General features: G+C 67.2%; 204 protein-coding genes and 1 riboswitch (2 of these 205 only partly in view). Of the genes, 121 read left to right on the forward strand and 83 right to left on the reverse strand.

The window, feature by feature from the left end; all coding sequences use genetic code 11:
* From ABC347_RS15575 to ABC347_RS15625, 11 genes are all read right to left on the reverse strand, one after another.
* Positions 1-1,181 carry the 5' portion of a PQQ-dependent sugar dehydrogenase gene (locus ABC347_RS15575; RefSeq protein WP_413246622.1) on the reverse strand. Its footprint begins 169 nt before the window's first position, so only the first 1,181 of its 1,350 coding nucleotides appear in the window; the start codon lies at positions 1,179-1,181; its stop codon lies beyond the left edge, outside the window.
* Between the two features lie 51 nt (positions 1,182-1,232).
* Entirely contained in the window at positions 1,233-2,141 is a 909-nt protein-coding gene (locus tag ABC347_RS15580; RefSeq protein ID WP_413246623.1) for a hemolysin family protein, read from the reverse strand.
* Between the two features lie 71 nt (positions 2,142-2,212).
* On the reverse strand, positions 2,213-2,725 hold the full coding sequence (gene ybeY, locus ABC347_RS15585; RefSeq protein ID WP_413246624.1) for an rRNA maturation RNase YbeY: 513 nt from the start codon (positions 2,723-2,725) through the stop codon (positions 2,213-2,215).
* Between the two features lie 39 nt (positions 2,726-2,764).
* Positions 2,765-3,766, reverse strand: a complete 1,002-nt coding sequence (locus ABC347_RS15590) for a PhoH family protein (RefSeq protein WP_413246625.1) — start codon at positions 3,764-3,766, stop codon at positions 2,765-2,767.
* Between the two features lie 196 nt (positions 3,767-3,962).
* Positions 3,963-5,279, reverse strand: coding sequence for a tRNA (N6-isopentenyl adenosine(37)-C2)-methylthiotransferase MiaB (gene miaB, locus ABC347_RS15595; RefSeq protein WP_413246626.1), 1,317 nt, complete (start codon positions 5,277-5,279; stop codon positions 3,963-3,965).
* A gap of 52 nt (positions 5,280-5,331) precedes the next feature.
* Positions 5,332-5,754 carry a Fur family transcriptional regulator gene (locus tag ABC347_RS15600; protein ID WP_413246627.1) on the reverse strand — a complete coding sequence of 141 codons (423 nt, stop codon included), beginning with the start codon at positions 5,752-5,754 and terminating at the stop codon, positions 5,332-5,334.
* Positions 5,755-5,818: 64 nt separating this feature from the next.
* Positions 5,819-6,235, reverse strand: a complete 417-nt coding sequence (locus ABC347_RS15605) for a Ros/MucR family transcriptional regulator (RefSeq protein WP_413246628.1) — start codon at positions 6,233-6,235, stop codon at positions 5,819-5,821.
* 116 nt (positions 6,236-6,351) lie between these two features.
* On the reverse strand, positions 6,352-6,834 hold the full coding sequence (locus tag ABC347_RS15610) for a GNAT family N-acetyltransferase (protein WP_413246629.1): 483 nt from the start codon (positions 6,832-6,834) through the stop codon (positions 6,352-6,354).
* Entirely contained in the window at positions 6,831-7,451 is a 621-nt protein-coding gene (gene tsaB, locus ABC347_RS15615; RefSeq protein WP_413246630.1) for a tRNA (adenosine(37)-N6)-threonylcarbamoyltransferase complex dimerization subunit type 1 TsaB, read from the reverse strand. The genes ABC347_RS15610 and tsaB overlap by 4 nt, the downstream gene beginning before the upstream one ends.
* A gap of 1 nt (position 7,452) precedes the next feature.
* The gene (locus ABC347_RS15620) at positions 7,453-8,043 is read right to left on the reverse strand and encodes a malonic semialdehyde reductase (protein ID WP_413246631.1); all 591 of its coding nucleotides are present in this window, start codon (positions 8,041-8,043) and stop codon (positions 7,453-7,455) included.
* 27 nt (positions 8,044-8,070) lie between these two features.
* Positions 8,071-8,655 carry a NifU family protein gene (locus tag ABC347_RS15625; RefSeq protein ID WP_413246632.1) on the reverse strand — a complete coding sequence of 195 codons (585 nt, stop codon included), beginning with the start codon at positions 8,653-8,655 and terminating at the stop codon, positions 8,071-8,073.
* A gap of 212 nt (positions 8,656-8,867) precedes the next feature.
* Here ABC347_RS15625 and ABC347_RS15630 point away from each other — a divergent pair, with 212 nt between their 5' ends.
* The gene (locus tag ABC347_RS15630; RefSeq protein ID WP_413246633.1) at positions 8,868-9,422 is read left to right on the forward strand and encodes an outer membrane protein; all 555 of its coding nucleotides are present in this window, start codon (positions 8,868-8,870) and stop codon (positions 9,420-9,422) included.
* Between the two features lie 246 nt (positions 9,423-9,668).
* Complete coding sequence (locus ABC347_RS15635) at positions 9,669-10,499, forward strand: TorF family putative porin (protein WP_413246634.1); 831 nt, start codon at positions 9,669-9,671, stop codon at positions 10,497-10,499.
* A gap of 96 nt (positions 10,500-10,595) precedes the next feature.
* Here ABC347_RS15635 and ABC347_RS15640 read toward each other — a convergent pair whose 3' ends face one another.
* The 4 genes from ABC347_RS15640 to ABC347_RS15655 form a co-directional block, all read right to left on the reverse strand.
* Positions 10,596-10,808, reverse strand: coding sequence for a hypothetical protein (locus tag ABC347_RS15640; protein WP_413246635.1), 213 nt, complete (start codon positions 10,806-10,808; stop codon positions 10,596-10,598).
* Complete coding sequence (locus ABC347_RS15645) at positions 10,805-12,097, reverse strand: M20/M25/M40 family metallo-hydrolase (RefSeq protein WP_413246636.1); 1,293 nt, start codon at positions 12,095-12,097, stop codon at positions 10,805-10,807. Before ABC347_RS15645 ends, ABC347_RS15640 begins: the two co-directional genes overlap by 4 nt.
* A gap of 82 nt (positions 12,098-12,179) precedes the next feature.
* A complete protein-coding gene (locus tag ABC347_RS15650) occupies positions 12,180-13,355 on the reverse strand; it encodes an acetyl-CoA C-acyltransferase (protein WP_413246637.1) in 1,176 nt (391 codons plus the stop codon).
* Positions 13,356-13,401: 46 nt separating this feature from the next.
* Positions 13,402-13,851 carry a MaoC family dehydratase gene (locus tag ABC347_RS15655; protein WP_413246638.1) on the reverse strand — a complete coding sequence of 150 codons (450 nt, stop codon included), beginning with the start codon at positions 13,849-13,851 and terminating at the stop codon, positions 13,402-13,404.
* Between the two features lie 95 nt (positions 13,852-13,946).
* Here ABC347_RS15655 and putA point away from each other — a divergent pair, with 95 nt between their 5' ends.
* Positions 13,947-16,970, forward strand: a complete 3,024-nt coding sequence (gene putA, locus ABC347_RS15660) for a bifunctional proline dehydrogenase/L-glutamate gamma-semialdehyde dehydrogenase PutA (protein ID WP_413246639.1) — start codon at positions 13,947-13,949, stop codon at positions 16,968-16,970.
* 24 nt (positions 16,971-16,994) lie between these two features.
* Here putA and ABC347_RS15665 read toward each other — a convergent pair whose 3' ends face one another.
* Positions 16,995-17,375: a PaaI family thioesterase gene (locus tag ABC347_RS15665; protein ID WP_413246640.1), complete on the reverse strand. Its 381-nt coding sequence runs from the start codon at positions 17,373-17,375 to the stop codon at positions 16,995-16,997.
* Positions 17,368-17,811, reverse strand: a complete 444-nt coding sequence (locus ABC347_RS15670; RefSeq protein ID WP_413246641.1) for a PaaI family thioesterase — start codon at positions 17,809-17,811, stop codon at positions 17,368-17,370. Before ABC347_RS15670 ends, ABC347_RS15665 begins: the two co-directional genes overlap by 8 nt.
* A 119-nt stretch (positions 17,812-17,930) precedes the next feature.
* Here ABC347_RS15670 and ABC347_RS15675 point away from each other — a divergent pair, with 119 nt between their 5' ends.
* From ABC347_RS15675 to ABC347_RS15690, 4 genes are read left to right on the forward strand one after another with little or no spacing between them, the layout of a single operon-like run.
* On the forward strand, positions 17,931-18,077 hold the full coding sequence (locus ABC347_RS15675) for a hypothetical protein (protein WP_413246642.1): 147 nt from the start codon (positions 17,931-17,933) through the stop codon (positions 18,075-18,077).
* Entirely contained in the window at positions 18,074-18,979 is a 906-nt protein-coding gene (locus tag ABC347_RS15680; RefSeq protein WP_413246643.1) for a HEAT repeat domain-containing protein, read from the forward strand. The genes ABC347_RS15675 and ABC347_RS15680 overlap by 4 nt, the downstream gene beginning before the upstream one ends.
* Positions 18,967-19,893 carry a transposase gene (locus ABC347_RS15685; protein WP_413246644.1) on the forward strand — a complete coding sequence of 309 codons (927 nt, stop codon included), beginning with the start codon at positions 18,967-18,969 and terminating at the stop codon, positions 19,891-19,893. The genes ABC347_RS15680 and ABC347_RS15685 overlap by 13 nt, the downstream gene beginning before the upstream one ends.
* Positions 19,894-19,953: 60 nt before the next feature.
* A complete protein-coding gene (locus tag ABC347_RS15690) occupies positions 19,954-20,307 on the forward strand; it encodes a winged helix-turn-helix domain-containing protein (protein ID WP_413246645.1) in 354 nt (117 codons plus the stop codon).
* Here the strand turns inward: ABC347_RS15690 and ABC347_RS15695 are convergent.
* Entirely contained in the window at positions 20,297-20,596 is a 300-nt protein-coding gene (locus ABC347_RS15695; protein WP_413246646.1) for an SCP2 sterol-binding domain-containing protein, read from the reverse strand. The genes ABC347_RS15690 and ABC347_RS15695 overlap by 11 nt on opposite strands.
* A gap of 105 nt (positions 20,597-20,701) precedes the next feature.
* On the opposite strand from ABC347_RS15695, the gene nagZ reads away from it, so the two are divergent.
* The 7 genes from nagZ (at position 20,702) to ABC347_RS15730 (ending at position 26,414) form a co-directional block, all read left to right on the forward strand.
* The gene (gene nagZ, locus ABC347_RS15700; protein WP_413246647.1) at positions 20,702-21,709 is read left to right on the forward strand and encodes a beta-N-acetylhexosaminidase; all 1,008 of its coding nucleotides are present in this window, start codon (positions 20,702-20,704) and stop codon (positions 21,707-21,709) included.
* Between the two features lie 110 nt (positions 21,710-21,819).
* A complete protein-coding gene (locus ABC347_RS15705; RefSeq protein WP_413246648.1) occupies positions 21,820-22,548 on the forward strand; it encodes a segregation and condensation protein A in 729 nt (242 codons plus the stop codon).
* Entirely contained in the window at positions 22,545-23,132 is a 588-nt protein-coding gene (gene scpB, locus ABC347_RS15710) for an SMC-Scp complex subunit ScpB (RefSeq protein ID WP_413246649.1), read from the forward strand. Before ABC347_RS15705 ends, scpB begins: the two co-directional genes overlap by 4 nt.
* Positions 23,133-23,218: 86 nt before the next feature.
* Positions 23,219-23,470, forward strand: coding sequence for a twin-arginine translocase TatA/TatE family subunit (locus ABC347_RS15715; RefSeq protein WP_413246650.1), 252 nt, complete (start codon positions 23,219-23,221; stop codon positions 23,468-23,470).
* 46 nt (positions 23,471-23,516) lie between these two features.
* The gene (gene tatB, locus ABC347_RS15720; RefSeq protein WP_413246651.1) at positions 23,517-23,879 is read left to right on the forward strand and encodes a Sec-independent protein translocase protein TatB; all 363 of its coding nucleotides are present in this window, start codon (positions 23,517-23,519) and stop codon (positions 23,877-23,879) included.
* A 29-nt stretch (positions 23,880-23,908) separates the two neighbouring features.
* Positions 23,909-24,646 carry a twin-arginine translocase subunit TatC gene (tatC, locus tag ABC347_RS15725; RefSeq protein WP_413247082.1) on the forward strand — a complete coding sequence of 246 codons (738 nt, stop codon included), beginning with the start codon at positions 23,909-23,911 and terminating at the stop codon, positions 24,644-24,646.
* A 19-nt stretch (positions 24,647-24,665) separates the two neighbouring features.
* Positions 24,666-26,414: a phospholipase D family protein gene (locus tag ABC347_RS15730; protein ID WP_413246652.1), complete on the forward strand. Its 1,749-nt coding sequence runs from the start codon at positions 24,666-24,668 to the stop codon at positions 26,412-26,414.
* A 71-nt stretch (positions 26,415-26,485) separates the two neighbouring features.
* Here ABC347_RS15730 and ABC347_RS15735 read toward each other — a convergent pair whose 3' ends face one another.
* Positions 26,486-26,614 (reverse strand): entericidin A/B family lipoprotein, encoded by a 129-nt coding sequence (locus ABC347_RS15735; RefSeq protein ID WP_413246653.1) that lies wholly within the window; start codon positions 26,612-26,614, stop codon positions 26,486-26,488.
* A 335-nt stretch (positions 26,615-26,949) separates the two neighbouring features.
* On the opposite strand from ABC347_RS15735, the gene ABC347_RS15740 reads away from it, so the two are divergent.
* Positions 26,950-27,129: a hypothetical protein gene (locus ABC347_RS15740; protein ID WP_413246654.1), complete on the forward strand. Its 180-nt coding sequence runs from the start codon at positions 26,950-26,952 to the stop codon at positions 27,127-27,129.
* 5 nt (positions 27,130-27,134) lie between these two features.
* On the opposite strand, the gene ABC347_RS15745 is transcribed toward ABC347_RS15740, so the two are convergent.
* Positions 27,135-28,697, reverse strand: a complete 1,563-nt coding sequence (locus ABC347_RS15745; protein WP_413246655.1) for a sensor histidine kinase — start codon at positions 28,695-28,697, stop codon at positions 27,135-27,137.
* A 79-nt stretch (positions 28,698-28,776) separates the two neighbouring features.
* Positions 28,777-29,046 carry a hypothetical protein gene (locus ABC347_RS15750; protein ID WP_413246656.1) on the reverse strand — a complete coding sequence of 90 codons (270 nt, stop codon included), beginning with the start codon at positions 29,044-29,046 and terminating at the stop codon, positions 28,777-28,779.
* Between the two features lie 207 nt (positions 29,047-29,253).
* Here ABC347_RS15750 and ABC347_RS15755 point away from each other — a divergent pair, with 207 nt between their 5' ends.
* From ABC347_RS15755 to ABC347_RS15765, 3 genes are all read left to right on the forward strand, one after another.
* Positions 29,254-30,048, forward strand: a complete 795-nt coding sequence (locus ABC347_RS15755) for a response regulator (RefSeq protein ID WP_413246657.1) — start codon at positions 29,254-29,256, stop codon at positions 30,046-30,048.
* A gap of 78 nt (positions 30,049-30,126) precedes the next feature.
* Positions 30,127-30,270: a hypothetical protein gene (locus ABC347_RS15760; RefSeq protein ID WP_413246658.1), complete on the forward strand. Its 144-nt coding sequence runs from the start codon at positions 30,127-30,129 to the stop codon at positions 30,268-30,270.
* A gap of 93 nt (positions 30,271-30,363) precedes the next feature.
* Entirely contained in the window at positions 30,364-31,008 is a 645-nt protein-coding gene (locus tag ABC347_RS15765) for a sigma-70 family RNA polymerase sigma factor (protein WP_413246659.1), read from the forward strand.
* A 36-nt stretch (positions 31,009-31,044) separates the two neighbouring features.
* On the opposite strand, the gene ABC347_RS15770 is transcribed toward ABC347_RS15765, so the two are convergent.
* Positions 31,045-31,248 (reverse strand): hypothetical protein, encoded by a 204-nt coding sequence (locus ABC347_RS15770; protein WP_413247102.1) that lies wholly within the window; start codon positions 31,246-31,248, stop codon positions 31,045-31,047.
* Between ABC347_RS15770 and ABC347_RS15775 the strand changes: the two genes are divergently transcribed.
* From ABC347_RS15775 to xth, 6 genes are all read left to right on the forward strand, one after another.
* Positions 31,226-34,003, forward strand: a complete 2,778-nt coding sequence (locus ABC347_RS15775) for a bifunctional [glutamine synthetase] adenylyltransferase/[glutamine synthetase]-adenylyl-L-tyrosine phosphorylase (protein ID WP_413246660.1) — start codon at positions 31,226-31,228, stop codon at positions 34,001-34,003. The two genes, ABC347_RS15770 and ABC347_RS15775, sit on opposite strands and share 23 nt — an antisense overlap.
* Positions 34,000-34,470, forward strand: coding sequence for a peroxiredoxin (locus tag ABC347_RS15780; protein WP_413246661.1), 471 nt, complete (start codon positions 34,000-34,002; stop codon positions 34,468-34,470). Before ABC347_RS15775 ends, ABC347_RS15780 begins: the two co-directional genes overlap by 4 nt.
* The gene (locus ABC347_RS15785; RefSeq protein WP_413246662.1) at positions 34,463-35,257 is read left to right on the forward strand and encodes a ferritin-like domain-containing protein; all 795 of its coding nucleotides are present in this window, start codon (positions 34,463-34,465) and stop codon (positions 35,255-35,257) included. Before ABC347_RS15780 ends, ABC347_RS15785 begins: the two co-directional genes overlap by 8 nt.
* 122 nt (positions 35,258-35,379) lie before the next feature.
* Positions 35,380-36,342 (forward strand): M23 family metallopeptidase, encoded by a 963-nt coding sequence (locus ABC347_RS15790; RefSeq protein WP_413246663.1) that lies wholly within the window; start codon positions 35,380-35,382, stop codon positions 36,340-36,342.
* 57 nt (positions 36,343-36,399) lie between these two features.
* Entirely contained in the window at positions 36,400-36,732 is a 333-nt protein-coding gene (gene erpA, locus ABC347_RS15795) for an iron-sulfur cluster insertion protein ErpA (RefSeq protein WP_413246664.1), read from the forward strand.
* A gap of 32 nt (positions 36,733-36,764) precedes the next feature.
* Positions 36,765-37,541, forward strand: coding sequence for an exodeoxyribonuclease III (gene xth / locus ABC347_RS15800; protein WP_413246665.1), 777 nt, complete (start codon positions 36,765-36,767; stop codon positions 37,539-37,541).
* Positions 37,542-37,684: 143 nt separating this feature from the next.
* Here the strand turns inward: xth and ABC347_RS15805 are convergent, their stop codons facing one another.
* A complete protein-coding gene (locus ABC347_RS15805; protein ID WP_413246666.1) occupies positions 37,685-41,881 on the reverse strand; it encodes a translocation/assembly module TamB domain-containing protein in 4,197 nt (1,398 codons plus the stop codon).
* Positions 41,881-43,881, reverse strand: coding sequence for an autotransporter assembly complex protein TamA (locus tag ABC347_RS15810; protein ID WP_413246667.1), 2,001 nt, complete (start codon positions 43,879-43,881; stop codon positions 41,881-41,883). Before ABC347_RS15810 ends, ABC347_RS15805 begins: the two co-directional genes overlap by 1 nt.
* A 333-nt stretch (positions 43,882-44,214) precedes the next feature.
* Positions 44,215-44,318: riboswitch (glycine riboswitch) on the forward strand.
* Between the two features lie 60 nt (positions 44,319-44,378).
* Here ABC347_RS15810 and gcvT point away from each other — a divergent pair.
* The 5 genes from gcvT to ABC347_RS15835 all read left to right on the forward strand — a co-directional run bounded on the left by gcvT (position 44,379) and on the right by ABC347_RS15835 (position 49,759).
* Positions 44,379-45,512, forward strand: coding sequence for a glycine cleavage system aminomethyltransferase GcvT (gene gcvT / locus ABC347_RS15815; RefSeq protein ID WP_413246668.1), 1,134 nt, complete (start codon positions 44,379-44,381; stop codon positions 45,510-45,512).
* A gap of 2 nt (positions 45,513-45,514) precedes the next feature.
* The gene (gene gcvH / locus ABC347_RS15820) at positions 45,515-45,886 is read left to right on the forward strand and encodes a glycine cleavage system protein GcvH (RefSeq protein WP_413246669.1); all 372 of its coding nucleotides are present in this window, start codon (positions 45,515-45,517) and stop codon (positions 45,884-45,886) included.
* Between the two features lie 130 nt (positions 45,887-46,016).
* Positions 46,017-47,384 carry an aminomethyl-transferring glycine dehydrogenase subunit GcvPA gene (gene gcvPA, locus ABC347_RS15825; RefSeq protein WP_413246670.1) on the forward strand — a complete coding sequence of 456 codons (1,368 nt, stop codon included), beginning with the start codon at positions 46,017-46,019 and terminating at the stop codon, positions 47,382-47,384.
* Positions 47,381-48,952: an aminomethyl-transferring glycine dehydrogenase subunit GcvPB gene (gene gcvPB, locus ABC347_RS15830; RefSeq protein ID WP_413246671.1), complete on the forward strand. Its 1,572-nt coding sequence runs from the start codon at positions 47,381-47,383 to the stop codon at positions 48,950-48,952. Before gcvPA ends, gcvPB begins: the two co-directional genes overlap by 4 nt.
* Before the next feature lie 141 nt (positions 48,953-49,093).
* Positions 49,094-49,759 (forward strand): methyltransferase domain-containing protein, encoded by a 666-nt coding sequence (locus ABC347_RS15835; protein ID WP_413246672.1) that lies wholly within the window; start codon positions 49,094-49,096, stop codon positions 49,757-49,759.
* Here the strand turns inward: ABC347_RS15835 and ABC347_RS15840 are convergent.
* From ABC347_RS15840 to ABC347_RS15855, 4 genes are all read right to left on the reverse strand, one after another.
* A complete protein-coding gene (locus ABC347_RS15840; RefSeq protein ID WP_413246673.1) occupies positions 49,746-51,035 on the reverse strand; it encodes a polysaccharide pyruvyl transferase family protein in 1,290 nt (429 codons plus the stop codon). The genes ABC347_RS15835 and ABC347_RS15840 overlap by 14 nt on opposite strands.
* 416 nt (positions 51,036-51,451) lie before the next feature.
* Positions 51,452-52,819: an HlyD family type I secretion periplasmic adaptor subunit gene (locus ABC347_RS15845; RefSeq protein ID WP_413246674.1), complete on the reverse strand. Its 1,368-nt coding sequence runs from the start codon at positions 52,817-52,819 to the stop codon at positions 51,452-51,454.
* Position 52,820: 1 nt separating this feature from the next.
* Entirely contained in the window at positions 52,821-54,545 is a 1,725-nt protein-coding gene (locus tag ABC347_RS15850; protein WP_413246675.1) for a type I secretion system permease/ATPase, read from the reverse strand.
* Entirely contained in the window at positions 54,542-55,921 is a 1,380-nt protein-coding gene (locus ABC347_RS15855) for a TolC family protein (RefSeq protein WP_413246676.1), read from the reverse strand. Before ABC347_RS15855 ends, ABC347_RS15850 begins: the two co-directional genes overlap by 4 nt.
* Positions 55,922-56,250: 329 nt before the next feature.
* Here ABC347_RS15855 and ABC347_RS15860 point away from each other — a divergent pair, with 329 nt between their 5' ends.
* From ABC347_RS15860 to ABC347_RS15875, 4 genes are read left to right on the forward strand one after another with little or no spacing between them, the layout of a single operon-like run.
* The gene (locus ABC347_RS15860; protein ID WP_413246677.1) at positions 56,251-56,946 is read left to right on the forward strand and encodes a polysaccharide biosynthesis/export family protein; all 696 of its coding nucleotides are present in this window, start codon (positions 56,251-56,253) and stop codon (positions 56,944-56,946) included.
* Positions 56,947-56,976: 30 nt separating this feature from the next.
* Positions 56,977-59,238: a GumC family protein gene (locus ABC347_RS15865; RefSeq protein WP_413246678.1), complete on the forward strand. Its 2,262-nt coding sequence runs from the start codon at positions 56,977-56,979 to the stop codon at positions 59,236-59,238.
* A complete protein-coding gene (locus ABC347_RS15870; RefSeq protein ID WP_413246679.1) occupies positions 59,238-60,476 on the forward strand; it encodes a tetratricopeptide repeat protein in 1,239 nt (412 codons plus the stop codon). Before ABC347_RS15865 ends, ABC347_RS15870 begins: the two co-directional genes overlap by 1 nt.
* Positions 60,473-61,852: an O-antigen ligase family protein gene (locus tag ABC347_RS15875; RefSeq protein ID WP_413246680.1), complete on the forward strand. Its 1,380-nt coding sequence runs from the start codon at positions 60,473-60,475 to the stop codon at positions 61,850-61,852. Before ABC347_RS15870 ends, ABC347_RS15875 begins: the two co-directional genes overlap by 4 nt.
* Positions 61,853-61,862: 10 nt before the next feature.
* Here ABC347_RS15875 and ABC347_RS15880 read toward each other — a convergent pair whose 3' ends face one another.
* From ABC347_RS15880 to ABC347_RS15890, 3 genes are all read right to left on the reverse strand, one after another.
* Positions 61,863-62,615, reverse strand: a complete 753-nt coding sequence (locus ABC347_RS15880; RefSeq protein WP_413246681.1) for a TylF/MycF/NovP-related O-methyltransferase — start codon at positions 62,613-62,615, stop codon at positions 61,863-61,865.
* Between the two features lie 11 nt (positions 62,616-62,626).
* A complete protein-coding gene (locus ABC347_RS15885) occupies positions 62,627-64,117 on the reverse strand; it encodes an oligosaccharide flippase family protein (RefSeq protein WP_413246682.1) in 1,491 nt (496 codons plus the stop codon).
* A gap of 203 nt (positions 64,118-64,320) precedes the next feature.
* Complete coding sequence (locus ABC347_RS15890; RefSeq protein ID WP_413246683.1) at positions 64,321-64,569, reverse strand: hypothetical protein; 249 nt, start codon at positions 64,567-64,569, stop codon at positions 64,321-64,323.
* Positions 64,570-64,675: 106 nt separating this feature from the next.
* Between ABC347_RS15890 and ABC347_RS15895 the strand changes: the two genes are divergently transcribed.
* Genes ABC347_RS15895 through ABC347_RS15905 form a run of 3 tightly spaced genes read left to right on the forward strand, consistent with a single transcriptional unit; the run spans position 64,676 to position 68,726 of the window.
* The gene (locus ABC347_RS15895) at positions 64,676-66,319 is read left to right on the forward strand and encodes a polysaccharide biosynthesis protein (protein WP_413246684.1); all 1,644 of its coding nucleotides are present in this window, start codon (positions 64,676-64,678) and stop codon (positions 66,317-66,319) included.
* Positions 66,316-67,458 (forward strand): glycosyltransferase, encoded by a 1,143-nt coding sequence (locus ABC347_RS15900; RefSeq protein ID WP_413246685.1) that lies wholly within the window; start codon positions 66,316-66,318, stop codon positions 67,456-67,458. The genes ABC347_RS15895 and ABC347_RS15900 overlap by 4 nt, the downstream gene beginning before the upstream one ends.
* On the forward strand, positions 67,455-68,726 hold the full coding sequence (locus ABC347_RS15905; RefSeq protein WP_413246686.1) for a hypothetical protein: 1,272 nt from the start codon (positions 67,455-67,457) through the stop codon (positions 68,724-68,726). The genes ABC347_RS15900 and ABC347_RS15905 overlap by 4 nt, the downstream gene beginning before the upstream one ends.
* Here the strand turns inward: ABC347_RS15905 and ABC347_RS15910 are convergent.
* From ABC347_RS15910 to ABC347_RS15930, 5 genes are read right to left on the reverse strand one after another with little or no spacing between them, the layout of a single operon-like run.
* Positions 68,720-68,845 (reverse strand): hypothetical protein, encoded by a 126-nt coding sequence (locus ABC347_RS15910; protein ID WP_413246687.1) that lies wholly within the window; start codon positions 68,843-68,845, stop codon positions 68,720-68,722. The two genes, ABC347_RS15905 and ABC347_RS15910, sit on opposite strands and share 7 nt — an antisense overlap.
* 32 nt (positions 68,846-68,877) lie before the next feature.
* A complete protein-coding gene (locus ABC347_RS15915) occupies positions 68,878-69,633 on the reverse strand; it encodes a metallophosphoesterase (protein WP_413246688.1) in 756 nt (251 codons plus the stop codon).
* 25 nt (positions 69,634-69,658) lie between these two features.
* The gene (locus ABC347_RS15920) at positions 69,659-70,714 is read right to left on the reverse strand and encodes a hypothetical protein (RefSeq protein WP_413246689.1); all 1,056 of its coding nucleotides are present in this window, start codon (positions 70,712-70,714) and stop codon (positions 69,659-69,661) included.
* On the reverse strand, positions 70,714-71,619 hold the full coding sequence (locus tag ABC347_RS15925; protein WP_413246690.1) for a phosphotransferase family protein: 906 nt from the start codon (positions 71,617-71,619) through the stop codon (positions 70,714-70,716). The genes ABC347_RS15920 and ABC347_RS15925 overlap by 1 nt, the downstream gene beginning before the upstream one ends.
* A complete protein-coding gene (locus tag ABC347_RS15930) occupies positions 71,613-72,230 on the reverse strand; it encodes an HAD family hydrolase (protein ID WP_413246691.1) in 618 nt (205 codons plus the stop codon). Before ABC347_RS15930 ends, ABC347_RS15925 begins: the two co-directional genes overlap by 7 nt.
* A gap of 138 nt (positions 72,231-72,368) precedes the next feature.
* Between ABC347_RS15930 and ABC347_RS15935 the strand changes: the two genes are divergently transcribed.
* Positions 72,369-73,442 (forward strand): glycosyltransferase family 2 protein, encoded by a 1,074-nt coding sequence (locus tag ABC347_RS15935; RefSeq protein ID WP_413246692.1) that lies wholly within the window; start codon positions 72,369-72,371, stop codon positions 73,440-73,442.
* A gap of 33 nt (positions 73,443-73,475) precedes the next feature.
* Here the strand turns inward: ABC347_RS15935 and ABC347_RS15940 are convergent, their stop codons facing one another.
* From ABC347_RS15940 to ABC347_RS15955, 4 genes are read right to left on the reverse strand one after another with little or no spacing between them, the layout of a single operon-like run.
* Complete coding sequence (locus ABC347_RS15940; RefSeq protein WP_413246693.1) at positions 73,476-74,678, reverse strand: DegT/DnrJ/EryC1/StrS family aminotransferase; 1,203 nt, start codon at positions 74,676-74,678, stop codon at positions 73,476-73,478.
* Positions 74,678-75,319, reverse strand: a complete 642-nt coding sequence (locus tag ABC347_RS15945) for an acetyltransferase (RefSeq protein WP_413246694.1) — start codon at positions 75,317-75,319, stop codon at positions 74,678-74,680. The genes ABC347_RS15940 and ABC347_RS15945 overlap by 1 nt, the downstream gene beginning before the upstream one ends.
* Positions 75,316-75,906, reverse strand: coding sequence for a sugar transferase (locus ABC347_RS15950; protein ID WP_413246695.1), 591 nt, complete (start codon positions 75,904-75,906; stop codon positions 75,316-75,318). Before ABC347_RS15950 ends, ABC347_RS15945 begins: the two co-directional genes overlap by 4 nt.
* Entirely contained in the window at positions 75,903-77,024 is a 1,122-nt protein-coding gene (locus ABC347_RS15955; protein WP_413246696.1) for a glycosyltransferase family 4 protein, read from the reverse strand. Before ABC347_RS15955 ends, ABC347_RS15950 begins: the two co-directional genes overlap by 4 nt.
* A 200-nt stretch (positions 77,025-77,224) precedes the next feature.
* Between ABC347_RS15955 and ABC347_RS15960 the strand changes: the two genes are divergently transcribed.
* Together ABC347_RS15960 and ABC347_RS15965 are read left to right on the forward strand one after the other, a co-directional pair.
* Positions 77,225-78,223, forward strand: coding sequence for an NAD-dependent epimerase/dehydratase family protein (locus tag ABC347_RS15960; RefSeq protein WP_413246697.1), 999 nt, complete (start codon positions 77,225-77,227; stop codon positions 78,221-78,223).
* 64 nt (positions 78,224-78,287) lie between these two features.
* Positions 78,288-79,565, forward strand: a complete 1,278-nt coding sequence (locus ABC347_RS15965; RefSeq protein WP_413246698.1) for a nucleotide sugar dehydrogenase — start codon at positions 78,288-78,290, stop codon at positions 79,563-79,565.
* A 275-nt stretch (positions 79,566-79,840) separates the two neighbouring features.
* On the opposite strand, the gene ABC347_RS15970 is transcribed toward ABC347_RS15965, so the two are convergent.
* Positions 79,841-80,089 carry a hypothetical protein gene (locus ABC347_RS15970; protein WP_413246699.1) on the reverse strand — a complete coding sequence of 83 codons (249 nt, stop codon included), beginning with the start codon at positions 80,087-80,089 and terminating at the stop codon, positions 79,841-79,843.
* A gap of 273 nt (positions 80,090-80,362) precedes the next feature.
* Here ABC347_RS15970 and msrA point away from each other — a divergent pair, with 273 nt between their 5' ends.
* Complete coding sequence (gene msrA, locus ABC347_RS15975; RefSeq protein WP_413246700.1) at positions 80,363-80,911, forward strand: peptide-methionine (S)-S-oxide reductase MsrA; 549 nt, start codon at positions 80,363-80,365, stop codon at positions 80,909-80,911.
* A 19-nt stretch (positions 80,912-80,930) separates the two neighbouring features.
* Here the strand turns inward: msrA and ABC347_RS15980 are convergent, their stop codons facing one another.
* Positions 80,931-81,893 (reverse strand): L-threonylcarbamoyladenylate synthase, encoded by a 963-nt coding sequence (locus ABC347_RS15980; protein WP_413246701.1) that lies wholly within the window; start codon positions 81,891-81,893, stop codon positions 80,931-80,933.
* A gap of 48 nt (positions 81,894-81,941) precedes the next feature.
* Here ABC347_RS15980 and ABC347_RS15985 point away from each other — a divergent pair, with 48 nt between their 5' ends.
* Positions 81,942-83,660 (forward strand): acyl-CoA dehydrogenase family protein, encoded by a 1,719-nt coding sequence (locus ABC347_RS15985; protein ID WP_413246702.1) that lies wholly within the window; start codon positions 81,942-81,944, stop codon positions 83,658-83,660.
* Positions 83,661-83,705: 45 nt separating this feature from the next.
* Here ABC347_RS15985 and ABC347_RS15990 read toward each other — a convergent pair whose 3' ends face one another.
* A complete protein-coding gene (locus tag ABC347_RS15990) occupies positions 83,706-84,068 on the reverse strand; it encodes a GntR family transcriptional regulator (protein WP_413246703.1) in 363 nt (120 codons plus the stop codon).
* 30 nt (positions 84,069-84,098) lie between these two features.
* Positions 84,099-84,680: a nitroreductase family protein gene (locus ABC347_RS15995; RefSeq protein WP_413246704.1), complete on the reverse strand. Its 582-nt coding sequence runs from the start codon at positions 84,678-84,680 to the stop codon at positions 84,099-84,101.
* A gap of 125 nt (positions 84,681-84,805) precedes the next feature.
* Between ABC347_RS15995 and ABC347_RS16000 the strand changes: the two genes are divergently transcribed.
* The 6 genes from ABC347_RS16000 (at position 84,806) to rnhB (ending at position 92,466) form a co-directional block, all read left to right on the forward strand.
* The gene (locus tag ABC347_RS16000; protein WP_413246705.1) at positions 84,806-86,593 is read left to right on the forward strand and encodes a peptide MFS transporter; all 1,788 of its coding nucleotides are present in this window, start codon (positions 84,806-84,808) and stop codon (positions 86,591-86,593) included.
* Positions 86,580-87,992, forward strand: coding sequence for an amidohydrolase (locus ABC347_RS16005; RefSeq protein ID WP_413246706.1), 1,413 nt, complete (start codon positions 86,580-86,582; stop codon positions 87,990-87,992). The genes ABC347_RS16000 and ABC347_RS16005 overlap by 14 nt, the downstream gene beginning before the upstream one ends.
* On the forward strand, positions 87,989-89,278 hold the full coding sequence (locus ABC347_RS16010) for an amidohydrolase family protein (RefSeq protein ID WP_413246707.1): 1,290 nt from the start codon (positions 87,989-87,991) through the stop codon (positions 89,276-89,278). Before ABC347_RS16005 ends, ABC347_RS16010 begins: the two co-directional genes overlap by 4 nt.
* Before the next feature lie 64 nt (positions 89,279-89,342).
* A complete protein-coding gene (glmM, locus tag ABC347_RS16015) occupies positions 89,343-90,683 on the forward strand; it encodes a phosphoglucosamine mutase (protein WP_413246708.1) in 1,341 nt (446 codons plus the stop codon).
* Positions 90,680-91,798, forward strand: coding sequence for a bifunctional hydroxymethylpyrimidine kinase/phosphomethylpyrimidine kinase (gene thiD / locus ABC347_RS16020; protein WP_413246709.1), 1,119 nt, complete (start codon positions 90,680-90,682; stop codon positions 91,796-91,798). The genes glmM and thiD overlap by 4 nt, the downstream gene beginning before the upstream one ends.
* A gap of 53 nt (positions 91,799-91,851) precedes the next feature.
* Entirely contained in the window at positions 91,852-92,466 is a 615-nt protein-coding gene (gene rnhB, locus ABC347_RS16025) for a ribonuclease HII (RefSeq protein WP_413246710.1), read from the forward strand.
* A gap of 104 nt (positions 92,467-92,570) precedes the next feature.
* On the opposite strand, the gene ABC347_RS16030 is transcribed toward rnhB, so the two are convergent.
* Positions 92,571-92,939, reverse strand: a complete 369-nt coding sequence (locus ABC347_RS16030) for a hypothetical protein (protein ID WP_413246711.1) — start codon at positions 92,937-92,939, stop codon at positions 92,571-92,573.
* Between the two features lie 273 nt (positions 92,940-93,212).
* Here ABC347_RS16030 and ABC347_RS16035 point away from each other — a divergent pair, with 273 nt between their 5' ends.
* Entirely contained in the window at positions 93,213-94,352 is a 1,140-nt protein-coding gene (locus ABC347_RS16035; RefSeq protein ID WP_413246712.1) for a site-specific DNA-methyltransferase, read from the forward strand.
* Positions 94,353-94,403: 51 nt separating this feature from the next.
* Complete coding sequence (gene folP / locus ABC347_RS16040) at positions 94,404-95,474, forward strand: dihydropteroate synthase (RefSeq protein ID WP_413246713.1); 1,071 nt, start codon at positions 94,404-94,406, stop codon at positions 95,472-95,474.
* 7 nt (positions 95,475-95,481) lie between these two features.
* Here the strand turns inward: folP and ABC347_RS16045 are convergent, their stop codons facing one another.
* Both ABC347_RS16045 and ABC347_RS16050 read right to left on the reverse strand, forming a co-directional pair.
* Entirely contained in the window at positions 95,482-96,627 is a 1,146-nt protein-coding gene (locus ABC347_RS16045; RefSeq protein ID WP_413246714.1) for a sensor histidine kinase, read from the reverse strand.
* 19 nt (positions 96,628-96,646) lie between these two features.
* Positions 96,647-97,405 (reverse strand): SDR family NAD(P)-dependent oxidoreductase, encoded by a 759-nt coding sequence (locus ABC347_RS16050; protein WP_413246715.1) that lies wholly within the window; start codon positions 97,403-97,405, stop codon positions 96,647-96,649.
* Positions 97,406-97,661: 256 nt separating this feature from the next.
* Here ABC347_RS16050 and ABC347_RS16055 point away from each other — a divergent pair, with 256 nt between their 5' ends.
* The gene (locus tag ABC347_RS16055; RefSeq protein WP_413246716.1) at positions 97,662-97,805 is read left to right on the forward strand and encodes a hypothetical protein; all 144 of its coding nucleotides are present in this window, start codon (positions 97,662-97,664) and stop codon (positions 97,803-97,805) included.
* A 3-nt stretch (positions 97,806-97,808) separates the two neighbouring features.
* Here ABC347_RS16055 and ABC347_RS16060 read toward each other — a convergent pair whose 3' ends face one another.
* Positions 97,809-98,459: an RBBP9/YdeN family alpha/beta hydrolase gene (locus tag ABC347_RS16060; RefSeq protein ID WP_413246717.1), complete on the reverse strand. Its 651-nt coding sequence runs from the start codon at positions 98,457-98,459 to the stop codon at positions 97,809-97,811.
* Positions 98,460-98,601: 142 nt separating this feature from the next.
* Between ABC347_RS16060 and ABC347_RS16065 the strand changes: the two genes are divergently transcribed.
* Positions 98,602-99,375, forward strand: coding sequence for a TlyA family RNA methyltransferase (locus tag ABC347_RS16065; RefSeq protein ID WP_413246718.1), 774 nt, complete (start codon positions 98,602-98,604; stop codon positions 99,373-99,375).
* Here ABC347_RS16065 and aac(3) read toward each other — a convergent pair.
* Positions 99,344-100,156 carry an aminoglycoside 3-N-acetyltransferase gene (aac(3), locus tag ABC347_RS16070; RefSeq protein ID WP_413246719.1) on the reverse strand — a complete coding sequence of 271 codons (813 nt, stop codon included), beginning with the start codon at positions 100,154-100,156 and terminating at the stop codon, positions 99,344-99,346. The two genes, ABC347_RS16065 and aac(3), sit on opposite strands and share 32 nt — an antisense overlap.
* A gap of 142 nt (positions 100,157-100,298) precedes the next feature.
* Between aac(3) and ABC347_RS16075 the strand changes: the two genes are divergently transcribed.
* The 7 genes from ABC347_RS16075 to proC all read left to right on the forward strand — a co-directional run bounded on the left by ABC347_RS16075 (position 100,299) and on the right by proC (position 108,917).
* On the forward strand, positions 100,299-102,215 hold the full coding sequence (locus ABC347_RS16075; RefSeq protein ID WP_413246720.1) for a TonB-dependent receptor domain-containing protein: 1,917 nt from the start codon (positions 100,299-100,301) through the stop codon (positions 102,213-102,215).
* Between the two features lie 133 nt (positions 102,216-102,348).
* The gene (locus tag ABC347_RS16080) at positions 102,349-103,401 is read left to right on the forward strand and encodes an efflux RND transporter periplasmic adaptor subunit (RefSeq protein ID WP_413246721.1); all 1,053 of its coding nucleotides are present in this window, start codon (positions 102,349-102,351) and stop codon (positions 103,399-103,401) included.
* Between the two features lies 1 nt (position 103,402).
* Positions 103,403-106,528 carry an efflux RND transporter permease subunit gene (locus tag ABC347_RS16085; RefSeq protein ID WP_413246722.1) on the forward strand — a complete coding sequence of 1,042 codons (3,126 nt, stop codon included), beginning with the start codon at positions 103,403-103,405 and terminating at the stop codon, positions 106,526-106,528.
* A gap of 10 nt (positions 106,529-106,538) precedes the next feature.
* Positions 106,539-107,093: a TspO/MBR family protein gene (locus ABC347_RS16090; RefSeq protein WP_413246723.1), complete on the forward strand. Its 555-nt coding sequence runs from the start codon at positions 106,539-106,541 to the stop codon at positions 107,091-107,093.
* Between the two features lie 14 nt (positions 107,094-107,107).
* Entirely contained in the window at positions 107,108-107,386 is a 279-nt protein-coding gene (locus tag ABC347_RS16095) for an accessory factor UbiK family protein (RefSeq protein WP_413246724.1), read from the forward strand.
* Between the two features lie 123 nt (positions 107,387-107,509).
* The gene (locus ABC347_RS16100; RefSeq protein ID WP_413247083.1) at positions 107,510-108,019 is read left to right on the forward strand and encodes a type III secretion system chaperone family protein; all 510 of its coding nucleotides are present in this window, start codon (positions 107,510-107,512) and stop codon (positions 108,017-108,019) included.
* Between the two features lie 97 nt (positions 108,020-108,116).
* Positions 108,117-108,917 carry a pyrroline-5-carboxylate reductase gene (proC, locus tag ABC347_RS16105; RefSeq protein WP_413246725.1) on the forward strand — a complete coding sequence of 267 codons (801 nt, stop codon included), beginning with the start codon at positions 108,117-108,119 and terminating at the stop codon, positions 108,915-108,917.
* Here the strand turns inward: proC and acs are convergent, their stop codons facing one another.
* Complete coding sequence (acs, locus tag ABC347_RS16110; protein WP_413247084.1) at positions 108,918-110,867, reverse strand: acetate--CoA ligase; 1,950 nt, start codon at positions 110,865-110,867, stop codon at positions 108,918-108,920. It abuts the gene before it with no gap.
* 246 nt (positions 110,868-111,113) lie between these two features.
* Here acs and ABC347_RS16115 point away from each other — a divergent pair, with 246 nt between their 5' ends.
* From ABC347_RS16115 to ABC347_RS16125, 3 genes are read left to right on the forward strand one after another with little or no spacing between them, the layout of a single operon-like run.
* Positions 111,114-112,910, forward strand: a complete 1,797-nt coding sequence (locus ABC347_RS16115) for a ShlB/FhaC/HecB family hemolysin secretion/activation protein (RefSeq protein ID WP_413246726.1) — start codon at positions 111,114-111,116, stop codon at positions 112,908-112,910.
* A gap of 22 nt (positions 112,911-112,932) precedes the next feature.
* Positions 112,933-123,078, forward strand: coding sequence for a two-partner secretion domain-containing protein (locus ABC347_RS16120; RefSeq protein WP_413246727.1), 10,146 nt, complete (start codon positions 112,933-112,935; stop codon positions 123,076-123,078).
* A gap of 11 nt (positions 123,079-123,089) precedes the next feature.
* Positions 123,090-126,293 carry a CHAT domain-containing protein gene (locus ABC347_RS16125; protein ID WP_413246728.1) on the forward strand — a complete coding sequence of 1,068 codons (3,204 nt, stop codon included), beginning with the start codon at positions 123,090-123,092 and terminating at the stop codon, positions 126,291-126,293.
* A 7-nt stretch (positions 126,294-126,300) separates the two neighbouring features.
* Here the strand turns inward: ABC347_RS16125 and ABC347_RS16130 are convergent, their stop codons facing one another.
* Together ABC347_RS16130 and ABC347_RS16135 are read right to left on the reverse strand one after the other, a co-directional pair.
* On the reverse strand, positions 126,301-126,798 hold the full coding sequence (locus ABC347_RS16130) for a DUF4123 domain-containing protein (protein ID WP_413246729.1): 498 nt from the start codon (positions 126,796-126,798) through the stop codon (positions 126,301-126,303).
* Positions 126,798-127,796 (reverse strand): PAAR domain-containing protein, encoded by a 999-nt coding sequence (locus ABC347_RS16135; RefSeq protein ID WP_413246730.1) that lies wholly within the window; start codon positions 127,794-127,796, stop codon positions 126,798-126,800. Before ABC347_RS16135 ends, ABC347_RS16130 begins: the two co-directional genes overlap by 1 nt.
* 196 nt (positions 127,797-127,992) lie before the next feature.
* Between ABC347_RS16135 and ABC347_RS16140 the strand changes: the two genes are divergently transcribed.
* Positions 127,993-128,943: a CPBP family intramembrane glutamic endopeptidase gene (locus ABC347_RS16140; RefSeq protein ID WP_413246731.1), complete on the forward strand. Its 951-nt coding sequence runs from the start codon at positions 127,993-127,995 to the stop codon at positions 128,941-128,943.
* Positions 128,944-128,945: 2 nt separating this feature from the next.
* On the opposite strand, the gene ABC347_RS16145 is transcribed toward ABC347_RS16140, so the two are convergent.
* Positions 128,946-130,412 (reverse strand): M23 family metallopeptidase, encoded by a 1,467-nt coding sequence (locus ABC347_RS16145; RefSeq protein WP_413246732.1) that lies wholly within the window; start codon positions 130,410-130,412, stop codon positions 128,946-128,948.
* A 114-nt stretch (positions 130,413-130,526) separates the two neighbouring features.
* Here ABC347_RS16145 and tssK point away from each other — a divergent pair, with 114 nt between their 5' ends.
* The 6 genes from tssK to ABC347_RS16175 are packed head-to-tail and all read left to right on the forward strand — an operon-like array spanning position 130,527 to position 139,998.
* Positions 130,527-131,867 carry a type VI secretion system baseplate subunit TssK gene (gene tssK, locus ABC347_RS16150; protein ID WP_413246733.1) on the forward strand — a complete coding sequence of 447 codons (1,341 nt, stop codon included), beginning with the start codon at positions 130,527-130,529 and terminating at the stop codon, positions 131,865-131,867.
* Complete coding sequence (gene icmH, locus ABC347_RS16155; protein WP_413246734.1) at positions 131,816-133,300, forward strand: type IVB secretion system protein IcmH/DotU; 1,485 nt, start codon at positions 131,816-131,818, stop codon at positions 133,298-133,300. Before tssK ends, icmH begins: the two co-directional genes overlap by 52 nt.
* Positions 133,301-133,309: 9 nt before the next feature.
* On the forward strand, positions 133,310-136,762 hold the full coding sequence (gene tssM, locus ABC347_RS16160; protein WP_413246735.1) for a type VI secretion system membrane subunit TssM: 3,453 nt from the start codon (positions 133,310-133,312) through the stop codon (positions 136,760-136,762).
* A gap of 19 nt (positions 136,763-136,781) precedes the next feature.
* Positions 136,782-137,294 carry a type VI secretion system-associated protein TagF gene (gene tagF, locus ABC347_RS16165; protein ID WP_413247085.1) on the forward strand — a complete coding sequence of 171 codons (513 nt, stop codon included), beginning with the start codon at positions 136,782-136,784 and terminating at the stop codon, positions 137,292-137,294.
* Complete coding sequence (locus ABC347_RS16170) at positions 137,291-138,061, forward strand: PP2C family protein-serine/threonine phosphatase (protein ID WP_413246736.1); 771 nt, start codon at positions 137,291-137,293, stop codon at positions 138,059-138,061. Before tagF ends, ABC347_RS16170 begins: the two co-directional genes overlap by 4 nt.
* Positions 138,058-139,998: a serine/threonine-protein kinase gene (locus ABC347_RS16175; RefSeq protein WP_413246737.1), complete on the forward strand. Its 1,941-nt coding sequence runs from the start codon at positions 138,058-138,060 to the stop codon at positions 139,996-139,998. The genes ABC347_RS16170 and ABC347_RS16175 overlap by 4 nt, the downstream gene beginning before the upstream one ends.
* Positions 139,999-140,006: 8 nt before the next feature.
* On the opposite strand, the gene tagH is transcribed toward ABC347_RS16175, so the two are convergent.
* The 3 genes from tagH to ABC347_RS16190 form a co-directional block, all read right to left on the reverse strand.
* Positions 140,007-141,782, reverse strand: coding sequence for a type VI secretion system-associated FHA domain protein TagH (tagH, locus tag ABC347_RS16180; RefSeq protein WP_413246738.1), 1,776 nt, complete (start codon positions 141,780-141,782; stop codon positions 140,007-140,009).
* Entirely contained in the window at positions 141,782-142,333 is a 552-nt protein-coding gene (locus ABC347_RS16185; RefSeq protein WP_413246739.1) for a DUF6931 family protein, read from the reverse strand. The genes tagH and ABC347_RS16185 overlap by 1 nt, the downstream gene beginning before the upstream one ends.
* 65 nt (positions 142,334-142,398) lie before the next feature.
* Positions 142,399-144,309, reverse strand: coding sequence for a type VI secretion system Vgr family protein (locus ABC347_RS16190; protein ID WP_413246740.1), 1,911 nt, complete (start codon positions 144,307-144,309; stop codon positions 142,399-142,401).
* A 185-nt stretch (positions 144,310-144,494) separates the two neighbouring features.
* Here ABC347_RS16190 and ABC347_RS16195 point away from each other — a divergent pair, with 185 nt between their 5' ends.
* From ABC347_RS16195 to ABC347_RS16260, 14 genes are all read left to right on the forward strand, one after another.
* Positions 144,495-145,181, forward strand: coding sequence for an OmpA family protein (locus tag ABC347_RS16195; RefSeq protein ID WP_413246741.1), 687 nt, complete (start codon positions 144,495-144,497; stop codon positions 145,179-145,181).
* 93 nt (positions 145,182-145,274) lie between these two features.
* On the forward strand, positions 145,275-146,297 hold the full coding sequence (tssA, locus tag ABC347_RS16200; RefSeq protein WP_413246742.1) for a type VI secretion system protein TssA: 1,023 nt from the start codon (positions 145,275-145,277) through the stop codon (positions 146,295-146,297).
* A 108-nt stretch (positions 146,298-146,405) separates the two neighbouring features.
* Positions 146,406-146,927 carry a type VI secretion system contractile sheath small subunit gene (tssB, locus tag ABC347_RS16205; protein WP_413246743.1) on the forward strand — a complete coding sequence of 174 codons (522 nt, stop codon included), beginning with the start codon at positions 146,406-146,408 and terminating at the stop codon, positions 146,925-146,927.
* A 69-nt stretch (positions 146,928-146,996) separates the two neighbouring features.
* Entirely contained in the window at positions 146,997-148,487 is a 1,491-nt protein-coding gene (tssC, locus tag ABC347_RS16210; RefSeq protein ID WP_413246744.1) for a type VI secretion system contractile sheath large subunit, read from the forward strand.
* 56 nt (positions 148,488-148,543) lie between these two features.
* Positions 148,544-149,026, forward strand: coding sequence for an Hcp family type VI secretion system effector (locus ABC347_RS16215; protein ID WP_413246745.1), 483 nt, complete (start codon positions 148,544-148,546; stop codon positions 149,024-149,026).
* A gap of 24 nt (positions 149,027-149,050) precedes the next feature.
* On the forward strand, positions 149,051-149,839 hold the full coding sequence (locus tag ABC347_RS16220; protein WP_413246746.1) for a type VI secretion system accessory protein TagJ: 789 nt from the start codon (positions 149,051-149,053) through the stop codon (positions 149,837-149,839).
* 5 nt (positions 149,840-149,844) lie between these two features.
* Complete coding sequence (tssE, locus tag ABC347_RS16225) at positions 149,845-150,378, forward strand: type VI secretion system baseplate subunit TssE (RefSeq protein ID WP_413246747.1); 534 nt, start codon at positions 149,845-149,847, stop codon at positions 150,376-150,378.
* A 4-nt stretch (positions 150,379-150,382) separates the two neighbouring features.
* Positions 150,383-152,251, forward strand: a complete 1,869-nt coding sequence (gene tssF, locus ABC347_RS16230; RefSeq protein ID WP_413246748.1) for a type VI secretion system baseplate subunit TssF — start codon at positions 150,383-150,385, stop codon at positions 152,249-152,251.
* The gene (tssG, locus tag ABC347_RS16235; RefSeq protein ID WP_413246749.1) at positions 152,215-153,237 is read left to right on the forward strand and encodes a type VI secretion system baseplate subunit TssG; all 1,023 of its coding nucleotides are present in this window, start codon (positions 152,215-152,217) and stop codon (positions 153,235-153,237) included. The genes tssF and tssG overlap by 37 nt, the downstream gene beginning before the upstream one ends.
* A gap of 45 nt (positions 153,238-153,282) precedes the next feature.
* Complete coding sequence (gene tssH, locus ABC347_RS16240) at positions 153,283-156,015, forward strand: type VI secretion system ATPase TssH (protein ID WP_413246750.1); 2,733 nt, start codon at positions 153,283-153,285, stop codon at positions 156,013-156,015.
* Positions 156,012-156,455, forward strand: a complete 444-nt coding sequence (locus ABC347_RS16245) for a hypothetical protein (protein WP_413246751.1) — start codon at positions 156,012-156,014, stop codon at positions 156,453-156,455. Before tssH ends, ABC347_RS16245 begins: the two co-directional genes overlap by 4 nt.
* Positions 156,456-156,480: 25 nt before the next feature.
* Positions 156,481-157,191: an NlpC/P60 family protein gene (locus tag ABC347_RS16250; RefSeq protein WP_413246752.1), complete on the forward strand. Its 711-nt coding sequence runs from the start codon at positions 156,481-156,483 to the stop codon at positions 157,189-157,191.
* Positions 157,184-158,614, forward strand: a complete 1,431-nt coding sequence (locus ABC347_RS16255) for a methyltransferase domain-containing protein (RefSeq protein ID WP_413246753.1) — start codon at positions 157,184-157,186, stop codon at positions 158,612-158,614. Before ABC347_RS16250 ends, ABC347_RS16255 begins: the two co-directional genes overlap by 8 nt.
* A 50-nt stretch (positions 158,615-158,664) precedes the next feature.
* A complete protein-coding gene (locus ABC347_RS16260; RefSeq protein ID WP_413246754.1) occupies positions 158,665-159,519 on the forward strand; it encodes an alpha/beta hydrolase in 855 nt (284 codons plus the stop codon).
* Here ABC347_RS16260 and ABC347_RS16265 read toward each other — a convergent pair.
* Complete coding sequence (locus ABC347_RS16265) at positions 159,516-160,844, reverse strand: APC family permease (protein WP_413246755.1); 1,329 nt, start codon at positions 160,842-160,844, stop codon at positions 159,516-159,518. The genes ABC347_RS16260 and ABC347_RS16265 overlap by 4 nt on opposite strands.
* A gap of 72 nt (positions 160,845-160,916) precedes the next feature.
* Between ABC347_RS16265 and kynU the strand changes: the two genes are divergently transcribed.
* Positions 160,917-162,146 (forward strand): kynureninase, encoded by a 1,230-nt coding sequence (gene kynU, locus ABC347_RS16270; RefSeq protein WP_413246756.1) that lies wholly within the window; start codon positions 160,917-160,919, stop codon positions 162,144-162,146.
* Between the two features lie 64 nt (positions 162,147-162,210).
* Entirely contained in the window at positions 162,211-163,254 is a 1,044-nt protein-coding gene (gene leuB / locus ABC347_RS16275; RefSeq protein WP_413246757.1) for a 3-isopropylmalate dehydrogenase, read from the forward strand.
* A gap of 138 nt (positions 163,255-163,392) precedes the next feature.
* On the opposite strand, the gene ABC347_RS16280 is transcribed toward leuB, so the two are convergent.
* From ABC347_RS16280 to ABC347_RS16290, 3 genes are read right to left on the reverse strand one after another with little or no spacing between them, the layout of a single operon-like run.
* A complete protein-coding gene (locus ABC347_RS16280) occupies positions 163,393-164,709 on the reverse strand; it encodes a PepSY-associated TM helix domain-containing protein (protein WP_413246758.1) in 1,317 nt (438 codons plus the stop codon).
* Entirely contained in the window at positions 164,706-165,287 is a 582-nt protein-coding gene (locus ABC347_RS16285) for a hypothetical protein (protein ID WP_413246759.1), read from the reverse strand. Before ABC347_RS16285 ends, ABC347_RS16280 begins: the two co-directional genes overlap by 4 nt.
* The gene (locus ABC347_RS16290) at positions 165,287-167,428 is read right to left on the reverse strand and encodes a TonB-dependent siderophore receptor (protein WP_413246760.1); all 2,142 of its coding nucleotides are present in this window, start codon (positions 167,426-167,428) and stop codon (positions 165,287-165,289) included. Before ABC347_RS16290 ends, ABC347_RS16285 begins: the two co-directional genes overlap by 1 nt.
* A gap of 141 nt (positions 167,429-167,569) precedes the next feature.
* On the opposite strand from ABC347_RS16290, the gene ABC347_RS16295 reads away from it, so the two are divergent.
* Genes ABC347_RS16295 through ABC347_RS16310 form a run of 4 tightly spaced genes read left to right on the forward strand, consistent with a single transcriptional unit; the run spans position 167,570 to position 170,164 of the window.
* Positions 167,570-167,929: a thiol-disulfide oxidoreductase DCC family protein gene (locus ABC347_RS16295; RefSeq protein WP_413246761.1), complete on the forward strand. Its 360-nt coding sequence runs from the start codon at positions 167,570-167,572 to the stop codon at positions 167,927-167,929.
* Positions 167,926-168,420 carry a DUF427 domain-containing protein gene (locus ABC347_RS16300; protein ID WP_413246762.1) on the forward strand — a complete coding sequence of 165 codons (495 nt, stop codon included), beginning with the start codon at positions 167,926-167,928 and terminating at the stop codon, positions 168,418-168,420. The genes ABC347_RS16295 and ABC347_RS16300 overlap by 4 nt, the downstream gene beginning before the upstream one ends.
* Positions 168,421-168,424: 4 nt before the next feature.
* Positions 168,425-169,780 carry an ABC1 kinase family protein gene (locus ABC347_RS16305; RefSeq protein WP_413246763.1) on the forward strand — a complete coding sequence of 452 codons (1,356 nt, stop codon included), beginning with the start codon at positions 168,425-168,427 and terminating at the stop codon, positions 169,778-169,780.
* Between the two features lie 45 nt (positions 169,781-169,825).
* Positions 169,826-170,164: a YciI family protein gene (locus ABC347_RS16310; RefSeq protein ID WP_413246764.1), complete on the forward strand. Its 339-nt coding sequence runs from the start codon at positions 169,826-169,828 to the stop codon at positions 170,162-170,164.
* A 55-nt stretch (positions 170,165-170,219) separates the two neighbouring features.
* On the opposite strand, the gene ABC347_RS16315 is transcribed toward ABC347_RS16310, so the two are convergent.
* Both ABC347_RS16315 and ABC347_RS16320 read right to left on the reverse strand, forming a co-directional pair.
* Positions 170,220-171,941, reverse strand: a complete 1,722-nt coding sequence (locus ABC347_RS16315; RefSeq protein WP_413246765.1) for an N-acyl-D-amino-acid deacylase family protein — start codon at positions 171,939-171,941, stop codon at positions 170,220-170,222.
* A gap of 65 nt (positions 171,942-172,006) precedes the next feature.
* The gene (locus tag ABC347_RS16320; RefSeq protein ID WP_413246766.1) at positions 172,007-172,552 is read right to left on the reverse strand and encodes a glutathione peroxidase; all 546 of its coding nucleotides are present in this window, start codon (positions 172,550-172,552) and stop codon (positions 172,007-172,009) included.
* A gap of 110 nt (positions 172,553-172,662) precedes the next feature.
* On the opposite strand from ABC347_RS16320, the gene ABC347_RS16325 reads away from it, so the two are divergent.
* The 4 genes from ABC347_RS16325 to ABC347_RS16340 are packed head-to-tail and all read left to right on the forward strand — an operon-like array spanning position 172,663 to position 175,569.
* Positions 172,663-173,871: a trans-sulfuration enzyme family protein gene (locus ABC347_RS16325; RefSeq protein WP_413246767.1), complete on the forward strand. Its 1,209-nt coding sequence runs from the start codon at positions 172,663-172,665 to the stop codon at positions 173,869-173,871.
* Positions 173,868-174,278, forward strand: a complete 411-nt coding sequence (gene apaG / locus ABC347_RS16330) for a Co2+/Mg2+ efflux protein ApaG (RefSeq protein WP_413246768.1) — start codon at positions 173,868-173,870, stop codon at positions 174,276-174,278. The genes ABC347_RS16325 and apaG overlap by 4 nt, the downstream gene beginning before the upstream one ends.
* Entirely contained in the window at positions 174,275-175,066 is a 792-nt protein-coding gene (locus tag ABC347_RS16335; protein ID WP_413246769.1) for a LysR family transcriptional regulator, read from the forward strand. The genes apaG and ABC347_RS16335 overlap by 4 nt, the downstream gene beginning before the upstream one ends.
* On the forward strand, positions 175,063-175,569 hold the full coding sequence (locus tag ABC347_RS16340) for a GNAT family N-acetyltransferase (RefSeq protein WP_413246770.1): 507 nt from the start codon (positions 175,063-175,065) through the stop codon (positions 175,567-175,569). The genes ABC347_RS16335 and ABC347_RS16340 overlap by 4 nt, the downstream gene beginning before the upstream one ends.
* 39 nt (positions 175,570-175,608) lie before the next feature.
* Here the strand turns inward: ABC347_RS16340 and ABC347_RS16345 are convergent, their stop codons facing one another.
* The 3 genes from ABC347_RS16345 to parE form a co-directional block, all read right to left on the reverse strand.
* Complete coding sequence (locus ABC347_RS16345; protein WP_413246771.1) at positions 175,609-175,833, reverse strand: hypothetical protein; 225 nt, start codon at positions 175,831-175,833, stop codon at positions 175,609-175,611.
* A gap of 88 nt (positions 175,834-175,921) precedes the next feature.
* Complete coding sequence (locus ABC347_RS16350) at positions 175,922-176,287, reverse strand: hypothetical protein (RefSeq protein WP_413246772.1); 366 nt, start codon at positions 176,285-176,287, stop codon at positions 175,922-175,924.
* A gap of 55 nt (positions 176,288-176,342) precedes the next feature.
* The gene (parE, locus tag ABC347_RS16355; RefSeq protein WP_413246773.1) at positions 176,343-178,322 is read right to left on the reverse strand and encodes a DNA topoisomerase IV subunit B; all 1,980 of its coding nucleotides are present in this window, start codon (positions 178,320-178,322) and stop codon (positions 176,343-176,345) included.
* A gap of 119 nt (positions 178,323-178,441) precedes the next feature.
* On the opposite strand from parE, the gene ABC347_RS16360 reads away from it, so the two are divergent.
* Both ABC347_RS16360 and ABC347_RS16365 read left to right on the forward strand, forming a co-directional pair.
* On the forward strand, positions 178,442-179,566 hold the full coding sequence (locus ABC347_RS16360; RefSeq protein WP_413246774.1) for a diguanylate cyclase domain-containing protein: 1,125 nt from the start codon (positions 178,442-178,444) through the stop codon (positions 179,564-179,566).
* A 63-nt stretch (positions 179,567-179,629) separates the two neighbouring features.
* Positions 179,630-180,136, forward strand: coding sequence for a carboxymuconolactone decarboxylase family protein (locus ABC347_RS16365; RefSeq protein ID WP_413246775.1), 507 nt, complete (start codon positions 179,630-179,632; stop codon positions 180,134-180,136).
* 135 nt (positions 180,137-180,271) lie between these two features.
* Here ABC347_RS16365 and ABC347_RS16370 read toward each other — a convergent pair whose 3' ends face one another.
* Positions 180,272-180,964, reverse strand: coding sequence for a GcrA family cell cycle regulator (locus ABC347_RS16370; protein WP_413247086.1), 693 nt, complete (start codon positions 180,962-180,964; stop codon positions 180,272-180,274).
* Between the two features lie 49 nt (positions 180,965-181,013).
* Here ABC347_RS16370 and ABC347_RS16375 point away from each other — a divergent pair, with 49 nt between their 5' ends.
* A complete protein-coding gene (locus ABC347_RS16375) occupies positions 181,014-181,841 on the forward strand; it encodes an ABC transporter permease (protein ID WP_413246776.1) in 828 nt (275 codons plus the stop codon).
* Between the two features lie 55 nt (positions 181,842-181,896).
* Here the strand turns inward: ABC347_RS16375 and ABC347_RS16380 are convergent, their stop codons facing one another.
* Positions 181,897-182,367, reverse strand: a complete 471-nt coding sequence (locus ABC347_RS16380; RefSeq protein WP_413246777.1) for a hypothetical protein — start codon at positions 182,365-182,367, stop codon at positions 181,897-181,899.
* Between the two features lie 745 nt (positions 182,368-183,112).
* Here ABC347_RS16380 and ABC347_RS16385 point away from each other — a divergent pair.
* The 6 genes from ABC347_RS16385 to queE all read left to right on the forward strand — a co-directional run bounded on the left by ABC347_RS16385 (position 183,113) and on the right by queE (position 188,600).
* Complete coding sequence (locus tag ABC347_RS16385; RefSeq protein ID WP_413246778.1) at positions 183,113-184,303, forward strand: aspartate aminotransferase family protein; 1,191 nt, start codon at positions 183,113-183,115, stop codon at positions 184,301-184,303.
* Between the two features lie 132 nt (positions 184,304-184,435).
* A complete protein-coding gene (gene argF, locus ABC347_RS16390; protein WP_413246779.1) occupies positions 184,436-185,362 on the forward strand; it encodes an ornithine carbamoyltransferase in 927 nt (308 codons plus the stop codon).
* 157 nt (positions 185,363-185,519) lie between these two features.
* Positions 185,520-186,497, forward strand: coding sequence for an Hsp33 family molecular chaperone HslO (gene hslO, locus ABC347_RS16395; RefSeq protein WP_413246780.1), 978 nt, complete (start codon positions 185,520-185,522; stop codon positions 186,495-186,497).
* 147 nt (positions 186,498-186,644) lie between these two features.
* Positions 186,645-187,079 carry a hypothetical protein gene (locus ABC347_RS16400; protein ID WP_413246781.1) on the forward strand — a complete coding sequence of 145 codons (435 nt, stop codon included), beginning with the start codon at positions 186,645-186,647 and terminating at the stop codon, positions 187,077-187,079.
* Positions 187,080-187,260: 181 nt separating this feature from the next.
* Positions 187,261-187,959: a 7-cyano-7-deazaguanine synthase QueC gene (gene queC, locus ABC347_RS16405; protein WP_413246782.1), complete on the forward strand. Its 699-nt coding sequence runs from the start codon at positions 187,261-187,263 to the stop codon at positions 187,957-187,959.
* The gene (queE, locus tag ABC347_RS16410) at positions 187,956-188,600 is read left to right on the forward strand and encodes a 7-carboxy-7-deazaguanine synthase (protein ID WP_413246783.1); all 645 of its coding nucleotides are present in this window, start codon (positions 187,956-187,958) and stop codon (positions 188,598-188,600) included. The genes queC and queE overlap by 4 nt, the downstream gene beginning before the upstream one ends.
* A gap of 5 nt (positions 188,601-188,605) precedes the next feature.
* On the opposite strand, the gene ABC347_RS16415 is transcribed toward queE, so the two are convergent.
* From ABC347_RS16415 to lipB, 4 genes are all read right to left on the reverse strand, one after another.
* Positions 188,606-189,166 (reverse strand): DUF2306 domain-containing protein, encoded by a 561-nt coding sequence (locus tag ABC347_RS16415; RefSeq protein WP_413246784.1) that lies wholly within the window; start codon positions 189,164-189,166, stop codon positions 188,606-188,608.
* The gene (locus ABC347_RS16420) at positions 189,136-189,816 is read right to left on the reverse strand and encodes a hypothetical protein (protein WP_413246785.1); all 681 of its coding nucleotides are present in this window, start codon (positions 189,814-189,816) and stop codon (positions 189,136-189,138) included. Before ABC347_RS16420 ends, ABC347_RS16415 begins: the two co-directional genes overlap by 31 nt.
* A 197-nt stretch (positions 189,817-190,013) precedes the next feature.
* Entirely contained in the window at positions 190,014-190,301 is a 288-nt protein-coding gene (locus ABC347_RS16425) for a hypothetical protein (protein ID WP_413246786.1), read from the reverse strand.
* An 87-nt stretch (positions 190,302-190,388) separates the two neighbouring features.
* Positions 190,389-191,051: a lipoyl(octanoyl) transferase LipB gene (gene lipB, locus ABC347_RS16430; RefSeq protein WP_413246787.1), complete on the reverse strand. Its 663-nt coding sequence runs from the start codon at positions 191,049-191,051 to the stop codon at positions 190,389-190,391.
* 94 nt (positions 191,052-191,145) lie between these two features.
* On the opposite strand from lipB, the gene ABC347_RS16435 reads away from it, so the two are divergent.
* Positions 191,146-191,925 (forward strand): hypothetical protein, encoded by a 780-nt coding sequence (locus ABC347_RS16435; protein ID WP_413246788.1) that lies wholly within the window; start codon positions 191,146-191,148, stop codon positions 191,923-191,925.
* Positions 191,926-192,144: 219 nt separating this feature from the next.
* Here ABC347_RS16435 and ABC347_RS16440 read toward each other — a convergent pair whose 3' ends face one another.
* Complete coding sequence (locus tag ABC347_RS16440) at positions 192,145-193,875, reverse strand: hypothetical protein (protein WP_413246789.1); 1,731 nt, start codon at positions 193,873-193,875, stop codon at positions 192,145-192,147.
* Between the two features lie 277 nt (positions 193,876-194,152).
* On the opposite strand from ABC347_RS16440, the gene ABC347_RS16445 reads away from it, so the two are divergent.
* From ABC347_RS16445 to ABC347_RS16465, 5 genes are all read left to right on the forward strand, one after another.
* On the forward strand, positions 194,153-195,529 hold the full coding sequence (locus ABC347_RS16445) for an O-antigen ligase family protein (protein ID WP_413246790.1): 1,377 nt from the start codon (positions 194,153-194,155) through the stop codon (positions 195,527-195,529).
* Positions 195,530-195,622: 93 nt separating this feature from the next.
* A complete protein-coding gene (locus ABC347_RS16450) occupies positions 195,623-196,324 on the forward strand; it encodes a polysaccharide biosynthesis/export family protein (protein WP_413246791.1) in 702 nt (233 codons plus the stop codon).
* 39 nt (positions 196,325-196,363) lie between these two features.
* On the forward strand, positions 196,364-198,571 hold the full coding sequence (locus ABC347_RS16455) for a GumC family protein (protein ID WP_413246792.1): 2,208 nt from the start codon (positions 196,364-196,366) through the stop codon (positions 198,569-198,571).
* 30 nt (positions 198,572-198,601) lie between these two features.
* Positions 198,602-199,807, forward strand: a complete 1,206-nt coding sequence (locus ABC347_RS16460) for a hypothetical protein (RefSeq protein WP_413246793.1) — start codon at positions 198,602-198,604, stop codon at positions 199,805-199,807.
* Positions 199,804-200,934 carry a glycosyltransferase family 4 protein gene (locus tag ABC347_RS16465; RefSeq protein WP_413246794.1) on the forward strand — a complete coding sequence of 377 codons (1,131 nt, stop codon included), beginning with the start codon at positions 199,804-199,806 and terminating at the stop codon, positions 200,932-200,934. The genes ABC347_RS16460 and ABC347_RS16465 overlap by 4 nt, the downstream gene beginning before the upstream one ends.
* On the opposite strand, the gene ABC347_RS16470 is transcribed toward ABC347_RS16465, so the two are convergent.
* Entirely contained in the window at positions 200,895-201,629 is a 735-nt protein-coding gene (locus ABC347_RS16470; protein WP_413246795.1) for a class I SAM-dependent methyltransferase, read from the reverse strand. The two genes, ABC347_RS16465 and ABC347_RS16470, sit on opposite strands and share 40 nt — an antisense overlap.
* 102 nt (positions 201,630-201,731) lie before the next feature.
* Here ABC347_RS16470 and ABC347_RS16475 point away from each other — a divergent pair, with 102 nt between their 5' ends.
* The 6 genes from ABC347_RS16475 to ABC347_RS16500 all read left to right on the forward strand — a co-directional run bounded on the left by ABC347_RS16475 (position 201,732) and on the right by ABC347_RS16500 (position 207,542).
* Complete coding sequence (locus tag ABC347_RS16475; RefSeq protein WP_413246796.1) at positions 201,732-202,496, forward strand: DUF268 domain-containing protein; 765 nt, start codon at positions 201,732-201,734, stop codon at positions 202,494-202,496.
* Between the two features lie 107 nt (positions 202,497-202,603).
* Positions 202,604-203,677, forward strand: a complete 1,074-nt coding sequence (gmd, locus tag ABC347_RS16480; protein WP_413246797.1) for a GDP-mannose 4,6-dehydratase — start codon at positions 202,604-202,606, stop codon at positions 203,675-203,677.
* A 19-nt stretch (positions 203,678-203,696) separates the two neighbouring features.
* A complete protein-coding gene (locus ABC347_RS16485) occupies positions 203,697-204,431 on the forward strand; it encodes an FkbM family methyltransferase (RefSeq protein ID WP_413246798.1) in 735 nt (244 codons plus the stop codon).
* Positions 204,428-205,390 (forward strand): GDP-L-fucose synthase, encoded by a 963-nt coding sequence (gene fcl, locus ABC347_RS16490; protein ID WP_413246799.1) that lies wholly within the window; start codon positions 204,428-204,430, stop codon positions 205,388-205,390. The genes ABC347_RS16485 and fcl overlap by 4 nt, the downstream gene beginning before the upstream one ends.
* Positions 205,390-206,268, forward strand: coding sequence for an O-fucosyltransferase family protein (locus tag ABC347_RS16495; protein WP_413246800.1), 879 nt, complete (start codon positions 205,390-205,392; stop codon positions 206,266-206,268). The genes fcl and ABC347_RS16495 overlap by 1 nt, the downstream gene beginning before the upstream one ends.
* Positions 206,265-207,542 (forward strand): hypothetical protein, encoded by a 1,278-nt coding sequence (locus ABC347_RS16500; RefSeq protein WP_413246801.1) that lies wholly within the window; start codon positions 206,265-206,267, stop codon positions 207,540-207,542. The genes ABC347_RS16495 and ABC347_RS16500 overlap by 4 nt, the downstream gene beginning before the upstream one ends.
* 115 nt (positions 207,543-207,657) lie before the next feature.
* Here ABC347_RS16500 and ABC347_RS16505 read toward each other — a convergent pair whose 3' ends face one another.
* Positions 207,658-207,909 (reverse strand): hypothetical protein, encoded by a 252-nt coding sequence (locus ABC347_RS16505; RefSeq protein ID WP_413246802.1) that lies wholly within the window; start codon positions 207,907-207,909, stop codon positions 207,658-207,660.
* Between the two features lie 311 nt (positions 207,910-208,220).
* Between ABC347_RS16505 and ABC347_RS16510 the strand changes: the two genes are divergently transcribed.
* Genes ABC347_RS16510 through ABC347_RS16520 form a run of 3 tightly spaced genes read left to right on the forward strand, consistent with a single transcriptional unit; the run spans position 208,221 to position 211,292 of the window.
* Positions 208,221-208,949 (forward strand): WecB/TagA/CpsF family glycosyltransferase, encoded by a 729-nt coding sequence (locus ABC347_RS16510; RefSeq protein ID WP_413246803.1) that lies wholly within the window; start codon positions 208,221-208,223, stop codon positions 208,947-208,949.
* Positions 208,946-210,106: a hypothetical protein gene (locus ABC347_RS16515; protein WP_413246804.1), complete on the forward strand. Its 1,161-nt coding sequence runs from the start codon at positions 208,946-208,948 to the stop codon at positions 210,104-210,106. Before ABC347_RS16510 ends, ABC347_RS16515 begins: the two co-directional genes overlap by 4 nt.
* Complete coding sequence (locus ABC347_RS16520) at positions 210,093-211,292, forward strand: glycosyltransferase family 4 protein (RefSeq protein WP_488199649.1); 1,200 nt, start codon at positions 210,093-210,095, stop codon at positions 211,290-211,292. The genes ABC347_RS16515 and ABC347_RS16520 overlap by 14 nt, the downstream gene beginning before the upstream one ends.
* Here the strand turns inward: ABC347_RS16520 and ABC347_RS16525 are convergent.
* Entirely contained in the window at positions 211,267-212,022 is a 756-nt protein-coding gene (locus ABC347_RS16525) for a metallophosphoesterase family protein (protein ID WP_413246806.1), read from the reverse strand. The genes ABC347_RS16520 and ABC347_RS16525 overlap by 26 nt on opposite strands.
* A gap of 143 nt (positions 212,023-212,165) precedes the next feature.
* Here ABC347_RS16525 and wecB point away from each other — a divergent pair, with 143 nt between their 5' ends.
* A complete protein-coding gene (gene wecB, locus ABC347_RS16530; protein WP_413247087.1) occupies positions 212,166-213,320 on the forward strand; it encodes a non-hydrolyzing UDP-N-acetylglucosamine 2-epimerase in 1,155 nt (384 codons plus the stop codon).
* On the opposite strand, the gene ABC347_RS16535 is transcribed toward wecB, so the two are convergent.
* Genes ABC347_RS16535 through ABC347_RS16545 form a run of 3 tightly spaced genes read right to left on the reverse strand, consistent with a single transcriptional unit; the run spans position 213,287 to position 216,103 of the window.
* The gene (locus ABC347_RS16535; RefSeq protein WP_413246807.1) at positions 213,287-214,594 is read right to left on the reverse strand and encodes a sugar MFS transporter; all 1,308 of its coding nucleotides are present in this window, start codon (positions 214,592-214,594) and stop codon (positions 213,287-213,289) included. The two genes, wecB and ABC347_RS16535, sit on opposite strands and share 34 nt — an antisense overlap.
* Positions 214,595-214,640: 46 nt before the next feature.
* Positions 214,641-215,378 (reverse strand): N-formylglutamate amidohydrolase, encoded by a 738-nt coding sequence (locus ABC347_RS16540; RefSeq protein WP_413246808.1) that lies wholly within the window; start codon positions 215,376-215,378, stop codon positions 214,641-214,643.
* The gene (locus tag ABC347_RS16545) at positions 215,375-216,103 is read right to left on the reverse strand and encodes an enoyl-CoA hydratase/isomerase family protein (RefSeq protein ID WP_413246809.1); all 729 of its coding nucleotides are present in this window, start codon (positions 216,101-216,103) and stop codon (positions 215,375-215,377) included. The genes ABC347_RS16540 and ABC347_RS16545 overlap by 4 nt, the downstream gene beginning before the upstream one ends.
* A gap of 71 nt (positions 216,104-216,174) precedes the next feature.
* Here ABC347_RS16545 and ABC347_RS16550 point away from each other — a divergent pair, with 71 nt between their 5' ends.
* Entirely contained in the window at positions 216,175-218,013 is a 1,839-nt protein-coding gene (locus ABC347_RS16550) for a DUF885 domain-containing protein (RefSeq protein WP_413246810.1), read from the forward strand.
* Between the two features lie 150 nt (positions 218,014-218,163).
* On the opposite strand, the gene ABC347_RS16555 is transcribed toward ABC347_RS16550, so the two are convergent.
* The 3 genes from ABC347_RS16555 to ABC347_RS16565 all read right to left on the reverse strand — a co-directional run bounded on the left by ABC347_RS16555 (position 218,164) and on the right by ABC347_RS16565 (position 222,355).
* The gene (locus tag ABC347_RS16555; protein WP_413246811.1) at positions 218,164-218,973 is read right to left on the reverse strand and encodes a 4-(cytidine 5'-diphospho)-2-C-methyl-D-erythritol kinase; all 810 of its coding nucleotides are present in this window, start codon (positions 218,971-218,973) and stop codon (positions 218,164-218,166) included.
* A gap of 8 nt (positions 218,974-218,981) precedes the next feature.
* Positions 218,982-220,634, reverse strand: coding sequence for a tetratricopeptide repeat protein (locus tag ABC347_RS16560; protein ID WP_413246812.1), 1,653 nt, complete (start codon positions 220,632-220,634; stop codon positions 218,982-218,984).
* A 71-nt stretch (positions 220,635-220,705) separates the two neighbouring features.
* On the reverse strand, positions 220,706-222,355 hold the full coding sequence (locus ABC347_RS16565) for an electron transfer flavoprotein-ubiquinone oxidoreductase (RefSeq protein ID WP_413246813.1): 1,650 nt from the start codon (positions 222,353-222,355) through the stop codon (positions 220,706-220,708).
* Positions 222,356-222,467: 112 nt separating this feature from the next.
* Here ABC347_RS16565 and ABC347_RS16570 point away from each other — a divergent pair, with 112 nt between their 5' ends.
* The 3 genes from ABC347_RS16570 to moaB all read left to right on the forward strand — a co-directional run bounded on the left by ABC347_RS16570 (position 222,468) and on the right by moaB (position 225,671).
* Positions 222,468-223,175 carry a uracil-DNA glycosylase family protein gene (locus tag ABC347_RS16570; RefSeq protein ID WP_413246814.1) on the forward strand — a complete coding sequence of 236 codons (708 nt, stop codon included), beginning with the start codon at positions 222,468-222,470 and terminating at the stop codon, positions 223,173-223,175.
* Positions 223,172-224,995: a lytic transglycosylase domain-containing protein gene (locus ABC347_RS16575; protein WP_413246815.1), complete on the forward strand. Its 1,824-nt coding sequence runs from the start codon at positions 223,172-223,174 to the stop codon at positions 224,993-224,995. The genes ABC347_RS16570 and ABC347_RS16575 overlap by 4 nt, the downstream gene beginning before the upstream one ends.
* Positions 224,996-225,143: 148 nt before the next feature.
* Positions 225,144-225,671 carry a molybdenum cofactor biosynthesis protein B gene (moaB, locus tag ABC347_RS16580; protein ID WP_413246816.1) on the forward strand — a complete coding sequence of 176 codons (528 nt, stop codon included), beginning with the start codon at positions 225,144-225,146 and terminating at the stop codon, positions 225,669-225,671.
* Between the two features lie 133 nt (positions 225,672-225,804).
* Here the strand turns inward: moaB and ABC347_RS16585 are convergent, their stop codons facing one another.
* Positions 225,805-226,443 carry a septation protein A gene (locus ABC347_RS16585; RefSeq protein ID WP_413246817.1) on the reverse strand — a complete coding sequence of 213 codons (639 nt, stop codon included), beginning with the start codon at positions 226,441-226,443 and terminating at the stop codon, positions 225,805-225,807.
* Positions 226,440-226,670, reverse strand: partial view of a signal recognition particle-docking protein FtsY gene (gene ftsY, locus ABC347_RS16590; protein ID WP_413246818.1) — the 3' end only. Its footprint extends 708 nt past the window's final position; the window shows 231 of its 939 coding nt (coding positions 709-939); the start codon falls outside the window, past its right edge; the stop codon is at positions 226,440-226,442. Before ftsY ends, ABC347_RS16585 begins: the two co-directional genes overlap by 4 nt.

Here is a 226,670-nt window from a genome sequence, read left to right on the forward strand (position 1 = left end):
GGGCGGCCGCCGCGGAACGGCACGAAGATCACCTTGTAGCCGGACTTCGGGGTACGGTTCCACGATCCGTGCTGGCCGATGAACGCGCCTTCGGCAAAGCGACCGCCCAGCCGTACCTGATCGGCGAAAGCCAGACCGAGCGAGGCGGTGTGCGGCCCGAGCGCATAATCCGGCCGGATCACATATTGGCGCTGATCGAGATCGGCATCGGGCACGCGGGTGTCGGTGTAGCCGCCCCAGTAAAACCACGGCCAGCCGTAGAAGCCGCCAAATTCGACATGGGTCAGATAGTCGGGGACAAGATCCGAGCCGATCTCGTCACGCTCGTTGACGACCGTCCACAGCGCCTTGCTCGCCGGCTCCCAGGCCATGCCGACCGGGTTCCGCAAGCCATAGGCGAAGACGCGCTTCGCCCCGGTCGCAGCGTCGATCTCCAGCACTGCGGCGCGATCCTTCTCGGCCGCCATGCCTCGCTCGGCGATGTTGCTGTTCGATCCGACCGCGACATAGAGCTTCGCGCCATCCGGACTGGCGACCAGCCCCTTGGTCCAGTGATGATTGATACCGGCCGGCAGATCGGCGACCTTTTCGGCCGGCGCGGTGATCTTGGTCTGCCCGGGTTGGTAGGGGAAGCGGATCAGCTTGTCGGCATCCGCTACGTAGAGCCGGTCCCCGACCAGTGCCATGCCGAACGGCGAGTAGAGGCCGGTCAGAAAGGCCGAACGGCTCTCCGCCACGCCATCACCGTCGGCGTCGCGCAGCAGCGTGATGCGGTTGGCGCTTGGTGTGCGAGCGCCGGCGCGCTTCATCACAAGTCCCTGCACCCAGCTCTTGATGCCCCCGCCGCTGCCCTCGGGCTTCGGCGGCGCGTTAGTCTCGGCGACCAGTATGTCGCCGTTCGGCAACAACAGCATCCAGCGCGGATGATCGAGACCGGCGGCAAACTGCTGCACCGCCATGCCGGCCGGCGCGACCGGCTTCTCGCCAGCTCGCCAGACGTCCGGCGTGGCGACGGCGACGGTCGGGATCAGCGGCGATTTGGGTTCGGTCAGCCGCGGCTTCGGCCCCATCAGCTCGGCGATCGGCACCTCCGCCTTCTCACGGCCGAACGCATAGGCCAGCACGCCCGCGACGACGAGGAGCAGCAGGACGACGAGGAGAATGCGGACGATGCGTTTCATTTCGGTCTTTCAGGCAGGATCAGGTGGCCAACGAACGGACGATGGTATCGCTCAATCGGTACCTTCGGCACCATCGGATCGCGCCGGCGGATGGAGGCGAAGCCGCGAGACGCGCTTGACGTCGCCTGCGATCACTTCAAGGCGCCAACCACTGGCATGCGTCACGATCTCGCCTGGCTGAGGGACATGTCCTGACAGCACGGTGGCAAGGCCGCCGATCGTATCGATATCCTCGTCGACCTCGGCCAGGCGGGGATCGATGAGTTCGGCGACATCATCGAGCTCGGCCCTGGCGTCGGCCTCCCACAGGCCATCGTCGAGGGGCACGAGCAGCGCGGCAGCCGCCTCGTCATGCTCGTCCTCGATGTCGCCGACGATCTCCTCCATCAGGTCTTCGATCGTGACGAGGCCTTCGGTGCCGGAATATTCGTCGAGCACGATCGCGAGATGGGTGCGGTTGCTGCGCATCTCGGCGAGCAGATCGAGCACCCCCATCGATTCGGGCACGTAGAGCGGCTCGCGCAGCAAGCCGGCAAGGTCGGCCGGCGGCTCCGCTTCGGTAGCGAGGATACGGAATACGTCGCGGATGTGGATCATGCCGACGACGGAATCGAGATTGCCGCGATACACGGGCAGCCGGCTATGCTGATGTTCGGCAAAGGTGGCGACGAGCTGATCGAAGCCGATCGTCTCGGGCACCGCGATGATGTCCGCGCGCGGCACGCCGATGTCGCCGACGGTGAGATCGCCGATGTCGAGCAGCTTGCGCAGCATCTGCCGTTCGACCGGGGAGAGATCGCCGCGCGACGGCGGCTCGCCTTCATGCTCCTCGATCGCATCGGCGATTTCCTGACGGAGCGTGGGCTCGTCCTCTTCGCCGAACAGCAGCGATCGCAATCCGTCCCACAGGCGGCCGCCCTGACTGGCGCGGCCGCCGCTTCTACTGGAATCGTCTGGCATGGTCTTTCGCGGTCAGCCCCTGTTGGCGCGCTTGTGCCCCAGAACGAGCAATGCTGTCGAGGGTTGCGACGTCAGGCGTCGTCTTCGATCGGATAGGGATCATCGATGCCGAGCGTGGCGAGCACGGCGCGCTCGATCGCCTCCATCGCCTCGGCCTCGGCATCGTCCTGATGATCGTAGCCCAGCAGATGGAGCGTGCCGTGGACCACCAGGTGCGCGGCGTGATCGGCGACCGCGACGCCCTTGTCCGCCGCCTCCGCTGTGCACACGCCGTGGGCGAGGATGATGTCGCCCAGCAGGATCTCGCCGTCGTCGGTGTTGGCGAGGCCTTCGAGCAGGTCGGCCTGCACCATCGGGAAGGACAGCACGTTGGTCGGCTTGTCCTTCGCCCGATAGCTGGCGTTGAGGGTGCGGACCTCGTCGTCATCGGCGAAGCGGACCGAGATCTCGACCATCGCGGGCAGGGTAGCCAGCCCGGCCTGCGGGGTGGCGCGGACCGCAGCATCGGCGGCGCGCTGGGCGAGCGCCTCCCAGTCCTCGGCCGTGCCCCAGACGGGTTCGATCGAGACGGCGGCGTCGATCATGAAATGATCATCCCCGTGCCGCGGAGGAGCTGCGACACATCACGCATCGTCGGGACCCTCATAGGCCTGGACGATGCGGCCGACGATCGGGTGGCGGACGACATCGCCCGCGCCGAAGCGGACGGTGGCGATGCCTTCGACTCCTTCCAGACGAGTGACGGCATCGGCCAGGCCCGAGGCGCCCATGCCGCCGGGCAGATCGACCTGACGGGGATCGCCGCACACCACCATCCGGCTGTTCATGCCGAAGCGGGTGAGGAACATCTTCATCTGCGCGGGCGACGTGTTCTGCGCCTCGTCGAGGATGATGAAGGCATCAGCCAGCGTGCGCCCGCGCATGAAGGCGATCGGCGCGATCTCGATCTCGCCGCTCGTGATGCGCCGTTCCACCTGCTCGGCGGGCAGCATGTCGTATAGTGCGTCGTAGAGCGGGCGGAGATAGGGATCGACCTTCTCCTTCATGTCGCCGGGCAGGAAGCCCAGCCGCTCGCCCGCCTCGACCGCGGGGCGCGACAGGATCAGCCGCTGCACGCTGCCGGTGATCAGCTGCTGCACCGCCTGCGCGACCGCGAGATAGGTCTTGCCGGTGCCGGCCGGGCCCAGCGCGAAGATCACATCGTGGCTGGCCAGCGCCTCCATATAGGCGATCTGGGTGGCGGAACGCGGGACGATCGTCTTCTTGCGGGTGCGGATCATCTGCGGCGGCGGATCGGCCACGTCGGCACGAATGATGCCATCCAGCACGGGTTCGGCCGACATCGCGATCACCCCTTCGACCGCACCGACATCGATATCCTGGCCCTGAACGATGCGGTTGTAGAGCCCGCTCAGCACATCGCGGGCGCGGGCGGCGGACGATGCCTCGCCCTCGATCTGCACCTTGTTGCCGCGCGCCGCGATATAGACGCCGAGCCGATTCTCGATCGCGATCAGATTGCGATCATATTCGCCGAACAGGCGGCCGAGCAGCTGTGGCTTGTCGAACAGGATCTCGAGGCGGGCGCGCTCGCCGGCGCGGGCGGGGACGGGCTTGCGGCTCATGCAATCCTTTCAGGGCACGCCGGTTGAAAAGCAGCGAAAGCAGCGCTCTCCCGGGGGTCGGCGCGCCCCCCGAAGGAACGAGGCCGGGCAGGGGCCGGATCGTGGGAACGGACGCGGACGCGAAATGGCTGCATCGCAGGCGAGTCTGACAGAGCGGACCGCTGTAGGACAGCCTTAATCTACAGGTGCGGCGGGCTCAGGCAGCCTGTGCCATCCGCGCCACACCCGTCACGCTGACCGGGCCAGCGGCGGTGATGGTGACGGGCAGGATCGTGCCGCCCAAGGCATCCGTCATCACATGCACCGACTGCAGCCAGGGGGATTTGCCAAGCATCTGGCCGGGCAGCTTGCCCGCGCGCTCGATCAGGATCTCGGTTTCCTGGCCGATAGTGGCGCGGTTGAAGGCAGCCTGTTGCTGGCCGATCAGCGCCTGCAGCCGCTGCAATCGTTCGTCCATCACCGCAGCAGGCACCTGATCGCCCATGGTGGCAGCGGGCGTGCCGGGGCGCGGGCTATATTTGAAGGTGAAGGCCTGGGCGTGGCCGATGCGGGCGACCAGATCGAGCGTGGCTTCGAAATCGGCATCGCTTTCGCCGGGGAAGCCGACGATGAAATCACCCGACAGCGCGATATCGGGGCGCACCGCGCGGACGCGATCGATCAGCCGCAAATAGCCGTCCGCCGTATGGCTGCGGTTCATCGCCTTCAGGATGCGATCCGACCCCGCCTGCACGGGCAGGTGCAGGAACGGCATCAGCTTGGGTATGTCCCGGTGCGCGGCGATCAGGCCATCGGCCATGTCGTTGGGGTGGCTGGTGGTGTAGCGGATCCGCGCGAGCGCGGGGATATCGGCCAGCGCCGCGATCAGATCATGCAGGCCGCGGCCACCGCTTTCCCAGGCGTTGACGTTCTGGCCGAGCAGCGTGATCTCGCGCGCGCCGGCGTCGACCAGCGCCTGCGCTTCGACCAGCACCGCATCCCAGGGCCGCGAGACTTCGGCGCCGCGCGTATAGGGCACGACGCAATAGGTGCAGAACTTGTCGCAGCCTTCCTGGACGGTCAGGAAGGCGGACGCGCCCTGCCGCCGCCGCGCCGGCAGGCGGCCGAACTTGGAATCGGCGGGCATGTCGGTATCCAGCGCAATCCGGCCGGCCGCGGCATCGGCGACGAGCGCGGGCAGGCGGTGATAGGCCTGCGGGCCGACGACGATGTCGACCGCCTTCGCGCGGCGCATGATCTCCGCCCCCTCGGCCTGCGCGACGCAGCCGGCGACCGCGATCATCGGCGCAGGCCCATCCTTACGGCGCAGCCGGCCGATATCCGAATAGACCTTTTCCGCTGCTTTTTCGCGGATGTGGCAGGTATTGAGCACGACGAGGTCGGCGGTATCCGCGCTGTCGGCGGCGGCCATGCCCTGATCGGCGAGGAGCTCGCCCATCCGCTCGCCATCATAGACGTTCATCTGGCAGCCGAACGACTTGACGTGGAAGGTGCGGGGGGCGGGCTTTGTCATGGGCGGGGCGCTATAGGCGATCCGTTCGCGGGCGTCACGCGTGCGTCCGGGATCACTCCTTGCGGTCGATCGAGACGCCGTAGAGTTCCATGCGGTGATCGACGAGGCGGAAGCCGAGCTTCTCGGCGATCCGCTTCTGGAGCAGCTCCAGCTCGGGATCGACGAACTCGATCACACGGCCGGTCTCGACGTCGATCAGGTGATCGTGATGATTCTCCGGGGCGGCCTCGTACCGGGCGCGGCCATCGCCGAAATCATGACGCTCGAGAATGCCGGCCTCCTCGAACAGGCGCACCGTGCGGTAGACGGTGGCGATCGAGATGCCGGGATCGATCGCAGAGGCGCGGGCATGGAGCGCCTCGACATCGGGATGATCCTCCGCCTCCGACAGCACGCGCGCGATCACGCGGCGCTGCTCGGTGATGCGAAGGCCCTTTTCGGCGCATAGCGCCTCGACGTCGATCATGCGGCTCATGCCGACGATCTAGGGAGTTTCGATCCACGATGGAAGGCCGGCGGCATGGCCGCCGGCCCGATCGTCAGCCGCGGCGCGCGCGCTTGGTGCCCAGGCCGATCTTCTTGGCCAGCGAGCGGCGCTGCTCGGCATAATTGGGGGCGACCATCGGATAGTCGGCGGGCAGGCCCCACTTCGCGCGGTACTGATCCGGCGTCATCTGATAATGCGTCATCAGGTGGCGCTTGAGCATCTTGAGCTTCTTGCCGTCTTCCAGGCAGACGACATAGTCCGGCTTCACGGAAGCGCGGATCGCAACTGCCGGTTCCTGCTTGACTTCCGGCTGCTGGCTTTCGCCGCCGAGACCATTCAGCGCACCATGCACATTGGCAATCAGCTGAGGAAGGTCAGTCACGGCAACGCTGTTGTTGCTGACATGCGCGGAAACGATATCCGCAGTGAGCGTGATCAACGTCTCTGTCATGTCGATTTGATCGGTCATTGGTGCGAACCCTTGTTCTGTTGTTGGACGCACACTCTTTGCGGTGCGCGCGGAGGCCGCATGTCGCGCGGGCACTCCATTTGCAAGGTCATTCGACCCGGCATTGGATTATTTCGTCAGATCAACGTTCTTGATAGCGTTATGGCGTCAAACGACTTGCCGTCTGCACCACGATAATAGCCGCGACGGCGGCCGACTTCGATGAAACCGGCCGATTCGTAGAGGCGGATCGCCCCGTTCCCATCACGCACCTCGAGATGCAGCCGCTCGGCCCCGCGCGCTGCGGCGATCCGCAGCGTTTCCGCCAACAGAGCGCCGCCGATCCCCTGGCCACGGCTTCGCGGTGCGACGCCGAGCAGCAGCAGTTCCGCCTCGTCGAGTACGATCCGGCTGAGCGCGAAGCCGGCCGGCCCGCATGCCGCATTGCGCACGATGCTGAGCCATACCCCTGGCAGGCCCAGTATGCCCAAGCACTGACCGCGCGTCCAAGCCTCACCCCAGGCAGGATCGAAGGCTTCGCCCATCAGCCGCATGACATCGCCGAGATCGCGCGCATCGGCAGGCGAGACCGCAAGACCGGGCGGCAGCGCGCCGATCATGCCGCGGCCGGCTTCGCATCGGGTGCGCGCCCGTAGATCGGGCTGGCGGGCAACGCGGCGAAGGCGTGATCCAGCAGCACCGCATCCCGCGCCGCGGGAAAGCCGGGGAGCGCCGACCCGGAGCCACGCATCGCCACGATCGCTTCCGCGCCGGGACCTGCGACTGGATCGGTGCCAGCGACGCGAGCCGCGTCGGCCGGCGGCAAGGATGCCAGATCGGACCTTGCCGCGAACGGCCGGGCGGAAAAGGACTGCACGAAATATTCGCCATGCCCACCCGGGATCGCGACCGTCAGCCGATCGAGTGTGGGATCGGCCGCGAAGGCGGCGACCGCAATCAGCGCCAGCGAAGAAAAGCCGGCGACCGGCACGCCCCAGCCCAGCCCGAGCGCTCGCGCCGCGGCAATCCCTACGCGGACCCCGGTGAAGCTGCCTGGCCCGCAATCCACCAGGATCGCCTTCGCACGGCCGCCGCCGGGCAGCGCAGCGATCATCGGCAACAGCCGCTCGGCATGGCCGCGGCCGACGACGTCATGGCCCTGCGCGATCAGGTCGCCCTCCTCGATCAGCGCGACCGAGCAGGCGGCCGTCGCCGTTTCGATGACGAGCCGCGCCAAGTCAGGCGATCCGGTTGAACTCGTCGAAGGCGGGGCGCGGCAGGCGATCGAACACACTGGCCGGATCGCCATGGCCGAGCGTCGAGATGAAATTCGATTTGACGTCGCTACCGGCGAAGAACGCCGCATCGACCGCGGCATTGTCGAAGCCCGACATCGGCCCGGTATCGAAGCCGAGTGCGCGCGCGGCCATGATGAAATAAGCCCCCTGCAAGCTCGAATTACGGAACGCGCTGTCGCGGATCAGCGTCTCATTGCCCACGAACCAGCTGCGTGCATCGGCGTGCGGGAACAGCCGGGGCAGCTCATCATAGAATTTCATGTCCATGCCGATGATCGCGGTGACGGGCGCGCTGCGGATCTTGGGCGCGTTGCTGGCCGAAACGAAGCCCGCAAGCTTCTCCTTGGATTCCTCCGATCGGCACCACACGATCCGAGCCGGGAGCTGGTTGGCCGATGTCGGCCCCCACTTCATCAGATCCCAGATCCGGTGCAGGTCGGCCTCCGCGACGGGCGTCTCGGTGTAGCCGTTATAGCTGCGTGCAGTGCGGAAGAGCTGATCGAGCGCGCGATCGTCGAGTGGTTCGGCCATGTCGTCCCCTTGGTGCCGGTGTCGGGATCAGGCGGCGCGGACCTCGACGACTTCGGGCACATAATGTTTCAGAAGCGATTCGATGCCCTGCTTCAGCGTCGCTGTCGAGGAGGGGCAGCCTGCGCAGGCGCCGTGCATCGCCAGATAGACGGTGCCGCGATCGAACCCGCGATAGACGATGTCGCCGCCATCCCGCGCGACCGCGGGGCGGACCCGCGTGTCGATCAATTCGCGGATCTGCGCGACGATGTCGGCATCCGCAGGGTCCTCTGCGAACAGCGGCTCGGCATCGGCGCCGTCGTCGATCGCGATGCCATCAGCCGCACCGCCGGTGAACAGCGGTGCGCCGCTGGAGAAATGATCGAGCAGTACGCCCAGCACCGATGGCTTGAGCGTCGACCAGTCGACCCCGGGCGCGGCGCTGACAGACACGAAGTCCTGCCCGAAGAACACGCCGGTCACGTCGCCGAGGCTGAACAGCGCCGATGCCAGCGGAGACCCCTCGGCCTGTTCGGGATCGGCGAAATCGCGCGTGCCCGCACCCATCACGGCGCGGCCGGGCAGGAACTTCAGCGTGGCGGGGTTGGGGGTGGTTTCGGTCTCGATCAGCATGCCCGGCATGTGGGCTGGAAAGAGGCGGCGATCAAGGGCGGCCTATACGATCGCTACCTGCGGGGCGGGCAGAAGACTGTGGCGGTCGCGCAACAGTTTCGGAAGCGATACTGCCGCGCTGCAACCCGATTGCCCGACGATGGTTGAGTGGCTTGCGCAGCGGCTGGCTTATGCCGCGCGCACCGGTTCTAGTTGCGTCAGGAGTTTCCGACATGAAGACCTTTATCCTCGCAGCCGCGCTTGCGGCTGGGCTCCCGGCCGCTGCCCTGGCCCAGGACACCGCGCCCGATGGCACGCCCGCGTTCGGCATCGAACCCTATGTCGGTGTGCTCGGCGGCTATCACTCGTTCGACAAGAACAGCGAATTCAATGCCGTGCGTGGCGACCGTCTGCGCATGGATGGCGCGCTGATTTCCGGCATCGCCGGTGTCAACGTGCCGCTCGGCCCGGTGTTCGTCGGCGTCGAGGGCAATGCTGCCAAGGGCTTTGCCGACATCGACTGGGAATATGGCGTGAAGGGCCGCGCCGGCGTGCGCGCCGGTGACTCGGGCCTGATCTTCGCTTCGGCCGGCTATCAGTGGGTCAACGGCAAGAATGGCTTCAGCGACCAGAAGGACTGGATCTACGGTGCCGGCGTCGAAGTCGGCCCCAAGGATATCGGCCTGGGCGGCATCACCGGGAATTCGGGTGCCCGCCTGCGCGTGCAGGTCGACACCTATGATTTCCAGAGCATCCGTCCGATGGCAGGTGTGGTTTTCCACTTCTGATCCCATCAGCACGGCAGGAAGGCTCGTCATCCCGACCGGGATGGCGAGCCTTCGTCGTCTTTGGCCGGCCGCGACCATGTCGTGTCGTTGCCGCCGATCTGTGCCGCGGTGCGACATCGCCGCAACGTGACGGATTGACTGGCGACGAAACCGATTTATTGTGCGCTGCAACCGAACGCAGCCGGCGACACCAGAGCGCCAGCCGGTCGGTCGCAGGGGAACGGACCTTATAAGGGGACTGTTCCGATGAAGACATTGTTCGCCGCCGGCATCGCGATGCTGGCTGCCGCTCCGGCCTTCGCGCAGACCGAGCCGCCAAAGCCGCTGACCGTGACCGGATCGGTCGGCCTTGTATCCGATTACCGATTCCGCGGCGTATCCCAGACCGACGAGGAAATGGCCGTCCAGGGCGGTGCTACCGTGACGCATGAAAGCGGCGTCTATGGCGGCTTCTGGGGATCGAACCTGGCCGGCTGGGGCACGTTCGGCGGTGCCAACATGGAGCTCGACCTGTTCGGCGGCATCAAGGTGCCGGTGGGCGGCGGCACGCTGGACGTGGGCCTGACCTGGTACATGTATCCGGGCGGCTTTTCCGACACTGACTTCGCCGAACCCTATGTGAAGCTGTCGGGCACGGCGGGGCCGGTAAACCTGCTGGCAGGCGTCGCCTATGCGCCCAAGCAGCAGGCGCTGGGCCGGGTGTTCTTCACCGGTGCCGATTCGGCCGCTGGCGTGCCTAACGCGCCGGGCGACAAGGAAGACAATCTCTACGTCTGGGGCGATATCAGCTCGGGCATCCCAAACACGCCGGTCACCGTGAAGGGGCATATCGGCTATTCGGAAGGCAATGCGGGCCTGGGACCGAACGGCACCAGCCTGGCGCCGACCGGAAAATATTGGGACTGGCTGGTGGGTGCCGATTTCACGACCGGGCCGCTGACCTTCGGCGTCGCCTATGTCGATACCGATATCGGCAAGGGCGAAAGCGCCTATCTGCTGCCCAACTTCTCGAACACCAAGAACGGTTCCTCGATCGCGAGCGGGCAAGTGGTGTTCTCGGTGACGGCCGCCTTCTGACGACCGCCCGGGCCGCCGCACCGGATCAGGGTGGCGGGCGGCGGTCCGGGGATCGTTTGTTTGGCGCGCTACTGGTGTCGATCGAGGCTGGCGCGTTCATTTGCCCGGGGCGGGACCAGTCTGCTCGATCTTGCCGTTCGCGACCTTCCAAATGCCTTGCGCGGCCGACACATACAGCGGCACGCCCGCAATTAACGCTTGGAAGACATGGATCTCCGTCGGCACGGGATCGAGTATGGCGGCCTGATCCGCCGGGGCAACAGGTGCGGGCGCGAGAGCCAACAGCCCGGCCAGCAGCGCCGCGATCACTTTCCGCCGCCCAGCCGGGTCATCAGGATTGCGGCGCGCTTAGCCTGGCTGGCGATCGAGGGGAGGTCGACCGTCTCGCCCGGTGCGTGATCGCCGGTGCTCCACGGGCCGAGACCGACGAGGCCATCGACATCCTTCGCCACGAACGCGATATCGCCCGCGCCGCGCTTCAGCGGATCGAGCTCGGGCATGGCGGGCAGGCCGAGATCGGCGTTGACGCCGTTCAGCTTCGCCAGCAGCACCCGGTTGCCTGGCGTGGGCGCCATCGGCGGATAGCCTTCGTCAAAGACGATCTCGGCCGAGGTGCCGGGTGCGTGTTTCGCGACGATCGCCTGCATTTTCGCCTTCACCCGCGCGGTCTGTTCGTCGCTCAGCGTGCGGAAATCGCCGCGCGCCACGGCGGAGGCGGGGATGATGTTGGGCTTGCCGGTGGCGGTGGCGCGGACCTGATCGGCATCCAGCGCGGCCTCCGCCCCGCCCGCGACAAGGCCGACGTTGAAGGTCAGGTTCGGCTCGGGCAGCTCGGTGCGGAAGGCGGCAACGATGCGGGCCAGCTCGTTGATCGCGCCATCGCCATAGACGGAATTGAAGATCAGCGAGCTGTGGCCGGACTTGCCGGTGGTGCGCAGCACCCAGCTGTTCGACGAACGCCGCGCGATCGAGCCCATGTCGCGGCCGTTCTCCACGAAAAGACCTTCGAAATCGAGCGCGGCATCGGCGCGCTTGCCGGCGGCGATCAGATCGGCACCCGCGATCTCGGTCGGGTCGCCGGTGCGTTCCTCATCGCCGGTCAGGTGAATCTCGAAGGTTGCGGCGTCCAGCGTGCCGGCCGTCTTCATCGCCTTCAGCGCCGCCAGCATCACGACCATGCCGCCCTTGTCGTCGCCCGCGCCCGGGCCTTCGGCCTTGTCCCCCTTGCGCACGAAGCGCTGGAACGGGCTGTCGGGTTCGAACACGGTATCGAGATGCCCGATCAGCAGCAGCCGATTTGCGCCCTTGCGGCCGTCGCGGATGGCGATCAGATGGCCCGCGCGCTTCGTCTCGGCCATCGGCTTCCAGACGGTGGTGAAGCCGAGCGCGTCGAGCTCCGCCTTCATCATCGCGCCGACCTTGGCGACGCCGTCCAGATTCATCGTGCCGCTGTTCTGGTTTACCAGCCGTTCGAGCAGCGCGATCGACTGATCCTGCCCGGCATCAACCGCTGCCACCATCTTGCGCTCGGCGGGAGTGAGCGCCGCGGTGGCAGGGGTGGCAAGGAGGGCGGCGGCGAGGAGGAACGCTATCTTCATGCGCCCTTTTAGCCAGCTTTTCCTCTTTGACGGAAGGCGCGCCGTCGCGCCTGCGCTGGCAAGGGCGACGGCTAAGGGAGTGTTACAACACCTCGAACAAGCCCGCCGCGCCCATGCCGCCGCCCACGCACATCGTGACGACGACATGCTTCACGCCGCGACGCTTGCCCTCGATCAGGGCGTGGCCGACCATGCGCGCGCCCGACATGCCATAAGGATGGCCGATCGAGATCGCGCCGCCATCGACGTTGAGGCGATCGTTCGGGATGCCGAGCACGTCCTGGCAATAGAGCACCTGCACCGCGAACGCCTCGTTCAGTTCCCACAGGCCGATATCGTCGGTCTTGAGGCCGAACCGTTCGAGCAGCTTAGGCACGGCATAGACCGGGCCGATCCCCATCTCGTCCGGCTCGGTGCCGGCCACCGCCATGCCGACATAGCGGCCGAGCGGCTGCAGCCCGCGCGCAGCGGCGACGCCCGCTTCCATCACCACGCATGCGGATGCGCCATCGGAAAGCTGGCTGGCGTTGCCGGCGGTGATGTTCATCTCTGGCCCCATCACCGGCACCAGCGCCTTCAGCCCTTCGAGCGTGGTATCGGCGCGGTTGCCCTCGTCCTTCGAAAGCGTGACTTCCTTCTTCGAGGTCTCCTTGGTGGCCTTGTCGACCACCGTCATCGTCGCGGTGACGGGCACGATTTCCGCATCGAAGCGGCCCGCGGCCTGGGCGGCGGCGGTGCGCTGCTGGGACTGGAGCGCATAATCGTCCTGCCGATCGCGCGACACGCCATAGCGCTTGGCGACGACTTCGGCCGTCTGCAGCATCGGCATGTAGACATCCTTGTGCATCGCGATCAGCTCGCGATCCGGTCCGAGGCGGATTTCCGGAGTCTGCACCAGCGAGATCGATTCGACGCCGCCGGCGACGACGATATCCTCGCGATCGACGATCACCTTTCGTGCCGCGATCGCGATCGCCTCGAGCCCGCTGGCGCACTGGCGATCGACCGACATGCCCGCCACGGTGACGGGCAGGCCCGCGCGCAGGGCGGCGGTGCGGCCGATCGTGGCCTGCACGCCCTGCTGCAGCGCGGCCCCGATCACGCAATCCTGGATCTCGGCCGGATCGACGCCCGAGCGCTCGACCGCGGCGCGGATCGCATGCGCGGCGAGGGTGGGCGAGGGGGTGGCGTTGAACGCGCCCCGATAGGCGCGGCCGATCGGCGTGCGGGCGGTGGAAACGATGACGGCGTCACGCATGGCGTATCTCCTGGCTGGCCCGCGCTGGCGGCGGGCTCGGGTTCGATCAGAGGAAAATTTGGGTGATCCATTCGGCGATCAGCGCGGGGCGGGGCTGATCCTCGATCTCGACGGTGACTTCGACAAGCTGTTGCCACTGGCTGGGGCGCTTCTCTTCCAGCTCGAGCAGCTTGAAGCGGGCGCGAACCCGCGATCCCGACCGGACCGGAGTGAGAAAGCGGAGCCGGTTGGCGCCGTAATTCACCCCCATTCGTGCATCATCGACCCGAATCCCCGCGCTCTGCGCCAGCATCGGCAGCAGCGACAGGGTGAGGAAGCCGTGCGCGACGGTGCCGCCGAACGGCGTGAGCGCCGCGCGCTCGGGATCGACATGAATGAACTGCCGATCGCCGGTCGCCTCGGCAAAGGCATCGATCATCGGCTGATCGATCCGCACCCAATCGGACAGGCCGATCTCCTCGCCGATCCGGGCGCGGAGCGATTCGAGTGTCGCCATCTTCCTCTCCCGCCCCATCGGTCATAAAGCGCGGCAACGCTCATGACGCGCGTTGACGTTAACGTCAACCGCTGCTGCCAGATCGAGGATACGCCATGTTTTCCGCCCCGCCCGCGCTTGCCGACCGCCTGACCGCGCTGCACCGCGCGCCCGAGCCGCAAGTGCTGTCCGCGCTGCTGCCAGATGCCACGCTTTCGCCGGACGAGCGCGGCCACGTAGTGGGCCGCGCGCTCGGCCTGCTGGCCGATCTGCGCGCGGGCCTGCGCGAAGGGTGGGCGAACCAGTTCCTGCAGGAATATCGGCTCAATTCGTCCGAAGGCGTGGCGCTGCTGAGCCTGGCGGAAGCCTTCCTGCGCGTACCCGATCCCGAGACCGCGGACCGGCTGATCGCTGACAAGCTGGGCGATGCCGATTGGAAGGCGCACAAGGGCCGCTCCGCATCCGGCCTCGTCAATTCGGCGACCTGGGGGCTGGTGATCGGCCGCGCGTTGGTCAGCGACAGCGGCCAGGCAGGCGCGCTGAAGCGGCTGATCGCCAGAGCGGGGGAGCCGTTCGTGCGGCAGGCGGTGGGCGCTGCGATGCGGATGATGGGCGAGATCTTCGTGATGGGCCGCACCATCGACGAGGCGCTGGGGCGGATGCGCAAGCCCGACAACAAGGGCTTTACCGCCAGCTTCGACATGCTGGGCGAGGCGGCGCGCACCTATCCCGATGCCGAGCGCTATTTCCGATCATACCAGGATGCGATCGCCGCGGTCGGCCGGGCGGCGAAGGAGGGGCATTCGATCTCGGTCAAGCTCTCCGCGCTGCACCCGCGCTACGAAGTGCCGCAGTGGAGCAAGTGCGTGCCGGCGCTGACCGAGATGCTGGAAGCGCTGGCGATCCAGGCGGCGGAGGCGGGCATCGGGCTGACCGTGGATGCCGAGGAAAGCGAGCGGCTGGAGATGAGCTTCGCGATCATCGCCGGCGTCGCCGGGCTGCCCGCGCTGAAGGGCTGGGACGGCCTCGGCATGGCGGTGCAGGCCTATGGCAAACGCGCGCGGCCGACGATCGACTGGGCCGACGGGCTGGGGGCCGCCACCGGGCGGCGGATCGCGGTGCGGCTGGTGAAGGGCGCCTATTGGGACAGCGAGATCAAGCGCACCCAGGAATGGGGACTGAGCGATTATCCGCTGTTCACGCGCAAGGCCGCGACCGACGTATCCTATCTGGCCTGCGCCAAGGCGATGCTGGCCGCGCCGAACATCTATCCCGCCTTCGCCAGCCACAATGCGCTGACGGTGGCGACCATCCTGGAATGGGCGGGCAGCAGCCGCGACTTCGAATTTCAACGGCTGCACGGCATGGGCGATGGGCTGTACGAGGCGCTGGTGCGCGAGGAAGGCTATCACTGCCGGATCTATGCGCCGGTGGGCGGCCATCGCGATCTGCTGGCCTATCTGGTTCGGCGACTGCTGGAGAATGGCGCGAACAGCAGCTTCGTGCACCAGCTGGCCGACGAGGGGCTTTCCGATGATCAGCTGCTGGCCGATCCGGCCGAGAAGATCGCGGCGGTGGCGGGCGCACGCCATCCTTCGATCCCGCTACCGGTGGATCTGATGGGCGATGTCCGCCGCAACAGCATGGGGATCGACCTGTGGGACCGGGCGATCCTGGCGGAAACGGCGGCCGGCATCGCGCGTGCGGTGCCGCCGCCGACGATCCCCGCGCCGTCGCGCGCGCCGGTGCGGCCCGCCAAGGTGCCGGCGGGCGGCACCGATGCCGCCACCGCCGTCGCCCGCGCTCATGCGGGCTTCGCGCGCTGGTCGCAGACGCCGCTGGAGACGCGCGCGCGGGCGCTCGAAAAGCTGGCCGACCTGATGGAGGCGCATCGCGGCGACCTGATGGGCATCGCGGTGCACGAGGCGTTCAAGACCATTCCTGATGCGCTGGGCGAAGTGCGCGAGGCGGTCGATTTCTGCCGCTATTACGCCAACCAGGCGCGCAGCGTGCTGAGCCTCCACGAACTGCCCGGGCCGACCGGCGAGCGCAACATACTGCGTCACGAAGGCCGCGGCGTCTGGGCCTGCATCGCGCCATGGAACTTCCCGCTGGCGATCTTCATCGGCCAGGTGGCGGCGGCGCTGGTGGCGGGCAACACGGTGGTCGCCAAGCCCGCGCCGCAGACGCCGGCCATCGCTGGCTGGGCGGTGGCGCTGGCGCATGAAGCGGGCGTGCCCGAGGATGCGCTGGTGCTGCTGCCGGGCGGACCGGAAGAGGGCGCCGCGCTGATCGCCGATGCGCGGATCGCGGGCGTGGCCTTCACCGGATCGACCGGGACCGCCAAGCGGATCGCGCGCGGACTGCTTGAGGACGAGGCGCGCCCGCTGGTGCCGCTGATCGCCGAGACGGGCGGCATCAACGCGATGATCGTCAATTCGACCGCGCTGCCCGAACAGGTGGTGGCCGATGTCGTGACCTCCGCCTTCCGATCGGCCGGGCAACGTTGCTCGGCGCTGCGGCTGCTGCTGCTGCAGGCCGATATCGCCGATCGTACGCTCGAGATGCTGGGCGGCGCTATGGACACGCTGGTGGTGGGCGACCCCGCTGACCCGCAGACCGATGTCGGCCCGGTGATCGACGACGCCGCCTTCGAGCGGCTGATGGGCTACCGCGACAGCGTACGCGACCGCTGGGTGAAGACCATCGCCGCGCCCGCCGCTGGCCGGTTCGTGCCGCCGACGGTGATCCGGATCGACCGGATCGAGGGTCTGGGCCGCGAATGGTTCGGCCCGCTGCTGCATGTCGCAACCTGGGAGGCAGGCAAGCTGGAAGAGACGGTGGCGCGCGTGAACGCATCCGGCTTCGGCCTGACGATGGGTCTGCACAGCCGCATCGCGCGTGCGGCCGAGACGGTGGAGGCGTTCGCGCGGGTGGGCAATCTCTACGTCAACCGATCAATGATCGGCGCGATCGTGGGGTCGCAGCCCTTCGGCGGCGAAGGCCTATCCGGGACTGGCCCCAAGGCGGGCGGCCCGCATTACCTGCCCCGCTTCGCCGCGGAACGGGTGACATCGACCGATACGACTTCGGCCGGGGGGAATGCGACGCTGCTTTCGCTGGACGATGTGAGCATCTAGATCCTCCCCGTGGCGGGGAGAATCTTAGCGCTCGATCATCAGGTTCATACGGATGGCGGCGATTGGGTTCGCGCGGTCGTCCTGCCAGGCTTCGGCGACCATGTTGGCGACGCGTCCGCCGATGCGGACCACGCGGCCGGCAGCGCGGGTCTCGCGTTGCCGGCCGCCACGCAGATAATCGATCGTGACGCTGATCGGCTTCAGCGTGACGGCGTCGTTACCCAGCGCATGGCGGAGTGCGGCATAGGCGGCGATCTCCAGGATGCCGGCGATCGCGCCGCCGTGCAGGAAGCCGGGCCGGCCGAGCAGCTGATCGCCATAGGGAATCATAAGTTCCGGCGCGCCATCGCCCCCCGCGGCAAGCGCGATGCCCAGCAGCCGGGCATAGGGCGGCAGCTCAGTCATCGCCGAGCAGCATGAAGGTGCCGGCGACATGAGCGACCGGATCCGTTGGATCGCCGTCATGCGCTTCGCCGCGGACGAAGGCGATGCGGCGGGTGACGCGGTAGCATTCGCCACGCCCGATCACGGTTCGCCCGGGCACGGCGGGGCGCAGATAATCGACCCGTAGATCGAGCGTGGCCTGATGCCCGAACCGGCCGCGCCGCACCCACACCGCCATGCTGGTCGCCATGTCCATCATCGTCACGATCGGGCCTGAGGCCAGGATGCCGGTGACCGCATCGGCGACAAGATCCGCGCGCCAGGCCAGCGCCAGCTCGACCCAATCGGTGCCGTGCGCGACATGATCGAGCGGAACATGCGCGCCATGGCCGTAACGGCGCATCAGCGCGACGAACGCGACCGGATCAAAGCCGGGGGCAGGCGCGGACGCATCCATTGCCGCCGGGATAGGCAGGCTTTCCGCGCACGGCAACCGGCCCATTACGATAACTTAACTGGAGCACCGCGCCCGGCCTTGCCAGCCTGCCCCCGCATCATCAGGCGAGGAGACATGCGATGGACGAGCCGATCCGCGACGACAAGGAACTGCCCGAACTGGAGACGAAGGTGGCGCTCGCCGGCACCCGGCATCAGGCCGATGTCGGGGGATCGGTCTGCTTCAACAGCGTAGTCGCCATCGCGATCTACACCAACCGGCCGTGACCGGCGACGCGGTGGCGGCGGCGTTCCGCGCGCTGCCGGCGGTGGCCGCGTTCGAAGCCGCGCTGGTCCGAGCCGAAGAAACGCCGCCGGCGATCGAAGCGGCGGTCCGCGCGCTGCTGGGCGATCGGGGTTGGATCGATTCGGCGATCGGCATCCTGATCGCGGCCGCGCGTGCCGACCCCTGGTTCGAGCCGCCGTTCGCCGCCATTGGCGACGATGCGCATCGCGGCCTGCTGTTGATCGAGGATCGTCGCGCGACGATCTCGCTGAGCTGGATATCAGGCGCCGCGCTCGGCGCGCGCAAGCGGGCGGCGGCGGGGGCGGGCTCGATCGGTTTCAGCGGGCAACGCACCATCTATCGGCTGATCTCAGGCGCGGCCGAGCTGGACCTGTGGCGCGCGCCGCCGATCGATGCGGGGTTCGATGCTGCGACGCGGGGCCCGGCGACGCGCGCCGGCCGACGCACGATCAGCGCAGGCGAGACGTTCGAGATCGATGGGCGGTGCGAATCATTTTCGATCGCGGGCGCCAACGGAGATCTGGTGCTGGCGCAAGGCGCTGTCCACGCAGGTGCCGCAGCGATCGCATGCGAGCATGACCCGGCGACAGGGGTGCTGATCGCTGCCAGCGCGACCGATCCCGCCGCCAGCCACGCCGAGATGATGGCGACCCTGCTGGCCGCCATGAGGCGCGCCGACGCGGTGTCGGCGCTGGCCAAGCTGGCGGCGCATCCCGCCTTCTTCCTGCGCTGGCATGCGGCGCGGATGCTGCACCGGATCGATGCCGCCGCAGCGCGGCCGCTGATCGCAGCCATGGCCGCGCATGATCCGCACCGCGACGTTCGCGCTGCGGCGGCCGGGGCGTTGCGACGAATGCCGGCCACCGATACATGCCCCGCCTGATCGCGACCGAGCCCGGGCCGCCGCTCGACCTGGCCGGGTTCGTCGATGCGGTGGAGGCGGCAGGTTTCGACCCGGCGGACGAGGCGTCGTTCGTGAGCGTGGCGCCGCTATTGCGACGGCTGGCCTGTAACCGCCGTTTCCTGGGTGATCGGCTGCTCCGCGAGATCGAGGCGGGGTGCGGCGATCAGGCGCGGGCCAACCGCTACAATGCGCAGGTGGTGATGCTGGATCGGCGGGAGCGCTGGTTCGTGCGCGCCAACATCTGGCCCGGTGCGCGCGACCCGGCCGTGCGCACCAACGGGCTGGGCCCCTTTTTCTACGGCTTGCCGCACGATCATAATTTCAGCTTCCTGACCGTCGGCTATTTCGGCCCCGGCTACGAAAGCGATCATTGGGAGGTCGATCCGCAGGCGATCACAGGCCTGCCCGGCGAGGCGGTCACGCTGCGCGCGCTCGGCCGGCAGCGGCTGACGGCGGGGCAAGTGATGCTCTATCGCGCGCACCGTGACGTGCATGCCCAGCACCCGCCCGCTTCGCTGTCGGTAACGCTGAACCTGATGCAGGCGACCCCGGGGCTGGCGCGGCGTGCGCAGTATCGCTTCGATCCGGATCGCGGCACCATCGCCGAGCGGCTGGGGCAGACCGCGATGGAGGCGCTGCTGCCGCTGGCGGCGCGGCTGGGCGGGGCGGACGGGCGCGCGCTGCTGGCGGAATTGGCCGATCGCCATCCATCGGGAAGGATCCGTTTCGGCGCGATCGCGGCGCTGGCCGACAGCGAAGTCGAGCCGGCCGGGGCCGAGCGGCTGGTGCGGGGAGCCCGCGATGGCGACGCGCTGGTCGCGGGGCTTTGCACGCAGGCGATCGCGACGCGAACGGCCGGATCGGCGTGGATCGGTGCCACAACGCCGCCATAATGGACGAGCCCGACCGCGCGGGCTACGCGCCACCGGCTAGGCTGCACGGCGGAGGATCGCGTGCGGCAGGAGCTATTGGGACAGGGAGAAGCGGCGGGGCCGCTGATGCTGGCGGCGGGGGCGCTGCGGCTGGACCTGCTTGATCGATCCGCGGATCATGCCGGGCGGGCGCTGCGCCTGTCGCCGCGTGAATTCACCATGCTGGCGCTGATCGTCCATGCCGCGCCGATGGCGGTTCCGCGCACCGAACTGCTGGTGCGCGTGCTCGGCTGCCGGCACGACCCCGGCACCAACGGGGTCGCAGTGCATCTGTCGCGGCTGCGCGCCAAGCTGCACAGGGCCGGCGCGCCGGGGATCGAAACGGTGCGCGGGGCGGGCTATCGGCTGCGCCCCGCACCTGCGATCAGCCGTTGAGCTTGCCCAGCACCGACTGGAGCTGCATCGCCACGCCCATATCGCCTTCGACCTTCAGCTGGCCGCCCATGAATGCGGTCATCGGATTGAGCTCACCCTTGGCGAGCGCCTTGAAATCCTCCCACGAGATCTTCACGGTGGCGTCCGCATCACCATCGGTTTCGGTCACCGCGCCGGCCTTGCCGTCGAGCAGGATCACGCCTTCCCCGCCGAAATCGAGCTTCACGACCTTCCCCGGCACATAGGCCGAGGCGGCCCCCATCTTGGCTGCAGCTTCGCTTTTCGTCATCATGGCTCTCCCGATCGGATCCGCGAGCGATAACCGGGCTGACGTGAACGTCAAGCGACGTGGCGGGTGCTTCCGGAGCGCCGTCGGCTGATCTAAAGCGGCGGCATGACACCGCTTATCCTTGGCCTGGCCGCCGAAACCCTGTCCGATAACGAGCGCGCCTTGTTCCGCGACATCGATCCGGCCGGCTATATCCTGTTCCGCCGCAATTGCGTCGACCGAACCCAGCTGCGCGCGTTGACGGATGATCTGCGCGCGCTGGCGGGGCGGGACGACGTGCCGATCCTGATCGATCAGGAAGGTGGTCGGGTCGCACGGCTGCAGCCGCCCGAATGGCCCGCCTTTCCTGCCGCGGACCGGTTCGCGGCGCTTTACGATATCGCGCCGATCTCCGCGATCGAGGCGGCACGCGTGAATGCGCAGGCGATTGGCACGGTGCTGGCCGAGCTCGGCATCAATGTGGATTGCCTGCCGCTGCTGGACGTGCGCCAGCCGGGCGCGCACGACATCATCGGCGATCGCGCACTGGGCGAGGAGCCGATGCGGGTGGCGGCACTGGGCAAGGCCGTGCTGGATGGGCTGCGCCGGGCAGGGGTCGTCGGCGTGGTCAAGCATGTGCCGGGGCATGGCCGCGCGACTGCGGACAGCCATGTCGAACTGCCCGTCGTCAATGCCGACGCCGCAGCGCTGGAAACCGATCTGGCACCGTTCATCACGCTGCGTGGCGCGCCGATGGCGATGACCGCGCATGTGGTCTACCCCGCCTGGGATGCGGAGCGTTGCGCCAGCCTTTCCCCGATCGTGATCGGGGAGATCATCCGCGGGCGGATCGGCTTCGACGGGCTGCTGATGTCGGACGATCTTGGCATGCAGGCGCTGGCCGGCGATTTCGGCGCGCGGGCGGCAGGCGTGATCGCGGCCGGCTGCGACGTGGCGCTGCACTGTTCGGGCGACATGGCCGAGATGCAGGCGGTGGCGGGCGCGGTCGGCCCGATATCGGATCAGGCACGCGAACGGCTCGCGCGCGCGATGTCGACGGTGGCGGCCGGCGCGAGCGCCACGCCTTATGCGGAACTGGCCGAAAAGCGCGACGCGCTGCTGGCGCTGGCGTGAGTCTTACCGGACCGTCATGCTGAACTTGGTTTGGCATCCACCTTTCAAGCCAAGCGATGCGGTTGATACGGGGGTGGACCCTGAAACAAGTTCAGGGTGACGAAGTGGATATGGCGAGCGAACCCGAGACGCTGACGATCGCGCTGGACGGGTGGGAAGGCCCGCTCGATCTGCTGCTGGCCCTGGCGCGCGCGCAGAAAGTGGATCTGCGCGAGCTTTCGATCCTGGCGCTGGTCGAGCAATATCTGGCCTATGTGAACCAGGCACGCGCGCTGAGGCTGGAGCTGGCCGCCGACTATCTCGTTATGGCGGCCTGGCTGGCCTACCTAAAATCCTGCCTGCTGCTGCCACGGGATCCCGAGATCGAGCCAAGCCCGGAGGAGCTGGCGCTGCGGCTGCAATTGCGGCTGCAGCGGCTGGATGCGATGCGTGAGGCCGGTGCACGGCTGATGGCGCGCGATCGGATCGGCCGCGACACCTTCACCCGCGGTGCGCCCGAAGGGCTGCGGCTGGTGCGGCGCGCGGCATGGCAGGCGGGGTTGTTCGATCTGATCGCCGCCTATGGCGCGGTCCGCGCGCGGGCGGCGCCCGTGGTGCATGTCGTGACCAGGCGGCCGGTCTTCTCGCTGGATCAGGCGCTGGACCGGATCGCGGCGCTGATCGGGCAGCGGCCCGACTGGTCGACGCTGGAAAGCTTTCTGCCGGATGCGTCCGATCCGGATTATCGCCGGTCGGCACTTGCGTCGAGCTTCGTTGCCGCACTGGAACTGGCGCGGCAGGGTCGGATCGCGCTGGCGCAGGACGCACCGTTCGCGCCGCTGATGGTGCGCGGGGCATGACCCCGCCCGACGAGGTCGTGCGCGCGGTGGAGGCGGCGCTGTTCGCCGCCGAGACGCCGATGAGCGCGGACGAGATTGCGACCGTGGTGGGCGAGGGGGTCGCGGTGGCGGCGGCGCTCGATCGGCTGGCGCAGGATTATGCAGGCCGCGGCGTCAATCTGGTCGAACGCGGCGGCCGCTGGCATTTTCAGACCGCACCCGACCTGGGGCACCTGCTGCGCCGCGAGCGCGAGGAGGCCCGCAAGCTCAGCCGCGCCGGTATCGAGACGCTGGCGATCATTGCGTATCACGAACCCGTCAGCCGCGCCGAGATCGAGGCGATTCGCGGGGTGCAGGTGGCCAAGGGGACGCTCGACGTGCTGATGGAGGCGGGCTGGGTGCGGCCCGCGGGCCGCCGCGAAACGCCTGGCCGCCCGCTGACCTATGCGACGACGCCGGCCTTCCTGTCGCATTTCGGCCTGGCCTCGCGCCGCGACCTGCCGGGGATCGATGACCTGCGTGCCGCCGGGCTGCTCGATCCTGTCGACCTGGCATTCGAAGGGTTGGGCGAGGAGGACGAAAGCGGCTCGGAGACGAGCGACTAGATCCTGCTGCTCCGTCTGGATCCGGGTGGCGCGTTGCATCCGTCTGCCCCGACGCCTATCTTGGGCGGAGCTTCGGGAGATTGATCGTGGGTGGTTTCAGCCTCTGGCACTGGCTTGTGCTCGGTGTCGTCGTTCTGCTGCTGTTCGGGCGCGGCAAGTTCTCCGACGCGATGGGCGATGTCGCCAAGGGCATCAAGAGCTTCAAGAAGGGTATGTCCGAGGATGACGAGCCGGCCAAGCCGGCCGCTCCCGCGCAGCGCCTGCAGGCGCAGCCGCCGATCGAACCCAACACCGATCGCGATCTGCAGCCGATGAAGGACGATCGCCCGGCCGGCTGATCGCACCCGCTTCCCACGCCCCGCATGCGCGCGTAGGAGCCCAGTCATGTTCGACGTCGCGCCTACCGAATTGCTGCTCGTCGCCTTCGTCGCGCTGCTGATCATCGGCCCCAAGGATCTGCCGCGCGCCATGCGCGTGGTCGGTCACTGGGTGGGCCGGGCGCGCGGCGTGGCGCGCCAGTTCCGATCCGGCTTCGACGAGCTCGTGCGGCAGAGCGAGCTTGAGGAAATGGAAAAGAAATGGGCGGCGGAGAATGCGCGCATCATGCGTGAGCATCCGCCGGAAAGCGCGGCCGGCTGGGCTGATCATCCGGCCGAGCCGGAGGATCCCGATGCCGGCCCGCCGCCGGCGATGGAGCCGTTGCCGCCGCCGCGGGTCGACCTGCACAAGCCGGACGAGCGCGCGTGAAGGATATCGACGACAGCCGCGCGCCGCTGATGGAGCATCTGATCGAACTGCGCCGCCGGCTGCTGATCTCGATGGCGGCGCTGGCGGCAGCATTCGGGCTATGCCTGTGGCAGGCGCGGCCGATCTTCGCGTTTCTGGTCCAGCCGCTGCTGGCGGCGGGGCAGGGGCGGCTGATCTACACCAACATCTTCGAAGCATTCTTCGCCGAAGTGAAGGTGGCGTTCTTCGCCGCGATCATGATCGCCTTCCCGGTGCTGGCCAGCCAGATCTGGCAGTTCGTGGCGCCCGGGCTCTACGCCAAGGAAAAGCGCGCTTTCCTGCCATTCCTGATCATGACGCCGATCCTGTTCCTGTCAGGCGCGGCGCTGGCCTATTATTTCGCGATGCCGGTGGCGCTGCATTTCCTGCTCGGCTTCCAAGGCAATCTGGGCGGCGTGCAGCAGGAAGCGCTGCCCGGGGTCGGCAACTACCTCGATTTCGTCACCAAGTTCCTGTTCGGGTTCGGCGTCTCGTTCCTGCTGCCGGTGCTGTTGATGCTGCTGGAGCGCGCCGGCATCGTGACCCGCCAGCAGCTGGCCGGCGCCCGCCGCTATGCGATCGTCGGCGCGTTCGCAATCGCAGCGGTACTGACCCCGCCGGATGTCGTATCGCAGCTGATGTTGGCGATCCCGCTGTGCCTGTTGTTCGAGATCGCGCTGATCGCGATCTGGTTTACCGAGCGCCGCCGCGCGAAGACCGAGGCATCGGCAGGCGAAACTGTTTCGTGAGCGGATCGTTCGCCCGATCATGACAGGGGGCCATGACGATCCGATCGTGCTGACGCGGACCAACGCCGCGCGTGTCGGCAAGCTGGCGGACGCGCCCGAATGGGCCTTCCCGTTTCCGCCGCGCGACGGCTGCCGCGTGACGCCGATGATCGAGGCGGCGGAAATGTATCCCGAGCTGGAGCGGATGACGCTGGCGGCGACGCGCTCCGTTTGGCTGGCGTTCCGCGTGTTCGACCCCGACACAAAAGCGCGGTCGGCCGAGGCGAAGGCGGAGGGGCTGGCGGACTGGACGGCGCTGATTAGCGATGCGGTGCGCCGCGGGGTCGAGGTGCGCGTGCTGCTGACCGACTTCGAACCGGTGATGGCCGATCATCTTCATGCCGGATCCTGGGCGAGCTTTCACCGGTTGCGCGCGCTGGCCGATACGCTGGACGAGCCGAGCCGCGATCGCCTGCAGCTGATCGTGATCCAGCATGAGGGTGAGGTCGGCTGGGCATGGCGCCAGATGCTGCGGCTGCCGCTGGGCATGAAGCTTCGGCGGATGGTGGCACGGCTGGCGACTGGCGAGGAGGCCGAGGATGGCGGCCTAGACAGCCGGCCCGGCCTCTGGCCGCACACGGCCTGGGAAGGGGAACGGCCACGCGGCTGGCGGCGTGGACCACCGCCGCGGCTGTGGCCGGCCACCTATCACCAGAAATTCGCGGTGTTCGACGGCCAGATCGCGATGATCGGCGGGCTGGATCTGGACGAGCGCCGCTGGGACGACCGCTGGCACCGACAACGCGCCGACCGGACCTGGCACGACATCTCGGCTCGGGTCGAGGGGCCGGCCGCGGGCGATGCCGCACGGCACTTCGCGCGGCTGTGGAACCGCGAACTTCCGCGCTTCCGCCAGCAGGTGGCCGAATGGACCAGCCGCGTGGAACGACAATTGGTGCTGGATCCATTGACCGAGCTGGGCACGCCCGAACTGCCGGCCGCGATACCCGCTGGCACGGCGACGGTGCAGATCGCGCGCACCTTGTCGCGACGGTCCAGCCGCGCGTTTGCGTTCGGCCCGGTGGCGCATATCCGAGAACTGCGCGCGGCGCATCGCCTGCTGATCCGATCGGCGCGGCGGCTGCTTTATATCGAGGCGCAATTCTTCCGGTCGCGGCAGGCGGCCAGCTGGGTGGTGCGCGCGCTGCGCACCAATCCGGACCTGGAGGTGATCATCCTGGTGGCGAACGCGCCCGAGGAAGTCGCGTTCGAGGGGCAGGCCGATAATCCCGCACACCGCCATGGCGAATGGCTGCAGACCCGCGCGTTGGGCCGCATCCAACGCGTCGGCGGTGATCGCGTCGGCCTGTTCTCGCTTGCGAAGCCGGAGCGGGTACGCGGCAGCGAAGCGGAATTCGATGCCCAGCGCGGCAGTGCGTTCGGGGCCGGGCTGATCCATATCCACGCCAAGATGCTGCTGGCCGACGACGCGACCTGCCTCCTGTCATCCGCCAACATCAACGGGCGCAGCTTCGACTGGGATACCGAGCTCGGCCTGATCTGGCGCGAGAGCGGCGACGTGCTGACGGCATTCCGGAGATCGCTCTGGCAGCAATTGCTTGGCGCGCCGCAACCGGACGACGCCGGCCTGGCCGCGTGGCGCGCGGTGGCCGATGCCAATCGCCAGTTGCCGCCCGAACAGCGACAGGGGTTCGTGATCCCCTATCAACTGGTGCGCGCGCGGCGGTTCGCGCGGCCTTACTGGTTCGTGCCTGACGATCTCGTCTGAGTGACAGGTGGGCAAGAAAAAAGCGCCGCCGGCGAACCGGCGACGCTCTTTCGACATGGTGTCGGCAGTGTTTAGTCTGCCGCGTCCTTCACGGCGTCACCCGCCGAGGAGATATCCTTGCCCGCGCCTTCGACCGTGTTGCAGGCCGAGATCATCAGGCTGCCCGCGACCAGCGCGAGTGCAAAAACCTTACGCACCATGTGATTGCTCCTTTTATCGCCCGCGCCTTGCCGTCGCGGGGCCGAGGTGGGAATGCCCAGCCGCAGTCATTGTTCCGCGTGCGGTCCGACGATTTCAGAGATGATTAAGAGCGTGGCTATCGCGCCACAAAAAAATATGGGCCCGGAGCGCTGCCGGGGGGAGGATCAGCGCGTCCGGGCCCTTTGGGGCGGATAGCGAGAGCGGGGGGGCAAAAGGTCGCTATCCGAAGTGTAGAACGGGCAAGGCGGCAGCGGGTTCCAGGGGCTTGTCAACTTTTTTCGGTGCCGGTTTCACAGTCGCGCGTTGACTCGCGGCAACGTAAAGGAGAGCGCGCTTGAGCAAGCCACCCGCCACGCCCCCATCGAGCGATATCGATGGTGCCGACGCCGATGCCCGCGCCGGTCGGCCGTCAACCAGGCCAGATCCGGATGACACGCGCCGCCTGGAACGCGGCAACGAGGAGGCCCGCGGCCGGCCGCCGAGCGACAGCGGCAGCGAGGCGATCGGCGACTAGGCTTATCAGCCGGCGTCGGATGCGGGCACGACCGGGATCACGATCTCGAACCGGCCCGCATCGGCATCCCGTGCGAGCTTGGCGCGGAGCTGGCGCGACAGGCCTTCGACGACGCGGTCGAACCGATCCAGCGAGGCGTGGGCTCGACAGGCTTCGCTTGCCAATCCGGGTGCCGAGATGATCAGCGCCATCCGAGATTCGGTATCGGTCGGCATCATCGCGATCGCGATCCGCCCACCCGGATCACAACTCATCGCGAGCTCCACGATCTCGGTGATCAGGAACGCGACCGGCACCGCAACGTCCTGCGTGACGGAAGCCGAGGCGATGTCGAGCGTGATCACCAGCTGGCTCGCCTCCTGCGGTGCGGTCGCGCGTAGGTTGGCGGCAAGTTCGCCCACCAGTGCGCGCAGACCTACGCCACGATTTTCCTCGAGCTCGGCAAAATGGTTGCGGTGGACGACCGCGAGCGCATCGACGCGGCGTTGGATCGAAGCATAGGCCGCGGCGACATCGGGCTTGTCGACCCCGCGCGCGTGCAGGTTGATCAAGCTGGAGACGACCTGAAGATTATTCTTCACGCGGTGATGCACTTCGCGGGTGAGTTTAGTCTGGCGGGCGAGGCCTGCTTCCAGCTCGCGCTCGTGCCCAGCCACGCGCTCGGTCATCGCGATGAAGGACTGGCCGAGCGCGCGCAGTTCATGCGCCGGCGTACGGCTGAGCGGCAGGCGCAGTTCGTCCCCACCCGGTTCGTAGCGCGCGATCGCATAGTTCATGCGCAGCAGCGGCCGGATGATCAGGCGATCGACCACGAACCAGCCGATCAACGCGGCGGCAAGCCACATCGTGAGCGGCAGGATCGCGATCAGCAGTTCGACCGCAGTGATCGGCGTCGCCGCGACGGTCAATTGCAGCGCGACATCACTGTCAGTGACCGGCGCTGTGACCACGAGATGGCGGCGCAGCAGTCGCGGCGCTTCCTCGCGGCCCAGGCCGATCCTTCCATCCGGGCTGACCAGCGCCAGGCTGTGGCGCGCGGTCAGTGCAAGCGGGCGACTGATATCGGCCAGTGTCTTCAGCGGAAACTCGCCGATCGCGAACATGCCGTCCGCGCCGCCGCTGGCCTCGAAGCGCAGCCGGCTTTCGGCAGGCAACAGCTGCACGTCTGTGGTGAATCGCTGGACGGGCGGGGTGGCCACCGCGTCCGACAGCCCATCGGTCGCGCAAACAAGCGCGCCGGATCGATCGAACAATGCATAGTCCACTGCGAAGCGTTGCGCAGTGGATAGCGCGGTGAGAGCCCCGGTGCACTGCGCCGCATCGAGCGGCGCACTCGACCGCGCCATGATCTGCTGCAACAGCAACGACTGCCGCGCGATCGCCATGCTGAGCTGCGATGCGCCCTGCGCGGCGACGGCATGCGCCTCGCCTTCCCGGATGCGGGAATTGGTCTCCACCGATTCGATCGAAGCGAACAGCGCGATGAGACCGAGCGGCAGCAGCGCCGCCGTCAGGATGAGCAGCATCTTCAGGCCGGTCGGCAAGCGATTCAGGCCGGATCGGATCATCGCCGGTCCGATCTGCTGCTGGGCGCCATCGTCATTTCCCGAAGAACGCGCCCGATCCGGCGCGGGGGCGGGTGAAGGATCAGTTCAGTTTGCCGAGCAGATCGAGCATGTCCGCCGGAATGTCCTCGCGAACCGTTTCCTGCCAGACGCTGCGCAGCGCGCTGCCGACATTGGCGTCGCCCTTGGCCTTGCCTGATCGCGATGTGCCTTGGGCACGCGGGCCGGACGGCATTTTCTTTTCCCTGTCGTCGGCAGCCAAGTGCCCGTCCCCTTGCTCAAACGTCACACGGTCGCGACCGAAAACACCGCCCCTGCCGATCCGCTCCTTGCGGCCGACATGATCCGGCAATCCCTTTGCTTCGGACAATTTACCCCCCAAGCGCGACCTCGGGATAAATTGCCCTCGCGGGCATGGAAACAAAAAACTGGGACGATTGTTCCAGCTTCGACGCGGTATCAGAATGCTTGTTTTCCGGGCCGCGCGGGGGGCATGAGGGGCACGATGGCACCTCGCGAACATCCCGTGCGGCGCTACTCTCGAACGTGAAGGACCAACATGTCGCTCGGCCAGGAACTCGCCCCCCACCTTCCCTTCCTGCGCCGCTATGCGCGGGCCCTGACGGGCAGCCAGGCCCATGGCGACGCCTATGTGCGTGCTGCGCTCGAGGCGATCGTGGCCGCGCCGGGCGATTTTCCCCGCGATGTCGATGCGCGCCTGGGCTTGTATCGCACCTTCCAGCGCATCTGGGCCTCCGCTGATGACGGCGTGAATGCCGATGTCGAGCGGGACGACGATGCCGAGGGGATCGCGCGCGCGCGGCTCGCCCAGATCACGCCACTGTCCCGCCAGGCGCTGCTACTGACCGCTATGGAAGGTTTCACGCCCGAAGATGCCGGCTATCTGATCGACGTGGGCGCCGATGAGGTGGAAGCGTTGGTCACCGACGCGCTGGCCGAGATCGAGCGACAGACCCGCGCCAGCGTGCTGATCATCGAAGACGAGCCGATCATTGCCATGGATCTCGAGACGATCGTGCGTGACCTAGGCCATTCGGTGACCGGCGTGGCCGTGACGCGCGACGAGGCGGTGGCGCAAGCGCTGGCCGATCGCCCCGGCCTGGTTCTGGCCGATATCCAGCTGGCCGACGACAGTTCGGGCATCGATGCGGTAAAAGACATCCTGGCCGAATTCTCGGTGCCGGTGATCTTCATTACCGCTTTCCCCGAACGGCTGCTGACGGGCGAGCGACCCGAGCCCACCTTCCTGATCACCAAACCGTTCCAGCGATCGACTGTGAAGGCCGCGATCAGCCAGGCATTGTTCTTTGATTCCACGACCATCCCGGCCTGAGGCGACGGCCGCCGCGATGGAACCACCCTTCCATCGCGGCGTTGCCCCGTAACGAATATTCAAAGGGGCGGCGGTCGCATGGACAAGCAGAACGAAGAAGTTCACGTCAGCACGGAGGAAGCCCGCGCCGGTTCCACTCCGCACATGACCCGTTATATCCTGTCGATCTCGCTCGTGCTGATCGTCGTGCTGTTCCTGGCGCTGTTGCTGTTCTACCGCTGACGCCAGTCTAACCGCGACGGGCATCGCATTTTGCGAGCCGGCACCCTATTGTAGCGTTGCGGGCATGGTCCCCGGCGGGAGATTCCGAACCACATGACCGATGAAGCAACCCGCGGGGACGACGACGCGCACGACGTGCCGCCCGCGGAGCACGTCCCGCTCAACGACGAGGATTTCAAGAGCGAACTGGCGCGCGTCATTCCGCATCTGCGCGCTTTCGGCCGCTCGCTGTCCGGCAATCGCGATCTCGCCGATGATCTTGTGCAGGAAACGCTGCTGAAGGCCTGGGCCGCGCGCAAGCGTTTCCAGGCCGGTACAAACATGCGCGCCTGGACTTTCATCATCCTGCGCAACCTGTTCCTCAGCCAGATGCGGCGCGCGCGTTTCAAGGGCGAATGGGACGAACTGACCGCCGCAAAGATCCTCGCGGCGCCTGCGAGCCAGGATCGCCATGTCGAGCTTGGTGACATGCAGCGCGCGCTGATGCATCTGCCGCAGCCGCAGCGCGAAGCGCTGATTCTGGTCGGCGCGGGCGGGTTCGCCTATGAGGAGGCTGCCGAGATCTGCGGCTGCGCGGTCGGCACCATCAAGAGCCGGGTGGCGCGCGGCCGCGTCGCGCTGGAACAGTTGATGAGCGAAGGCAAACTGCCATCGCGCCGCGATCACGAGACCGTGGCGGGCAAGACCGCGCTGCAGCAGATCATGGGTGAGGTCGACGAACTGGCGAAGCAGCGATAGCGTAGATTGCAGCGTCCGCGGCGCGGGAAGGACGGATCAGTACGTCTTGCGATCCAGATCGTTCAGCAGTTCGCCGATCGCGGCAGGCATATCCGCCGTGCGAGGCACAAATGCCTGTTTCAGCGCAAAGCCCACGCCCTCACGCACGGGCGGTACCACGGTCACCGTCTTCGGCTGGCTGGCCGTGGGGCGCGCCTGCTGGTTATGATGAGTCCGAATGTCCATATCCGCCGAACGCACGACCGCGGGGTGGGTTGCTTCAGATCAAGTCCGTTCCGCAACTCTTTGTGACTGTGGCATGACGACCACCGCCTATTCCGGCGCGCTGGATCGCATTGACCGCCATTCGCCGTTCCTGCGCGGCTTGGCACAACGCCGATCGGACCTGATCGCGGTGCTGGACGATGCGGGGCTGGAAGCGGCGTTGCGGGCGGCGCGCGAGTCCGACGACGGCAGCGCCGCGAGCGTTGCCCATGCGCTGCGCCGCGAGAAGCAGGGGATCGCGCTGCTGACGGCGCTGGCCGACCTGTCCGGCACGGTGCCGCTGGAAACAGTAGTCGCCAAGCTGTCCGATTTCGCAGACCGCGCGCTCGACCGCGCACTGGCTGCGGCGATCGGCGAGCGCACGCCGGGCGAGCCGGTCCGCGGCTTCACCATCCTCGCGCTGGGCAAGCATGGCAGCCGCGAGCTCAACTATTCATCCGATGTCGATCCGATCCTGATCTTTGATCCCGACACGCTGCCGCGGCGGGCCCGCGAGGAGCCGGTCGAGGCGGCCGTGCGGATCGCGCGACGGCTGGTCGAACTGATGCAGGCACGCGACGGGGACGGCTATGTGTTCCGCGTCGATCTGCGGCTCCGGCCGTCTCCCGAGGCCACACCGCTGGCGCTGCCGTACGAAGCCGCGCTTGGCTATTACGAATTGATGGCGCTGCCTTGGGAGCGTGCCGCCTTCATCCGGGCGCGCACCGCGGCGGGTGATCGCACGCTTGGCGACCTGTTCCTTGGCGCGATGCGGCCGTTCGTATGGCGCCGGTCGCTCGACTTCGGAGCGGTCGGGGAGATCCGGGGTATCTCGCGCCGGATTCGCGATCATCATGCGCAGGGGCAGCGTTTCGGCCCGGGCTATGATCTGAAGCGCGGCCGCGGCGGCATTCGTGAGATCGAATTCTTTGCGCAGATCCACCAGCTGATTCATGGCGGGCGCGAAGCCGCGCTGCGCGCGCCGGCGACGCTGGATGCGCTGGCGGCGCTGGCGGCGGCGGGGCGGATCGACCCCGCGGAGGCGGACGGGCTTGCCGAGGCCTATCGGCTGCTGCGCACGATCGAGCATCGCTTGCAGATGGTGGCCGACCAGCAGACCCACAGCCTGCCGCGCGATCCGACCGCACTGGAGAACGTGGCGCAGCTGCACGGGCTGGTCGATGGCGCCGCGCTGTTGAACCTGCTGGCGCCATACGTCGAGCAGGTCGGCGCGATCTATGACGCGCTGGACGGCGAGGGCCAGGGCGGGCTTTCGGCCGACGCGGCCCTGCTGGATGATACGCTGGCTGCTGCCGGCTTCCCCGATCCGCCGGCGGCGCGCGCGCGGATCGAGGAATGGCGCAGCGGCAAGCATCGCGCGATCCGCACCCCGGCCGCGCGCGATGCACTGGAAGCGGTGCTGCCGGGCTTGATCGCGGCGCTGGGCCGCGCGCAGGAGCCGCAGACCGCGCTGCTGCGATTCGATGCGATGGTGGCGGGGCTGCCGACCGCGATCAATCTGTTCCGGCTGCTCGAAGCGCGGCCCGGGCTGGCGCGGCTGCTGGCGGATATCCTGGCGCATGCGCCGGCGCTCGCGCAGCAGTTGGGACGCGCGCCGGCGCTGCTCGACGGATTGATCGATGCCACGGCGCTGGCACCGCCGCCGGATACGGCCACGCTGATCGCGGATTTCGGCGCGCGCGAGGTGGGCGACGACTATCAGGCGCTGCTCGATCGGGTGCGGCAGAAAGTGGGCGAGCGCCGCTTCGCGCTGGGCACCCAATTGGTGGCAGGCAGCACCGATCCACTGGATGTGGCGGCAGGTTATGCGCGCGTTGCCGAGGCTGCGATCGAAACGCTGGCGCAGGCGACCATCGCCGAGTTCGAGGCTGCCCATGGTCGCGTGCCGGGCGGCGAGTTGGCGATCCTGGCGCTGGGCCGGCTGGGCGGGGCCGCTTTGACCCATGCGTCGGACCTCGATCTGATCTATCTCTTTACGGGCGACCATCTGACCGAATCCGATGGCCGTCGGCCGCTTGGCGCGACGCTCTATTTCAATCGCCTGGCGCAGCGCGTGACCGCGGCGCTGAGCGTGCCGACCGCGGCCGGGCCCCTCTACGAAGTCGATACGCGGCTGCGGCCATCGGGTGCGCAGGGGCTGCTGGCAGTCTCGGTCGCGAGTTTCGCCCAGTATCAGCGCGAAAACGCCTGGACCTGGGAGCATATGGCGTTGACTCGCGCGCGGCCCGTGTTCGGATCGGCGGCGGCGCGGGCCGATGTCGCGGATGTGATCGCCGCCACGCTGGGCGCGGAACGCGATCCGGTCGCGCTGGTGGCCGATGCCTGCCGGATGCGACGCGAGATCGCGCAGCACAAGCCGGCGGCCGGGCCGTTCGATGTGAAGCTGATCGCCGGCGGACTGGTCGATTGCGAATTCGCGGTCCATAGCCTGCAACTGCGTCACCGCGTCGGTTTCGACCCGCGGTTGCGGCGGGCGATGCGGATGCTGGCGGATGCCGGGCTGCTGGACGAAGCGATGATCGACGCGCACGCGCTGATGACGCGTTTGCTCGTGACGTTGCGACTGGTGAGCCCGTCGTCCGACGCGCCGCCGGAAGCATCGCGTGAGCTGGTGGCGCGGGCGTGCCGGCAGCCGGACTGGGCGGCGTTGACGGCAGCTTATGGCGCGGCCCGCAGCGTCGTTGCCGGCGAATGGGCGCGGATCGCAGGATGCGAAGAAGAGGGACGATGACGATGGGACAGCCAGGCGAGACGATGCCCGATGCGGTGCTGGAGACGCCCGACGGCGGCAGCATCGGCCTGTCCGAACTGCGCCGACCGCTGGTCGTCTACTTCTATCCGAAGGACGATACGCCCGGATGCACGCGCGAGGCGCAGGATTTTTCTTCGCTGAAGGCGGCGTTCGACATGGCAGGCGTGTCGGTGATCGGCATCTCGCGCGATCCCGCGAAGAAGAAGGCCAAGTTCATCGACAAATATGATCTGAAGGTACCGCTGGCCACGGATCCCGGCGCGCTGTCGGATGCGCTCGGGGTCTGGGGTGAGAAATCGATGTATGGCCGCACCTATATGGGGATGGAGCGGACGACCTTCCTGGTCGCTGCCGACGGCACGATTGCCCAGGCATGGCGCAAAGTGAAGGTGCCCGGCCATGCGGAAGCGGTGCTCGCAGCGGCCCGGGCGCTCGGCGATGGCTGAGACGAGTGCCGGGGCGGCGCTGCGCGTGCTGAACGCCGCCGCCCCGCGCGACAAGATCATGGCCGCACGCACGGCAGCGCGCGCATGGCGGCTGGGCCGGCTGGTCCAGACCTGCGACGTGGCAATGCCCGATCGGCCGGCGCGTCCGGCCCGGCCGGAACTGCTGCCCCCGTCGCGGATGCCGAAGCGGGGCCGCGGCGGCAGCGATCGCACCCGGATCGCGCTGCTCCACGCGCTGGCGCATATCGAATTCGCCGCGATCGACCTGGCGTTCGATTTGATCGGGCGGTTCGGCGATCGCTTCCCGCGCGCCTTTCTGGACGACTGGTTCAAGGTGGGCGCGGAAGAAGCGATGCATTTCGCGCTGCTGTCGCGCCGGCTCGAATCGCTCGGTTCCTATTATGGTGCATTGCCGGCGCACGACGGGCTGTGGGAAGCCGCGGCCGAGACTGCACATGATCCGATCGCTCGGCTCGCGGTGGTACCGATGGTGCTGGAAGCGCGCGGGCTGGATGTGACACCGGTGATGATCGCCCGGTTCGAAAGCGTGGGCGATACCCGTTCCGCACGCATCCTGACGCGGATCGCGTCGGATGAGATCGGGCATGTGGCGGCGGGCGTACGCTGGTTCGAGCATCTTTGTGCAGCGCAGCGATTCGACCCAGGATCACATTGGAAGATGATGGTACGGCGTCATTTCCGGGGCGCGATTAAGCCACCGTTCAACGACTCGGCGCGGCAGTCAGCCGGTCTACCCCGTGATCTTTACCATGCGCTTGCCGATTGAGCGAAGCTGACGAATGAAGAGCCCCGTCGTCTGCGGGAGGGGCAAATCCTTTTGGCGACACCACGATAAACCGCTGCGAAGGCCGCAAAGGCCGCGCGGCTCAAGGTCGCCGGGGTTACTTGATGCATTCTGTTCTGCTGTCGACGAACGCGGGTCTGCCCAGCCGGTTCCGCTCGCTTTTCCGGCCGCGCGATATCTTCGTCCACGATGGTGGTACGCTGCGCCGGATCAAGTTCGGCCCCCGCATCCAGATGGCCCTGTTGGTGGCGATCGTCGTGCTGATCGGTTGGAGCGCCTATGCCGCGATCCAGCTGCGCGCGCCGGAAGCCGCCACCCACGACGTGGCAGTGATGGAGGCTCAGGTCGCGGCGATGGCGGCAGAGCGCGAGGCGCTGAAGCGCCAGGTCGCCGATATCGCACTGGCCGATGCCAAGAGCCGGATCAGCGAAACCCGTTCGCTGCTCGCCAAGCTGGGGCTGAAGCCCGATCGTTTCCACGCGCCGCGCCAGGGCGGCATGGGCGGCCCGTTCGAGCCGGTCACCGCCAACACCGGCAAGGCTGATCCCCAGTTTCAGGCGCTGTTCCTGCAGTGGAAGAAGCTTGACCAGCTTGAACAGGGCGTGATCTCGGTCCCGTCTCAGCGGCCGGTGCAGGATGTGAGCTTCACCTCCGGCTATGGGGTGCGCTCCGATCCGTTCCGTGGTTCGGCCGCGATGCATGCCGGCATCGATCTGGCGGGTCCGATCGGCACGCCGATCTATGCCACCGCCGATGGTGTCGTCGGCCGCTCCGGCTGGGCCAACGGCTACGGCAATCTGGTCGAGATCAACCATGGCAAGGGCATCGCCACCCGCTATGGCCATCTGTCCAAGCTCCTTGTCAGCGCCAACAGCCGGGTCAAGCGCGGCCAGCTGATCGCTCTGATGGGATCGACCGGCCGTTCGACCGGCAGCCATCTCCACTACGAAGTCCGCATCGACGGCCGCGCGGTGAACCCGGTGCCCTATCTCCAGTCGTCGGACTATCTGGCCTCGCTGCAGAAGCGTGCCGCCAACCAGATCGCGCTGGGCGGCCCGGAAGAGTGAGCCCGGCGCATCGCTGACCCGATTGCCGGGGGCGGTGCGGTACCCTATCTAAGCTGAATGACGGACACCCAGATCGCCCTGACGCCTGCCGCTGCGACCCGGGTCGCGGCGATCGCCGCGAAGAGCGGCAAGCCTGCGATCCTGCGCCTGGCCGTCGATGGCGGCGGCTGCGCCGGCTTCCAGTACAAGTTCGAGCTTTCGCCCGACGTGGCCGCCGACGATGCCGTGGCGGAGGAGGCGGGCGTGCGGCTGGTGGTCGATCCGATCAGCCTCGATCTCGTGCGCGGCAGCGCGGTCGATTATGTCGAATCGCTGGGCGGTGCCGCGTTTCGCGTGACCAACCCCAATGCCGCTTCGGGTTGCGGCTGCGGCACCAGCTTCTCGATCTAGCCGCGGGTCCGCGCGCCAGCTAGACCCTGGCCATGAGGATCGCGACGTTCAACATCAACGGCATCCGTGCACGGCTGCCCCGGCTGCTCGAGTGGCTGGACGAGACCAAGCCCGACGTCGCTTGCCTGCAGGAAATCAAGACCGCCGACGAAGGCTTCCCGATCAAGGATATCGAGGCGGCGGGCTATGGCGCGATCTGGCATGGCCAGAAGGGCTTCAACGGCGTGGCGATCCTGGCGCGGGGGCAGGAGCCGGTGGAGACGCGGCGCGGCCTGCCGGATGATCCCGATCCCTCGCACAGCCGCTATCTGGAAGCTGCCGTCGATGGCGTGCTGGTAGCATCGATCTATCTGCCCAACGGCAATCCGCAGCCCGGCCCGAAGTTCGATTACAAGCTGGCCTGGTTCGATCGGCTGATCGACCATGCGGGCACGCTGTTCGCCAGCGAGCAGCCGGTGGTGCTGGCGGGCGATTACAACGTCATCCCGACCAGCACACACGACGACACTTTCTCGGTGCGCGCGATGGCGAACGATGCGCTGCTGCAGCCCGAATCGCAGGCCGCGTTCCGGCGCTTGCGCCATGCCGGCTGGACCGATGCCTTGCGCGCGCGCCACCCGACCGGCGCGCTCTACACCTTCTGGGATTATCAGGCGGGCGCGTGGCAGCGTGATGCCGGCTTCCGCATCGATCATCTGATGCTTAGTCCGGCCGCGGCCGACCGGCTGATCGACGCCGGCGTCGACAAGGCAACCCGCGGCAAGGAAAAGGCGAGCGACCACGCGCCGACCTGGGTGGAGCTGGGGTAGCAGCTCGCTCACCTCGTCGATCGTGAACCGACCTTCGTCATCCCGGCCTTGAACCGGGATCCCGCTTCGTAACGCCGCGAAGGCAGCGGAGCCCCGGCTTATGTCCGGGGCGACGTTGATCTCATGTTCGCCCGCTAACCCGCTCAATAATCCTTCGAGTAGCGCAAGTTCACGCTCGATCCGCCGAACGAGCTCGTCTGGCTGAGCAGGCTGAGCGCCTTCGACAGCGAGATTTCGAGCTGGGTGGCGGTGAAGCCGCGCGCATCGGTGATGATCTCTACATAGATGTCGTTGGAGATATATTGCCCGGCCGCCAGCGCGGTCCCGCGACCCGCGGTCTTGTCCGCGCCGAGCACGCGCAGCCGATCGATGCCGCTGGCCGAGCGCAGCTTGCCGAGCGGATTGAGCCCGCCGCCGCCCGATCCGCGCAGCGAATTGAGCGCGGCCGCCAGCTGGATCGCCTGAGTGGGCGACAGCGAAGTGATCGACGAACCGAACAGCAGCCGCGACAGCACCTCGTCCTGCGGGAGCGCGGGGGTGGAGGTGAAGCTGATCTGCGGGGCGAGGGCGCGGCCGCCGATGTTGATCGTAGCAGTGACACCTTCGACCGTGGTATTTGCGGCCAGCGACAGGATCGGGTTGGTCAGCTGCCCGCCGTCGAAGCGGATAGTGCCATTGTCGGCCAGCTCGAACCGGCGGCCCGAGAAGGAATAGGTGCCGCGCACGACATCGACCGATCCGGTAACGACCGGCGCAGTGGAGGTGCCACGCACGCGCAGATCGGTCGCGAATTCGGCCTCGAGGCCCATGCCCGAGATGAATACGCGGTTGTCGGCGCGCACGCGGATGTCGAGCGCCCAGTTGCTGGGGATGGCCGCTTGCTGCTGCGCGGGGCTGAGCGGCCGGTCCGTCCGCCGGCGCACGCCTTCCAGCTCGGCGATCTCGGCCGCACCCTGGCGGATGATCTGGTAGCGCACCTCGGGCAGGCTGAGCTCGCCCTTGATCAGCCCGCCGCCGGTGCCGTTGGTGATCGCCAGATTGCCGGACACGGTCGCGCCCAGTGCATCGCTGCGGGCGAGCTGCGCGCGCTGGAGGGTGACGGCAAGATCGATCGGGAAGCCGCTGGCCGCATCGAGCCCGACGGAGCCTTTGGCCGAAACGCTGCCTTCGCCCGCACGGCCGGTGAGCGTGTTTATCTGCAGGCGGGAGCGGGTGAAGCGGCCATCGAGCGCGATCCGCGAGACGACCGTGCCATAGGCTTCGTTCTCATAGCGCAGCGCGTTGGCGCGGACGACGCCGTTCAGCGACGGCTGGTCGAGCCGGCCGCCGAAATCGGCCGCCACCGCGATTGGCCCGCTCACCGTCTGCCCGGCGATGCCGGTCAGCGTCCACAGCACTTCGGCCGGACCGTTGTAACGGATGCCGCCGCTGAGCGGGCTGGCGAACAGCCGTTCCGACAGCGACGCACCGGCGCCGAGCGGCGCGAGGCGCGCCTGCATCCGGCCGACAGTGGCGCCGCCGCGGCGGATCAGCGCGCGCGCCTCGCCACCGCTTTCACCGAGCGTGCCAAGGAAGGCGATATCGACCGGCTGCGAGACGACATAGGCGGCGGTGCGGGTGAAGTTCTTCACGTCGATCCGTGCGCGCAAGCTGGGCACGGTGCCGGCGGAGGCGTAGTCGATCGTGCCGGTCGCGCGGCCGCCGAGGCCGAGGCCGGGCACCGCCGCCTGCACGATCGCGACATCCATGTTGCGCAGGCGCGCGGTCAGGCGGGTGGCGTTGCCATAGCTGCCGGCCAGATCGACCTGACCCTGCGGCACCACGATGGTGGCGGGTTGCAGCTGCCAATCCGCGCCTGCCTTCACGATCGTGGCGGGGCGGGCGAGGCGGAAGGTGATGCCGTTGGCAGTGCCACGCAGATTGGCGAGGATGCGGTTGGGCGACAGCCGCGCCTGCGCCGCCACGTCGAACGGCACGCCGGCGCGGCCGCGCGCGACCAGCGCGACCGAGCCGGATCCGTTGCGATAACTGGCGCGGCCCTGCGCGATCGTCAGGCTGTTGTCGCCCGAGACGACATTAGCGAGGTCGAAGCGGCCTTCGACCGACGGCCCGGCGGGATAGAGGATGGCGGTGCCACGGATCGTGCCGCGCCCGATCAGGATCGGCACATCGCCGGGGATACGCGCGGCGCTGGCGGCGATATCGGCATCGATCCGCTGGCTGGATCCGGCGGCGGCCAGGCGCAGGCTGCCGTTCAGGCCCGATCCGGCCAGCCGCACCGTGCCCACGAACGGGCCGGCGGCGGTCTGCACCACCGATCCGGTGAAATCGATGCCGGCAAAGGTGGCGCGGCGGATATCCACTGCCAGCGGGCCGCGTCCGGTACGCACCAGCAGATCGGCGACGAACGGGCCGTAGGGCGATCCGCCGCGCGCGCTGATCTCGTATCCGGCCGCGGTGCCGCGCAGTTCGGCGACGACGTCTGTCAGCTGTACACCGACATTGGGTCGGGCGGCGCGCAGCGTGACGAGCGGGCGTTCGAGCGTGCCGCTGGCGACGACTGACAGCGGGCCATAGGTGCGCGACTGGCCAGCCGCGCGGAACGCGATCCGCCCGGTCGCGGTATCGTAGCGGCCCTCGCCCGATGTGATGCGGAGCAGCGGCGCGGTGAGCGTGAACTGGCGCAGCGTGGCGATGCCATTCTCGTCGAAGCCGAAGCGGCCGCTGACGACGGCGTTGCCTCCGAGCTGATCGCGCACGCTGGCATTGTCGAGCCGCACGGTATTGGCGCGGAAGAAGCCGGCGATGCCGAAGCCGCCGTTCGGGCCGGTCACCAGTTCGGCATCGGTGAACAGGTTGATGCGGCCGAGGCCATCGACCTGATAATCGTTGACCCGGCCCTTCAGCGCGCCGGTGTAGGTGCCCTTGGCGATATCGGCGACGACGATCGCGGTGGCGTCGATCCGGTCGGACCGCAGCTTCAGATTATCCGACAGCAGGCGGCCGTTCGAATAAGCGAGATCGCCATTGATCGCGAGATTGGTGAGCAGGCCGCCGGCCGCGGCGTTCAGCCCGGTCACGCGGCGGGCGGTGGCGTTGACGGGGATCAGGATGCGATCGGCATCAATCGTGGCGCGGCCGCTGGCGACCAGCGCATCGACCCCCATCGTGCCGAAGGCGAGGCGGCTGGCGGTGAGCCGATAATCGAGTGTCGGGGTGGCGAACGGGCCGTCGATCACCGCGGCCAGCCGCACGTCGCGGCCCGCCAGATTGTCGGCGATCGCGCCGGGGGTGAGCAACTGGGCGTCGACGCGCAGGTTGCCGAGCCGGCTCTGGCCGAGATCGAGCAGGCCGGCCGCGTTCACCGCCAGCGCGGAGGAGCGTGCGACGAGCTTCACGTCCGCGCGCCGTTCGCCCAGCACAGCCGCCAGATCGATGTCGAGCGCGGGCGAAGTGAGCCGGCGCACCGGCCCTTCCATCAGCGCGCCGGGCTGGGTGGCGCCGCGGGCCCGGATATTCCCGTCCCGCGCAGTGATGGCGAGATCGGCAAGCGGCTGGCCGCCCAGCAGCGCGCGGGCACGCCCCGCCCAGTTCGCCCAATCGCCATTGCCGCCGACCGAAAGCTCCAGCGGCTTGCCGAGCCCGGCATAGCTGTCAACCAGTCCGCCGGCCGGCGCTGTCAGCCGGCCATCGACCTGCAGGCGATTGTCCTGCGGGACCGCATCCAGCGTCATTCGCAGCCGATCGCCGCCGGCCACGCCGGGTCCGCGCAGCGCATCGGCGGCGGCGCGGATACGCGCGCGGCCGTCGGCGATATCGGCCGACCAGTCGAGGCGGACGAGGTGGCGCTTGCCGGTGACGGGCGGGTCCACGATCAGCCGGTCGACCGTCAACCGGCCGAGCGCGATGTCGAGATCGGGCAGCAGCGGTGCGTTCGGATCGGACGGCACCGGCTTCAGCGCTGGCAGCCGCATCAGCCGCACTTCATCGGCATGCAGCGTACGAACGTCGATCTTGTTGTTCAGATAAGCGAACGGGCTCCAGTCCACTTCCACCCGCGGGCTGCGCGCGAAGACGCCGCGCGGATCGCTGACGGTGAAGCCGACCAGCGCCATCCGGCCATAGACCGACCCCTCGATCCGATCGACGCCGATGCGGATGCCCGAGGCGGTTTCATAAGCCGCGATCTGGCGCGTGAGGAAGCGATGGCCGGGGCCGGTATCGATGCCAAGCAGCAATGCACCGACCAGCAGCACGATCGCGCCGAGCCCGATCGCGATCCACTTGGCGATGCGGCGGCCGGTGCCGGCGCGGGCAGGCCGTTCTTCGGTCTCGGCCATCAGAAGGCCTGCCCGATCGAGATGTACAGAGCGACCTTCGATTCGCCGGGCTCACGCCCGATTGGGGTCGCGATATCGACGCGCAGCGGCCCGAAATTGGTATAGTAACGCCCGCCGATGCCCGCGCCGTAGCGCATGCCCGACAGCGACGGCGTGGATCCGGTGCCGACGCGGCCGGCATCGACGAACGGCACGATGCCGAAATTGCCGAACCGGTACCGAGCCTCGATCGCGAATTCGGTGAGCGAGGTGCCGCCGAGCGGATCATTGTTGATGTCCTTCGGCCCCAGTTCCTGGAAGCCGAAGCCGCGCACCGATCCGCCGCCGCCGGCATAATAGCGCCGCGACGGTGCGATATCGTCGCGGCTGGCGCCGAGGATCGATCCGACCCGCGCGCGCCCGGCCAGCACCAGCGACTCCATCGCCGGGAAATAGGCGCTACCTTCGAGCAGCAACCGGCCATAGCCATCGAACCCGCCGGAACTGCGTTTCTGCGCTTCCGGGCTGACGCGCGCCGTGATGCGGAAGCCGCGCGTCGGATCGAGCAGGCTGTCCGATCCGTCATAGCCGAGCTGGGCGGGCAGCGCGGCGATGAAATAGGTGCTGCGCTCGCGATCCTGGACGACATCGCGGAACGGCGTCTCGCGCGTGGCGATCAGCTCGCCGCCGATGCTCCACGTCCATTTCTTCTGCCAGATCGGCGTCGACTGGCGGGCGAGACTGCCGGTGAGGCTGATGGTCTGCGCATTGTAGGCCGCGAAATCCCGGCGGCCGGCCGAGGCGCCGAGCGCGAAGGTGCGATCGCGCTGGCCCGCGTTCGACCGGCGGAAATTGACGCCGAGGCTCTGTTCCTGCGTGCCCGCCACCGCCGCGACCGACAGCGCGCCTTCATCGGGGAAGAGGTTGCGGTGCGTCCAGCTGCCGGTGATCTTGATGCCTTCGCCGGTGCCATAGCCCGCGCTGGCCGCCAGGCTGCGCCACGGCCCCTTGGTCTGACTGACGAGCAGATCGACCGCCTCGGTACCGTCCGCCGCCACGGTGCCGGTGCGCACGGGTTCGATCGCGATCGTGGAGAACAGGCTGGTGCCGATCAGCGCCTGGCGCAGGTCGTCGGTTTTGCGGCTGTCGTAGAGGTCGCCCGGATCGAAGCGGGTGAGCAGCGTGACATGATCGACCCCGAACACGGGATCGCCCTGCACGCGGATCTTGCCGAAGCGCGATTTGGGACCGGAATCGACCGGCAGCGTATAGGCACCGCGATGATCGCGCTCGTCGAGCAGCACGTCGCGCGCACCGACGGTGACGAAGGGATAGCCCTGCTCAGGCAGGCGCAGCGCGACATTGGCTTCCGCGCTCTCGACTTCGGCGGCCACGATCGGCGCGCCGACCTTGAGCGCCAGCGCATCGATTGCCAACTGACGCGGCTCGGGCGCGGCGCGGGTCACCTCGATCGATCCGAGCGTGTAGCGCGTGCCGGGCACCGCGGTGACGGTGGCGACCAGTTCGCCAGGCCGGTCTTTGACCGGATCGACGGTGGCGGTGACGACGCCGTCATAATAGCCTTCGGATCGCAGCAGCCGTTCGCCCAGCTTCACATCCTCGTCCGCGCGGGCAGAGACCTGCGCGGCGTTGGCGGCCTTGCTGCCATCCTTCACCAGCGCGGACAGATCGCGGAACTGGCCGTCAAGCTTCACGTCCTTGAAGCCGCGGGTCTCGGTGCGGTAGCGGATCGATGGGGTCTGCTCGTCTCCCGCCACCGCCGCCGTTTCGGCCGGAACGGTATCGGCACTGGTGATCGGTGGCAGGGGCTGGGCCAGTTCGGCATCGGCGGCGGGGTCGGGTGCCGCGTCGGAAGCCGGTGCCTCGCTCGCGGCCGGCTCATCAGGCGCGGCGGTAGCCTCGAGCGGCGGCAGCGCGGTATCGAACGCCGGATCGGACAGCAACGGATCGTCAGCGGCATCCTGGGCGATGGCGAGTGACGACCAGGAGACTGCCGCCAACAAGCAGAGAAACCGACGCCCCGACCGCAAACCTTGCCCCCTTCATCCGCGGAGATACGCCCCACGGCTTCAACGTAACTCCCGGTTCGGCCATCGGTTTCGTGGCCGGCAAGATATTTTCCGCGGGCGATCCGCGACGGTGTCGCGATCGGCAAAATCGGGCGGTTCGCCATGCCGCGATTGACTCGCCTGCGGCACTGCGCCATCGCGATCGGGTCGTGATCCGGGCAACCGGGTGTCGGCCGCGCGGGAGAGCGTGAGGGCGGGCAACCGCCCCGCCGCCGAAGGAGCAACCGCCCCGGAATCTCTCAGGCAATCGGGACCGCGCGGACGAGACGGCACTCTGGAAAGCGAGGCGGCTTCTAGCCGGCTCCACCGAAGGGGTAACCCCGCTTGGCCGGGGGAAAGCTCTCAGGTTCCGTGACAGAGGGGGCGACGGACGCAGCCGGCCGGCCGGCATTGCGTCTGTCGGACCCCGAATCCGGAAAGGCCCTGGCATGAGCGACGACGAGCTGCCCGAGATCGAGATCGAAACGCTGCCGCTGGATGGCTGGCATCGCGGCCGCGGCGCGCGGATGGTGCCGTTCGCGGGCTATCACATGCCGATCCAGTATGAGGGCATCATGCCCGAACATCTGTGGACGCGCGACAGCGCCGGGCAGTTCGACGTGAGCCATATGGGCCAGCTGATGATCATCGGCGAGGACGGCGCCGACGTCGCCGCCGCGCTGGAGGCGCTGCTGCCCGGGGACATCAAGGGGCTGGGCGAAGGCCGGATGCGCTATTCACTGCTGCTGGACGAAACCGGCGGCATCCTGGACGACCTGATGGTCACGCGGATCGACGACCGATTTTACATGGTGGTCAACGGCGCCACCAAATATGACGACATGGCCCATATCCACGAGCATCTGCCCGACGATGTGACACTCAATCACATGGACGAGCAGGCGCTGCTGGCGCTGCAGGGGCCGAAGGCAGTGGACGCGCTGGCGCGGATCGCGCCGGGGGTCGAGACGCTGGTGTTCATGACCGCGGGCGCCTTTTCGATCGACGGAATCGAGGCCTGGATCAGCCGGTCCGGCTACACCGGCGAGGACGGCTTCGAGATTTCGATCCCGGCTGAAGATGCCGTGCGCGTGGCGGAACTGCTGTGCGCGCAGCCCGAGGTGAAGCCGATCGGCCTGGGCGCGCGCGATTCGCTGCGGCTGGAAGCGGGGCTGCCGCTCTACGGTCACGATCTTGATCCCGAGACGACGCCGGTGATGGCTGACCTGGGCTTCGCGCTGTCAAAGCGCCGGCGCGAGGAAGGCGGCTTTCCCGGCCACCAGCGCATCATGCAGGAGCGCGACCAGGGTGCGGCCACCAAGCGTGTCGGCCTGATCGTCGACGGCCGTCAGCCGGTGCGCGAAGGTGCGCGCGTTCTGGATCCGCAGGGCAGCGAAGTCGGCCGGGTCACGTCCGGCGGCTTCTCGCCCAGCCTGCAGCGCCCGATCGCGATGGCTTATCTGCCACCCGCAATGGCCGATCTCTACGGTGAGGTGACGCTGGAGCAGCGCGGCAAGCTGTTCCAGGCGACCGTCGCCCAGATGCCGTTCGTCCCCCACCGCTATGTCCGCAAGGGAGCCTGATGATGACGCTCTATTTCACCAAGGATCATGAATGGATTGCGGTGGAGGGCGACAGCGCCACCGTGGGCATCACCGATTATGCGCAGAGCCAGCTCGGCGACATCGTGTTCGTCGAAATTCCGCCCGCGGGGACGCCGGTGGAGAAAGGCAAGGAAGCCGCCGTCGTCGAATCGGTGAAGGCCGCTTCCGACGTCTATGCGCCCGTGTCCGGCACCGTGACGGAAGCGAACGCCGCGCTCGAGGAGGAGCCCGCGCTGGTGAACACCGCGCCCGAGAGCGAAGGCTGGTTCTTCAAGCTGACGCTCGGCGATCCGTCGCAGCTGGACGGGCTGATGGACGAAGCCGGCTACAAGGCTTTCGTCGCCGGGCTGTAGTCCGCGCCGTCATGCTGACGAGAGTCGGCATCCAGAGCCACGAACACTGCGCATCTGGATCCTGACCTTCGTCAGGATGACGACGCAAGGAATGCCCCGCGGGGCCAATCTGCCGTTGAGGACCCCTGCCATGCGTTACCTGCCCCTCACCGATGCCGATCGCTCGGCGATGCTCCAGACGATCGGTGCCGGATCGATCGACGATCTGTTCCGCGATGTGCCGGAGGCGGCGCGCCTGTCCGGCTCGATCGAAGGACTGCCCGGCCATGCGTCCGAACTGTCGGTGGAGCGCCAGCTGTCACGGATGGCGGCGCGCAACCTGACCGCGGGGGAGGGGCCGTTCTTTCTGGGCTGCGGCGCCTATCGCCATCATGTGCCGGCGACCGTCGATCACATCATCCAGCGCGGCGAATTCCTGACCAGCTACACCCCCTATCAGCCCGAAATCGCGCAGGGCACGGTGCAGGCACTGTTCGAGTTCCAGACGCAGGTCGCCCGGCTCTATGGCTGCGATGTGGCCAATGCGTCGATGTATGACGGGTCGACCGCCTGCTGGGAGGCGATCGGGATGGCGCGGCGGATCACGCGGCGCACCAAGGCGGTGCTCTCGGCCGGCCTCCACCCGCATTATGTCTCCGTCTGCCAGACGATGGCGAAGTTCACCGGCGACCGGCTGGAAACGGCGCTGCCGGATCTGACCAACGGCGCGCCGGGCGACGACATGGCGCGGCTGCTGGATGCGATCGACGCCGAGACGAGCTGCGTCGTCGTGCAGAACCCCAACATCCTCGGCCATGTCGCCGATCTGTCCGAGCTGGCGGCGGCCTGCCACCTCAAGGGTGCGCTGCTGATCGCGGTGGTGACGGAGCCGGTGGCATTGGGCGCGATCCGCTCGCCCGGCGAGATGGGCGCGGACATCGTGGTGGGCGAGGGGCAGTCGCTGGGCGTCGGGCTCAACTTCGGCGGCCCCTATGTCGGCCTGTTCGCCACCCGCGACAAATATGTCCGCCAGATGCCGGGCCGGCTGGCCGGCGAGACGGTGGATGCTGATGGCAAGCGCGGCTTCGTGCTGACGCTTTCGACCCGCGAGCAGCATATCCGCCGTGAAAAGGCGACGTCGAACATCTGCACCAACAGTGGGCTGTGTGCGCTGGCGTTCACGGTCCACATGACGCTGCTGGGTGAGCGGGGCCTGCGCGATCTGGCCGCGCTGAACCATGCCGGTGCGGTGGCGGCGGCCGATCGGCTGGCGCAGGTGCCGGGGGTGGAGCTGGTGAGCGGCCCATTCTTCAACGAATTCACGTTGCGGCTTGCCAAGGAAGCGCGGCCGGTGGTGCGCGCGCTGGCCGATGACGGGATCCTGGGCGGAGTTTCGCTCGGGCGGCTCTATCCGGGCGTGGCCGCGCTCGAGAAGGGCCTCGTCGTCGCGGTGACCGAGACGACCACGCGGGACGATGTCGACGAACTGGCCGAAGCACTCGAGGAGGCGCTGGCATGACGATCAACCAGAGCGGATGGCGCCCGGAAGCGCCGAACGGTGACGCTGCGGCGGGCGATGCCGCCACCTTCACCGGCAACCGCGCGCTGATGCTGGAAGAAGCACTGATCTTCGAGATCGGCGATCCCGGCCGCACCGGCGTGGACATTCCGGCGGCGCCGAAGGTCGCAAGCCGGCTCGGCGGGCTCGAACGCAGCGCGCCGATCGGCCTGCCCGGCCTGTCCGAGCCGGAAACGGTGCGGCATTATACGCGCCTGTCGCGCCAGAACTATGCGATCGACCTCGGCCTGTTCCCGCTCGGATCGTGCACGATGAAACATAATCCGCGGCTGAACGAGAAGATGGCGCGGCTGCCGGGCTTCGCTGACATTCATCCGCTGCAGCCGACGGATACGGTGCAGGGCGCTTTCGAGCTGATCCATCTGGTCGGCGAATGGCTGTGCACGCTGACCGGCATGCCGGCAGTGGCGATGAGCCCGAAGGCGGGCGCGCATGGCGAGTTGTGCGGCCTGCTGGCGATCCGATCGGCGCTGGAAGCGCGCGGCGATGCCCGCCGCGTGGTGCTGGTGCCCGAAAGCGCGCACGGCACCAATCCCGCGACGGCGGCCTTTTGCGGCTATGCGGTGGAGAATATCCCGGCGACGGCCGAGGGGCGCGTCGATCTGGAGGCGCTGAAGGCGCGGCTGGGGCCGGATGTGGCGGCGGTGATGATCACCAACCCCAACACCTGTGGCCTGTTCGAGCCCGACATGATCGCGATCTCCGAGGCGGTGCACGCTGCCGGCGGACTCGTCTATTGCGACGGCGCGAACTTCAACGCGATCGTCGGCCGGGTGCGGCCGGGCGATCTCGGCATCGATGCGATGCACATCAACCTGCACAAGACCTTTTCCACGCCGCATGGCGGCGGCGGGCCGGGTGCGGGGCCGGTGGTGTTCTCCGAAGCGCTCGCCCCCTTTGCGCCGCTGCCCTTCGTCGAGAAGGACGGCGACCATTATGTCCTGGTCGAGGAGGAGACGGCAGGCGAGCATCATGCCGGCAGCTTCGGCCGGATGGTGGCGTTCCACGGCCAGATGGGCATGTTCACGCGCGCTGCCGCCTACATGCTGAGCCACGGGGCGGACGGGCTGCGCCAGGTGGCCGAGGATGCGGTGCTGAACGCCAACTATGTACTGCGCTCGCTGGAAAAGACGATCGATGCGCCGTTCGCCTTCTCCGGCCCCTGCATGCACGAGGCGATCTTCTCCGATGCCGGCTTCGCGACCGGCTTCTCGACGATCGACGTCGCCAAGGGGCTGATCGACGAAGGCTTCCACCCGATGACGATGTATTTCCCGCTGGTGGTGCACGGCGCGATGCTGATCGAGCCGACCGAAACCGAGAGCAAGGCCGCGCTCGACCAGTTCATCGGCGCGCTGCGATCGGTGGTGGAACGCGCCAAGGCAGGCGATGCCGCGCTGAAGGCCGCCCCGGTCCACGCCCCGCGCCGCCGGCTGGACGAAACCGCCGCCGCGCGCAAGCCGGTGCTGACCTGGCGACCCGCGGAGCCCGCGCTGGCCGCGGAATAGCGCTCGATCGGGCATCCCAAGGCCCGCCGTTACAGCGATCGCCGTTGGGTCGTGTCAGGGGTTTATCTGCGACTCTGCTTGTCAGGCACGACCAGCAGCGTCGTGCTTGTGAGTGGTGGGCGGCGCGGATAAGCGCAGTTCATGAGACCCGACGAAGCCACTTGGATCCGCGAGCAGCTGATGGCCATCGGCCCCGATCGGGTATCGCCGCTGCTCAATTTCGGTTCGTCGACAGGCCAGTTCCGCAGCGTCACGAAGCCTCATATCGACGGCAACCTATTCGCACCGCTGGCCGCTGCCGGGGTTGAGGTCGTCCATTTCGATCTCAAGGCTGCGGACGGCGTAGATATCTCCGGCGACGCAAACGATCCCGCGATCATCGCCCGGCTGCGCGCGATGGGTTTTCGAGCCATCCTGTGCTCCAACCTCCTCGAACATGTCCGCGATCCCGGCGCGGTCGCGCGGAGCATCGTCGAGCTGGTGGATCCGCCGGCCCATATCGTCGTTACCGGGCCGCTCAGCTATCCCTATCATCCCGATCCGATCGACACGATGTATCGGCCTCAGCCCGCGGCGCTCGCGGCGCTCTTCCCAAACACCAGGCTCGTCACGTCGGCGGTGATCGCCGATGATACGCTGGTCGAAGAGGTGCGCGGCAAGGGCAGGTCGCTGCCGGTCTACCTTGCCACGGCGCTGCTACGCATCGCGGCGCTGTGGCGGCCGCGGATCGCATTGGCTCAGGCGCACCGGCTGACATGGCTGTTCCGCCGCTTTTCGGTCGCTGCTATCGTGCTCAGTCGCGAGTGAGCAGCGGTCCATCATAGACCTCGACCAGAGCCGAAGGCAGCGTATCGGCAATGCGCTGTCGGGCACGGTGAATGATCGCGACGGTATCGGGAGCTTCGACCAGAAGATTTGCCACCCGGGCGCGCAGCCGGTCGGTCCAGCCCGCATCGTCGTAGCGCAGCGGCTCGTCCCCACCGATCTCATTCAGACAGGCGGCCATCTTGAACAGGCCTGGTTCGATCGCCACTACCGGCCGGCTCGCTGCCATCCCCAGGATGGCGCTATGCAGCCGGCTGGACACGATGACGCGGAAATCGCCGAGCCGCCTGCGAAACGCGTTCTGATCCAGACCAGGCGGGTCGATCGCAGCACCGGTCCGCGCGGCCAGTCGCTCGAACAGCGGCATGTCGGTCGGCGCCTCATTGGTCATAAGCGTCACCGCAAGCCCGTCCGCCTGCCAGCCGGCGATCAACGCCGCCCACTTGTCCTCGATCCCCATCCGCTCGACCTGCAGGCCGTTGAGCGCGACAGCCAAGCCGTCGCCAGCGTCGGACGGGGCCGGATCGGCGGTTCCGCTCATCACCGCCAGATCGGGCAGAATCAGCGGCTCTGCGCGGCCGCCGATCTGGCGATAGACGTCGCGGCTGCGTTCCTCACGAAATTCGATCAGGTCGCATCGGTCGAACACGTGGGCGGCGATTGCGTTGATCACCGGATCACTTGTCTCCAGCGAGAGATTTACGACCGCCGTCTTACAACCCACGAGCTGCGCGACCCGCAGATCCAGCAGATAGGTAAGCGCGATCCCAGAGGCGCCCGGATAGAATTCGCCTGCTGGGTTCATCACTACCAGATGAGCCTTGCGGAAGTGGCTCAGCCGCTCACGAAAGGCGCTCCGTCCGATCCCCAACCATGTCGTCAGTCGGCGTGCCCGCACCATCCGCCGCAGCCACCCGAACGGCAGGCGCGGTGTGATTTGAAGATCAAGCGTCACGTCCCGCACGGCTGGGGGCGAGGTGGGCACGGATGGAATTCTGGCCAATTTGCGCGCGAGCGCTTCGAACATAGGGATCGGATCTGCCGCGAAATCAGTCGCGCGCCGATCGCGTAGATAGGGCGGGCTGCGCTCGATAAGGAATAGCGGCGCGTTTGGCAGGGCACTGGTGATCGCATCGCGCCAGGCTATCGAAAGCGCCTGATTGCCCTGATTATTGGTACGGATCCGAGTTACGAGTACGATCCCGGTACGCCGGCCGGTGCCGTTCGGCGTTCGGTATGGATCGTTGTTGAGAGCCAATGCTTCTTCCCGTGCGGCGGTTGTATTGGACCCGATGCGAGCCCGCCGGCTTTCCGGGCGTATACCCATCGATCCAGCGATACCGCGCAAGCGGCGGCAGATTTTATCAATGACCTGCTATCCCGATCGATGCCAGTCTTGCAAATCTTGCCAGCGCAAAGCGTCTGCCGCCATTATTTCGTAAGCTTTCAGGAGAGAATCGAATTCTGTCGTGCGATCAGTCGATTATAATAATCGGCCAGTCCGGCAAACTCCGTCTAAATCGCGAAATTGACGCTGGTGGCCCGACGGGCTGGCGCGGGTTGCCGTTGATACCATCGGCGAATCGCTTGGGCACGCTTGGCACCGCGATCAAGCAAGCCGACAGCGACAGGGATAGCCGCTGTCGATCGACGCATCCTGCAATACTACGATTCCTACTCGCGGAACGCGGTCTCGCTGAGCCGTGTGATCGGGGTCAGGATATAGTTCAGCACGCTGCGCTTGTCGCCGAGCAGGCTGACGGTGGCGATCATGCCTGGGCCGATCGGCAGCTTGCGACCGGACTGATCGAGCAGCTCGTTGGCCGTCGTGCGAACGCGCACGGTGTAATGGCTTTCGCCCGTCCGCTCGTTGACAGTAGCATCGGGCGAGATCGCGACGACGGTGCCGGGCAGTGATCCGAACACTGCGCTTTCATAAGCCGTCAGCTCGACCTTGGCCCTCTGGTTCAGTCGGATGCGGGCGATGTCCTTGGGACTGACCAGCGCCTCGACCAGCAGACTTTCCTCCGAGGGCACGACTTCGACCAGCGGATCGCCGGGGCGGACCGAGCCGCCGACCGTGCTGACCAGCACGCGATTGACGCGGCCCGACAGCGGCGCGCGGACGACGGTCCGTTCCACCTTGCTGGCTAGTGCCGGCATCGCCTGTCGCCGCGCGACCATTTCCGCACGCGCGGTCGCCAGTTCGTCGGCGGCGCGGGCGCGCCAATCCTGTCGCTGCTGCGCCAATGTCGATCGCGCTTCGGCGACGGCGGAGCCGGCCCGCGCGATCGAGGCGGCGGCGGCGGCGGCCTCACTGCCGGCCACGGCGGCCTGGTTCTCGGCCTGGACCAGTGACAGCCGTGGTTCGATGCCACGATCGACCAGCGGACGGATCATGTTGAGTTCGGACCGCGCCGCATCGCGGGCAGAGACGCGGGCCGCATAGGTCGCCTCGGCCTCGGCGACGCTGCGCTGGGCCTGGGTGACGCGCGATGCGGCGGCGGACAGCAGGCTCGACAGATCGGCCATGCGCGATGCGTGGAGCGAGCGTTCGATCGCGATCTGTTCGGCCATCGCGGGATCGTTCGGGGCGGGATAAACCGGCTCGCGCCCGGCGACTTCGGCTTCGAGCCGGGCGATCTTGGCGGTCAGCGCGTTGAAGGCGGCGCGGCTGCTGCCATATTCGGAACCGGTCTGGGTCTGATCGAGCCGCACCAGCGGGGCCCCCGCCTGCACGATCTGGCCGACGCGCACGAGGATGGCATCGACGATGCCGCCTTCCAGGTTCGAGACGATCTGCAACTGCGAGCTGGGGATCACCCGGCCCTGGCCGCGTACGGTGCGATCGAGTTCGGTGAACGCGGCCCAGATCAGCGCGATCGCGAAGAAGGCGAGGATACCCCACAGCAGCAGGTTCGAGACCGAGCGCGGGCGGATGCGTTCGGCCAGATCCTCGAGATGATGGCCGTCGCTGGGCGGCGGCAGCGCGACGGCTCCGGGCGTATCGGCGGTCGGCGGCAGCGGGGTCTCGGCGTTCATGTCAGGCAGCCTTCGGTCGGGTGATCTGCTTCAGCACCTCGTCGCGCGGGCCGTCTGCAACGACGCGGCCCTGATCCAGCAGGATGATGCGATTGACCAGCTGGAGCAACGGCGGGCGATGGGTGACGAGCAGCAGCGTGCGATCCTGAAGTTCGGCGCCGAGCCGCTGCAACAGCGCGCTCTCGGTCTGCGCGTCCATTGCCGAGGAGGGTTCGTCGAACAGGATCAGCGGCGGGCGATTGACCAGCGCGCGGGCGATGGCGATCGACTGGCGCTGGCCGCCCGACAGCCCTTCGCCGCGATCGGCCAGCCGCAGATCATAGCCGTTGGCGAGCTGACCCATGAACTGGTGCGTGCCCGAGATCTGCGCGACGCGGACCATTTCCGTATCGTCGAAGCCGGAGCGGGCCAGACCGATATTCTCGCGCACCGATCCGGTCAGCAGCACGCTTTCCTGCATGGCCGCGCCCATGTTGCGGCGGACCGTATCGGGATCGAGCTGGCGGATGTCGGTGCCGTCGAGCAGCAGCAGGCCATCCGCCGGCGGATAGAGGCCGAGGATCAGCCGCAGGATGGTGGACTTGCCCGATCCTACACGGCCCAAAAGCGCGACCTTCTCACCCGGCTCGATGGTGAAGCTGACGCCGTTCAGCGCATTCTCGGATGCGCCGGGATAGCGGAAATCGACCCCGCGGAACTCGATCCGCCCGCTGAGCCGGCCGATCTGCAGGGCTTCGGCCTCGGGCCCCTCGGGCGGCAGGCTCATCAGCCCGTCGAGCTGGCGATAGGCGGTGCGCGTCGCGGTCAGCCGCGACAGCAACTGCGCGATCTGGCCGAGCGGCGCGACCGCGCGGCCGGCAAGGATCGAACATGCGATCAGCCCGCCCATGGTGAGATCGTTGTTAGCGATCATCTCCACTCCGACCACGACCACGCCGGCATAGGAGATCGTGTTGGCGGACGTGGCGACGTTGATCCCGATCGCGGCGACCAGGCGCTGGCGCAGCGAGCTCGACGAATGTTCGTCGACCGCCTTGCCCCAGCGCTTGCGCAGCAGCGGGCCGGCGCCGGCGGTCTTCACCATCTCCAGCCCGCCGATCGTCTCGACCAGCACGGATTGCTTGAGCAGGCCTTCGCCCATCGCGCGTGCCGAGAGCCGGTCCATCGCGGGGTGGGTGAGCCAGCCGACCAGGATCACGATCGGCACCATCACCAGTGGAACGATCACCACCGGACCGCCGATGATCGCGATCACCAGCAGCGTGATCAGGATGAACGGCACGTCGACGATCGCCGTCAGCGTCGCGGACGCGAAGAAGTCGCGCAGTGTTTCCAGCTCGCGCAGCAGTGCGGCGAGCGACCCGGTCGATCCCTTCTTCAGGTCCAGCCGCAGCGTCAACAGCCGGCGGAACACGGTATCGCCCACGTCGCGATCGATGTCGGCGCCGGCGATGTCGACGAAATAGGCGCGCAGCGTGCGGAGCGCGAAATCGAAGATGATGACGATCGCGAGCCCGATCGTGAGCCCGATCAGCGACGAGGTGGCATTGTTCGGAACGACGCGGTCATAGACCGTCATTGTGAACAGCGAGGTGATCAGTCCGAACAGATTGATCATCGCCGCGGCCAGCGCGACCTTGATATAGGTCGGCCGATTGCGCTGCATCGGCTCCATCAGCCACGCGGCGAAACGCGGCTTGGTGGCGGGGGTGATCTCGTGGCTCATCGGGCCTCCTGGGCGTCCGCCGGCGCGATCTGCAGCGCATCGAGCAGCTTGCCCGTGCGCGACAACAGCACGTAGCGCGCGGCGTCAAGCTCGGCCACGCCCTGAACATAGGCGGTGGCGGTTTCAAAGAATGTATCCTCGGACGCCAGTACGTCGAACAGCGATCCGCGTGCGACGCGGAACCGTTCGAACAGCACGTCGCGCGACTGGCGGCCGGCGACATAGCTGCGTTCCAGCGCGGCCTGCTGGGTTTCGAGCGCGGCGACGTCGGACCAGGCGATGATCGCGTCGCGGCGTCCCTCCTCGATGATGCGGGTGGCGCGCGCCTCGGTGGCGGTGGCGCGGGCCTCTGCCTGCTGCGCGCGCGAGCCGACCCCACCGAACAGCCGCGCCCGTGCCGTGATGCGGCCGCGAATGTCATAATCGCGATCGGTTTCGAACACGCCGTAACGGCCAGCGTCGATGCCGGCTGAAATCACCGGCTGGGTATCGGCGCGGGTGGCCTTTGCCTGCAGGCGCGCCGCCTCCGCCTCGGCGCGGGCGGAACGTGCGGTCGGCGTATCGGCCGCGAGCGCGGCGGCGGCATCGCGGGTGAGGCGCGGGCCGTCTGCGGGCGGTGCGCGACCAAGATTCTGCGGGGCGGCGACGCCGAACAGTTCCTCGAACTGCGCTTCCGCCCCAGCCAATGCGCGTCGATAGCGCGCGAGCCGCGTCTCGGTCGCAGTAGTATAGCTGGTGACCCGCGCGACATCACCGGGTGCCGACACGCCCTGTTCGATGCGCACGTCGACCGCCTTGGCCAGATCCTGCTGGTTGGCGGCGAACGCCTCGCCCAGCGTCACGAGCGCGCGATAGGCATAGACGTCGTACCAGGCGGCGATCGATCGCAGAGCGACATCGCTGGCGGCATTGTCGATCCCCGCCGCAGCGCCCCGCAGCCGCGCACTGGCCGCGCCGACGCGGGCGGCGGCGGCGCCGAAATCGATCAGCGGCTGTTCCAGCGTCAGCAGCGCATCCGTCCGCCGGCTGGCGCGCGAACGCTCGATGATGTTCTGCGGATCGTTGGAGAATTCGCGATCGATCGTGCGATAAGCGCTGACGGTGGCATCGAGCCGGGGGTTGCGCGCGGCGCGGGCCTCGCTGCGCGCGGCACGGGCTTCGTCGCCGGTGGCGCGCGCCTCGCCGAGCGCGGGGTGGCGAGCGACCGCCGCGGTGATGAACTGGCGGAAATAGTCCGTCGGGGCGGCTTCCCGCGCCATCTTCAGGATCGGATCGGCTTCCCGATCGATCGCCAGCGGATCGCGCGTGGGCGCGGGAAGCACCGTGCCCTGTGCACCCGCGATCGTTGGAATTGCCACCGCAGCTGCGGCCGTCACGCTCAACCAAATACGCCTACGCGCCATGCGCTTCCCCCCCAGGGAGCGTCTCTCATCAGCCAAGCAGTTGAAACCGGGAACGGAACCGCTTTCCGAAAGGACGCGCTGCCTTAGTCGCCCCGTCGGCGATTGTTAAGGCGGATTATCGCGCCCGGGCGGGCGGGCGCGCGGTCGGCGCGCGGGCGTTGCGCCGCGGCCACGGCTCCGCACGGGGCCGGAGACGCGCGGCTTTGACTTGGCCGGCGAAACCGGATTAAGCCGCAGCGGTGCGACCGGACGGTTGCCGCACGGCCGACCGTGTCGGGCCCGTTGTGCTGGGGATGACGATCATGCGTGCTGCTTGCCTGCTCCCGACCATGCTGATGCTGGTCGCCGCGACGCTCGCCGGCTGTGCTGGCAAGCGCGGTGGCAATATCGCCTATGCGCCGGCCGGCTTCACCGCGCCCGACGCGCCGCCGCCCGCGACCGCCGCCGCCGACCACAAGCTGGGCGCGGGCGACGTGATCACGGTCAGCGTCTACCAGGTCGACAATCTTTCCGGCGAGCATACGATCGACACGGCCGGGCGGATCACGCTGCCGCTCGTCGGTGCGGTCGAGGTGCAGGGCAAGACCGCGCCCGAAGTCGCCACGCTGCTGAAGGAGCGGCTGGGCGAGCGCTATCTGAAATCGCCGCAGGTCAATGTCGGCGTGAAGAGCATCATCCAGAAGACGGTCACGGTCGACGGATCGGTCAAGCAGCCGGGCATCTATCCGTTGCCGCCGCGGATCTCGTTGCTGCAGGTGATCGCGCTGGCGCGCGGGCCGGACGAGAATGCCAATCTGCGCCGCGTGGTCGTGTTCCGCCAGATCGGGGGGCAGCGACAGGCCGCCGCGTTCGACCTGAAATCGATCCGCGACGGCGAGATGAAGGATCCGGACATCTATGGCGACGATGTCGTCGTGGTCGATGGATCGGGCGTCAAATCCGCCTTCCGCAACCTCATGCAGTCGGTGCCCCTGCTGGCCGTCTTCGGCCCGCTCTGAGCGGCGTCAATCACAGGACAAGAACCGGTTATGAGCGACGAGGAACCAGCGGGGCAGCCGCCCGAACGCGCCAGCATGCGCGAGCTTGCGGAACGGTCGCGCGGGGTGCCCGCGCAGGGCGGCGGCGGAGCGCTGGCGCTGCCGGCGCAGATGGGCGGCCATGCCGCAATGGATTCGACGAGCTATCTCGACGTCTGGCGCACGATCATGAAGTGGCGCTGGCTGGTAATCGGGGTCACGATCGCGTTGATCACCATTGCGGTCGTGGTGACGTTGCTGACGACCAAGATCTACCGCGCATCGGCACAGCTCGAAATCTCGGCCGAAGAGGTCAAGGTGATCGATACCGAGGAATCGGCCGCCACCTCGATGCAGCTCGCGCGATCGGACTATCTGCGCACGCAATATGGTCTGCTCGAGAGCCGGTCGCTGGCCGAGACGGTCGCGCGGCAGCTGAACCTGGCGAACACCGATGGCTTCGGCAAGGACGGCGACGAGCCGCCTGCCGACCAGATCGCGGCGCTCGACCAGGCGGTGCGCCGCCTGCAGGAGAATTTCAACGTCCGCCCGGTGACGGACAGTCGGCTCGTTGCGATCGAATATGACAGCGCGAACCCCGAACTGGCGGCACGCATCGTCAATGCCTATGCGCAGGCGTTCATCGCATCGAACCTCGACCGCAAGCTCGACTCCACCGCGATGACGCGCGACCTGCTCGAGAAGCGGCTGGCGGGGCAGAAGGCCAAGCTCGAGGAGTCCGAGCGCGCGGTGACCGAATATGCGCGGCAGGCCGGCATCATCAACGTGGCCGGCACCGGCACCAACAGCGGCGAGACCGGATCGCTGACCGCGGCATCGCTGGTCGATATCAACGGCGCGCTGGCGCAGGCGCAGCAAGACCGGATCACTGCCGAGCAGCGTTATCGCCAGTCGGTCGGCGGGGCGACGACCGAGATGCTGTCCAACGCCACGATCCAGGGCCTGACGTCTGCCAAGGCGCAGCTGCAGGCCGAATATCAGGAAAAATCGAACCTCTATCAGGCCGATTTCCCGCTGATGGTGCAGATGCGATCGCGGATCGAGGCGATCGACAAGGATATCCGTGCCGAGACCGCGCGGGTGCGCAGCGCGCTGCGATCCGAATTCGCCGCTGCCCGGGCGCGCGAGGGCGAACTGCAGGCGAAGGTGAACCAGCTCAAGGGATCGGTACTCGATTTGGGCGACCGCAGCATCCAGTACAATATCCTGCGGCGCGAGGTGGATACCAACCGCCAGCTCTATGACGCGCTGCTGGGCCGGTTCAAGGAAGTGGGCGTGGCCGACGGCATCGGCACCAGCAATGTCGCGATCGTCGACAGCGCCAAACCGCCACGCACACCGATCCGCCCGAACTTCCTGTTCAACCTGGCGCTGGGCGCGGTGCTGGGCCTGATCTTCGGCCTGATGTCGGCCTTCGTTGCCGAATTCATGGACGATTCGATCAAGGTGCCCGACGATATCCAGGCCAAGCTGAAGCTGCCGTTGCTGGGGGTGATCCCCAAGGCGCAGTCCGGTGTGCCGATCGTCCAGCAGATCGCCGATTCCAAGAGCCAGATCGCCGAGGCCTATTTCTCGGTGCGCACCAGCCTGGAATTCGGCACGTCGCGCGGGGCGCCCAAGACGCTGCTGATGACATCGGCGCGACCGTCAGAGGGCAAGTCGAGCTCGTCGTTCGCGATCGCGCAGTCTTTCGCACGGCTGGGCAACAAGGTGCTGCTGGTGGACGGCGACCTTCGCAAGCCATCGCTGACCGCGACCGCGCCCGACGCGCACGGCCTGTCGAACCTGCTGACCGGATCGGACGATATCGAAGGCGCGATCTATCCGACCAGCGTCGAGAACCTTCAGCTGCTGCCGTCCGGACCGGTGCCGCCGAACCCGGCCGAGCTGCTGGCCGGACGCCGCATCGCCGAGGTGCTGGCGATCCTGACCGAGCAGTTCGACATCATCATCATCGACGGGCCGCCGGTGATGGGCCTGGCCGATGCGCCATTGCTGTCGTCTCTGACCGAGGCGACTGCCTTCCTGCTGGAGGCCGGCACGCGCCGGCTGGTGGCGCGCAGCGCGATCCAGCGGTTGCAGGCGGCCGACGCCCAGATCGTGGGCGGGGTGCTGACCAAGTTCGACGCGCGCTCGACCGGGCTCGGCTATGGCTACGGCTATGGCTATGGGTACGGCTATGGCTATGGCGCGACCTATGGCGGCGCGCGCCCGGCCGAGAAGCGGATCACGCTGGGCCGCCGTTCTTCGTGATGGCGGCGGGCGCGGGCCGGCGGTTCGATGGCTGGACCATCGCCCTGTTCGCTGCGGCCGCCGTGCTGGCGCTGGTCTGCCTGCGGACCGGGCTGGTCGACATGGCGACGCGCTCGAACCCGGCGCTTGCATTGTCGATCGATGGCGACAGCGCCAGTGCGCTGGATCGTACCGCCGCGCTGCTGATCGCCGATCCGCGCCCGGCATCGGCCGCGTTGGCGGCGGACCGGGCGCGGGGAGCGCTGGCCAGCGCGCCGGTCCTGGCGCGGCCGTTCATGGTGGCGGCGCTGGCCGCCGACCGGCAGGGCGAAACTCGCCGCGCGACAGAATTGATGCAGACTGCCGTCACCCGCGATCCGCGCAGCGTACCGGCGCGGTTCTGGCTGCTGCGACGGCAGGTCATCGCCGGCAACTTCGCGGCCGCCCTGGGTGAGATCGACGCGCTGATCCGGCTGCGGCCGACCCAGGTGCGCGCCTTGGCGGCGCTGGCGGTACCGATGCTGATCGACCCCGCCGGGCGGGGCGCGGTCGTCGATCGGATGGCGGCGAACCCGGGCTGGCGCGGCGTGTTCCTCGATCTGGCCCAGCGCGACAGCAGCGACCGCGCAAGCTTCATAGCGTTCATGCGCGCGCTGGCGGCGACGCCCGGCGTCGAGATCGATGATACGACGCTCGGCACCGTGCTGGTCGGGATGACGGGGCGCGGCGAATATGTGCAGGCCCACGCGCTGTACGAACGGCTTCGCCCACAGCGCAGCGGCGAACGTGGCAATCAGGTCTATGACGGCGATTTCCAGCGTCGGCCGGGGCCGGCCCCGTTCAACTGGTCCTTTGCCAGCACTGCATCTGCGATCGCCCAGATCGAGCCGCAGCCGCGCGGCGGCCCGGCGCTGGTGGCGCGCACTTTCGGGCGAGAGCCTGCCGTGGTCGCCACGCAGATGCTGGCGCTGCCGGCCGGTGGCTGGCGGTTGTCGGCGCGGATGGGGAGCGATGACGGGCCAGCGGCGGATCGGTTTCGCTGGCGGCTGAGCTGCCTGCCCGCCGATCGCGAGATCGCGCGGCTCGGCAATCCCGAAGAGTTGCGCGAGCCGCGCACCGTCTCGACCGTGTTCGCCGTGCCGCCGGGCTGCCCGGCGCAGACGCTGTCGCTGCTGGCCGAGGCCGGCGATGGGCCCGATGCCAGCCTGCGCACACTGGCCGTCGATATCCGCCGCACCGTGGAGCGACCGGTCCAATGAGCGATGATCGCCGCTATGCGATGCTGGTTACGGCCTACCTGGTGGCGGCGCTGGTGCTGGGCGGGGCCAGCGCGGCCGGGCTGGCCGCCAACCTGCTGTTGCAGCTGGCCGGCATCGCGATCGCCACCGTTGCGATCCTGCGACTGCGCACGACCGGTCTGGCGAGCGATGCGCGCTCCGCGCTGATCCTGCTGGGCGCGATTATGCTCATCGGCCCGCTGCAGCTGGTACCGCTGCCGCCTGCGATCTGGACGCTGTTGCCCGGTCGCGAGCCCTATGTCGCCGGGCTGGCGCAGATGGGGGTCGCGCCGCCCTGGCTGGGCCTGTCATTGACCCCGGAACTGACGCTGCGGGCGAGTGTCGCGCTGGTACCGGCGGCGGCTCTGTTCCTGGCAGTGCTGGCCATGGATGGCGCGCGGCGGCGCTGGCTGGCCTGGGCCGTGGTCGGCGTGGCGATCGTCTCGTTCCTGCTCGGGCTGGCGCAGCTTGCCGGCGGCATGGGATCGCCACTCTATTTCTACGACGTCACCAACGCGGGAAGCGCGGTGGGCTTCTTTTCCAATCGCAACCATCTGGCGACGCTGCTGCTGGCGAGCCTGCCGATGATCGGCGCGCTGATGAGCGAGCCGGCAGGCGGTGCAGCGCTGGAACGGCCGAAGATCGCGACGCGGGTCAGCGCGGTCGCGGCGATGCTGTTCGTCAGCGTCGGCGTGCTTGCCACCCAGTCCCGCGCGGGGCTGCTGCTGCTGGTGCCGACCGCGTTGCTGACGCTGGCGATGGGCCGGCGCGCGCGCACCGGCATCGTGTCGTTGCCGATCGTCGCGGCTGCCCTGCTGCTGCTGGCCGGCGCGATCGGCTTCACATTGTTCGGCCCCGGTGCGGACCGGATGGCACAGAAGACCGGATCGGCGCTGGAGACCGAGGTACGGATCCAGGCACTGCCGCTGACGGCGGAAGCCGGCCGCCGCCATTTCCCGTTCGGCAGCGGGCTGGGCAGTTTCGATGGCATCTATCGCGGCGCGGCACCGACCGAGACGCTGAGCGCCAATTACGTGAACCACGCCCACAACGACTATATCGAGCTGTGGCTGACGGCTGGCCTGCCCTTCCTGGTGCTGCTTGGCGCGTTCCTGCTCTGGTATGCAGGCGCGGTGCGGCGGACCTGGAAACAGCGGCCCGAAGTCTCGGGCCCGCTGCCGCGCGCGGCGGCGCTGGTGATCGCGATCATGCTGGCGCACAGCATGGTCGATTATCCGCTGCGCACTGCTGCCCTCTCCACGCTGTTCGCGCTCGCCGCCGCGCTGATGCTGAGCCCGCCGCGCAAACCGCGATCATCATCGCGCAAGCCCGGATCGGTGGTGACCGAGATCGTGTGACGGCGGAGGTTCAGGCGGGCTTGATCATCAGCCGGCAGGAGCGATCGACATAGTGCAGCCACGGCTTCTGGCCGCTGAAATACTCGTCGACCGCCTGCTTGGCACCGGCCCATTCGCCATAGTCGTCCACGATCAATACACCGCCGGGGCTGAGCCGGGGATAGAGCGTCTCGAGTTCGGCGCGGGTGCTTTCGTAGAAATCGGTATCGAGCCGCAGCACGGCGATCCGATCGGGGATGTTGTCGGGAATCGTCAGGGTGTCCTCGACCTTGCCGGCGACCAGCCGGACGGGCGCGTCGCCAACTTCACGGCGCAGGTTCGCGCGTACTTCATCGATCGGCGCATAGCACCAATCGACATGATCGTCGCGCTTCAGCCGGTCGAACGTTTCTTGGGCGGTGTCGGTGCGATGGGATTTCTGGTCGAGTGGCAGCGGCGCGCTCATGCCTTCGAACGTATCGAAGCCCCAGATCTCACCCTTTAGGCCCAGCCGTTCGCGCATCAGCGCGGCAAGAATCAAATTGCCGCCACGCCAGACGCCGCATTCGACGATATCACCCGCTATCCCGGCGCTGGCGGCATGGCGCATTGCCTGCGCGAACGACCAGAGCCGGATATAGCCCGTCATCGAATATCGGTTGGCACGCGCCAGCAGATCGGCCTGATCGATATCGATTTCGGGAATGACCTCGTTGATGCCTCGCGGCTTGCGCGCGACCGTGTAGCCGAGCCGGCCGATCAATGAGGAGATCACTGACTTCATGATAAGCAACCCTAGAACGGCTTTCCGCGGCCTGCCCTGATCAGCAGTCGCTGCCGGAATGCGGACGATCGCCCGTCGAGCCAATGCGGCGGCAATGCCAGGAACAGGCCGATCCCGACAGCACCAAAATAAGCGGCCGCGCTGGCGAGCCGCACGGCCGCATAATTCGGTAGCAGCGTGAAGACCAGCATGCCCACGAGCGTCAAAATCGTTGCCAGCGCGATGCCCGGAAGCATCAGGACAAAGAGCCTGCCGCTACCAAGTCCGGTCGCCCTGGCCTCGCCGGTCGGCACCAGCAGCGCAGCATAGCCAGCCCCCACCACGATTATCGCGACGGCCAACACGCCGTGTTTTGCCACCAGTGCCGCGCCCGTCACGATCACCAGACAGATGATCAGGTTGCGCAGCAGCATGCCGCGCATGGCACCGACAGCGCCGCTCAGTCCGTCACGAAACACACCGATCACGCGCGCTGGCAGGCCGGCGGCCAGCACCGCCAGCACGGGTGCCGCCGCGGCGAACTGTCGGCCGAGCAGCAGCCCGACGATCTCATGGCGGCAGACGATCGCGATCGCGGCGATAAACCCGCTGCCCAGCCCGAGCAGGCGGGCCGTGCGGTCGATCTGCATCGCCATGCCGGCTTCGCGCCGCTTCAGCGCGACGACTGCCTGGCGCACGATCGAGTCGAGCGCCGCGAACGGCTCCTTGAGCTGGGTCGAGATATTGTAGGCACGGCTGTAGAGCCCGGTCGACACCGGCCCGAGCACGATGCCGATGATCAGCGTATCGGCATTGGTGGCCGCCCAGGCGAGGAGCCGCGATGCGGCACCGACCCCGCCGACACCGCCGATACCGTGGAGATCGAGGCGGCGGGGCGGCAGTACCGGCAGCCTGACTTCGGCAATCAGCACGATCGCGATCGCGAGGTTGGCGACCACCAGGCCCGCCAGGGCGCTGCGCAACCCCCATCCCATCTGCGCGAGCATGATCGCCACGGTGTAATAGGCGATCGGCTGCAGCACCGAAATCCGCGCAGCGGTCGCGAAGCGGTGCTGGCGGCGCAGCACCGAGGTGCCGGTGACGATGAAGGTCTGCAGGATCAGCACCGGGCAGATGGCGCGCAGGCCGATCGCCAGGCCCGGGAAGGCGAGCGCCCGCTCGATCGCCGGCGCCCCGGCCCAGAGCAGGACGGCGACCAGAGCCAGCGGCAGGATTGCCAGCCAAATCAAACTACGCAGCATATTGCGCGTCAGATCGTCTCGCGACAGGACCGGGTAGTCGATCAGGCCTTCGAGCACGACGGCCAGCGCGGTCGCAGCGGTGACGAGCGCGAGCACCCCGAAATCGCCGGGCGTCAGCAACCGCGCCAGGATCGCAAGCCCGATCAGGGTGACCAGCACGCGGACAGCGCGGGCTCCGATCGCCCACGCTCCGCCACGCGCGATCATCCGCGTGAGATCGGAGGTCTGGCCGCGTTCGATCGGATCGACGGGATCGTTCATCGCGTGAAGCCGACCACTTCGTGCTGCATGTGGGTATGATCGCAGGTTCCGCTCGGTCGGCGAAATGGGCAGGTCATTGAGCCGTTCCGAAAGAATGGGTATCGCGCTAGGCAGCGGCGATGGCCTAAAAGGCGTGTCGGTGCAATGAACAGCCGCTGCCGGGGCTTTGTCCGCATTGTGATTGCGTGCCCGCGAGCGCATGCCTAATGCCGCGCGGTGAGAGCGGGCGATGGATAGGCAACAGCGACTTTACATGCAGGCACGGTATCGATGCGGTCCGGATCGATGATTTCGCAGCGTCTGTTGGCAATTGTCCAGGCGACCGCGTTGCTGCGAACGCCCGGCGTGTTGTTGATCGTCGACCTGCTGTTGGCCGCAATCGGCGAAGCGCTATTGCTGCTGGTGCTAAATTTTTCGTCGTTTGATAACGCCTTAGTCGTTTTTGCAATCACATTACTGGCATGTTTTCCAGCGCTATTGGTTGTTCGCGCTCATCTGCAAGTCTGGCAGCATGTCGCACTCAGCGATTTGCTGGGTATCGTTATCGCCGCGACGGTCGTGGCTAGCGTCGCGGGCATATTCGCGTTGACCCGCTTTTCGCCGTACACCGGCCTAGCCGTGTTCGTGGGAACCGGCATGATGATGACCTGCGCGTGGTCGGCGCCACGCCTGCTGTTCCGGCTGTGGATCGAGCGCCGCAACTATCGGGCGCGCGCTGCTGCCGGACTGGGCGAGCCTGTACTGCTCTACGGTAGCGGGCGTCGCGCCGAGCAGTTCATCCGCACCAACGCGGAGACCCAGCGCTATGCGATCCTTGGGTTCCTGCACGAGGATGCACGGCTGCGCGGGCGGCGGATACGAGGCGTCTTGTCAAAAGGGTCGCTTGCCAACCTTGATTCCGTGCTTGCGGGCTTCCGAATGACGGGCATCGCCCCACAGCGCCTGATCGTGACCGAAGATGGCGAGCGACCGGATGAGCTGGCTGCGGCGTTGGAGGCGGCCGCGGTCTGCGGCCTGCGCCTGGCGCGATTGCCGAGTATCCTGGGCCTGGTCGAGCGTGGGGCCGGCGATGTGCTACGGCCGGTATCCATCGAGGACATATTGCACCGAGATCCGATCCGCCTCGATGCCGGCGCGGTCAGCGCTGCGATAGGCGGCCGGACCGTGCTGGTCACCGGCGCCGGCGGCTCGATCGGCTCGGAACTGGTCCGCCAGATCGCCGGCTGTTCGCCTGCGCGGATCGTTCTGCTCGAATCGTGCGAATTCAACCTCTATGCGATCGATGCGGAATTCGACCGGGCCTTCCCCCGGGTGCAGCGGAAGATGGCACTCTGCGACGTGCGCGACCGCGCGGCGCTTGCCCGCGTCTTCGCCTGCGAGCGGCCGGACATAGTGCTCCACGCCGCCGCGCTGAAACATGTGCCGATGCTGGAGGGGCACCCGAGCGAAGCGGTGCTGACCAACATCCAAGGGACGCGCAACGTCGCCGAACTATCCCGTAGCCACGGGGTCGAGATCATGACGCTGGTATCCACCGACAAGGCGGTGAATCCGACAAGCGTGATGGGCTGCACCAAGCGCTGGGCCGAAATGCTATGCCAGGCGCTCGACGCCGATTGCGGCGGGGGGCCAACACGGTTCGTGTGCGTGCGGTTCGGCAATGTCCTTGATTCGGCGGGCTCGGTCGTCCCACTGTTCCGCAAGCAGATCGCTGAGGGCGGCCCACTGACGGTCACGCATCCCGATGTCACGCGATATTTCATGACGATCCCGGAAGCTTGCGAGCTGATCCTGTTCGCCACCACCAACACGTTGGCGCAGCAGCCCGAGGATGGGGCCGTCTATGTGCTGGACATGGGCGAGCCGGTTTCGATCGTCTCGCTGGCGGAACGCATGATCCAGCTGCACGGATTGCGGCCGAACGTCGACATCGCCATCCAGATCACGGGTCTGCGCCCTGGCGAGAAGCTGTACGAGGAATTGGCGCACAGCGCGGAGGCGCTAAAGCCGGCCGGATTCCCCAAGGCCAGCCTGGCTCGTCCGCGTGCGCCCGCGCTGGACCTCCTAATTGATGCGACCGACGCCATCTGCGCGGCGGCGCGTGCGGGCGATACCGATGCGGTACTTGCGTCGTTGACGATGATGGTGCCCGAATATGCGGGGCCACCGCTGACGCGGCGCGCTGGCAGCGACGCCGCATGAGATCCGATGCCCGACCGCTGGTGATGTTCGCCATCCCGAAGCTCGATGCCGGAGGGCCGGATCGGGTGCTGCATGCGCTGATCTCCAACCTCGCGCGGGAACGGTTCCGTGTCGCGCTGGCAGTCGGCGAAGAGGGCGGACGCTATTTCGACGCGCTGCCGGCCGATGTCGCGATCGCGCGGATCGGGGGTGGGCGTTACCCCGCGGCGCGATTGGCGCGAGTGATCGACCGGGTGCAGCCTGCGATCCTGTTCACGACGCAGCGGATGAACATGACGGCTGCGTTGGCGCTCCCGCTCAGCCGTCATCGGCCACGGCATGTGTTGCGGCAGGCCAACGCGATCGCGGAGGATTTCGCCGCGTTGAAGACGCAGTCGCTGATCAAGCATCGATTGGCCGAGCAGGCCACTTGGGCGATGTTGCGGCGGGCCGATATGATCGTCGCTCAATCCACATCGATGGCGACGGCGATCGCCGGCCGGATCGGCGGCCGCACCCCGATCGCCACGATCGGCAATCCGGTCGATTTGGCGCTGGTGCGGGCGGCCGCCGGGCAGGGAGAAGCGTCGATCGGGGGCGCACCAGCGCTGGTCTCGGTCGGGCGGCTCGATTTCCAGAAGGGCTATGACCTGCTGATCGAGGCGCTGTGCCCGATCCGCGCCCGGCATCCCGGCGCAGCGCTGACCATAGTCGGCGAAGGACCCGCCCGAGCCGCGCTGACGGCGCAGGCGGCATCGCTTGGGCTAAGCGATGCGCTGTTTCTGCCGGGCCACAGCGCGACCCCCCTGGCGGTGGTTGCGGCAGCAGATCTTTTCGTGTCGTCCTCCCGCTATGAAGGGTTCAGCAACGCCTTGCTGGAAGCGATGGCGCTGGGTGTGCCGGTCGTCGCGACGGATTGCCCGGGCGCAACTCGCGATATGGTGATCGACGACGAAACCGGCTGGCTCTCGCCATCGATCGACGCTGCGGGCATCGCGAACGCGGTCCTGCGCGCGCTTGATGTCGATCGCGCAGCGGTGGCAGCACGGGCGCAGACACATGTGGCACGGGAATATGATGTGAAGCGGATCGTAGCGGCCTATGAAAGGCTGTTCGAGACCGTTCTGGAAGCACGGCCCCACCGCAGGAAAGCCGCATGAGGATGCCCAGCGCGACCGCCATTCCCCAGCCTGCGGGCAAGCGCGACACGGTCGGGATCGCGGCGATCTACACCATCGCCTTCTACCTTATCGGCAAGATGTTCTACGTTCTTTCGGGCGGCAGCGCGCAGCCGGCGGATCTCGCACTGGTCGTCATGGCGTTACTCGTGTCGCCGCCCGCTGCCTTGATCCGCGTCGCTCGCCTCTGGCCTACTTTCGCGTTTCTGGTGATCTGGATCATCCTTGTGAACGCAGCATGGATGCTGATCACGGGCAAGCTGGCGTTCGGAGTCTCGGCCACATATTATATGTTCAATTTCCTGGTGGTCGCGGCCACATTCAGCACGCGGGAACGGGATCCGGCGCTGTTCGATCGGATCGTGCCGATCGCGCTGATGGTGTCGATCGTCATCCAGTTCGGCGCGGTGGTGCTGTTCGGCGCGAACGACGGCTATCGTGCCGTGGGCACGTTCCGCAACCCGAACCAGCTTTCCTACTGGGCGCTGGTGGTCGTCAGCCTGCTGCTGATCCTGCGTCGCAACAGGACGCGGATCTGGGACCTGCCTTTCCTGCTGATGGCGCTGTGGTGCCAGATTGCCGGGGCCTCGCGCGCGGGAGCGGTCTCGATCATGCTGCTGCTGCTGGTGTGGGCCTGGTTCGCGCTGGAGACACCGATCAAGCGCGTACTGGGGATGCTGATCGGATCGATGCTGGCAGTCCTTCTCGTTGCATCGCCGCTGGCTGGGGACCTGAGCAATACCCAGCGCGTATCGACGGTCGAGGAAAGACTGAACCGCGACGACAGAGTTTCCCAGCTGGAAGTCCGCAACTACAACCGCATCCTGAAATACTATCAGTACACCGCATTCGGAGCCGGCGAGGGCTTCCTTGCGCGATTCGAGGAACAACGAGGGGCCGTCGTGGCCGAAATCCATTCCTCGTTCGGAACGATGCTTTTTTCCTATGGTATCGTCGGCCTGACCCTCTTCAGCCTGGCGCTTATCACGCTCGCTCGATCGCTGCCATTCTCGCTGGCGATCTACATCGTTCCAGTGCTGATCTACGGCCTGACCCATCAGGGGCTGCGCTTCACTTTCTTCTGGATGATGCTTGGCCTAATGTTGAGCATTGCCGCGGAAGGCCGAGCAGCCGGTCGATCCCGATCAGCGGCGTCGGCGCCGCTGCGGTCGGCCGAACCGCGATCTGCCGTTCCACGCCGTGCCGAATTCCTGCGCGAGATCGCCAAGGCGCGCGGCAGCCGTTACTGAAACGCGGCGGCGCGAGCCTTGGCTACCAGACCGTTGAACCAGCGGCGGCCGTGCGATTCGACCCAGCGATCGGTGGTTGCAGTGACCGCGACGATGGTCGCGGGATAGGCGATCGGCAAACCGCCCGTCGTCTAGTCCGCGTCGATACCTCCTACGCGGTCTGCAGCATCCATCGGTCCACCCCTTCCAGTCCGAGCGCGGTCAGCCTGCCGGTGCGGTAGGCGCCGGTATCGATCCCGATCCGGTTGGAGCGCATCTCGACGGTCTCGGTGATCGTGTGGCCATGGACGACCATGACGCCGTGGTCGCGATCGTCATCCAGGAAATCCTGGCGGATCCAGTGCATGTCGGCCACATCCTGCTCCTCAAGCGCGACGCCGGGCCGGATGCCGGCATGGACGAACAGATAGCCGCCGATCCGGATCGATCGGTGGAAGCTTTCGATGAAGCGCAGATGCGACGCCGGGATCGCGGCATGCATCGCGGTATCGAGCAGCATCCCGCCGGCATCGATCGCAGCCGGCGATACGCCGTAGCTGATCAACGTTTCGCGGCCGCCATAGGCGAGCCAGCCTGCGCGTGTCTCGATATTGCCTCGCATCGCATCGAGCAGGGCTTCCTCATGATTCCCGCTGATAAGATGGCAGGTGCCGAATGCGGGAGGATCCGTGGCGAGCCGTTCGACCACGGCCGCCGAGTCCGGCCCGCGATCGATCAGGTCGCCCAGGAAAATCAGGTGTACGCGCGCGGCGGGCCGGCCTTCATTATCGGCGTGCATTGTGGAGATCAGTTGATCCATCAGGTCGAGCCGGCCGTGGATATCGCCAATCGCATAGACGCGCAGGCCCGGCGGAATTGCCGGGGCCGGCGCGGCTGGCTCTCGCTTGCGGCGCAGGAACCCGATCATCGCGCAGGCAATATTTCAGGCGTGCTCATCGCCGCCCGACCAGCTTTTCGATCAGGTTGGGATCGTCCGGCGACAGTTCGATGGCCTCGGAGGTGGCGAACGGCATCGCCGGATCGGGGCTCGTGACGAGCGTCCATTGCGCCACGCCGCAGCCCAGCACGAGCGGGCCTTCCGGCAGCTGCAAGGCGCCCAGCGCGGCGCGGGTCTCCTGCTCCATCCGCGTCGGCCGGATCGACAAGTAGATCAGCGCGTGCCCCTGTTCCCCCAGTGCACGGACCGCATCGACGGCTGCCGGGTTCGCAGTGGCGCCAGCGAAGCCCTCGCCGAAATAGGTCGATCCGCGCTGGGTGAGGAAGCCATCGACGCTGATTAGATAGACGCGCCGGCCTTCGAGCTCGTTGCGCCATTCATGGACCGTGCCCCAATCCTGATAGCCAGTCACCGGGCGGACTTTGAACACTGTGCCCTGCAGCGAAAGCCACGCGATGATCTCGGACAGATAGAGTTCGTGCGCATCGGCGGTCGGGCTGGCGGACAGCGATTCATAGGCGCCGACGAAGGCGGCGGGGTCGAGAAAATAATAGCCGCCGACCGAGAACAGGTCGGAGATCACCTTCTTCTCGCGGAAGTTGGTGATGATCCCTTCCTGGTCGACCTGCGCGTAGCTCTTGTTGCGTGGATTGATCTGATCGAAATCGTTCAGGCTGGCAACCGAGACATAGTTGTACGCGGCTTCGATCGCCGGCAGCGCGAAATGATTGTCCGAATCCTTGACCATGAAAGGCTCGGCCACGTCCGCGCGACGCAGCGTTTCGACTACGGTCTCGCTCTGGCTGCGCGTGGGTTCGGGCAGGATCACCGTACGCACAGGATGGCCGAAGGCGCGCGCCAGCCCGGCGGATGCGCCGAAGCGGTCCTCATGCTCCGCCAGCAGCGTCACGATCAGATCCTCTGGTCGGTACTCAAGCCCGGCCACCGCGCGGACGACCATCGGCACGCCATCATGATCGGGAAGCATCCATTTGGGTGGCATATTTGGAAAGCGCGACGAACGCCCGGCGCACGGTACGATCAGCTTCATCAGGCAGTCTCCAGCGCGCGGGTCGCCAGCCCGCCGAATGTCTCGACGCGGTGCGCGATGAACGCGCGATCGCGATCGTCCTTCGCATAGGGCAGGATGCGCGCGAAGGTCAGCCCAAGCAGCAGATAGTGGAAGGCAGGATAGCGCGCATCCATCGCAGTCGCGATTCCCATGAAGCGCTGGCGCAGCGCCCAGCTTATCGACGACGGCAAAGCGCGCCGACGATACTGGTGCCAGCGGCCTTCGCAATCCTGGAACAGCTTGGCGAGATCCATCCAGTAATGCTCGATCGGGCTTTCGATCGGATCGATCAGGCAGAGCCCATGGTTCGCATCGACGATGATGTTCTCGAACGTCAGATCGCCGTGCGCCGCCGTCGTTGCAATGCTGGTGCGGATATGCACCGCCGCCATGACGAGTGGTCCCAGGATCGACGCGTGCCGGTTCTGTGTGCGGGTATCGATGTCGGCCAGCTTGTCCAGCAACATCCCGCGCAGCCCGACATCGTGCAGCGGTGTCTCTGCGGAGGCAGCGGCGAGCCTTTCCAGCAGGCGGCTGACCGCGGATGCGAAGCCTTCAACTTCGGCAAAGGACGCGTCGGACAAGTGGCTGACGGCATCGCGGCCGCGCATGAACCCCATGTCGTACCAGTAGAGCCCATCGGTTTCCCCCTCGCCTTCGACCGGGGCGACCACCGCCGTATCGCCGACCGCGCCTTCCAGCCAGTGTTGCCGGCGAGCCTGGCGGCGGAGGCGATCGTTGGCCGCCGGGGTGGCAGCGGCCTTGCGGACGAACAGATGCCCGTCCCAATGGCGCAGCAGCATGACATCGGCACCGGAGAAACCGGACAGGGGCAGCGCTTCGGCAAACCCCGCGAAGACGCCGCTGGTTGTTTGGCCTACCATGTCCAGCCGCCCAGATCCGGGGTGCGCACATCGATCGCAGTCATCCCCGCGGCTGCGGCGGCGGCGATGCCGGCATCATGGTCCTCCAGCACCAGGCAATCGCCGGGATCCGTATCGATCAGGCTGGCGGCCAGCAGGTAAGGTTCGGGATCGGGCTTGCCGCGCACCACATCGTCACCGGTTACAATCGCATCGAACAGTTCCGTGATGCCAAGCCCTGCAAGAATAGCCATCGCGCCGCTCGCATTGGCTGATGTGACCAAGCCCAGCCTGACGTCGTGCGCCCGCGCCTGCCGCAGGATCGCCACGGCCGGCAGGGGATCGAGTGGTTCGCGGGCGATGATGCGACCGAATACCGTCTTCTTCGCGGCGTGGATGTCGGCGAACGGGATCGGATCCAGCCCCGCGGCGGCCACGAAGGCCGGGATCGCGTCGCGCGCCGGCCCGCCCACGATCGCGTCGAAATCGCCCCGGCCGAGCGTGCCGCCATAGCCTGCCAGGACCTCGGCATATGCGCGGTAATGGAGCGGCATCGTATCCACCAGCGTGCCATCCATATCGGACAGGATGGCGCGATAGCGGGTGAAACGATGCGATCGGGCCTCGGTCACGCCGATACCGTCGCGGACATGCTGACCACCCCGTTCCCTCTCGCCTCGCCTCCGCCAAGTTCCTTATGCAGCCCCGGGTGACGCGACAACCGCTTATCCCGTCTTTACTCGCCAGCGGGCGGGCGGCAGGGAACAGCGATGAAGTTCAGCATCTGCATCCCGAACTATAACTACGAGCGCTATATCGGCGCGGCGATCCAGAGCGTGTTCGATCAGACCCATCGCGATTTCGAGATCTGCGTTGCCGACAATGCATCCACCGATCGGTCGGTGGAAATCGTGAAGGGGTTCGATCCCAGCCGGATCAAGCTGCGCATCAATCGCTGCAATGTCGGCTTCGCGGGTAATCTCGACAAGGCAGCGAGCTTGGCGGACGGCGATCGCATGATCCTGCTGTCGTCGGACGACCTGCTGATGCCGGACGCGCTGGCAAGCTATGCCGCCGTCGATGCGGCGATGGGGGACGCGGGCAGCCGCGCAATTCTCAACAGCACCTGCCATGTCATCGATTCCGACGGGAATGTTACCGGGCACGAGCCACTCGTCCGCAAGATGCTTGGTGGAGCGGTGCGCGACGAGGCACTGACCAAAGTCGCAGGCGCGGACGTGTTGCGCATCGATGCCGGCCGCCTGCTGTCGAACAGTCTGGCGCTGCTTCGTACCCCATTGAAGTTCCTGACGACCTGCTATCCGCGGACGATCTACGAAGCCGTCGAAGGCTATGCCAACGGGCGGCTGATCAACCCCGACAAATATTTCTCGTGGAAGATCATGGCCGCTGCTGACGAGGTGATCTTCATCGATCGGCCGCTATTCAGTTACCGCGTCCATGCCAACAATCAGGGGGCGATCCAGGCCCGGCTCGGCGCACTCAAGCATCTTTCCGACCAGTATCTGTCGACCTTCGACCTGCCGGATGCGGTGATGGCGCGATCCGGGCTGGATCGGGATCGCCTGGCTTCCGCCTTTATCGAACAGGATATCGGCCTTCGCGGCCTGCATCTGCTGGCCACGGGGCGTCGCTCGGAAGCGAAGCGTGGGATCGCATTCGGCTATGCCGCCTATCCTCGCCTGATGAGGGGGAACCGGAAAGTGATGGCGCTGCGCACGCTGCTCGCGGCCGGACCGATCGGCGAGGCGACCGCGAAGCGATTGCATGCTCGCGCGCTCGCGCAATGGAATACGTCGCTGGAAACCGCTGCCCAGACCTGACTCATCAAGCTGGCGTGACCCGGCACGCGCCGCTTACGCCACCGCCTGCGTCATCACCTTCGCAACCGCATCGGCGGCATCGCGCATATCGATTTCGTCGAGCGTGGGATGGACGAGCAGCATCAAGCTTTCCTCGCCCAGTTGACGGGCGACGGGCAAGCGCTGCCCCGGCCCGAGTCCGCGTCCGGTGAATGCCTTTTCCAGATAGATTTCCGAGCAGCTGCCGGAGAAGCACGGCACGCCTTCGGCCACGACCGCATCGACGATGCGCTGCTGGGTCCAGCCGGACTTCAGGCGATCGCGTTCGAGAAACGCATAATATTTGTAGCGGGCATGGCCGATCGCGGCCGGCGGCGGGGTCAGCCGCAGACCCGGCACGCCGGCCAGCATCCGATCGAGCGCATCGCCGTTCGCCTGCCGCCGCGCGGTCCAGGCCGGCAGCTTGGCGAGCTGGATGCGGCCGATCGCGGCCTGCACCTCCGTCATCCGCCAGTTGGTGCCGAAACTTTCATGCAGCCAGCGGAAGCCGGGCGGATGCTCGCGCTCGAACACCGCTTCATAGCTCTTGCCATGGTCCTTGTAGGCCCAGGCGGTGCGGAACCGCGCTTCGTTGTCCAGCGCCAGCAGGCCGCCTTCGCCGGCGGTCGTCATGATCTTGTCCTGGCAGAAGCTGAAGGCGGCGCAATCGCCGAAGCTGCCCACCGGCCGGCCGGCCCAGGTGGCACCGTGAGCCTGCGCGCAATCCTCGATCAGCAGCAGCCCGCGTTCGCGCGCCAGCGCCGACAGCGCATCCATGTCGCACGGCCAGCCGGCGAGATGGACCGCGATGATCGCCCTGGTGGCCGGCGTCAGCACCGCGCGGATGCTGTCTGCCGTGATGTTCTGGGTGACGGGATCGACATCGGCGATGACGGGCGTGGCACCCCGCATCACCGCGGCGCTCGCCGATGCGATGAAGGTGCGGCTGGTCGTCACCACCTCGTCGCCCGGGCCGATTTCCCAGGCCATCAGCGCCAGTTCGATCGCCAGCGTGCCGTTGGCCAGCGCGATCGCGTGGGTGCGCCCGAGGGCTGCGGCATAGTCCGCCTCGAACCCGCGCACTTCGTGCCCGGTCCACTGGTTGACCTTGCCCGATTCGAGCACGCGCACCGCGGCTGCGATCTCGTCCGCATCGAAATGCGGCCAGGGCGCGAAGGGCCGGGTGCGGACGGGTGTGCCGCCGTCGATCGCCAGCATCAGGGTTCGCGATCCGGCACCGCGAACGGACGCGCGGGCACGCCGCCTACGCGCAGGCCATCCGCGATATCGGCGGCGACGGCAGCGCCCGCCGCGATCACGACATCGGCCCCGATCACCCGCCCGGGAATGACGACCGCGCCGACGCCGACCAGCGATCGTGCTCCAAGTGTAACGGTGCCGCACAGGCGCACGCCGGGCGCCAGATGCACTCCATCGCCGATCGTGCAGTCATGATCCACGCTCGCAGCGGTGTTGACGATGACCCCGCGGCCCAATGTGCTGCACGGATTGACGATCGCGCCGGCCGCCAGGAAGCTGCCTCCGCCCAGCGAGACCTCGCGACCGACGACGGCGGCGGGATGGATCACGGTTTCGATCGTGAAACCGCGATCGTTCGCCCAGTCGATCAGCGCAAGCCGGGCGCGATTATCGCCGATTGCGGGAATGATCGCGTCGTCAGGGCGATGGTTGGCGAGCAGCCAGTCGCGTCCGCCGGAGACTTCGAGGTGAAGCAGCGTGCGGCCAGGCTGTGCCGCATCGTCGAGAAGGATCACCGACCGGTCGGGATCGCAGGCGAGCAACGCGTCGAGCACCACGCGGGCATGGCCGCCGGCGCCGAACAGGATCGCCCGGCTCATTCGGTTTCGCGCCCGGTGAATTTTGGCATCGTCATCCCCGCCTCGTGATCGACATCGGCGCGCCGTAGCACCTTCAGCGCCGTCAGCCACAGGATCCTGATGTCGATCAACATGCTGCGATTGTCGACATACCAGATGTCCAGCGCCAGCTTACGTGGCCAGCTGACCGCGTTGCGGCCGTTGATCTGTGCCCAGCCGGTAATCCCGGGGCGGACATCGTGGCGGCGCGCCTGTTCGGGCGAGTAGAACGGGAGATACTCCATCAGCAGCGGGCGCGGGCCGACGAAGCTCATCTCGCCCTTCAGCACGTTCCACAGCTCGGGCAATTCGTCGAGCGAGGTCGAGCGGAGCGTTGCGCCGAGCTTCGTCACACGCATCGTGCTGCTGTCGAGATCGGGACCGGTATCGGGGGCCATGGTGCGGAACTTGACCACCCGGAAGGGGCGGCCGTGCAGCCCGGGGCGAGTCTGCCGGAACAGGATCGGGCGCCCATCGCGCAGCAGCACCGCCAGCGCCGTCAGCGCCAGCACCGGGCTCAGCAGCACCAGCAGCACCGCCGCCAGCAGGATATCGAACAGCCGCTTCACCGCATCAGCCCCATCACCGTCAGCATCGCACGGTTGACCGTGTGGACATCATATTTTTCGCGCGCGACGCTCAGGCTGCGCGCGGCCATCCGCTCCGCCAGCGCGGGATCGTCCAGGATCGAGAGGATCGCTGCGGCCAGCGCGGGCGGATCGCCCGCGGGCACCAACCGGCCATTGTCGCCATCGACCACGGTTTCCCGGCAGCCGGGCACATCGGTGGTCACGATCGGGCGGCGCATCGCCATCGCCTCCAGTACGGTGCGCGGCGTGCCTTCATGATAGGAGGGCAGCACATAGAGGCTGGCATCGGCGATCGCGGGGCGGACATCATCCTGCCGGCCGAGATAGTCGATCGTGCCGTCCGCCACCCAGCCGTCGATCAGCGCGGGCGGCACGGCATCGGGATTGCCGGTATCGTGCCAGCCGACCAGGCGGAACGGCACGTCCGGCCGCGCAGCGCGCACGATCCTGGCGGCGTCCGCATAATCGATCACGCCCTTGTCCTTCAGCAAGCGCGCGATCATCACCACCGCCGGACGATCGGGCAGCGGTGCAGGGGCGAAGCGATCGAGATCGACCCCCGATCCGTTGACGATCACCGCGCGGCCATCGTTGGGAATCAGCCCGGCGGCCACGAACCTGGCCAGATTGTCGGGATTCTGGAAAAAGACGCGGGCGTTGGCGGCAAGCGCCGCGCGGAACAGCGGGCCTAGCACGATGCGCATCGCCCGCGCCTTGGCGGATCGGCTTTCGAACAGATAGCCGAGCCCGGTGACGAGTGAGAAGATCTGCGGCACCCGGGCGATCCCCGCGGCGATCGATCCATAGACCACCGGCTTGATCGTGTAGGCCAGCTGGTGGCTGGGCTTCACCACGCGGATCAGCCGCAGATAGGCGCGGATCAAGGCGAGATCGGCCAGCGGGTTCGATCCGGTGCGATCGAGCGCCAGATCATGCGCGGTGACGATGCCGGCCAGCGGCGACGCGGCAATCAGTGCCACCGCGCCGGGGGCCGCGACATGCACTTCGTGGCCCGCGCGCGCCATTGCGCGCAACAGCTCTCCGCGGAAATTCACCAGCGATTCGGCCAGCCCCGCCAGCACCAGCACGCGCGCCACGATTGCCCCTTTCCCGATCCGCCACTCTCACGGGCGTCAGCATCCAGGCGCGCAGGCGTTGCGGCTTGGATCCCGACTAGCGCCAGGATGACGATCTGCGCCGCTTAGGGGGGACGGGGTCGGGCTGGCAAGCGCAAGGGTTGCGGCCCGCCGCCCGCTGCGCCACAGCGGCCGCGTCTGCGGGAAAGGGCCGAGGATCGATGCGCGTATTGGTGACGGGGGCGGCAGGCTTCATCGGCTATCATCTGTCCCGCCGGCTGACCGCGCGTGGCGACGAAGTGATCGGAATCGACAACGTCAACGATTATTACGATCCGCGCCTGAAGCGCGATCGCATCGCGGATCTGGCCGCGCGAGCGGGCAACGCCTTCCGCTTCGTCGAGGTCGATTTCGCCGACGATGCCGCACTGGATTCGGCGCTTGCGGACGAGCGTTTCGACCGTGTCGTCCATCTCGGCGCGCAGGCGGGCGTGCGCTATTCGATAGAGAATCCGCGCGCCTATGTGCGTTCCAACCTGGTCGGCCACGTCAACCTGCTGGAGGTGGCGCGCCACCGCGGGCTTGACCACATGGTCTATGCCTCGTCCTCTTCGGTCTATGGCGGCAACGAGACGCTGCCGTTCCGCGTGGAGGATCGGGTCGATCATCCGCTGTCGCTCTATGCCGCCACCAAGAAGGCGGACGAGCTGATGAGCGAGACCTACGCGCATCTCTATCGCCTGCCGTTGACGGGCCTGCGCTTCTTCACTGTCTATGGCCCGTGGGGGCGGCCGGACATGGCGATGTGGATCTTCACCAAGGCGATCCTGGAAGGTCGCCCGATCCCGGTGTTCAACGGCGGCGACATGCGGCGCGACTTCACCTTCGTCGACGATATCGTCTCGGGTGTGGTCGCCTGCCTGGACAATCCGCCGCCCGATGATGGTGTGGAGAAGGCGGGCGGATCGAAGGGGCCGCACCGGCTCTACAATATCGGCAACAATCGATCCGAGGAATTGACCCGGATGATCGGCCTGATCGAGCAAGCGTGCGGGCGTGCGGCGATAAAGGACATGCAGGGCATGCAGCCGGGCGACGTGAAGGACACCTTCGCCGACATCAGCGCGATCGAGCGTGATCTCGGCTATCGGCCGACCACCCCGATCGACGTCGGCGTGCCTGCCTTCGTCGACTGGTATCGCGGATATCACGGCGTCTGACGATCAGCGCTTCCTTAGCTTTTGGCGGCTACAGCGCGCCAGCAGGATGGATGAAGGATCGAGCATGAGCGAGCGCGCGCCCCGGATCGTGGTGGTGGGGCTGGGCTATGTCGGGTTGCCGCTGGCGGTGGCGCTGGCGAAGTCGTTCGACACGGTCGGGCTCGACATCGACGCGGGCCGCATTGCCGAGCTGCGCGACGGCCATGACCGCACCCGCGAGATCGATCGCGACCGGATGCTGGCGTCCCCGCTGATGCTGACTTCGGAGCCGGGCGACTGCGCGGGCGCGGACATCTACATCGTGACCGTGCCGACGCCGGTCGACGCCGACAACCGGCCGGACCTGCGACCGGTGATGTCGGCCACGCGCACCGTGGGCAAGCTGATCGCGGCCGGCAGCAGCGCGATCGTGGTGTATGAAAGCACTGTCTATCCCGGCGTGACCGAGGATGAATGCGGGCCGGAGCTGGAGCGCGTCTCTGGCCTGAAGCGGGGCACCGACTTCTTCCTGGGCTACAGCCCAGAGCGGATCAACCCGGGCGACCGCGAGCATACTGTCGACCGGATCGTGAAGGTGGTGGCCGGCGAGGACGCAGCCACGCTCGACCGGCTCTGCGTCGTCTATGGCGCGGTGACCAGCGCCGGCACGTTCCGCGCGGCATCGATCAAGGCGGCGGAAGCGGCCAAGGTGATCGAGAATGCCCAGCGCGACATCAACATCGCCTTCATCAACGAGATCACCCAGATCTTTGCGAAGCTCGATCTGTCGATCTGGGACGTGCTGGCGGCGGCAGGCACCAAGTGGAATTTCCTGCCCTTCACGCCCGGACTGGTCGGCGGGCACTGCATCGGGGTGGACCCCTATTATCTGAGCGCGCGCGCCGAACAATTGGGCCATGACCCGCGTGTGATCCTGGCCGGGCGATCAACCAATGACGGCATGGGCCGGTGGGTGGCGGATGCGATCCATGACCGCCGCAATGGCACCACCGGCAGCGTGCTGGTGCTGGGGCTGACCTTCAAAGAGGACATCCCTGACCTGCGTAACTCCAAGGTATGTGACGTCATCAAGCGGCTTGAGGCGCTGGGCCACCGGGTGACGGTGCATGACCCCCACGCCGATTCGGGCGAGGCGCGCCACGAATATGGCATCAGCCCCGATCCGGATGCGCTGTCCGCGCGCTATGACGTGGTGTTTGGTGCGGTGGCGCACGCCGAGTATCGGGTGATGCCCGATTCGCAGATCGCCGCGCTGGTGGCCGAAGGCGGGCTGGTGGCGGACCTGAAGGGCATGTGGCGCGATCGAGCGCTGTCCGGGGTCACGAATCGCTGGTCGCTATAAAGTCACGGGGTGATCACTGAAGGCTCAATGGCCTGACTGACGCGTCTTTCTGACGGCCGTTTGGGCTGAGCCTGTTGAAGCCCCGGTCCGCTGCGTGAGATGCCAGAAGGACGGAGCACAGCCCTTCCAAGACCAGTGCGAGCCACTCGACCTGGAGTGACGGGGCGAAGACAGCAGCCATTTGCTCCGCTCCAAACGCCTGACCGATTCCGGGCATGAAAAAGGCGCGGGAGCCGTGCTGCCGCGCCTTGATCAGATCAGCGATGTCGCCGAAATTACGGGCTGACGGGGTCGCCATCACCCTCGATCACGGTGGCCACGCCGGCGGCAACCGCCAGCAGCGCCAGGATCGCGACGATCGCGCTGCCGCCATTCAGTTCGCTGTCGGCATCCGCCGGCTGGGCGGCACGGCTGACGGTGGCAGGAGCCGCGGCAGGCGCACGCTGCGCGATCGCGGCACCAGACGCCAGAGCGGCGAGGCCGAACGAGGCGACGGTCGCCATCGTGGTCAATTTCCGGAACATCTGCCCACCTCTTCAACGACGAAACTACGAAACTCGTTGTGCACTAGCGTAACGACCATCGGCTGACAACCATTAACGCTGTTTTTTCCACAATTGCCGCGCTTGTAAGGACGACACTTGTTGAACGCTCAGGCCGATGCATAGCGTCCGCCCCTTACCGATCAATGAAAATGCGGTCTGCTCGTTCCGGTTCCGCACCATCCTTCGATCGTTGCAATAATCACGCGCGCGCCCATCTTCCTGCCGAGACGCAAGATCAGGAGCATGGAACCGATGGCCGATGAAATCGCGACGCTGGCAGGCGGCTGCTTCTGGTGTGTGGAAGCGGTGTTCAAGGATCTGGCGGGCGTCTCCGCCGTCGAAAGCGGATATATCGGCGGCCATACCGTCGACCCGACTTACAAGCAGGTGTGCAGCGGCACGACCGGCCATGCCGAGGCGATCCGCGTCCATTATGACCCGACAGTGATCGGCTATGGCGATCTGCTGGACATCTTCTTTCATACCCACGATCCGACCCAGCTGAATCGGCAGGGCAACGATGTCGGTACGCAGTATCGCTCGGCAGTCTTTCCGCACACGCCTGAGCAGGGGGCCGAGGCGAAGGCAGCGAAGCAGCGCGCCCAGCCCGATTTCGCGGCGCCGATCGTGACCACGATCGAGCCCGATTCGCACTGGTATCCGGCCGAGGATTATCACCAGGACTATTGGGCGACCGAAGGCCGCGGCAACCCCTATTGCCTGGCGACGATCCCGCCCAAGCTGGCCAAGCTGCGCAAGGGTTATGCGGAACGGCTGAAGGCGACCGCGGCGGCCGACTGACCGCCGGCGGCTGCCGCCCTCACGGCCGCGGCGCGGCGGCGCGACGCAGCCGATCGTTGATCGCGACGCCAAGCCCGTCTTCCGGGATCGGCGCAATAGCGATGCGGGCGGCAGCCGCGGCATCGGCGCGGTGGAGTGCGGCGAACAAGTGAGTCGCCGCTTCGACGGGATCGCCGCCGGAAGACAGCGTGTCGTCACCGCGCACCGGACCGAAGCCGATCAGCCATTCGCTCTCCTCGGCCTGCGTAGCGTTCAAGCGCAGCGGCTTCGCTGGGGCATAATGGCTGGCAAGCTGCCCGGGGGCCTCGATCGTCTCACCCCCGCCCAGCGTGATCGGCAGGCCGGTGGCCCGTGCGAGTGCATCGGCCGTGATCGGCCCGGGGCGGAGCAGGCGCAGCCGATCCGGCATCACTGCGATGATCGTGGATTCGAGGCCGACTGCGGTGGCTCCGCCGTCGATCACCAGCGGAATGCGCCTGCCGAGCGAGGCGAGCACATGGCCGGCGGTGGTGGGGCTGATCGTGCCGCTGGCATTTGCGGAAGGGGCCGCGAGCGGCTGGCCGCAGGCGGCGAGCAATGCGCGCATCGCCGGGTGGGCGGGGCAGCGGATCGCGATCGTTTTCAGCCCTGCTGTGACAAGCGGCGCGATTAGCGAACCGGTGCGGGCGGGCACCACCAGTGTCAGCGGTCCGGGCCAGAAGGCGTCGGCCAACCGCCGCGCGATCGAATCGAGATGGGCCAGCTCTTCGGCCGCCGCCGGGTCCATGACATGAACGATCAGCGGGTTGAACGCGGGGCGGCCCTTGGCGGCATAGATGCGCGCGACTGCGGCCCCGTCGGTGGCATCGGCGGCGAGACCGTAGACGGTTTCGGTCGGCACCGCGACCGGCTGGCCGGCGCGGATCAGCGCGGCGGCGCGCGCGATGCCGACGGCATCGGCAGCCACGGTTTCCGTAGACGTAAAGTTGTTTGGCGGCGGCACGGCTGCGCGCTATAGCCGGCGCAACCGGCAGGCAAGGACGAGGATGGAATGAGCTTCACCGCGCAGATCAGCGAGCAGCGATTCGTGCTGGAGCATGTCGTGCGGATCGCGGAGCTGGCGAAGCATGAGGCGTTTGCTGCGGCCACGCCGGATGTGGTGGATGCGATCCTGGAAGGGGCGGCGCAACTGGCCGAGGGTGCCTATGCCCCGCTCAACCGGATCGGCGACACGGTCGGCGCGCGCTGGACGCCGGACGGCGTGACGATGCCAGACGGCTTCCGCGCCGCCTATCGCGACTATGTCGATGGCGGCTGGGGCACGCTCAACGCGCCGGTCGAACATGGCGGGCAGGGGCTGCCGTTCAGCCTGGCGACCGCGGTGCTGGAAGATATCGGCAGCGCCAACATGGGCGCATCCTTGATCATGATGCTGAGCACCGGGGCGATCGAAGCTCTGGTGAGCCACGGATCGCCGGAATTGCAGCAGGCCTGGCTGCCAAAGCTGGTGACCGGCGAATGGAACGGCACGATGAACCTGACCGAACCGCAGGCGGGATCGGACGTCGGCGCGCTGCGCACCACCGCCACCCCGGCGGGGGATGGCAGCTGGCGGATCAAGGGCACCAAGATCTTCATCACCTATGGCGATCATGATCTGGCCGACAATATCGTGCATCTGGTGCTGGCGCGCACGCCCGATGCGCTGCCGGGCACGCGCGGCATCTCGCTGTTCCTGGTGCCGAAATCTCGGCTGGATGCCGATGGCCGGCCAGGTGCGGCCAACGATGTGCGCTGTGTATCGATCGAGCACAAGCTGGGCATCCATGCCTCGCCCACCTGCGTGATGAGCTATGGCGACAATGACGATTGCCACGGCTGGCTGATCGGCCCCGAACAGGGCGGCATGCGCGCGATGTTCACGATGATGAACAATGCGCGGCTGAACGTGGGCCTGCAGGGCGTGTCGATCGCCGAGCGGGCGACGCAGGCGGCGGTGGCCTATGCGCTGGGCCGCGTGCAATCCGCCCGCGCGGGCGTGGCGGGCGGCGCGCCCGTCGCGATCGTCGAGCATCCCGATGTACGCCGGATGCTGATCCGCATGAAGGCGCTGACGCAGGGCGCGCGCGCGCTGGTCTATCACGCCGCCGGCATGGCCGATCGCGCGCATCTGGGCGATGCGGCGGCGCGTGCGCGGCTGGACCTGCTGACGCCACTGGCCAAGGCGTGGGGAACCGATGTCGGCGTGGAGGTCGCCAGCCTGGGCGTACAGGTTCATGGCGGCATGGGCTTCGTCGAGGAGACGGGCGCTGCGCAACATTATCGCGATGCGCGGATCGCGCCAATCTACGAAGGCACCAATGGCATCCAGGCGGCGGATTTGGTCGGTCGCAAGCTGATGGGGGATGGCGGGGCTGCGCTGGCCGCGCTGATCGCCGATATCCGCAGCGAGGCCGGCGGCGAAGCGGCGCTGATGGCGCTGGCCGACGCGGTCGAGCGGGTCGCCGAGGCGTTCCTTGCTGCCGAGGTGGACGACCGATTGGCCGGCAGCGTGCCGTTCCTGAAGATGTGCGCGGTGCTCGTCGCCGGCTGGCTGATGGCGCGGCAGGCGGCGGCGGCCACGGGGAACAGCGATTTCGAGCGGATGAAGCGGACCGCCTCACGCTTCCTGCTGGAGAGGATCGTGCCCGAAGCGGCGGGCGAGGAGGCTGCGGCGCTGGCCGGGGCGGCGGGGCTCTACGCGGTCGACGAGGCCGCTCTGACGGCGTGATCACACTGCATTCGCCTCTGCCTGCGCAGGGGCGACGAGCGGCAGTCAGGCGCCGATGCGTTCCACGAGGTCGTCGGCGTCGAGCCGCAGCAGGCGGATGCGCGCGGCGACCAGCGGCCATTCCTCTTCTAGAAACATCTTGCGTTCGCTGGCCAGCAACCGGGCAGTGGCGCCTTCGGCCACGAACATGCCGACGCCGCGGCGCACCGCGACCAGACCGTCTTCCTGAAAGGTCTGATAGGCCTTCGCGACGGTCAGTGGATTGGCGCCATGCTCGGCCGCGAAAGCGCGGACCGACGGCAGCGGATCGCCATCGCGAAAGGTGCCATCGAGGATCGCGGCGGCGATATGATCGCGCAGGCGCAGGTAGACGGGGCGGTCGCTGGCAGGACTGGTCATCACCGTCATGCTGTAATAACACAGCATGGCGCGTCAAGCCTATTGATGTTGCCAGATGGTGACCTTCGATGACAGTTCGGGCCGGGGGCGTTCCTGCGGCTCGGCCGGCGCCGTGCCCAGGAAGATGAAGCCCGCGATCCGTTCATGATCCTCAGCGAACGACGTGCGCACCTCGGGGGAATAGGAGGCCCACCCAGTCAGCCAGCCGGCGACCAAGCCTTCGGCGTGCGCGGCCAGGATCAGGTTCATGCAGGCGGCACCGACCGACAGTTCCTGTTCCCAGATCGGGATGTGCGAAGCGCGCGCGGGTGAGGAGATCGCGACGACCAGAGCAGGGGCCTGGTGCGCGAACTGGTCGATCGCCTCCAACTCCAGTCGGCCTGCATCGGGCTTGTCGGCCAGATAGGCATCACGCAGCATGGCGGCGAAGGCGTTCCGCGCATCCTGCGGCACAATAACGAACCGCCATGGCGCGAGCTTGCCATGATCGGGGGTGCGGCAGGCGGCGGCCAAGATGCGATCCATCATCGCCTGATCCGGGCCCGGTGTGATCATGTCGCGCGGCTTGCCCGAGCGGCGAGTGGCAAGCAGCGATGCGGCGGAAGAGCGATCGTTTAGCATGGCCGTTGGCCTAGCAACGTCATCATCGCGCAACAATCTTCTTCACAGGCGCAATATCCTCGCTAGTCTCGCGCGCCATGATGCGGTGCCGCGAAGCGCCGCCACCGCAAAGGGACCGCGCCGCCATGGAAACCCCCACTTCTGATTCGCCGGCCGAGCCGGATATCAGCCATGTGAACCCGGCCGACGGGGCGACCTGGTTCGGCCATCCGCGGCCGCTGGCCCGGCTGTTCACGACCGAGGCGATGGAACGCTTCGGCTATTATGGCATGCGGGCGCTGCTGACGCTCTACCTGGCCAATTATTTCCTGTTCTCGGACCAGACGACCAATGGTCTGTACGGCGGCTTCACTGCGCTGGTCTACCTGACGCCGCTGGTCGGCGGGTTGCTGGCGGATCGTTACCTCGGTTCGAAGCGGTCGGTGAAGTTCGGCGCGATCGTGATGGCGGCGGGCTACTTCATCCTGTGTTTCGAAGGCGGCGCGGCGACCCCGTTCGCCACCATCGACGGGCAGCGCTATGAAGTCACGGTCGGGTCGGAGACCGACGCCAAGCAGCAGTTCGTCGTCGACGGCGGTCAGCGGCTGGCAGTGCGCGGGCAGGATGACGGCAGCGTGCAACTGGTGGCGCCGGACGGCGCGGTGACCCGCACGGTGGAAAAGGGCGGCTTCGTCGCGGGGGCCGAGCGCAGCGATTTCTATGTCACGCTGATGCTGATTGGGTTGACCCTCGTCACCATCGGCAACGGTTTCTTCAAGCCGAACATCTCGACGATGGTCGGCGCGCTCTATGCGCCGGGCGATCGACGACGCGATGCCGGTTTCACCATCTTCTACATGGGCATCAATCTAGGGTCGCTGTTCTCGCAGCTGCTGTGCCCGTTCCTGGCGACCACGGTCGGCTGGTGGGCGGGCTTCGGCCTGGCGGCGCTGGGCATGTTGTTCAGCTGGTATCTGGTACAGTTCGATGGCGGCGCGCTCGATGGCTATGGCGAGCCACCGGCCGACGCGAAGGACCGCCGCATTCCGATCTATATCGGCGCGCTGCTGGCGGTGCCGGTGGTGCTGTTCCTGTTCAACAATCTGATGAGCGCACCCCCGGCTGCGGAGGGCGCGGGCTTCGTCGGCTATTTGCTGGCGCTGCCGCTGATGGGCAAGCTGCTGTTCGGCACCTTCCTGCTGGGCGTGCCTGCCATCCTGCTCTGGTCGGCCAGGGTGGGCACGCGCACCGAATTTCAGATGATGGTCGCGGCGATGATCCTGATCGTGTTCAACGTCATGTTCTGGACGCTGTTCGAACAGGCCGGATCGTCGCTGACGCTGTTCGCGGATCGCAACACCGATCTTTCGGTGTTCGGGCTGTTCTCGATCTCGGCGGGCCAGACCCAGTTCTTCAACGCCTTCTTCATCGTGGCGCTGGCGCCGCTGTTCAGCGTGATGTGGAACGCGCTCGGCCGGCGCGGGCTGGAACCGGGCATCCCGGTCAAGTTCGCCATTGCACTGGTGGGGGTGGGGCTGGGCTTCCTGCTGCTGGTATGGGGCACCGCCTTCGCCGGGTCGGATTTCAAGGTCGCGCTCTGGTGGCTGGCCGGGCTCTACTTCATCCATTCCGCGGCCGAGCTCTGCATCTCGCCAGTGGGCCTCAGCATGATCACCAAGCTCTCGATCGCGCGGATCGTCGGGCTGATGATGGGGGTGTGGTTCCTGTCGATCAGCTGCGCGCAATATGTGGCCGGGCTCGTGGCGCAGGTCGCCAGCGTGGAGACGGTCGGCGGCCAGGTGACCAACCTGAAGGTCAGCCTCGATACCTATGCCGGCGTGTTCCAGACGATCGGCCTCGCCTCAATCGCGGTCGGCGTGCTGCTGCTCGTCCTGTCGCCCCTGATCAAGAAGTGGATGCATGGTGTCTCGTAAAGTCATATTGCTGGCGGCGCTGGCCGGCGTCGCAGCCGCCTGCACGTCGACCGGGGGCGGCGCCAAGCCCAAGTCGGCCTCGTCCGATGGGCCGCGGATCAGCTTTCCGGCCGATCCCTATCCGTCGACGTACAAGGCCTATCCGGGCGTGCCGACGCTGGTGACCAATGTGACCATCTATGATGGCGAAGGCGGGCGAATCGACGGCGGATCGGTGCTGTTTGCGGACGGGAAGATCGTCGAGGTGGGCCAGCAGATCGCCGCCCCGGCCGGCGCCACCACGATCGACGGCACCGGCAAGTGGGTGACCCCCGGCATCATCGACGTGCACAGCCATCTCGGCGACTATCCATCGCCTGGCACCGAATCCTTGTCCGACGGCAACGAGGCGACCGCGCCGGTGACCGCGCAGGTCTGGGCCGAACATAGCGTGTGGCCGCAGGATCCGGGTTTTAGCCGGGCGCTGGCCAATGGCGGCGTGACCACGCTGCAGATCCTGCCCGGTTCCGCCAACCTGTTCGGCGGGCGCAGCGTGACGCTGAAGAATGTCTATGCGCGCACCTCGCAAGGCATGAAGTTTCCGGGTGCACCCTATGGCCTGAAGATGGCGTGCGGCGAGAATCCGAAGCGCGTCTATGGTCGCCGCAACCAGGCGCCGGGCACCCGGATGGGCAATGTCGCGGTCGATCGCCAGACCTGGCAGAAGGCGCGCGAATACAAGACCAAGTGGGACAAGTATAACGAGAAGGGCGGCGAGGCCCCGGTCCGCGACTTGCAGATGGATACGCTCGCCGGCGTGCTGGCGGGCGACATCATCATCCACAACCATTGCTACCGCGCCGACGAGATGGCCAATGTTCTCGATATGGCGAAGGAGTTCGGCTACAAGGTCGGCACTTTCCATCACGCGGTCGAGGCATACAAGATCGCCGATCTGCTGAAGGCCAACGGCACCTGCGCCGCGGTCTGGGCCGATTGGTACGGCTTCAAGATGGAAAGCTACGACGCGGTCCACGAGAACCTGCCGCTGCTGCATAATGCCGGCGCGTGCGGGATCATCCATTCCGACGATGCCAACGGCATCCAGCGGCTCAACCAGGAAGTGGCCAAGACGCTGGCGGACGGCCGCCGGATGGGCATCAACATTTCCGACGAGACTGCCTGGACGTGGTTGGCGATCGGGCCGGCGAAGTCGCTTGGGATCGACAAGGTCACCGGCAGCCTGAAGCCCGGCAAGATGGCCGATGTCGTGCTTTGGAACGGCAATCCGGTGAGCGTGTACACCCGGCCGGAGAAGGTGTGGGTGGACGGCGCATTGCTCTACGATGCGAATAATCCGCGGCTGCGGCCGGTTTCCGATTTTGAGCTCGGCCAGCCCGGCGAAGGGGATGTGAAGTGAAGGCGTTGCTGCTGGGCATGGCTGCCCTAATCGCGGCACCCGCCGCGGCCGAGACGATCGCATTCGTGGGCGGCACCGTCGCGATCGGTGACGGGTCCGCACCGATCGAGGGCGGCACAGTGGTGGTGCGCGACGGGCGCATCGTGGCGGCGGGCCGCGGCGTCGCGGTACCGGCCGGCGCGCGCACCGTCGATGCGTCGGGCAAGTGGGTATCGGCCGGGCTCGTCGCGGGCTTCACGCGGATGGGCATCGTCGAGGTCGATCTTGGCGTTTCAAGCGCGGATGACCGTTCGGCCGGCAAGTCGCCGTTCAACGCTGCGATCGATATCGTGCCTGCGATCAATCCGCGTGCCGGGCCGATCCAGACCAATCGCGCCGAAGGCATCACCCGCGCGATCGTTGCCCCGGTCAGCGAGGGCGCGATCTTCGGCGGGCAGGGCGCGGTGATCGATCTCGGCGCCGACATGGATGCCGTGACGCGGCCGCGGGCCTTCCAGTTCGTGGAGCTGGGTGACGAAGGCGCGCAGCAGGGCGGCGGCAGCCGGGCGGCGGCCTATGTCTATCTGAAGAACGCGATCGCCGAGGCGCGCAACCCGGCAAGCGCGGGGGCGGGCGGGTTCGAGCCGCTTTTGAAGCGGGCCGACGCCGATGCGCTGCGACCGGTGGCCAGCGGGCAGATGCCGCTGCTGGTGCATGTCGAGCGAGCGAGCGACATCTTGCAGGTGCTGACGCTGAAACGCGATTTCCCGGGGCTGAAGCTGGTGCTGGTCGGCGCGACCGAGGGCTGGACGGTGGCGCCGCAGATCGCGGCGGCGGGCGTGCCGGTGATCGCGACCGCGCTAGCCGATCTGCCGAGCTCGTTCGAGCAGCTGGCCGCTACTCAATCCAATATCGGTCGGATGAAGGCGGCGGGCGTGAAGGTCTCGATGGGCATGATCAACGACGACGAGGCGCGCCAGGCCCGGCTCGAGAAGCAATATGCGGGCAATCTGGTCGCGCTGACCAAGGTGCCGGGTGCCAGCGGGCTCGATTGGGGCGCGGCATTCGCCACGCTGACCAGTGGTCCGGCGGCGGCGCTGGGCCTGGACGGCGAGATCGGATCGCTGCGCCCGGGCCGGCGGGCGGACGTGGTGGTCTGGGACGGCGATCCGCTGGAACTGGCGACGGCGGCGACGATGGTGTTGATCGATGGCGTCGAACAGCCGATGACCAACCGCCAGACGAAGCTGCGTGATCGTTATCGCGTGCCCCAGGAAGGCGCGCTGCCGAAGGCGTACGAGCGCTGATCCGATCCCTCCCCGGTGCGAGCCGGGGAGGATTTGGTCACGCTCCCATGGTAAGGGCGCACCCATGACGCGCAGATATTTCGGTACCGATGGCATTCGCGGGCGCACCAACACCGCGCCGATGACGCCCGAGATGGCGATGAAGGTGGGGCAGGCGGCGGGCGCGCATTTTCTGCGGGGCCAGCACCGCCACCGGGTGGTGATCGGCAAGGATACGCGGTTGTCGGGTTACATGATGGAATCGGCGCTGGTCGCCGGCTTCACTTCGGTCGGCATGGACGTGGTGATGGTCGGACCGATGCCGACGCCGGCGGTGGCCATGCTGACGCGATCGATGCGCGCCGATCTGGGCGTGATGATCTCCGCCAGCCACAACCCCTTCATCGATAACGGCATTAAGCTGTTCGGCCCGGACGGCTACAAGCTGTCGGACACCGACGAGCAGGCGATCGAGGCGCTGATCGATGCGCCGCCGATGCTGGCCGATGCGCCCGCGATCGGGCGCGCGCGCCGGGTGGAGGATGCGCGCGGCCGCTATATCCATGCCGCCAAGTCCAGCTTTCCCGAGCATCTGAGCCTCGATGGCCTGCGCATTGTGATCGATTGCGCGAACGGCGCGGCCTATCAGGTGGCGCCATCCGCGCTGTGGGAGCTGGGTGCGGACGTGATCACGCTCGGCGTGACGCCGAACGGCACCAACATCAACGACAAGGTGGGGTCGACCGATCCGGCCAGCCTGGCCGCGAAGGTGATCGAGACGCGGGCCGATATCGGCATCGCGCTGGACGGTGATGCCGACCGGCTAATCGTTATCGACGACAAGGGGCGCGTGATCGACGGCGATCAGCTGATGGCGCTGATCGGCGCCAGCTGGGGGCGGACCGGCCAGCTGAAGGGCGGCGGCATCGTCGCCACCGTGATGTCGAACCTGGGGCTGGAGCGGTACCTGGCGGGCCACGGCCTGGCGCTGCACCGCACCGCGGTTGGCGATCGTTATGTGGTCGAGGCGATGCGTGCGCAGGGCTTCAACGTCGGTGGCGAGCAATCGGGCCACATCATCCTGTCCGACCATGCCACCACCGGCGATGGACTGGTGGCGGCGCTACAGGTGCTGGCCGAGTTGGTGGAGCAGGGTCGGCGATCGAGCGAGTTGCTGCGCCAGTTCGATCCGCTGCCGCAGCTGCTGAAGAATGTGCGTTTCAAGGGCGGCGCTCCGCTGGAGGATGCAAAGGTCAAGGCCAGCATCGCCGATGCCGAGCGGCGGCTGGAAGGATCGGGCCGGCTGGTAATCCGCAAATCGGGTACCGAGCCTCTGATCCGGGTGATGGCCGAAGGCGAGGACAGCGGGCTGGTGACCGAGCTGGTCGACGAGATCTGCGCGGCGGTGACGCGCGCTGCGGCGTGAGCATTCCGCGCGTCCTGATCATCGCTGGATCGGATTCGGGTGGCGGGGCCGGCATCCAGGCTGACATCAAGACCGTGACGGTGCTGGGCGGTCACGCCATGACTGCGATCACCGCGATCACCGCGCAGAACACGCTGGGCGTGCAGGCGGTGCAGGCGATCCCGGCGGCTATGGTGATTGCACAGATCGATTCCGTGCTGGCCGATCTCGGCGCGGACGCAGTGAAGATCGGCATGATCGGATCGGTCGAGACGCTGGAAGCGGTGGCTGATCGGCTGGACGGCCTTGACGTGCCGATCGTGCTGGATCCGGTGATGGTGGCATCGAGCGGCGGCGTGCTTGCCGATGCGTCGGTGATCGCGGCAATGCGCTTGCTGATGGCGCGCGCCACTCTGGTGACACCCAACCTGCCTGAACTGGACGCGCTGGGCGGGCTCGATGCGCTGAGGGGCGCGGGCGCAACCGTGCTGGTGAAAGGCGGGCATGCGCCGGGCGATCCGGTGATCGATCGGCTGGTCGGACCGGCCGGGGAGATCGCGCGCTGGTCCGGATCGCGGATCGAGACGCGGCACAATCACGGCACCGGCTGCACGCTGGCAAGCGGCATCGCCACCGGGCTGGCGGAAGGACTGGCGCTCAAGGATGCGGTGACACGAGCGCGGCAGTTGGTTCGTGACGCTATGCTCGCCGCGCCCGGGCTGGGCGGCGGGCATGGGCCCATGGGGCACGGATTGGCACCGACGCTTGCGCTAAACCAGGTGACACTGCCTGCACGGGATTATTCCGCTGCGGTCGATTTCTACCGGCGATTAGGGTTGTTCCAGATCGTCGATGCACCACCGCGCTATGCCCGGTTCGAGTTGCCCAATGGTGCAACCCTCTCCATCCACGTCGATATCGATCCGGCCGTCGGAGATGCGGTCGTCTATCTGGAATGTGGCGATCTCGATGAGCGCGCCATCACACTGGCCGCGGCGGGGGTCATCATCGATCAGCCACCGCGCGATGAACGCTGGCTCTGGCGCGAGGCGCGGTTGCGAGATCCGACAGGCAACCAGCTCTGCCTTTATCAAGCCGGGCTTGCGCGCCGGTTTCCTCCATGGCGCCTGTCTTGAGCCCGCGCGACAGCCGCCTTCTCTCCGCCCACTGTCCACGCTAGACCCAGGCCATGCCCCGACCCTGTTTCAAATATGAGCGCGATCATCCGATGCCATTGGCCGGTGTCGACGAGGCGGGGCGCGGACCGCTGGCGGGGCCGGTGGTGGCGGCGGCGGTAATCCTCGATCGCGATCGCTTCCCGCGCGGGATCGACGATTCCAAGAAGCTGGACCTGGAAGCGCGCGAGAGCCTGCACGATCGCATCCGGCGGATGGGCGTAGTCGGCGTCGGCATCGCCGATGTCGAGGAGATCGACCGGCTCAACATCCTGCACGCCACCATGCTGGCGATGGCACGCGCGGTGGATGCGCTGGGAATGATACCGGCGATGGTGCTGGTCGACGGCAACCGACTGCCGAAATGGACGCACCATTCGAAGGCGGTCGTGTCGGGCGATGCGATCTGCCGATCGATCGCGGCGGCATCGATCATCGCCAAGGTGACGCGGGACCGGATCATGGCCGAACAGGATCGGATCTGGCCGGGCTATGGCTGGGGCCGCAACAAGGGCTATCCCACCCCCGATCATCGTGCTGCCCTGAAGACATTGGGGCCGTGCCCGCTGCACCGCCGATCGTTCGCGCCGGTGGCTCAGCTATGCCTGTTTCCGGAGGCGGCGGCCTGATCCAGCGCCGTTCGCCTTGAGCTTGTCGAAGGGTCGTCCTTCTCTCGATCTCAAGGAAGGGCAGGGCTCCGACAGGCTCAGCCTGAACAGGCGTCGGGAGCGATTCAGGTGGCGCTGCGATTCCGTTCGCGCACCCAAGCCAGGCAGCCGCGCTGGAACGTCCAGCTGTCGGTGATGCAGTCGCCTGCATTGCTGACCTGTGTCTCGCTCGCCCAGCGATAGCCGGCCTGGTCGTCCGAGCAGTCGGCGCAATCGGGCGCATCGGCCTGATCGTCATAACCGACCGGCAGATAGTCGCTGCGATAATCCGATCCGGATTCGGCATCGGCACGCGTGGTGCCGCCGACAGGGTAGGATGGCACACCCGCATAACCCTTCGTTTCCATGCCCGACGCCGTGACGGTGCCACCGGCGATGCCGAGCGCGATCGCCACGCCGGCAGTGGTGATCAGTTCGATGGCCGAGAACCGCATCGCAAGGCCTTTCATTGCGTTGCCGTGCCTAACTGCCGATTGCTGGACCTGTTCCAACGATGCCGACCACACAATTGGGCGAGGTTGAGTCCTGCCGGCCACACCACAATCTCTCGCGTGCGCGCGCATCCCCGGACTCAATATGCAGTAGGCGTGCCGGAACGGGCCGCGAACGGTCCGCGCCGTTCACCCCCTGCCCGGCGGGCGGCGGAGCTTGACCGCGGAGTCGCGAGGACTCACGCTGCCAGGCCAAGGGCGGTTCAGGGGGTTCGGATGGGCGTTGTCCAACGCATCGGGGGCGGTCGGCCCGTGTGCGCGGCCGAACGGCCGGCGCTGGCGGTGCTGCCGCTCGACACTATCCTGATGGACGATTGCGTGGCGGCGATGCGGCGCCTGCCCGATCGGTCGATCGACATGATCTTCGCCGATCCGCCCTATAATCTCCAGCTGGGCGGCGACCTGTTCCGGCCCGAGGGCGGGCGCGTCGATGCAGTCGACGATGCGTGGGACAAGTTCGCCAGCAACGAGGCCTACGATCGGTTCACCCGCGCCTGGCTGGCCGAGGCGAAGCGCGTGCTGAAGGACGATGGTACGCTGTGGGTGATCGGCAGCTATCACAACATTTTCCGCGTCGGCGCGGCGCTGCAGGATGAAGGCTTCTGGATCCTGAACGACATCGTGTGGCGCAAGGCGAACCCGATGCCCAACTTCAAGGGTACGCGCTTCACCAACGCGCACGAGACGATGATCTGGGCATCGAAGGGTGAGAAGGCGCGCTACACCTTCAACTATGCCAGCATGAAATCGCTGAACGACGATCTGCAGATGCGATCGGATTGGGTGCTGCCGATCTGCGGCGGGCAGGAACGGCTGAAGGACGATGACGGCCACAAGGCGCATCCGACCCAGAAGCCGGAAGCGCTGCTTTATCGCGTGCTGCTGGCCAGCACCCGGCCGGGCGATATCGTGCTGGATCCCTTCTTCGGCACGGGCACCACCGGGGCGGTCGCGCGTCGGCTGCGGCGGCGCTGGATCGGGATCGAGCGCGAAGCGAAATATGTGCGCGTCGCCAACGAGCGCATCGCGGCGAGCCTGCCGTTGGACGAAAGCGCGATGGTAGTGATGCCGTCGAAGAAGGCGGCACCGCGAGTCGCGTTCGGCGTACTGGTGGAAACGGGGCTGTGCCCGGCCGGCACGCTGCTGACCGATGGCAAGCGCCGCTGGCAGGCCGAGGTGCATGCCGATGGCACGCTGACCTGCGGGCCGCAGTCCGGATCGATCCACAAGCTGGGCGCACTGCTGCAGGGGCTGCCGTCGTGCAACGGTTGGAGCTTCTGGCATCTCGACGGCGCCGACGGGCTGGCCGAGATCGACGTGCTGCGCCAGCGCCATCTCGCCAGCGTGGCGGAATAGGCGGTCGCCGGGCCAGGCGATTGCACGGCGCGGCGGTTAGCGGAGGATCCCATGACGTTGTATCTTCGTCCGACCGGCTTCGTCGATGCGCCGTTCGGCCATGACGGGCAGGTGCTGCGGCTGGCGGGCGGGTTGGTCTGGTTCTCCGCGATCGAGCTTATCGAGCGCGAGGGCGGCCGGCGCACGCGACAACAGTTGATCCCGATCGAGCGACTGGATGCCGAGTTGCCCGAGGCGGGGCGGGCGATCCTGGCGCGGATCACCGCACCGCGGGCGCCGCTGGCGATCGGGCCGCGCACCATCCGGTTCGATCAACCGCAGGTGATGGCGATCCTGAACCTGACGCCGGACAGCTTTTCCGACGGCGGAGACCTGCATCAGGATCCGGCGGCGGCGGCGGAAGCAGGTGGCCGCTTGGCAGAGGCGGGTGCGGCGATCCTGGACGTGGGCGGCGAATCGACCCGGCCCGGGGCGACCACGATCTGGGAGCAGGACGAGATCGCACGCACCGTGCCCGCGATCGAACGGCTGGCGCGCGCCGGTACCGCAATCTCGATCGACACGCGCAAGGCTGCGGTGATGGAGTCTGCGCTCGCGGCGGGCGCCGGGCTGGTCAACGATGTGTCCGCGCTGCTGTGGGACGAGCGGAGCGTCGAGGTGGTCGCGCGCGCCGGCTGCCCGGTGGTGCTGATGCATCATCAGGGCACGCCGGCCACGATGCAGGCCGAGCCGCGCTATGCCGACGTGCTGCTGGACGTTCATGACTGGCTAGAGGCACGGATCGACGCGGCCGTGGCGGCCGGCATCGATCGTGCCCGGATCCTGATCGATCCGGGCATCGGTTTCGGCAAGACGGTGCGGCACAATCTGGCGCTGCTGAACGGGCTTTCCTTGCTGCACGGCCTGGGCTGCCCGATCGTGCTGGGGGCAAGTCGCAAGCGCTTGATCGGCGCGCTTTCGAACGAGGCACCGGTGGATGCGCGGCTGGGCGGATCGGTGGCGCTGGCGCTGCTGGGCGCGGCCCAGGGGGTGCAGCTGCTGCGCGTGCACGATGTGGCCGAAACGGTGCAGGCGCTGCGCATCTGGCGTGGTCTGCGTGACGACGCGCTGTCCCCCGCCTGATCGCGGATCAGCCTTCCAGCAGTTCCGCAAGGGGCGCACGCAGTGTCCAGCCCAGGCCCGCGGCATCGTAGCGGATCTTGCCGACCCCGCCCATGTCGCGATCCAGGCGCGCGATCAGCCGGGTGCCGAAGCCGGTGCGCGCCGGTGTTTCGACCGGGGGGCCGCCGGTTTCCAGCCAGTCGATCACCAGAACCTCACCGACGCCGCTATCCTCGATCCGCCAGTTCAGGCTGACCCGCCCGGTTTCCACCGAAAGCGCACCATATTTGACCGCATTGGTGCCGAGTTCGTGCAACATCAGCGCCAATGCGAGCGCCGCGCGCGGCGGCAGCGCCAGCGACGGTCCGTGCGCCTCGATTTGCCCGCGCTCATGCGCCAGCACATGGCGGGTCGCTTCCACGATCGCATCGATCGGGGCGGCGGTGCCGGGGCTGTGGCTCAACAGATCGTTGGCGGCAGCCAGCGTCATCAGTCGCGCCTGGATCGCGCCCAGCGCATCCTCCGAAGTTGCGGCGCCGCGCAGCGTGTGCAGCACGATCGACTGGACCACGGTGAGCAGATTCTTGATGCGGTGCTGCAGCTCCGCATTCAGCAGCTGCTGGTGCCGACCTTCCTCGCGCTGGGCCAGCGCCAGGCGGCGCAGCTCGAGCTGGGCGACGACCTGCCGGGCCAGCGCCTGCAGCGCGTCCTGCTGGCCCTTGTCGAGCGCGCGAGGTACCGTATCGATCACGCACAGCGTGCCCAGCGCATGGCCGCTGTCGGTAATCAGTGGCGCGCCGGCATAGAAGCGGATCTTCGGATCCCCGGTGACGAGCGGGTTCTGGGCGAAGCGCGGATCCTGTGTCGCATCGGGCACTTCAAGCAGCATTTGATCGACCAGCGCGTGCGCGCAGAATGCCTGGCTGCGCGGCGTTTCGCGCGCGGCCAGGCCATGGGCAGACTTGAACCACTGGCGATGATCGTCGACCAGGCTGACGAGCGCGATCGGCACGTGGCAGACTGCGGCGGCGATCGCGGTCAGATCATCGAACCCGGCTTCGGGGGGCGTGTCGAGGATGGCATAGTCCGCCAGCGCGGCTAGGCGCTCCGCTTCCTCGCGTGGCGGGAGAGTTGGGGCGGATCCGGAAACCATCGTCGCCGCGTTGTTTCGCATCAATTGCGGTAAGGGCAAGTCACAATGTGTAGCCGCCGTCGCTGTTAAACACGGTTCCGGTAATATTGGCGCACGAATCGGACAGCAGGAACGCGATTTGTCCGGCAATCTCGTTGGCAGTCGCGAACCGGCCGAGCGGAGTCGCCATTCGCGCCATGGCGGCAAAGGCGGCGGCCTCGCCATCCTTTTCCGCCAGATCGCGGAAGAACGGAACCGCCTGCCAGATCGGCGTCTCGACACCGCCGGGGGCGATGGCGTTGACGCGCAGACCTTGCGCCGCCCCTTCCTTCGCAGCGACGCGGGCGAGCTGGATCACGCCGGCCTTCGAGGCCGCATAGGCAGCAATGCCAGGTTCGGCCTTCAAACCCGCGGCAGAGGCGACCACGACGATCGCCCCGGCACGGCCGCGCATCGCCACCATCGCCGCGCGCAGCGTCAGGAAGGCACCGTCCAAGTTGACCGCCATCACCCGTCGCCAATCGGCCAGCGCCAGATCGTGGATGGCGCCTGATGCAGCGACGCCGGCGTTGACGACGGCGAGATCGAGCCCGGCGAGCTCGGGGGCAAGCTCGCGCCAGAGCGCCTCGTCGGTCACGTCGCCCGGCACGGCTTCAACGATCTCACCAAGCTCGCCATAGGCGCGCGCCAGCGCATCGGCGTCGATGTCGGTGAGGATCAGGCGGGCGGCGCCACCGGCCGCAAGCCGCCGGGCTGTGGCGAGGCCAATGCCTGATGCGGCACCGGTGACGAGTGCCTTGCAGCCCCCGAATTCAGCCATCGTCCGCTTGCCTCCCACCGCCGGTCTACGCGGCTGTGTTCCCAGAGACAATCGAACTCCTGCGGTTGGCGTCGCACGCCACCTATCGTCGAATTCTACGAACTACTGGCGCGCCAGTCGACAAAATCCGTCGCGACTTAAGGGGAATTCGAAGCTGCCGCCCTCGAAAACGGCCTCATCTCTGAATTGGCACGGCTCCTGCAATTCTCTTCGCATACCGCCACAACGGCGGAAGCCAAGGTTCAGGAGACTTCAGATGACCAAGCTCGATATCGCCACCGTCCGCCGTACCGCCCTTTCGGCCGTGGCCGCGCTGGTACTGTCCACCACCTGCGTCGTCGCCGCGGTCGGCCCGGCACGGGCCGCCGAAACCGGCGTCACTGTCGGCCAGCGCGTCTGACGATCAGATCAGGCGGGCGGGCTCCATCAACAACGCCTGCACGTCGCCCGGACCGCCACGATGGGGTACGCCGCGCTCGGCCACGCCGATCAGGCGATCGAGCAGGCGTTGCCCGTCATCCCACCAGCCAAGCCCGCTGGCCGCGTTTATATGGCCGAGATGGCCGGCATTCTCGAAATGCGCGCCCCAATCCCGCGCCATATCGAACGCGCGCTGCGTGCCGCAATAAGGGTCGTCCTCGCTGGCAACCAGGATCGCTGGGAAGGGCAGGATGGTGCGCGGCGCCGGGCCGAAGGCGGCAATCTCCTCGCACGCATCGGCGCGATCCACATCGGGCGGCGCGACCAGCAGCGCACCTGCCACCGGCCATCCCCAAGGCTGGCCGGCAAGCTCCGCCCACCAGGCCACTGCCAGGCAACCGAGCGAATGCGCGACCAGGATGATCGGCGCCTGCGAAGTGCGGATCGCCTGATCGAGCCGCGTGACCCAGGCGTTGCGCCGCGGCGCGCTCCACTGGCCGAGATCGGCGCGTGCGCAATCGCTGCGCGACTGTTCCCACAGGGTCTGCCAGTGCGCCGGCCCCGAGCCGTTCAGTCCCGGGACGGTGAGGATCAGCGGCTGCCTGCCGCCATCCAGGGAAACCGAACGCGCCATGCCGCAGTCTCCTCGCATGATCGAATCACCGGCACATGCCGGCACCCGATCAATCGAAGAGTATCTCTATCGTTCCGCTGGACAACAGCTGAATCGTCAAAGCGCGGTTTTCGAGCGCCAGATTGCTGCTAGATGAACAGGCATGGCAAAAAGTCTTCGCGCGGATCAGTCGCTCGTCGAGCGTGGGCTGGTGGAAAGCCGCGCGCGGGCCCAGGCTCTGATCCTTGCCGGCCTGGTCTTCAGCGGCGAGGCCAAGGTGCTGAAGGCAGGTCAGCCGGTAGCGGCCGATGCGCCGCTCGACGTGCGTGGACGCGATCATCCCTGGGTTTCGCGGGGCGGGCTGAAGCTGGCCCACGGCATCGCCCGGTTCGGCTGGAGCCCGGCGGGCGTCGTTGCGATCGATGTCGGATCGTCGACCGGCGGCTTCACCGATGTGCTGCTGGCTGGCGGCGCCGCGCTGGTCCATGCCGTCGATAGCGGCACCAACCAGCTTGCCTGGAAGCTGCGCCAGGACGATCGCGTGCATGTGCTGGAACAGACCAATGCGCGCCACCTGACTGCGGCCGAGATTCCTGATCCGGTCGACTGGATCGTCTGCGATGCCAGTTTCATCGGGCTGGCGAAGGTGCTCGAGCGGCCCCTGTCATTCGCCAAGCCGGAGGCGCGGCTGATCGCACTGATCAAGCCGCAGTTCGAAGCGGGGCGCGGCGAGGTGGGCAAGGGCGGGGTGGTGCGCGATGCCGCCGTACACCAGCGGGTCTGCGACGAAGTCGCGGCATGGCTCTCCGATCAGGGCTGGCAGGTTGCCGGGATCGTCGAGAGCCCGATCACCGGGCCGGAAGGCAATGTCGAATTCCTGATCGGGGCAATGCGGGCTGCAGGCTTCACTCCCGCGCCCGATCCTCCAGCCAGTTGATCGCGAACGCCAGCATCGGCCGCGCATCGACCAGCAGCGAGGGCGCGTGTCCGATCAGGCCTTGTCGCCCGCCGCCGCCGGCGACGAAATCGGTCACGATCCGCTCGATATAGTCCTCCGGCAGGCCGTCGATCACCGGCTCGGTGGTGTCATATTCCTCGATCATCCGCCACTGCACGCCATCCGCAGTAGCGAACGGCGTCTCCAGCCGCACGATCGCCTTGCCCGGCAGATCGGCCAGATGATCGGCGTGGTGGACCAGCGTCATCGTATCCCAGGGCGCGCCGATCATCAGCACGCGGCCATCCGTTTCGACCAGACGGGCCAGCGGGCTGCCGGGGCCGTAGCCATAATCGATCGGATGATCGCGCGTCAGCCAATCCGCCAGCCGCCCGATCGCGACGCAGGACGCGCCCGGATTGGCGCTGCGCAATGCCCCCGGGGTGGTGCGCAGGAACTCGACGATCGCACCGTTGCGGCGGGCCGCGCGCGACCTGCCGGGGTCGAAGGCGGGCACGTGCGCGCGCCATTGCGGGAGGACATGACCCGCCTCGTCGGTCAAGTCGTCATGCGGGCTGTCCCAATCGGTATAGGCCATCACCGTTCCGTCATCGCCAACGACCGTGCGGATCGCATCGATCAGCGCATCCGGGCCGTTGAGCAGGGCCCCGACCATGCGCATGGCGGCATGGATCATCACGGTATCGCCGCGGCATAGCCCGATCGCGGACAGGTCGGCAGCCAGGCGATCACGGGTCAGCAGCGCATCGGGTTCAGTCATGCGGCATGTTCTGATCCGGCCTGGGCGAGCGATCAACTGCCCGTTCGTCGACGGCGGCACGCGGTTCGTCGGAAGATCGAGCGCCGATCCCGGTTTATCGATCCGCGACGGCCGTTGCGCGATGGCGTGCCACAAGCGCCGGATGAAAAGGGGTTTTCTGATCGCCGTCGCGCTGCTGCCGCTGGCCACCGCCGTGCAGGCACAGCGCACCGACGACAATGCAGTGACGCAGGCCGACGATGCGTTCGGCAAGAGCGTCGGCAACGAGCGGATTGGTATCTACAATCCGTTCGACGTCCGCGGGTTCAGCCCGGTCGATGCCGGCAACGTGCGCATCGAGGGGCTGTATTTTGATCAGCAGGCCGACCCGTCCGACCGGTTGGTCGATGGATCGACCGTCCGCGTCGGCCTGAGCGCGCAGGGCTATCCCTTTCCGGCGCCGACCGGCATCGCGGATTACACGCTGCGCCGGCCCGGCGCGAAGCCGCTGGCAGGCACGCTGCTGCAGATCGGGCCATTCGGACAGGTGGGGCTCGAGGTCGATGCGCAGTTGCCGCTGGATGGTGATCGGCTGGGGCTGGCCGGTGGATTCAACGTCAATCGCGGGCGCGAGCATTTCGGATCGACGTCGAACTTCTGGTCGACTGCGGTCAGCCTGACCTGGAAGCCTGCACCGGGGATCGAGATCACGCCGTTCTGGAGCCGGCTGCGCTATGCCGACGAGGAGCCGCAGACGCTGATCTTCACCGCTGGCGACTATCTGCCGCCCAAGCTGAAGCGCGGCCCCTATTACGGGCAGCGCTGGCAGGAAGCGCGCGGCGCCACCGGCAACTACGGAGTGCTGGCGAAAGCGCCGCTGGGCGGGTTCGAGATCGAGGCAGGGCTGTTCCGATCCTGGTTCGAGCAGGACCGTAGCTATGCCGATATCCTGCTGGGGGTGACGCTGGACGGTGCGGTTGCGGATCGGCTGGTGATTGCGGATGCGGACAACAAGTTCGCATCGACATCGGGCGAGATCCGGGTTTCGCGCGCGTTCAAGGAAGGGCCGCGCGTGCATCAGCTGATCGCTTCGCTGCGGGGACGTGACCAGCAGCGCCGCTATGGGGGCTCGGATTCGGTTTCGCTCGGGCCGACACGGTTCGGCGTGCAGGATTTCCGTCCCGAGCCGACCTTCACCTATGGCGAGAGCACGCGGGATGCGGTGCGCCAGTTCACCGCGGGCATCGGTTATCGCGGGGTCTGGGCCGGGGTCGGCGAGCTCAGCCTGGGCGTGCAGAAGACCGATTACCGCAAGATCATCGACGATCCGGTGACCGTGTTCCCGGTCTCGCGCGACAAGCCTTGGCTATTCTCTGCCGCCGGCAACGCATTCCTGACCGACGATCTGGTGATCTATGCCGGCTACACGCGCGGGCTGGAAGAAAGCCCGGTCGCGCCGGATATCGCAGTCAACCGTAACGAAGCCCCGCCCGCAATCCGCACGCGCCAGGCCGATGCCGGATTGCGGCTGGCAATCACGCCGAAGCTGAAGGCGGTGGCCGGGGTTTTCGAAGTCACCAAGCCCTATTTCAACCTCGATGGTGGCAACCGTTTCCGGCGGCTGGGCGAAGTGCGGCATCACGGGATCGAGCTGTCGCTGGCGGGCCAGCCGATCGATGGGCTAACCACCGTCGTCGGCACGATCTTCCTGGATGCCGAAGTATCGGGCGAGGAAGTCGCGATGGGGCTGATCGGGCCGAAACCGGTCGGAGCGATCGAGCGCTACACGGTGGCCAGCGTCGATTACAAACTACCTTTCGTGCCCGGCCTGTCCGTCGATGCGGTGGTGGAAAGCACCGCCGACCGCATTGCCAACGCCGCCAACACGCTGGTCGTGCCGCCGCGCGCGGTGCTGAGCCTCGGTGGGCGCTATCGGTTCAAGCTGGGTGACGTGCCGGTGCTGGTGCGCGGCCAGGTGGGCAATGTGTTCGACAAATATGGCTATGGCGTGGGGGGCAGCGGATTCTTCGTCTACAATGTCCAGCGCCGCTATTCGCTGACGCTGGCAGCCGATCTTTAGGCGGGGCCGAAGCCAATGTGTCGAATGTGAAATACGGGGTCCGCCCGCCTGTGCCATAGGCTTGATCATGAGTTTCAGCCGATCAGCCGTGACGGGCGTGCAACCGTCGCGACCCGTGAAGTGTTTGGCGGCGATGAAGCCAGCCATCCCCGTCATCGCCTTGTCGCTGTTGCTGGTGGGGTGCGGGGGCGGCGAAGCCAAGCAGCGCGAGCGTCCGGCCCCCTTGGTGACTGCGGTGCAGGCGAAGCCGGTGCGGTTCGTCGACCGGATCGAGGCGATCGGCACCGCCCGCGCCAATGAGCAGGTGACGCTCTCCGCACCGGTGACCGAGCGGCTGGTGCGGGTCAATTTCAACGACGGCGGCTATGTGGCGGCGGGCCAGGTGGTCGCGACGCTGGCGCAAAGCCAGGAGAATGCGACGCTGGCCGAAGCCCAGGCCAATGCCCGCGTCGCCGGGCAGCAGCTTGCGCGGATCTCCGAGCTCAAGCAGCGCGGCTTCGCCACCAATGCCAGCCTCGATACGCAGATCGCCGCTGCCTCGGCAGCCCGCGCGCAGGCCGAGCAGGCCCGCGCGACGATCGCCGATCGCGTGATCCGTGCGCCGTTCGGCGGTTATGTGTCGCTGCGTACCATTTCTCCCGGCGCGGTCGTGCAGGCGGGCACCGAGATTGCCACGATCAGCGACATCTCCGTCATCAAGCTCGATTTCCCGGTGCCGGAAACGCTGCTGTCGGCGATCCGGCAGGGCCAGACGATCGACGCGCGCGCGGCCGCCTTCCCCGATCAGCCGGTGCGCGGCACGATCGAGACGATCGATACGGTCGTCGATCCGGCGACGCGATCGGTGCTGGTTCGCGCGGTGCTGCCGAATCCCGACCGGCTGTTGAAGCCGGGCATGCTGCTGACCGTGGCGATCGAGGCGCGGCCGCGCACCGCGCTGGCGGTGCCGGAACTCGCGGTCGTCGGCGAGGGGGACCAGCGCTATGTGTTCCGGATCGGCGCGGGCGACAAGGTGACGCGGGCGCCGGTGAAGGTGGGCGTCCGCCAAAACGGGCTGTTGGAGATCAGCGAGGGGCTGGCGGCGGGCCAGAAGATCGTGGGCGAAGGCGTTGTGAAGGTGGCCGACGGAATGACCGTGAAGCTGGCCGGGCCGCGCCCCCCTGCCAATGCGCAGGCGGCACGCTGACATGATCCTTTCCGACGTCTCTGTGAAGCGTCCGGTGTTCGCGGCGGTGCTCGCGATCCTGCTGACGCTGATCGGCATCGTCGCCTTCTTCGCGCTGTCGGTGCGAGAATATCCCGACGTCGACCCGCCGATCGTGTCGGTTTCGACCACCTATACCGGCGCCGCCGCCAACGTGGTGGAAAGCCGCGTGACCCAGCTGATCGAAGAGCGGCTGGCGGGAATCGGAGGCATCCAGACGATCAGTTCGCGATCCCGGGACGGCGATTCGTCGATCTCGGTCGAGTTCGCGCCGGGCCGCGACATTGACAGCGCCGCCAACGACGTGCGCGACCGAGTGGGCGGCGTGCTGGAGGACCTGCCCGACGACGTGCTGCCGCCCGAGGTCCGCAAGGTCGATGCGGACGCGCAGGCAGTCGTGGTGTTCGCGCTGACCGCGCCGCAGGGCTGGACCAACCTGCAGCTGTCGGATTGGGCGGACCGCAACTTGGTCGATCGCTTTTCGGCGGTGCCGGGCGTCGCCAACGTGCAGGTCTATGGCGAGCAGCGCCCGGCGATGCGCGTCTGGATCGATCCCGCCAAGCTGGCCGCGTTCAGCCTGACACCGGCTGACGTCGAAACCGCGCTGCGCACCCAGAATGTCGAGCTGCCGGCCGGCCGGATCGAGGCGGCCGAACAGAATGTAACGTTGCGCGTCAACCGCCCGTTCGCCACCGCCGAGCAGTTCCGCCAGCTGATCGTGGCGCGCGGCGAGGGTGGTTACCTGGTCCGTCTGGGCGATGTCGCCCGGGTCGAGGAGGGGCCGGAGAATATCTATTCCAGCTTCCGGTCCAACGGGCGGACCGGTGTCGGCCTCGGTATCGTCCGCCAGTCGGGTGCGAACACGCTGCAGGTGGTGGACGACGCGAAGAAGGTCGCCGACCAGATCCGGCCGAGCCTGCCGCCAGGCATGCAGATGGATATCGGATCGGATAGCTCGCTGTTCATCAGCCGCGCGATCGATGGCGTCTATCATACGCTGGCCGAAGCCGCGGTGCTGGTGGTGCTGGTTATCTACCTGTTCTTGGGCAGCTGGCGCGCCACGCTGATCCCCGCCGTCACCGTGCCGATCTGCCTGTTGGCGACGTTCGCGGTCATGTGGGCGTTCGGCTTCTCGATCAACCTGCTGACCTTGCTGTCACTGGTGCTGGCGATCGGCCTGGTGGTCGACGATGCGATCGTGGTGCTGGAGAATGTCTATCACCGGATCGAGGAGGGCGAGGATCCGCTGGCGGCCGCCTATCTGGGCACGCGGCAGGTGGGCTTCGCGGTGATCTCGACAACACTGGTGGTATGCGCGGTGTTCGTGCCTGTGATGTTCCTGGCGGGGCAGACGGGCCTGCTGTTCCGCGAACTGGCGGGCGCGATGATTGGCGCGGTCGCCTTTTCCGGTTTCCTTGCGCTCAGCCTGGCGCCGATGCTGTGTTCGAAACTGCTGCGCAAGACCGAGCGCGGGCGGCTGGCAACCTGGGTCGATGATCATTTCCGGCGGCTGGAAGGCCGTTACGAGCGGCTGCTGGATCGCGCGATCCGCCGGCCGGTGATCGTGCTGGCGGCGGTGGGCGTGGTGCTGGCCGGGGCAGGCGCCGTGTTCCTGACGCTTTCCAACGAACTGGTGCCCAGCGAGGACACCGGCATCATCCGCGCCGACCTGTCGACTGCAGAGGGCACCGGCTATGCCGAGTTGCAGCGGCAGATGTCGACCGTCGAAGGGCTGCTCGAACCGATGATCGGACAGGGTGCCGTGCGCCGGCTGGTGGTGCGCGCGCCCGGCGGTTTCGGCGCGACCGAGGATTTCAACAGCGGTGCGCTCGTCATCTTTCTCAAGCCCTGGGAAGAACGCGACGTGAGCACGCAGGAGACTGCGGAGGCGATCAACGCAAAGCTGGCGACGCTGCCCGCAATGCGTGGCAATGCGACGCCGCAATCCTCGCTCGGCCGCGGACGCGGACAGCCGATCAACTTCGTGATTGCGGGATCCAGCTATGAGGATCTGGCGCGTGCGCGCGACCGGATCATCGCGGCGGCGGCGGAGAATCCGGGGATCATCAATCTCGATTCCGATTACAAGGAAACCAAGCCGCAGCTGCAGATCGACGTCGATACCGGCCGGGCGGGCGATCTGGGCGTCTCGGTCGATGCGGTCAGCCAGGCGCTGCAGACGCTGATGGGGTCGCGCCGCGTTTCCACCTATGTCGATCGCGGCGAGGAATATCGCGTGATCGTGCAGGCCGAAGCCGGGCAGCGCGCGGTCGAGCGCGATCTGGGTCAGGTCTATGTCCGATCGGTATCGGGCCAGCTGGTGCCGCTCGCCAACCTCGTCACCACCCGCCAGATGGCCGGCGCGCGGGAGCTGGGACGGTTTAACAAGCAGCGCGCAATCACGCTGCAGGGTGGCCTGGCCCCCGGCTATGCGCTCGGCGATGCGCTGACCTTCCTGGAACAGCAGGCCGCCAACGCGCCGGAGATCACCGCAGTCGGCTATCGCGGCGAAAGCCAGTCGCTGAAGGAGACGGGTGGATCGATCCTTGCCGTGTTCGTGCTGACCATCCTGATCGTCTATCTGCTGCTGGCCGCCCAGTTCGAAAGCTTCGTCCACCCCGCGGTGATCATCACCACCGTGCCGCTGGCAGTGGCGGGCGGCGTCGTCGGGCTTGCGGCGATGGGGCAGACGCTGAACCTCTACAGCCAGGTCGGGATCGTGATGCTGGTCGGGCTCGCGGCCAAGAACGGCATCCTGATCGTCGAATTCGCCAACCAATTGCGCGACGAGGGCGTGGCGTTCGGCGATGCGATCCGCCAGGCCGCGACGCGCCGGCTGCGTCCGATCCTGATGACGTCGATCGCGACGGTGGCAGGCGCGGTGCCGCTGATGATCGCCAGTGGCGCGGGAGCCGGCGCCCGCCGCGCGATCGGCGTGGTGGTGGTATGGGGCGTGTCGATCGCGACGATCATCACGATCTTCCTGATTCCGGTACTTTACGTCATCATCGCGCGTCGCACCGGATCGCCACTGGACACGAGCCGCAAGCTGGACGAAGCGCTGGATCGCGGCGAGCATGGGGGCGCTGTGCCGCAGCCTGCGGAATAGGGGGTTAGGATTGGGCCAGATCGCTTCGCCGGGACAGCTTCGGATGTCGCTCGCCCGCTGGGCATTGCTGTGCGTGCCGCTGGTGCTGTTGCTGGGCACCGCATCGGGTGCGCTGTCCGGATGGGGCGCCGACGACCCCTGGTTTGCAGCGCTCGACAAGCCGAGCTTCCAGCCGCCGGGTTGGGCGTTCGGCGTGGTCTGGCCGATCCTCTATGCGCTGATGGGGCTAGCGCTGGCGATCGTGATCAATGCGCGTGGATCCCGGCTCCGCAAGCCGGCGATCGCGCTGTTCGTGGTTCAGCTTGCAATCAACCTAGCATGGTCGCCGCTGTTCTTCGCCGCGCATCAGGTGACGCTGGCCTTCTGGTGGATCCTGCTGATGATCGTGGCTGCGGCGGCCACCACCTGGTTGTTCGCCCGCGTGCGGACCTCCGCAGCGCTTCTGATGCTACCCTATCTGGCCTGGCTCTGCTTCGCCGCGACGCTCAATTTCGCAATCGATCAACGCAACCCGGAGGCCGAGACGCTTGCGCCGGGCGGCCCCAGCACCCAGATCACACTCTGATCCGGAGACAGGCAATGCAAAGCGAGAACCGCTTTTTCGATGATGTGGTGAAGGTGCTGAACGGCGCCGCAGGGACGATCGCCGGCGTCGGCCGCGAGGCCGAGGCATCGATGCGCGAGCGCACCAAGGAATGGATCGGCGGGCTCGATTTCGTCAGCCGTGACGAGTTCGAGGCCGTGAAGGCGTCCGCCGCCGCGGCGCGCGAGGAGGTCGAGGCGCTCAAGGTGCGGCTTGCCGCGCTCGAGGCACGGGCGGCTCCGGCTACAGCGCCGGACCTTGGCAAGGGCGTCTGATATCGCGGGGCGCACGGCCGAACGATCCACAGCTTTGTCGATCGGGCGGCCGCACCTCGCTTGCAGCTTATCGGCGGCTGGTCCACCATATCTGGTGTCGGCTGGCGGAGATGTAACGAGATGATGCTCGACGACGATCAGGAACAGGCGGGCGAGGGTGCCGCGCCGATCGACATGCTCGAACAATATTTCGACGCGCATGGCTGGACCCATGAACGCAGCGGCGAGGATGAGATCGTCGCCAATTTCCAGGGTAGCTGGACCCAGTATGAATTGCGCGCGGTGTGGCGCGAGGAGGACCGCGTCCTCCAATTTCTGGCGCTGCCCGATATCCGGGTGCCGGCGGACAAGCGGATCACGGTCTATGAAACGCTGGGGCTGATCAACGAACAGCTTTGGATCGGCCATTTCGAAATGTGGGCATCGAGCGGGATCCTGCTGTTCCGCCATGCGGCTCTGCTCGACACAAGCGGCGATGCCGCGCTGACGCTGGACCAGGCGGAAACGCTGGTCGAAGCCGCGATCGACGAATGCGAGCGTTTCTATCCGGTCTTCCAGTTCGTGCTGTGGGCAGACAAGACGCCGCAGGAAGCGATTGCTGCCGCGCTGATCGAAACGCAGGGCGAGGCCTGAATCCCGGCGAGAGCCGAGACCTGGAGCCTAATCGCCTCGCCTGCCTCGGATTCCGGATCAAGTCCGGGATGACGAACCTTTTGAAACGAGACCGCCTATGATCCACGATGGACCGCTGTGGCTGGTCGGGGCCGGCAATATGGGCGGAGCGATGCTGCGCGGCTGGCTCGACGCCGGGCTCGATCCGGCGCAGTTGGTGGTGATCAACCGATCTGGCACGCCGCCGGCCGAGGGGATCGTGACGGTGACGACCCCGCCCGATGGTGCGGTACCGGCCACGATCCTGCTGGGTGTGAAGCCACAGATGTTCGACGATGTCGCGCCGTGGATCGCGCCGCTCGCCGGGCCGGGCACGCTGCTCGTCTCGATGCTGGCCGGTGTCGAGATCGCGTCGCTGGCGCAGCGCTTTCCGCAGGCAGCGCTATGCCGGATCATGCCCAACACGCCGGTGGCGATCGGGCGAGGCGTGATCGGGCTGCACGGCCCCGCGCTGGCGCCGGCCGAGCGTGCCCGCATCGATGCGCTGATGACGCCGCTGGGGCTGGCGGAATGGATCGACGACGAGGCGGCATTCGATCTGGTGACCGCGCTGGCGGGATCGGGCCCGGCCTTCCTCTACCGGTTCATCGAAGCACTTGGGCGGGCGGGGGCGGCGCTGGGGCTGCCGGCCGATCAGGCGGCGCGGCTGACGCTGGCAACGGTCGACGGGGCGGCGCGACTGGCGGCGGAGTCGAACGAGGATCCCGGCCGGCTGGCCGATCGCGTCGCCAGCCCCGGCGGATCGACGCGCAAGGGGCTCGACGTGCTCGACGCCGATCCCGGGCTGGCCGATCTGCTGCGCCGCACGCTGGCGGCAGCGGTCGCGCGCAACCGCGAAATGGCGGCTGCCGCGCGCTGATCAGGCGGTCACCCGGTTCGCCACCAGATCGTCCACCACGGCCGGATCGGCCAGCGTGGACGTATCGCCCAGCGATGCGGGCGCGACATCGCCTTCCGCGATCTTGCGCAGGATCCGCCGCATGATCTTGCCCGATCGTGTCTTGGGCAGGCCGGGCGCGAACTGGATCGCATCTGGGGTGGCGATCGGGCCGATCTCCTCGCGCACCCAGGCGCGCAGTTCCTGCCGCAGCGCTTCGGACTGGGCCTCGCCCGCGTTCAGCGTGACATAGGCATAGATCCCCTGGCCCTTCAGGTCGTGCGGCATGCCGACGACCGCGGCCTCCGCCACCTTGGCGTGCAGCACCAGCGCGCTTTCGACCTCGGCCGTACCCATCCGGTGGCCGCTGACGTTTATCACGTCATCGGTGCGGCCGGTGATCCACCAATAGCCGTCCTCGTCCCGGCGGGCGCCGTCACCGGTGGTGTATTTGCCGGGATAGGTGGCGAAATAGGTCTGGAAGAACCGCGCATGATCGCCCCACACGGTGCGCATCTGCCCCGGCCAGCTGCGCGCGATCACGAGGTTGCCACTGGTCGCGCCATCGAGGATGCGGCCTTCGGCATCGACCAGCTGCGGTTCGATCCCGGGTAGCGGCAGCGTGGCGGAACCTGGCTTGAGCGCAACGGCACCCGGCAGCGGGGCGATCATCGCGGCCCCCGTCTCGGTCTGCCACCACGTATCGACGATCGGGCAGCGGCCTTCGCCGACGACCGCATGATACCAGCGCCAGGCTTCCGGATTGATCGGCTCGCCGACCGTGCCGAGCAATTTCAACGAGGCACGGCTCGTCTGGGTGACGAACGCATCGCCCTCCTTCATCAGCGCGCGCAGCGCGGTCGGCGCGGTGTACAGGATCTCGACCTTGTGACGATCGACCACTTCCCAGATCCGCGATGCGGTCGGCCAGTTGGGCACGCCTTCGTACATCAAAGTCGTGGCGCCGTTGGCGAGCGGGCCGTAGACGATATAGCTGTGCCCGGTCACCCAGCCGATATCGGCTGCGCACCAGTAGATCTGGCCCGGGCGATAATCGAAGCAGAGTTCGTGGGTCAGGCTTGCCCAGAGCAGATAGCCGGCGCTGCTGTGGAGCACGCCCTTCGGCTTGCCGGTACTGCCGGAGGTGTAGAGGATGAACAGCGGATCTTCGGCCGCCATCGGTTCGGCGGGGCAGGTGGCGGGCACATCTGCGATCGCCTCATGATACCAATGGTCGCGTCCCGGCCGCATCGCGACGTCGGCACCCGTAGCGCGCACGACCAGGATGTCGGTCAGGCTGGGGCAATGCGCGGCGGCCTTGTCGACATTGGCCTTCAGTGCCACGCGCTTGCCGCCGCGGCGGCCTTCGTCGGCCGTGATAACCAGCTTGCTGTCGCAATCCTGGATGCGGCCCGCCAGCGCATCGGGTGAAAATCCGCCGAACACGACCGAGTGGATCGCGCCGATCCGCGCGCAGGCCAGCAGCGCCACCGCGGCTTCCGGGATCATCGGCAGGTAGATCGTCACGCGATCTCCCTTGGCGACGCCCAGCGCCTTCAGCGCACTGGCCAGCCGGCAGACGTCGGCATGCAGCGCGCGATAGCTGATATGGCGGGCGGCTTCGGCGGGATCGTCCGGTTCCCAGATGATCGCAGTGGCATCGCCGCGATCCTTCAGGTGGCGATCGAGGCAGTTGGCGGAGACGTTCAGCTTGCCATCCGCGAACCAGCTGATGTGAAAATCCTGTTCGTTGAACGACCAGTCGCCAGCGATCTCGGGCCGCTTGATCCAGTCCAGCCGGCGCGCCTGTTCGAGCCAGAAACTGCCCGGATCGGCAAGCGAACGGCCATAGAGCCGCTCGCGCGCAGCCCGGTCGACTCGCGTCCTTTCGGCGACGGCGGGCGGCACGGGGTAAAGCGTCGGTTCGGCCATCATCGCATCCCGGATCGAAAGGGAGGCGTAGGTGGCCCATCGCGGCCCCGCTGCGCAAGCCCCGCGCGCCTGTCGCCGGAATTGACAGTGGCGCACGCGCGAGCCTACCACGAACGCGGTATTTGCTTTGGTCCGGATCCGCCTAAACGGGTGGAGCGGTCGGGACCGTCAACGATATAAACTGGGTCGCATACTGGCAGATCATGCGCCGCATCCGCAGGGGGATGGGGCAATGAGGGGGCACGTATGCTGTCACGTTTTCCGGTGGTTCCGGTATCCACCGGCATGTTGCTGACCGGCGTACTCGCCGGGCTGCCATCCGTAGCGAATGCCCAGGCGGTGCAGCCACCGGTGCAGCAGCCCGGCATCGACGCGCCGACCCGAGACCAGATCGAACAGCCCCGCCCCGATGCTGCCACGGCGCCCGCACCCCGCGCGCGGGTCGAGGCGAGCCGGGCGGTGGAAGCCGCGCCCTGTCCGTTCGATCGCTACGATCTGCAGACCGTGATCAGCACGATCCGCTTTTCAGGGCCGGGCGATGCCGCGCTGCCGCCCGAGATCGCTCCGCTGCTGTCCGACATCGCCGCCGCACCCCCGGCAGGCACGCAGCCGCTGAAGATCGTCTGCGACATCCGCGATCGTGCAACGTCCGCGCTGCGTCGTGCGGGCTATGTCGCGTCGGTGCAGATCCCGCCGCAGCGGCTGGAAGGCGGCGAGCTGAAGCTGGAAGTAGTGACGGCGCGGATCGTGGAAGTGCGCGTGCGTGGCGATGCCGGACCCTATGGCGCCACGATCGAGGCGCGCATCGCCCAGCTGAAGGCGCTAACCCCGCTGAACGAGCGCGATGCGGAACGGGTGCTGCTGCTGGCCGGGGACATACCCGGGCTGGACGTGCAGCTTGGCCTGCGACCCGCGGGCACCGCGCCGGGCGAGGTGATCGGCGACCTGACCGTCGCCTACCGGCCGTTCTCGATCCTGGGCAACGTCCAGAACTACGGATCGCGCCAGCTGGGCCGCGAGACTGCCTATCTGCGCGGTGAATATTACGGCCTGACCGGAGCATCCGACGTCACCTATCTGGGCGGATCGGCCACGCTCGACTTCGACGAACAGAAAGTGGTGCAGGGCGGCCATATCATGGGGCTGGGCGCCAGTGGTGCGACGATCGGCCTGAGCGGCACCTATGCATGGTCACGGCCCGATATCGGCCAACTCGACCTGCGGTCCGAATCGCTGATCGCGGGGCTGGAGGTGCGCGCGCCGCTGGCCGTGTCGGTGGACCGGCGACTGTTCCTGGCCGGCGGAATGGAAATGATCGAACAGCGGACCCGCGTGCACCGCGTGGCCAACGGCCAGAATGTCAGCGATGCCCTGAACCGGGACAAGCTGCGCGTGGCCTATATCCGGCTCGATGGTACCTATCGCGATCGCAATGCCGCCGGGATCGAGACCTTCTCGCTGGCGGGCTCGCTGGAGCTGCGCCAGGGTCTCGACATCCTGAACGCCACCAAGATGAACGAGCGTAACGCGAGCGGCTACACACCCTCGCGTCCGGATGGAGACCCGACCGCGACCGTGATCCGCGGCAAGCTTGAGAGCAGGATCGGGGTGGGGCCGATCTTCAGCCTCTATGGCCAGGCGCGCGGCCAATGGTCGAACAACCCGCTGCTGAACTTCGAGGAATATGCGATCGGCAACCTCACGATCGGTCGTGGCTATGACCCCGGCGCCAATTCCGCCGATCGTGCGATCGGTTTGCGCGGTGAGCTGATCGCGAAGGTGATCGACCTGCCCGCGCGGGTGGAGCTGTTCGGCTTCTACGACAGCGTCTGGCTGTGGAACAAGGATCGCAACGCGATCGAAACCGATCGGCGGCTCGGTTCCTATGGCGGCGGCGTGCGCGCGTTCGTGCCGGGCCTCGCACTGGTCGAAGCGATGTATGCGCGGCCGACCAACAAGGCGCTGCTGCTGCCCAACGCCCGGCGCGCGCCGGACCGGTTCCTGATGTCGATCACCCTACAGTTCGCGCCCGGCGCCCGCTGACCCGCGCCGCAGGAGAGCAAAGATGACCCGCTTCACCCCGCTCGCCACGCTCCGCGCCCGGTTGATCGTCTCGACCGCGCTGATGGGTGGCGTCGTCGGCGTCGGTGCGCCCGCCGCTGCGCAGACGATCCCGGTCGATACGTTGCCTCAGCTGAACGGCATCGCCGCGGGCACCGTTACGGTGACGCCACCGCCTGCGGGCGGCACGACGATGCAGGTTGCCGTCGGCAGCGCGCGATCGATCGTGGATTGGACCAGCTTCAGCGTCGGCCGCGATGCGACCGTCGCCTTTTCGAACAGCGCGGGCACGGCGGCGATCCTGAACCGGGTCTCCGGCGGCACATCGAGCGTGATCGAAGGCGCGATCACGTCCCCCGGCAATCTCGCCGTCTATCTGGTGAACCCCAACGGCATCACCTTCGGCCAGAGCGCCAACGTGAATGTCGGCGCCCTGATCGCAAGCTCTCTGGATCTGGATGCCGGCCAGCAGGCCCAGTTCCTGGCAGCCGATCCGGCGCTGCGCTTCCAAACCGTGGACGGATCGACGGTACTGGTGCGCGCCACCGACAATGCCCGGATAAGCACGCTGAACGGCGCGGCGAGCGGCCTTGGCGATCTCGTCTTTCTGGGGGCGGGGGTCGGCGCGGAGGCCGGCACGCAACTGAGCGCTGGCCACGATGCGGCCTTCATCGCCGGTACCGACATCACGATGACGGCCAGCGCAGCGAGCCCGCTGGCCTTCACAATCACACGCGGCACGCAAGTGCGCGCCGCCGTCACGCTGGATGGTAGCGTGGCGGGACGCAACGTGACGCTGGGTTTCGCCAGCCAGGGCGCGATCGACGATGCCGTGCTCAGCGTCGGCGGAATGATCACCGCCAGCGCGGCGGTCGCCACCGATCGCGGCATCCAGCTGGTCGCCGGCGGTGTGCCGACCGGGACCGCATCCAGCGTGACGATTGCGGCGGCTGATCCGGGCACGCCCGATATCGCGATCACGGGTACGTTGCGCGGTCGCCAGGCAGCGGGCGCCGCGACCGGCACGGTCTCCGACGTCCAGATCTACGGCGCGGACCTGATCGATCTGGGCGGTGGCATCACCAGTGAGGCCGGATCGGTGCGAATCGGCAGCACCGGCGATGCGGTGACGATCGCCAGCGGCGCTATCCTCAACGCCAGTCGAGACGTGATCATCGACACGGCGGCCGCCGCGACCGTTGCAGGAGCAGTTTCCGCGCAGCGCGATTATATCGTGCGCGGCGCGAACGTGACGCTGGGCGGCGCTGTGCCGATGGTGCAGAGCGCGGGTGGGCGCGTGATCGCGACCGCGCGCAATGGGGCGCTGACCGGGCTTGCCGGGCTGCGGCTGATCGCGAACAGCGACAGCACCGGCGTCGGCGCGGAACCGATGCTGTTGTCGGCGACCGGTGGCGCGATCGACTTCGGCGCCGCCAGCCTGACCGGGGGTGGCAACCGATCGTCGAAGATCGGCGTCTTCCTCGGCACCGCGGGTAGCGCCTTGACGCTCGGGCGCATCGATGCGCGTGGCCTGTACAGCACGAATGCGGCCGAAACGCTGGCGTTCGGCAATGTGCTGACGACGGGCGACATCCGATTCGCCGCGCCGGTATCGCTGCGCAATGCACTCAGCGTGCGCAGCGTGGCCGGCGATATCCTGATCGATGGCACGCTCTTCGTAACCGGCGCGGGCCAATCGATCACGCTCAATGCCGGCGATCAACTGATGGCGAACGCGTTGATCTCCGCGCAGGGCAATCTGTCGCTACGCGCCAATGGCTCGCTCGCGATCGCCAGCGCCTATAGCGGCGGCGACATCAGCGCGGTTGCCGGCGGCAGCACCGATGGCACGCTGCTGCAGGCAGCCGGCAGCATCACCGAAACCTCGCTCGGCGCGACCGCCGGGATCGACACGCTGGTTGCCGGGCGGGCCAGCCCGATCGCCCCCGGCGATGCCGATCCGGCCGCCAGCCCAAGCGATCCGACCCCGCCGGCAAGCCCGACGCCGACGCTGTTCGACGTCACCATCGCGGGGCGCACGGTCGACAAGGTGGCCGTCAGCGCGGAGGGCAACCTTTCCGTGACGGCGACCAGCGGCGCGCTGACGATCGGCACCGCCACCGCGGGCGGCACTGCCACGCTGGACAAGCAGGGGCCGACCGGCGAATTGCGTGTCGATCGGGTGACGGCGAACGGCCTCGTCACGATCGATTCGGACAGCGCGGCGCGGATCGGGCGTGCCGCCAGCCTAGCCAACGCCGTCATCGTTACAGCCGTAACCGCGGTGACCGGATTGACGCCGGCGGATCCGCTCAACGGCGCGGATCTGATCGCCGACAGCAGCGGTTTCGGGGTCGATGTGGCGGTGAGTGCTGCGAACGGCGTGGCAGCGTTGGGCACGGTGGTGGGCGATGCATTCGTCGACGTCGATGCCGCCACGGTTCGCGCGCAGACGATTCGGTCCGACGAAGGCACGATCGATCTGAACGCGACGGGCGGCACGCTCACCCTCGGCAACGCGCGGACCAGCAATGGCGGCAACGTCGTACTGACCGCGACCGGAGCGCTGGCCGTAACCGGCGCGATCGCATCGGACGGCTACTACACCGCCGACGGTGCAAGCGTGACACTGGGCAGCGCGGACGGCACCGGATCGGTGCAGACGGCGCGCCAGTATATCACGATCACGTCACGGGCTGGCGGGATCACCGGGCGCAGCGGCCTGCGCCTTACCGCCAATAGCGACGATACCCCGCTGGCCGCCGAGGCGCTGACGCTATCCGCGACCGGCGGCGAAATCGATGTGGGGGCGAGCCAGCTAGCCGGCGGTACCACGCGTACCTCGCGGATCGGCATCTATCTGGGTACTGCGGGATCGCACGTGACGCTGGGCTCGGTGGCCGCGGCAGGCCTCTATGGTTCCAACCAGACCGGCACCGTTTTCGGCGATCTCGAGACGTCCGGCGATATCCGGTTCGCAGGGCCGGTCTCGCTGCGCAACGCCCTAGTCGCGCGGACCAGCAATGGCGGCGCGATCACCGCCGATTCGTCGATCTTCGTGACGGGTGAGCTGCAGGGCATCGGGCTGGACGCCGATGGCGCATTGACCGCCAATGGCGTGCTTTCGGCGCAGGGCCTGCTTGATCTGGCAGCGGGCGCGGGTGCCGATCTGCGCTTTGCCAGCGCCTATGCCAATCAGGGCGATGCGCGGCTCGGCGCGGGCGGCAGCGTCGTCGGCACGACGCTGCAGGCGGCGGGATCGGTCACGATCAACGCAGGCGGCAGCGCTGCAGTCAGCAGTCTCGCTGCCGGCCGCCCGGGCCCCTATCCGTTCAGTCCACCGGTTGCCGGCGGTGATCCAGCGCCGGCCCCGTCTGCGCCGGCCGGCCCCGCCGATATCACCGTGACCGCGGCGGCGATCGACTTCGCCAGCATCGCCGGCCGCGATATCGATCTGACCGCTACGGCAGGCGCTCTGTTTGTCGGCACGGCGAATGCCGAGCGCGATGCGACGCTGACCAAGCAGGGCGCGACCGGTGACTTGGCGGTCACCACGCTGACCGCCGGCAACACCATCACGATCCTATCCGCCACCGATGCGCGGATCGGCACGGCGCGGAGCACCGGCGGAACCATCGGTGTCACCGCCACGCGCGATACGACCGGGATCGCGCCCGCCGATGGTGCGAACCTGATCGCCGACGGCGCGGCGGGCCGCGTGGACGTGACCACCGGACGCACGGCGCGGATCGCGCAGGGCGTGGGCGATACCGGCGTCACGATCATCGCGGACGGCATCGCGGCCGGCTCACTGCGATCCGACGCGGGCACAATCGACCTGACCGCGGGCGCCGGCGGCGTGAGCCTCGCCAGCGCGCGGACCGGTACCGCGACGACCACCGGCGGCGACCTGCTGATCTTCGCCAGCGATGCAAACCCGGCCAACGCCGCGGTCAGCGTCACCGACGGGGTGATCGTCGATGGCGACTATATCGCGCGCGGCAACTCGGTCGCGCTGGGCGCCGGCGCCTATCAGGCGGCGGATGGCTTGGTCGCGATCACGGCGGCCAATGGCGGCATCACCGGCGGCGCCGGGCTGCGGCTGATCTCCAACGCGGACGACGGCATTGCGGGCGGTGATTCGCTACTGCTGTCGGCGACTGGCGGCGATATCGACCTTGCCGGCACCACCTTGCTCGGCGGGCTGACCAACCGAACCGGGCGGATCGGAATCTATCTCGGCACCGCCGGCAGCGATGTCGCGCTCGGCCGGGTTGAGGCGCGGGCGATCAACGGCACCGACATCACCGGCACCGTCTATGGTGATCTCGAAACGCAGGGCGATATCCGTTTCGCCGGGCCGGTATCGCTGCGCAACGCGCTGGTCGCGCGCACCAGCGCCGGTGCGATCCGGATCGACGGCACGCTTTCCGTCACCGGTTTCCGGCAGGGTGTGACGCTGGATGCCAGCGGCGATGTCGTGGCGACCAAGCTGGTCTCCGCGCAGGGCGATCTCGCGATTGATGCCGGCGGCAATGTCGCGCTGACCAGCGCCTATGCGAACGACGGCAATGCCAGCGTCTCGGCCGGCGGTGCCACCAGCGGCCAACTGCTGCAGGCTGCCGGCTTCGTTGCCGAGACCGCGGGCAGCGTGGCCGGCATCGCGCAACTCATCGCAGGCCGCGCCGGCCCGTTCGTGCCGAGCGGGCCCGATCTTGCCGCAGATCCGGGTGCGCCGACACCGCCGCCTTCGGCCGGACCGATCGGATCGGACGTGACCGTGACGGCGGCGTCGATCGACAAGAGCAGCATCAATACCCCGGGCGCCCTGCTGCTGACGACGATCAATGGCGACCTGACACTCGGCACTGCGACAGTGGGCGGTATCGCGACGCTGGATCAGAACGGCATCGGCCGGCTCGCCGTTACCCGGCTGGCGGCCGGTGATGCGATCGACATCGATGCCGATGGCGCCGCACGGATCGATTTCGCCAGCAGCACCGCCGGCAGCATCGACATCAACGCTGCGGGTGACGTGACCGCGATCGATCCGACAATCGGTGTGACGCTGTTCGCGGACGGGGCGGGCAGCGACATCACCGTTTCGGCCGGCGATCTGCTGAGGATCGCGCGCGCGCGCGCCGCCGATACACTGACGCTTGCGGCGACCGGTACGATCGACGCGGCCGATGGCCAGGCCGGTGACGCGGTGCTGGCGCAGGCACCCACGATCCGTTTTGGGCGACTGGCGAGCACGGTCGGCACCGTGACCCTGAATGCCACGGTCGCCGTCTCCGGAACCACGCTGACCGCCGCCACCGGTGTCGATGTCTCGTCTGCCGGTGCGCAGCCGATCGTGGCGATCACGACGGTACAATCCAGCACAGGCCCGGTCGGCATCAGCGGCGCGACCGTTACGCTGGGGCAGGCAAGTGCGTTCAACGGCGCCCTCACGCTGACCGCGATCGACGGGCTGAGCGTGACCACCGCGCGCGCAGGCGGAACCACCGGCGGGGCCGGCGTGGCGACGCTCACCACGACCGGGCCAAATGCAGAGATCAGCGTCGGGACGTTGAACGCCGATGTCAGCGCGCGAATTGCGGCCACCGGCAACGCCCGTCTCGGCACGGTGCGCAGCGGTGCCGGGGGGATCGATATCGATGCCGGCGCCAGCGTGCTCGGCCAACCGGGCGACATCGGCACGACGCTGCTTGCCGCCGGGCCGATCACGATCGATGCCGGGCTGGATGCAATCATTCTGCGCGGCGATGCCGACGGCGCGATCGATATCGCCGCCGGCCGGAGCATCGACCTGTCTACCGCGCGCGCGGGCAGCGATCTGCTGCTGACGGCGGGCAATGATGTGCGGCTGGGCACCGGCAGCGCAGGCGGCCTCGCCAGGATCGAGGCCGTGCTGGGTGGTGTTTCGATCGGCAGCCTGAACAGCAATGGCGCAGGCACGATCCTAACTGCCGACGCCATTACGATCGGCAGCGCGATCAGTGGCGCGGCGTTGCTGATCGATGCTGGTGGCCGGCTGGAGGCCAGCACGCTGCGGGCTGCAACCGACCTGACCGCGACGGCCGCAGGCATCGATATCGGCACCGCGACCGCGACCGGCGGCGCGCTGGCGCTGACAGCGGAAGCGGGCGATCTGGACCTAGACCGCGGCACTGCCGGCACATCGGCAGTGCTGCAGACAACGGGGGCTTCTGGCAACATCACCGTCGCGCAGCAGCTGGGCGCGGGCACCGGGGCCACGATCGCCGCGATCGGCGATGCGCGGCTGGCACGTGTCTCCACGATCGGCGGCGCGATCACGGTCACCGCCGGCGGGGAGGCAACCGGCGTGACCACTGCCGACGGCATGGTCCTCGCTGCGCCGACAGGCCCGGTGACGGTGACCGCAGGCACGCTGGCGCGGTTCGCGACGATCGATGCGCAGGGCGCGATCGCGGTGACCGCCGACGCGATCGCGGGCGGCCGCGCGACCAGCAGCGCGGGATCGCTGAGCCTGATCGCGGACGCGGGCGGGATCACGCTCGGCACCGGCGGCGCGGCGACGACCGCGCTGGTGGATGCCAGCGGCGATGTCATTGTCGGTACGCTGATCGCAGGAGGCGATGCGACCGTGACTGCGGGCGGCGCAGCCGGCATCGGGCTCATCCGCACGACCGGTGCGGGCGGCGACATCGCGGTCACCGCGCGCACGGCCACGATCGACACGGCCGAAGTGCAGAATGCCGACGGCAGCGGCACCCTGGCGCTCACGGCGACCGGAGGCGATCTGCGCCTGCGCATCGGGCGGAGCCAAGGCTCGGCGACGTTGCAGACCACGGGCGGGGCGGGCGACGTGATCGTCACCGGGCAGCTGAACTCCGGGGCGGCGGCCACGATTTCTTCGGTCGGCGATGCGCGGCTGCAGGCGGTGACCGCGGCCGGCCCCATCTCGATCGTGGCGACGGGCGAGGCGACAGGCGGAACCCTGTCCGGTGCCGATATCGCGATTTCCGGCGGCACGCTGGCGCAGTTCGACCGGATTACCGGCGCTGATGTCACAGTCGGCGCGGATGTGGTTGATCTGGGCGCGGTAACGGCCAGCGGATCGTTGCGTGCCGAGGCGGATGGGGGTGACCTGACGCTCGATAGCGGCGATGCCGCCGGACAGGCGACGCTGATCGCGACCGGCAGCGCAACGGTGGGCGCGATCGCAGGCAACGGTGTCGACATCACTGCCGGCGGCCTCGCCTCTATCGGCACGCTGACCGCCCGCGCCGGCGATGCCGTGGTGAACGCAGGCTCGATCGAAGCGACCAATGTCACCGCCGGCCAGGCGTTGTCGCTGATCGCCACCGCTGGGCCGATCACCCTCGGCACCGGATCTGCGGGAACGACGGCGCTAGTCGACGCAAGCGGGTCCGCGACTGTCGGGAACCTGCGGGCCGGTGGCGACGTGACTGTCGATGCCGGCGGTGCGGCCGGCATCGGCGATGTGGGCGGTTCGCGCGTCGCAGTGACGTCAGGCGGCGCAGCGACAGTCGGATCGCTGACCGCGCGCCTGGGTGACGGCGGCGTGACCGCGCAGTCGATCAACCTGGGCGTCGCCGAAACCGGCCAGGCGCTGACGTTGCGGGCGACCGGTGGCGGCGTGACGCTGGGCAACGGCACGGCTGGAACCGATGCCACGATCGACGCCACCGGCGCAGCGGTCGTGACCGGCACGCTGGCAGCGACGAACATTGCCATCACCGGCGCGTCCGCCGACGTGAACGTGGCGCGCGCTGACGGCCAGTCGTTGACGATCGCGGCGACGGCCGGCGACGCACGGCTGGGCAATGGCAGCGCGACGGGCGGAAGCGCCAGCGTGACGGCAAGCGGGCGTGCAACGATCGGGACGCTGGCGGGCGAGCAGGGTGCGACCGTGGCGGCAGGCGGCGCGGCGGTGATCGACAGCATCGCCAGCAGTGCCGGCGCAGTGACCGTGTCTGGCGGCAGCATCGCGATCGGCACGGCGACTGCCAGCCAAGCCCTGACGCTGCGCGCCACCGCGGGTGATCTGACGCTGGGCGACGGCACGGCCGACAGCGCCGCGCTCAGTGCGAGCGGCGATGCGGACGTCTCCGGAAGCCTGAGCGTGACCCAGGACATCGCACTGAGCGCAGGTGGGCGCGCTGATGCCGGTACGCTGCGGGCGACCAATGCGGCGGTCTCGGTGACGGGGGCCAGCGTCGATCTCGGCACGGTCGCCGCGGCCACCACGATCGACGCGACCGCCAGCAGCGGTGCGCTTGCGCTGACATCCGGCACTGCCGGTGGCGCGGTGACGCTGGCCACGACCGGTGGCGGGACCGCTGGCGACATCAGCGTGGGCACGCTCTTCGCCGGCGGGCCAGTGACGGTCACGTCAGCGAGCGATGCCCGGCTCGGCCGCATCACAAGCACGACCGGCGCGATCTCGGTGACGGCGGCAAGCGGGGAAGTCACCGGTACCGGCACCGGCGGCCGCGCCGATCTGACGGCGGGTGGTGCGGCGACGATCATCGGTGGCACGCTGGCGCGGCTCGGCACCGTCACGTCGGGCGGCACGGTGCGGATCGAGGCCGATGCCATCGAAACGACGGCCGCCAGCGCCAATGGCGGTGCGTTGACCATCGTTGCGGATGGCGGATCGGTGACGCTCGGCAGCGGCAGCGCGCGAGACGCGGCAACGATAATAGCATCGGGCGACGCCACGGTCGCCGGGCTGCTGCGCGCGGCAGGCGGTGCCGTGACGGTGACCGGCAACAACGCTTCCGTCGGCAACGGCCAGGCCAGCGGCGCGATCGTGCTGACCGCCCGGACCGGATCGGCGACGCTGCGCCAGGGATCGGCCGGGACGACGATCCTCGTCGATGCCGCCACCAAGGCATCGCTGGGGGCGGACGGGTTGGTGAGTGCCGGCCCGGCGACCCCCGCGACCGCCAACATCATCGAGGTGCGCGCCAACGATATCGACATCGGTACCGGCACGGATCCGGCGGTGCGCCTGCGCGCCAGCGGTGTGAGCCTGCGCAACCGTTCGGCAGGCGCGCTGGCGCTGGGCGATGCGGTGGCCGGCGACAGCGGCTTTGCATCGTCGCCGATGCAACTGACCGCGCTGGAGCTTAACCGGATCTCGGCGGCCGACCTGATCCTCGACGGCAGCACTCGCGACGTGCGGATCGGAACGCTGGCGCTGAACGGGGCGGCGGGTTCCCGCACCGTATCGATCTACACGACCGGCCGGATCGACATCACCGGCACCGTCACCGATCCGGGATCGACTGCCGGGCGGCTGTTCACGCTCGGTGGCACCGCAGCGGGCAATGATTTCGCGAGCGCCATCCGGGCGGCGGCAACGCCGACGGCGGGCGGGCGCCTGCTGTTCTCCGACAACAGCAACATCGTGCTGGCGGCGAACCGGATCGGCTTCGGCCAGGATCTGGTGTTCCTCGACACGATCGGGCTGACGCCGGGGACGACGCCGCTTTCGGTGGCGGAAATCGTCGATCGCTTCGTTTCCCAGCCGAACAGCACGCTTTATGTCGCGAACGCATTCCGCAGCAACGGCGTCGCCTATTCCGCGGGTGCGCAGTTGCTGACCGCGAACCGGCTGACCGTGCGCTATTCGGATTTCGCGCTGTTCCAGAACACCGCGCAGCCCGATGTGGCGGGGGCGGCGTCGGGCGTACAGATCAACAGCCTGGACAGCGCGCAAGGCCCGACGATCGCGCTGGGATCGAGCGGCGAGGCTGCGCAGAACGCGTTCGCACTGTTCGGCGAGATCGCTGACCGCACCGGCACCGCGGCTGCACTGCTGGGCGGCACCCTGATCCAGCTGAACGGCGTCAACCCCAACAACAGCCGCATCAACGGCTGCCTGATCGGATCGGGCGGGGGCGGTTGCCTGATCAGTGCGGTGACGCCGCCGGTGGTGAACGTGTTCGATCCGGCGCAGGCGAATGTCTTCGCGTCATCCGCCGATCTGGCGATCGAGTTCGATCCGGTAGTGGGCACCAACAACGAGGCGCTGTTCAGCGATCTCGGCACGATCGACTTCAATACCGACGACATGGTGCGCTGCGATCCCGCAAGCGACCCCACCTGCCGCGACACGACGACCGAGCAATGAGAGGGACCAGGATGACCCCGCGCAAGCTTGCCGGCCTGTGGGCCATGATCGCCCCGCTCGCGGTCGCGGGTTGCGCGACCGGATCCGCGGTGCCCGTGACCGCGCTGCCCGACAGCTTCGCGCTTGGCCGCGCCAGCAATGGCGAGCCGTGCGTCGCCAGTCGCAACTTCAAGGACAGGATGTTCCAGGGTGCGCGCCGCTCGGGCTATCTGATCAATTGTCGCGGATCTGCGGCCAGCCGCGCCGTGGGCGCCGTCTCAGCCGTGCCGGCGGGGATGGCGATGCCTGCCGAGGAGACCAGATATTGCGGCCCGGCGGCAACGGTGACGCTGGCTGGGTTCGGCCCGGTCCAGGCCCAGCGCTGCTTCGATCCCGCACTGGCCGCGCCGACCGTGGTGGTGAACGCCGTCAGGGGCGGCTATCGGCTGCGCGGATCCGCGGTGCCGAGCGTCGTCGGCCCGATGGAAGGCGCTTTCAAGGCGCTGGCCGGAACCGCGCCGGTGCCGACCGCCACGACCGCCGACGCGCCCGCATCGATCACGCTGGCGTCGCTGGCGGACGCGCCGATGGTGGATGCAGCGATGGCCGCCACCGAGAGCGCGTTCGACCCAGCGATACCGCTGCGCGAAGGCATCCTGCTCAATCGCCAGGGCCTGTATGTCGAGGCATCGCGGGTGCTGAACGATGCGATCAGCCGGCTCCCGCAGAACGCGCCGGCCGATGTCCGCGTCGAGCTTGGCCTGGAGGCGGGCCTGGCCGATTCCAATATCCGCTTCACCGATGCGTCTGCCGAGCATTTCCAGCGAGCCGAGCAGATACTGGCAAGCGATCAGACCGTCGCCAACCGCGCCTTCCTGGAACGCAAGCGCACCACCTATCGCGCGCTCGACGCGCTCAACCGCCGCGATTGGAAGACCGCGCTGAACGCGTTGACCGTGGCATCACCCGATTCCCCACTCGAGGATCCGACGCTGTTGGCGGAGGCAAACCGCGCGCGCACCGGGCAGCGCGACGCTTCCAATTCGGTGGGTGGCGAGGATTCGAGCCGCCTTTCGCAGCTGGTGATCGATGCGCAGCGATCCTGGGCGTCAAGTGTGGCGGTGCTGGCCCAGGGCGGGGCGGGCAGCCTTTCCGCCAGCCAGACCGAGCTTGGCCGCGCGGTCGCCAATCTCGATGTGCTGCTGGGCGGGCAGATCGACCCCGCCTCGATCCTGTGGCTGACCGCGCAGGTGGAACGCCAGGCCGGGCGGATCGACCTGCGCCGGGGTGAGGCGGCGGGCGGATCGCCGGCGGACATCCAGGCGGCGGTGGCCAAGTTCGATTGCGCGCTGGCGGCGCTGGAAGGCGCGCGCCCGGCATCCGAGACCAGCTGTGCGATCCGGCTGCAACCAGAGGAACGCGCGCGGTTGATGCGGGCGGGCGGACGCGTGAGCGGGCCGATCGTGGCCGAGACGCAGATGGAGCGGGCGAGCCTGCTGAAGCGATCCGGCGCGCCGACCGCGACCGTGCTCAACGATTACAACAACGCTGTCGATGCGCTGATCGCATCCAACCGCACCGGTGGCGCGGTGCCCGCTGGGCTCGAAACCTATCTCGATCTGCTTTCGGAGGAAGCCGTCGCCAACCCGGCTTCGGACGCGGCTGAGCGTTTCTTCCGTGCGATCCAGGCGATCGGCGAGCCGGCGATCGCGCGGCAGATGTCGCAGCTTCAATCAGTCGTCACCAGCGATGGCACGACTGGCGCTAAGGTGCGCGATCGGGCCGAGCTCAACCGCCAGATCACCAGCCTGCGCTATGCGATCGCATCGCCATCAACCGATGCCGCAACCCGCGCGACCCTCGAGACCGAGCGGAACGCCAAACAGCAGCAGCTGGACGCGGTGGAGGCCGCTCTGGGTGCCGACAAGCGTTACGCCAATCTCGACGATCGCCCGACGACTGTGGCCGAAATCCAGGCCGCGCTGACGCCGGGTGAAGTCTATTGGAAACTCGTCGAGCTGCGCGCGCGCGTCTACGGCGTAGCGATCGGGCGGGATCGGGTGCAGGTCTATCCCGTCAAGGAAAGCGCCCGCAACCTGACCACGATCGCGCGAGTGGTGCGGCGATCGATCCGTGACGTGCGCGACAACCAGAAGCTGCCATTCTACAATGTCAGTGCGTCAGCCGCGCTGTACCAGTTGATCGCGGGCCCTGCGCGGGACCAGCTGGCGGCCGCGAAAGCGATCGTGGTCGATCCGGGCGGGCCGCTGGCCGATCTGCCCGCGGGCGTGCTGGTGACCGACGCGGCAAGCGCCAAGGCCTATGCCGCCAGCCGCGCGAAGGCTCCGAATGATTACAGCAAGGTCGCCTTCCTGGCGGCACGAGCCGATCTGGCGACCGCGCTGAGCCCCCGATCCTTCCTAATCTCGCGGGCCCTGTCCGCCTCGGCGGCAGCCAAGCCGTTCATTGGGTTCGGCGAGCATAGTGCGCCGACTTCGCTGCCGCAGCTGGCATCGGCGGCGCCGGTTTCGCTGGGGCTTGGCTGCCCGATCGAGCTGACCGAGCTGGCGACCGTCTCCGCCCAGAACGAGCCGATCAGCGCCACCAAGATCGCGCTGGCCGAACAGGCATTGGGCGTGAGCGGGGCGCCGACGGTGACGGGACCTGCCTTCACCGACGCCGCCGTGCGCGAGCGCAAGGATCTCGATCAATATCAGGTGCTGCTGTTTGCCACCCACGGCCTGCCGGAGACGAAATATGGCTGCACCAGCATCCCGCCATCGCTGCTGACGACGATCGGCGGCGAGGGATCGGACGGGTTCCTGAGCTTCCGCGAGATCGCTGAACTGCGGCTCGATGCGAACCTCGTGGTGCTGGCGGCGTGCGAAACATCGGCAGGCGCGAGCCAGCGGCTGGCCCGATCGAGCGGGCAGGAGGAAGGCGGGCGATCGCTCGACGGGCTGGTGCGTGCCTTCCTGACCGCCAATGCGCGCGCGGTGCTGGCGACCTACTGGACGGTCTCGGTCGATCAGGAATCGGATGAACTGTTCCGCGCCTTCTACACACGCGGGCGCACCGCCACGATCGGTGATGCGCTGCGCGCCGCGCAGACCGAGCTGATGCAGAGCCAACGCTATTCGCATCCCTATTATTGGGGCGCCTATTTCCTGGTGGGCGATGCCAGCAAGCGGATGTTGTCTGCACCCGGCGGGGGCGCGCCCGCGGCTTCGCGCTGACGGTCGATCAGCCGCCCAGTGCGCCCCACTGGGCGGGCATCCGCCGCAGCCCGCCGCCTGCGTAGATCTGGCGCTCCAGCCCGGCCTCGGTTTCGATCACGAACGAGCTGACCTTGGCGAACATCTGCTCCAGCTGATCGGGCGGGGTGGCCCCCAGGAACGGGTGCAGCACGCGCGGATCCCACATCCGGAACAGCACCGGCCCGACGCCATCGGGCAGCCGCACCTGCAGAAAATGGCGGATGTGGCGCCGCACCGCATCCAGCCCCATCGGGCTGGTGAGGAAGATGCCCCACGATCGGCCGAGCCCCTGGGCGCCCCATATGTCGGCTATTTTCGGCGCGGCGGCGAGCGCGAAGATGAAGGGCGAGACGCGACGCATGTCTTCCCCGATATCGCCGGTGAACAGGCACGGCGCATCGAGCGGATCGAGTTCCCGGATCAACGGATAGAGCCCGGGCGAACGCGCGCAATCGAGAATGCCGTAGACTTGCTGGCGCTGCATCAGCCGCGAACCCCCGCGATCATTTCCTGCAGCTTGGCGAGCGCGGCTTCGTCCACGCCGTCCGGCACCAGCCCGGCCTGCCGCAGCCGTTCGATATTGGCTCTCGCATAGTCCGCCCCAACGAGGATCGCGGTGGCGGGATCGTCGCGCAGCGCCAGCAGTTCGTCCCGCCGGGCGGCGAGCACCTGGCCATATGTGTCGAGCAGCCCGGCCTGCTCGGCAATCGCGTTCAGTTGTGATCCGCGCCGCTCCGCCTCCGCAATCCAGGTGCTCGGGATGAATTGCGTCAGCCCGCGCGCACCCGATATCGCCGCCGCGCTAAGCGTATCCCAGGCGCCATCCTTCTTGATTGCGGCTTCGGCATCGATGATCGCCGCCACCGTCTGCGCCGAAAGCCCGGTGTTGGCGGCCGCGGCCAGGATCGCGTCGCGATGGATCTCGTTCTCGCCCAGCTTCAGATCGGCGGCGCCGAACGGATCGGGCGTGGCCGGCTTCTTGGGCACCTTGTTGGCAGCCGCCGCGGCGGCGGCGCAGATCTCGCAGAACGGCGCGCCGGTGATCGCCGCATCGGCCAGCACCTTCGCCTGATAGGGCAGGTTATTATATTCGAGCGGCACCCAGCCTGCCGCGATATCGCTGGTGATGGTGCCGCCGGCCTTGCCGCCGCCGGGGCCCGCGCCGCCCCCGCCGCCTCCGCCGCCTCCGCCGGCATCGCCGATGATGACGGTCGGCGCGCCAACGACGAGGTTGCCGCCATGCGCGGTCATGTCACCGATCCGCGCGGCGGGCTTGCCGTTGACCATCACCGTCATCGAACCCTTGACGATGACGTCCATCGGGATCGCGCAGACGCATTGATCGCCGACCCGTGCCTGCGGCATGCCGACTGTGATCACGGTGGGTGCACCGAGGATGACCGGGCCGCCGACATGCGGCGTGGGCCCGGGCCCGACCATCGGGCAGACGTGCATGTCGCCGATCCGCGATGCGGGGGGCATCAGCCGAGCATCGCCGCAGCCGGCGCGATGGCGATGAACGCACCCATCTGTTCTTCCTCGTGCTGCGCAATAGTTGCATATACTGTGGCGATAGGGCGGGCTAGTGTTGCGTATCACAGCTGAAAGCAGGCGTTGACCTAGGACAGGGGCGTCCGGGCGCGCGGACGGGGTTAGGCGGCCGGCGGGGGAGATGGGGATGACGACACCGTCGGAAGAGGCGGACGTCCTGGCCGAGATGTTCGGATCCCGCACCGCCGGGCGCGACCGCACCGTGCGCATCGATCCGGCTGCTGCAGCCGCGCCCGCCACGCCGCGATCGCCGAAGCACGCGCACCTGATCGCCGCGGCCAGCCTGATCGTGGCGATCGCGATCGGATCGGCCTGCCTGACGGGCGGGATCGCCGTGGCGGGGCATCTGGCGCTATCGATCTGGCCGGCCGGCGATGGTGATCCGCCGCTGGTGGAGGCACTCTACATCTGCTGCATCTTCGTGCCGATGGCGCTGGCGGCGCTGATCGGCGGGCGGTTGACGGCGACCCATCCACTGGCGGCCGGCCGCCGGCCGTGGGCGATGGCCGGGCTGGGGGCGCTGATGGGGGCGACCGGAGTCGTGATCGCCACGGGCTATGCAGTGGTTGCCGGCGCGACGACCACCGGCGCGGGCGCGCTGATCGGGCCGGCGCTGGCGATCGGCGCGGTGCTCGTGCTGATCCAGTCCGGCACCGAGGAATTGTTCCTGCGCGGCTGGCTGCAACCCGTGCTGTCGCGCGCCTGGGGCGGCTGGATCGCAGTGCTGCTATCCGCGCTGGTGTTCGCCGGGCTCCATCTGCTGGGCGGGGGCCGCAGCCCGGTGACGATGGCGAACCTGATGCTGGGCGGAATCCTGTTCGGCCTGCTCGCCTGGCGCGGTGGCGGCATCGTCGGCGCGGTGGCAGCGCACTACAGCTGGAACATGATCGAAGGGCTGGTGCTGGGCCTGGATCCCAATCCCGGTGTCGGCAGCTTCGGCGCCTTGTGGGACATCGATCTCGTCGGCAATCCGCTGTGGGGCGGATCGGACGAGGGACTGAACGCATCGATCGCGATGACGATCGTGCTGGTGGCGCTGGTGGTGCCACTGGCGACCCGCGCGCGCACCGTGAAGTGAGCTCAGCCGCCCGATCGAGCCGCGCGGGCGACGTCGATCCGGTCACGTTCCCGGATGAAGGCGGTGCGCTGGTCGCCGGTCAGGGTGCGGCCCGATTCTGTCTGGATGCTCATCGGATCGGTGGCCTGCCCATCGATATGCACTTCGTAATGAAGGTGAGGGCCGGTGGATCGACCGGTGGTGCCGATATCGCCGATATGCTGGCCCTGCACGACCCGCACGCCCGGTTCGATGCCGGGCATGAAGCGGCTCTGGTGAAGGTACAGCGTCTGCCAGCCATTGTCGTGGCGCAGCACGGTGAAATTGCCGTTGGGGCCCTTCATCGCAGCGAACTGGATCACGCCATTGCCCGATGCGTAGATCGGGGTGCCAATCGGGGCGGCGAAATCGGTGCCCTTGTGCAGCTTCTGATACCCCAGGATCGGATGGGTGCGGTAACCGAACTGCGACGAAATGCGCGCGCCTTCGACCGGGGTGCGCATCAGCGAACGGACGATCGAGGCGCCATTGCCGTCGAACCAGCCGCCTTCCTCTCCAGCGGGCTGGAACCAGTAGAGCGCGCGCGATTTCGCCTCGGTCGTCATCGCGGCGTAGAGCAGCTTGGGCTGGCCAACTGGCTGGCCGGCTGCATTCTTCTGCTGTTCGAACGCTGCTTCGAAGACGTCGCCGGGTTTGATCTCCCGCTGGAAATCGAAGTCAAACTGGAACGCCTTGAAGAAGGGCGCGATCAGCGTGTCGGTGATCCCGGCGGTGACGGCCGAAGTGTAGAAGCTGTCGGCATCCATCTCGCCGCGCACCACGGTGATGACCGAAGCCAGCTGTGCCGCAACCGCCGATGCCTTGAACCCGGTGCCGGCAGGATCGCGATCGACGACAACGCCGCTGCTGTCTTCGAAGGAGGCCTCCAGCCGCATCAGCCGGGCAGTCGCGCCGTCCTGCGCCAGCGAGATCACCGCGCGGACCTCGCCGCTGCGCCCGCCCAGCACGGAGCCGGCGGCGGCGGCGGCGGCATTCGCGTCCTCCGGGACGACGCCCGCATCGGAGAGCGCGGCGGCCAGCGCGGCCGGCGCTGGCAGCACGAGCGTACGGCGGACCAGCGATGCCGGCTCGACCGCTGCCGCAGCGGGTTGCACCGAGGCGGCAGGGGCGGAAGCGCCGGTAGCGGCTGGCGGGGCGGCCTTCTCCGCGGGCTGGGTCATCACCGCAGCAATACCAAGCCCGGCCAGCATGACCGCGATGCCGCCCGCAATCAGCGGCGCCCGGCTGGGCGCGACCGGTGGCGCGGGATCGACCGGCGGCGGATCTCCGGACCCCGCATCGCCCGGCCCGGGATCACGCGACCAGGCGCGCGGATCGAACGAAGTGTCGTCGCGCGATCTGGGCGCATCGGCGGGCTTGGATGCGGGATCATTGCCGTCAGATCGGCCCCAGGTCTTGGGATCGAAAGATGGGCCGTTCTCGTCCTGCATCGCTGCCCCCAAGCCCGTGATCCGGCGCAGCTTCCGCGAATAACGCCGCTTCCGGCCAAGGTGAAGCTGTGCTTAAATGAAGTCGCGGCTTTTGGCTTCGGGGGTTCATCGTAAATGGCGGGCAAGAGCCGCGTTGCGTGGCGGGAAGGGCTCTTCCTGCGGCCGCAGCATTTTCAACAGCAGGACCGCTACGTTCAGGCAGAACTCAACGCTCGGGTCGATGCTGTTCGCCCCTATCCGTGGGGACTGACCGAAGTCGTGATCGATGAAGACCTGGCGACGCTGGGCAAGTTCGGCGTGAAGCGCGCGACCGGCGTGATGCCCGACGGCACGCCGTTCGCCATTCCCGACGACCTGCCCCCGCCCGAGCCGCTGGACGTGCCGGGCGACGTGCGCGATGCCGTGATCTCGCTGACCCTGCCGGCACAGCAGATGGGCGCCGTCGAGTTCCGCGAGTCCGATACCGCTGCGCACGACGCCCGCTTCCTGGTCGACGAGCATGAGGTGGCAGACGCCTTCTCCGACGATCGCGCGCACGAGCCGATCGAAGTGGGGCGGCCCAATCTGCGGTTTGGCGTGACGCGTGACCAAATCTATGGCCGGGTGACGCTCGGGCTCGCCCGGATCCGCGAGATGAACAACAAGCGGGTGATGTTCGACGATCGCTATATCCCGCCCGCGCAGGATATCGCGGCGAGCCGGCGGCTGGCGGGCGGGCTGGCGGACATCATCGGCCGGGCTGAGCAGCGCGCCGACGAGCTCGCGATGCGCGCGGTGGAGGCGACAGACGGGGGCGCGGAGACGTTTGCGTCGTTCCTGCTGCTGCAGGCGCTCAATCGCTGGGTGCCGATGATGAACCACATCGCATCGCTGCCGCGCGTTCACCCGGAACGGCTGTTCGAAACGCTGGCAGGTCTTGCGGGTGAGCTGGCGACGCTGACCCGGCCCGAGCGCAAGCCGCCGCCCTTTCCCAAATATGATCATGAAAATCTGCAGCTGACGTTCGATCCGGTCTTCGATCTGCTGCAATCGATGCTGTCGGCCGTGTTCGACCGCTCGGCGATCCAGATGCCGCTCGAGATCGCGGGGCCGGGGGCCTATGTCTCGACGATCGTCGATCACAGCCTGTACCAGCACGGCTTCTTCTATCTAGCCGTCAACGCCGCCGCACCGCTGGACGAGATCCGCGGGCGCTTTCCGGCCGTGGCCAAGATCGGCGCGGTCACCAAGATGCGCCAGATCGTGGAAAGCGCGCTGCCGGGCGTGCCGCTGCGCCACGCGCCGACCCCGCCGCCGCAGCTGCGCGTGCTGCCCGGCTATGTCTATTTCGAGCTGGACCGCGGCGCGCCCGACTGGCGCGATTTCGCCAGCGCGCCGGCGCTTGGCCTGCATGTCGCCGGCGAATGGCCGCAGTTGAAGCTGGAACTCTGGTGCGTGAAGAGGCAGGGCCGATGACCAACGGCAACGGCAATGACGGTTCGGGTGGCGGCAATCGCACGGTGTTCCGTCCGTCGCCGTTGCAGGGGCTGAACCAGCAGCAGGGCCAGGCCGCGCCGCCGCCGCCCGGCCAGGGGATGTGGGATGCGCCCTCGCATCACGCGCCCGCACCGCCGCCGCCGAGCTACGCGCCGCCCCCGCCGCCGCAGCAGGCCTATCAGCCCGCGCCAGCGCCCCGCATGCGCGACGACGATGTGCCGCTCCCCGCGACCCCGCAAGCGGTGCGCAACCGCCTGATGGCGGAAGCCGGCCCGGTGCTGGCGCTGGCGGCATCGATCCGCACCGGCCGCGCGCGCACGCCGATGCCCGAATTTCACCGACAGGCATCGGGCGCGATCGCCGCGTTCGACCGCGCGATCGCGGGCCACTATCCCGAAGAGACGCGCCAGCGCGCCAAATATGCGCTGTGCGCCACGCTGGACGATATCGCGCAGAACCTGCCCGGATCGGGCATGGATGCGGCCGAATGGGCACGGCGATCGATGGTCGTTATGTTCTTCCAGGAGAATATCGGCGGCGATCGCTTCTGGCAGCTGGTCGACGACATGCTGGCGCGGCCGGCGCAGAATGCGGACATCATCGAGCTGTTCCACGCCTGTCTGGCCGCCGGGTTCGAGGGCCGCTTCCGGGTGATGCCCGACGGCAAGCGCCGGCTGCACGAGATCATGACGCGGCTCTATGCGGCGATGGAGCATGTGCGCGCGCTCTCGCAGACCGAACTGGTGCACCAGTGGAAGGGCGAGCAGGCCCCGCTGCGCAAGGTTGGGCTGTGGGGTTATGTCGCGCTGGCGGCGGCGATCGCGGCGGGCGTGCTGCTGCTGATCTACATCGTGCTGCGGCTGATCCTGATGTCGTCGGGCGAGGCGAGCTGGGATGCCGCGACCGGCATCAACCCCAAGGAGCCGCTGCGGCTGTCGCGCAACGCGGCACCGCCGCCGGCCGCACCGGCCAGCAGCCAGGCGGAAGGCCTTCGCACCTTCCTGAAACCCGAGATCGACGCCCGTGAAGTCGTGGTGGAGGAGGATGCGTCGACGGTGCGGGTACGCACTACGGTCGGCCAGCTGTTCCAGTCCGCATCCGACGTGCTGGAGCCGGGCCGCGAGGACCTTTTCCGCCGGATCGGCCAGGCGATCGAAAAGGAGCCGGGCACCGTCACCATCGAGGGCCATGCCGATAGCGATCGCGTATCGAGCCTGGCCTTCCCCGACAATGCGGTGCTGAGCCAGGCGCGGGCCGAGACGGTGGCGGACATCGTCCGCGCGCAGCTTTCCAACAGCGGCCGGGTCGTCGTCGAAGGCTATGGCGATGCGCGGCCAATTGCATCGAACGATACGTCGGAAGGCAAGAGCCAGAACCGCCGCGTCGAAATCACCGTCCCCCGCCGGAACTGAGGCCCCGCGATGAAGCGCTTCTTCACCAACTGGTGGTTCGTCTCGGCAGTGGTGGCGCTGCTGGTGCTGCTGGTGCTGATCGTCGGCCTGCCGATCTTCGTCGGCTTCATGCGGCCATGGTGGGTGCGGCTGATCGTCGCCGTACTGGTGATTGGCGTCTGGGGGCTGCTGGCGTTCCTACGCGCGCGCGCGGCCAAGAAGGGGGCGGATGCAATCGCGGCGGAGCTCGCGGCGCCGTCTGCCGCGGACCAGGAGAGCCAGCAGCTGGCGCAGCGGATGACAGAGGCCCTGGGCCAGCTGAAGACGGCCGCCGGCAAGAAGAACCGCGACTATCTGTATAGCCGGCCATGGTACATCATCATCGGCCCGCCAGGTGCCGGCAAAACGACCGCACTCGTCCATTCCGGGCTGCGCTTCCCATTCGAGAACCAGGCGTTCAGGGGTGTCGGCGGCACCCGCAACCTGGATTTCATGTTCGCCGACGAGGCCGTGCTGGTCGATACGGCGGGCCGCTACACGAGCCAGGACTCGGACGCTTCGGTCGACGGCAAGGCTTGGAACAGCTTCCTCGGCTTGCTGAAGCGCAACCGTCCGCTGCAGCCGATCAACGGCGTGATCGTGGCGATCGGGGTGGACGAGCTGATCCGCGGCGATCGCCAGTCGATCGACAACCATGCCGCCGCGGTCCGCCGCCGGCTGGCCGAGCTGCGCCGCGCGCTCGAGATCAAGGTGCCGGTCTATGTGCTGCTGACGAAGGCCGATCTGCTGGCCGGCTTCGTCGAATATCATGACGACCTCGATGTCGAGGGGCGTCGGGCAGTGCTGGGCCACACGCTGGCGCTGAACCAGGCCAAGCCCAGTGCCGAGCAGCTGACGACCGCTTTCGACGCACTCGCGCGCGAAGTCTCCGCCCGGCAGGCCAAGCGGCTGGCGGAAGAGCCCGATGCGCAGCGGCGTGCCTTGCTGCTGGGCTTTCCATCGCAGCTGGCATCGCTGCGCACGCGGCTGATGCGCTTCCTGGACGGCGCGTTCGTGGCGGGGGACGAGCCCGCGGGCGTGCTGCGTGGCTTCTATCTGACTTCGGGCGTGCAGGAAGGCGCGCCGCTCGACCGGATCATCTCCGGCATGGCGGATGTATATGATGCGCCGCGCAGCACGGCCCAGGGATCGGGCCGCGCCTATTTCCTCAACCGGCTGCTGGGCGAAGTGATGTTCCCGGAAGCCGGGCTGGTGCAGATGGATCCGGCCGCGCGCAAGCGCCAGAAGGGCGTGCTGGTCGGCGCGATTGCGGGGATCGCCGCGCTGTCGTTGCTGACCCTGGTGGCGTGGGGGGTCAGCTTCGCCAAGAATTGCAGCTTCCAGAACGAGACGCTGGCCAAGGCGACGGCAACGCGCGCGCTGGTGAAGGACAGCGGCATCGATCTGGTCGAGGTGCGCGACAGCGACGCCACGCTGGAGCAATCGCTCGACGCGCTTATTGCGCTGCGCACGTTGCCGCGGGGTTATCAGGAACGGCAGGCGGGCGGGGCGCCGCTGTCGATGCGGTTCGGCCTGTTTCAACGATCGCTGAGCCAGCAGAACGAGGAGGCCTATCGCGAGGGGCTGCGCCGGATCCTGCTGCCGCGCATCCTGCTGCAGCTGGAACAGCATATGGCGCAGAACCTGGCCAACCCGCTGGCGATCTACGAGCCGCTGAAAGTTTATCTGATGCTCGGCGGATTGGGTCCGATGGACGCGAAGGCCGTCCGGCGCTGGGTGGAGGCGAACTGGGCCAACGAAGCCTATCCGGGCGGGGACGCGGCGGAAATGCGCACCGCGCTGAGCCGGCATCTGAAATCGCTGCTCGAGGACGACAATCTCGCGGCCGCCTGGCCGCAGCGCAAGGCGCCGCTGGATGGCCAGCTGATCGCGTCCGCCCGCGCAGCCGTACAGCAGATGTCGATGGCGGAACGCGCCTATGCGATCCTGCGGCAGAAGGCGCTGGCCGGCGGCGGTGACGACTGGCAGGCGGGCACCGCGATCGGCAGCGGGCAGGCCCAGGCCTTTGCCAACCCAGATCAGGTGCTGTCGCTGACGGTGCCGTTCCTATTCACGCAGAAGGGCTTCAACACCGCCTATCAGGCAGGCCTCGGCACGGTGCAGAATGATCTGAAGGCCGATCTGTGGGTGCTGGGAGGCGATGCCAACACCACCGGCGTTCGCGAGCAGATCAGCGGGGTGCGCGGTGGCGTCGCCAACCTATACGCGCGCGATTACATCGCGGCGTGGGAAGGCGTGATCGCGACCGCGAAGCCCGCCGACTATTTCAACAACGCGCCTGCGCGCGCCGCCTTCACCGCCGCCCCCTCGCCCCTGAAGCTGTTGCTGCTTGAGGTGCGCAAGAACACCATCTTCAAGGGCGGCGCGACCGCGGCGCGCGACATGATCTCGCAGCGGGTGACGAGCCGGCTGGGGCAGGCGGCGCAACTGGTGCCGGGCGCGCAGGGGCTCGACGCGGCATCCGCGATCACTGCGCACTTCAAGCCGATCCACGACTATGTCGGCGACGGCAAGGCGCCCGGCCCGATCGACGAGTTCGTGGGTGCGGTGCGATCGGCCGGGCTCGCACTGGAGCAGGCGAAGCTTGCCGGCGGCGGGCTCGGCGCGGAAGCGGCCCAGGCGGCCACCGCGCAGGCGATCGCGCAGGTGAATGCGGCCGCCGCGGGCGCACCGCCGCAGATGCAACCCTTCGTCGCCGATCTCGCCAAGGGGGGCGGTCAGGCGCAAGTCGGGGCGGCGACGGGCGCGGTGGCGGATGCCTATGTGCAGACCGTGCTGCCCGCCTGCCGTGCCGTGTCGCAGGATCGCTACCCATTCTTCCAGGCATCGGCGAACGACCTGTCGACGGTCGATGCCGGCCGTGTGTTCGGGCTGGCCGGGGTGGTGGACAGCTTCGTGACCCAGCGGTTGATGCCGTTGATGGACATCACAGGACCGATCTGGCGCTGGAAGGAAGGTGATCCGGTCGCATCGACACTGGATCCCGCCACACCCGATGCCTTCGCCAAGGCGGCCGAGGTGCGCGATCTGTTGTCGGGCGGGCTGACGCTGCGGATCGAGCCGATCACCTATGCCGGCGGTGTCGATGCAGTGCAGTTCCAGAGCGGGGATACGACCTACAGGTTCGATGCCACCAACAAGGCGCCCAAGCAGATCCGCTGGTCCGCGCAGGGCGGGCTACCGGAAGCGAGCGTGGTGCTCTACAAAGGTACGACGGAAGTGGCGCGGATGAGCGAAGAAGGCGTTTGGGCGCTGTTCCGCCTGATCGACAAGGCGAAGCGCGAAAATGCCGGGCCGACCGCATTCCTGGCAACGTTCGGTCAGGCGCCCGCCACGGCCACGCTGCGCGTGATCCTGCCGGACGAGCGCAATCCGTTCAGCCGCGGCGGCATGTGGACCTTCCGCTGCCCGGTCACGCTGTGAGCGCAATCCGGTGAGCGCGATGCTGTTCGGCAAGCTGCCCGCACATGGCGACTTCGTAAGCCGCGGCATCCTGCCATCCACACGCAATGGGCTGGACCAGTGGCTGGCCGGCGAGATCGCCGATGCCCGTGCCACGTTCGCGACCGACTTCGAGGCGCGATACGACCGCGCGCCGCCATGGCGCTTTGCGGTTGAGGGTGGCGAGGGCTGGATCGCGGGTGCAATCGCGCCGTCTGTCGATGCGGTCGGCCGGCGCTTCCCATTGCTCGTGGCGGCCAGCGCCGACCTTGAGTCCGCGGCCGGCGTCGCCGCGGTCTGCGAGGACCTGATCTACGCCGCGTTCGGCGATGGATGGGACGCGGATCGGTTGCATGCGGCGCTCCGTGCCGTCACCGCGTCCGATCAGGCTGGGGCGCCCCGTGCGGGCTGGTGGCTGGCGGACGAAGGCGGCACGATCATCGAACGACTTGACGGCGAGCGTCCGAGCGGGCTGATCCGCGCGATGCTGGCCGAACGGGAGATTGCCGGATGAGTGTCGCGGCGCTGCGACTGGAGGGAGTCGCGCTGACCGATGTTGGCCGCGTCCGCGATGCCAATGAAGACGCCTATTGCGCGCGGCCGGAGCATGGCCTGTGGGCCGTGGCCGATGGCATGGGCGGGCATGAGCGCGGCGAATGGGCATCGGCCGCCATCTGCGATTCGCTGGCCGCGACGAACGTGGATGGTGATTTCAATACCGCGCTGAACGCGATGGCCGATGCCATCCATGCCGCTAACGGGCGCATCTTTTCCGAAGCCAGCGCCAAGGGTGAGCAGATGGGATCGACGGTCGTCGCGATCCTGATGCGCGAGCGCAAGTTCGGGGTGCTGTGGGCCGGCGACAGCCGCGCTTATCTGCTCCGCGACGGATATCTCCACCGGCTGACGCGCGATCACACCCAGGTGCAGGAAATGGTCGACCGCGGGCTGCTGACGCCCGAGGCCGCCGAAGGGCATCCGATGGGGCATGTGCTGGCGCGCGCCGTGGGCGTGCGCAATGATCTGGAGCTGGACGCGATCGCCGACGAGATGCAGCCGGGCGACATTTTCATGCTGTGCAGTGACGGACTGACCGGCGTGCTAGACGAACAGGAGATCGCCCGATTGCTCGATCCCGCGAGCGGGCCGGCGGCGCCGGAGCGACTGGTGAAGCTCTGCCTGGAACGAGGTGCCCCGGACAATGTAACGGTGGTGTCGGTGGCCGCCAACGAGCCGACGCTATTGTCGTTCGCGGCACCCGACGGGGGATATCCGCTGTGACCGGTGACGATCGCCAGCCGCCCGAGGACGGGGACCGGACGGTCTTCCTGCCATCTGGCGGGGTGCCGCCGAGTGCGCCGCCGCCCCCGCCCGCACAGCAGCCGACGATGGTGCCGGGCAACATGACCTATGTGCCGATGGCGCCGCGCACCGATGGCGATCGAATCCAGGTCGGCGACGTGCTGAACCACATCTTCCGGGTTGATCGCTTCATCGCGCGGGGCGGGATGGGCGAGGTGTTCGAGGGCATCAACGTGTCATCCGACGAGCGGGTGGCGATCAAGGTGATGCTGCCCGCACTGGCGGCCGATCCGAACGTGCAGGCGATGTTCCGCAAGGAAGCCCGCACGCTGACCCGCCTGAGCCACCCCGCGCTGGTGCAGTATCGGGTGCTGGCGCAGGAGCCGCAGCTGGGCGTGCTCTACATCGTCACCGAATATATCGATGGGAAAAACCTTGCCGACGTGCTGGGTTCGATCGACGCGACGCCACAGGACCTGGCGGCGCTGACCCGGCGGCTGGCCGATGGGCTGCGCGTGGCGCATGGGCTGGGTGCGATCCACCGGGACATCTCACCGGACAATGTGCTGCTGGAGGACGGTCGGCTCGACAAGGCCAAGATCATCGACTTCGGCATCGCCAAGGATCTCGATCCCGGATCGAAGACGATCGTTGGCGACGGATTCGCCGGCAAGCTGAACTATGTCGCGCCCGAGCAGCTAGGCGATTTCGGGCGCGACGTGGGGCCGTGGAGCGACGTCTATTCGCTGGGTTTGGTGATCCTGGCGGTGGCGATAGGGCGCAATGTCGACATGGGCGCGACACTGGTTGATGCGGTCGACAAGCGGCGCGCGGGCCCCGATCTGTCGGCGATTCCAGATCCGTTGCGGCCGGTGCTGGCGCAGATGCTGGCGGCAAACCCGGCCGATCGGTTGCGATCGATGGACGATGTAGTGGCCGCGCTCGACGGCATCGGCCGCCCGGCCACCGCCTTCGTGCGCGAGCCCGGCCCTGTCACAAAGGGCGATGGCGCCGGTGGCGGCAAGGGCAAGACGGGTCTGCTGGTGGGCGGCGGCATCGCTGTTGCGCTGGCGCTGGCGATTGGCGGTTATACGATGCTGGGCGGTGGCGGCGACACGCCGGCGGCCGGCGGCGAAAGCAAGGCCGGATCGGGTACCACCACGGTGGCCGCGCCGGCCGGATCCCCGGTTGAAGCCGCGCGCGCCGCGATCAACACCGCGCTCCCTGCGATCGGATGCACCTGGCTCGACATCAGCGACATCCGCCAGTCCGGCGACGGCGTCGGCGTGGCGATGACCGGCGTGGCATCGGCGCCGGGCAAGGCGCAGGCAGCGATTTCCTCGGCGCTGGCCGACAAGGGGATCAGCGCCAAGGACATTAATTTCGACGAAGTGGCGAGCGTACCGGCAAGCACCTGCACCGCGCTGGATGCGCTGCGCTCGATCCGTAAACCCGATGCCACCGGCCTGTCGGTCGAGCAGACGAAGTGGGAGATGGCGTTCAATTCCGATCCGCAATGGAACAAGGTCGTGGCACAGGTGATCCTGAACCTGGATCTCGGCTCGCCGGGGGCCGGGGCGGCCGTGTTCGGCCTGCAGGAAACCGGTGCGATCGAAAATATCGCAGAGGGCGGTCAGCCGACCCGGCAGGCGCTGGAGGCCATCGTCGCCGCGCAGCCCGGCATGACGAAGACCGGCGCCAACAGCTATCGCTTCCCGCTGACGATCGACCACAAGGGCTGGTCGGGATTCCTGCTGCTGACCGGGCAGGAGCCGTTCGATGCGGCGCTGATCACGACCCCGCCCGCGCAGCGCGGTGGCGACTGGAAGGGTCGCTTCCTGGCGGAGGCGAAGGCCAAGGGGTGGCAGTCCGAAATGGTCTGGTTCAAGACCGTGGACGATATCCCGGAGAGCTGAGACCGGGATCAGCGGCGCGGCCGGCGCGCTGCATTCTCCTCATAGGCGCGTTTGAATTCCTTGGCGAAGACATCCATGAACGCTTCGTCCGATCCTTGGGCGACGCCGCCGAACTCGCGCTCATAGGCCTGCCACAGCGCGGCATCCTTCGCGCCGGGCAAGATCTTCTGGAGCAGCCCGCCGGTCTCTGCGCGCTTGCGGATTGCGGCGGGCGAAAATCGTTCGAGGGTCGCCTTCAGCGCGCCCTGCATCGCGCGCAGCGTGGCCATCTGGTGCGACTGGAGATCGTGGAAGGCATCTTCCACCGCGCGATCCGCGGGCATGAAGCCGCGTTCCTGCGGGTTCAGCAGCTGCGCCAGCGCCTGTTCGGGCGTGCGGGCGAACTTGATCGGGTTGTTGCCGTCGAATTCCAGACTGGTGGATTGCGCCCCCATCTGTGCCTTGGCGCGCGCCCGCGCCTCCAGCATCACGACCAGCCCGGCCACGACGCGGCGCACGAGGCCGCCGGCGGCGGCGAGGGCATCGGCCTCCGCCAGTTTAAGATCGGCACGCGACAGCCCGGCTTCGGCAAGGAAACGATCGAACCCGGGCCCGCCGCCCGGCGAGGACGGAGCGGGAGCGGGCGTCGCCGGCGGTGGCGCGGCGGGGGCCGGGCGGAGCGGAGGCGCCGCCGCGGGCAGCGCAGCCGACGGCGCAGGCTTCGACAGGCCGAGCGGATCGGCGGCGGGAACCGGCGGGGCGGCGGCCTGCCCGAAGCCGCCGCGCGCCCAATCGACGACATTGGTGTCGGTCAGCTTGCCCCAGACATTCTCGGCCGTGGGCGGCGGGGGGCGATCGGGCGCAGCGCTGGACCAGCCGGATGCGCCGGGATCCGGTGCCGCGGCAGGCTGATCCCAGGCGGAGGGGTTGGCAGGATGCGCGAGGGCGGGCGGGGCCTGTTTGGCCAGCATGTCGGCGCCGCCCCATCCCGAAGCCGCGGGCGCCGATGCCGGGGGCGGCGCTCCCCAGCCGCCGGCGGCCGGCGTCGGATTGATTGCGCCCCATCCCGCGGCGGCGGGGGGTGCCGGGTCCGGTGCGGACGGCGCGGCACCCCATCCTGATGAGGCCGGCGCCGGATCGGCCGGCCCCCACCCGCCGGCCGCAGGCGATGGTTCGGGCGAGCCCCAGCTGCCGGCTGCGGGCGGGGCGGGATCGGGTGATCCCCAGCCGCCGGGCGCGGGCGGGGCCGGATCGGGCGAACCCCATCCGGACGCGGCGGGCGGGGCGGGCGGCGGCGGTGGCGCCCAGCTGCCCGACATCGGACCCTGGCCGGAGATCGCCGACATCGGAGCCGGACTGTCCCACCCACTGGCGCTGGCCGGGGCCGCAGCAGCCTCGCCCCAGCCGCCCCAGCCCGCCGATTGCGGTTGCGGCGCCGCGACCGGAGCCGGCGCGGCCTGCCCTCCGGTCAGCGTGCAGACGATCTCGTAATGGCCGATCGTGATGATATCGCCCGATTTTAGGGGCTGTGCCTCGAACGAGCGTTCGGTGGCATGGTTGAGGAAGGTGCCATTGGTGCTGACGTCGATCAGGCTGTAGCGGCCATCGGCATAGACGATCTCAGCGTGGCGCGACGAGATGTGCGAGCGCGGATCGGGCAGGCTCCAGTCCACGGTCGGCGATCGGCCGATAATGGCGCCGCGCTGATCGAGCTCGAAGATGGTCGGCACGCCATTATCCAGCCTCTCGACATCGCGGATCGCAAGCGTGAGGCGTGGCGGCTGTCCCGGGGCTTCGAACCCCATCAGGCTTCGCCCGTCGCGTATTTCTCACCAGCCTCGAGCGCGGCCGCCAATTGGGAATTGGCATCCGGCGACCGGTGGGCCGCGGTAATGATCGCGGCGGCGGCCAGCTTGCCGCAGACCTCCGGATCTGGATTGACCGCGCCCTGATCCGGCGGCGCGATCGATCCGCCCGACATGAACACGGCGAACCCCAGCAGCCGTTCGGGCGCATCATCGTCGGCGCGCCCTGCGGCGTCATAGGCTTCGCGCCGGCGCGGCTCGTCCGGATCCTCAACCCAGCGGCGGGCGGCGGCCAGCGCCAGCCGATCGCCCGGATTGGTCTCATCACTCGGCAGCGCCCCCAGCACGCCTGTCGCCCAGGCCACGCCCTCGTAGCGCGGCAGCGCCACCCCGAGAAAGCTGACCGCCGCGGATAGCGCGCCATCGGCCTTCAGCGCTTCGAAATGGGCGGCGGGGCTCACTGATTCGGCCGGCGCCTCGGCATCCTTTACGCCGAGCAGCCGTGTCACCTGGCGTGCCTGCGTCCACCGCACTTTCGACCATATCGCCATGTCAGCCCGCCTCGAACGACGCCGAACCCTCAATGCCTTGCGCTACGTCCTGCGTGCGCGGCGCGTCAATTGATCATCGTCATGCCGCCCTTCAGGATCAGCATGCCGTCGCCCTTGATCGTCGTCATCGGTGCCTTGATCTCCGACATGCCCGATGCGCTGTTCTTGTACATCACCGATTTGACCGTGATGCCGGCCGGCGTCAGTTCGAGCGACGAATCGCCGCAGATCAGCTTGATGCTGGTCTGCGCGGTCATCGTGATGCTGGTGCCGGCATCGACCTTGATCCACTTGCCGACATCCAGCGTATCGGTCTCGCGGATCTTGACCTTGCGGCTGTTGCCGACCTTCACATCCTGATCATGGCCGACATGATGCGCCTCCTTATACCGGACGCGCGTGTTCATGTCGCGCGAGGCGTACATGAAGAACTCCTCCTTTCCGCCGTTGTCCTCGAAGCGGATCTCGTTGGCGGGCTGGGCCGGCACGTCGAGCGCCTCCGCGCCGGCGTACGGACCCTGATCGCCATAGGTCAGGCTGCGCCAAAGCATGCGCGTCTTGTTGGCCGGCAGGCCATAGACGGGCATCTGCGCGCCGTTGAACACCCGCCCCATCACAAGCGGTCGATCGGGATCGCCATCGAGGAATTCGACGACCACCTCGTGGCCGACACGCGGCAGGATGAGATTGCCCAGACCGCCGGTCTGCGAGACGCGGATCCAGCAGGTGCTGACCTGTCCCTCGGTCTTCGCGCGATCCCAGTGGAAGCGGACCTTCACCCGGCCATATTTGTCGCAATGGATCGTTTCGCCCCGGGGCCCGGTGACGATCGCGGTTTCCGGCCCGCGCACGACCGGCCGCGGTGTGGTGATCGGCGAATGCCAGCGCGTATCGGCGCGGATCGCCTCGAAATGGACGACATGTTCGCCCGCGCTGCCACCGCTGCGGTGGATCTCGGTCGCGATCACATGATGCGTGCGGGTGACCAGATATTCGGTGTTGAAACGGTCGTTGGGATGGTCCTGCAGCGTGAACTTGTAGCCGGCGACCAGCGAGGCCAGCTGGGTTTCCGAGCTATAGGTCTGCCGGCCCGCCCGACGCGACTCCAGCAGCATGGTGGCCAGCCGCTTGCCATCGCCCTCCTGCACATAATTGCCTGGCCACTGATAGACTTCGAGCGCGTCGAGCGGATGGGCCTGCTTCTCGGGATGATTGACCTCGACCGGACGCTGCGGCTTCTCGAAATCGAAGTCGCGCATCGTCACCTTCTGCTCGGCACCCGTGACGACACGTTCCTGCCAGCGCTGCAGGAACTTGCTTGCACCGCTGTCCGACCTGGCGGCGCTGTCGGCGTTGCCGACCGATCCCGAGGTTGGGTTATAGGTCAGCACCGCCGGCTTGCCCGCGCTGTGGACCTGCGGTGCATCGCAAAGCATCAGCGTATGCCGGCCAGCTGCATGCTCGAAATAATAGTAAATCCCTTCTTCTTCGAGCAATCGCGAAATAAAAGCGAAGTCACTTTCGCCATATTGAACAGTATATTCGCGCTTGCGCAGCTTCGCTTTCGCGCCGGCATAATCGATATGCGCGAAGCCGTACGGAACCAGTGTCTCGCGGATGACGGCCAGCGCGTCCTTGTCCTGATGGATCGCGTAGTTGCGGTTCTGCGACAAAAGGTGCGTCCAGGGCCGCAGCACCAACCGGTAATGGAAGCCGGCGGTCTGTTCCGACAGATACTCGCCTTCGACCACGATGCCGTGGAAATGGCGCAAAAGCACGTCATCCTCATGGATCGCGACGCTGGCGGGCTTGCCCAGATGGGGCAGAATATCAAGCTCGCCAAGTTCCGAGAACAGATCGATCGTGATCACGAACGGGCGGCCGAGGCTCTCGATGGCCTCCACCCGCTCAAGCAGGATCTGCTCGTCGCCAAGATCGATCGTCAGACTGGTCTGGCGATTCGTCCCATCAGGCATAAACTCTTCCCCCGGCGATCATCCTGCCGATGCCGCCATTTGGCCGTCGATACTACACGGCAAAGTGACAACTGCAATCTCGGGGCTTTGTTAACAATGTATTGTGTTGCGAGTCACAGCACTCGTGAATTATAGCGAGTAGATAGCGAATCCATTGGGAACGCTCTATCGGGGGATTTCGGATCATGCGGAGCATCGTTCTTGCTTCGGTCGCAATTATCGGCCTGACGGCGAGCGCCGCGGCCAGCGCACAGACGGCGCCCAGCCGCAGCGCAGAAGACATTGTCTGCGAGCTGACCGGCGATTGCGGCCAGACTGCCGCGCCCGATGCATCCCAGCAGCTTGACGTGCCGAAGGAAGCGGCATTCAGCTTCGCGAAGCCCGGTCTGAAGGCTGCGGCCCGTCCCGCGCCTGCGCCGGCCGCCCGTGTCGCGGCGTCCGCGGCCAGGCCCGGTGCCGCCGCGGCGAGCCGGATCGCGACGGCCAACCGCACCGGCGCGGTTGCCGGGCGTGCCGCCGTGGCTGCGGCACCTGCCACCGGCATCGACATGCGGATCACCTTCGGCTCCGGCTCTGCCGAAATGACACCGCAGGGCAAGGCGGAGGCGGCGCAGTTCGCAAAGGCGCTGGCGCTGCCCGCGCTCGCCAGCAAGCGGTTCGTCGTCGAAGGCCATACCGATGGAGTCGGCAATCGTGACGCCAACCTGCGCCTTTCGCAGGCGCGTGCCGAGTTGGTCGCGGATTATCTCAGGTCGCTCGGCATCGATGGCGGTCGGCTGGAAGCCAAGGGCTATGGCCCGGACAAGCCGCTGCCCGGCCGCGGCGTGATGGCGCCGGCCAATCGGCGGGTGCAGTTCGTTCCGCTGAGCTGATCGGCCGGACGGTTCGGCCGCGGGCGCGGGAAATCCGGGCCCGTCGCTTGTGTATCGGGTTCGCGAGCGGCGCGGCGACCGGGGGGGATATCGATGGCGGTTGAAGTCGCGGATCTGCTCGCTCCGGTATCGGACGAGAATCCGGTCGGCGAGGATCTGTCCTACGACGCCGAGCGCCAGCAGATCGAGATGGCGTTCGAAAGCTCGATCAGCGACGACAGCGGCGAGAGCGACGTCAACTGGCGTGACGTGATCGCGCTGATCGAGCAACAGAGCGCGCGCACCAAGGATATCTGGCTGCCGGTCTATCTGGCCCGCGCCGGCGCCCGCGCACGGCGGATCGAAACGGTGGCGACCGCGGCACAATATCTCGGCGGGTTGCTGGAAAGCTACTGGCCCACGCTCCATCCGCAGCTCGACGAATATGGCTTCCAGGGCCGCAAGGGCCCGTGTGAAGGATTGACCCGGCTGGGCGAGTTCATCCTGCCGCTGCGCCGCATCCCGCTGCTGCGCCACCCCCGGCTCGGCGAGTTCAGCGGAGCCGATTTCGAGCGATTTCGTGACAATGCCGAGGCGGAGGACGGCTATGGCCTGTTCCGTGCGGCGCTCGAGGATGCCGGCACCAATGCGCTGATCGAGGCGATCGCGCAGCTGGATGCGATCAAGGACGGAATCCAGCGTGCGGACCGCGTGCTGGTGGCCGAGGCGGATGGCGATACCGGCGCCAATTTCCGCGCGACCTATGATGCGCTCGATTCGATGCGCCGCGCGATCGCGCAGTTTGCGGGCGGATCGGCCGAGCCGGGTGCGACCGACGAGCCGGCTGATGGCGCCCTGGCAGCGGCGACCGCGCCGTCTCAGGGCGGACCTTCCGGCCCGGGGTTCGTCGCCGGGCGGATCGACTCGCGCGAGGATGTGCTGACGGCGCTCGACGCGATCACTGAATATTATCGCCGGCGTGAGCCGGGCAGCCCGGTGCCGCTGGCGCTGCGTCGCGCGCGGGACTGGGTGAATGCGGATTTTCTGTCGGTACTCGAAGATATCGCGCCCGGCGGCATGGACGAGGTCCGACGCGTACTGGTCTCCCAGAAAGGTGAGGCGCAGTCGTCTTGGTAATGACATGGGATCGTGATTGATGCGTTCCCGGGATTGGACTAGCCTTTGATTTGAGTGGCGGAAATCGGGGCGCTGCATCGAGCGCCGACCCAGCGAGAGGGGGAAGACATGGCGTCGAAGAGCGGGCAGAAGTTCATCAAGGAAAACCGGGCGCCGCGCGTCCATATCGAATATGAGGTGGAGACCTTCGGCAGCCGCCAGAAGATCGACCTGCCGTTCGTGATGGGCGTGATGTCCGACCTGTCGGGCAAGAGCCACGTCGAGAAGAAGTCGCTCGACAAGCGCGACTTCCAGGAATTCGACATGGACAATTTCGAGCAGCGGATGGCGGCGATCGCGCCGCGCGCGGCGTTCAATGTCGACAATACGCTGACCGGTGAGGGCAAGCTGGCGGTAGACCTGACCTTCAAGTCGATGGAGGACTTCTCGCCTGGCGCGGTCGCGAAGAATGTGCCCGCGATGGCCAAGCTGCTCGAGGCGCGGCAGCAGCTGAACGATCTGATGCTATACATGGACGGCAAGGACGGCGCGCAGGACCTGCTGGACAAGGTGCTGAAGGATCCGTCGCTGATGAAGGCGCTGGCCGCAGCGAAGCCCGCGGGCGACGCGCCGGCCGAACCGGAGGCCTGAGCGCCAACTTTCGGAACAGCGGCGTGCGGACGGCGCGCCGACAGATCAAATCGGGTGGGAGTCTAGAAGATGGCATCGGATCCGCTCCAGCAGGCTGGGCAGGCACAGGGCGAGGCGGTTGCGCTCGACGATTTCGCGTCGCTTCTCCAGAAGGAATTCAAGCCCAACGACGAGGCGCGCGCCAATCGGATCGAGAGCGCGGTGCAGACGCTGGCGGCCCAGGCGCTGGCCGATGTGAACGTCATCGGGGAAGACGTGTTCACCACGCTCGATGCGATGCGTTCGGCGATCGACCGCAAGCTTTCCGAACAGATGAACCAGATCATCCATCACAAGGATTTCCAGGCGCTCGAATCGGCCTGGCGCGGCCTGAACTACATGGTGATGAACACGTCGACGGGTAAGGATCTGAAGATCCGCGTGCTGAACATCGGCAAGGATGAATGCCGCAAGATGTTCCGGCAGTATCGCGATGCCGCCTGGGACCAGAGCCCGCTGTTCAAGAAAGTCTACGAGAGCGAATTCGGCCAGTTGGGCGGCCAGCCCTACGGCGCTTTTGTTTGCGATTATGCGTTCGATCACAGCGCGCCCGATCTCGAAGTGCTGAAAGGTCTTTCGAAGATCGGGGCGGCAGCGCATGCCCCGTTCATCTCGGCAGCAGCCCCCGGGCTGCTCGGCATGGAAAGCTGGCAGGAATTGTCCAATCCCCGTGATCTCGCCAAGCAGTTCGACGCGACCGATTATGTCGCGTGGCGCAGCTTCCGCGATTCGGCGGACAGCCGGTACATGGCGCTGACCATGCCGCGCTTCCTGGGCCGGCCGCTCTACGGCGCGAAGAGCGAGCCGGTCGAGGAGTTCGACTTCGAGGAGAAGGTGGACGGCGGGGCGCACGACAAGCATCTGTGGGTCAACGCGGCCTATGCGATGGGCGTGCGCATCACCGAGGCGTTCAAGACCTATGGCTGGTGCACCCGCATTCGCGGCGTGGAATCGGGCGGTACTGTGGAAGGCCTGCCGACCGCGATGTTCCCGACCGACGATGGCGGCGTGGACATGAAGTGCCCGACCGAGATCGCGATCTCGGACCGGCGCGAGGCCGAGCTGAGCAAGGCCGGGCTCATGGCGCTGATCCACCGCAAGAACACCGATCAGGCCACCTTCATCGGCGGCCAGACGCTGAACCAGCCAAAGGTCTACGAGGATCCGGCCGCGACCGCGAACGCGAACCTCTCGGCCCGGCTGCCCTATATCTTCGCCAGCTGCCGCTTCGCCCATTATCTGAAGTGCATGGTGCGCGATTGGGTGGGCGGCAATCGCGAGGCGCCGCAGCTGTCGCGCGATCTGAACAGCTGGATCATGCAATATGTCGATGGTCAGCCAGACTCGTCTTCGGAAGAGACGAAGGCCAAGCTGCCGTTGAAGGACGCCTCCGTCGAGATCATCCCCGACGAGGAAAACCCGGGTTATTACAAAGGCAAATTCATGTTCGTGCCCCACTATCAGCTGGAAGGCATGGATGTTTCGCTGAGCATGACTTCAAGGCTGCCGAAGAGCGGCTGACGACCGATAATGAAACGTGACGGGCTCGCGTTCAACACTGGTAGGGAGTGACTTAAATGGCAGCGGACATGTTCCTCAAGCTTGAGGGAATCAAGGGAGAGTCGACCGACAAGGCGCACAAGGAGTGGATCGACATCCTGTCGTTCAGCTTCGGTGTATCGCAGAGCGGAACCGCCAGCATGGGCGGGGGTGCCGGCGCGGGCAAGGCATCGTTCCAGGATCTTTCGATCACCAAGCGAGCGGATGCGAGCACGCCGATGCTGATGCTGAACTGCGCTGCGGGCACGCATATCAAGCAGGCGGATCTCGTGGTGCGCAAGGCGGGCGGCAACCAGGAGGAATATTACAAGGTCAAGATGACCAACCTGCTGGTGTCATCTTTCCAGAACGGCGGCAGCGATGGCGACAGCGTGCCGATCGAAACTTTGTCGATGAACTATTCGAAGATCGAATTCGAATATCGTCCGCAGACCGAGCAGGGCACGCTCGGGCCGCCCTCGAAGGCCGGCTGGGATCTCAAGCAGAACGTCAAGGTCTAGTCGCAGCGGTCGGGGGGCGATCCCTTGTCCACCGCGGACGACCTGTTCCGTGCCGGCGATCTCGACGGGGCCCGCAAGGCCCTTGTCGAGATCGTTCGTGCGCAGCCCGCCGACCAGCCGGCGCGGATGTTCCTCTTTCAGCTGCTGGCGCTGGCCGGCGAGTGGGAGAAGGCCCGCACGCAACTCAACATGCTCGCTCAGCTCTCGCCCGAGGCGCAGATGCTGACGATCGCTTATGGCCAGGCGATCGATGCCGAGCTCTACCGGGCCGAGGTATTCGCCGGGCGCAAACCGGCGCCGATGCTGGCGCGCGGTTCTGGCTGGGCGCAGGATTTGGCGGATTCCATCACCCACTTCGCCGCCGGCCGCGCCGATGAGGGCGAGGCTGCGCGCGCGCGCGCCTTCGATGCCGCGCCCGATACGCCGGGCACGCTGGACGGCGTCGCGTTCGACTGGATCGCGGATGCCGACAGCCGGTTCGGACCTGCGTTCGAGGTGATCGTGGCGGGTCAGTGGGGTATCGTGCCGTTCGATGCGATCGAGAGTATCCGCAGCGAAGGTCCGCGCGATCTGCGCGACATCATCTGGTATCCGGTCCAGCTCGGCTGGAAGAACGGCCAGTCGGTCGCCGCGATGATGCCGGCGCGTTATCCCGGCAGCGAAGCTTCGGCTGATCCCGCGATCCGGCTCGGCCGCACTACGGATTGGGCCGATGTGCCATCGGGACAAGTGGCGACCGGCCAGCGGCTGCTGACATTGTCGGACGGCGAGGACCGCGGGCTGCTCTCGCTGCGCCAGCTCAGCTTCGGCTGACGGCGATGGCGATCGGCCAGCGGCTGAACCCGACACTGTTCGACAAGCTGGTCGGTGGCCTGGAGGTCGAGGGGCTGATCGAGGATGGACGCGCGACCACCGAATCCAGCCGCGAGACGATGCGCAACTATGCGATCCCGCGGATCGAGCGCTTCAACGAGGAAGCGCTGCGTGCGACCGTGCGGCGCGAGATTGCCTGGCTGTTGAACACGACCAACCTGGCGGCGATCGTCGATCTCGAACCATATCCGCAGGTGCAGACCTCGGTTCTGAACTTCGGCGTACCGGATCTTGCCGGCAAGTCGCTGTCACGCCGCGTGATCCTGCAGCGGGCGCGCGAGATTCGCGCCGCGATCCGCGCGTTCGAGCCACGGATGGACGAATCCTCGCTGGTCGTGGAGCCGGTCGTCGAGCGTGAGCGCGAGAATGCGATTACCTATGTCATCCATGGCGATGTGCGATCGGCGGTCCAGGCGCTGCCGGTGAAGTTCCGTACCGATATCGAGAGCGATACCGCCGCCGTGACGGTACGGGAGTAGCGGCATGGATCCTCGCCTGCTGCGCGCCTATAATGAAGAGCTGGCCTATCTGCGCGAGACGGCGCGCGAGTTCGGTGAGGAGCATGAGGCCGTTGCCGGCCGGCTCGGGCTGAAGACGCCGACCGATCCGGACCCCTATGTGGAACGGCTGCTGGAAGGCGTGGCGTTTCTGGCGGCGCGCGTGCAGCTGAAGCAGCAGGACCAGTATCCCGAATTCACCGAACATCTGCTGCAGGCCGTGCAGCCGCATTATCTGGCCCCCACGCCATCGATCTGTATCGCGCAGCTGGAGCCGTCGGACGGGGACCCGATCCTGATCACCGGCGTGAAAGTGCCGCGGCGGACCGAGCTGAACGCCACCGCCGTCGACCATGGCAATGCGCCGGTACAGTTCCGTACCGGCCATGACGTCACGCTTTGGCCGTTGCGCATCGTGGAGGCGGAATATCTCGCGTCGCGGGCGGCGATCGCACCCTATGTCGCCGCTGCCAATGTCCGCGCGGAAGCCGGTCTGCGACTGCGCTTCGCGACGACCGGTGCGGCAGAGCTTTCGAAGGTACGCCCGCGCGACCTGCCGATCTATCTCGACGGATCCGAAGCGGTGCCGGGCGAACTCTATCGCCAGATCGCGGGCGAGACGCTGGCCGTGGTCGCGCAGCCGGTGGGCTCGACCAGGGGCTGGCAGAAGCTGCCGCTGCCCGAAGCAATCGGCTTCGACGAGGATCATGCGCTGCTGCCGTCGGAACACCGCTCGTTCCGCGGCTATCGGCTGCTCAGCGAATATTTCGCCTGTCCGGAACGCTTCCTGTTCGCCAGCCTGATCGGGTTGGATCGTGCGTTCGCGGCGTGCCCGGAAGGGGAGGCGGTCAGCTGCGATGTGGTGCTGCTGTTTTCGCGCAACGCAGCGCCGCTGGCCGGCGCCATCGATCCTGCGAATTTCAAACTCTACGCCACACCCGCGATCAACCTGTTCGAAAAGCAGCTCGGCCGGGTTCCGGTGACGCCGTACGAACATGAATTCCACGTGGTGCCGGATCGTACGAAACCGCTCGATTTCGAGCTGTTCCGTATCCTTGACGTGAAGGCATTCGGCCGCGACAACACCGATCCTCGGCCGGTTGCGCCGCTCTATGCGTTCGGCGCGCTGCTCTATGACTGGCGCGACGCGATCTTCTATACCAGCCAGATCCGCACGCGCCGCCTTTCGACCCGCGAGCAGCGTCTGCGCCGGCGCAACGACTATATCGGCACCGAGACCTGGATCAGCCTGACCGCCCCCGGCGATCCCGAGCGGCTGGAAGGCGTGACCGAGCTTGCGGTGCGCGGACTGGTCACCAATCGCGAGCTGCCGGAGCTCCTTCAGTTCAGGGTCGACAATCATTTCCAGGTCGATGGGCTGCCGGTGCGCCATGTGTCGGTGCTGCGATCGCCGACCCGGCCGCGACCGCCGCTGGGGCTGCACGATGCGGCCTGGCGCGTGATCGGCCATCTCACGCCTAATTATGCGACGTTGATTCCGCAGGACGGCGACGATGCCTCGGTGCTGCGCGATCATCTCGCGCTCTACGGGCGGCAGGACGACCCACAGCTGCGCCGCCAGATCGACGCGATCCTTGGCGTCAGCGGACGGCCCGTCACGCGGCGGGTTCCGGGGCTGGACCGGATGGCGGTCGCGCGCGGGCTACGCATCCACTTGAAGCTGGACGATGCCGGGTTTGAGAACAGCCGACTGTTCCTGTTCGCTGCGGTGGTCGAGCGCTTCCTGGCCGAGTTCACCACCGTCAACAGCTTCACCGAAACCCAGGTCGAAACTCCATTGGAAGGAATGTTCGCGCGATGGCCGCCGCGGATCGGACGCCGCCAGAACATCTGAGCTTCCTGAACGCCGCCGCCGACACGGCGCAGCGCTGGGGGCTGTTCCCGATCCTGCGGGGAGCGGAGGCGCGCGCGCACGGCCTGCCGCGGATCGGCCGCGCCAAGCTGCCGAACCAGAATATCGTCGATCTGGCGCAGACGCCTTCGATGGCCTTCCCGGATACCACGCTGGACAAGGTGCGTGCACGCTATGGGCGGATCCGGGTTTCGGGCTATTGGCTGGGACTGACCGGGCCGATGGGGCCGCTGCCAACCCATCTGACCGAATTCGGCGTCTATGAGGCGCGCTATGCCGCCACCCAGCCGTTCGGCGACTGGCTGGATGTGCTGGCCGGACGGATGCTGCAGCTATTTTACCGTGCCTGGGCGGACAGCCAGCCGGCTGCGATGCTGGATCGGCCGGGCGACGACCGGTTCGGCGATCATCTGGCCGCGCTATCGGGCGCACGCGAAGGTGTGTCGCGCACTGCGGCGTTCCCCCCGCAGGCGCGATTGCATTATGCGGCGCTGTTCGCATCGCGGCGCAGTGCCGCCGGTATAGAAGACGCGCTGACCCACCTGATGGGCCAACCGGTGACGCTGCTGGAATATCAGCCGCGCTGGCGATCGATCGAGCCCGACGACCTCACGCGGCTGGGCACAAGTTATGCGGCGCTGGGGCAGGATGCTGTGCTGGGCGGGCGCGTGCGCACCGCGACCGACGCGTTCCGCGTCGTGATCAGGGCGCGCAGCTATCGCGACTATCGCACGCTGCTGCCCGGCGGCACGCGCTATGCGGTGGCCGCAGAGGCGCTCAACGCCTTTTCACCCGGCCATCTAGAATGGGATATCGCGTTGGAGATCGCCGAGCGCGAAGCGCGGCCGGCCCGGCTGGACGGGCAGAGCGCGCTGGGCTGGACGGGGTGGCTTCGCAAGCCGACAGAAAGCAATAAGATAAGGCGGGACGCACATCTCAGGCGCCGCACCGCAAGGCGGGCGGCATGATTCGCGCGCGGCCATCGGCTGCCGCCTCGGGGGAGTTGTGACGATATGAGCGAGATCAGCCGTTCCGCCCTGTTCGGGCGTCTCAACCAGACCGCATTGAAGGCGATCGAGACCGCGACCGGTTTCTGCAAGATGCGCGGCAACCCCTATGTCGAGCTGGTCCACTGGCTGCACATCCTGGTGCAGGACCCGTCCAACGATCTCGCCTCGATGCGGACGGTTTTCGGCGTGGACGATACCCGCCTTGCCAAGGATATCGTCGCGGTCCTCGACGGATTGCCGCGTGGCGCCACTTCGATCAGCGATTTCTCGCCGCTGATCGAAGAGGCGATCGAAAGGGGCTGGCTCTATGCGTCGCTACAGTTCGGCGCGGGCAAGGTGCGCACCGGCCATCTGATGTATGGCATGCTGAAGACGCAATCGCTGAAGAACGCGCTGATCGGTATCTCGGGCGAGTTCCGGAAGATAAATGCCGACAAGATCGCCAGCGAATTCGCCAGCGTCACGGTGCAATCGAAGGAGCAGACCGAAGCGGGGGGCACAGCGCCCACCGCGGTTTCGGGCGGCGAGGGCGGTACCGCGCCGACCGCGGAAGGCAGCGCGCTCGAGAAATATTCGGTCGATCTCACCGCGCAGGCGCGAGAGGGGAAGATCGACAAGATAGTCGGCCGCGATGCGGAGGTGCGCCAGCTGGTCGATATCTTGCTGCGCCGCCGGCAGAACAATCCGATGCTGATCGGCGAAGCAGGGGTCGGCAAGACAGCGGTAGCCGAGGGCTTCGCGCGCCGTCTGGCGGATGGTGACGTGCCACCAGTCCTGCGCGACGTGACTTTGCGTGCGCTCGACATCGGCCTGATGCAGGCCGGCGCATCGGTGAAGGGCGAGTTCGAGAAGCGGTTGCGCCAGGTGATCGACGAGGTGGAGGCCAGCCCCAAGCCGATCATCATGTTCATCGACGAGGCGCATACGCTGGTGGGTGCCGGCGGGCAGGCGGGCACGGGCGATGCTGCTAACCTGTTGAAGCCGGCGCTGGCCCGCGGCCGGCTGCGCACCATCGGTGCCACCACCCGCGCCGAATATCGCCAGTATTTCGAAAAGGATCCGGCGCTGACCCGCCGGTTCCAGACCGTCGACTGCCCCGAGCCCGACACCGCCAATGCGATCGCGATGCTGCGGTCGGTGAGCCCGATCATGGAGAAGCACCACAAGATCGTCGTGCTGGACGAGGCGGTCGAAGCCGCCGTGAAGCTGTCGCAGCGCTACATCCCCGCGCGCCAGCTGCCCGACAAGGCGGTGAGCCTGCTGGACACTGCCTGCGCGCGCGTCGCGGTGTCGCAGCATGCGACGCCGGCGAAAGTGGAGGACCGGCTGCGCAAGGTCGAGCTGCTGAACGTGGAGCGCGAGATCGCGCAGCGCGAGGCGGACGGCCAATATGGCAAGGTCGATCGGGTAGCGAAGCTGGACGAGGCGATCGCCGCCGCGCAGTCCGAACTCGATGCGGTAAACGCCAAGTGGGCGGGCGAGAAATCGGCGCTGGCGCGGATGGTCGCGGCGCGTGGCAGACTTTCCGAAGCGCGCAAGGCGGCCGAGGGCGAGGTGCCGGCCGAGGAACTCGAACTGCGCAAGGATCTGGACGAGGCGATCCTGGCGATGGCTGCGGCGCATGGCGACGAGCCGATGGTGTTCGGTGTGGTCGATGCCGATGCGGTGGCGGCGGTGGTGGGTGACTGGACCGGCATTCCGATTGGCCGGATGGTCAAGGACGAGATCCAGTCCGTGCTGGTGATCGAGAACGAGCTGAAGAAGCGCGTCGTCGGCCAGGATTATGCGATGGATGCGATCGCCAAGCGCATCAAGACGAGCCGCGCCAAGCTGGACAATCCCAACAAGCCACAGGGCGTGTTCATGCTGTGCGGCCCCTCCGGCGTCGGCAAGACCGAAACAGCGCATGTGCTGGCGGAACTGCTCTATTCGGGCGACAATTCGATGATCGTCATCAACATGAGCGAGTTTCAGGAGGCGCATACCGTCTCCACGCTGAAGGGCGCGCCGGCGGGCTATGTCGGCTACGGCCAGGGCGGCGTGCTGACCGAGGCGGTGCGTCGGCGACCCTATTCGGTGGTGCTGCTCGACGAGGTCGAGAAGGCGCATCCGGACGTGCACGAGATGTTCTTCCAGGTGTTCGACAAGGGGTTCATGAACGACAGCGAAGGACGGTTCATCGATTTCAAGAACACGTTGATCCTGCTGACATCGAACGTCGGCACCGATCTGATCATGAATGCCTCGGAAGACGAGGAGATGAAGCCCGATGCCGAGGCGCTGGCGACGATGCTGCGCCCTGAATTGCTGAAGGTGTTCCCGCCGGCGCTGCTCGGTCGCCTGCTGGTGCTGCCTTATTACCCGCTGTCGCCGTCCATGCTGAAGGGGATCGTGAAGCTGCAGCTGAACCGGATCGTGAAGCGTATCCAGGAAAACCACGGCATCCGCTTCAGCTATGGCGAGGATGTCGTCGATCTGATCGTGTCACGCTGCAACGAGGTGGCATCCGGCGGCCGCATGATCGATGCCATTCTGACCAATACGATGCTCCCCGAACTGTCGATCGCGCTGCTGGAACGGCAGATGTCGGGCGAAGAGGTCGAATTGATCCATGTCGGGGTCGGCGGTGACGGCTTCGTCTACAGCTTCGGCACGACGTCTGCCGCGGAGGAAGCGCCGGTGCCGGCGCAGGACATACCGGCCCCCGCCGCGATGGCAGAGGCCGCCGCCCAATGATCCGCATGACGACGCTGGCGATCGCGCTGATGCTGGGCGCCAGCGCCTGCGGTGCCGCCGCGCCGACCGATCCACCGGCAAGAACGGCGAACTGTGAGACTGCCGCCGGCCCGTTCTGGAAGGCGTTTCGCAGTGCCGCGCTGGCCGAAGACGCCGGTGCGTTGGCCGGGATGGCACGTTTCCCGCTCGAAACCCGGGGCACGCTGGACGATGAGCCGCCGGGCGCGCTGGACCGGGCGGCTTTCATCGCGGCTGTGCCGGAACTCATAGCGGCTGATACCGGACTGAAGGAGGAAGCATATCCGCAGCATGCGCTGATCAAAGCGACTGCCACTCCACCTGCGCCGTCATGCGCGGACGGCGGCGGCAGCTTCACGGTCGGCACCATGATGTTCGCCTACGACGCCGGTTCGTGGAAGCTGGCGCGCATCTATCGATAGGTCGCAGCTATCGGGGGATTTTCGGATGACGATTCTAAAGCTTCACGACCGCAGCGACAAGGTCCGGCAGATTCAGATCCTGCTCAACAGCGCACTGAAGCCCAGCCCCAACCTGAAGGCTGATGGCGATTTCGGCCATCAGACGGAGCGGGCCGTCAAGCGCTTCCAGAAGGCCAAAGGGCTGACCGAAGATGGCGAGGTCGGCCCGAAGACGCTGGCCGCGCTCGACATGAGGCCGATCGGCAAGATGCCGATCATGCAGGACCAGCCGCCGATCAAAGGCAAGGGCGTTGGCAAGTCCTGGCTGGAGATCGCCAAGGCCGAGATCGGCATTCGTGAGGATGCGCTGCCAGGCAAGCATACCCAGCGCATCATCGATTATCACGCGACGACCACGCTGCGCGCGACGGATGACGAGACACCTTGGTGTTCGTCGTTCGTGAATTGGGTGGTCGAACAGGGGGGTGGTACCGGCACCAAGAGCGCGCTGGCGCGCAGTTGGCTGGACTGGGGCCGCAAGCTCGACAAGCCGCAGTCGGGCTGCATCATCGTCATCAAAAAGCGGACACCGGGCTTTACCAGTGCGACAGGATCGACGACCGGCTACCATGTTGGTTTCTATGTGTCGGGCGACGAAAAGACGGTCCGGATCCTGGGCGGCAACCAGAGCGATCAGGTGAAATATTCCAACTTCGGGCTCGCCGGCTACGAGATCAAAGGATGCCGACTTGACTGATGCGCCGATCGCTACAGCTTACGACAGGATAGCCTACCCCACCGCCATCTTCGCGCAGACCACGCCCGATCGCATGGCCGTGTTGGCGGCGCTGCACGGGCTGCGCGCGCCGCCGATCGAGACGGCGCGCGTGCTGGAGATTGGCGGCGGTGACGGGATGAACCTGCTGGCGCTGGGCGTGGCCTGGCCCGAAACGCGGTTGCTGAGCTTCGATCTGGCGCCAAGCGCGGTGGCGCGTGGCCGCAAATGGGCCGAGCTGGCAGGCATTCGCAATGTCGAGATCGCGCAGATGGATATCCTCGACGCGGCGGCCGGCGCGATCGACGGCGAATATGATTATGTGATCGCGCACGGCGTCTATGCCTGGGTGCCCGATGCTGTGCGTGAGGCGACGATGGCGTTGATCGGACGCGTGCTGGCACCGGACGGCGTCGCCTTCATCAGCTACAATGCCAAGCCCGGCGGCTGGCTGCGACTGGCGATCCGGGACATGCTGCAACATGAACTGGCCGGTATCGACGATACCGAACTGCGGATCGTGCGTGCGCGCGCCTTCCTCAGTGAATTCGCGCAGGCTCCGGAAGAGAAGGAGGAGGGCGTTGTCGCGGTGATGCGCCAGCTGTGCCGCGCGATGCTCGACCGGCCGGACGAGGTGCTGATCCACGACGAGCTTGGCGACTGTTACCATCCGCAAACGTTGAGCGAGGTCGCCGCCGCGGCCGCGGCAAACGATCTGGAGTGGCTGGGGGAGGCGGCGAATGAAGCGATCGACCAGTCCTTCCTTCCGGACGAAGTGGAGGATGTGCCGGGTGCCGTGCTGCGGCGGGCGCAGAGCGCGGATTATGAGGAGGGCCGCTATTTTCGAAGCAGCCTGTTCGTGCGCGCGGGCCGGAACCCCGCACGCCGCTTCGATCCGCGGCGCCTGTCCGCGCTTCATGCCGCCAGCCGTGCGCAGCGCCGCCCCGAAGGCGATTACGTGATCGACGACAGCGTGTTCGAACTGCGCGATGCCGAACTCGACCAGGCGATGCAGCGGATCACGGCCGCCTGGCCGGCGCGGATCGCGGTGGCGGATCTGTTCGATGATCCCGATCGGCTGCATGCCCTGTCGCGCATGTTCGACGCCGGTTTCCTGGGCCTGCACATGACGCCCGGCCGCTATACGCTGGCACCGGGCGAGCGACCGGTCGCAAGCCCGCTGGCACGTGTGCAGATCGCGCACGGTTTCCCGGCGATCGCATCGCTGGACCACCGTACTGTCGCGATGGAGGATGTCCGCGCGCGCGCCTTCATCCAATTGCTCGACGGTAGCCGCGATCGCGCGACTTTGGCCGCCGAATGGGCAGCGAGCGAACATGGTGCGGATATCCCGCTGGATTCCGCGCTGCGCCTGACGGCCGCGGGCGCGGTGCTGATGGCGTGAGGCGCGTTCTTGCGGCACTGACGGCGATCGCACTGGTTGGAGGGGTTGTGATGGCCGAAGCGCAGCCGCCCGCCCTCATGCGCTGGCCCGATCTGCTGAGTCGGCCGCACCCGACCGGTGCGATCCGCATCGCTTATGGTTCGGATCCGCTGCAGCACGGCCAGCTATGGCTGCCCGCCGGCAAGGGCCCGCATCGTACCGTGCTGATGATTCACGGTGGTTGCTGGCAGAGCGACATTGCCGATGCCAGCATCATGGATTGGATCGCTGCCGATCTCGCCAAACGCGGCTACGCGGTCTGGAATATCGAGTATCGCGGCGTCGACCGGCCGGGCGGCGGCTATCCGGGCACCTTTCAGGATATCGCGGCGGCCACCGATCTGCTGCGCGGGATCGGCCCCCGATATGGCCTGCGGACCGACCGGATCGTCGCGGTCGGTCATTCGGCGGGCGGGCATCTGGCGTTCTGGGCGGCCGGGCGCCATCGGCTGCCGCAGGGCAGCGCCCTTCGGTCCGCGAAGCCGCTGCCGATCGTGGCCGCCATCGGCATCGGTGCGCTGCCTGATCTGCCGATGGCGCGCGATTTGCCAGGCAATGACTGCGGTGTCGGTAGCGTGCCGCGGCTTGTCGGCCCGGTCACTGCAGCGCGGCCGGATCCGTTCGTCGATACCTCGGCGGATCGGCTGCTGCCGATCGGGGCGGGACTAACGCTGGTTACCGGCGCGGCCGATCGGATCGCGCCGCCCTCGATCGCGGTGAGCTTTGTCGCAAAGGCGCGCGCCAGGCGGCAGGCCGTCCGCTCGATCGAGGTGCCGGCGCAGGGACATGTCGAGCTGATTGCTCCTGAGACCCCGGCCTGGGCGGCGACGGTGCGCGCGATCGAGGCCGCGTTCGCCGCGCGTTAAGCCGCGCGCCGCCGTGTCGCCACCGCATGGATCGCGATCGATCCGGCGACGAGGCCGGCAAGTGCCAGCATTTCGGACGGGCTCGCCAGCGCCACGATCGCGATCATGCACGCCATGCCGGCCAGCGCGGCCAGCGGCAGGATGCGGAAGGAAAGCGGATCGCCCAGCACCGCGATGTCGCGCCGATGCAGCGCCCAGGCCGCGGCGCAGGCGGCGAAATAGATGATCGCGGTCGACAGCGACGACAGGATCGCGAGTTGCACGAAGGTGCCGCTGAGCGCGAGTGCCAGCACCACCAGGCTATGGACCACGATCGCGATCACCGGCGCGCGGCTGCGTGGATCCAGCTGGCCGAGCGCGGCCGGCAGCAGGCCATCGCGGCCGAACGCAAACAGCACCCGGGGCGCGCCGATGATGTCGCTGGCGATCCAGCCGAGCAGCGACAGCGCGGTGCCAACCAGCAGCAGAATCCGCAGACGCGGATCGATCACCGCGATCGCATCGGCCAGCGGCGTCGCGGATCGCGCGAGCGCATCGCCGAGCAGGCCCTGCGTTACCAACTGCAGGCCGATATAGAGCACCAGCACGAACCCCATCCCCAGCATTGTCGCGCGTGGCACCGTGCGGGACGGTCGCTTCACCTCACCGCTGGACGCCAGCACGGTTTCCATCCCGCTGAAGGCGAACAGCGCGAGGATGACCGCGCGGCCGATATCGGCTTCCCCCAGCGCCACCGTCGGTGGCGGAAGCGCCGACCAGTCGATCGTGGCGGTGCCGAGCAGCAGCAGCACGCCAAGCGGGATCAGCTTCACGATCGTCGCGATCGACGTCAGCCGCGCGCCGGACCGAACGCCCAGTGCGTTGACGAACGCGATACCGCCGACCGCAGCGACGATTACGACCGCCCGCCCGCCGCTGTTGCCGAGCGCCGGCACCAGTGCCGCGATCGCCGCCGCCAGCGCAGCCGCGATTCCGCCACAGGCCAGTGCCGACGACAGCCAGACCGACATGCCGGTGACGAAGCCGGCGCGCGATCCGAACGCGGCTTCGACATAGCCGTAGCTGCCACCGCTGGTCGGCACGCGGCTGCCGGCTTCGGCGAAACAGATCACCACCGCGCCCATCGCGACCGCGCACAGCAGATACGCCAGCGGCGCGGCCGGCCCGACCGCATCGGCAAGCGAGGCGGGCAGCACGAAGATGCCGCCACCGACCACGCCGTTGACGATCGCCAGCGCAAGCCCGGCCGTGCCGATCGCGCGGACCAGCCCCTGATCGCGGGATGCTTCGTCGCCGGCGATCGCCGCTTCGCTGGGGCTGGACATGAACGGCATCCTCTCGCACGAGCCGGGTATGACAGAGACCTGCATGGCCGGCGCCGGCAAGGCAATGGCGCGATGAGCATCGACAGCCTGGCCGACGCGCGCGCCGCGGATCGCGCCGACCCGCTGGCCGGCTTCCGCGATCGGTTCGCGCTGCCTGCCGGCACGATCTATCTCGATGGCAATTCGCTGGGCGCGCTGCCGCGGGCGACGGCGGCGCGGATCGGGGCGGCGGTGGCGCAGGAGTGGGGCGAGCGGCTGATCCGCAGCTGGAACGAGGCGGACTGGATCGGCGCGCCGCAGCGCGTGGGCGGCAAGATCGCACCGCTGATCGGCGCAGCGGCAGACGAGGTGATCGCCTGCGATTCGACCTCGGTGAACCTGTTCAAGCTGCTGGCCGCGGCAGTGCGCGCCAGCGGGCGGGCGGAGATCTTGACCGAGCCCGGCAATTTCCCGACCGACCTGCACATCGCCGATGGCGTCGCCGGGCTGCTGCCGGGGGTGCGCGTGACGCGGGCGGCGGCGGGCAATATCGCAGGCTCGATCGGGCCGGACACCGCAGTCGTGCTGCTGACCCATGTCCATTACAAGAGCGGTCACCGGCACGACATGGCAGCGATTTCCGCCGCGGCGACGGCGGCGGGCGCGTTCAGCCTGTGGGATCTGAGCCATTCGGTCGGCGCGGTGCCGGTCGATCTGAACGGGTCCGGCGCGGACCTGGCGGTCGGCTGCGGCTACAAATATCTGAACGGGGGGCCGGGCGCGCCGGCCTTTCTTTTCGTGGCCGAGCGGCACCAGGCGGCGCTGGCATCGCCGATCAGCGGCTGGATGGGCCATGCCGATCCGTTCGCGTTCGGCGACGATTATGCGCCCGCGCCTGGCGTCGATCGCTTCCTGGCGGGCACGCCGCCGATCCTGGCGCTGGCCGCGCTGGAGACGGGGGTGGACCTGATGCTCGAGGCGGACCCGAATGCGATCGCCGCCAAGTCCGCTGCGCTGTTCGAGCTGCTGGCCGATCGCATCGCGGCCGAGGCGCCGGCGCTGCAACTCGTCACCAGCCGCGACCCGGCGCGGCGCGGCAGCCATGCCAGCTTCGCGCACCCGGAGGCGTTCGCGATCTGCCAGGCGCTGATCGCGGACGGAGTGATCGGCGATTTCCGCGCGCCCGATATTCTGCGCTTCGGCCTGACACCGCTGACCCTGTCGTTCGAGGACGTCTGGATGGCGGGTGAGATATTGGGCGGGATCATGCGCGACGAGCGCTGGCGCGATCCGCGCTTCGCTATGCGCGGCCGGGTGACCTGAGCGGCTTGCCAGCCGGCGGCGCGCGCGGCACAGACCCCGCGCCATCGATCGAGGGGGACATGGGATGCTGATCGCGCTGCTGCCGGGAGACGGGATCGGCCCCGAGGTGATCGTCGAAGCGCGCCGCGTGCTTGATGCAGTGTGCGGGGGCGCGCTGTCGTTCGAGGAAGCGCCAGTCGGTGGGGCCGCATACCGGCTGGCGGGCCATCCGCTGCCGCCGGAGACGCTGGATCTGGCGCGGCGCGCGGATGCGATCCTGTTCGGCGCGGTCGGCGACCCGGCATGCGACGGGCTGGAGCGCAGCCTGCGCCCCGAACAGGCGATCCTGGGATTGCGGCGCGAACTGGCGCTGTTCGCCAATCTGCGCCCGGCGCGGCTGTTCCCCGAGCTGGCCGACGCATCGGCGCTGCGGCCGGAAATTGCGCGCGCGATCGACCTAGTGATCGTGCGCGAGCTGAACGGCGACGTCTATTTCGGCGAGAAGGGGATGCGCACCACGGCGGGCGGGTTGCGCCAGGGCTATGACGTGATGGCCTATGACGAGGCCGAGGTGCGGCGGATCGCCCGGGTCGGGTTCGAGACGGCGCGGGCGCGGCGCGGGCGGCTCTGTTCGGTCGACAAGGCCAATGTGCTGGAAACATCGCAGCTGTGGCGCGACGTGGTGATCGAGACGGCGGCCGACTATCCGGATATCGCGCTGAGCCACATGTATGTCGACAATGCCGCGATGCAGCTGGTACGCGATCCCGGCCAGTTCGACGTGATCGTGACCGGCAACCTGTTCGGCGACATCCTGTCCGACCAGGCCAGCATGTGCGCGGGATCGATCGGGATGCTGCCATCAGCCTCGCTCGATGCCGGGCAGAAGGGGCTCTACGAGCCGATCCACGGATCCGCGCCGGATATTGCCGGGCAGGGGAAGGCCAATCCGCTGGCGACGATCCTGTCTGCCGCGATGATGCTGCGCTATTCTTTGGGCATGGCGGAGCAGGCCGACCGGATCGAGGCGGCAGTGGCGGCCGCGCTGGCGGATGGGGCGCGATCGGCGGATCTGGGCGGCACGCTATCGACTCGCGCCATGGGCGATGCGGTGCTGGCGCAGCTCTGAGTGGATCAGCGGACGGGTATTCGGTTACCCGAAAGCAGCGAAAGCAGCGCTTGTGCGCAGCTCTGTGCCTGTCAAACGGGCGCTGTTCGTGATCGACGGTTCAAAGAGCCGGCCGCCGACAAGGGACCAACGACTGCCTTATACTTCAGCTGGTGGGCTGTAGGACAATGGTTTCTGCGCTGCGCCGCGACCGGCGCGCAGCACGAGGCCAATGATGCAGAGCCCCAGCACCGACCAGAAGATAGCGATGAACGGCGCACCGTTGCCAAGCGCGAAGCGGGCCACGAGCGTCGCGCCGAACGCAACCGGTGCGCCCCAGACGACGCCGTGCCAGGCGGCGCGCAGCCGCGGTTCCCGCGTGCCGCGCCGTTCGCGCTTGCCCAGCCAGATATAGACGCCGGTCGCGCTGACGACGGTGAGCGCAAGCCCGAACAAGGCGTAGGCGATCTTGACGGGCAGGCCGCCATAGTTTCCGAAATGCAGGCTGTAGTTGGAGGCCGCCGCCTGCTTCCCGATCGCGCCATCGGCGAGGCCGGCGGTGCCCTTGAACCGGCCGGCGGCATCGAACGCATAATATTCGCCGAAGATCAGTCGGCGCGGATGGCCGCCGACCAGCTGGACATGCTGGCCCGCCGTGCCGGGATCGTGCAGCACGACATAGCTGATCGCGACCTGCGGATAGGTGGCGCCCATGTAGCGCAGCGCTGCGGCAGCATCGGGCACCGGCGCGCGGGCGGCATTATGCTCCGGCTCGTCACCGAACACCGGCGCATAGGCTGCCTCGACGTCGCCGCCATAATAGCGTTCGGCGAGGAACCAGGCAGTGACACCGCCGAGCCCGATGACCGCGCCGGTGATCGACAGCGCGAGCCCGAACGGCAACGTCCAGACGCTGAGCCGGTTATGCCAATCGGCCAGCGCCACCCCGCCCTTGTGGCGCGTGCGCAGCCGGAAGGCATCGCGGAAGATGCGCGGATGCGCGACCAGCCCGGTGATCGCCAGCGCAACCATCAGCATGCCCAGGATGCCGACGATCGCCATGCCGATCGCGCCTGGCAGGTGCAGCGTGTAATGGAGGGCGTAGAGGAAATCGGACCACGCATTTTCCTCCGGCATCACGATCGCACCCTGCGCATCGAGATGCACGGCCTGGCTGTCGGTGGTGATGGTGGCGCGTGGCAGTTCGGGCACGGGCAGGTGCACGTAGAGGTGCGTCGTCGGCGGCTTGCCGCGTTCACTGGCCATCACCGCGGCGATGCCGCGCTGAACCGCGTCGGGATCGATCCGCGCCATTTCCGGCGCGGCGCCCTGTTCGGCGCGCTGAAGTTCCTCATAGAACACCAGCAGCGATCCGCTGAGGCAGACCAGATAGAGCAGGGCGCCTGCCAGCAAGCCGATCGCGGCGTGGGCGGACAGGCCCTTCTTCACGACCGCGGGGCTGGGCATCAGGTTCATGCGATCAATCCCGTCACGATGGTCGGCAGGCCGACGATGCCGCAGGCCAGCAGCGTGCCGACCTGGGAGCGGCGGCGATCCTGCATCAGGATGATTGTGGCGACCACTGCCCAGCCGATCGGCAGCATGAAGAAAGCCGCGACGTTGGCGTTGGCCTCCCCCCAGCCCAGCAGCATCGCCGATCCCCGCATGGTGAGCGCGAGCGCGGCGGCGGCAAGGAAGCCACCGGGGATCACGATCAGGAAGGTCGTCAGCCGGCCGCCGATCCGCCACGCTTCCCCCGCCTCAGGCATCATCCCGGCGCGACGGTTGGCGGCAGCGGCGCGGCCGGCCGGCGATCGCCATCCGGCGAGCGCGAGCAGCGCGAACGCCGCCAGGATCGCGACCAGCGCGACGATCGACACCCCCCAGGCGCCGGCAATCGCGGCACCCGCAACCAGCGCCAGCAGCAGCAGGCCCCAGCCGATGCCGTTCCACAGCAGCGACCGGCTGGGCCGCGACCAGGCGAAGCGCAGCACGCCGACGGCCGCGGCCGCAAGCGCCGATGCCAGCCAGAGCGAGGTGCCTGCGGGCTCCATCAGAACCGGTAGCTCAGCGTGCCGAAGACGTTGCGCTCGGCGCCGTTGAAGCAGTCCCCGCGGGCCAGGCAGGCCGAATAATAATCCTTGCCCAGCAGGTTGGTGGCGTTGATCGCCAGGCTCCAGCGCTGCCAGCGGAATTCGGCGAAGCCATCGACCAGCGTGTAATCGGGCGTGGTGATGCCGTTCGGGAAGGCGAAGCCGAACGACTTGTTCTCGCCGGCATAGCGCACGCCCGCCCCCAGCCGGAGGCCGATGTCGCCGGGCAGATCGAAGCTGCGTGCCGCCCAGATCGAGGCATTGTGCTTGGGCACATTCTCAAGCTGCTGGTTGGTGCCGTCGATCTCGGCTTCGTTATAGCTGTAGTTGGCGATCAGCTGCAGCCGGCCCGGCAGCTCGGTGCGCGCCTCGAACTCGATGCCCTTGGAAGTGAGCGAGCCGGCCTGGCGCTGATCGAACGGATCGGGCGTGGTGGGATCGTCCACCGGACGGTTGTTCTCCTTGATCCGGTATCCGGTGATCGTGATCAGGCTGGCGGGGTTGAGCTCATACTTGATCCCCGCTTCATATTGATTGCCCGATTTCGGCACGAACGGATTGCCGTTGCTGGCGGTGCCGGCGATCGGCTCGAAGCTTTCGGTATAGCTGAAGAAGGGCGAGAGGCCGGGCAGGATCTCGCCGATGACGCCCGCGCGGAAGGTGGTGGCGTTCTGCTTGACCTTGGGCGCGCCGAACGCGCTGCTCGTCACCCGATCCCGGCGAGCGCCGAGCACGATCGAGACGCGATCCCAGAGCCGGATCTGATCCTGGAGATAGAAGCCTAGCTGGGTCTGCTCGACATCCTCGGACGGACCGGCGGGCTGGGGCAGGCCGCCGCCGAAGTCGGAGAGGGCGGCATAGTCGGGATCATAGATGTCGATATATTCGAATGCGAAGCCGCCGACCTTGCGGACATGGTTCCAGCTGTAATCGACGCCGGCGAGCAGGACATGCTCGATGTTGGCGCCGGTATCGAACTTCAGCTGGAGGTTGTTGTCGGTCGAGAAGATCTCCATCCGCGCGCGGCTGCCATCGGCATAGAGGCCGATCGTGCGCTGGTTGGTGTCGCGCACCGCCACCCCCGTCAGCGGATCGATCACCGGCGTGCCGGTCGCGGGATCGAGCAGGACATAGGGATTGGCTGGGTTGGAATAGCTGTCGGGATAATGGGTGAAGTAGGTCAGGTCGCTGTCGATGTAGCGCGCCTTCAGGCTGAGCCGGGCGCTTTCGCTGAAGCGGTGATTGACGAGTGCGGTGCCTTGCAGCAGCCGGCCGTCATAGCGATCCCAGCCGGGCTTGCCGATGAAGCGATCGAACGGCAGCCGGCCGTTGGGGTTGGGCAGCAGCGTCCCGACGACCGGCAGGAACTGCGAGGTCGAGCCGCCGTCATCCTCCTGATAGAGGCCGAGCAGCGTGATATCGGTGGCGGTGCCGGGCGACCAGGTGATCGACGGCGCGATCATGATGCGATCATCGGGCACGAAATCGACCTGGGTGCCGGCATCGCGCACGCGAGCGACGAAGCGCGCGGCCAGATCGCCCGTAATCGGCCCGGTGACATCGACCAGCGCTTCCTTGCGATCGAACGACCCATAGCGCAGCGACACTTCGCCGGCCGCCTCCGACGAAGGCAGCTTGCTGTTTAGATTGACGAGACCGCCGAGCGAGCCCTGTCCGAACAGCACCGACGAGGGGCCGCGCAGCACCTGGACACTGTCGAAATTATAGGGGTCGGCGCGGATCGTGGCGTAGAAGCTGAATACGTCGCGCATGCCATCGCGGAACTGGAGCGCGTTCAGGCCGCGCACGAAATTGCTGTCGATGCGGCTGTCGGGGCCATAGGGGTTCGCCTGGACGCCAGCGACATAGTTCAGCGTATCGGAAATCGACACCGCACCCTGCGCCTCGAGCAGATCGGCCGAAACGATGGTCACCGGCTGTGGGGTCAGGATCGCGGGCGTGTCGGTCTTGGTTGCAGCGTTGCTGGCTTCGAGCTGGCCGAGCACGATGATATCGTCACTGGCATCGAAGGCTTCGGCCAGCGCCGGCGCGGCAACGAGCGAAGCGATGGCAAGCGTGGCAAGCGACGTAACTGAACGCATCATGTCCCCCTGTGGATGCCTGCCGACTAATGCGAGTCAATCTCATTATCAAGTGATTTTCCGGGGGGTGGGGAGCAGCCGACGCGCAAGAATTTCGGGATGGGGAGGCGCAATGCGCGCCGGGCATCCTACATGGGTTTCATGGTCGACCTGACAGTCTGGCATGACGGCACCTGTCCGCTGTGCGCCCGCGAGATCGCTTTCATGCGCCGGCTCGATCGGGCAGGCGCGATCCGGTTCGTGGATGCGGCCGATCCGGCGGCTGTGTGCCCGATCGATCGCGGCGCGCTGCTGGATCGCTTCCATGCGCGCGAGGATGGCGTGATGCTTTCCGGCGCGGCGGCATTCGCGGCGATGTGGCGGGCGATCCCGCTGCTGCGGCCGATCGGCCTGGCCGCGCGCAACCCGATCGTGCTGGCGCTGCTCGAGCGAGCCTATCGTCTTTTCCTGCGCGGGCGGCCGCGTCTGCAAAGGGCCTTGCGCCAGCGGCGGACGGCATGAGGCCGCGCCCGGACCCGGCAGCACCGGGACAGGAAAGCGTCTGGGATTTCCCGCGCCCCGCGATCGCCGAGCCGAGCGCGGCGCATATCCGCATCGAGCATGGCGGGGTCGTGATCGCCGAGACGCGCCGGGCGATCCGCACGCTCGAAACGAGCCATCCGCCAAGCTATTATATCCCGCCCGAGGATATCCGCGCAGGCGTGCTGCGCCGGGCGGCGGGCAGTTCCTTCTGCGAATGGAAGGGGTCGGCGGCCTATTGGGATGTGGTGCTCGGCGGCATCGTGCTGCCGCGCGTCGGCTGGAGCTATCCGAGCCCGACCGCGCCGTTCGCGATGCTGCGCGACCATGTCGCTTTCTACGCTACCCCGTTCGATCGCTGTACCGTGGATGGCGAGACGGTGACGCCGCAGCCCGGCGGCTTTTATGGCGGATGGATCACCAGCCGCTTCGCCGGCCCGTTCAAGGGCGTACCCGGCAGCATGGGCTGGTGACCGGGTGAGCGACGAGGCGCCCGACGACCGGATTGATCCGCGGGCGCGGGCGGTGCCGAGCGGGCGGCTGTCACGCTTCGGCCAGTTCGGCCGGCTGGCGGGCGGCGTGGCGGGCGGGATGCTGGCCGAAGGCGCGCGCCGGCTGGCGGATGGCGAACGGCCGCGGATGCGCGAGATGCTGCTGACGCCGGCCAATGTCGGCCGCGTCGCCGATCGGCTGTCGCACCTCCGCGGCGCGGCGATGAAGCTGGGCCAGATGATCTCGATGGATGCCGGCGACATGCTGCCGCCAGAGCTGGCCGAAATCATGGCGCGGCTGCGCCAGAATGCGCACCGGATGCCGCCGCAACAGCTGCAGCAGGTGCTGGCCGCGGAGTGGGGCAAGGATTGGCGCAGCCGTTTCGCGCGGTTCAATGCCACGCCGATCGCGGCGGCATCGATCGGCCAGGTCCACCGCGCCACCACGCGCGACGGACGCGATCTGGCGATCAAGGTGCAATATCCGGGTGTCGCGCAGAGCATAGAGGCCGATGTCGACAATGTGGCGACGCTGTTGCGCGTCTCCGGCCTGCTGCCGCGCGGGCTGGACATCGCGCCGCTCTTGGCCGCCGCCAAGGAGCAGCTGCGCGAAGAAGCCGACTATGTGCGCGAGAGCGAGCAGATGGCGCTCTTCGGCCGGCTGCTGGCGGATGCGCCCGACTATCTGGTGCCCGAGCGTGATGCCGAATTCACGACGCCCCAGGTGCTGGCGATGACGTTCGTCGAGGGGCGGCCGATCGAGAGCCTGGCGGAAGCGCCGCAGGACGAACGCGACCGGGCGATGACCGCGCTGATCCGGCTGGTGCTGCGCGAGCTCTTCGAATTCGGCGTGATGCAGACCGATCCGAACTTCGCCAATTATCGCTGGCAGCCGGACAGCGGCCGGCTGGTGCTGCTCGATTTCGGGGCGGCGCGGCCGGTGCCGGCAGAAACATCGGGCGGCTATCGCGCGCTGCTGCAGGCCGGCATGGCGGGGGATCGCGATGCCACCCGCGCCGCCGCGCTGGCGGCGGGCTTTGTGGGCGAAGGCGCGGTGCAGAACCACCTTACGCGGATCGACGAGATGATCGACGTGGTGATCGCCGAACTGGGCAAGCCCGGCGCGTTCGATTTCGGCGATCGCGGCTTCGTTGGCGTGCTGCGGGACCAGGGCATGGATGTCGCCGCCGATCAGGCCGCCTGGCACATTCCGCCGGCCGACCTGCTGTTCGTGCAGCGCAAGATCAGCGGCACCGCACTGCTGGCCGCGCGGCTGAAGGCGCAGGTCGATGTGCGCGCACTGCTGGCGCCCTATCTAGAGGATTCCCGTGTCGATGCCTGACCGGCTAATCTTGTCGTGGGGCGGGGCTTTCGACATGATCCGAGCATGCCCAAATATCTGATCTCCTTCCCCGGCGAGGCGATGTTGCTGGCGGAGGAGGATTATCCGGCGGTTTCCGCCGCCGCGCACGCGGTGATCGAAGAGGCGAAGGCTGCAGGCGTCTATGTGTTCGCCGGCGGTATCCACGAGCAGGTCGACCCGGTGCTGGTGGCCGGTGACGGGTCGGTCGAGGCCGGGACCTATCCGGGGGTTCGACTGACTGGCGGCTTCACGATCCTGGAACTGCCGGCGCGCGCGGATGCGATCGAATGGGCACGCAGGATCGCGGTCGCGTGCCGGTGCGCAGAGGAACTGCGCGAATTCATGATCGATCCGGCGAGCTGAGCGCGCCTGATCCTACTACGCCTTGTCAGGAAGCCGATGGATGGACGCCTGCGCGTTACGCCGCCTGGCGGCGCAGCAGGCGGCCGGGGCGGGCGCCGGTCGCCTGGTCATGCTCGCGGGTGGGCACGCCGGCCACGATCGTCGCGCGATAGCCGCTGACCGACTGGAGCAGGCGACTGGCGCCGCCCGGCAGATCATCGACGATGGTCGGCCGGCCGAGCTTCAGCGCATCGAAATCGATCACGTTGAGGTCGGCGCGAAGGCCGGGGGCGATGCGGCCGCGATCGCGCAGATTGTAGGCGCGCGCGGTATCCGCGGTCATCATCCTGACCACCTGTTCGACCGGCAGCGTGGCACCGCGGCGGCGATCGCGCGCCCAGTGCGTGAGCATGAAGCTGTTCATCGATCCATCGCAGATCGTCATGACATGGGCGCCGGCGTCAGATGCGCCCAGGATCGCGGCATCTCGCGCCATCAGCTGGCCGAGATGTTCGAGCCCGGTCTCGTCATAATTGTTGACCGCCAGCAGCAGGCGCGGATTGCGGCTGGTGGCCAGCATCGCATCATAGGCCAGCGACTGCACAGGCACGCCGGTGCGCGCGGCGAGGTGGACGAGGTTGCGGCTCTCGTCGGGTTCGTAATCAGCTTCCTCGCCAAGATCGTAGCAGCGATCCCAATGCGCGTTCAGGAAGGCGCAGAAACTCCCTTCCGGATCGGTTTCCGCCAGGATGCGCTGCTTGATGTCCGGCTTGGCCAGCTCGGCGATCAGCTGTGACGGGGGCACCGACCGGCGGACTTCGAGGAAGGTCGGCCGTTCCATGAAGGGGTGCGTGCCCAGGAAGCTGAGCAGCGCGCCGATGCTGCGCCCGCTGACCTGCGCGAAAGCGCGCGAGCGGCCGCCGGCATTGACCTGGTCCATCCAGTCCAGCTGTTCGCGCCAGAAGCTGGGATAGAGATTGGGCTGCAGCACGAGCATATGCACATCGACCCCGGTCTGCGCGACCAGCCGGTCGTAGAGTGCCATCTCGCCTTTGAGCGCGTCATAATCCTCGCCGACCAGACCTTCGGGCGCGAATTCGACGAGGCCGCGATGCGCGGCGACGGCGCGGGCGATCGCCATCAGTTCCGGTTCGTCCGCGCGGAAATCGGGCGTCATCCCGCCCGATGCGGTACGGTGGACCGAGGTGCGCGAGCTGGACAGGCCGAACGCACCGGCGCGCATCCCTTCATCCACCAGCCGCGCCATTTCCGCCACTTCGGCATCGTTGGCGGGGGTCTCGGTACCGACCTTGTCCCCCAGCACATAGAGGCGCAGCGGGCCGTGCGGCATCAGCGCGCCGATATCGAAGGTGCGCGGCGTGGAATCGAGGACGTCGAGATAGTCGGGGAAGCTTTCCCAATTCCAGCGCAGCCCTTCGTGCAGCGCGCTGCCGGGGATTTCCTCGACCCCGTCCATCAGCTCGATCAGCCGCTCCTCCGCGCCGCGGCGGACGGGCGCGAAGCCGACGCCGCAATTGCCAAGGATCGCGGTGGTGACACCCGAGCTGAACGAGGGATCGAGCACCGGATCCCACGTCGCCTGGCCATCATAATGGGTGTGGATATCGACCCAGCCGGGGGTGACCAGCAAGCCATCCGCATCGATCTCTCGATCGCCGCGCGCGGCGACCTTGCCGACCTCGACGATCAGGCCGCCATCGACCGCGACATCCGCGACGAAGCCGGGCGAACCCGTGCCATCGATGACGGTGCCGCCGCGGATCACCAGATCGACCATCGTCTCATCCTCTCAACTTCTTGTCTTTGCGCGACGATCCTAACCGAAACGGCTAGCAGGCGCGACTATTTCGCGAGTTCGGCCTCCACCGCGGAGACGATGCGGGGATCGTCGGGCGCCATGTCCGGCGAGAAGCGCGCCACCACCTGGCCATCGCGGGCGACCAGGAACTTCTCGAAATTCCACAGTAGCTCAGGCGCCGGGTTCGGCGTCATGCCATAGCCCTTCAGCTTCTCGCGAAAATCGGCGTCGGCCTCGGCGGCGGGCTTCGCAGCGGTGAGCGCGGCATAGAGCGGATGCTTGTCCGCACCCGTCGCCTTCACCTTCGAGAACATCGGGAAATCGACGTTGAACTTCGTCTCGCAGAAGGTCGCGATCTCGGCATCGCTGCCGGGTTCCTGGCCCGCGAAATCATTGGCGGGGAAGCCGAGCACGACCAGCCCCTGGTCACGGTACCGGGTGTAGAGCACCTCGAGCGCTTCATATTGCGGGGTGAGGCCGCATTTGGAGGCGGTGTTCACGATGAGCCGCACCTTGCCGGCATGATCGCCAAGGCTGCCGGGCGAACCGTCAATCCGGGTGAGCGGGATCTGTTCGAGCGATTCGGCCATGCATCTCTCCTATGAATTTGATGCATCCTTTCATGCGATGGTCCCCCGCGGCAAGGGAGGACCCGACCGCTCGATTGACGGAAGGGCGCATCGGGGGGCAAAGCGCTGCCATGAAGCGCACCACCGGCCAGGACCGCACGATCACCGCCAACTGGCGCCCGGCCACCCGCGCGGTGCGCGGGGGCACGGCGCGGTCCGAATATGGCGAGACCAGCGAGGCGCTGTTCCTGACATCCGGCTATGCCTATGACTGCGCGGCCGATGCCGCCGCGCGCTTTGCGGGCGAGCAGGAGGGGATGACCTATTCCCGCCTGCAGAACCCGACCGTCGACATGTTCGAGCGGCGTGTGGCGCTGATGGAGGGCACTGAAGCGGCGCGGGGCACCGCCAGCGGCATGGCGGCGATGACGGCGGCGCTGCTGTGCCAGCTTTCCGCAGGCGATCATGTGGTGGCGGGGCGGGCCGCGTTCGGATCGTGCCGCTGGCTGACCGATACGCTGCTGCCGAAGTTCGGCATCGCCACCACGATCGTCGACGGGCGCGACATCGACCAATGGCGCGATGCGATCCGCCCCGAGACGAAGCTGTTCTTCTTCGAAACCCCGGCCAACCCGACGCTGGACATCGTCGACATGGCAGCCGTGTGCGGACTGGCGCGCGAACGCGGCATCACGACGGTGGTCGACAATGCGTTCGCCAGCCCCGCGCTGCAGCGGCCGATCGAATATGGCGCGGATATCATCGCCCATTCGGCGACCAAGATGATGGACGGGCAGGGCCGGGTGCTGGCCGGCGTCGTCTGCGGCACCGAGAAGTTCATTCTCGACACGCTGCTGCCCTTCACGCGCAACACTGGGCCGACGCTGAGCGCGTTCAACGCCTGGGTGGTGCTGAAGGGCTTGGAGACGCTGGACCTGCGCATCCGACGACAGAGCGAGACTGCGCTGACGCTGGCGCGCTATCTGGAAAGGCGCGTGCCGGGGCTGCTCTATCCCGGTCTCGAGAGCCATCCGCAACACGCGCTGGCGATGCGGCAGATGGAAGCGGGCGGCACCATCATCGCCTTCACGCTGGATGGTGGACGCACCCAGGCGCACGCGCTGCTGGATGCGATGCGGCTGGTCGATATCTCAAACAATATCGGCGATTCGCGATCGCTGATGACGCATCCCTGCTCGACCACGCACAGCGGCCTTTCCGCCGAGGTGCGCGCTGAGATGGGGGTGGGCGAGGGGATGCTGCGGCTGAACGTTGGGCTGGAACATCCCGACGACCTGATCGAGGATTTCGACCAGGCGCTGACGGCGGTCGGGCTGTGAAGGCGCTGTTTCCGCACGAGGCCAGCACGCGCGGGCTGATCGTGCGGGTGTCGGTGAGCTTCCTCGCCGAACAGTCCGAGCCGGCGCGCGGGCGGTGGTTCTGGGCCTATCATATCCGGCTGGAAAATAGCGGCCCGCAGGCGATGCAACTGCTGACGCGGCACTGGATCATCACCGATGGCCGCGGCGCCCGGCACGAGGTGCAGGGCGAGGGCGTGGTCGGCGAGCAGCCGGTGATCGAGCCGGGCGCGTCCTACGACTATGTCTCCGGCTGCCCGCTGCAGACGCCGACCGGATCGATGGAAGGCAGCTATCACATGGTGTGCGAGGATGGATCGAGCTTCGATGCCGCGATCCCGCGCTTTCCGCTGATCGGCCCCGCGGTGGCGCAGGGGAGCCTGCAATGAAGCGGACCCACCTGCCGCTGAACGGGCTGCGCGTGTTCGATGCGGCCGCGCGCCATTTGTCGTTCACCCGCGCCGCCGACGAGCTGGCGGTGACGCCGGCCGCGGTCGGCCAGCAGATCCGCGCGCTGGAGGATGTACTCGGCGTGGTGCTGTTCCGCCGCACCGCGCGCGGGCTGGAGCTGACCCCCGAAGGCGAGAGCGGGCTGGAGCCGCTGCGTGCTGGTTTCCTTCAGTTCGAGGAAGCGGTGCGCGCGATGCAGGCGCAGCAATCATCCAAGGCGCTGACGATCGCCGCGCCGCGCGACTTTACCCAGAAATGGCTGAGCCGGCGGCTGGCCGATTATGCGCGCACCGATCCCGACCTGCGGTTCGTTTTGCTGGCGGCGGACGACGAGCTCGACTTCACCCAGGCCAATCTCGACCTTGCGATCCGGCTGACCGCCGACAAGGGCGAGATGGAAGGCGTGAAGCTGGCTGAAGGCGCGATCGTGACCGTGGGCGCGCCGGACGGCGGGCCGGGGCTGATCGCCTGGCCGGGCTGCGCGGCGGGCGATGATACGGTGCCGACACTGAGCGTCGGCGATGCCGGGCTGGCAATCGATGCGGCGGCCAACGGCGTCGGCCGCGCCTGCGTGCCCGCGCTGCTGGCCGAAGCGGATCTGGCGAGCGGCTGGGTGACGGCCATCGGCGACCCGCGCCCCGATCCCCAGGCCTATTGGCTGGTCGCGCCGACGCCGCAGTGGCGGCAGAAGAAGGTGAAGGCGCTGGTTTCCGCGCTGACCGCGTGATCCCGCCGCTTGCGACCGAGCGGCTGGCGCTGCGCCCGATCGCGCGGGGCGATGCGGAAGCACTGTTCCCGCTCTTTTCCGATCCGGAGGCGATGCGCTTCTGGTCCAGCCCGCCCTTTTCGGATGTCGAGGCGCTGCGGGCGTGGATCTCACCCAGCGACGAATGGCCGGCCTGGGTGATGGTGGAGGCGGGTGAGGTCGTCGGCCGGATCGCGATCGGCGTGCGGCGGCCGGGGGTGGCCGAGATCGGCTACGCGCTCGATCGCCGCGCCTGGGGCCGGGGGATCGCGGCCGAAGCGGTGAAGGCCGTGATCGCGCACGGGTTCGGCGCGATGGGCCTGCGCCGCATCTTCGCCGATGTCGATCCGGACAATATCGCATCGATCCGCTTGCTGGAGCGGCTGGGCTTTGCGCTGGAAGGCCGACTGCGCGCCGAATGGGAAACCCATATCGGCGTGCGCGACAGCCTGATCTTCGGGCTGCTGGCCAGCGATCGCACATGACGGAGCGGCGGCGTAGCGCGTGCCCGCCGCCGCCCGCGGTCAGCCCTCGGCGCCGGCGTCGGTAGTTGGCACAAGGCGCGGGGCGGAGCGCACCGGCACGCCCAGGATGTTGGCGCGGCTGCGCACCGCTTCCTGCGTGCGTTCGAGTTTGAGCGCCACTTCCTTGAGTGTCAGCCCGCTCCCGAATTTTTCGGTGAGCTCGGCATCGGCCTCCGCCGTCCATGGCGTGCGATGGCGCGCGCCGCGTCGATAGATTTGTTGCATGGTACGATCCGATAGCAAGGGTCTTGCCGCCGCGGATGCGGCGCAGGCCCGAATGTCGCGCACGGCAGCTGCCGTGGTGATGTGCTGATCAGGCGTGCGCGGATCGCGGCGGGGGCAGGGCCGGCCGCCCGGCATCGACGATCATGGCGATGATCGGCGACGACCAGATCATCGCCGGCACAGGATCGACCGCCACGACGACCGCGACTTCGTCTGCGACGACCGCGACGCCGATCCGATCGCAGAAGAAGGGCGGTAGCAGCGTATCATGATGCGACGACTGCATTTCGTGGCAGTCCGGCATGACGGGCAACCCGGACATCGCACGCGCGGGCGCCGCGATCATCGAGAGTTCCGCGCAGAGTGGCCCGGTCTGGATCGACACCAGCAGTGCGACCAGCGCCAGCGCGGCGATGCGCAGGATGGCGCGCGGGATCGGAAACCGTAGGGTCACCAATGAATCCTGCGCGCGGCGTGCCGCTCGGTCAATCCAGGCTAATTAATGGCGGTCAGGCGTCGATCGCGTCTTCCGCCACGGTGCGGGCATTTTCCTGGATGAAGGCGAAGCGGTGGGCGGGGTTGGTGCCCATCAGGCGATCGACCAGATCCTTGACCGCCGCCCGCTCCTCATATTCGGCGGGTAGGGTGACGCGCAGCAGCTGGCGCCTGGCGGGATCCATCGTGGTTTCGCGCAGCTGCTGAGGATTCATCTCGCCCAGACCTTTGAAGCGCGCGACTTCGACCTTCTTACCCTTGAATTCGGTGCGTTCGAGCTGGGCGCGGTGGGCATCGTCACGCGCATAGGCGGATTTCGCACCCGCGGTCAGCCGGTAGAGCGGCGGCTGCGCCAGATAGAGATGCCCGCGGCGGACGAGATCGGGCATCTCCTGGAAGAAGAAGGTCATCAGCAGCGTGGCGATATGCGCTCCATCGACATCGGCGTCCGTCATGATGACCACGCGTTCGTAACGCAGGCTGGCCGCGTCGCACTTGTCGCGCGTGCCGCAGCCCAGCGCCTGGATCAGATCGGCGATTTCCTGATTGCCGAAGATCTTGGCACTGTTGGCCGATGCCACGTTCAGGATCTTGCCGCGGATCGGCAGGATCGCCTGCGTCTTGCGGTCGCGCGCCTGCTTGGCAGAGCCGCCGGCGCTGTCGCCTTCCACGATGAACAGCTCGGTGCCGGCCGGATTGTCCGCTGCGCAATCGGTAAGCTTGCCGGGCAGCCGCAGCGACCGCTTGTTGACCGCGGTCTTACGCTTGACCTCGCGCTCCTGCTTGCGGCGCAGGCGATCGTCCATCCGATCGAGCACGAAGCCGAGCAGCGCCTTGCCGCGGGCCATGTCGTCCGACAGGAAATGGTCGAGATGATCGCGCACCGCATTCTCGACCAGGCGGGCGGCATCGGGCGAGGTCAGCCGGTCCTTGGTCTGGCTCTGGAACTGGGGATCGCGGATGAAGACCGAGAGCATCAGCTCCGACCCCTGCATCACGTCTTCCGCCGCGATGTCCTTGCCCTTCTTCTGGCCGACAAGCTCGGCAAAGCCGCGGATGCCCTTGACGAGCGCGGCGCGCAGGCCGGCCTCGTGTGTGCCGCCATCGGGGGTGGGGATGGTGTTGCAATAATAGCTGTAGCTGCCTTCGGACCAGAGCGGCCAGGCGACCGCCCATTCGACCGAGCCCTGGCCGTTCGGAAAATCCTGCCGCCCGGCGAAGGGCTGCGCGGTGGCGCATTCGCGCGTGCCGATCTGTTCGCGCAGGTGATCCGAAAGGCCGCCGGGAAACTGGAAGACGGCCTCGGCCGGCGTGTCATCAGCGATCAGCGCTGGATCGCAGCGCCAGCGTATCTCGACGCCGGCGAACAGATAGGCCTTGGATCGCGCCAGCCGGTAGAGCCGGGCGGGCTTGAAGTGCAGCAGGTCGCCGAAGATTTCGGGATCGGGCGTGAAGCTGACCGACGTGCCGCGGCGGTTGGGCGCGGCACCAGCGGCCTCCAGCCCGGTCTGCGGCACGCCTTTCGAGAAGCGCTGCCGCCAAAGCTGGCGATCGCGCGCCACTTCGACGACCGTGTCGACCGACAGCGCGTTGACAACCGAGACGCCGACCCCGTGCAGGCCGCCCGACGTGGCATAGGCCTTGTCGCTGAACTTTCCGCCCGAATGGAGCGTGGTCAGGATCACTTCCAGCGCCGACTTGCCGGGGAATTTGGGATGCGGATCGACCGGGATGCCGCGGCCATTGTCAGTCACGGTGATGCGGTCCCCCGCGCCAAGCGTGACTTCGATCCGGGTGGCGTGGCCGGCGACGGCCTCGTCCATCGCATTGTCGAGCACTTCGGCGACGAGATGGTGCAGCGCACGCTCGTCGGTACCGCCGATATACATGCCCGGGCGGCGGCGCACAGGTTCCAGCCCCTCGAGCACCTCGATAGCCGATGCATCGTAGGCGTGGGCCGGCGCGGCGCCGGCGGCGAACAGATCGTCTGGCATGGGTTCAGCTATAGGGCGTGCCGCGCGGCTGCCAAGCCGGCCTGCGTTAACCAGCTCTCAACCATGTCGGCATAGCGTGCGCCGATCGTTCGAATTCAGGGGGCGGCGTGGATTTCGGCATGGCCCGGCACAGTCTCGTCACCCGGCTCGTCGCCGGGATCGACTGGCTGTTGAGCGTGCCGGGCGACGAACCCCGCGACATGCGCGCGGCACGGCTGCACATGATCGTGCAGAAGCGGCCGGCGCTGCTTATGTCCAGCGTCGCGATCCTGCTGGTCAGCGCCACCACCACCATCATGACCGGGGCGGGCTGGGCCCATGCCTGGCTGGCGTTCGATCTCGTGATGCTGGGGTTGCGGCTGGCGCTGTCCTTCGCCTGGGATCGACCCGGGCGGCAGATGAGCGAGCGCGAATATAGACTCGTCGTCGTCACCGGCTGCGTGCTGCTGACCGTGCTGGCGTTCGGCTGCGCGATGGCGGTGCTGACCGGCATACCGCTGCTGCGGATGGTGGCCACGATCAGTGTGCTGGGGCTGGTCAATGGCATGATGTCGCTCTGGTCGGGGGTGCCGCGGTTGGCGCTGGGCATGCTGGCGCTGACGACCGGCCCGTTCATGGTCGCGATCGTCGTGCTGGGCGGCTTCTTCGTGGGCGCGGTCCAGTTCCTCATCATCATTGCGGGCACGGCGGCGTTCCTGGCGCAGAACCGCACGGTGCTGACAGGCATGCTGCATGCGGAGCATCGCACGCGGATGCTGGCGAACACCGATCCGCTGACCGGGCTCGGCAATCGGATGCGGCTGATGCAGCGGCTTGATACGATGCTGGCGGACGAGGGCGGCTTCGCGCTGCTCTATCTCGATCTCGACGGGTTCAAGGCCGTGAACGACGCGCATGGTCACCAGGCCGGTGACGCGCTGCTGGTGACGATCGCGGAGCGACTGGCGACGCTGGTCGGCGAGGAAGGCGAGGTCTGCCGGATCGGCGGCGACGAGTTCGTCGTGCTGCTGCCGGGTGCGGACCGGTTGGCCGCCGGGATCGTGGCCCAGCGGCTGGCGGTGCTGCTGGCGGGCAGCGGTCCGGACGGATCGGTCGGCGCGAGCCTGGGCATCGCGCTGGCACCGGTCGATGGGCTGAGCGCGGATGCGCTGATCGGGGCCGCCGATCGTGCGCTCTACGATGCCAAGCGTGGCGGGCGGGGCGGCTATCGCTTCCACCTTGCGCCGCAGGCGGCAGCGGCCTGATCCTTGTGCGGTTGACGTAGCGCCACGGACGCCTAGCCTGCGCCTCGACAAGATGGAGGCATTATGGCGAGGATCGATCTGCCCGCGGGCGCGGACCATGAAGTGGCAGCGATGTGGTCGCTCCGCCCGGGTCTGGGCAAGGCCGCGATGGCGTTCAGTGATACGGTGCAGGCGGAAACCACGCTGCCGATCCGCGAGCTGGAAGCGGCGCGCATCCGCATCGCCCATATCAACGGCTGCATCCCCTGTTCGCAGGCGAGGATGGAGGATGCCGACGGGCTGGGCATGGACGATGCCTTCTACGCCAATGTCGACGATCCGGCGAAGCGCGACGGCTATACGCGGCGCGAGGCGCTCGCGATCGGCTTTGCGGAACGGTTCGCGGCCGGCGCGGAATCGTTCGACGACGCCTTCTGGGCGGAGCTGCGCGATGCCTTTGCCAACGACGAGCTGGTCGAGCTGGCGGCTTGCTGCGCGAAATGGATGGGGCTGGGCCGCGTCAACGCGGTGTTCCAGCTCGAAGTGGCCTGTCCGATCGTGATCCCGCAACCGAAAGCGATGGCGGCTTGAGGCACTAGATCCTCCCCCGCTGGGGGAGGGGGACCGACCGCAGCGTGGTGGAGGGGCATGCGCGCTATCGAGAGCGCCTGCCCCTCCGTCAGCGCTGGCGTGCTGCTATCTCCCCGCCAGGGGAGGATCGACAGTTCAGCGAACGCGTGGGCCGCCAAAGGGCAACGGCGGCGGCGGACGGCGATCGCGGCGCGGCAGCTGCGCCTGATACGCCACCGAGCAGTGATCCAGGCAATAGGGGAAGCCCGGGTTCACCGGCTTGCCGCAGAAATGGAAGTCGGGCTCGCCAGGATGGCCCAGCGGCCATTTGCAGATCTTGTCGCTGAGTTCGAGCAGCGAAGTCTTCCCCGCCATCTCGGCCGACGGCTTGGCCGGGACCAGCCGGCGCGGCGGCGCAGGCGTGGCCGGCGGCAACTGATCGCCAGGACCTGAACGCACGAACCCGCCGGGGCCGATCGACCGGACGATCGGCTGCGGTGGCGGCGCGGGTGCGGCGGCGGCATCCGACTGAGCTTCCGTCGCCGGGGGAGGGGCAGGCTGCGCGGGCGGAGCCACCGGGGTCGCGGGGGCCGGGCGCGCGGCTTCAACCGGTGCAGGGCGCGGTGCTTCCACCGGGGCGGGCGGCGGTGGGGCCGGCGGGGCCGCGGCGGCAGGCGCGGGTTCGTTGGCCTTCACCGGCGACGGACGCGACTGCAGGCCAAGCCGGTGGGCCTTGCCGATCACGGCATTGCGGCTGACCCCGCCCAGTTCCTCGGCGATCTGGCTGGCGGTATTGCCGCCTTCCCAGAGCTTGCGTAGCAGCTCGATCCGCTCGTCGGTCCACGACATCGATCCATCACTCCTTGCGGGGTAGGGCGCGAGCCGATAGGCGGCTGCCATGCCCGAACCCCTGGAAAAAAGCACGCTTCCCGCCCCCGGCGTGCCGGTGATCCCGTTCGTCAACTGGGGGGGAATGCGCGCCCTCTATGTGAAGGAGGTGCGCCGCTTCTTCAAGGTGCAACTGCAGACGATTTGGGCACCGTCGATCACGACGCTGCTGTATCTGGTGATCTTCTCGGTCGCGCTGGGCGGCAGCGGACGCACCGTAATGGGCCATAGCTTCGCCAATTTCATCGCCCCCGGTCTGATCGTGATGGGGATGATGACCAACGCCTTCGCCAATTCCAGCTTCTCGCTGCTGGTCGGCAAGATCCAGGGCACGATCGTCGATTATCTGATGCCGCCGATCTCCACCTTCGAGATGGTCGCCGGGTTGATCGGGGCGGCCGTCACGCGCGCGGTGCTCGTCGGGCTGGCGGTGTGGGCGGCGATGCTGTTCTGGCCGGGGGTGCAGGTGATCCCGCTCCATCCCTGGGCGGTTGTCTGGTTCGGGCTGATGGGCGCGCTGATGCTGTCGTTCATCGGCCTTCTGACGTCGATCTGGGCCGAGAAGTTCGATCATAACGCCGCGATCACCAATTTCGTGGTAACGCCGCTGACGCTGCTCTCGGGCACCTTCTATTCGGTCGACCGGCTGGCCCCGACCTTCCAGGCGATCAGCCACGCCAACCCATTCTTCTACGTGATCTCGGGCTTCCGCTACGGCTTCATCGGCACGACCGACAGCCCGCTGCTGGTGGGCGCGCTGGCGCTGCTGGCGCTGAACGCGGTGCTGGCGGCGGCAAGCTACGTGCTGCTGGAAAGCGGCTGGAAGCTGAAGAACTGACGGGGGGGACCTGGGGCAGCGCCGCACGCACGCGCGACGCCGCCCCGGTCGGCAGTCAGACCACGATCTCCGGCACGACATAGCTGCCCGGAGTCGACAGGGCCGCTATCGCCTCGGGCGCCAGCCAGGTGTCGAAGCCTTGGACGATGCCGTCATGCGAGGTGCCGAACCTCGGAATGCCGACCAGATCGGGATCGGAGCTCGCCTCGACCTGACCCGGTGTCGGACCCGACAGGGACAGACCGTAATCCCCATCCTCGAACTCATGGATCATGATCGACGACTGATCTGGAAATATCAGGGTCAGGGTCGCGTAATCCACATAAGGCGATTCCTCGCTTCCATCGCCGGACGAAAACCAGCCCTCGACATATTTCACACCATTTGCATCTGCCCATCCGATCCAGCGCTGCGTCGTGACTTCGTCCGGGCCGGTCTCGACATCTTCTTCCTCCAGCACATAGGCTTGGCCGCCGGTCAGTATGTGGCCGTTCCAGACCAGGACATCGTCGGCGTCACCGTCCATGACATCGCCGCTGCGTGACCCGTCCGGCGAAGCGACGAGGACGATCGTATCGTTGCCTGCGCCGCTGCTGAATGGATCGCATCACTGAAGTCCAGATGTGATGCCACGAGGCTCCAATTCATATATACCCCCTGTCCAATAACAACTAATCTATAATTTTCCCAACTTCTTGGTCCGCTAAATGAGAGAACAAAACAGTATTATCTAATACTAGAAATTTTCTACAATACTCAGGCCTCATTGGCATTGTAACGCACACAGAGATGCCGCGACTTATGTACATGCCATACTCAGATATTCTATGGCGGTGTATAATAACATTTCTGCCGTCTGCAGAATAGTCTTCAATCCGCCCTGTCGTTGACGGATCGCCAAATTCAATCCTTATCCCCTGGAGGGATTTAGAATTCGTATGATCTCTGGGGATCTGCTCATTGCCAATGAGATGGAGCACTACAGTTAACCAAACTGTAGAAAGGGTCATCGGGTAAACTCCGCTAGCGCAGGTAGGCTACCGAAAAGCGACGCGACTGCAATGGGCTATGGCAGGCGCGGGGTGAATGGGTGCCTTGCAGACGGCAGGCGCAAACTGCGTGAGCCGTAAGGCTCCCGGCGCGATCCGGGGCCTGACGTCAGTTGACGGATTACTGGTCGCCCTCTAGGATACCGGCTCGAAAGGCGGCCGGCACGGGTCGCCTTTTCGCGTTCTGGAGTCCGTCCGGCTATTTCCTCGAGGAGCTTTCCTATGTCGATCACCCCGCTGATGCCTGTCTATCCGCGCTGCGGGGTGCGGCCGGTGCGAGGCGAGGGGTGTCACCTGATCGGCGAAGACGGGCAGCGCTACCTGGACTTCGCCAGCGGCATCGCGGTCAACCTGCTCGGCCATGGCCATCCGGCGCTGACGAAGGCGATCCAGGAGCAGGCGGCGACGTTGATCCACGTATCGAACCTCTATGGCAGCCCGCAGGGCGAGGCGCTGGCGCAGCGGCTGGTGGATAACAGCTTCGCCGATACGGTGTTCTTCACCAATTCGGGCGCGGAAGCAGTGGAGTGCGCGATCAAGACCGCGCGTCGCTATCATTTCGCGAACGGCAATCCGCAGCGCACGAAGATCCTGTCCTTCTCGAGCGCGTTCCACGGCCGCACGCTGGGCACGATCAGCGCCACCAACCAGCCGAAGATGCGCGAGGGGTTCGAGCCGCTGCTGCCGGGCTTCGAGGTGCTGCCGTTCGACGATCTCGCCGCCGCCGAAGCCGCGATCGACGAGACCACCGCCGGCTTCCTGGTGGAGCCGGTGCAGGGTGAAGGCGGCATCAAGCCGGCATCGCAGGCGTTCCTCCAGGGGCTCCGCCGGCTGTGCGACGCGCATGGCCTGCTGCTGATCCTGGACGAGGTGCAGTGCGGCGTGGCGCGCACCGGCACGCTCTATGCCCATGAGCAGTACGGCATCACGCCGGACATCATGGCGACCGCCAAGGGCATCGGCGGCGGCTTTCCGCTCGGCGCGTGCCTGGCGACCGAGGAAGCGGCCAAGGGCATGGTGATCGGCACGCACGGATCGACCTATGGCGGCAACCCGTTGGCGATGGCGGCGGGGCAGGCAGTGCTCGACGTGATCCTGGCGCCCGGCTTCATGGATCAGGTGCGCGCGACCGGCGACCGGCTGCGCCAGGCGCTGGAACAGATGATCCCCAACCATGATCATCTGTTCGAAGGCGTGCGCGGAATGGGCCTGATGCTGGGCGTGAAACTGAAAAGCGACAGCCGCGCGTTCGTGGCGCATCTGCGCGATCATCATAATCTGCTGACGGTAGCGGCGGGCGACAACGTCGTGCGCGTGCTGCCGCCGCTGGTGATCGACGACAGCCATATCGCCGAGTTCATCGAGAAGCTGTCCGCCGGCGCGCGGGCCTATCAGGTGCCGGAAGCGGCGTGACCATGATCCTCCCCCGCGGGGGGAGGGGGCCGGCCGCTGGCTGGTGGAGGGGTATCGCACAGTCGTTGGGGTTATACCCCTTCATCACGGCTTTGCAGCGGTCCCCCTCTCCCTGTGGGGGAGCAACATGATATGAACCATTTCACCGATCTTGCCGATGCCGGGGCGGATGCGATCGCGGCGATGCTGAACGACGCGCAGGATCGCAAGGCGGCGCGTGCCGGCTGGCCGAAAGGACGGGTGGACGCCGATGCGCCGCTGGCGGGCCATACGCTGGCGATGATCTTCGAGAAGAACAGCACGCGCACCCGCGTATCGTTCGACATGGCGATGCGACAGTTGGGCGGCACCACGATCGTGATGGACGCGGGATCGATGCAGCTCGGCCGCGGCGAGGACATCGCCGATACCGCGCGGGTGCTGTCGCGCTATGTCGACATCATCATGCTGCGTACCGACGATCACGCCAAGGTGATCGAGATGGCGCGCCATGCCAGCGTGCCGGTGATCAACGGGCTGACCGACCATAGCCATCCCTGCCAGATCATGGCCGATCTGCTGACCGTGATCGAACACGGCAAGGCGCTGCCGGGGCTGAAATGGGCGTGGCTGGGCGACGGCAACAATGTGCTCCATTCGATCGTGGAGGCGGCCGGGCTGATGAAGTTCCAGGTGGCGATCGGCTGCCCCGAGGGCCATGATCCGTCGGCCAAGGTGATCCGCATGGCACAGGAGCGCGGCGCGCATGTCGCGATCAGCCGCGATGCCGCGACCGCGGCGGCGGGTGCAGACGTGGTGGTGACCGATACCTGGGTGTCGATGGGGCAGGCCCATGCCGCCGAGAAGATCGCGGCGATGCAGCCCTATCAGGTGACCGATGCGCTGATGGCCGGCGCCGCGCCCGATGCGCTGTTCCTGCACTGCCTGCCCGCGCACCGCGGCGAGGAAGTGGTGCCGGCGGTGATCGACGGGCCGAAGTCGGCGATCTGGGACGAGGCGGAGAACCGGCTGCACGCGCAGAAATCGGTGCTGCTGTGGTGCCTGGGGCGGCTCGGCTGACGGTTGTCGCAGGGCTCGGCGCTTCCTATTTCCGCCGATCATCGGCGATCGATGCTTCATCCGTCACCCTGAACTTGGTTCAGGGTCCACTCCTCCATCGGCGATCGCGCCTGTGGCGCAGTGGATGCTGGATGGGAGAACGCGCCGCGACTGGAGAATGACGTTGATCAACGGCAATGGTGACGGCCGGCACGGGGCCGCGGTGACGCTGCATGTCGACAAGGCGCAGGGGTTCCTGATCCCCGAACGCCATGCCCGCGGCCGGATCGTGCGGATCGGGCCGGCGCTGGATGCGATCCTGGGCAAGCATGGCTATCCGCCGGTGATCGCCAAGGTGCTGGCCGAGGCTCTGGTGCTGGCGGCGCTACTGGGATCGACGCTGAAGGACGAAGCCGGTCAGTTGACGCTGCAGGCGCAGACCGAGGGCGGCGCGATCGACCTGCTGGTGTGCGATTATCGCGGTGGCGAGATGCGTGGCTATGTTCGCCACGATCCCGATCGGCTGGCCGAGATGCCCGCGGATCCTTCGCTGTTCGCGCTGTTCGGCAAGGGCTATCTGGCGATCACGTTCGATCAGGCGACAACCGGCGAGCGCTATCAGGGCATCGTGCCGCTGGAGGGCGGATCGCTGGCGGAAGCGGCCGAGGCCTATTTCCAGCAGTCCGAGCAGCTGCCGAGCCTGGTACGGGTGGCGGTGCGCGGCGACGATGGCGCCGGGCGCGTGGCCGGCGGGCTGCTGATCCAGCACCTGCCGGAAGGCGAGGAAGGGCGCGATCGGATCCACACCCGGCTCGACCATCCCGAGTGGGAGCATGTGGCGGCGCTCGCCGGCACGATCGCGCCGGACGAGCTGGCCGATCCGGCGCTGCCGATGGAGACGATCATGTGGCGGCTGTTCAACGAGGAGAGCGAGGTGCGCGTGCTGCCCGCGATCACGCTGTCACGCGGCTGCCGCTGCAATGCCGACCATGTCCGCGACGTGATCGCCCGCTTCCCGGCGGACGAACGCGCGGCGATGGCCGACTCGACCGGCCATATCCGGGTGAACTGCGAATTCTGTTCGGTCAGCTATCCGCTCGCGCTCGACAGCTTTTCCGACGAAATCACGATCGGCGGCGACGAAACGACCAAATAGGGACAGTCTTCGACCGGCTTACGGCGTTTGCAATGTCCGGACGATCGATTGTTAAGGGCTTTTGTGCGATAGCTCACAGCGTCGGCGGGGCGGGGGCGTCATAGACCGACCAAGTCGCAGACAGCTTTATTCTTCGAGGACAGGACGATGTCGATCGGCCGTACATTCCATATTGTCGCCCTGATTGCCGGCGCGCTTGCTGCCCCGGCCGCGCTTGCCGCCCCGGCCGCGCCGCTGGCGGTGCTGGCCGGGCTGGAAGCAGGCCGCTGGGAAATCCGCGTGGAGGGTGAGCAGGCGCGCGCGATGTGCCTGGCCGATACCGCGCAGCTGATGCAGGTGCGGCACGGATCGGCGGCCTGCAGCCGGCTGGTGATCGCCAGCGACAAGCAGAGCGCGACTGTCCACTATAGCTGCCCCGGGGCGGGCTGGGGACGCACCACGCTGCGCGCATCCACCCCCCGCAGCGTGAAGATCAACACGCAGGGCATCGCCGACAACGCGCCGTTCGCCTACTCGGTCGAGGCGCGCAAGACCGGCGAGTGCGGAGCGCTGGCCGCGATGTCGTCGATCGGCCGCCGCTGAGCCCGGCTCCGTTCAGCGGGGGTTTACCATTGCCGTGCTAGGGCTTTGACGTCGCCTTTCCTTCGGGGGAGGCGCTTCCTCCCTAGCCGGTCCATCGAGACCGAACCTGGGCCGTCCGTTTTGGGCGGCCCGTCTTTTTGTGCGCTTGCAGCATGGCGCGGCGAGGACTAGCGGCTGGCGCATGACACAGAGTGCAGCGCCGCTTGCCGTCGCCCTGATCTCGGGTGGGCTGGATTCGATGGTCGCCGCCGCGCTGGCCCGCGAGCAGGGTTATCGCCTGCTGGCGCTGACCATCAACTACAACCAGCGCCATTTGGTAGAACTGAGCGCCGCGCGCCGGATCGCAGCGTTGTTGGGGGCGGAGCGCCATGTGCTGCTGCCAATTGATCTCTCGCTGTTCGGCGGATCTGCGCTGACCGATGCGATCGCGGTACCGAAGAACGGCGTCGGCTCAGACATCCCCGTTACCTACGTGCCGGCGCGCAACACCGTGTTCCTGAGCCTGTCGCTGGCCTGGGCGGAGGCGGCGCGCGCCGAACGGCTGGTGATCGGTATCAATGCGCTGGATTATTCGGGCTATCCCGATTGCCGGCCGGAATTCGTCTCGGCGTTCGAGGCGCTGGCCGACGTCGCGACCAAGGCCGGGGTCGAAGGCGAGCGCATCCGCGTACTGGCACCGCTGGTGGCGATGACGAAAGCCGATATCGTACGCGAAGCCGCGCGGCTGGGGCTGGACGCGGGGCTGAGCTGGTCCTGCTACGATCCCGCGCCGGGCGGGCTGCATTGCGGCCTGTGCGACAGCTGCCGGTTGCGCGCGCGCGGTTTCCAGGAAGCCGGGCTGCCCGATCCGACCCGCTATGCCGTGCAGCCCGCCGCATGAGCTATGCCGTCAAGGAGATGTTCCTGACACTGCAGGGCGAGGGGCTTCAGGTCGGTCGGCGCGCGGTGTTCTGTCGCTTCGCAGGCTGCAACCTGTGGTCCGGCCGCGAGCAGGACCGGGAGACCGCGGCCTGCACCTTTTGCGACACCGAATTCGTTGGACTGGATGGCGATGGGGGTGGCCGCTATCCCGATGCCGCCGCGCTAGCCGCTGCCGCGCGCAGATTGTGGTCGGGGTGGATCGAGGAACCGGGCGGACGGCCGCTGATCGTTCTGACCGGCGGCGAGCCGATGCTGCAGGTGGACGACGCGCTGGTCGACGCGCTGCACGGCGCGGGCTTCGAGATCGCGATCGAGACCAACGGGACGCTGCCGGTGGCGACCGGGATCGACTGGATCTGCGTCAGCCCGAAGGCCGGCAATCCGGTCGTGCAACGGAGCGGCAACGAGCTGAAGCTGGTCTGGCCGCAGCCGGGCGTCGACTGGAAGGAAATGGAGGCGTGGGATTTCGCCCATTTCCTGATCCAGCCCATGGACGGGACGAACCAGGTCGATGCGCGCAACGCGGCGATGAAATTCGTGATGATGCACCCGCGCTGGCGGCTAAGCCTGCAGACGCACAAGCTTATCGGGCTCAGGTAAAGGCCTCAGCCGAACAGCCAGATCGCGAGATGACGCTGGCCGACGAAGGCGAAGCCGCCGGCCACGAGAAACGCACCGAACACCAGGCTGAGCACGACGATGCGGTGGCGCACGACCTGATGGCGGCGGGCATTGGCGATCAGCCGTGGCACCGAAACCAGCGTCAGCACGACGAAGATGTGGATCGCGCTGAATCCACCCGAAATGGTGCGGATGAAAAAGGCGGCGCAGGCAGTGGCGACCATCAGGCCGCACCATAGATATCCCATTCGGCGATGCTGGCGATCACCCTTGGCGGCGAGCAGCAGAAGCGGCGTGAGCGCGAGCGCGGCGATAATCGTTGCGAGGTGGATCGCGATCTGGGGCGGCAGCGTGGTCAGCTGGGCGCGGCCGCGCCAGATCGCGATTGCGATCGCCATCAGCAGACCGATCGCCAGCGCGGACGCGATATATTCTGGCGGGCCGGCGCGGCGGCCGATGCCGACCGGCCGATGCGGGCTGGCAGCGGTGGTCTCGCCGTCCGCCTCGCCGATGTTCAGCTGCTCCAGCTGGTCTGCGTGGCGCACTTCTCGCGCAGGCGGTTCTTCTTGTCCCAGCAATCCGCCGACAGCGGCGGCAGCGAGCGCGCCGGCAGCGCGGCCGGGCGGAAGGCGAACAGCCGATCGCCAAGCGGAACCAGGCTATTGCGAAATTCGCGCATGCGCCGCTCTGCCGTCTCGTGCAGTGTGCCGCGACGCTGGCCCAGCGCCTCGCGGCCGATCGACCCGGCGGTATCGCAGAAACCGAGCTGGGCGTGGAGAGTGGAGAAGCCGTTATAGGTACGCGTCGTGTACTGATCGAGCGCCTTCTGCCAAGTCTTACCGCCGGTGCGCTTGAAATAGTTGGCGATCTCCGAATAGGCGGAGGTCAGTTCGGCCGAATGCTGGCTGAGGATCGTGTTGTAGTTCTTCACCGTCATCAGCGAAGGGGCGAACTGACATTGCAGAGCCGCGACGTTGAGCCCGGCGCGCATGTTCCACATCAGGTGCGCGGCGAGTTCCTTCTGGCTGGCGCCGGGCATCGGCAGGCCGACGCCGGGTTCGTCGCCCTTGACCGGTTCACCCGCGAAGCTGGGCGGCATCCAGAACAGGTAGGTGGCCGATGCGGCTGCGCCGGGCGCCATCGCCGCTGTGGCGATCGCAGCGATTGCCGCGACACGGTGGAACGGGAGCTTCATGGTCGGTCAGTCCTCCAGCGAGGCCGCCGTTAAGCATCAAAGCGCGGCAAAGATAAAGAGTCCGCAGGGCCGAGCCGATCCGGGCCGCCACGATTCAGCGACGGATCGTCCGAAGCGAGTCATTTGGGCAACAGTGCGCAAAGGAAAAGGGCCGCCCGGTCGCCCGGACGGCCCTTCCTAACCCACTCGGGCGATGATCACATCGCGTTCGAGGTGTTGTCCATGGCCATGTTGCTGTCCATCGACATGTTGCTGTCCATGGACATGTTGCTGTCCATCGACATGTTGGCATCGGCACCCATCGCGCCGTCAACCGCAGTCACGTCGTTCATCGTGCCCATGTCGCCTTCCATGGAGGACATGTTGTCCATCGCCATGTTGGCATCGGTCGTGTTGGCGGTTTCGCTGCCGCCGCAAGCGGCAACCATCAGCGCCGCGCCGGCGACCATCGAAACGGCCGTCATCTTCTTGAGGGTATTCCGCATGTCCGACTCCCTAGATAGGCGATTTGGTCTGGGTTTCGCCCTAAAATCCCAAATCGCCGCCATCATTAGTCACAAAGCCCGCCATCCTCAAGTGCCGTCGCTTGGAGCGGCGAGCCGCGCAAGGAAGGCGGAAAAACGTTGATGCAACGCGGCATCGAACGCCTCCATTCCGATATCGATCCCCAGCGCATGCAGGCTCGTGACGGGATAGTCGGCGATGCCGCACGGAACGATGCCCGAAAAATGATCCAGATCAGGATGAATATTGACCGCGAAACCATGCAGCGTCACCCAGCGCTTCACGCGCACGCCGATCGCGCCGATCTTCGCTTCGGTGCCGCCGGTCGCCACCCAGACGCCGATCCGCCCTGGCGCCACGAACGCCGACACGCCGATCTCGCCGAGCGTTTCGACCAGCCATGCCTCGAGCGACGAGACGAAGCGGCGCACATCGCGTCCGCGGCGATCCAGGTCCAGCATCAAATAGCCGGTGCGCTGCCCGGGGCCGTGATAGGTGTAGCGCCCGCCGCGGCCGGCGGGAAACACCGGGAAGCGGCCGGGCGCGACAAGCTCGTCGATCGCGGCGCTGGTGCCGGCGGTGTAAAGCGGCGGATGCTCGACCAGCCAGACCCGCTCGGCCGCGCCCGCATTGCGAATATCAGCGGCGCGCCGTTCCATTTCGGCGAGCGCATCGGGATAGGCGGTGAGGCCGGGGGCGGTGCGCCACTCCACGCCATCGATCATGTCCATGGCCAGCGATCTGGCGTCGTCATCGGCGATGCGCAAGCAGCGGCGTTGCGCCCGCCCCCCGTGGCGGGATAGGGCGGGCGGCAGGGAGATTTGCATGGCGAAGCCGTCGATGAGCGCGATCTGGGACGAGACCACCGCGTTCGTGCGCGCGGAGGCCGGCCTGCTGTTCCCGCTGGCCTTCGCCACGATCGGCCTGGCGATGGTGCTGTTCGGGCTGCTTGCGCCGGTGACGCCGGACAAGCTGCCGAGCGCATCGGCAGTGGTGGCGCTGCTGCCGCTGGCGCTGTTGCTGCTGACCGGGCAGCTGGCGATCAGTGCGATCACGCTGCTCGACCGGGCGAGCGTGGCAGAGGCGCTGGCCGCCGCGTTCCGGCGGCTGCCGATGGCGGTACTGGCCAATCTGACCGTGGGGATCGTCTGCGGAATCGTGCTGGTGCTGGCCTCGCTGGTCGTCGCGATCGTCGGCATGGCCAGCGGTGCATCGCAAATGATGCTGGCCAATATCGCCGCCATGGTTGCCGCACCGGCGATCCTGTGGCTGTTCGTCCGGATCCTGCCGGTTCAGGGTGCGATCGTGGTACGGCCGCCCGCGATCAGCCCGCTGCCCGCGCTGCGCGAGGCATTCGCGATCACCAGCGGCAGTGCCGGCCGCATCGCCGGCGCGGCATTGCTGTTCCTGCTGGCCTATCTGCTGATCACGGTGGCGCTGCAGTTCGCGCTGGGATCGGTGCTGCTGATCATCGGCCGCGCGATCGGTTCCCCCGGCATCGGCTCGACGCTGGCGATCGTGGTGGCCGCCGCGATCGGATCGTCGCTACAGGCAGTGTGGACGGTGTTCACGGCGCGGCTTTATCGGGCGCTGTCGCTGGGGTGATCAGGCTACGCCGCGATCGTCCTGGATCCAGCGCTGATACGGGTCGCGGGCCAGCGGAGTGCCGCAGCGGCGGCAATTGCCGATGAAAGCCTCGCCATCATGACGGACTTTCTGCCGATCCGGTTCGTGCCCGCTGACCAAGCATAAGGGACGCAGCAATTTCGACACCCCGGCCTTCCCTCGCAACATCGTCTTGTTGCGCGCCGCTTTGCGCAAATCCTAGTTCAACGCAAGCCAGTCGCCCACGCCGGCCATACCGACCGAGAGCCAGACCCGGCCGGTCGGCTGCGCGACGTGCAGAATGCCGATTCCATCCGGTGCGCGCGTGGGTGGTGCTGCCGCCAGCCTTACACTGGAGAGATGTTCGGTCCCGGCCCCTGTGCGGCGTTGATACACAGGGCCGGCCTCATCGCGATAGAGCGCGCCTTCCACCACGTGATCCGGCCCAGGGCGGGCTGCAAGCAGCATCGGCGCACCCAACTCCACTGCGTCGCCCGGATTGCCGTAACTCAGCAACCGGATGAAGTCCTTTTCGGCATTGCCCGGCTGTGAAAGCGTCGCGCCGATGGACAGGGCGAGCGCATCCTGTCGCATATAACCATAGCGGATGAGGCCCGAGGGGGCGCCCATCTGGAGGCGCCAGTAGATCGGGCTTGCTTCCCCGACGGCTTCGACGCCGGCATCGTTGGCGAACAGGGTCGGCGGCCGGCGCACGTAGCCAGGACCCGGATCATTGCTTGCAGCATAGCCGGCACTGATCGGCCTTCCCCGGCCGCGCTGGTCCGGCAGCCAGTTGCTACGCACCCCGACACGCTTGGCGACGAAGGCGTTTCCCGGATTGTCATGGAGCATGGTCCCGATCCGCACCGTCCGTGTGCCGGCATCGGCATAGTCGACCAAAGCGGATCGTGGATCGCGCGGATCGCCGAGCCAGGCACCGGAAACCTGTTCGATATCGACAAGGTCGCACGACGCCAGGGTGATCGCACGTCGTGCGCCTTCGATATGGGTGCGACCGATGCGCGCGGCGACGAGTCGATGCAGCCGTACTGCATTGGCGCGGACCGCCGGGTCGCGCATGGTATCGGCCCCCGCTTGGGTCTTGGGATGTTCGACGAAGAGATGATCGATGTCGAGCAGACCCGAGCGTTGATCGCCCGTAATTCCCATGTTCGTATCGAAAGCGTATCCGTCAGCCGACAGCACCGCGCCGACCAGCCAGATATGGCGCAGGGCGACGTCGGACCCGCGATCCAGCGTGAGCGCCGGACCGAGACTGTCCTTCACCATCAGCCGGCTGATCTCGGATCCGATCCACTGGCCCCACCATTGAACGATTCCGCCTGCCACGGGGCGGCTTTGCCCTGCTGCGTTGCCATCGATGCAGAAGCCTTCAATGCAAGTATAATGGGTTGCCGGCGTGGTCGGGTCGGCCGCCGCCGGTGTCTGGATGGCGGCGCAGTTGGCGCCCGACAGCAAACGGATGATCGCACCCTTGCCAGGCAAGTCTTCGAACGCACCAAGATGACGCAGCGCTGTACCGCGCTGGAGACGGATTGGCTGGCCGATCGCATAACTGGCGCCGCTTGGCGAGGTAACGACGCCCGGACCCATGTCGCGGAGGCCCGCGTTGATCGCGTCGGAACAGTCCCAGGTGGAGCGGCCCTCGAGAATCGGCGCTATCCGGGCATACGGCAGGAAATCGAGAAGCGAGCGTTGTTCACGCAGCTTGTCGGAGACGAACCGTGCGCTTCCGTCCGATCCGGGAGGTCGATACGCAATGCCAGTCGCCGGTATCGCCGGCATGCGGACCCCGGCCAGCCACGCGATGAAATCGGTGTCGCTGGCATCGGCTGCGATCAGGCCTTGCGCTCGTGCGATGTCCGCGGCCGACGCACCGCGAAGTGCATCCAGGAAATCCTGTTCGTTCTTGCCCGCATTGCCCGGCATCGCTCGCCAGATCGCGAAGCCTCCGCCCGTCTGCGCGGCGACCGCGCCGGCCGCCGCGCCCCCGCCGAGGGCAAGCGCGGCGAGCGCCGCGCGACGACTGTGGCCGCCATCGGCTGACGCTGGAGAAGGATGGTCGTCCATACGCGCAGCTAGGCGAGTTGGGGTGTCGGCGGCAAGGCGTCCCCGAGTTGACGCCGAGGGCCAAGGGTTTAGATGACGCCGCCGGATCCTGGCCGATGTGCCGTCCTTCGCATTCTTCCTCGAGGCCCGCTCGCTGATGTCCGCGTCCTTCGCCCTGCCGGATCGCCGCACCCCGCGCGGCCTGGATGCCTGGATCGCGAGCGCGCTGGCGGCAGCCGCCTTGTTGCTGGGGGGGCAGGGGATGTACCTGACCCTCGTCGAAGCGGTTCCGCAGGCGATCGGGCTCGGCATACTCATCTATCTGGTCGCTGGCCGCGGGATGGATGTGCCTGCGGGGGCTGTCTGGCCGGTGCTCATCGCGCTGCTGCTGCTCTGCGTGCCGCTGGTCCAATTGATGCCGTTGCCCGAGACGATCTGGCAAACCCTGCCCGGACGCAGCTTCGCGCGCGAAATCTCGACCGTCGCTGGGGTGGCGGGGCGTCGCATGCTGAGCCTCGATCCGGATGGCACGCGCGACGCCGCGATCCAGCTGATTCCAGCCGTGGCCATGTTCCTGCTGGCGCTGCGTCTCGATCGCCGTGGACGGCTATTGCTTGTCAGCGTGGTGATCTGTGTCGCGGCCTTCTCGATGCTGGTCGGGGTCCTGCAGGTGGCCGGTGGCGCGGGCTCGCGACTTTACCTCTATCCCACGCTTCACGCCGGGCTTTCGGTCGGGCTGTTCGCCAATCGCAATCACCAGGCGGATCTCGCATTGATCGGGCTTGTGCTGACCGCCGCGCTGCTGGCTGATGCTGCTGGCCGTGGTACTGCGACGATGCGCGTGCGCACGTTGGCGGGCGGGTTGGCGCTGCTGTTCGCAGCGAGCCTCGTGGCGACGGCGTCGCGGACCGGTTTCGCTCTGGGGCTGCCCGTGGCCGTCATCGGCCTGCTGATGCTTGCCACGAGCAGGGAGATATCGCGCCGGACGCTGATCATCTTGCTGGTTGGGGGCGTCGTCGCGGGGGCGGGGTTGATTCTGGCCGGCGGTGGTGCCTTCGCGCGGCTCGGTTCACGGTTCGGGGCCACCACGGACATGCGGTTCGTCTATTGGGCGGACAGCTGGTTTGCCATCCAGCAATATTGGCCGTTTGGATCGGGACTTGGCACCTTCGATCCGGCTTATCGCGCGATCGAAGATCTGAGCAACGTGACGCCCTTCTACGCGAACGCAGCCCATAATGATTATCTCCAACTGTTGCTGGAGGTCGGCATAGTGGCGCCGATCCTCTTCACGCTGTTTTCCGTCTGGCTGATGGTCGCGGCTTGGCGGGTCTGGCGCGAGGAACGCGATATGGTGCGGATCGGGGCGCTCGCTGGAATGCTGGTGCTGCTGGCGCATTCGTTCACCGACTATCCGCTCCGCACTGTCGCACTGTCGACCATGTTCGGGATGTTGGCGGCGCTGCTGCTGCCCCCGATGCCGGGCGGCGAGCTGGGAGATACGCGGCGAAGGCGTCGCCGCAGCGCGGCGTGATAGGATTTGCCCGTGGCAAATGGTCTGGTCTATGGAGCCGGGCGCAGGGGCTTGCCGCCACGGTGTCGGCCGTGGCCCGAAGTAAGGATTTCCATGGTCGAGTCGATCATCCGGCGCTGGTGCGTGCTAGTGCCGTCTCTTGCACTTGCGGCTTGCGGTACGACCAACCCCAACCTGCCTCGCGGGTCGGCTGCCTATGACGTGATTCCGGCCCCCTCGGCGGCTCGATCCGCGGTAGATTACAAGATCGGGCCATTCGACGTCATCAGCATCACGACCTTCCAGGAAGAGGATCTGACGCTCAAGGACGTGCAGGTTGATGCAGCCGGGAACATCCTCGTGCCGCTTATCGGCACGGTGCATGCGGGCGGGCGGACATCATCGGAATTGTCGCGCGAGATCGCCGACAAACTCGAGCAGCGCTACCTGAACGATCCGCAGGTGTCGGTCATCGTCACATCCTCCGTTTCACAGAAGGTGACGGTCGAGGGGTCGGTCAACGAAGCTGGTGTGTACGAACTGAAGGGCGAGACCACGCTACTGCAGGCGCTGGCGATGGCCAAGGGGCCCAATCGGACGGCAAGCACGGGACAGGTGGCGGTGTTCCGGATGATCGACGACCAGCGCAAGGTGGCCGTGTTCGACGTGAACGCGATCCGCACCGGACGGGCGGCCGATCCGCAGATCCAGGGCAACGATGTGATCGTGGTGCCATTCTCCACCGTGAAGGGCGCGTTCCGCGACATTCTGGCGACGGTGCCCGCATTCGGCGTGTTCGCCGTCTTCAACAATTGAACGGCCGTTCGGCCGGCGTGAACGGAAGTCAGTATCTTCATGCTTAATCGCGACGTGATCATCGGCCCGGGCGGCGAGGCAGTGATTGCCCCGGACGGTCAGGCTACGCCTGCCGGTGGCCTGCGCGGATTGGCTGCCGAGCTAGACTTCGCGAAGATAAAGGTCGCGCTGCGCCGTAACAGGTTGATCCTGATCGGGATCATCGCCGGCTTCCTGCTGATCGGCCTGGTCGCGACATTGCTTGCCACGCCGATCTATCGCGCGGTGGCGAGCGTGCAGCTCGAGGAACAATCGTCGCGCGTGCTCGGGACCGAAGACGTCGAGCCGGCTACGAACGGCCTTGATGCTGAGCGATTTCTGCAGACGCAGGTCGATATCCTCAACAGCCGTTCGCTGGCGATCCGCGTGGCGGAGCGCTTGAACCTGTTCCGGGACGACAGCTTCCTGATCGCAATGGGCGAAGAGGGTGTCTCCGACGTCAGCGACCCCGCGCAGCTGCGCACGCTGCGTCGGGAGAAGGTCGTCGCCAAGCTGCAGCAATCGCTCGCCATCCAGCTGCCGCGCAATTCGCGGCTGGCGAGCATCATCTTCTACAGTCCTGATGCCCAGCTCGCGGCGCGTGTGGCGAATGCCTATGCGGAATCACTGATCGCGGACAATCTTGCCCGACGCTATCGCACATCGGCCTATGCGCGCGACTTCCTGCAGCAGCAGCTGGCCGAAACCAAGCGACGGCTGGAAGCATCCGAGCGGGCGGCGATCAACTATGCGCGTTCGGCCGGCCTGATCGACACATCTGCGGGCGATACGGGACCCAATGGGCAACGCGCGCAGCGATCACTCACGACGTCGAGCCTTGTCGCCATGAACGAAGTTTTGTCGGTGGCGACCGCGGAACGGCTGCGGGCGCAGCAACGCTGGGAGCGGACGCAGGCGATCCCGCCGCTGCAGTTGCCCGAAGTCGTCTCTAACCAGGCAGTCCAACAGCTTTATCAGAAGCGTGCGGAGCTCGAGGCGGAGTATCAGGGAGAGCTGGAGCGCCGGAAGCAGGACTATCCCACCGTCAAGCAGGCCGCAGCACAGATCCTCGAACTCGATCAGCAGATCGCCGCGATCGCAGGGGGTATCAAGGCCGGCATCAGGCAAGGCTATGATATCGCCATGCGGCAGGAGCAGGCGATCCGATCGCAGCTCGATCAACTCCGCGGCAATACGCTGGCCGAGCAGCAGCGCGGGATCCAATACGGAATCCTCCGCCGCGAAGTCGATACGAACCGCGAGCTTTATGATGGGCTGCTGCAGCGCTTCAAGGAAGTCGGCGCGGCGGCCGGCGTCACGGCCAACAATATCTCGGTGGTCGACACCGCGGAGCCCGAACGCGTGCCATCGTCACCGCGTCCGGTGCTGAACATGGCGCTCGCCGGGCTGCTGGGCGTGATCTTTGCGTTCGCCGCGATGGTCGCCCGCGAGCTGTTCGACGATGCGGTCCGTTCGCCGGACGATGTCGAATCGAAGCTCGGCGCGCCCTTGCTGGGCTCCGTTCCGCTACTCGACAAGAACGAGACGGCCATCGACGAGCTGAGCAAGCTCAGATCGCCGATGTCCGAGGCGTATGCGTCGATCCGCACTTCGCTGGAATTTGCAGGCGAACGTGGCTTCCCGCGGACCCTGCTCACCACCAGCAGCCAGCCTTCGGAAGGTAAAAGCACCAGCTCCTATGCCTTGGCCCGCAGCCTCGCGCAGGTGGGCAAGCGGGTGCTGCTGATCGATGGTGACTTGCGCAAGCCGAACATGCACCGGCTGGTCGGACTGAAGAACGTGAACGGGCTGTCGACGCTTCTGATCGGTCGCAACACGCCGGACGAAGTCATTCAGCAGACCGACATCGACAACCTGTCGTTCATTGCCTGCGGACCGCTGCCCCCCAATCCCACCGAACTCTATGCGCGCGGGGCGCTGCGCGACTTGCTCGCGCGCCTGCTGGAACGTTTCGATGTGATCGTGATCGACGGTCCCCCGGTGATGGGGCTCGCCGACGCGCCCTTGCTCGCATCGATCGTCGAGGGCGTCGTTTTCCTCGTCGACGCCAGCCGATCGCACCGCGGTCGATCGCGTCTTGCCCTCCGTCGTCTCCTGAAGGCCAACGGGAAGCTCAGCGGGGTCATCCTCACGAAGTTCGATGCGCGACACCAGGGCTATGAAGGCTATGGATACAGCTACGAATATGGCTCCGCCGGCAATGCTTGATCTGCCTGCAGGCGCCGACCAGCTGCGCTGATGGCTGTCCTCCGCCAGCTGCGGCCGGTCGCTTGGCTGTGGATCCTGGCTGGAGCGCTCGGGATTGCAGCGATCCTTGCCCACGGTCTTGGCGGGCGGCTCATGCGCACCGGCCGACCGGTCGAGGCGGTCGCGCTGTCGCCAAGCGTCGATACGTTGAGCCAAGCGGCGGAGCGTTTGGCCGCGGCGGGTGCGTGGCCGCTCGCTGCCGCGAGTGCGCGCGCTGCCCTGTCGCGGTCGCCGATCGATCTGCGGGCATTGCGTGTTCTTGGCCTCGCGCAGGAAAAACTGGGCCACCCGCAAGCCGGCGCCGACATCATGAATGTCGCGGCGCGGGGGGGCTGGCGTGATACGCCGACACAGGTCTGGCTGATCGAACAGGCAATGCGCACGGGTGACGTCACGACGCTGGCGCAGCGCGCCGATGCGCTGGCGCGTCGAAACCAGTCGCCCGACATGGTCTATGCCACGCTGCGCATCGTATCGAGTGCGCCGGAGGTGCGTCCGGCGCTTATCGAACGACTGGCGGCGCGCCCCGACTGGCGGGCGCTGTTCTTTCTCTCATTGCGACAGGCCCGGCCGGAGCAGATCGACGGCCTCGTCGCACTGGTGCGCGAGATGCGCCGATCTGAAGCTCCGGTCACGTCGACCGAACTGTTCGCACTCGGCGAGCGGCTGATCGAACTCGATCAACCGGCGCGCGCGCGCATGTTGTGGGCGGAAGCCAGCGGGCGTCCGACGAGTGCGCTTATCGACGATGGCGGGTTCGAACGTCTGGCCAAGCGTCCTGCCGACATGCTGGTGCCCCGCTTCGAATGGCAGTTCGCCGAGACAAGCGGATCGGCAAGCGTTGAACCAGGACCGTGGAACTCTAGTCCGGCACTTCGTCTGACGCATGACGGTTTCAGCCTTTCGCGTCCGATCAGCCAGCTTCTGCTGTTGGCACCGGCGCGGTATCGCGTGACTGCGCGTGTCAAGGTAGATCCCGACTTCAATGCAGCCGGCTACGGGCTGTCGTTGCGCTGCCCGAACGGGCTGGAGCTGGTTGCCACTCAGCCGGTCGAGTCCGCCGGCATCATAAGGGCGGATTTCACCGTGCCGGCGAGCTGCCCTGCACAGAATCTGGCGCTGACGACATTCGAGGGGCAGGCCCGAACGGCAAGCGAGCTGTGGCTGGACGATGTACGCGTGAGCCGTTTGCCTTGATCGGAACGGCTGCGGCGCGCTTCGACGCGGTCGAATTCAACAACATGGTCACGCCCTATACCGATCGGTTGTTCTCGGCGATCAACCGGGATGGGCTGCGAATGGGCGTCGTCTCTTGCTCGCAACAGGAACCCAATCGAGATTGGGCCGAAGCGGTGCGGCCCGACTATGATCATGTCGTGCTGCCCGGCCGCTCCTTCCTGGTCGGGCCGAGGCGATATGCACATATCAATAGCGGGATCATTCGGACGCTGAACCATGTGCGACCGCGTGTGCTGGTGTTGACCGGCCTCTATCCCTCGATGATGGTCGGCTATGCCTGGGCGCGAGCGACGCGCACGCCGATCCTGTTCCGCGCCGATGGCGGGCGGCGCGATGCGCCGATGTCCGGCTATCATCGGATCGTGAGACCCATGATGCTGGGCGGGGCGGCAGCCGCCTTGGCCTGTGGCACCAAGGGGCATGATTTCTATCTCGAACAGGGCCTGAGCGAGGATCGGATCTTCACCATGCCACTGGTGCCGGCATGGGATGCTCCACCCACGGTGCCGGGTTTCGACGGCCGTCGCTTCGATGTGCTTTGGGTCGCGGAGATGAACGATGCGGTGAAGAACAGCGGTTTCTTCGCCGAAGTGATTTCTGCGTTGAAGTCGCAAAGGCCAGAGCTCGCCGTCCGGCTTGTCGGCCGGGGGCGGGACGCGGGCGCGATGCTGTCCAGGCTCAGCGCAGCTGGTATCGATTATGTGCACGAGGAAACCGTGCCCCCGGCCGGGATGGCCGAAGTGTTCATGAGCGCGCGCCTGATGTTCCTGCCATCGCAGCGTGAACCCTGGGGCCTGGTCGTCAACGAAGCGATGCAGTGCGGCACGCCCTGCATTGTCTCACCCTTTGTCGGGGCGGCCGACGATCTAGTCTTGAACGGCGCCAACGGGCTGGTTCAGCCGCTCGACGCTGCCGCTTGGGCGGCTGCCGCCGAACGGCTCCTCGACGATCCCGAACGGTGGCAAATGCTATCCACTGCAGCGCGGACCGCGGTCGCAGAACGCAGCCTCGGTCGATCGGCCGCAATCTATGCCGATGCGATCCGCTATGCCGCGGGCTCGGCGAGGACGACCAGATTCGTGTAGAGCTGGCCCGAGGCCGGCAACAGGCGTGACAGGATCAGGCCGACGAGCGTGACCGGCGCGATCAGCAGCAGCTGGAAGATCAGCCGCAGCGGCATCCATCGCGGCGCAAGGTGCTGATGCAGATAGGCGGCGAACAGCTGTACGATCGCTTCGACATCCGTGCTGGCCTTCACGATTTCTCGGACGCCAAAGCCGTGCCGCTCGAGCAAAGCCGCGATCCCGAAGCTGGTGTAGCGTCCGAAATCATAGGGCTGCTCATGCTCGTCCCAAGCGAACGGAATGGAGAAAAGCAGGCGCCCCCCCGGCTTCAGCACGCGGCGAATCTCTGCGAGGATGCGATCCAGATTGAACACATGCTCGAACACCTCGAAAGAGACGACCGCATCGAAGCTGGCGTCGTCGAACGGCAATGTCTCGCCATCATAGAAATGATCGATCCGGCTCCTCACGTGCGAATGGCCGCTGGCAGCAATATCGACCCCGACATAGCTGTGAGCATTGGCGAACAGCGTTTCGTACGGCTTCGACCCGCAGCCGAAATCAAGCACGGAGCCCGACAGTGAAGCCGCGCGGGGCGCGATCGCACGATGCAGGCGGCTGCGGATGATGTAGAAGGGATGGATCGGCAGCGACAACCGGGTGGTGAGGAATTTCTCGCGCTGCAGGCGGGCGCGGACCGTGGGGATCAGCGCCATGGCGGGGTCACTCGTCCTGGCATCGCCGCGCGCTATCATGTTCGACCTTGATCGAGAAGGCATGGCGGTTAAGACGGCGCCTTCCCGGAATCGGAGGCGTTCTTGTCGCTCAAATCGATACTGCGGCCGGCGTATCGGATCTTCACTCTATTCGGCCTCGATCCGGCGAACCTGCGGCATCTGCGCCATGTGCCCCGCTATGTTCGTGATCTACGCGCATTCAGGCGCGCTGGCGGGCAGGTCGACAGCTATTATCCGGTGTTGCGCGACTTCACCGACTCGTCGGGCAGTGCAACGGGCCATTATTTCCACCAGGATTTGCTCGTTGCCCAGGCGATCCACGCGGCGGCGCCCGACCGTCATCTGGATGTCGCATCACGGGTGGATGGCTTCGTAGCGCATGTCGCGGCATTCCGGTCGATCGACGTGCTGGACATCCGGCCGCTTTCGACATCGCATCCCAACATAAGATTCGTGCAGGCTGATCTGATGCAGCCCCGGGCGGATCTGATCGCAGCCTATCGATCGGTCAGTTGCCTGCACGCGCTCGAGCATTTCGGGCTCGGCCGATATACTGATCCGATCGCCCCCGATGGCCATCGTCGCGGGTTCGATGCAATTGCTTCGATCGTAGCGCCTGGCGGTGTACTTTATATCAGCGTTCCGGTGGGGCGGCCGCGGATCGAATTCAACGCGCAGCGGGTGTTCAATCCTGTCGAGCCGCTGGCGTGGGCCGAAGGACGGTTCGTTCTTGAGCAGTTCGACTATGTCGACGACGCCGGCGCGCTGGTCCGGCACGCCCGGCCCGATATGGCGAACGACCTGGAATATGGGTGCGGCATCTACACGTTGCGCCACACGGGCTGATCGCCGGTCCTCGCCCCCAGCCATCCGGGCGCATGAACACACCGCATTCTTGTCGTGCGCAGCCTTTATGGGCAATGCGGCGGACTTGACGATTCCGAAGGAAGTTTATGGCCGACCATGATGGCAAGACCGCACTGATCACCGGAGTCACCGGCCAGGACGGCGCCTATCTTGCGAAACTGCTGTTGGAAAAGGGATACCGCGTTCACGGACTGAAACGGCGGTCGTCATCGTTCAACACGGGACGGATCGAGGACATCTATGAGGATCCGCACGCAACCGATCCACGGCTGACCCTGCATTATGGCGACATGACCGACGCCACCAACCTCATCCGCCTCGTCCAGGAAACACAGCCTGACGAGATCTACAACCTGGCGGCGCAAAGCCATGTGCAAGTAAGCTTCGAAACGCCGGAATATACCGCCAATGCCGACGGTATCGGCGTGCTTCGCCTGCTTGAGGCGATCCGGATCCTCGGACTCGAGAAGAAGACCCGTTTTTACCAAGCATCGACGTCCGAGCTCTACGGGCTGGTGCAGGAAGTGCCTCAGCGCGAGACGACACCCTTCTATCCGCGCAGTCCTTATGCCGCAGCCAAGCTTTACGCCTACTGGATCGTCGTCAACTATCGCGAAGCCTATGGCATCCACGCGTCCAACGGCATCCTGTTCAACCATGAAAGTCCGCTGCGCGGCGAGACCTTCGTGACCCGCAAGATCACGCGAGCGGCCGCCGCGATCAGCCTGGGGCGTCAGGACATGCTGTGGCTGGGCAATCTCGATGCCCGGCGCGACTGGGGCCATGCCCGCGAATATGTTCGAGGCATGTGGCTGATGCTGCAGCAGGACATTCCTGACGATTATGTGCTGGCGACCGGCGAGACCACGCCGGTCCGCACGTTCGTCGAATGGGCATTTGCCGATGCCGGGATCGCGCTCGAATGGCGAGGACAGGGGGTCGACGAGCAGGGGTTCTGCAAGACGACCGGGCGATGCCTGGTCGCGGTTGATCCGCGCTATTTCCGTCCGACCGAAGTCGAGCTGCTGATCGGCGACCCTTCCAAGGCACAGGCCAAGCTGGGCTGGCGCCATGAAACCGGGCCGCGGGAGCTGGCGCGCGAAATGGTGGAGGCCGATCTGCTGCTGATGAAGGATGCGCCGATCGGGAAGGGCGCTTGAGGCGCGGGAAGGTTCCACCATGACGATCTCGAAGCGGCTCATGATGCGGGCCAAGCATCATTTCCGGCTCAGCGCGTTGAGCACGCCTTACTGGCAGCGGCGGCGGTCGAAGATCGCGAGGACGGGCACCTATGCACAGCATGGCGAGGATCGTGTGCTGCTGAAGAAGTGCGGCCGATCGGGGCGCTATCTGGACATCGGCGCGAACCACCCGTTCCTGATCAGCAATACCTATCTTCTTTATGAGTCGGGATGGCGCGGCGTAACCGTTGAGCCTATCCGCTCGCTGGCCGCGATGCAGCGCCGATGGCGGCCCGGCGATACCTGCATCAACGCCGCGATCGGGTCAGCGGGCACCGCGCTGCACTTCTACGAGCTTTATCCCGACGTGCTGTCGACCCTCGAGCGTTCCACGGCGGCCGAGATCGAGGCACGGGGGGATGGCATCGTGATCGCGGACTATGACGTGCCGATCATCAGCGGCCGCGAGGTCGTCGAGCGTCATTTCGCCGACCAGGAGGTCGATCTGCTTTCGATCGATGTCGAAGGGGCCGAGATGTCGGTACTTGAATCGTTCGATTTCAGTGTCTTCCGGCCGCGATACATCCTGATCGAGCACAAGAGCTTCATTGCTGACGATGATAACGCCGGACGCCGGGGCGCATTCATCGAATCGCTCGGCTATGTGGAGGATGTCGTGCTTGGCGCGAACACCTTGTATCGGCGCGGCGATCTGGTGGAGGTGGCGTCATGAGCAGCGATGGCGATTACGACCTCCGTGGAAAACGCGTTTATGTCGCCGGCCATCGGGGGATGGTGGGCAGCGCGATCGTGCGTCGGCTCGAGCACGAGGATTGTTGGGTGCTGGTGGCAGGCCGCGACATTGTCGACCTGAAGGATCAACGCGCGGTTCGCGAGTGGTTCGCGGCCGAACGGCCCGATGCGGTGTTCCTTGCCGCCGCGAAGGTCGGCGGCATCCTGGCTAATGACAGCTTTCCCGCCGACTTCCTGTATGACAATTTGATGATCGAGGCGAACGTCATCGAGGCGGCACATCGGAGCAGTGTCGAGAAGCTCCTGTTCCTGGGATCCAGCTGCATCTATCCCAAGCTCGCACCGCAGCCCATCCCTGAAGACGCTTTGCTCACCGGCCCGCTGGAGCCCACCAACGAATGGTATGCCATTGCGAAGATTGCCGGGATCAAGCTGGCACAGGCCTATCGCCGGCAACATGGTCGCGATTTCATCAGCGCCATGCCGACGAATCTCTACGGGCCCGGCGATAATTTCGATCTCGCCAGCAGCCATGTGATGCCGGCCCTGATCCGCAAGGCGGAAGCGGCGAAGGAACACGGCACGCCGATGACGATCTGGGGCACGGGCACGCCGCGCCGCGAATTTCTGCATGTCGATGATTGTGCGGATGCTTGCGTGCATCTGATGAAGACCTATTCGGGCGATTGGCATGTCAACGTGGGGTCGGGTGAGGACATCTCGATCCGGGACCTCGTATCGCTGGTGGCCGAGATCGTGGGCTATGCCGGCCCGATCGAGCATGATCTGTCGAAGCCGGACGGCACGCCCCGTAAGTTGATGGATGTCTCGCGGTTGGCCGGGCTGGGATGGCGTGCCAGGATCGGCCTGCGCGAGGGCATCGTCGACAGCTATCGCTGGTTCCTCGACCATCGATCGGAAGCGGCTTCACGCACGTGATGATTTATCCCCTGCTGCCGGGGCGACTGGACCTCGGCGCGGCCCGGATAAACGGCGCGGGTCTCGGCAACTGCCTCTTCACTTACGCGCATGCTTTTGTGGCGGCACGCCGTTCGGGCGCGCGGCTGATCAGCCCGGCATGGCGTACGATCGCCATCAACAAGACCTTGCGTGGCGATGGGACCATTCGCCGTTACGGCGACATGCTGCGCCCCCATCCCGACGAGCTTGCCGGATCGGCGAAGGCGATGGCGTTCGCGAAACACTGGATGCGCCGGACGCGCGTTTCGCTGGTGCCGGGCACGGTGCCGCACGTCGCGCAGCACGGCCTGACGATCTTCGACGCGCCCGATTTCACCTTTCGAGGGCTTCACGAATCCCGAGAAGCGATTCGTAAGCGGCTTCTGGAGATCGTGATCGATCGCGTTGCCAGCGAGGTTACATGGGGCGCGGGGCATCACATCGGCGTGCATGTCCGGCTCGGCGATTTCGCTATTGCTTCCGCCAATGCGCTGGCGAGTGGCCGCACCGCGAACCTGCGTATCCCATTAGCATGGTATCGTGATCGCATCCTCGAGCAGCGGCAGAGGATGCCCGCAGTGCCGATCCACATCTTTTCGGACGGCAGCCCTACCGAACTGCAATCTCTGTTATCGATCGACGGCGCGACCATCCGGCGCGAAGCACATGATGTAGCAGATCTCGTCGCACTGGCGGAAAGCCGGGTCTTGATCGGTTCGCACTCGACCTTCTCGCGCTGGGCGGCGTTCCTTGGCAATATGCCCAGCATCTGGCTGGACTCCGCAAACCGGGCGGAACGGCCGACGGGGGACGATATTCCGATAAACTATGTCGCGCATACCGGCGCGATGCGATGATCGCGCGCCTGTGGCGCGGGCGCACCGTTGCCCAGCGCAAATTGCTGATGTCGCTGGTCTTCAACGGGGCTACACGTGTGCCCAGCCTGCTCGTGCCGCTGATCTTCCTGCCCATCTTCCTCGCCGGTCTGGGGGCGGACCGGTATAGCGGCCTGATGGCGGCGCTGGCGATCGGCGCAAGCGCGGCATTCCTGTTCGGCGGTTATGCGTCGGTCGGCATTCGCGCGATCGGGGAAGCGGCATCGCGCGGCGATCATCGGGGCGAAGCGGATCATTTCGCTACGCTACTCCGCATGACGGGCGGCACCTTTCTTCTGCTTTCGGCCCTGATCATCTGTTACGCCTGGTGGTCCGGCCAGCACCTCGCCCTGCTCCTCGTGATGCTCATGCCGATCGCGATGTCGGCCTTGAACGCTTCGGTCGATTCGGTGCGGGTCCCCTACAACGAGCAGTATGTGACCGCGGCGATATTGATCGGTGCGCAGGTGCTGATCTACGGCACCGCGCTCCTGTTCCTCCCATTCGTTGCCCGGAATGAACTGACGGCCGGCCTGATCCTCAATGGACCATTGATTCTAGCAAGCTTGGTCAACGCTGTGCTTATGCTCCGGCAGCGGCCCTATCTTGCGAAGGGGCGATCGCTGGACGTCATCGGTCCGGCCAAGCGGGGCGGGATGGTCGGCTTGGCCGATGGTGCTCTGATGGCGCCCATCAGTCTGGCGGTCGTGTGGCTGGACGCGGTGGGCCCTGCGAACCTGTCCGCATGGTTTGCGACCGTCGTACGCCTGTTCCAGATGCTGCTGACCCCCATGCTCCTCATGCTCGTACCCATCGCAGGATATGTGCGGTCGATCTGGGTGCACAGCGATCCGGCCAAGCGCCGCAACCTAGCAAGGGCCTCTGTACTTGCTGGCTTTGGCTACGGCTTGCTCAGCGCCACCGTGCTCGCACTCCTGATTTCTTTCTACGTGCACAGAGTCATGGGCCTGCCACCCCCCGGGCCGTTGGTCGCGCTGCTGCCGATGCTCGCCATGTTCGCGGCGGTCACCACGCAGAAAGCCTATGCGTTCGTGGCGAATCTCGTGCTGGATGCGCAGCATCTGGCGCGCTGGACATTGCTGACGATGATGGTGTCGATGGCGATCGCGCTGGCATTCAGTGGCTGGCTCTCTTCCTTTGCCGTCATAACCGCCTTCTGTGCCTGCTGTGCACTGCCGCTGCTTGTGATCGTGGCTTGGAACAGCGGAAAGGTGGGATCGGGAGAGGCCGGCTAGACGCGCATTCGGGTGAAAAATCGGTTGTCAGCCGATTTTGTGGCGCGGACACATGCAAGAAAAAAGCCCCGCAGCCGAGCTGCGAGGCTTCATCCGTTCGCCGAGGCGAAGCAGATCAGTTGGAACCGCCACCATCGGCGATCGCAACGATACCGGCAATCACGGCAGCCGCAGCGAGCAGCGCCAGAACCAGCGAGCCGCCGGCGAGCTGGCTGTCATCGGTCGAGGCCGAAGCGCGCACAGCGACGGGCTTGCCCGCAACCGGGGCGGCGGTCGACGCACGGACCGGGGCGCCAGCGGCGAAAGCCGGAGCGGCCGACGCAGCTGCGACAGCAGCGAACGCCACCATTACCTTAGAAAACTTCATGCTGTCCTCCTCTTGAACCTCAGAAACATTCACCAGGTTGTGCACTGCCACAACAGCATTCGCCCGGCAACCCATTCCCACCGCTATCGGCCTGTAACTCCCGACGATCGCGCCGGAATGGGCACACATGACGATGAACGATTAACCATGCTCAGGCAATCTCGCTATCGCGCGAACAACTCTTTTGAGAGGACATCGTTGCCAAAAGCTTTAAAGAGCCTGCGCTCATGACATCCGTTCCTGCCTCTCCCGCCCGGCCACGCTGGGGCCCAGGGTTTCAGGCCAATCCGCCGACGACATCGGTGCTCGGCGTGCCGGTCTCGCTCGTGAATCCGGTGCTGGCCGTGGAGACGGTCCTCGGGTGGGCCGTCCGGGGCAGCGCGCAATTCATCTGCGTCCGTGACGTTCACGGCGTGATGCTGGCCCAGGATGATGATGGCCTGATGGACATCCACCGGCAGGCCGGCATGGTGCTGCCCGATGGTATGCCGCTGGTCGGGCTCGCGCGGTGGCGCGGCCACAGCCACGTTGCACGAACATGCGGTCCGGATTTCGTGGACGCGTTGTGCGCAGGAGGAATTGCGACCGGACTGCGCCATTATTTCTTCGGGGGAAAGCCCGGTGTGGCGGAGGCTATGGCGGCCGCGCTGGCCGATCGCCATCCGGGGTTGGTTGTTGCCGGCACGAGTACTCCGCCGTTCCGTACGCTATCGATGGAAGAGGATGGGGCTGCCACCCAGCAGATCATTGATGCCAAGCCCGACATCGTCTGGATCGGGCTGAGTACGCCCAAGCAGGAATATTGGATGCGGGACCATGTCGACCGCATTCCTGGTGCAACGCTGATCGGGGTAGGTGCGGCGTTCGATTTTCACACCGGAGCCGTGTCGCGTGCGCCACGCTGGATGCAGCGATCTGGGCTGGAATGGCTCCACCGGCTCGTCTCCGAGCCGCGCCGGCTCTGGCGACGCTATCTGGTGTTGGCGCCGCGCTTCGTCTGGCGGCTGGCCACATCCAAACCGTCAGGGGACATAGCGTGACTGCGGCGGCGATTGCCCAGCCGATCCGGCGCACGCGGGCGACACCGGTGCTGCTGAACGAATGGATGTTCTACATCCCGTACCTGCTCAGCGTGTCGGTCTATTTCGTCTTCATCGACTATGGCGCGCGGGTGTTGGCGCCTGCCATCGTACCAGCGTGGGTCGGACTGACGGCACTCTACAAGGTAGGTTGGCAGGGGCGTCGCGTGGCGACCAATGCCTACATGATCCAGTTTGTGCTGGTGTTCGCAGCCGTTGAACTGTCGGTCAGCCTGCTCGCGCAGACGACTGACTATTATGCGTTCCGCAAGATCGCGCTACCGCTCACCTGCGCTGCGCCGGCGATGCTGCGCTATTATGTGACGCGCTGGGGGATGGCGATCTTTCTGGTGATGATGTTCCTGGTCGCGCTCTATCTCACGACGCAAAGCAGCGATCTGGTCGAGCTCAGTTCGGCTACGGATTCGGCCACGGAGTCCATTCTCAGCGTGGCCTTCGGCGGCCTGGCGGTCTGGCTGCTGGTTGCGCGAAGCTATGGCCTGGCTGGTCTGGCCTATGTCTGCTGCATCATCTTCTTCAAGCGTAATGCAATCGTCGGCGTGCTCGGGGTTACATCCCTTGGCATGTTGACATTGTGGCTGAGCTACCGGGTCCGGCACGCCGCGTTTCGCCAAGTTCTGATCGCTACTGCCGTCGGCCTGATGGCCGCATCACTGTTTTTGCCGGAAATATTCGGCTATATAGCAAGTGAATATTTTCGGGGTTATGATGCCGAATATATCAGCGTAGGCCGTGTTCCAATCTATGAATATGTAATCCACGACTTTTCCAGAAGCGCAATACGCGAGCAGTTATTTGGCCATGGATCCGGATCGGTCGAAAGCCTCATCGGATCAGCGCGATCGCTGAATGCCGGTCTTCTCCTGACGCATAACGAGTATCTATCGTTTCTCTACGATATGGGGATCATCGGCACGACACTTATATTCGTCGCCCTTTTTCGATGCGCCAAAGCATCGCTCGGAGCAACTGCGGTCCTGCTCTACATCGCAGCCGTGATGTCGATCGAGAACATCTTTCTCGTATCATTTGTAAGCCTTATGTTGTTCTTTCTTTTGTCCGCCTATTACCGCGCATCCGACGATGTTTCCGCCTGACGGAAGCCGCGGCCGAGTCCTGATCGTTCACAACCGTTACCAGCAACGCGGTGGTGAGGACGCCGTCGTGGAGGCTGAAGCGGCGCTGCTCTCCGCCGCGGGTCATGAGGTGGCGGTGCGTCTGGTCGACAACGACGCGATCGTGGGGTCCGCTGCCAAGATCGCGGCGGTGGCAAAAGTGGCGGGAAACCACGCCCGGGCAGACTGGATCGCGCGCGAAGTCATCTCGACCCGTGCCGACATCGTGCACGTCCACAATTTCTTTCCCAGGCTCACCCCGGCAATCCATGGCGGGGCGCGTGGAGCCGGAGCAGCGGTTGTGCAGACCCTACACAATTATCGGCTGTTCTGTGCGAATGCCCTGTTCCTGCGCGACAAGAGGGTGTGCGAAGACTGTCTCGGCAGGACAGGCTGGCCGGCGATCCGCCATCGATGTTACCGTGGCTCGCTCCCTGGATCCGCGGCTGTGGTTGCGATGCAGCGGGTGAGCTTCGCACGGGGCGTATGGCACCGGGATGTCGACCGGTTCATCGCGCTCACTCAATTCGCGAAGGATAAGGCGATCGCCGGTGGATTGCCGGCTGGCAAGATCGCCGTGAAGCCCAATTTCCTGCTATCTGGGCAAGCACCGTCGGGGCCGCGAACCGGTGCCTTGTTCGTCGGTCGTCTGGCGGTCGAAAAAGGGGCTGCGGACCTGATCGCGGCGTGGCGGGACGTACCGGGGAAACCGTTGACGATCGTGGGCGATGGTCCGGAACGGGCCAGCCTAGAGCGTGACGCCCCTGCCAATGTCCGCTTCCTCGGGCATCAGCCGCCAGACATCGTCCGTGACGAAATGGCGCGTGCGGCCTGCCTCGTCGTGCCGTCGATCTGGTACGAGGGCTTTCCGATGATTGTGGTGGAAGCCTTGGCAGCCGGCCTTCCGATCATTGCTTCGCGCATCGGATCGCTGATCGAGATCGTCGGGGAATGCTGCGGCCGCCAGTTCAATCCCGGTGATACGGCTGATCTCGCGCGGAAAGTGTGTATGGTACTGGGCGATCCGGATCTTTCGCGGCGTCTCTCGCAAGGCGCCCGCAGCACTTATGAGGCCAGCTATATGCCGGCCTCGAACCTGGCCATGCTGGAACGCATCTACGCCGATGCGATTGCCAGCCGCGTCACGTCGACAGGTACCAGCGGCTAGCGCCCTCGATCCCCAGCGCGGTCAGTCGGCCGCTGGCGAAGGCACCGGTATCGATGCCGATACGGTTGTGACGTTCGTCAACCGCTTCCGTGACGCTGTGGCCATGGACGACGACCAGCCCGTGCTTACCGTCATGATCGAGGAAGTCGCCGCGGATCCAGCGCAGATCCGAAGTGCGCTGCCGTTCGATAGCAACCCCGGGCCGTATCCCGGCATGGACGAAGAGATAGTCGCCGATCCTGACGTGATCCTCGAACCCCGAAAGGAATTTGACATGCGTGTCGGGGACTGCAGCCTCGAGACGCTGGCCAAGATCGTCGAAACTCCCAGCATCGATTTCGCCTTCGCCGATGCCGTAGCTGATCAGTGTCGATCGCCCGCCGATCCGGATCAACATCCGCAGCGCCTGGCGATCCCCCGCAAGCGCCTTGAGCATGACCTCCTCGTGGTTCCCAAGCAGGATGCGGACGCGCGGCCGTTCGGCTTTCAGAGCCATCAGCCGTTCGACGACGCCGCGTGAATCCGCGCCGCGGTCAATCAGATCGCCTAGGAAGATGATCGTGGTCAGCGCTGGCCCGCGATGGCGATCGTCGGCCTCGATCTGTTCGATCAGGCTGCCGAGCAGATCCGCGCGGCCATGAATGTCGCCGACAGCGTAGACGCGCTGCCCGTCCGGGATCGTCCAGCTCGCTGGCTCCGGCGCGCGCTTTAAGATACGCCTCAACACCATAGATGCGCCTGAACCGTTCCTTACAATCGCCAACGACATGCAATGCGCTGTCCCCGTGACGGTTCCGCAGCGCAGCAGCGGCGCATTGCAATGACATGAAGACTTGGCAAGCAGGGTCAGAGTCGAACAGGCCGACGCGAGTGATGGTCGCGGTGGGCACTCGGCCTGAGGCCATCAAGCTGGCGCCGCTTGTTTCCGCCCTGCGCAGCGCTCGCAACGGCTTCGACGTTCACCTGTGGGTGTCGGGGCAACACCGGGAAATGGCCCCGGCCATGCTCGACGTCTTCGGGCTTCCGGCCAATTCGACGACGACGCTTCCACATGGGCTCGACCCACCGGCCTTGTATGCCGAGCTATTGCGGTCGGCGTCCGAAACCCTGAACCGGATAGAGCCCGATCTGTTGATCGTGCAGGGCGATACCGCAACCTGTGCGGCTGCCGCGCAGGCAGCTTTCCTGGCGAAAGTCTCCGTTGGCCATGTCGAAGCCGGCCTGCGAACCGGCAACCGGCGGAACCCGTTCCCCGAGGAATATTTTCGGCGCCAAGTCGCTATCGGTGCCGATTGGCATTTCGCCCCGACCGCGGCTGCACGGGTGGCGCTCGAGCGGGAGGGAGTCAGTCCCGCGCATATCCTGGTCACCGGCAATACCGGGATAGACGCTCTTGTCGGGATCTGTGGGCGTATCGATCGAGGTGAGATCGTCACGCCGCCGATTATGGGCGGCGAGCCGATCATTCTCGCTACCTTGCACCGCCGCGAGTCACTTGGGGAGGGGCATCGGGCGATCGCGACTGCCCTGGCCCTGCTGGCCGATCGCCACGCCGTTCGAGTGATTTTGCCCGTTCATCCAAACCCGGCCGTAATGGCCGCGATCGCAGACGTCCTTGGCAACCATCCGCGCGTATCGCTGATCGAACCCCTCGACTATCCCGCTTTCGTTGCGGTCATGCGGCAAGCGACGCTCATCGTGACGGACAGTGGCGGGATTCAGGAGGAAGCCCCGACGCTCAAGGTGCCCGTGCTTGTCGCCCGCGAAACGACCGAGCGACCCGAAGCGACCGACGCGGGTACGGCGATCCTGGTCGGCACCAGCACAGCGAGGATCGTCGGCGAGGCCGAACGCTTATTGGGCGACCCGGCTGCGCGTGCTGCGATGACGGCGCGGGGGAACCCGTTTGGCGATGGCCGGGCCACGGCGCGAATCATGGCGGGACTGACGGCAATCGTCGCCGGCGATCCACTACCGCTCGACTGGAGCCCGGATCATGCCACCTCCGCCGCCGGCCGTCGCGCGTAGAGGCCGAAGGCGCAGATGATGGCGTAGCACAAGGCCGGCACGATGAGCGCGGTGCGCAGGCCGACCGCGTCGATCGTCACGCCGGTCAGCAGCGGCACGATCGCGCCGCCGACGATGGCGGTGGACATCAGCCCCGATCCGTCCGCCGCGCGTGGGCCCAGGCCTTCGCAGCCCAGCGAGAAGATGGTGGGGAACATGATCGAGTTCATCAGACCGATCGACAGGATGGCGACCCCGGCGACAGGACCGGTGGCGGTGGCGGCGAGCGCCAGCAGCAGGATCGCGCCGGCGGTGACCGCGGCCAGGATCAACCCTGGCGAGAAGCGCTGCAACGCCCAGGAGCCGATGAAACGGCCGACCATCGCGCCGCCCCAATAGAAGGTGACGAGTTCGCCCGCGCGCAGATCGCTGAGCCCCATCGTGCTGGGCTGGGTGAGCCAGGAGACGAGCAGGCTGCCGATCGCGACCTCGGCCCCGACATAGAGGAAGATACAGGCGACCCCGAACGCGAAGCGCGGGCGGCGCAGCAGATCGAGCCCGCTGAACAGGCCCACCGCGGCGGTCTTCGCCTCGGTCAGCTTGTGGCGGCGCGTCCAGACGACCGCGGCGACCAGCGCGAGCGCGATCGCCAGACCGATATAGGTATTCGTAATGACCTGCGATTCCTGCGCGCGATAGGCGATCAGGCGGGCCGGATCGAGACTGGCTTCGTCGACATCGGCCAGCGAGCCCAGGATCAGGCGGGCGCCGACGAACGGGAAGATGGTGGTGCCGAGCGAATTGAACGCCTGAGCAAAGGTGAGCCGGCTATGCGCGGTGGCGGGCGGGCCCAGCAGCGAGATCAACGGGTTGGCGACGACCTGCACCATCGTAATGCCGGCACCCAGCACGAACAGCGCGACCAGGAAGGTCACGAACAGGCCGGACGCGGAAGCGGGAATGAACAGCAGGCAGCCCGCCGTCATCGTCAGCAGCCCGAACGACGCCGAGCGCAGATAGCCGAACCGTTTCACCACCATTGCGGCGGGGATCGAGAACAGGAAATAGGCGATGAAGAAGGCGGTCTGCACCAGCATCGCTTCGGTATGGCTCAGCGCGAACAGATGCTTCAGCTTCGGGATCAGGATATCGTTCAGGCTGGTGAGCCCGCCGAAGATGAAGAACAGCGCGAATACGAACCAGCGCAGATCGGCGACATTGCCGCTGACCTGTGCGGCGGGGGCCGTATCCGGTGACGATGCGATAGCCACTTGCTCTCCTATGGCGGGGGGCATTCGCCCTTATGACAGCGTTAGCAGGAACACGGTGGCAGCGTCGCGGTCAAGCCCGGGCGGCGATCGCATCGGCAGTCGTGCCGATGATCGGGGCCAGCCGATCAGCCCATTCGGCGATGCCGGCCGGCGTGCCGATCAGATCCTGGCGCACCTCGATGCCGAGATACGCGGTGCCGTTGGCCTCGCCGTGCAGGTTCATGGTCGCGTTCAGCAGCTTGCCCGAATAGGGCAGGTTGTCGCCGGTCACCACGTCGGCCGCCTGCAGTAGTGGAATCGCGATCCGGGCGGCGCGCTCGTCGCGATTGTAGAGGATGCCGATCTGCCAGGGACGGGCCTCATCCGGCTGCGACGCGAGCCGCGGCGTGAAGCTGTGCAGCGAGATCAGCAGGCGCGGGGGCGCCGCCTGCATCAGGGCGGAGATGCGGGCGTGATAGGGCCGCCAGAAGCAATCGATGCGGGCATCACGTTCGGATCGGTCGATCGCGGCGTTGCCGGGGATCGGGTGGCCGTCGCTGGCAGCCGGGATCAGGCCCGGCGAATCCTCTTCGCGATTCAGATCGATCACGAGCCGCGAGACACCCCCAAGAATTGCCGGGCAGCCGAGCTGTTCGGTGAGCGCCGCAGCGAGCCCTGCCACGCCGATGTCGATCGCGACATGCTCACCCAGCAGCGCGAGCGGGATGCCAAGATCGATGCCGACCGGCACATGCGCCGATGCGTGATCCGCCACGATCAGCAAGCCGCTGCCGTCGTCGCCGGGGATCAGGGTGAAGGCCTCGCTCATCGCGTGCGGCGCGAGCCGCGCATCGCGGCGATGCGGGTGGCGAATGCTGGGGCGGCGAAGGCTTCGTCGAAGCTGCGATCGGCGGCTGCGCCGGTGAGCGCTCCCGATGCCATCGCGCGCAGCGCGGTAACGCTGTGGGGCGCATTCGCGGTAATCGCTTCGGCAAGCTCGGCGGTGGCGGCAGCGGCGTCCGTGGCGTGAATCTCGACGAGGCCGATCCGGGCGGCTTCCGACCCATCGATGGTCGCGCCGGTGGCGAGCAGTCGGATCACCTGTGCGCGACCGACCAGCGCGACCAGCCGCGCGACATCGGCGGCGGGGTAAACGATGCCAAGCCGCGCGGGCGGGATCGCGAAGCGCGCGGCGGGCCCGGCGACGCGCAGGTCGCACGCGATCGCCAGGGCCACGCCCGCGCCGAAGCAGCCGCCGTCGACCAGCGCGATCGAGGGACAGGGCAGCGTCGCGATCGCATCGCAGGCGGCGGCCATGCCCAGTCGCAATTCGGTGCCGCCGGCCGGATCATCCGCCAGCCGCGCCAGATCATCGAGATCGGCGCCTGCACAGAAACTGCCCGCCACCGCCGATTCGACGACCAACACGCACGGATCACGCATGGCGGCATCGGTGATGCAGCCGGCCAGCGCAGCCCAGCCATCGGCGGGGATCGCATTGCGCGCCGCCGGCCGGTTCAACGCGACTCGCGCGATGCCGTGGTCGTTCGTCACCTGGAACATGTCGCCCTGTTGCCCCCAAGCGGCGGCAATGTCACCACGTCGAGCAAGGCAGGGAGACAGGGATGGCGGGGTTCACACGGCGCGAGGCGGTCGCAGGGGCGGGCGCGGCGCTGATCGCGGCGGAGGCCGTGGCGCAGGCGCCCGCGCGCAAGCCGGTGCCGTGCGCGATCGCGCAGCCGATGGGTGCAATCGCGAACCGGCTGCTGGATCATGCCCGCGAGATCGCGGTCTATAACGGCACCGCGGGCGCTCTGGACGGCGGCGCGCATGCGCGGGCGATGGACGACCATTCACCCGCGGGGGATGCTGCATGGCGGGCCGCGCTGGCGACGGCGGAGCGGGACTTGGCCGCCTTGGCCTGCGTCGGCGACGATCGCGGTGCGCTGCATCTGACCGTGGCGCGCGCGGTGGTGGGGCAGGGCACGGCATCGGCGGCGATCCGCTACGGCCGGCCCAACCCGTTCTGGTATTCCGGCCATATCCCCTATGTGGTGAGCCAGGTGGCGGGGCCGCATATCGACGTGCCCAACGCGATGGTGGCGCAGCAATCGCTGGCGACGCCGGCGGCGATCGACGCCTGGATTGCGAAGCTGGACGGGTTCGACACGGGATTTGCCGGCGTGATCGAAAAGCTGCGCGCCGACGAGGCTGCCGGCTGCCGGCCACCGGCCGTGACGATCGCGAAGGCGATCCCGGTCTGCACCGCATTTGGCGAGGGGCGGGCGGAGGATCATCCGCTGATCGTGGCGCTGCGCGAGCGCACGGCGGCAGCGGGCATCGACAGCCGGATCCGCTCTGCGGCCGAGCGCCGGGCGATCACCGCGCTCGATCGGCGCGCGCGACCGGCGCTGGCCCGGCTCGGCGATCAGCTGCGCGACATGCTGCCGCGCGGCCGGACCGAAGCCGGGCTGTGGGCGCAGCCGGATGGCGATGCGCTCTACGCGATCAACGTGCGCAACCTGGGCGATACGCCGCGCAGCCCGCAGGACGTGCATCGCATCGGCCTGAACGAAGTCTCTCGGATCAGCGCGCAGATGGATGCGCTGCTGCGGCGGGAGGGGCTGACCCGCGGCGGAGTCGGCCCGCGGATGGAGGCGCTGGCGAAGCGCCCCGGCCAGATCTGGCCTGACAGCGACGCCGGGCGGGCCGCGCTGCTCGACCATCTGCGCGGGCTGGTGCGCGCGGCCGAGGCGCAGCAGCCGCAATTCCTGCCGGCTGGGCTGGTGCCGGAGGCGTCGCTCGAAGTGCGCCGCGTACCGCCCGCCAGCCAGGCCGGCGCGCCCGGCGGTTATTATGACGGGCCGTCCCTCGATGGATCGCGGCCGGGCATCTACTGGATCAACCTGCGCGACATGAGCGCGGTGCCGAAGCTGGGGCTGCCGACGCTGAGCTATCATGAAGGCGTGCCTGGCCATCACACGCAGGGTGCGATCGCGACCGCGCTTGGCGAGGCACCGCTGCTGCTCCGCCTTGCCAGCTTCAACGCCTATCAGGAAGGCTGGGCGCTCTATGCCGAGCGGCTGATGGCAGAGCGCGGCGCCTATCGCGGCGATCGGCCGGGCGATCTGGGCCGGTTGCAGGCCGAGCTGTTCCGTGCCTGCCGGCTGGTGGTGGATACCGGCATCCACGCGCTGCGCTGGGAACCGGCGCGCGCGATCGCGTTCATGGCGGAGAAGACAGGCAATCCGGTGGGCGAGGTTACCGCGGAGATCGAGCGCTACATGGCCTGGCCGGGGCAGGCGCTGGGCTACAAGCTGGGCCAGCTGCGGCTGCTGGAACTGCGGGCCGCCGCCCGGCGGCGCAAGGGCAAGCGTTTCTCGCTGAAGGCGTTCCACGGCGCCGTACTCGGCAATGGCGCGATGCCGCTGGATCTGGTGGAAAGGGCGGTGGGGGAAGTGTGATATGGTCCGTCGCCCCTGCGCAGGCAGGGGCCCATCGCTGTCTGGTGTGGTGAAACCGTTGATCCGGTGATCTGACGACAGGTCAGCCACCAGCGGGATCGCGTGGCAAACGACAGAGCCATGCGCCCCTGCCTGCGCAGGCGCGACGGGTTAGCGGATGCGGGTTGCCATGCGCCACCATTCGGCCGGCAGGGCGGCGGCTGCGGAGTCGCGTGTCGGGTTGTCCGCGAACAGCGCGAAGCAGGTCGCGCCCGATCCTGACATCCGGACCAGCCGGACGCCGGATTGGGCGGCGAGCCGGGCGAGCATTTCGGCGATCTCCGGCACGAGCGCGCGCGCGGGGGCTTCGAGATCGTTGCGCCAGCCGGCGGGGTGCTGCGGATCGAGCGGGCCACAGTCCACCCCGTCCCAGCCGGCGAACACCGGCCCGGTCGCGAGCGGGATGCGCGGATTGACGAGCAGCAGGGGGGTGCCTTCGAACCCGTTTGGCCGAGGCTCCAGATCGTCGCCGCGGCCGCTGCCCCAGGCGCTGACCGATGCCAGGCAGGCGGGCACGTCCGCGCCCAGATCACGCGCGATTGCCGCCACGCGCGGATCGGCGGGATCGAGGTGCCAGAGCCGACAGAGCACGCGCAGCGCCGCGGCGGCATCAGCCGAACCGCCGCCGATGCCCGATGCCACCGGCAGGCGCTTGTCCAGCACCATCGCCGCACCAGCCGATATCGCGAACGCGGTCCGCAGGTCTCGCGCCGCGCGCAGCACCAGATTGTCGTTATCGATCGCGCCGCCATGTTCGCCGGTCACGGAAAGCGTGAGATCAGCGGCGGCGGCGGCCTCCAGCCGATCGCCATCCTCGGCGAAGGCGAACAGCGTCTCCAGCGCATGATAGCCATCGGCCCGCCGCGCACGCACGTGCAGCGCAAGGTTGATCTTGGCGTAGGCCGTTTCCGTCAGGCGCATCGATGCGGTCAGGGCGCGGCCGTGGCCTTGGTGAGCCCGGTATCGAGCTTGGCGCGGATGCGGCCCGCATCCTTGGCTTCGGCATAGACCAGCGCCGCGTTCCAGGCGTGACGGGCGTCGATGCGGCGGCCGGCGGTCCAGTAGGCGTCGCCGAGATGCTCGTTCATCGTCGTGTCGCCCGGCTCGCGCGAGACCGCGCGTTCCAGCGTCTCGATCGCCTTGGGCACGTCGCCGCGGATGAAATAGGCCCAACCGAGCGAATCGGTGATCGAGGCATCGTCCGGGCTGAGCGCGGATGCCTTTTCGATCAGCTTCTCGGCTTCCGCCAGATTCTCGCGCCGTTCAAGCTGCGCATAGCCGAGGTAGTTGAGCACTACCGCCTGGTCGGGCGCCAGATTGGCGGCGCGTTCCAGCGCAGCCTTGGCCGGGCCCCAGTCCTCGGCCTGCTCGAGTGCGCCGCCCTGCTGCAACAGCGTCGCCCACAAGCCATTTTTCGCGGGATCGGCTTCCGCCAGAGCAACCGCGCGGCCATAGGCCTGGGCGGCGGCGCGATGATCGCCCAGTTCGGAGCGGAGATCGCCCACGCGGCTCCAGTCGTCCACGGTCGCGCCGCTTTGGGCGGCGCGGGCCTCGGCCTCGGCAAGCGCGGTCTTCTGTTCGCCTTTCTTGACCAGCAACTGCAGCCGGGCGGCGCGTGCCGAGCCGGCGAACGGATCGTCGGCGGCGACATTGCCGATCGCCGCCAGCGCGGCATCATGATGGTCGCCCGCGGTCAGCAGCTCGCTCGTCACCAGCCAGGTCTCGGCATTCTCGGGCGCGAGGAAGGTGGCGAGTCGGGCGAGCGTCAGCGCGAGCGGAGTCACGCGTTCGCGGTTCACATCGATCGCCACGCGGGTGAAAAGTTCGGCAATGCCGGCAGCGGCAGTATCGACCGGGGCGGGCAGCCTGCGCCGGGCGGTCAGCAGTGCACGGCCCGCTTCCAGCGCAGGCTCGTCACCCGCAATCAGCATCAGCGCTTCGTCGCGCCGGCGCTTGTCGGCCAGCCGCGCGGCCGCCGCCAACCGGAGCCGGGTGGATCGGCCGCCGGCGCTTCCGGCCTGGGCGCGGATCGCGGCGATCCCGTCATCCCACTTGCCCTGCGCAATCAGGATCAGCGCGCGATGTTCGGCCGCATAGGCCCTGGCGAGCGCACTGGGCCCGGCATCGACCGCGGCGATCGGATCGCGCGATTTCGATCCGTAAGCGATCCAGCCGCGCAGCACCGGCACCATGAAGGCGAACACGTCATCCTGCGCGATCCGATCGACCGTGGTGCTGGCGCGCTTCCAGTCGCGGGTGGTGACAGCCTCGCTCAGCAGCAGCAGCCGGCCATCGGGCGGAAGCAGGTCGCGCGCATCCAGCACCCGCGCGGCGCGCACCGCCAGCGCGCGGTCGCCCGCCAGCATGGCCTGGCGATAGGCGCGGATCGCCAGAACCTCGTCGCCCGGGCTGGCAGCCAGCGCGGCGCCATAGCCGGCAGCGGCGGCATCGACCAGGCCGGCGGCATCGGCGGCGCGGGCACGCACATAGCGCTGGATCGCGGTGCGATCGTCGAGCGCCGGGGTCGATGCGATCGCGGCGCCGGCGGTCGACAGCAGCAGGGCGGCTAGGATCAGTCTCATGCTGCGAAGGTAACGCCAAAGCGGGCGGGGGGAAGCGGATCCCCGCCCGCGCCCGCCCGCGCTCGTGCCGATCACATGTTCGGATAATTTGGTCCGCCGCCGCCTTCGGGGACGACCCAGTTGATGTTCTGGGTCGGATCCTTGATGTCGCAGGTCTTGCAGTGGACGCAGTTCTGCGCGTTGATCTGCAGTTTGGGATCGCCGGTTTCCTGGCCCACAATCTCGTACACGCCGGCCGGGCAATAGCGCTGCTCGGGCGCGTCATAGAGCGCGAGATTGACGTCGATCGGCACCGACGCATCCTTCAGCGTCAGGTGGACGGGCTGGTCTTCCTCATGATTGGTGTTCGACAGGAACACCGACGAGAGCCGGTCAAAAGTCAGCTTGCCATCGGGCTTGGGGTAGGCGGGCTTCTTCACCAGATCCTTGCGCCACAGCGTCTCGTTATCGCGGTGATGCTTCATCGTGATCGGCAGGCCGATGCCCAGCTGACGCATCCACATATCCGCACCGGCGACGATCGTGCCGACCGTGCCGCCAAACTTGGCAACAGCGGGCTCGACGTTGCGGACCTTCTTAAGCTCGGTCGCGATCCAGCTGGCTTCCAGCGTTTCCGGATAGCTCGACAGCTCGTCGCCGCTGCGTTCGGCAGTGACAGCGCCGAAGGCGGCCTCGGCGGCCAGCATCCCCGATTTCATCGCGGTATGGCTGCCCTTGATGCGCGGCACGTTCACGAAGCCCGCCGAACAGCCGATCAGCGCGCCGCCGGGGAAGACGAGCTTCGGCACCGACTGCCAGCCGCCCTCGTTGATCGCGCGCGCGCCATAGGAGACGCGGCGGCCGCCTTCGAGGATCGCGCGGATCTCGGGATGGAGCTTCCAGCGCTGGAACTCGTCGAACGGCGAGAGGTGCGGGTTCGAATAGGACAGCGCGACCACGAAACCGATCGCGACCTGATTGTTCTCCTGGTGATAGAGGAAGCCGCCGCCCCAGGCATCGCTGAGCGGCCAGCCCTGGGTGTGGATCACGCGACCGGGGACGTGCTTGGCGGGATCGATATCCCATAGCTCCTTCAGGCCGATGCCGTAGACCTGCGGCTCGCAATTGACCTCGAGATCGAACTGGCTCTTCAGCTGCTTGGTGAGATGGCCGCGCGCGCCTTCGGCGAAGAAGGTGTATTTCGCATGCAGCTCCATACCGGGCTGGTAATCCGGCTTGTGGGTGCCGTCGCGCGCCACGCCCATGTCGCCAGTGGCGACGCCCTTCACCGAGCCATCTTCGTTATAGAGAATTTCGGCCGCGGCGAAGCCGGGGAAGATCTCGACCCCCAGCGCCTCGGCCTGGCCGCCCAGCCAGCGGCACAGATTGCCGAGCGAGCAGGTGTAGGTGCCCTTGTTGTTCATGAAGGGCGGCATCATCAGATGCGGCAGATCGAACTTCTTGCCCTCGGTCAGCACCCAGTGGTGATTTTCGACGACGGGCACGGTCAGCGGGGTGCCCATCTCCTTCCAGTCGGGGAACAGCTCGTCCATCGCGATCGGATCGATCACCGCGCCGGACAGGATGTGGGCGCCGACCTCCGACCCCTTCTCGAGCACGCAGACCGCGATCTCCGATCCGGCGTCGGCAGCCAGTTGTTTGAGCCGGATCGCCGCAGCCATGCCCGCCGGGCCGGCCCCCACGATCACGACATCATAGGCCATCGATTCACGGTCGGGCATCGTCAAACCTTCCATATCAGTCCGCTCGTCGCTTGGGACGAACGCTCCGCCACGATGCCGGTGCCCGCTGATTGACCCTGTCGTCAACCTCGCACTCTATGCGAGGATGCGGGTGGGGTATCTCGACGGACTGGGGGCCGAGGCGTTGAGCGTGCTCGGCTGGTGGCAGGAAGCCGGCGTCGACACGCTGGTCGAAGACGCGCCGCGCGACTGGCTGGCGCGCGCGCCGAGCGCCGCGCCGGCATCCGCGGAAGCGCCTGCCGCGCCGGTTCCGGCGGCGCTGCCCAAGACGCGCGAGGCGCTGATCGCGTGGCTGGCGGATGCGGCGAACCTGCCGGCGCTGGGCCCACGCCGGATCGCGCCTGCCGGTGATCCGGCGAGCGCGCTGATGATCCTGGCCGACATGCCCGACCCCGACGACCGCGAAACCCTGTTCGAAGGGCGGGCGGGGCAGCTGTTCGATGCGATCCTGGCGGCGATCAGCATGGATCGGAGCAGCATCTACCTGGCCGCACTGTGCCCCGCGCGACCGGCGGGTGGGCGGCTGGCCGCAGAGATCGCCGCACCGTTGGCGGAAGCGGCGCGCGCGCATGTCGCTGCGGTTGCGCCAAAGGCACTGCTACTGTTCGGCCGGGAAGCCGGCGCGGCTTTCGGCCTGTCCGCCGCACCGGGGCGGCGGAATTTACAGTCTGTTAACCATTCGCGCGGCACCACGGCCGCGATCGTCACACATCATCCGCGCATGATGATCGGCCAGCCTGCCCGCAAGGCGGACGCATGGGCCGACATCAGTGCGCTGATCGGGGAGATGAAGCGGTGAAGCGTCTTGCCATGCCGATCGCGGGCCTTGCCTGCGCAGCGATCGCCACTCCGGCGCTGGCCATCGAGGCGAGCGCGCCGGTGGGCTTTGCCATGCAGCCACGGGCCGTGCTGCCGACCCTGGCGCGGCCCGCGCCGACGCCCGCCGCCGCTGCCGCCGCGCGCGCGAAGCTGCCGGCCCAGCTGAGCGCCGAGCAGCGCGAAGCCTATCGCGCGGTGTTCGCCGCGATCCGCGAATCGCGGTGGAGCGATGCGGCCGCGCGTCTCGATGCGATGCCGGCCGGCCCGCTGCACGCAGTGGCGCGCGCCGAGCTTTATCTGGCCAAGGGATCGCCGAAGGTCGAGCTGGAGCCGCTGATCGCCGCGATCAGCGCCGCGCCCGATCTGCCGCAGGCGCAGCAGCTGGCGCGGCTGGCTGCGACGCGCGGCGCGACCGAACTGCCGGTGCTGCCCAGCGAACGCGCGCTGGTGCGGATGGCCGGCGCCCCCAAGCGCAGCAGCGCACGATCGACGCGCAGCGACGCGGTGGCGGCGGCGCTGTCCGCCCGCGTCATTCCACTGATCAAGGACGACCGGCCAAGCGAGGCCGAAGCGCTGCTGGATGCCGCCGCGGCCGATCTTTCCGGCGATGCGCGCACCGAATGGCAACAGCGCATCGCCTGGTCCTATTTCCTGACCGGCGACGATGCGAATGCCCGCCGGCTGGCCGGGATCGCGCAGAAGGGCTTTGGCGAATGGGCCGTGCAGGCCGACTGGGTGGCCGGGCTGGCGGCGTGGCGCGCGCGCGACTGCGATGCCGCGGGGCAGGCCTTTACCGCAGTGGCATCGCGCGCGCGCGACAGCGAGATGACGGCGGCCGGCCTGTTCTGGGCGGCGCGTGCGGACATGGCGTGCGGCCGGCCGCAGAATGTGCAGCCGCGGCTGCGCACTGCGGCGCGGATGGACGAGACCTTCTACGGCCTGCTCGCCAATGCCGCGCTCGGCCGCAAGCTGCCAGCAGATGCCGGGCGCTTCGACCTGACCGGCGCCGATTGGGCGCGGGTCGAGCGGCGTACCAATCTGAAGACCGCGATCGCATTGTCCGAAGTGGGCGAGGGTGCGCTGGCGCAGGAGCTGATCCGCCATCAGGCGCGGATCGGCGACGGCAGCGATCACGAGGCGCTGCTGCACCTGGCGGCGGCGCTGGAGCTGCCCGCGACGCAGATCTGGCTGGCGCAGAACGGCCCGGCCGGCACCCGGCTTTCGGCGGCGGCGCGCTATCCCGCGCCGGGCTGGACGCCGCAGGGCGGATGGCGCGTCGACAAGGCGCTGATCCTTGCGCACGCGCTGCAGGAATCGCAGTTCCGGATCGATGCCGTCAGCCATGCCGGCGCGCGCGGGCTGATGCAGATCATGCCCGGCACCGCACAGCTGATCGCCAAGCGCAAGGGAGAGACGGTGGGCCGGCTGAACGAGCCGGCGCTGAACTTCGAATATGGCCAGAGCTATCTGGAACAGCTGCGCGACTATTCGGGCACCGGCGGGCTGCTGCCCAAGGTGATCGCGGCCTATAATGCCGGGCCGGGATCAGTGCAGAAATGGAACGAGCGCGGCCGCAATCTGAGCGATCCGCTGCTGTTCATCGAGGCGATCCCGTTCGTCGAGACGCGCGCCTATGTGGCGATCGTGCTCAGGAACTACTGGATGTACCAGCGCCAGCTGGGCCAGGAATCGGCCAGCATGGCAGCGATGGCGCAGGGCATGTGGCCGCGCTTCCCCGGCCTACCGGGCAAGACGGCGCTTCGGCTGGACGGGGTCGGCGCGACCGCGAGCGCGGATTGATAGAGAACCAGATCGGATAATTATAACACGGAAGTATTGCCAAGTAGGATTTCGAAGCAGATGAGGAGCGTGCGCTCTTTCTCATCGTGATTCGATTTGCCCGGCAGTGCTGCCTATGCCGCCGCACGGTCGCGGGGTAAGGCGGGCCATGCCGATCGACGAAAGCCGCCCGTTCATTCCGGTCCGCATTGCGGTGCTGACCATATCCGACACACGCGGGCCGGAGGACGACCGATCGGGCGATACGCTGGTCGAGCGGCTGACGACGGCGGGGCATGTGCTGGCCGATCGCGCGATCGTGCGCGACGATGCCGAGCTGATCGTGGCGCGGCTGCACGGCTGGATCGAGGACGCCCAGGTCGATGTCGTGATCTCCACCGGCGGCACCGGCGTGACCGGGCGCGACGTGACGCCGGAAGCCTTTGCCCGCGTCTGGGACAAGCAGATCGAGGGCTTCGGCGAGCTGTTCCGCTGGCTGAGCTACCAGACGATCGGCACCTCCACGATCCAGTCGCGCGCCTGCGCGGGGGTGGCGCGGGGCACCTATCTGTTCGCGCTGCCGGGATCGACCGGCGCGGTGAAGGACGGCTGGGATGGCATCCTGGCGAGCCAGCTCGACAGCCGCCACCGGCCCTGCAACTTCGTCGAGCTGATGCCGCGACTGCAGGAGCGCTGATCAGGCGCCGCCGACCCGAGGTGGCGTTAGGCCCGCAACGCTATCATGTTGTGATGCGGCAGGCGTTCGCGTGCCGGCCGCCATCTCCACCATGACTGCCTCGATCCCCCTCCCCGTGCCGGGAGGAGAGCTGCTACTGCCCCGGGCCGGCTTCCTCGACCGCGGCAGTCTTAGGATCGAGCGCCAGGCCGTGGCGGAGCAGCATCGGGACGTTGGCGATCGCGAACAGGATGGTGGCGGGGAAGGCGCCCCACAGCTTGTAGCCCATCCAGAAATCAGTCGAAAAATTGCGCCATACGATCTCGTTGGCGGCGGCCAGCGCGAGGAACAGGAACGCCCAGTTGCGCGACAGGAGCGACCACCCGCGTTCCGACAGGCCGGGGTAGACCGCGCCCAGCACCAACTTCAGCGTGGGCCGGCCGGTGTAGAGGCCGAAGAACAGGATGGTGGCGACAGTGAGGTAATAGGCGGTGGGCTTGATCTTGATGAACAGATCATTGTGCAGCCACAGCGTGAGCCCGCCGAACACCAGCACCATCGCACCCGACACGATAAGCATCGGCGAGATTTTGCCGAAGCGCAGCCGCGCGACGATCATCGCGGCGGCGGTGGCGATCATGAAGGCGACGGTCGCAGTCAGGATGCGCTGGAGCGCTTCGCCCGGCGCGAACATGTTGAACAGGAAGAAGACGACCAGCGGGCCGAGATCGACCGCCAGATTCAGCAGCGGCGAGGGTTCGGGCTTCGCGGGCTGGGCGGCTTGCACGGTCATCTCTGTGTGATCCTCTCGACGCCGGCGATAGCACGGGCAACCTGAACGGGATCGAACGGGCGAAGATCCCCGACCCCTTCGCCGATCCCGATCGCGTGGATCGGCAGCCCGAACTTCTCTGCCGCCGCCACCAGCACGCCGCCCTTCGCGGTGCCGTCTAGCTTGGTCATGATCAGGCCGGTCACGCCGCATTCCTTGCCGAACACCTCGATCTGATTGAGCGCGTT

The organism is Sphingomonas canaveralia, from assembly GCF_047238125.1.
In the GTDB taxonomy this organism is placed as follows: Bacteria; Pseudomonadota; Alphaproteobacteria; order Sphingomonadales; family Sphingomonadaceae; genus JBDFMH01.

What these genes read in the sequence shown, in the direction of transcription:
- ABC347_RS15580 (WP_413246623.1), bottom strand. Translation starts at nt 2,141, where the DNA reads ATGCCAGACGATTCCAGTAGAAGCGGCGGCCGCGCCAGTCAGGGCGGC.
- ybeY (WP_413246624.1), bottom strand. Translation starts at nt 2,725, where the DNA reads ATGATCGACGCCGCCGTCTCGATCGAACCCGTCTGGGGCACGGCCGAG.
- ABC347_RS15590 (WP_413246625.1), bottom strand. Translation starts at nt 3,766, where the DNA reads ATGAGCCGCAAGCCCGTCCCCGCCCGCGCCGGCGAGCGCGCCCGCCTC.
- miaB (WP_413246626.1), bottom strand. Translation starts at nt 5,279, where the DNA reads ATGACAAAGCCCGCCCCCCGCACCTTCCACGTCAAGTCGTTCGGCTGC.
- ABC347_RS15600 (WP_413246627.1), bottom strand. Translation starts at nt 5,754, where the DNA reads ATGAGCCGCATGATCGACGTCGAGGCGCTATGCGCCGAAAAGGGCCTT.
- ABC347_RS15605 (WP_413246628.1), bottom strand. Translation starts at nt 6,235, where the DNA reads ATGACCGATCAAATCGACATGACAGAGACGTTGATCACGCTCACTGCG.
- ABC347_RS15610 (WP_413246629.1), bottom strand. Translation starts at nt 6,834, where the DNA reads ATGATCGGCGCGCTGCCGCCCGGTCTTGCGGTCTCGCCTGCCGATGCG.
- ABC347_RS15620 (WP_413246631.1), bottom strand. Translation starts at nt 8,043, where the DNA reads ATGGCCGAACCACTCGACGATCGCGCGCTCGATCAGCTCTTCCGCACT.
- ABC347_RS15625 (WP_413246632.1), bottom strand. Translation starts at nt 8,655, where the DNA reads ATGCTGATCGAGACCGAAACCACCCCCAACCCCGCCACGCTGAAGTTC.
- ABC347_RS15630 (WP_413246633.1), top strand. Translation starts at nt 8,868, where the DNA reads ATGAAGACCTTTATCCTCGCAGCCGCGCTTGCGGCTGGGCTCCCGGCC.
- ABC347_RS15635 (WP_413246634.1), top strand. Translation starts at nt 9,669, where the DNA reads ATGAAGACATTGTTCGCCGCCGGCATCGCGATGCTGGCTGCCGCTCCG.
- ABC347_RS15645 (WP_413246636.1), bottom strand. Translation starts at nt 12,097, where the DNA reads ATGAAGATAGCGTTCCTCCTCGCCGCCGCCCTCCTTGCCACCCCTGCC.
- ABC347_RS15650 (WP_413246637.1), bottom strand. Translation starts at nt 13,355, where the DNA reads ATGCGTGACGCCGTCATCGTTTCCACCGCCCGCACGCCGATCGGCCGC.
- ABC347_RS15655 (WP_413246638.1), bottom strand. Translation starts at nt 13,851, where the DNA reads ATGGCGACACTCGAATCGCTCCGCGCCCGGATCGGCGAGGAGATCGGC.
- putA (WP_413246639.1), top strand. Translation starts at nt 13,947, where the DNA reads ATGTTTTCCGCCCCGCCCGCGCTTGCCGACCGCCTGACCGCGCTGCAC.
- ABC347_RS15665 (WP_413246640.1), bottom strand. Translation starts at nt 17,375, where the DNA reads ATGACTGAGCTGCCGCCCTATGCCCGGCTGCTGGGCATCGCGCTTGCC.
- ABC347_RS15670 (WP_413246641.1), bottom strand. Translation starts at nt 17,811, where the DNA reads ATGGATGCGTCCGCGCCTGCCCCCGGCTTTGATCCGGTCGCGTTCGTC.
- ABC347_RS15675 (WP_413246642.1), top strand. Translation starts at nt 17,931, where the DNA reads ATGGACGAGCCGATCCGCGACGACAAGGAACTGCCCGAACTGGAGACG.
- ABC347_RS15685 (WP_413246644.1), top strand. Translation starts at nt 18,967, where the DNA reads ATGCCCCGCCTGATCGCGACCGAGCCCGGGCCGCCGCTCGACCTGGCC.
- ABC347_RS15695 (WP_413246646.1), bottom strand. Translation starts at nt 20,596, where the DNA reads ATGACGAAAAGCGAAGCTGCAGCCAAGATGGGGGCCGCCTCGGCCTAT.
- nagZ (WP_413246647.1), top strand. Translation starts at nt 20,702, where the DNA reads ATGACACCGCTTATCCTTGGCCTGGCCGCCGAAACCCTGTCCGATAAC.
- ABC347_RS15705 (WP_413246648.1), top strand. Translation starts at nt 21,820, where the DNA reads ATGGCGAGCGAACCCGAGACGCTGACGATCGCGCTGGACGGGTGGGAA.
- scpB (WP_413246649.1), top strand. Translation starts at nt 22,545, where the DNA reads ATGACCCCGCCCGACGAGGTCGTGCGCGCGGTGGAGGCGGCGCTGTTC.
- tatB (WP_413246651.1), top strand. Translation starts at nt 23,517, where the DNA reads ATGTTCGACGTCGCGCCTACCGAATTGCTGCTCGTCGCCTTCGTCGCG.
- tatC (WP_413247082.1), top strand. Translation starts at nt 23,909, where the DNA reads ATGGAGCATCTGATCGAACTGCGCCGCCGGCTGCTGATCTCGATGGCG.
- ABC347_RS15730 (WP_413246652.1), top strand. Translation starts at nt 24,666, where the DNA reads ATGACAGGGGGCCATGACGATCCGATCGTGCTGACGCGGACCAACGCC.
- ABC347_RS15735 (WP_413246653.1), bottom strand. Translation starts at nt 26,614, where the DNA reads ATGGTGCGTAAGGTTTTTGCACTCGCGCTGGTCGCGGGCAGCCTGATG.
- ABC347_RS15745 (WP_413246655.1), bottom strand. Translation starts at nt 28,697, where the DNA reads ATGATCCGATCCGGCCTGAATCGCTTGCCGACCGGCCTGAAGATGCTG.
- ABC347_RS15755 (WP_413246657.1), top strand. Translation starts at nt 29,254, where the DNA reads ATGTCGCTCGGCCAGGAACTCGCCCCCCACCTTCCCTTCCTGCGCCGC.
- ABC347_RS15760 (WP_413246658.1), top strand. Translation starts at nt 30,127, where the DNA reads ATGGACAAGCAGAACGAAGAAGTTCACGTCAGCACGGAGGAAGCCCGC.
- ABC347_RS15765 (WP_413246659.1), top strand. Translation starts at nt 30,364, where the DNA reads ATGACCGATGAAGCAACCCGCGGGGACGACGACGCGCACGACGTGCCG.
- ABC347_RS15775 (WP_413246660.1), top strand. Translation starts at nt 31,226, where the DNA reads ATGTCCATATCCGCCGAACGCACGACCGCGGGGTGGGTTGCTTCAGAT.
- ABC347_RS15780 (WP_413246661.1), top strand. Translation starts at nt 34,000, where the DNA reads ATGACGATGGGACAGCCAGGCGAGACGATGCCCGATGCGGTGCTGGAG.
- ABC347_RS15785 (WP_413246662.1), top strand. Translation starts at nt 34,463, where the DNA reads ATGGCTGAGACGAGTGCCGGGGCGGCGCTGCGCGTGCTGAACGCCGCC.
- ABC347_RS15790 (WP_413246663.1), top strand. Translation starts at nt 35,380, where the DNA reads ATGCATTCTGTTCTGCTGTCGACGAACGCGGGTCTGCCCAGCCGGTTC.
- erpA (WP_413246664.1), top strand. Translation starts at nt 36,400, where the DNA reads ATGACGGACACCCAGATCGCCCTGACGCCTGCCGCTGCGACCCGGGTC.
- xth (WP_413246665.1), top strand. Translation starts at nt 36,765, where the DNA reads ATGAGGATCGCGACGTTCAACATCAACGGCATCCGTGCACGGCTGCCC.
- ABC347_RS15805 (WP_413246666.1), bottom strand. Translation starts at nt 41,881, where the DNA reads ATGGCCGAGACCGAAGAACGGCCTGCCCGCGCCGGCACCGGCCGCCGC.
- gcvT (WP_413246668.1), top strand. Translation starts at nt 44,379, where the DNA reads ATGAGCGACGACGAGCTGCCCGAGATCGAGATCGAAACGCTGCCGCTG.
- gcvH (WP_413246669.1), top strand. Translation starts at nt 45,515, where the DNA reads ATGACGCTCTATTTCACCAAGGATCATGAATGGATTGCGGTGGAGGGC.
- gcvPA (WP_413246670.1), top strand. Translation starts at nt 46,017, where the DNA reads ATGCGTTACCTGCCCCTCACCGATGCCGATCGCTCGGCGATGCTCCAG.
- gcvPB (WP_413246671.1), top strand. Translation starts at nt 47,381, where the DNA reads ATGACGATCAACCAGAGCGGATGGCGCCCGGAAGCGCCGAACGGTGAC.
- ABC347_RS15835 (WP_413246672.1), top strand. Translation starts at nt 49,094, where the DNA reads ATGAGACCCGACGAAGCCACTTGGATCCGCGAGCAGCTGATGGCCATC.
- ABC347_RS15845 (WP_413246674.1), bottom strand. Translation starts at nt 52,819, where the DNA reads ATGAACGCCGAGACCCCGCTGCCGCCGACCGCCGATACGCCCGGAGCC.
- ABC347_RS15850 (WP_413246675.1), bottom strand. Translation starts at nt 54,545, where the DNA reads ATGAGCCACGAGATCACCCCCGCCACCAAGCCGCGTTTCGCCGCGTGG.
- ABC347_RS15860 (WP_413246677.1), top strand. Translation starts at nt 56,251, where the DNA reads ATGCGTGCTGCTTGCCTGCTCCCGACCATGCTGATGCTGGTCGCCGCG.
- ABC347_RS15865 (WP_413246678.1), top strand. Translation starts at nt 56,977, where the DNA reads ATGAGCGACGAGGAACCAGCGGGGCAGCCGCCCGAACGCGCCAGCATG.
- ABC347_RS15870 (WP_413246679.1), top strand. Translation starts at nt 59,238, where the DNA reads ATGGCGGCGGGCGCGGGCCGGCGGTTCGATGGCTGGACCATCGCCCTG.
- ABC347_RS15875 (WP_413246680.1), top strand. Translation starts at nt 60,473, where the DNA reads ATGAGCGATGATCGCCGCTATGCGATGCTGGTTACGGCCTACCTGGTG.
- ABC347_RS15880 (WP_413246681.1), bottom strand. Translation starts at nt 62,615, where the DNA reads ATGAAGTCAGTGATCTCCTCATTGATCGGCCGGCTCGGCTACACGGTC.
- ABC347_RS15885 (WP_413246682.1), bottom strand. Translation starts at nt 64,117, where the DNA reads ATGAACGATCCCGTCGATCCGATCGAACGCGGCCAGACCTCCGATCTC.
- ABC347_RS15900 (WP_413246685.1), top strand. Translation starts at nt 66,316, where the DNA reads ATGAGATCCGATGCCCGACCGCTGGTGATGTTCGCCATCCCGAAGCTC.
- ABC347_RS15905 (WP_413246686.1), top strand. Translation starts at nt 67,455, where the DNA reads ATGAGGATGCCCAGCGCGACCGCCATTCCCCAGCCTGCGGGCAAGCGC.
- ABC347_RS15915 (WP_413246688.1), bottom strand. Translation starts at nt 69,633, where the DNA reads ATGATCGGGTTCCTGCGCCGCAAGCGAGAGCCAGCCGCGCCGGCCCCG.
- ABC347_RS15920 (WP_413246689.1), bottom strand. Translation starts at nt 70,714, where the DNA reads ATGAAGCTGATCGTACCGTGCGCCGGGCGTTCGTCGCGCTTTCCAAAT.
- ABC347_RS15925 (WP_413246690.1), bottom strand. Translation starts at nt 71,619, where the DNA reads ATGGTAGGCCAAACAACCAGCGGCGTCTTCGCGGGGTTTGCCGAAGCG.
- ABC347_RS15935 (WP_413246692.1), top strand. Translation starts at nt 72,369, where the DNA reads ATGAAGTTCAGCATCTGCATCCCGAACTATAACTACGAGCGCTATATC.
- ABC347_RS15940 (WP_413246693.1), bottom strand. Translation starts at nt 74,678, where the DNA reads ATGCTGGCGATCGACGGCGGCACACCCGTCCGCACCCGGCCCTTCGCG.
- ABC347_RS15945 (WP_413246694.1), bottom strand. Translation starts at nt 75,319, where the DNA reads ATGAGCCGGGCGATCCTGTTCGGCGCCGGCGGCCATGCCCGCGTGGTG.
- ABC347_RS15960 (WP_413246697.1), top strand. Translation starts at nt 77,225, where the DNA reads ATGCGCGTATTGGTGACGGGGGCGGCAGGCTTCATCGGCTATCATCTG.
- ABC347_RS15965 (WP_413246698.1), top strand. Translation starts at nt 78,288, where the DNA reads ATGAGCGAGCGCGCGCCCCGGATCGTGGTGGTGGGGCTGGGCTATGTC.
- ABC347_RS15970 (WP_413246699.1), bottom strand. Translation starts at nt 80,089, where the DNA reads ATGTTCCGGAAATTGACCACGATGGCGACCGTCGCCTCGTTCGGCCTC.
- msrA (WP_413246700.1), top strand. Translation starts at nt 80,363, where the DNA reads ATGGCCGATGAAATCGCGACGCTGGCAGGCGGCTGCTTCTGGTGTGTG.
- ABC347_RS15985 (WP_413246702.1), top strand. Translation starts at nt 81,942, where the DNA reads ATGAGCTTCACCGCGCAGATCAGCGAGCAGCGATTCGTGCTGGAGCAT.
- ABC347_RS15990 (WP_413246703.1), bottom strand. Translation starts at nt 84,068, where the DNA reads ATGACGGTGATGACCAGTCCTGCCAGCGACCGCCCCGTCTACCTGCGC.
- ABC347_RS15995 (WP_413246704.1), bottom strand. Translation starts at nt 84,680, where the DNA reads ATGCTAAACGATCGCTCTTCCGCCGCATCGCTGCTTGCCACTCGCCGC.
- ABC347_RS16000 (WP_413246705.1), top strand. Translation starts at nt 84,806, where the DNA reads ATGGAAACCCCCACTTCTGATTCGCCGGCCGAGCCGGATATCAGCCAT.
- ABC347_RS16005 (WP_413246706.1), top strand. Translation starts at nt 86,580, where the DNA reads ATGGTGTCTCGTAAAGTCATATTGCTGGCGGCGCTGGCCGGCGTCGCA.
- glmM (WP_413246708.1), top strand. Translation starts at nt 89,343, where the DNA reads ATGACGCGCAGATATTTCGGTACCGATGGCATTCGCGGGCGCACCAAC.
- rnhB (WP_413246710.1), top strand. Translation starts at nt 91,852, where the DNA reads ATGCCCCGACCCTGTTTCAAATATGAGCGCGATCATCCGATGCCATTG.
- ABC347_RS16030 (WP_413246711.1), bottom strand. Translation starts at nt 92,939, where the DNA reads ATGCGGTTCTCGGCCATCGAACTGATCACCACTGCCGGCGTGGCGATC.
- ABC347_RS16035 (WP_413246712.1), top strand. Translation starts at nt 93,213, where the DNA reads ATGGGCGTTGTCCAACGCATCGGGGGCGGTCGGCCCGTGTGCGCGGCC.
- folP (WP_413246713.1), top strand. Translation starts at nt 94,404, where the DNA reads ATGACGTTGTATCTTCGTCCGACCGGCTTCGTCGATGCGCCGTTCGGC.
- ABC347_RS16045 (WP_413246714.1), bottom strand. Translation starts at nt 96,627, where the DNA reads ATGCGAAACAACGCGGCGACGATGGTTTCCGGATCCGCCCCAACTCTC.
- ABC347_RS16050 (WP_413246715.1), bottom strand. Translation starts at nt 97,405, where the DNA reads ATGGCTGAATTCGGGGGCTGCAAGGCACTCGTCACCGGTGCCGCATCA.
- ABC347_RS16055 (WP_413246716.1), top strand. Translation starts at nt 97,662, where the DNA reads ATGACCAAGCTCGATATCGCCACCGTCCGCCGTACCGCCCTTTCGGCC.
- ABC347_RS16060 (WP_413246717.1), bottom strand. Translation starts at nt 98,459, where the DNA reads ATGGCGCGTTCGGTTTCCCTGGATGGCGGCAGGCAGCCGCTGATCCTC.
- ABC347_RS16065 (WP_413246718.1), top strand. Translation starts at nt 98,602, where the DNA reads ATGGCAAAAAGTCTTCGCGCGGATCAGTCGCTCGTCGAGCGTGGGCTG.
- ABC347_RS16075 (WP_413246720.1), top strand. Translation starts at nt 100,299, where the DNA reads ATGAAAAGGGGTTTTCTGATCGCCGTCGCGCTGCTGCCGCTGGCCACC.
- ABC347_RS16080 (WP_413246721.1), top strand. Translation starts at nt 102,349, where the DNA reads ATGAAGCCAGCCATCCCCGTCATCGCCTTGTCGCTGTTGCTGGTGGGG.
- ABC347_RS16085 (WP_413246722.1), top strand. Translation starts at nt 103,403, where the DNA reads ATGATCCTTTCCGACGTCTCTGTGAAGCGTCCGGTGTTCGCGGCGGTG.
- ABC347_RS16095 (WP_413246724.1), top strand. Translation starts at nt 107,108, where the DNA reads ATGCAAAGCGAGAACCGCTTTTTCGATGATGTGGTGAAGGTGCTGAAC.
- ABC347_RS16100 (WP_413247083.1), top strand. Translation starts at nt 107,510, where the DNA reads ATGCTCGACGACGATCAGGAACAGGCGGGCGAGGGTGCCGCGCCGATC.
- proC (WP_413246725.1), top strand. Translation starts at nt 108,117, where the DNA reads ATGATCCACGATGGACCGCTGTGGCTGGTCGGGGCCGGCAATATGGGC.
- acs (WP_413247084.1), bottom strand. Translation starts at nt 110,867, where the DNA reads ATGGCCGAACCGACGCTTTACCCCGTGCCGCCCGCCGTCGCCGAAAGG.
- ABC347_RS16115 (WP_413246726.1), top strand. Translation starts at nt 111,114, where the DNA reads ATGCTGTCACGTTTTCCGGTGGTTCCGGTATCCACCGGCATGTTGCTG.
- ABC347_RS16120 (WP_413246727.1), top strand. Translation starts at nt 112,933, where the DNA reads ATGACCCGCTTCACCCCGCTCGCCACGCTCCGCGCCCGGTTGATCGTC.
- ABC347_RS16125 (WP_413246728.1), top strand. Translation starts at nt 123,090, where the DNA reads ATGACCCCGCGCAAGCTTGCCGGCCTGTGGGCCATGATCGCCCCGCTC.
- ABC347_RS16130 (WP_413246729.1), bottom strand. Translation starts at nt 126,798, where the DNA reads ATGCAGCGCCAGCAAGTCTACGGCATTCTCGATTGCGCGCGTTCGCCC.
- ABC347_RS16135 (WP_413246730.1), bottom strand. Translation starts at nt 127,796, where the DNA reads ATGCCCCCCGCATCGCGGATCGGCGACATGCACGTCTGCCCGATGGTC.
- ABC347_RS16140 (WP_413246731.1), top strand. Translation starts at nt 127,993, where the DNA reads ATGACGACACCGTCGGAAGAGGCGGACGTCCTGGCCGAGATGTTCGGA.
- ABC347_RS16145 (WP_413246732.1), bottom strand. Translation starts at nt 130,412, where the DNA reads ATGCAGGACGAGAACGGCCCATCTTTCGATCCCAAGACCTGGGGCCGA.
- tssK (WP_413246733.1), top strand. Translation starts at nt 130,527, where the DNA reads ATGGCGGGCAAGAGCCGCGTTGCGTGGCGGGAAGGGCTCTTCCTGCGG.
- icmH (WP_413246734.1), top strand. Translation starts at nt 131,816, where the DNA reads ATGGCCGCAGTTGAAGCTGGAACTCTGGTGCGTGAAGAGGCAGGGCCG.
- tssM (WP_413246735.1), top strand. Translation starts at nt 133,310, where the DNA reads ATGAAGCGCTTCTTCACCAACTGGTGGTTCGTCTCGGCAGTGGTGGCG.
- tagF (WP_413247085.1), top strand. Translation starts at nt 136,782, where the DNA reads ATGCTGTTCGGCAAGCTGCCCGCACATGGCGACTTCGTAAGCCGCGGC.
- ABC347_RS16170 (WP_413246736.1), top strand. Translation starts at nt 137,291, where the DNA reads ATGAGTGTCGCGGCGCTGCGACTGGAGGGAGTCGCGCTGACCGATGTT.
- tagH (WP_413246738.1), bottom strand. Translation starts at nt 141,782, where the DNA reads ATGGGGTTCGAAGCCCCGGGACAGCCGCCACGCCTCACGCTTGCGATC.
- ABC347_RS16185 (WP_413246739.1), bottom strand. Translation starts at nt 142,333, where the DNA reads ATGGCGATATGGTCGAAAGTGCGGTGGACGCAGGCACGCCAGGTGACA.
- ABC347_RS16190 (WP_413246740.1), bottom strand. Translation starts at nt 144,309, where the DNA reads ATGCCTGATGGGACGAATCGCCAGACCAGTCTGACGATCGATCTTGGC.
- ABC347_RS16195 (WP_413246741.1), top strand. Translation starts at nt 144,495, where the DNA reads ATGCGGAGCATCGTTCTTGCTTCGGTCGCAATTATCGGCCTGACGGCG.
- tssA (WP_413246742.1), top strand. Translation starts at nt 145,275, where the DNA reads ATGGCGGTTGAAGTCGCGGATCTGCTCGCTCCGGTATCGGACGAGAAT.
- tssB (WP_413246743.1), top strand. Translation starts at nt 146,406, where the DNA reads ATGGCGTCGAAGAGCGGGCAGAAGTTCATCAAGGAAAACCGGGCGCCG.
- tssC (WP_413246744.1), top strand. Translation starts at nt 146,997, where the DNA reads ATGGCATCGGATCCGCTCCAGCAGGCTGGGCAGGCACAGGGCGAGGCG.
- ABC347_RS16215 (WP_413246745.1), top strand. Translation starts at nt 148,544, where the DNA reads ATGGCAGCGGACATGTTCCTCAAGCTTGAGGGAATCAAGGGAGAGTCG.
- tssE (WP_413246747.1), top strand. Translation starts at nt 149,845, where the DNA reads ATGGCGATCGGCCAGCGGCTGAACCCGACACTGTTCGACAAGCTGGTC.
- tssF (WP_413246748.1), top strand. Translation starts at nt 150,383, where the DNA reads ATGGATCCTCGCCTGCTGCGCGCCTATAATGAAGAGCTGGCCTATCTG.
- tssG (WP_413246749.1), top strand. Translation starts at nt 152,215, where the DNA reads ATGGCCGCCGCGGATCGGACGCCGCCAGAACATCTGAGCTTCCTGAAC.
- tssH (WP_413246750.1), top strand. Translation starts at nt 153,283, where the DNA reads ATGAGCGAGATCAGCCGTTCCGCCCTGTTCGGGCGTCTCAACCAGACC.
- ABC347_RS16245 (WP_413246751.1), top strand. Translation starts at nt 156,012, where the DNA reads ATGATCCGCATGACGACGCTGGCGATCGCGCTGATGCTGGGCGCCAGC.
- ABC347_RS16250 (WP_413246752.1), top strand. Translation starts at nt 156,481, where the DNA reads ATGACGATTCTAAAGCTTCACGACCGCAGCGACAAGGTCCGGCAGATT.
- ABC347_RS16260 (WP_413246754.1), top strand. Translation starts at nt 158,665, where the DNA reads ATGGCCGAAGCGCAGCCGCCCGCCCTCATGCGCTGGCCCGATCTGCTG.
- ABC347_RS16265 (WP_413246755.1), bottom strand. Translation starts at nt 160,844, where the DNA reads ATGTCCAGCCCCAGCGAAGCGGCGATCGCCGGCGACGAAGCATCCCGC.
- kynU (WP_413246756.1), top strand. Translation starts at nt 160,917, where the DNA reads ATGAGCATCGACAGCCTGGCCGACGCGCGCGCCGCGGATCGCGCCGAC.
- leuB (WP_413246757.1), top strand. Translation starts at nt 162,211, where the DNA reads ATGCTGATCGCGCTGCTGCCGGGAGACGGGATCGGCCCCGAGGTGATC.
- ABC347_RS16280 (WP_413246758.1), bottom strand. Translation starts at nt 164,709, where the DNA reads ATGAACCTGATGCCCAGCCCCGCGGTCGTGAAGAAGGGCCTGTCCGCC.
- ABC347_RS16285 (WP_413246759.1), bottom strand. Translation starts at nt 165,287, where the DNA reads ATGGAGCCCGCAGGCACCTCGCTCTGGCTGGCATCGGCGCTTGCGGCC.
- ABC347_RS16290 (WP_413246760.1), bottom strand. Translation starts at nt 167,428, where the DNA reads ATGCGTTCAGTTACGTCGCTTGCCACGCTTGCCATCGCTTCGCTCGTT.
- ABC347_RS16295 (WP_413246761.1), top strand. Translation starts at nt 167,570, where the DNA reads ATGGTCGACCTGACAGTCTGGCATGACGGCACCTGTCCGCTGTGCGCC.
- ABC347_RS16300 (WP_413246762.1), top strand. Translation starts at nt 167,926, where the DNA reads ATGAGGCCGCGCCCGGACCCGGCAGCACCGGGACAGGAAAGCGTCTGG.
- ABC347_RS16310 (WP_413246764.1), top strand. Translation starts at nt 169,826, where the DNA reads ATGCCCAAATATCTGATCTCCTTCCCCGGCGAGGCGATGTTGCTGGCG.
- ABC347_RS16315 (WP_413246765.1), bottom strand. Translation starts at nt 171,941, where the DNA reads ATGGTCGATCTGGTGATCCGCGGCGGCACCGTCATCGATGGCACGGGT.
- ABC347_RS16320 (WP_413246766.1), bottom strand. Translation starts at nt 172,552, where the DNA reads ATGGCCGAATCGCTCGAACAGATCCCGCTCACCCGGATTGACGGTTCG.
- ABC347_RS16325 (WP_413246767.1), top strand. Translation starts at nt 172,663, where the DNA reads ATGAAGCGCACCACCGGCCAGGACCGCACGATCACCGCCAACTGGCGC.
- ABC347_RS16335 (WP_413246769.1), top strand. Translation starts at nt 174,275, where the DNA reads ATGAAGCGGACCCACCTGCCGCTGAACGGGCTGCGCGTGTTCGATGCG.
- ABC347_RS16345 (WP_413246771.1), bottom strand. Translation starts at nt 175,833, where the DNA reads ATGCAACAAATCTATCGACGCGGCGCGCGCCATCGCACGCCATGGACG.
- parE (WP_413246773.1), bottom strand. Translation starts at nt 178,322, where the DNA reads ATGCCAGACGATCTGTTCGCCGCCGGCGCCGCGCCGGCCCACGCCTAC.
- ABC347_RS16360 (WP_413246774.1), top strand. Translation starts at nt 178,442, where the DNA reads ATGGCCCGGCACAGTCTCGTCACCCGGCTCGTCGCCGGGATCGACTGG.
- ABC347_RS16365 (WP_413246775.1), top strand. Translation starts at nt 179,630, where the DNA reads ATGGCGAGGATCGATCTGCCCGCGGGCGCGGACCATGAAGTGGCAGCG.
- ABC347_RS16370 (WP_413247086.1), bottom strand. Translation starts at nt 180,964, where the DNA reads ATGTCGTGGACCGACGAGCGGATCGAGCTGCTACGCAAGCTCTGGGAA.
- ABC347_RS16375 (WP_413246776.1), top strand. Translation starts at nt 181,014, where the DNA reads ATGCCCGAACCCCTGGAAAAAAGCACGCTTCCCGCCCCCGGCGTGCCG.
- ABC347_RS16380 (WP_413246777.1), bottom strand. Translation starts at nt 182,367, where the DNA reads ATGGACGGTGACGCCGACGATGTCCTGGTCTGGAACGGCCACATACTG.
- ABC347_RS16385 (WP_413246778.1), top strand. Translation starts at nt 183,113, where the DNA reads ATGTCGATCACCCCGCTGATGCCTGTCTATCCGCGCTGCGGGGTGCGG.
- argF (WP_413246779.1), top strand. Translation starts at nt 184,436, where the DNA reads ATGAACCATTTCACCGATCTTGCCGATGCCGGGGCGGATGCGATCGCG.
- hslO (WP_413246780.1), top strand. Translation starts at nt 185,520, where the DNA reads ATGACGTTGATCAACGGCAATGGTGACGGCCGGCACGGGGCCGCGGTG.
- ABC347_RS16400 (WP_413246781.1), top strand. Translation starts at nt 186,645, where the DNA reads ATGTCGATCGGCCGTACATTCCATATTGTCGCCCTGATTGCCGGCGCG.
- queC (WP_413246782.1), top strand. Translation starts at nt 187,261, where the DNA reads ATGACACAGAGTGCAGCGCCGCTTGCCGTCGCCCTGATCTCGGGTGGG.
- queE (WP_413246783.1), top strand. Translation starts at nt 187,956, where the DNA reads ATGAGCTATGCCGTCAAGGAGATGTTCCTGACACTGCAGGGCGAGGGG.
- ABC347_RS16420 (WP_413246785.1), bottom strand. Translation starts at nt 189,816, where the DNA reads ATGAAGCTCCCGTTCCACCGTGTCGCGGCAATCGCTGCGATCGCCACA.
- ABC347_RS16425 (WP_413246786.1), bottom strand. Translation starts at nt 190,301, where the DNA reads ATGCGGAATACCCTCAAGAAGATGACGGCCGTTTCGATGGTCGCCGGC.
- lipB (WP_413246787.1), bottom strand. Translation starts at nt 191,051, where the DNA reads ATGGACATGATCGATGGCGTGGAGTGGCGCACCGCCCCCGGCCTCACC.
- ABC347_RS16435 (WP_413246788.1), top strand. Translation starts at nt 191,146, where the DNA reads ATGGCGAAGCCGTCGATGAGCGCGATCTGGGACGAGACCACCGCGTTC.
- ABC347_RS16440 (WP_413246789.1), bottom strand. Translation starts at nt 193,875, where the DNA reads ATGCCGGGCAATGCGGGCAAGAACGAACAGGATTTCCTGGATGCACTT.
- ABC347_RS16445 (WP_413246790.1), top strand. Translation starts at nt 194,153, where the DNA reads ATGTCCGCGTCCTTCGCCCTGCCGGATCGCCGCACCCCGCGCGGCCTG.
- ABC347_RS16450 (WP_413246791.1), top strand. Translation starts at nt 195,623, where the DNA reads ATGGTCGAGTCGATCATCCGGCGCTGGTGCGTGCTAGTGCCGTCTCTT.
- ABC347_RS16455 (WP_413246792.1), top strand. Translation starts at nt 196,364, where the DNA reads ATGCTTAATCGCGACGTGATCATCGGCCCGGGCGGCGAGGCAGTGATT.
- ABC347_RS16460 (WP_413246793.1), top strand. Translation starts at nt 198,602, where the DNA reads ATGGCTGTCCTCCGCCAGCTGCGGCCGGTCGCTTGGCTGTGGATCCTG.
- ABC347_RS16470 (WP_413246795.1), bottom strand. Translation starts at nt 201,629, where the DNA reads ATGGCGCTGATCCCCACGGTCCGCGCCCGCCTGCAGCGCGAGAAATTC.
- gmd (WP_413246797.1), top strand. Translation starts at nt 202,604, where the DNA reads ATGGCCGACCATGATGGCAAGACCGCACTGATCACCGGAGTCACCGGC.
- ABC347_RS16485 (WP_413246798.1), top strand. Translation starts at nt 203,697, where the DNA reads ATGACGATCTCGAAGCGGCTCATGATGCGGGCCAAGCATCATTTCCGG.
- fcl (WP_413246799.1), top strand. Translation starts at nt 204,428, where the DNA reads ATGAGCAGCGATGGCGATTACGACCTCCGTGGAAAACGCGTTTATGTC.
- ABC347_RS16495 (WP_413246800.1), top strand. Translation starts at nt 205,390, where the DNA reads ATGATTTATCCCCTGCTGCCGGGGCGACTGGACCTCGGCGCGGCCCGG.
- ABC347_RS16500 (WP_413246801.1), top strand. Translation starts at nt 206,265, where the DNA reads ATGATCGCGCGCCTGTGGCGCGGGCGCACCGTTGCCCAGCGCAAATTG.
- ABC347_RS16505 (WP_413246802.1), bottom strand. Translation starts at nt 207,909, where the DNA reads ATGAAGTTTTCTAAGGTAATGGTGGCGTTCGCTGCTGTCGCAGCTGCG.
- ABC347_RS16520 (WP_488199649.1), top strand. Translation starts at nt 210,093, where the DNA reads ATGTTTCCGCCTGACGGAAGCCGCGGCCGAGTCCTGATCGTTCACAAC.
- ABC347_RS16525 (WP_413246806.1), bottom strand. Translation starts at nt 212,022, where the DNA reads ATGGTGTTGAGGCGTATCTTAAAGCGCGCGCCGGAGCCAGCGAGCTGG.
- wecB (WP_413247087.1), top strand. Translation starts at nt 212,166, where the DNA reads ATGGTCGCGGTGGGCACTCGGCCTGAGGCCATCAAGCTGGCGCCGCTT.
- ABC347_RS16535 (WP_413246807.1), bottom strand. Translation starts at nt 214,594, where the DNA reads ATGCCCCCCGCCATAGGAGAGCAAGTGGCTATCGCATCGTCACCGGAT.
- ABC347_RS16540 (WP_413246808.1), bottom strand. Translation starts at nt 215,378, where the DNA reads ATGAGCGAGGCCTTCACCCTGATCCCCGGCGACGACGGCAGCGGCTTG.
- ABC347_RS16550 (WP_413246810.1), top strand. Translation starts at nt 216,175, where the DNA reads ATGGCGGGGTTCACACGGCGCGAGGCGGTCGCAGGGGCGGGCGCGGCG.
- ABC347_RS16555 (WP_413246811.1), bottom strand. Translation starts at nt 218,973, where the DNA reads ATGCGCCTGACGGAAACGGCCTACGCCAAGATCAACCTTGCGCTGCAC.
- ABC347_RS16560 (WP_413246812.1), bottom strand. Translation starts at nt 220,634, where the DNA reads ATGAGACTGATCCTAGCCGCCCTGCTGCTGTCGACCGCCGGCGCCGCG.
- ABC347_RS16565 (WP_413246813.1), bottom strand. Translation starts at nt 222,355, where the DNA reads ATGCCCGACCGTGAATCGATGGCCTATGATGTCGTGATCGTGGGGGCC.
- moaB (WP_413246816.1), top strand. Translation starts at nt 225,144, where the DNA reads ATGCCGATCGACGAAAGCCGCCCGTTCATTCCGGTCCGCATTGCGGTG.
- ABC347_RS16585 (WP_413246817.1), bottom strand. Translation starts at nt 226,443, where the DNA reads ATGACCGTGCAAGCCGCCCAGCCCGCGAAGCCCGAACCCTCGCCGCTG.